This window comes from Mesorhizobium sp. M1050, from assembly GCF_040318715.1.
Lineage (GTDB): Bacteria > Pseudomonadota > Alphaproteobacteria > Rhizobiales > Rhizobiaceae > Mesorhizobium.
In genome coordinates, this window is sequence record NZ_JAMYMV010000005.1 from 1 (window position 1) to 188229 (window position 188229).

Sequence of the window (188229 nt, forward strand, 5' to 3'; positions counted from 1 at the left end):
GGCCGCGATCGCGGCGCTCGAATTGTTGTCGCTCAAGGGATTGACCGTCACCGCCGACGCCTTGCACTGCCATCGCCGCATGACCCAGACCATCCGCGACGGTGGCGGCCACTACGCGATCGCCATCAAGGCCAACCAGTCGAAGCTGGCCGCCGAAGCCAACACCGCACTCGACAAGGCAGCGGCGGGCAAAGCAACCAAGTTCCATCAGACCAAGGAGGATGCCCATGGCCGTCACGAGGTGCGGCGTGCCTTCGTCATTCCCTTTGTGCAGCCGCCGGGCAAGAATGCACTCGTCGACCTTTGCGCCGTCGGCCGTGTCGAAAGCTGGCGCACCGTCGATGGCAAGACCACGCACAAGGTCCGCTGCTATGCGCTGTCGCGCAAAATGCCGGCACACGAACTGCTCGCCACAGTACGCCGCCACTGGAGCATCGAGAATGACCTGCACTGGCAACTCGACGTTTTGCTCGGCGAAGATCAAATCAGAGGCCGCAAGAACAATACCGCCGCCAATCACGCCATACTTCGCCGCCTCACTCTCAATGTTCTCAGAGCCGATCTTGAAAACATCCCGCTCAGCCACAAACGACTCAAGGCACGATGGGCCGATCAAAACCTGCTTAGCCTCTTTACTCATATGCGATAGCCCTGCCCCTCGAGGGGGAGATGTCCGGCAGGACAGAGGGGGGCGCTGTCCCGCCAGCGTTCCGGAAGGAACGGGGCGAAGGGGTCGTTGACGTCGCGCATCACGCCAGCGCCTCCTCGACAATGCGGCCAAGCTCGGGCGCGATGTAGGAGAGATCCTCCTCGTCCTTGATCAGCACGCCGATGGCGCGGCGGAAGGCTTCCGGCCATGGGCTGCCGCCTTTTTCCAGGATGGTGGCGGCGTTGGCCCATTCGACCGCTTCGGCGATGCCTGGCGGCTTGGCGAGCGGGCGGGCGCGGATGGTCTGCACGGCTGCGGCCACCGCGCGCGCCGTTGCCTCGGCCACATCGCCGGCGCGCAGCATGATGATGGCGGCCTCGCGCTCGGCGTCGGGATAGCCGATCCAGTGATAGACGCAGCGCCGGCGCAGCGCCTCGGCGAGTTCACGGGTGCGGTTCGAGGTCAGGATGACGATCGGCTGCGCGGTGGCGCGGATGGTGCCGCGCTCGGGAATGCTGATCTGGAAATCGGAGAGGAATTCCAAAAGCAGTGCTTCAAATTCGTGGTCGGAACGGTCGATCTCATCGACCAGCAGTATGCGCTGCTCCGGCGCCTTCAGCACCTGCAGCAGCGGCCGCGCGATCAGGAAACGGTCGTCATAGATGTCGATCTCATGCTCGCCGGCATGGCGGATGGCGAGCAGCTGGCGCTGGTAGTTCCACTCGTAGAGCGCATGCGCGGCGTCGATGCCTTCGTAGCATTGCAGCCGCACCAGATCGCGGCCGAGCAGCGCGGCGATCGCCTTGGCCGCTTCCGTTTTGCCGACGCCGGGTGCGCCTTCGAGCAGCAGCGGCTTGCCCAGCCGGATCGCCAGGAAGATGGCGGTCGAAAGGCTGTCATTCGCCAGATAGCGCGAGGCGGCCAGATGCTGCGCCACCACCTCCGGCGAGGTCGCGACAGTCTCGGCGCTTGTTCCGGTCATTTCGGCCCTCAGTTCGCCGCTTGCGCCTTCAGCGCGCGCAAGATGCGCTCCGGCGTGATCGGCAACGTGTCGATGCGCACACCGACGGCATCGAAGACGGCATTGGCGACGGCCGGGATCTGCGGGTTGGCGCACATTTCGCCCGGCCCCTTGGCACCGTATGGCCCGTCTGCCGAGGGTCGCTCCAGCACGATGATCTCGGTCTCGGCAAGATCGCCGGGGCCGGGCATCAGATACTGGTTGAAGTCGGTGCCGCCATGGTCGCGGTTGGGATAGTAGGGCTCGGTGGTTTCGTAGAGCGCGTGGCTGATGCCCATCCAGGAGCCGCCGACTAATTGCTGCTCGACCATTTTCGGGTTCAGCGCGCGGCCGATCTCGAAGACGTTCTTCACTGTCAGCACGGTGACTTCGCCGGTCTCGTCATCGACCTCGACCTCGGCCACGGTGCAGGCATGCGCGTAGCAGGTCGACGGCTTCATCGCGCCAGTCTCCTTCTCCGGATAGGAGCGCGGGATCAGGAACATGCCGCGGCCGGAAATCGAGCGGCCGCGCTTGAAATGCGCCGACAGCGCGACATCGAAGATCGAGATCGATTTCTGCGGCGCGCCCTTGACCAGGATGTTGCCCTGGCCGTCGGTCTCGAGATCGGCGGCATTGACCTCCAGCTCCTCGGCCGCCACTTCCAGCATCACCTGGCGGGCTTCCCTGGCTGCCTGGATGACGGCGTTGCCGGCGCGGTGGGTGCCGCGCGAGGCGAATGTGCCCATGCAGTGCGGGCCGGTGTCGGTGTCGGCGGTGTCGACGACGACACGGTCGGTCGGCACGCCAATCGTCTCGGCGCAGATCTGCGCCATGATCTGCTTCATGCCCTGGCCGAGATCGACGGAGGACAGCGTCACCATGAAATTGCCGGTCGGTGTCGAATGCACCAGCGCCTGCGTCGGGTCGCCGCCGAGGTTCATACCGGTCGGATAATTGATCGCGGCGACGCCGCGTCCGCGCCTGATCGCCATCTCAAGCTCCCTTCACGTAGGAGGACATGGCCATGAATTTCTCCGCCACCGGCCAGTTGGCGGCGCGCGAGGCTTCCTGCATGCATTCGATCAGCGCCGCGCCCTCGGTCGGCTGGCGGTGCGCCTTCATGTCGCCGTCGCGATAGGCGTTGATGAAGCAGAATTCGAGCGGATCCATGCCGATCAGCCGCGCCAGCTTGTCCATCTGCACCTCTAGCGCGAAGTCGCCGATGGTGACGCCGAAGCCGCGCATGGCGGAAGAGGGCGTGCGGTTGGTGTAGACGCAGTAGGTGTCGATCCAGACATTGGGGATGGTGTAGGGACCGGGATAGTGCCCCGCACCCTTCTGCGCGCCATAGGGCGAGTGGCGCGAATATGCGCCGGCGTCAGTGTAGCCGGTGACCTTGCGGGCGACGATGCGGCCGTCCTTCATGACGCCGTCCTTGATGACGACCTTTTCAGCGGCGCGAGGTGACGATATCTGCATCTCCTCTTCGCGGCTGTAAATAAAACAGACTGGTCGTCCTGTTAGCTTGGCGCCGAGGATGGCGATCGGCTCGACGATGACGTCGACCTTGCCGCCAAAGCCGCCGCCAACGGTGCCGCCGACGAAATGCAATTTGCTGCCCGGCATCTGCAGGATGATCGATGTGTTGTCGAGGGTGAAGAACATCGCCTGCGTGTTGGTGTAGCAGGTGAAGCGGTCATTGCCCTCGGGTACCACCACGCAGCCCGTCGTTTCGGTGGGCGCGTGTTCGATCGGCGAGGACTGATAGCTCTGCTCCAGCACGTGATCGGCGCCGGCGAAGCCCGCCTCGACGTCGCCGAAGCGCACCTTGCGGCACTCGCCGCTGTCATAGAGGTAGTAATTCTGGCCGTGGTACTCATTGACCAGCGGCGCGCCGGGCTTCAGCGCCTCCTCCATGTCGAAGACGGCCGGCAGAACCTCATAGTCGACGTTGACCTTGGCGACAGCCTCTTGCGCTGCGCGCTCGGTCTCTGCCAGCACGGCGACCACGGCCTCGCCCTTCCAGCGCACCTTGCCGTCGGCCAGAACGGTTTCATCCTCCGGCCCGATCTGGATCAGGATGAGAATGGTATAGACATTGTGCGGCACATCCTTGGCGGTCAGCACTCTGACGACGCCCGGATGCCTCTCGGCTTCCGACGCGTCGATCGAGCGGATGCGGGCATGGTGATGGGGGCTGCGCACCATCTTCAGATGCAGCATGCCCGGGAAATTGCGGTCGGCGAAAAAGGCGGTCTTGCCGGTGACATGGCCGGGCGAATCCGAGCGCGGCCTTGGCTGGCCGATCTCATGCAGATCGTCCTTGCGGACATCGGCGAAGTAGTTCTTGCGCAGTTCCATTCTTTTGTTCCCTCAGAGCATGATGCCGAAAGGTGTGAAGCGGTTTTCGGACGACATCATGCTCTATCTCTTTGATTTAGAGGCGGATTCAGATTTCAGGTCGAATCGACCTGAAATCATCCGGCTCTAGGCCGCGTTCTGAGAGTTGGACCGCGCGGCGGTCAGCACCGCCTGGATGATCGGCTCGTAGCCGGTGCAGCGGCAGATGTTGCCCGACAGCGCCTCGACCACCTCGTCGCGGCTGGGGTTCGGGGTGTGGTCGAGCAGCACCTTGGCGGCCATGATCATGCCAGGCGTGCAGAAGCCGCATTGCGTGGCGAAGGCCTCCAGAAAGGCGCGCTGCAGCGGGTGCAGCACGCCAGCTTCCGAAAGCCCCGCCGTGGTGGTGATGGCGGCGCCATCGCAGGTCTCGGCCAGCGTCAGGCAGGAGAGCCTGAGTTCGCCGTCGATGATGACCGAGCAGGCGCCGCAGGTGCCTTGATGGCAACCGCCTTTCGGCGAGGTGTCGCCGATCTTGTCGCGCAAGGCGTGCAGCAGCGTCGTGCCGCTGTCGATGAATTCGGCCTTCTCCGAGCCGTTGAGCGTGAACTGAACCGGGACCTTCGCCATGTTTTTCCTCCCAGCGCGCCTGCCCCGCAGGGCAAGCGCGCGCCCCCGACAGGTTATTAGCTGAGCAGCAGCCGGCCGAGATGGACCGGCAGCACTTCGTTGCGGTACCAGGCGCTGGCAATCGGATCGGTTGCCGGCAAAGTGCCGTCGTTGACTGCTGCCAAGGCCGGCGCGATGCCGTCCTTGGTCAGGCTTCGGCCGATCAGGGCTTTTTCGGCCGCTTTGGCGCGCATTGGCCGGTCGGCCATGCAGCCCAGTGCAATCCGCGCCGAAGACACGGTGCCATCCGGCGCCAGTTCCAGAACGCTGGCGATGCTGAGCACCGAGACGCCCTTGGGCTTGACCCGCGACACTTTCAGGAAACGGAAACTGTCGGCTTTCGGAAGCGCGAAGCTCACGGAAGTGACGATGGCGCTGCCGCCCCGACTGGCCAGGAAGGTCTCGATTGGCGTTTCGCCGTCATCGGTGCCGACAATGGCGTCGAGCGCCAAAAGGGCAACGGCGAAATCGCCATAGGGAGCCGGCGCGAACAGATTGCCGCCGACGGTCGCCATGTTGCGGACCGCAGGGCCACCAACGGCGCGGGCGGCCTTGGCAAGGGCGGCGAGGTCCGCATGGCGGGCGATCGCCGCCATGGTCACCGAAGCGCCGATGCGGACCTTGCCGCCGGCAACCGCGATGGTGGACAGAGACGGCTCGGTCGACCTGACAAAGCCGGAGACCGAAACATCGCCCTCGTTAGCCGCGCGGATCACGAGTGTGCCGCCACCGAGATAGCGCGTGCCAGCGGCTTTCAGTGCTGCGTTGGCGTCCTTCACCGTTGCAAAGGTCTGCAGTGCTAGCGCCATGGTTTGGCTCCTGTCAGCTCTGGCCGGCGAAGTGGCTCTTCAGGGCATTGAAGCCGCCCTGGAAGACATTGGCGCCCATGCCCTCGGCCAGCTTGTCGGCTTCTTCGGGTGCTGCGTCGAAGCTGGCGGTCCATTCGGCATAGGTACGGTCGCCATCGGTCACCCGCCGCAATTGCAGCGTCGCCTTGTGGTTGGTGAGCGGCTGCGGCGTCTCGAGGATAGAATAGCTGACGAGGAAATCCCGGTCGGAGAAGTCGAGCAGCTTTTCGCGCAGGCGCGCGCCGCTGATGAGCTGAAAATTGCGCACGCTGCCTATCGTCGAAGCGTCCTTGCCGTCCTCGATATGGCTTTCGACCATGCGCGGATGCCAGCTTGGCAATCCGTTGAAATCGCGTATGCGCGCCCAGACTTTTTCGACCGGCGCGTCGATGACGCTGGAGATGGTGACTTTCGCCATATCTAATGTTCCCTTGCAAATGCGATCCGGTGCAAGGGTAGGGCGGCAGGTCTAGCGACGCTTATCAATGCGTCTTGAGTGCGTATCAAGGAGTCTGAAAAAGGGTGGCGGGGCCGCTGGTTCAGGCGATGGCTCGCGCGGCCTCACGATAGACCGTCGGCGGCACGCCGACATGGTCGCGGAAGAAGCGCGAGAAATTGCCCTGCGTGGTGAAGCCGAGATTGCACGCGACCGAGATCAGCGGCTCCTGCGACCATTGCAGCTGCCGCACCGCTTCCTCCATGCGCAGCGTGTTCCAGTAGACGTTGGGCGTCAGATTGGTCTGTTCCTTGAACAGAGCGAAGAAATGCGGCCGCGACAGTCCGACACTGCGCGCCACCTCGTCGAAGCAAATGCGCTCGCAGACATTGGCTTTCATCAACTGGATCGCCTTGCGGACCCGGAAGTCCTGCATGGTGTTGATGCGGACACGCACCTCCTGCGGCGCCGAGGCGTCGGCGGCATCGAGCACCGAGTCGATGAAACGCTCGATCTCGTAGTTGGCGATGTCGTCGATGCTCTCATTATCGCTGAGATGGTCGAGCAGATTGGCGGCGGCCTGATGCAGCCAAGGTTCGAGCGTGATCGCGGCTTGTGAAAACAGTGGCGCGGACGAGGGCAGGTCGCGGCGGCGCCGCGCCCAATCCGGATCGATGTAGAAGGCGAGAAACAGACCGGGCGTCCTGTTTTGCGACAGAACATGGCTGTGCGGCTGGAAGGAGTTGATGCCGGCGGCGGTGCAGGGGCCAAGCCGTACGGTCTCTCGGCCGATGGTCATCTCCCCGGCCGTGCCTTCCAGCCAGATGATCAGATGCGCCTCGACATGGGCATGGGTGACGAAGTCGCTTGCGACATTGAGGACAGAAACATGTCCGAACCGGCCCCAGTAGAGCCTGATCGCTTCCGTCATGGGTATATCCTCCCGCAGACGACTGGCCTCCCTTCGCCTGCGCCGGGATAGTGCTGCTGAGTTCGGGGCCGCGTCAAGGCGGGAGTCCGCGGCGATCGTGGAGGACGGCTGATGCGGGCGGATTTTCAGACTGAGCGATAGGTTTCCCCTTCTCCCTTGTGGGACCCACAAGGGGAGAAGGGAAGAACGCCCTCTTAAACCGAAGCCGTCAGCGCAAGCCGCCCATCGAGGCTGAACAGGGCGTTTGTCACAGACTGTTTTGTCGTATGACCATGATCTCTGGGCAACCGGTTCCGTTTGTCCGAGAAAACCGGTTTCCACTTTTCGGGGTCATTGTCTTAATCGCTGCGGCGGAAATTGCGGATGCGGTCGAACAGCACCGCCAGCAGGATGGCGCCTCCGATGAACACGCCTTGCCAGAAGGCATTGATGCCGAGGAGGCCAAGACTGTTGCGGATCACTTCGATCAGGGCCGCGCCGACGATGGCGCCGAAGGCGGTGCCGACGCCACCAGCCAGATTGGCGCCGCCGATGACAGTGGCGGCGATCACCTGCAACTCCATGCCGGTGCCGAGATTGGTGGTGACGGCGCCCAGCCAGCCGGTCTGGATGATGCCGGCAATGCCTGCCGACAGCGCCGAGATCATGTAGACGGCAACCTTGATCTTGCGCACCGGCACGCCGGTCAGTGTCGCCGCATGCTCATTGCCGCCAATGGCGAAGATGTGGCGGCCGAACTTGGTCCAGCGCAGGATGAAGCCGGTGATCAGCGCCAGAAGGATCATGTAGAGAACCGGATTGGCGATGCCGAACACCCAGGCGCCGCCGCCCAATGCCAGCAGTTTGGCGTGGTCTGGCCCGAACTGGAAGACGACGGTGTTGTTGGAGGCGACCATCGCCAGGCTGCGGGCGATCGACAGCACACCGAGCGTTACCACGAATGGTGGAAAGCCAAGATAGGCGATCAGGATGCCGTTGAAGGCGCCGATGGCGAGCGCGGTTGCGATAGAGGCCAGAATGCCGACCTCGATCGAGTAGCCGGCATGCATAGTGACGGCCAAAATCATCGACGACAGGCAAAGCACCGAGCCGACCGACAGGTCGATGCCGCCGGTGATGATGACGAAGGTCATGCCGAGCGCGATGATGGCGACGAAGGTGATGTTGCGGGTGATGTTGTAGAGGTTTTTCGACGTGGCGAAGGCGTCGGTGGCAAACGATAGGAACACGCACGCAAGGATGACGGAGATCACCACCCAGAAAGTCTGGCTGGCAAACAACCTTGCCGGCAAGGATTGCTGCTTGTGCTCGATCGGCTGGTCAATTGTCAGTGCCATCATCGACCTTCATTTGCTGTCATAGTGAAAAGCTTGAAATCAAACCTGTTCGATGGCGCCGGTGATCAGCCCGGTGACTTCCTCGGGCGAACTCGACGCAATCGTCTTGTCGGCGACCTTGCGGCCGCGTCGCATGACGATGACGCGGTCGGCGACGGTGAAGACATCGGGCATGCGGTGACTGATCAGCACCACGGCGATGCCCTGGTCGCGCAAATGGCGGATCAGGTTCAGCACCTCGGCGACCTGGCGGACCGAGATTGCGGCCGTCGGTTCGTCCATCAGCACGATCTTGGCCTGCGACAGCATGGTGCGGGCAATCGCCACCGCCTGGCGCTGGCCACCCGACATCTGCTTGACGAGGTCGCGCGGACGGGTCTCGGACTTCAATTCGGCGAAGAGCTGGCCTGCGCGCTTGTACATCGTCGCATAATCGAGGATGCGGAGCGGCCCTAGGCCGCGGCGCAATTCGCGGCCGAGATAGACATTCGCCGCCGCGGTCAGATTGTTGCAGAGCGCCAGATCCTGGTGGACGATCTCGATGCCGTGCTGGCGGGCTTCCGCCGGCTTGTGCAGGATCAACTCCTTGCCGTCCATTCGCATGGTGCCATGGCTCGGGCGGAAATTGCCGGCGATCATCTTGACCAGCGTCGACTTGCCGGCGCCGTTGTCGCCCATCAGGCCGACCACCTGTCCGGGCTCGATCGACAACGACACGTCGTTGACCGCCTGGATGGCGCCGAAATGCCTTGAGATGTTGGTGAGTTCGAGAACCGCCACCAGCCTTAACCTCCCCGTGCCTTGCCTGCTTTTCCGGTGGACCGGGCGCAGCTTTCGCCACGCTTTTCCAGCTCCTCCCGGAAACAGCGCTGACGTGCATCTACGCGAATGCCTGCGTAGGCGTCAATTGTCAGACGAATAAGAATTGGCGATAGTCATGGAAATGCGGCCGGAGGCTCTTGCGGGACGGGGTTGAATCTTTCGAAAAATCAGTTTTGTAGGACAAATGGCATTGACGTTGGCCGCGAGCCGAGATTAGCTGAGCATCGGAGGACTAAATTTAATATACCGATCCCATGCCGGCCTGCCGCGCGGGATCATCGGAGGATTGTCGGTCGTTGCCAGTCAGTTTTCGATCTGGCCGACCGAGATGAAAATACTTATCGGCCTGGCGTATGACATGAGCGCTCGCACAACGACCCTCTGTCAGCACGCATCCGGTCGATCTGTGTGGCGGGCACGCCGTGCCCGTCTGTTTCCAAGGGAGGACTGACATGAGGAAAACACTTTTGCTCGCCGCCGTCGCCGCCATGGCGCTTGGCGCCGGGCCGGCTTTGGCCAAGAAACAGCTCGTCATTGTCGTGAAAGGTCTCGACAATCCGTTCTTCGAAGCCATTCACCAGGGCTGCGAGAAATGGAACAAGGAAAACGCCAGCTCGGAATATGAGTGCTTCTACACCGGTCCGGCGTCGACTTCCGATGAAGCCGGCGAGGCGCAGATCGTCCAGGACATGCTGAGCAAGGCCGACACGGTGGCGATGGCAATTTCGCCGTCCAACGCGCCACTGATCGCGCAGACGATCAAGACCGCCAACCCGACGATCCCGATCATGACCGTCGATGCGGATCTCAGCAAGGAAGATGCAGCACTTCGCAAGACCTATCTCGGCACCGACAACTATCTGATGGGCAAGAAGATCGGCGAGTACATCAAGAAGGGCAAGCCGAATGGTGGTACGATCTGCACCATTGAAGGCAACCCGGCTGCCGACAACATCCTGCGTCGTGCCCAGGGCATGCGTGATGCGCTTTCGGGCAAGGACGGCCTCGCCGCACTTGCCGGTGACGGTGGCTGGACCGAAGTTGCAGGCTGCCCGGTGTTCACCAATGACGACGGCGCCAAGGGCGTACAGGCGATGACCGACATCCTCGCCGCCAACCCCAAGCTCGACGCCTTCGGCATCATGGGCGGCTGGCCGCTGTTCGGCGCGCCGCAGCCCTATCGCGATCTGTTCGGACCGCTCAAGGACCGGATAGCCAGCAACGACTTCGTCATCGGTGCCGCCGACACGATCGGCGACGAGGTGGCGATCGCCCGTGACGGCCTCGTGACCGCGCTGGTCGGTCAGCGGCCGTTCGAAATGGGCTACAAGGCGCCGTCGGTGATGATCGACCTCATCGAAGGCAAGGCCGTCGCCGATCCGGTGTTCACCGGCCTCGACGAATGCACCAAGGATACTGTCGACACCTGCATCCAGAAGTAGGTTTTCGATTCGGGGCGCTTGGCAACGGGCGCCCCGTCACTTCCTGAATTGGACGCAATGGTTGGGGCGACAGGCGCCGGCTTTGGCGCGTCCATAGTTTGGATTTTTCGGCAAGATCGGCGCACCGTGCAGGTTCGGGCCAGTCCGGACGTCAGACAGCCGACGCATTGGAACGTGGATGCCGGACGAGAAGTCAAAAGAGCGAGCCGATCGGACCAAGGCACAAGCCAGACGCCGTACGGCCGTCATGCGAACGGGTGGTGCGGCGCACTTCGCAGGGGCGAGCGTGCATGTCTCGCTGGCCGGCGAGATTGGCTTGCGGATCGTGCGCGGTGACTATCCGCCCGGCACTATCCTGCCCAATGAGGCCAAATGGGCCGAGATCTTCAATGTCAGCCGTTCGGCGGTGCGCGAAGCCATCAAGATGCTGATGGCGAAAAGCCTGTTGGCATCGCGCCCCAAGATCGGCAGCTGGGTCGAGCCGAAGGAGCGCTGGAACCTGCTCGACCGTGACGTGCTGGCCTGGTACGCGACCGCGCCTGACCGCGAGGCTTTTCTGCGCACCGTACAGGAGTTCCGCCACATCATCGAGCCCGAGGCGTCGGCCTTTGCCGCCGTGCGGCGCAGCGAACAGCAGATGGAGGAGATCAGCCAGGCCTGCCGCGACATGAACGAGGCCCTGAGCCTGCAGGATCGTATCCGCGCCGACACGCGCTTTCATCTCGCTATCCTGCGCGCCTCCGGCAACGACCTTTTGGTGCCGCTCGGCGTTCTGATCGAGTCGGCGCTCGACCATCTCTTCGCGTTCACAACGCAGCAGGTCGGTGATCAGCGGCAGGCACAGAAACTGCATGAGGCGATCGAGAAGAACATCCGCCTGCGACGTCCGGTAGCCGCGCGCAGTGCCGTGCACAAGCTGCTTGAAAACACCGACGATGGGATCGGGCGGTCAAGGCGCTGACTGGCGCCTTTGGACGGCTCAGATCGTCTGCTTCTTGCCGTCCTTGGTCGGCATCAGGTCGACGCCGTTGATCTTGCCGATATGCGTCGCCAGCATCGGCACGAATTGCTCGGCAGGGCCGGTGGCATGGGCGCCGGCGAAGGAGTTCTTGGTGGCGTTGCCGAGCGGATTGGCGATGCCGGCCGCCCCCGCCATCGATTCCAGATAGGTCAGGTCCTTGAAGGCGTTGGCGATCGAGAATTTGTGGGCGTCGCGGTCGCCCTCCAGCGTCCAGCGCATGAAGGTCTGGTAAAAGCCGCAATCCATGCGGCCATTGCGAATGACGCTGTCGAAGCGCGGCGGCGAGATGCCGACCTTCTCGGCCAGCGCCAATGCCTCGGAATAGATCGCGGCGTAGCCGAGCGAGATGAAATTATTGAGCAGTTTCATGCGGTGGCCGTCGCCGGTGTCGCCGATATGGACGATGCGCCCGGCCCAGGTTTCGATCACCGGTTTCACCCTGGCAAAGAGGGCGTCTGGCGCGCCGACCATGGCGTCGAGCGTGCCTTCCCAGGCTTCCTTCGGCGTGCGGCTCAGCGGCGCGTCGACAAAATCGATGCCGAGCGCCTTAAGTTCCGCTGCCAGTGCCACCGTCGAGACAGGATCTGAGGTCGAGCAATCGATCACGACCGAGCCTTTCTTCAAACCCTCCTTGAGGCCGCCGGGGCCGCGAATGATGGCTTCGACCTCGCGTGAGCCGGTGACGCAGATGAAGACGATTGTCGATGCCGCCGCCACATCGCGCGGGGTCGATGCTTCCTTCGCACCTCGACCGAGCAGGTCTTCCGCCGGCTTGCGGTTCTTGCGGCCGAGAAATGTCAGGGCGTAGCCCTTGTCGACGATGTTCTTGGCGATCCCGTGTCCCATCAGGCCAAGGCCGATGAAGCCGATCTTTTCGCTCGCGGCGGTCGTATTCATGTCTTCAAGTCCTGTTGCAATGATTGATGATCGGCGCTGCCGTTTTGCAGGCGAGGGCGGTTGCGGATCGCGATATTGTCTGACAATACACATAAATCCCAGAGGATGTGGAGAGCAAAATGGCGAAGCGGATCATGTTCACAGGCGGCAGCGGCAAGGCCGGACGCCATGTCGTGCAGTATCTGGTGGAGCAGGGCTGTCAGGTGCTCAACATCGACACCAAGCCGCTCGACAACCCCAAGGTGCGCACGCTGATCACCGACATCACCGACAGCGGGCAGGTGTTCAACGCGCTGTCGAGCTACATGGGCCTGCATGAATTCGACCCATCGCTGCGCCCGCAGCCGGTCGATGCCGTGGTCCATTTCGCCGCCATTCCGCGCATCATGATCACCACCGACAATGAGGTGTTCCGTATCAATGCGCTCGGCACCTACAATGTCATCGAGGCGGCGGTAAAGCTCGGCATCCCCAAGGTGGTGATCGCCTCCAGCGAGACGACCTATGGCCTGGTTTTCGCCAACGAGCCGCGCGATCCCAAATATTTCCCGCTCGACGAGGAATACGACGTCGATCCGATGGACAGCTATGCGTTGTCCAAGGTCGTCAACGAGAAGACGGCACGCGCGTTCGCACAGCGCAACGGCACCGATATCTACGCCTTGCGCATTGGCAACGTCATCGAGCCGCATGAATATTCGCTGTTTCCGAAATGGTTCGCCGATCCCGGTTTCCGCAAGCGCATCGCCTGGAGCTATGTCGATGCGCGCGACCTCGGCCAGATAACGCTGCGCGCCATCGAGAAGGACGGCCTCGGCTACCAGGTGTTCAACGCCGCCAACGATGACACCTCGTCCGATCTGCCGACCGCCGAACTGTTGAAGCGTTTCTACCCCGGCGTGCCGGTCAAAACCGAACTCGGCGAATATGAAACGCTGCTGTCCAACCGCAAGGCGCGCGAGATGCTGGGTTTCCGCCCGAAGCATAGCTGGCGCAAATACGTCACGACGCCCTGATTCACGAGAGCAGCTGGGCTGATCTGTGCACAGCGCCCGGCTTTGCGGCCCAAGCCGCTTGCCGCGCTTGACAGCACCCCTCAATCCGGACTTTCTGGAACCCATGCGGGACGCGAAGCCGAACAAGGAAAAATCGCCAGCGAAAGCGGCTTCCATCGAGCGTTCCGCCGGCGTTCGCCGACCCGACGCGGCGCGCATTCCAGGCTCGAGCGTTCATGCCTCGCTGGCCAGCGAGATCGGCCTCAGGATCGTGCGTGGCGACTATCCGCCCGGCACGATCCTGCCGAATGAAGCGAAATGGTCGGAGACCTTCAGCGTCAGCCGCTCGGCGGTGCGTGAAGCGATCAAGATGCTGATGGCCAAGGGCCTGCTGGCCTCACGCCCCAAGATCGGCAGCTGGGTCGAGCCGAAGGAACGCTGGAACCTGCTCGATCGCGATGTGCTGGCCTGGTACGCGACGTCGCCGGATCGCGAGGTGTTCCTGAAGACCGTGCAGGAGTTCCGCCATATCATCGAGCCGGAGGCGACCGCCTTTGCCGCGATGCGGCGGACCGACGAACAGATGGCCGAGATCAGCCAGGCATGCCGGGAGATGGGCGAGGCGGCCAGCCTGCAGGATCGCACCCGCGCCGACACCCGTTTTCACCTCGCCATCCTGCGTGCCTCGGGCAACGACCTTCTGGTGCCGCTCGGCGTGCTGATCGAATCCGCCTTCGATCATCTCTTTGCCTATACGACGCGGGAGATCGACGATCTCAATCATGCGCAGAAGCTGCATGAGGCAATCGAGAAGAACATTCGGCTGCAGCGCCCGGATGCGGCGCGCAACGCGGTGCGCAAATTGTTGGCGAACACCGACGGCGTCATCCGCGCCCGATAGGGCCTATCGGCCGCCGCTAATCGTCTTTCTCACGCCCAAAGGCGGTGCGCAGCTCGTCCTTGGCGTCCTCAAGTACTTGTCTGCGCTCGGCGGGCAGGTTCTTGCCGGCGCGGTTGATGTAGAAGTTCAGCATCGACATGGCTGACTGGAACGGTCCGGCCTTGCGCCGGTGGCTGTGTTCGGCGGATCGCTTGAGCGAGGCGGCGATCTTCTTGGCGTCGTCGGATTCGAAGACGTGGTCCTCGAGATCCAACGCGTCGCTGTGCTCGGTCACGTCGGCCGACCATTTTTTCTTCGCGGTCACGGCAGGACTCCTTGTGCGGGGGGCTGGCCGGGAAACTCCGCACATTGGCATCGGTTCCCACTTCCCCTGGCTCTGGAGCCACGGATTTGCCCGCTGTGGCGCTGCTGCGGCTTGAGAATGGGCCGATACTGGGCGCAAAACGGCGGCCGAACTGAGAGCGCCGACAGGAAATGCATTGACCCGAACCGACAGCAATCAGCCGAGCCCCGGCATCGACAGCTCCTATGCCTGGATGCGGCTCGCCATCTCGATGCTGCTGGCGACGATCGGTGCCGTCGGCATGTGGGCGGTTGTCGTGGTGCTGCCCGCCGTGCAGGCCGAGTTCGGCGTTGACCGCGCCGCGGCGTCCATGCCCTACACCGCGACCATGGTCGGCTTTGCCGCCGGCAACGTTCTGATCGGCCACGCCATCGATCGTATGGGCTACTGGGTCCCGGCGCTGCTCTCTTCGATTGCGCTCTCCGCCGGCCTGCTGCTTGCGGCGCTGTCGAGCTCGATCCTGCAGTTCACCCTTGCCCAAGGGCTGCTGATCGGCGTCGGTACGTCGGTGATCTTCGGGCCGCTGATCGCTGATATCTCGCATTGGTTCAACCGCCGGCGCGGTGTCGCGGTGACTGCGGCGGCCGCCGGCAATTACCTTGCCGGGGCGTTCTGGCCGACCATCATGCCGACACTCATGAAGGCGGAGGGCTGGCGTTTCACCTATGCGGCCATCGGCATCTTCTGCCTGGTGACCATGGTGCCGCTGGTGCTGATGCTGCGGCGCGGGGCCCCGGCGGCAGCCGCCGCCGGTTCGCCAGGAAGCCGGTCAGTGCAGCCGATCTCGCTGTCGCCGGCGGCGTTGCAGGTGCTGCTGGTCGTCGCCGGCCTCGGCTGCTGCGTGGCGATGTCGATGCCGCAGGTCCATATCGTCGCCTATTGCATGGATCTCGGCTACGGCGTGACACACGGCGCCGACATGCTGTCGATCATGATGGCGGGGGGCGTCGTCAGCCGGTTGGCATCGGGCTTTATTGCCGATCGCATCGGCGGCATGAAAACGCTCATGATCGGTTCGGTGCTGCAGGGTCTGTCGCTGCTGTTCTACATTCCGTTCGACGGGCTTGCCTCGCTCTATGTGGTGTCGCTGGTATTCGGCCTGTCGCAAGGCGGCATCGTGCCTTGCTATGCCATCATCGTGCGCGACTACATGCCCGCCAAAGAGGCCGGGCAGCGCATCGGCATCGTCATGATGGCGACGATCTTCGGCATGGCGATCGGTGGCTGGATGTCGGGCTGGATCTACGACCTCACCGGCTCCTATGCCGCGGCGTTCCTCAACGGCATCGCCTGGAATTTGCTGAACATACTGGCGATCGGACTGTTGTTCTGGAAAGCACGGCGCAGCGCCGCCGCGATGGCTTGAAGGCTGGCAGGATTGTTGCCGTTGCTTGACAAGGACAACAGGCTGCGCGACGCCAGAAGGCGAGTGGGTGCGGCAAAGCGGGCCGGCGGGATGGTGACAGCAAAAACGACTGTATCGCGACCGCGCCCTGTCAGGTGCATTCCCGAGCGAGCGCGTCCGTGATCAAGCCGCGCTCGCGCCGTGGTGGCGGCCGCCCGACCATATCGGATGTCGCGCGCAAGGCCGGGGTCGGCGCCATCACCGTGTCGCGCGCCCTGCGCGAGCCGGAGCGTGTCTCGGAAGAGCTGCGCCGCCAGATCCAGGCCGCCGTCGACGAACTCGGCTATGTGCCGGACCCGAATGCGCGGGCGCTGGCCTCGGCGCGCGCCGAGGTGTTCGGCGTCCTGGTGCCGTCGCTTACCAACAACGTCTTTGCCGAGGTGGTGCGCGGCATCTATGACAGCCTGTCGGCCAGCCCTTTCCGCATTCAACTCGGCAACACCCATTATTCCGGCCTCGAGGAAGAGCGGCTGCTGCAGCTGTTCGGTTCGCAGCGGCCGGCAGCGCTGATCGTCGCCGGCATCGACCAGACACCGGCCTCGCGAAAGCTGCTGGAGAGCGCCGGCTGCCCGGTGGTGCAGGTCATGGAAACCGGGCCAGATCCAGTCGACATGATGGTCGGCTTCTCGCATCTGGAAGGCGGCAGGACGGCCACCGAACATCTGATCGAGGCCGGTTACCGCCGCATCGGCTTCATCGGAGCGCGCATGGATCCGCGCTCGCGGCGGCGTCTTGCCGGCTACCGCGCGGCGATGGAGGCGGCCGGGCTATTCGACCCGCGCCTCGTCACCACCACGCCGGTTCCGTCCAGCGTATCGCTCGGCCGCGAGATGTTCCGCGACGCACTGGCCAAGGTGCCGACACTCGACGCTGTCTTCTGCAACAATGACGACATCGCGCTCGGCGTGTTGTTCGAGTGTCATCGCACCTCGATCTTGGTGCCGAAGACGATCGGTATCGTCGGTTTCAACGACCTCGACATGATGCAGGTGGCGTTTCCGTCGATCACCAGCATCCGCACCCATCGCTACGAGATCGGCCGGCGTGCGGTCGCCATGGCGCTGGCGACGATCGCCGGCAACAGGCCAGAGCAACGGATCGTCGATCTCGGTTTCGAGCTCAAGCGCCGCGAAAGCACCGCCCGTTGAAACACACAAAGGCGACTGTGCGAATGCCGGTTTACAGGAAAATTTGGTAGCGCTACCATTTTCCGCTGAGCAGATGGGCGCGCAGCGGGTTGCGGCTGTTTATTATACATAAGCGACAACTAATTCTTGTTTATTATGGATAATATGATAGTTTCCGCCCGGCTGGCGGTGACAAGGGGAGGAACTGGGTCGGCCGTCACCGGCGACTAAAACGCGTATGCCAAGGCAAGGAGGTGCCGGCCCGATCGCGTCAATAATTTCGCATAGCGAAAACCACAATCGGAACTGCAACTGGGAGGAATATCGATGATCAAGTCACTTGTTGGTGGCATCGTTGCCGCCACTGCATTCGTCATGCTGAGCTCGTCGGCGATTGCCGCGGGCCCTGAAATCGTCAAGGGCCCGGCAGCGGAGCCGGATTGCTTCGCGCCCTGGGCCGCGGATACGCAGTTTTTCAAGTTTCCCAAAAAGGACGGCCCATACCGGATCGCGCTCGCCAACGGCTACATCGCCAACACCTGGCGCATCCAGATGATCCAGACCGCCAAGGCTTACGCAGCGCAAAAGGACGTCGCCGCCAAGTTGAAGGAATTCAAGGTGGTGTCGACCGGCGAGGATGTGCCGGCGCAGATTTCGGCGATCAACAACTTCATCGATTCCGGCTATGACGCCATTGTCGTCAACGCGCAGAACCCGACCGCTTTCGCGCCGGTCATCAAGCGCGCCAAGGAGGCCGGTGTCGTGCTGGTTGCTTTCGACAACATTCTCGACACCAAGGACGCCATCAACGTCAATGTCGATCAGAAGGGCCTCGGCGAACTTTGGGGCAAATGGCTGGTCGACCATATACCCGATGGCGGCAAGATACTTGAGGTGCGCGGTGTTGCTGGCACGTCGGTCGATACCGACCGCCACAATGGCATCCATGAGGTCTTCGATGCTTCGGGCAAGAAATGGGACGTCACCGAAGTCGCCGGCAAGTGGGATGATCCGACAGCGCAGAAGGTCACGGCTGACGCGATCGCCACCAATGGTCCGTTCGTCGGCATTACCGGCCAGGGGGGTGACACCGGCATCGTACAGGCGATGATCGACGCCAAGCATCCGTTTGTACCGTTCGGCGGCGAAACAGAGAACGGCTTCCGCAAATTCTGCTCCGCCCATGCAGCTGACGGGCTGAAATGCTCGTCGGCCGGCACTGGCCCGGCGCAGGTGGCGGTCGCCATCAAGACGGCGATTGCCGCGCTTGAAGGCAATGTCGTGCCACAATCGGTCAAACTGCCGTTGGCGATCGTCGAGGATCCGAACTTCAAGGCCGGGCAGGATTTCTTCCCCGACCAGTCCGACAATTTCTTCGTCGGCAACTCCTTCCCGACCTGCGGCATCAATTTCACGGCGCAGGAAATCATGGGTCAGACCAAGGCTGACCAATAGGCTGCACCGCGGGCGCCGTTAAACCCCCGGCGCCGACCACTCGATAGTCTGGTCGTCAAAGTGCCTGGGGAGGGCCGATGGACGGTGCGGTTCCGCTCTTCCGGATGGAAGGAATATCCAAGCGCTATGGTGGCGTGCGGGCGCTGGAAAAGGCCGAACTTTCGGTCACGTCCGGCAGCATCCACGCCATCCTTGGCGAAAACGGCGCCGGCAAATCGACGCTGATCAAGATCATGGCGGGCGTCGTCGCGGCCGATGAAGGCCGAATGACACTGGATGGCCGCGAGGTGACTTTCGCGTCGCCGGCTGCTGCCAACCAGGCTGGCATCGTCTGTATCTTCCAGGAGCTGTCGCTGGTTCCAGAACTCAGCGTCGCCGACAACATCGTCATCTCCGATCCGCCCAAACGCTTCGGCATGATCGACCGCAAGGCGCAGCGCCGCATCGCGGAAGAGGCGCTGGCGCGCGCGGGTGCGGCCGACATTCATCCGTCGGCACTGGTCAAGGACCTGCCCTTGTCGCGGCGGCAGATGGTCGAAATCGCCAAGGCACTCGCCAGAAAGCCGCGCATCCTGATCCTCGACGAGGCGACGTCGGCGCTGACGGCGGCGGACGTCTCGAACATCTTCGCGGTGCTGAAGCGGCTGCGCTCGGAAGGGCTGGCCCTGCTCTACATATCGCATCGCATGAACGAGATCGCCGAATTGGCCGGCCAGTGCACGGTGTTCCGCAATGGTCGTAACGTCGCAAGCTATCCGGCCGGTTCGAAGAGCGACAATGAAGTGGTCGAACTGATGATCGGCCGCGAATACAGCCACATCTTTCCGCCGAAACCCGCGGCCGTGCCTGCGACCGCCGCCCCCAGGTTAGAGGCCCGCAAGCTCTCGTGGACTGACCGGCTGGACAATATTTCATTGACTGTCAGGGCCGGCGAGGTGGTTGGCCTCGGCGGCCTTGACGGTCAGGGCCAGCGCGAATTGCTGCTCGCCTTCTTCGGTGTGCTGCGCGGCCTCAGCGGTCAAATCCTGATCGACGGCAAACCGGTCACGATCGCCAGCCCCGCGGCTGCGCGCGAGGACGGCATCGGCATGGCGCTCATTCCCGAGGACCGCAAGACCGAAGGCCTGATGCTGCCGATGACCGTGCGCGAGAACCTGTCCTTCGCAGCCCTCGACCGGCTCTCGAAAGCCGGCATCATCGACCGCGCCGCCGAGCAGCGGCTGATCGACGACATGGTCGGCCTTTTGGCGATCAAGACGGCGGGCCTCGACATTCCGGTCGCGGCACTTTCGGGCGGCAACCAACAGAAGGTTGTCATCGCCAAATGGCTGATGCGCCAGCCGCGCATCATCCTACTCAACGATCCGACACGCGGCATCGACGTCGGCACCAAGCAGGAGCTCTACCAACTGATGCGCAAGCTTGCCGATGCGGGTGCGGCGATCCTGTTCTATTCGACCGACTATGACGAGTTGATCGGGTGCTGCGACCGTGTGCTGGTGCTCTATGATGGAGCGGTCAAGCGCGAGCTGGTCGGCGCCGAGATCAGCGAGCGGGCGCTGATATCAAGTGCGCTCAACATCCATGGCGAGGACAGCCCCGTGAGCCTGGGGGCGGACGTATGAAGGATTGGCGCTACTGGCTTGCCGAGCAACGCGGAACGCTGCTGGCATTTGGCATCTTCATCGTCATGTTCGTCATCTACACCTCGAACCATCCGGCCGGTTTCACCGCCAATGTCGTGCAGACGGCGGCGAACAAGGGCGTGCTGCTTGCCTTCGTCGCCATGGCGCAGACGCTGGTGGTGATCACCGCCGGCATCGACTTGTCCATCGGCATGATTTTCCTGCTCACCAACTGCCTCGCCTCCTGGCTGGTGGTGGGTACGCCGATGCAGACGACGCTTGGCGTCATCGCCGTGCTGGCGGTGGGCCTTTTATGCGGCGCCATCAACGGCGCCATCGTCATCTATGGGCGGCTGCAGCCGATCGTTGCCACGATTGCCACAGGGGCCGTCTATTACGGCATCGGCCTGTTGCTGCGGCCATTTCCGGGCGGTTCGGTCAATGAGGATCTGGCCGACGCGCTGACCGGCCGCGTGTTCGGCGTGGTGCCGGCAAGCCTCGCCGCGCTGTTGGCAATCGTGCTGGTGATCTGGGTGCCGTTCAGCCGCTCGGTGCTAGGCCGCGCCGCTTATGCGGCAGGGTCGTCGGAGACGGCGGCCTACATGTCCGGCGTGCCAATCCGGCGCGGCAAATTCGCTGCCTACACGCTGGCCGGGCTGCTGGCTGCGATCGGCGGCCTGTTCCTGACCTTCTTCACCTATACGGGCGAGGCGGCCTATGCCAGCGGCAACGCCTACACGCTGTTTTCGATCGCCGCCGTGGTGCTCGGCGGCGTCTCGCTGTTCGGCGGCAAGGGCAGCGCCATAGGCGCGATCTTCGGCGCGCTCGCCTTCCGCACCATCGGCGACCTGCTGTTCGTGTTCGATTTCGATCCGCTCTGGCAGCCGCTGTTCCAGGGCGTTATCCTGCTGGTCGCCGTCAGCCTCGGCGCCTTCGCCTTGTTTCGGGTCCGCAACCGGCTGGAGTGGTTCCTGTGAGCGAAACGACGCTTGGCGGCATTGCCGGCCGCATGCCCAGGTTCATCCGCCGCGCCGATCCGGCGGTGCTGACGGCCTTTGCCTGCATCGTGCTTCTGCTGTTCCTCGGCAGCCTCTATTCCAGAAGCTTCCTGTCGCCTGAATATCTCTTGCAGCAGCTCAAGGTCGCCTCGTTCCTCGGTGTCATCGCCACCGGCATGATGTTGGTCGTCCTGCTTGGCCAGATCGACCTGTCGGTGCCGTGGGCGGTGGCGGCGGGCGCGATGATGGCCTGTGCGGCGGCGGCCTATGGTCCGGTCGGCGTGGCGCTGGCCATTCCGTCCGGCATCGTCTGCGGCATGCTGATCGGCGTCGTCAACGGCATCGGCGTCGCCTATCTGCGCATCCCCTCGATGATCATCACGCTGGCCACCAACGCCGTCGCGCAGGGTCTGATGGTCGTCTACACCGGCGGCTTCTCGCCACAGGATTCGGCGACGGGCGCAATGCGCTACCTGGCGACCGGCTTTGCCATTCCGGGCGTCCCCAACGCCGTCATCATCTGGGCGCTGATCGGCGCTGCAATGGTGTTCGTGCTGACCCGCACCAGCTTCGGCCGCACCGTCTACGGCATCGGCAACCGCGAGCGCGCCGCCTATCTCTCCGGCATCGACACACGGCGCGTGGTGATGATCGCTTTCGCGGTATCGGGCGGGCTCTCCGCATTCGGCGGCGTGCTGCTCGCCGGCTATGCCTCCAAGGCGGCGCAGTCGATGGGCGATGCCTATCTGCTGCCGTCGATCGCAGCTGTCGTGCTTGGCGGCACCTCGATCCTGGGCGGGCGCGGCTCGTATCTGGGCACCGTCGCCGGTGTCATCCTGATCACCCTGCTGCAATCCATCCTGTCGGTCATGCAGATGCCGGAGGCGGGGCGGCAGATCATCTATGGCGTCGTCATCGTCGCCATGCTGCTGCTCTACGGCCGCGCGCCGGCAAGCCGCTGACAGTGGGCGAAAGGCCAGCACAGGCGCCAATTGGCGCTCCCGGCTCATTGCCTCAAGCCATCGTGGTGATGGGCGTCGCCGGCAGCGGCAAGTCGGCCGTCGGTATTGCACTGGCGGCCGCGCTGGGCGTTACCTTTATCGAGGGTGACAGGCTGCACCCGCCGGAAAACGTCGCACGCATGGCGAGCGGCGAGCCACTCACCGATCAACTTCGTGAAGGCTGGCTTGACGCGATCGGCGAGCGCATCGCCGCGTCGGTAGGGCAGGGCGAAGGCGTGATTGCCGCCTGCTCGGCGCTGAAGCGCAGCTATCGCGCGCGCTTGAGCGGCTTCTGCCCTGCGATCGTCTTCCTCTATCTGGAGATCGACGCTGACACGGCCAGGTGGCGTGTCGTCAGCCGCAAGGGCCATTTCATGCTGGCAAGCCTCGTCGACAGCCAGTTCGCTATCCTAGAGCCGACAGCGGATGAGAGGGCCTTGACGCTCGATGCGACCCGCCCGGTCGGCGAACTCGTCGGTGCGGCCGCCCACCAGCTACGCCGGTCGATAGGAATTTTTTCTTGATCCCGTGACCTCAGCTATGGTACATATTCATTTATGGTGCTGATTTGCGCCAGTGACCCGTCGCACAGGCGGGTTTTTCGTTTGATGCTCCGTCAGCCTGCGCACGCCGGCAAAGGCTCCGAAGGAACCCGTTAACCCGAGTTCGTTGCCCTGAACCGGATCGTAAGGCGACCAGCGGCCTGCCACCGGCGATGGCGGAGCCGCCAGCAAACCCTCGAACAGTTTGCGCGCATCGGTGCCTTCACCAAGCACAGCGCGGGTGGCGGCGGCGTAATCAGGGGATTCCATGCGCATATGGCGCTACAAGCGAAACCTCGATACGCGGCGGCAGATTGGCAGTCGGTGGTCTAGATCTGTGACGTCAGTTCGACGGGGAAATCATCATTGTCGGCATCGCGCATGGCGGCGAGGCTGCGATTGTCCAGCACTTCGGCGATCGCCTGCCGCACCTCCAGCATCATCTGCCGGACCTGGCAGGTAGCCTCGTCGCAGTCGTCGCAGCGCTGATACTGCGTGCGGCTGGCGCAGGGGATCGGCGCCAGCGGCCCGTCAAGCACCCGCACGACATGGCCGATCTTGATTTCAGAGGCCGGCCTGGCGAGGCGATAGCCGCCTTCCTTGCCCTTGCGGCTCTGGACGAAACCGGCATTGCGCAACTCGCCCAGGATGGCATCGAGGAATTTCTTCGGAATATTGTTGGCCACCGCGATGTCGTTGACGAAGGCCAATTGGCCCAGTGGCAGGCCAGACAGATGCACGAGGGCCTTGAGGCCGTATTTGCCTTTTTTTGTCAGCATGCCCAGATCACCCCATTGAAGCCCCAACCACTCGCATCTGGCGACTGTTTGTGTGCAAATAATGACGTTTTTGCCGTGCGGCGATATTTCGCGAAAACAAGGCGCCGAATGGCATGTTAGGCGCAAACACGTTGATTCTTTGTAACGTTCTGCACGGATGACGCCGATATTTCGCTGAAAACCGGGTTTCCGGAGCACAAAACGAAGAAAGCCGGCAGGGTGCCGGCTTTCTTTGTTTTCTCCGGATGTTTGTGTCGTCAGCGGCTGCCATAGGTCTGGTCGAGCAGGCCGCCGGCGGCGAAATGCTCCTTCTGCACCTTGTCCCAGCCGCCAAAAACGCCTTCGACGGTCAGCAGCCGGACGTCGGGAAACTGGGCTTTGTATTTGGCCTCCACTGCCGCGTCGCGGACCCGGGTGCCGTTCTGGGCGAGAATGTCCTGGCCCTCAGGCGTGTACAGGAAGTCGAGATAGGTCTTTGCCAGATCGCGCGTGCCATGCTCGTCGGCGACCTTGTCGACGATGGCGACCGGGAATTCGGCCAGCAGACTGACCGAGGGCGTGACCTGCTCGAATTTGTCGTCGCCATACTCCTTGCGGATGCCGCGCGTCTCGGACTCGAAGGTGATCAGCACGTCACCTATCTCGCGCTGCACGAAGGTTGTGGTCGCGGCGCGGCCGCCATTGTCGAAGATCGGCACGTTGTTGAACAACTTGGTAATGAACTCCTTCACCTTGGCGTCGTCGCCCTTGAAGGCTTCCTTGGCATAGGCGGTAGCCGCCAGATAGGTGTAGCGCGCATTGCCTGATGTCTTCGGGTTGGGGAAGATCACCTGCACGTCGTCGCGCACGAGATCGTTCCAGTCCTTGATATGTTTGGGGTTGCCGGCGCGCACCAGGAAGGACGGCAGCGAATAGAAAGGCGAGGCGTTGTCGGGGAAATCCTTCTGCCAGTCGGCCGAGACCAGGCCCTTCTTGACGAGGAAGTCGATGTCGGTGACCTGGTTGAAGGTGACGACATCGGCAGCGAGGCCTTCGGCGATGGCACGCGCCTGCGCCGAGGTGCCGGCATGCGACTGGTCGACGGCGACGCCCGGATGGTGCGCGATGAAGGCCTTGTTGATCTGCACGAACAGTTCGCGGCCGACATCATAGGATGCGTTGAGCAATTTGTCGGCCGACCAAGCTTGGGAGGATGCCAGGAGCAGGCCGGCGACGGTGGCGACGCCGAGGAAAAATCGCTTCATGAAAACAAGCTCCGGATGCAATTGGTTTATGGTCGAACCATAGCTGTGGCGCGCGGTGCGCGACGAGGCACGCGAGACGGCTCTGTGGTTGTGCTGCGAGAAAAGCTATCGCCGAAACAGCCGGATGCCAGGATTTTCTTCCAAAGAGAGACACCCTTCAGTTCTGATCGTGGGCAAGAAGATCGCATCGCGATGCTGGGTCGAGAACTGGCTGGAATAGCGCTCGACCGAGTATCAGGCAGGCGGAAACAGCTTCCAGCGGCCGGGACGGAACGCCACCCGGCTTTTCTGCGCCGCGGGATGATCGACAGGCAATTCGATTTCGACCCGCTGGCGCTCGCCACCGATCTCGAGTTCGACGCGGCGCGTGCCGGCGACGCGGCGGCTGGCGGCAACCGTGCCGGCGATGCAGCCGCTGCAGCCGTCCAGCAATTCGACATGGTGCGGACGGAAGTAAAGCGTCGCTTCGCCCGAGGGCTCGTTCGGCGCGGCAAGCCCGATCGGACGGTCGGCGAGCCAGATCTCGCCATTTTCGACCTTGACCGGAAGCGAGCTCGATTCGCCGATGAAGCCGTAGACGAAGGGTGAGTTGGGCGCGTCATAGATGTCGTCGGCAGTGCCGACCTGCTCGATGCGGCCCTGGCTCATCACCACGACGCGGTCGGCAAGCTCCAGCGCCTCTTCCTGGTCGTGAGTGACGAAGACGGTGGTGTGGCCGGTGGCGTCGTGGATCTCACGCAGCCAGCGGCGCAATTCCCGGCGCACCTGCGCGTCAAGCGCACCGAACGGCTCGTCGAGCAGCAGTACCTTAGGTTCGATGGCCATGGCGCGCGCCAGTGCCACGCGCTGGCGCTGGCCGCCTGAGAGCTGCGCCGGATAGCGCTTTTCGAGCCCGGAAAGCTGGACGAGGTCGAGCAGCTCTGAGGCGCGGCGGCGGATTTCCTGCGCCGGCGGGCGCGACGACCCGTGCCGGACCTTCAGGCCGAAGCCGATATTGTCAGCCACCGTCATGTGCCGGAACAGCGCATAGTGCTGGAAGACGAAGCCGACATTGCGCTCCTGGATCGACTTGTGCGAGGCGTCCTCGTCGCCGAAGAAGATATTGCCTCGCGTCGGCCGCTCCAGCCCCGCGATCAGCCTGAGCAGCGTCGTCTTGCCGGAACCGGACGGCCCCAGCAACGCGATCAACTCGCCCGACTTGATGTCGAGCGACACGTCATGAAGCGCCGGAAACCGCTCAAACTCCTTGCGTACGTTGGCAACGCGAACTTCCATGCAAATCCCTCTGTCAGTGCCCGCGCGTCGCGGCGATCTCGGCGCCGTAGCGCATCTCGAGAAGTGTTTTCAAGACCAGCGTGACGAGCGCCAGGCCCGCAAGCAATGAAGCGACGGCAAAGGCGCCGACAGCGTTGTACTCGTTATAGAGGATTTCGACATGCAGCGGCATGGTGTTGGTCAGGCCGCGTATGTGGCCCGACACGACCGACACCGCGCCGAACTCGCCCATGGCACGCGCATTGCACAGGAGTACGCCGTAGAGCAGCCCCCATTTGACGTTGGGCAAGGTCACGTACCAGAAGGTCTGCCAGCCATTGGCGCCAAGCGAGAGTGCTGCCTCCTCGTCGCCATTGCCCTGTTCCTGCATTAGCGGGATCAGTTCGCGGGCGACGAAGGGGAAGGTGACGAAGACGGTGGCCAGCACGATCCCGGGCACGGCAAACAGGATGACGATGCCATGTGCTTTCAGCCAGCTGCCGAGCAACCCCTGGGCACCGAACAGAAGCACATAGACGAGCCCCGAAATAACCGGCGAGACCGAGAAGGGCAGGTCGATCAGGGTGGTCAGGAAGGCCTTGCCCTTGAACTCGAACTTGGCGATCGCCCAAGCGGCGGAGATGCCGAAGACGATGTTGAGCGGCACCGAAATCGCCGCCACCAGCAGGGTCAGCCGGATCGCCGAGCGCGTGTCGGGATTGCCAAGCGCTTCGGTGTAGGCATCGATGCCCTTGGCGAAGGCTTCGTTGAAGACGATGATCAGCGGCAAGACCAGGAAAATGCCGAGGAAGGCGAAGGCGACAGCCATCAGCGCCACACGCGCTGGGCGACTTTCCGTGACCGCCGCCGACCGGCTTCCGTGGTGCGGTTCGTAGGATTTGATCTCGGGATCAGGCATAGCGCTTGCGGCTCCATGTCTGCACGAGATTGACGACCAAAAGCATGATGAACGACAAAGCGAGCATGATCGCCGCGATCGCAGTTGCCGCGGGGTAATTGTATTCCTCGAGGCGGATGACGATCAAAAGCGGCGCGATTTCGGATTTGTAGGGTAAATTGCCGGCGATGAAGATAACCGAGCCATATTCACCGACGCCGCGCGCGAAGGCGAGCGCGAACCCGGTGACGATGGCCGGCGCCAGGCCTGGAAACAGGACGCGGGTGATGATCTGCAGGCGATTGGCGCCGAGCGTGGCGGCGGCTTCCTCCACCTCCCTGTCGATCTCCTCCATGATCGGCTGCACGGTGCGCACGACGAAGGGCAAGCCGATGAAGACCAGCGCGATGACGATGCCGAGCGGGGTATAGGCGACCTTGATGCCGAGCGGCATCAGCAATTTGCCGATCCAGCCGTTCGGCGCGTAGAGAGTGGTCAGCGCGATGCCGGCAACAGCCGTAGGTAAGGCGAAGGGCAGATCGACCATGGCATCGACGATTCGGCGGCCGGGGAAGCGGTAGCGCACCAGCACCCAGGCGACCAGCGTGCCGAACACGACATTGACGGCCGCCGCGAGGAAGGCGGTGCCGAAGCTGATCCTCAGCGCATTGATGGTGCGGCGATCTGTGGCGATCGCCCAAAATTCAGGCCAGCCAAGCGCGGCCGAGCGCCAGAGCAGCCCGGAAAGCGGGATGAGGATGATGAGGGTGAGGTAGGCAAGCGAGAAGCCGAGCGTCAATCCGAAACCCGGAATGACGCTCGGCTGCTTGAATCGCCACCCCGCCTGCGCGGGTGCTGTGGTCATATCGTCCTGAATATCGACTTACTGAGGCTTGTAGATCTGGTCGAATATACCACCATCGCCGAAATGATAAGGCTGTGCTTTTTTCCAGCCACCGAAAAGCGGGTCGTCGATCGAGATCAGCTTGATCGGAGGCAGCTTGGCGAGGTCCTCCGCCGGCACCAGATCGGGCTTTGCCGGGCGATAGTGGTTCTTGGCGATGATCGTCTGGGCTTCCTTGGAATAGAGCCAGCTCAGATAGGCTTCGGCAACCTTGCGCGTGCCTTTGGCGTCGACATCGGCGTCGACCACCGCCACAGGTGGCTCGGCCAGGATCGAGGTCGGCGGGTAGACGATGTCGAAATTGTCGGCGCCGAACTCGTCGAGCGCCAGATAGGCCTCGTTTTCCCAGGCGATCAGCACGTCGCCGAGGCCTTTTTGCGCGAAGGTTACGGTCGAACCGCGCGCGCCGGTGTCGAGCACCGGGGCATTGGCGTAGAGCTTGCCGACGAACTCCTTGGTCTTGGCCTCGTCGCCGCCATCATTGGCACTGGCGTAGGCCCACGCGGCGAGATAGTTCCAGCGAGCGCCGCCGGAGGTCTTGGGGTTGGGCGTGATCACCTGGATGCCGTCCTTGACGAGGTCGCTCCAATCGTGAATGCCCTTGGGATTGCCCTTGCGCACGAGGAAGATGATGGTCGAGGTGTAAGGCGCTGAATTGTTTTCGAATTTTGTGCGCCAGTCGGGATTGATCTTCTTCGACTTCGAGACGATTGCGTTGATGTCGCCTTCGAGCGCCAGTGTCACCACATCGGCATCGAGGCCGTCGATCACGGCGCGGGCCTGGGCACCGGATCCGCCATGCGACTGCTGGACGGTGACCGTCTCGCCGGTCTCGGCCTTCCAATGCGCGACGAAGGCTTCGTTATAGGCCTTGTAGAGCTCGCGTGTCGGATCATAGGACACGTTGAGAATGGTGGTGTCGGCAAACGCGAAGCCGAGCGTGCCGAACTGGATGGATGTGGCGACCAGTGCGCCGAGCAGTTTCCTGAAATGAGGTTTGGTCATTTCTGCCTCCGTTGAACCCACGGCAAATCTACCGAACTGGTAGAAATTAGATGCATTGAATGTTGCCTTTTTTGCCCCTCTAGAGAAAATATTCGACGATCCTTTGCAGCATGGAGAAATATTTTCCTCCTGCGTCTCCGGGAAGAATCCATGCCGCACACCCAGCCTATTTAGAAATGAGCAGCGTCGAGGCAAGGCTGTCGACAAGAAAGGATCGCGCGAGGCACCCCCCTCTGGCCGGCAGGCCAGAGGGGGGTGCCTCGGAACAGGCATAGGTGAATGTCCTACTATCTGCCGAGCCCGGAAAGCCAATTGAATGAATCGCTTGGCTCGGTCTATTCGACGAACACCTTGACGCTGGCCGCGCGTCCCGCGGCGTCGATCACGGTCAGCGTCGAATAGCCGGCGCCGTCGGGTTGCCAGGTCGCGGTGCGACGACGGTCGATGCCGGCGAGCGGCTTGCCGTTGGCCAGCCAACGGAACGGCGCGCGGCCGCCTTGCAATTTCAGAACCAGTGGCGAGGCATCGGCCGAGTTGGTGTCGAGATCGATGCGGGCGCCGTCGGGCGGGAAGATGATGGTCGGCGCGGGTTCGGTCACTGTCGCCTGCACGAGGCCGTCCGACCCGGCGCCGAAGCGGGCGAGCGTCACCGGTAGGTCCTCGCGCCTGGGGCTGATCACGCCGGGCGGCCTGCCCGGCAATGGGACGGTGGCCAGGCCCGAGCGGACAAAACCCTCGAAGAGGATGGGAGCGGCCGAGACATAGCCGGACAGGCCCGGCACCGCGCCGGCGTCGGGGCGGCCGACCCAGACACCCAGCACATAGCGGCCGTCGAAGCCGACCGACCACGCGTCGCGATAGCCGTAGGAGGTGCCGGTCTTGTAGGCGATGCCGCGCTGCAAGGCGCCCTCGGGCGGCTTGACGCCCGACAGAATGTCGATGATCTGCCAGTTGGCCTGACCGTCGAGGATGGTAGCGCTGGTGCGCTCGGCATTGGCGGGCTCGGTGCCGTCATGCAGCGTGTGCGTCTTGCCGCCATTGGCGAGCCCTGTGTAGAGCTGGACGAGGTCGCGTAATGTTATCCCGACCCCGCCAAGGCCGATGGCCAGGCCCGGCGCCTCGTTGACCGGCAGCACGGGGCGGACGCCGGCCTGGTGGAAGCGCGCCATCAGACGCGTTGGTCCAACCGCGTCGAGCACGCGGATCGCCGGCACGTTGAGCGACAGTTGCAGCGCCTGGCGGATGCTGACGTCGCCCTGATAGCCCATGTCGAAATTCTTCGGCCGGTAGCCGGAGAAATCGACAGGACTGTCGTCGATCAGCGTTTCGTGCGCCACCAGCCCCTGTTCGAAGGCAAGGCCGTAGATGAACGGCTTCAGCGTCGAGCCGGGCGAGCGGACGATCTTGGTCATATCGATCCAGCCGGCGCGGCTGGCGTCGAAGAAATTGGCCGAGCCGACTTCGCCGAGAATATCACCGGTGCGGGAGTCGGCCAGCACCATGGCGACCGACAGGCGAGGCCCAAGCTTGGCGGCCGCGTCCCTCGCCACCTGTTCAAGCCCTTCCTGGACGCTCTTGCGGATCGTCAGCTGCAAAGGCTGACCGGGAACCGCCTTGGGCAGCATCGCATAGGCGGCGTGTGCGGCGAGCGCCGGCAGCGTGCGGCGCAGCCCCGCCACATCGTCGAGGGCGGCACGTGCCGCCTCGCGCTCGGCGAGCAAGCCGGAGGAGACCATGCGGGTCAGCACCCGGTCTCGAGCGGCGTGGGCGATTTTCAGGTTGCGGTCGGGCCGCCGCTTTTCCGGCAGCTGCGGCAGGGCAACGAGCAGGGCGGATTCCGACACGGTAAGCCGCTTCGGCTCCTTGCCGAAATAGGCGAGGGACGCGGCACGCACGCCTTCCAGATTGCCGCCATAAGGGGCCAGCGTCAGGTAGCGCTCGAGGATCTCGCGCTTGGACAGTCGCCGCTCGATTTGGATGGCGCGCAGCATCTGCTTGATCTTGGAGCCGAGGCTGCGGCTTTCGCGCGGCTCGATCAGCCGGGCAAGCTGCATCGACAGGGTCGAGCCGCCGGAGACGATGTGGCCGCTGGTGGCGAACTGGCCGGCAGCACGGGCCAGCGCCAGCACGTCGACACCCTCATGATCCCAGAAACGCTTGTCCTCGTAGGTGACCAACATGTCGATGAATTGCTTGTCGACCTGATCGAGCCGGGTTTCGAGCCGCCAGTAGCCGTCCGGCGTGGCGAAGGCGCGCAACAGCTGGCCGTCGCGGTCCTGGACTTCCGTCGAGACCGTGAGTTCGGCAGGCAGCGGTGGCGGGAAGGCGCGGTCGAGTTCCCAGAGGGAGGCGGTGGAGAGCGCCAACAGGCAGGCGCCGCCTGCGGCTCCAATAGCGAGTTTGCGAAGTATCTTCATGGCTGGAAAGATGCCCCCTCATCCGGCCGCTTCGCGGCCACCTTCTCCCCGATGGGGAGAAGAGACTGGCGCCGGCGCTGGTCGTCTCCTCTCCCCTCGGGGAGAGGTCGACCGAGCGAAGCGGAGGGCGGGTGAGGGGGCACTTTGCTTATCGCGTCCATCACCACTAGCGCCTTACGGCGCCTTGATCTCCATCATGCCGGTAGCGGTGCGAGCCGAATATTGCGGCCTGTACATGTCCTCCACCGTTGCCGCCGGGTGCGCATAGGTGCCAGGCGTCACGGCACGTACGACATAGGCGAGGGTCAGATTGTGGTCGTGGTCGCCGTCGGCCGGGTTGAACGCGGCGACGAAACGGTCGTCGCGGAATTCGAGATGGGCCGCATCGGTCTGCGCCAGCCATGAGAAGTTGGTCAACTGGGCGCTGGACACCAGGCCTGGATTGTCGATCTCGAAGCCGGCCGGCAACAGGTCCGTTACCAGCAGGCGCGACGGCCAGCTGTTCTGCTCGTTGACCTTGAGCACGACGACATAGCGTTCGTTCTGGGTCGCCTCGGTGACATTGGCTTCAGTGCCATCGAGCTTGTAGTAGGTGCGATCGATGGTGAAGCCGTCGCCGCTTGCCGGCAAGGGCTGGATCGGCGACGCCACCGTCGTGACGACGGCTTGCAGCGGAGTCTTGCCGGTGTTGGCGATGGTCAGCGGGCTGTCGGCCAGGTCGCTGCCGTCGATCTGGTTGGAATAGCCGCCGGCGTGCGCGGCACCATTGACTGTCAACGTGATTGCATCATTGCCTTCCTTCAGCGCGCGAGCCGCCAGCAGCATCCAGGATTCGTCCTGGGTGCTGGTCCAGCGGGCTTCGGCGCGTTCCCTGGTCACCAGCTTGATCAGCTCAGGCACGATCGTCGGCACCGGCTTCGATTCCGCCGCCAGCGCCAGCATCGCCGCACCGTCACGCAGCCGCGAGCCGTAGTCGGAGCGGTAGTAGTCGTAGTCGGTGGTCGACTTGGCGAGTTGCAGGGCGGTCTTGAACGTCGCTTCGGCGCGCGGCGTATCGCCGTAGAGCGCCAGGCTCGCCGCCAGCTGGGCGACGGCCATCGGGCTGGAGAAAGCTTCGAGCTGGGTGTCCGCATAGTAGCGCAGATCGCCGATCGAAGCCTTCTTGTTGCGAGCCAAAACGTAGAGGGCGTAGGCGATCTCGCTGCCACGGTCCTGTACGCTCTGGTCGTAGCCGAGCGAGTTCTGCAAATTGCTCAGCGCCTGGTTCATGGCCAGGCTCGGGACGTCGTATTTTTGCTCGCGCGCCCTGGTCAGGAAGTCGGTGACATAGGCATCGAGCCACGGATCGCCGGAGCCAGGACCCCACAGGCCGAAGCTGCCGCCCGAGGCCTGGTAGCTCAGAACCTTGTAGATCGCGTCCTGGATGCGGCCATGGATGTCGGGGTCGCTGGCCATGCCGATGCCGGACGCCAACTCATTGACGTAGAGAAGCGGCATGGCACGGCTGGTGGTCTGCTCGGCGCAACCATAGGGGTAACGGTCGAGCGTCATCAACAGCGACGGCACGTCGAAGGCGGCGGCCTGGGTAACGCCGACGCTGACGGAAGCGCCGTCGAGCAGGCTTGCCGCCAGCAGTTCCTTGTCGACGCGCAGCGCGCCGCCATTGCCCTTGAGGTCGACCACCAGGCGGGTGGTGACGGGCAATTGCGCCGGACGCACCGGCACGTAGAGCGTCTGCTCGACCTGGGTGCCGTCGGCATGGGCGAGCTTGATTGTGAGCGAGGCATTGCCGGCCGTCTGTGCGATCAGCGGCACGGTCAGCGTCTGCCGCTTGCCCTGGGCGAGCGTCAGCTTCTGGGGCAGGGGCTTGTCGCCCGTCGACAGATCGCCCGTCGTTTCGATCGACAGCGCATAGTCGCCGGTAGGGCCATCGGTGTCGGCGACATCGAGGCGCATGACGGCGGCGTCACCAGGCGCCAGGAAGCGCGGCAGGCCGGCGGTGATCACGACGGGATCGCGCACGATGACGTCGGACTTGGCATGGCCGACTGCGTCCTTGGTCCAAGCGACGGCCATGACGCGCACGGTGCCGTTGAACTGCGGAATGTCGAAGTCGATCCGCGCCTTGCCGTCGGCATCAAGCTCGACGGGACCGGAGAAGAAGGCGACCAGCTTTTCTGTTGGAGGGCTGCCCTGCGCCTGCATGTTGGCGCCGTCGCCGCCGGTCCTGAGCTTGCCGGTATTCCCCAGCGAACCATCGATCAGGCGTCCGTAGATGTCGCGGATTTCCATGCCCAGCATGCGCTGGCCGAAGAACCAGTTCTCCGGATCCGGCGCCTTGTAGTTGGTCAGGTTGAGGATGCCGACATCGACGGCCGCGACCATGACATAGGCATTGGCGCCCGGCTGCACGCCGGCGACCGAAACAGGGATCGACAGCTGCTGGCGCGGCATGGTCTTGCCGGGCGGCGCCAGGGTGATGGCGAGCTTCTTCGAGCCCGGGTCGACCTTCAGCCATTTCACGCCGATGGCGCGCGCCGGCATGCGCGTTTCCTGCGCCTCGCCCGGTCGAAACAGGGTCGCGGTGACATAGGCGCCGGCGCCCCAGTCGTCGCCGACCGGAATATCGACGGTGCTGCCTCCCGCCGGCACTGACGCCGTAACGCTCTTCAACAGCTTGTCGGAACCGATGTTGATGAGAAGTTCCCCGGCAAAATGCGGCGAGACTTTCAGCTTGGCCACTTCGCCCGCGGCATAGCTGTCCTTGTCGAGAGCGATCTCGAGGCCGTCAGGCGTTTCGGTGGTGGTAGATGAGACGTACCAGCCGGCATCGAATTCGTAGCTGGTCGCCGGTCCTTCGGGATCGGCGGTTTCAACCTCGAGCCGGTACTGGCCCCAATCGACCGGCACGGAGACCGTTGCGTCGCCATCGGCACTGAGGTCGACCTGGCCGTTGGCGATCGACTTGGTGAAGGAGACCGGTTCGTAGTTCCAGGAATTGTTGGAGCGGTACCACTGGTAATTGCGTTCGACCTTGACCAGCGTCCATTGCGCGCCTTTCAACGCCTCGCGCTTGCCGTCGGGATCGACGGCGATCAGGCTGAACTTGGCTGTGCCGCCTTGCGGCACTTCATTGTCGGCGAAGTCAGGGCGGATGCCGATCATATGGCCTTGCGGACGGATGCCGATGTCGAGCGAACGCTCGATGGCGCGGCCGCCGGTTTCGCGCATCCTGACCGTCACCTTGGCGTCGACCAGCTTGGTGGTCGAGGGCAGTTGATCGACGGAGACCGGGAAGGTCACCTTGCCGTCATCGCCAACCACCGGCAGATCGGCGAGGGGGGTAACAGTGGGTTCTGCGGACTGCTCGTCTGCGAGGCCGAAGGAGAAGCCCTGGAAACGGTCCCAATCGCGCGAGGTCGACAGCGTCAGTTCGCCTTCCAGCGCCAGGCCTGCTGCCGGCGCGCCGTAGAGGAAGCGGCCGTCAATATTGATGTTGGCGATTTCGCCCTGCGCGATCTCCTGCTTGTCGGCCTTCATGTCGAATTCGATGCGATCCGGCACGAAATCCTCGACCAGGAACATCTGGCTGGCCACCGCCGCCTGCTTGGGATCGGTGTAGATCGACACCGACCAAGTGCCGCGCATGGCGTTGGGTTCGAGCGGCAGGTCGACGGCATGGCCGCCGGCCGAGGCGCCGTCGCTGACGATGCGGCGGTCCTCGACGCCGTCGGGGCGCGAGAAGATGAAGGTCAGCGGCAGGTTTTCGACCGCCTTGGCGGCGCCGTCGCGGGCAAGGGCCGCAACATGAACATCCTCGCCGGCGCGGTAGATGCCACGTTCTGTCCAGGCATAGACGTCGAGCGCGCCGGGCGCCGCGCGCCCTGTGACGCCGCGATCGGACAGGTCGAAGCCGGCCCGGCCCATGTCGAGGAAGACGAAATCATCGTTGCCCTGTTTGGCCATCAGCACGGCCGGCATCATGCCGCCGTCGCCGCGCGTCAATCCGGGATTGAAGACGGCGTGGCCATCGGCATCCGATGTCGCCGTGCCGAGAACCTCATTGTTCCTGGCAACCAGGGTCAGTTCGGCGCCTGCTATCGGCTTGGCGCTGCCCAGCGAACGGGCAAAGACATTCAGGCCGTCCTGGCCGGTATAGGTCGACAGGCCGATGTCGGAGACGACGAACCATTGCGTAGCCATCGAATTGTAGTCGTCGGCGTTGTCGTTGACCGCTTGGGCGGTCAGCACATAGACGCCGGGCTTGCGCTGCGGCAGTGCTTGGTCGACCGGGAAGGAGGTGGTGACTTCCTTGTTGAGATCGTTGGCGATGTCGAGTTGGCCTTGCCAGACCGGCGCGCCCATCTGCTCGGAAATGTTGGAGATGTCGTAGCCGTCAAGCTGGTGCAGGAACTGGTAGCCCGACAGAAGCTGGGCCAGCGAGCGATCGCCGATGCGGTAGAGCTTCATCTCGGCGGCGTTCATGTTGACGGTGACGACCGGGATGCCGCGGCGTGCGCCGGCCGGCAGCACGAAGCTGTCGCCGGTGAAGCGGGCGGACGGTGCGCGGTCCTGCACATAGATCGACAGCACCACGGGGGCTGCGGTCACTTCGCCTATCGCCGCCGGCAGGCCGGCGCGGAAAGTAACGTCGTAATGCTGGCCGTGCTCCAGCCCTTCGACGCAGATCTGCTTGTCCTTGGCCTCGACCCCTTTGGGCGGCGCATTGTCGACGGTGACGAACTGCGCGTAATCGACGCCGGTCTTGACCAGATCCTCGGAGAATTGCGCGCAGATGCGCGGCGCGCTGGTATCGGCATCGAGGGTGTGGTCGATGACGCGGAAACCCTTGCGCGCCTTGAGATCGGCATAGTCGGCCTGGACCGCCGGCGAAGGGTTCAGGGCAAGGCTGGCTTCGTAGGCTTGCAGCGCCGGCCGGTAGAGATCGCGCTTGTCGAGGCCGTTGCCGAGCAGCGCCAGCGCTTCTGCTCGCGTCTTGGTGGTGCGGAGCAGCTTGTAGGCGATGAATGCGGCCGACGTCCCGTCTGCCGGCAAAGTGGAGGCATCGGAAGTGTTGGCGGCGGGTTGCACGGCCAGCGTTTCACGCGCCAGGTCGAGCCAGAGCTGGCCGTCATCGGGCATGACAGACACGGCGCCTTCGTATCTCAGCATGGCGGAGCGGTGGTCGCCGGTAAGCACCGATTGCTCGGCGGCAGTCGTCAGCGCGGTCAGCCCTTCGGTCGGCTTGATATAGGCCGGACCCAACAACTTGTTGCGGTATTGCTGGGCCTGGTCGGCCATCCAGTTGGGGAAGAAGGCGAGTTCGGGCGGCGCGCCGATATCGGGATCGCCATCAATGTTGACGACCTTGCCTGCGACCGCGCCGTTGAACGGTTTCAGCTGGTTGTAATCGGATTTGAGGAAGCACCATTTGGCTTTGTTGTTGTAGGTGAAGGCGCGGCAGGCCGGATCGCCCAGACATGTCGTCTTGCACTGGTCGAGCGTGACGTTCTGGTCGGATCTGAGATCAAAGCCGAAATAGTCGGAATTGTCCGTCGTCGCTATTCGTCGGGATTCAGCCGCTTGCGCGATACCACTCCAGGCAAAAAACAAAAGAATCAGGACCGACAGACCACGAGCCGCTCGCATTGCCATAGCACCCCTCCAGACACAGCTGACGTTCCAGGCATGATCAAGCTTCAGTCAGGCTTGTCAACGCAAGGACGCGGCAGGGTTCCGCCTGCCAACGGTTTCCTTTCCGGCCGATGGCCGGTAGTACCTCCATAGGACAGGGGATCACGCTTTCTTGCGGCAACGCAAAAGGTGTGAATTCCAAGCCCGTCCTATTTCAGACAATTGGATTGTGGCCCCTTTACGAGCGCTTCAGAACTTCATTCCAATTTTAGTTTTATAACCTAGGTTGTCTTAATGCCGGCGCATGAAGAGCAGATGTCAGGAGGTCGCGCGCCAGGGCGTGTGCTTCTGCGCGCCCTGCTTATAGCCGTGATATGCTCGGCGGCGCTGGTTCCCGAATCAAGGCCGGCGGCTGCGTTCGAGCTTTTCGGCATCAAGTTGTGGGGGTCGTCCAGCGACGAGGATGCCGACATCGTCAACCCGCTGCGCTATGCCGTTACCATCAATGCCCCCGACGCCGACAAGGATCTCGTCAAGAAGCTCGAAAACGCCTCGACGCTGAAAAGTGACGAGCAGCGTCCGGTTTCCGGTTCGCTCGGGCTGATGGCCAAGGCGCGCAGCGATCGCGAACAGCTTGTCGCCGCGCTCTATGCCGATGCCCGCTACGAAGGCGTGGTCACCGTCACCGTCGACGGCAAGCCGCTCGATGATTTGCCGCCCGACGCCGAGTTCAAGGGGCCGCAGCCGGTCCCGGTGGTCATCGACATCGCCAGCGGGCCGAAATTCACCTTGGGCAATATCCGGCTGCAAGGCGACGCGGCGGGGCTGATGAGCGCCGACTATGGCCTGATATCAGGCGGCGACGCCGGGTCCGGCGCCGTGCTCAAGGCCGAGGCACTGATCGTGCGGACGCTGAAAGAGCAAGGCAGGCCGCTGGCCAAGGTGACGAACCGGCAAATCGTCGCGGACCATGCCACTTCGACGCTGGACGTGACGCTGACGGTCGCCGCCGGGCCGGTCGCCGGCTACGGAGCGACCACGGTGGAAGGCACCGAGAAGGTCGACCGCGACTTCACCGAATACATGACGGGCCTCAAGCGCGGCCGGCAATATTCGCCGCAAGAGATCGACGATGCGCGCGACCGGCTGCTGGCGCTCGAAGTCTTCAACAGCGTGACGTTCAAGGAAGCCGACACGCTCGACGCCGACGGCAACATTCCGATCGGCGTCCAGGTCAGCGAGCGCAAGCCGCGCTATTTCGGCGTCGGCGGCAGCTTCTCCAACACCGAGGGGCTGGGCCTGGAAGGCTATTGGGGCCACCGCAACCTGTTCGGCCGGGCCGAGAAGCTGCGCATCGATGGTAAGATCAGCGGCATCGGCAGCAACGATCTTGGCGAACTCAACTACAATGCCGGTATCATGTTCGAGAAGCCGGGCGTGATCGGGCCGGCATCGAAGTTCATCGCCAGCGTCAAGACCGTGCTCGAACATCCTGATGCCTATGACCATTTCTCGGTCAAGGGCAGCACCGGCCTGTCCTACGAACTGACCAAGAACCAGACGGTTTCAGCTGAGTTGGCGCTCGACTATTCCCGCATCCACGACGCTTTCGGCAAGCACAAATACCTGATCGCCAGCATTCCGTTGCAATATGTCTATGACAACAGGGACAACCGGCTGAACCCGACCAGCGGCTTCCGGGTGCTGGCTTATGCCGAGCCGAGCTACGACATTTTGAGCGGCGCGGCTTTCCTCAAGCTGAAGGGCGAGGGATCGGCCTATCAGTCGCTGGATTCGGCTTCGAAGTTCGTGCTGGCCGAACGTGTCGCCACCGGTTCGATCGTCGGCACCAGCCTCGAACACGTGCCGGCCGACCGGCGCTTCTACTCCGGCGGCGGTGGTTCGGTGCGCGGCTATGCCTATCAGGGCATCGGCCCGAAGGATTTCACCGGCCAGCCGATCGGCGGCCTGTCGTTCTTCGAGACTTCGGTCGAAATGCGCATCGCCATCACCGACACGATCGGCATCGTGCCGTTCGTCGATGCCGGCACCGTGTCGACCAAACCGTTGCCCGATTTCTCCGACGTCAAGGTCGGCGCCGGCGTCGGCCTGCGCTATGTGACGCCGTTCGGTCCGCTGCGCATCGACGCGGCCGTGCCGCTCAACCGCGATCCGAGCGACCCGCATTTCGGCATCTATGCCGGCATCGGACAGGCGTTTTGACGATGAAGACGGTCTGGCGCATCCTCCGCATTGTCCTTTACACGCTGCTGATCGTGGTTGCGGGGGCGATCGGCGCACTGGTCGTGCTGACCGAGACCGAGCGCGGCCGCGACAATCTCGCCGGCATCATCTCGCGCCTGGCTTCGAGCGACGACCGCAAGATCACTGTCAGCGGCATCGACGGCATCTGGTCCGGGGCTCTCAGCGTCGACCATGTGGTGCTGGAGGACCGCGAGGGCGCCTGGCTGGTGGCGCGCAAGGTGGCTGTCGATTGGTCGCCGCTGGCGCTGCTGTCGAAAAATTTCAGCGCCGACCGCATCGCCGCCGAACGCATAGAACTCGCCCGGTTGCCTATGGCCAGCACGCAGCCAGCGCCGAGCGGCGGCACGACGACGCTGCCGGTTTCGCTCGACATCAAGCAGATCGACCTGCCCGAGATCGCGCTCGGCCAGGATCTGGCCGGCAGCGGCATCGCCGAACTCGCCGCCAAGGGAATGCTCAAGGCCGACGCCGCGCCGCTGGCGGTCGAGACGACGCTCAACGTCGCCCGCCGTGACGGAAAGCAAGGCAATGTCGATGCCAAAATCCACTTTGCGCCGGCAGACAACAGGCTCGACCTCGATCTCAAGGCCTCGGAGCCGGCAGGCGGCATCATCGCCAATCTGCTCAAATTGCCCGACGCGCCGCCGGTCGACATAATCGTCTCCGGCACGGGACCGCTCGCCAACTGGAACGGCATCGGCACGTTCTCAGTCGACGGCAGGATCGTCACTCAGCTGACAGGCCGACACCAGTCGACCGACAAGGGCAGCCATGTCGAAGCCGAGGGCGACGGGGACTTCGCTAGCTTCCTGCCGGAGAATTTGAAGCCACTGTTTGCTGGCAAGACCAGCTTCGATGTCGCGGGCACCGCCACATCAGCCGGCGGCGTCAGTGTCGACCGTGCCAATATCGACAGCGATGCGGTGCATGGCACCGCCACCGGCATCATCGACCCTGCCGGCGCAAGCGATCTCTCGGTCGAACTCGCCGCCAAGGGCCCGCCGGTCGTCATCAGCGTCGGCAGCAAGGCGCAGCCGATAACGCTGGCGATCAACAACGCCACCGCCCGCGCGTTCGGGGACGGCAAGGCGCCGATCATCGACATCGGCGCCTCCTTCGTTTCGATCATTGCCGGTGGTACGCGACTGGACGATCTGGCGGCGCAGATCCATTCCGACGGTTTCGACATCCAGAACCGCGCCGGCCCGGTCGCCGTCAAGCTGGAGGCAGGTGGTCTCAAAACCGACGTGGCGACGCTGGCGCCCTTGGTCACCGGCAAGGTCGGTGTCGACCTGGCCGGATCGGTCAGCAAGGATGCCATTGCCATTGACCAGGGCACATTGCGCTCCGACGCGCTCAATGCCTCGCTGACGGCGACGGTGGCGCTTGCCGACCTGTCGATGCAACTCAAGATGAACGCCGATGCGGTCGCGACCGCCTTTCCGCCTCAGATCGCCTCTGTGCTCGGCGCCCGGGTGAAATTCTCGGCCAGCGCGACTCGCGATCCGCAGGGCTCCTTCGCTGCCAACGCGATCGAAGTCACGTCCGGTTCGCTCAGCGCCACCGGCACCGCCAGATTGCAAGGCACCGATATCCAGGCCGACATCAAGGGCAAACTGGGCAATGTTTCCGTGCTGTCGCCAACAGTCGGCGTGCCGGTTGCCGGCGGTATCGATTTCGCGCTGACAGCAAGCGGCGCCATGACGGCGCCGGACTTCACGGTCTCCGCCGACAGCGACAGCCTGACGGCCTCGGGCCGCACGGTGAAGAGCATCAAGCTGACGGCGAGCGGCAAGGCCGACATTGAGAACCCTGCCGCCAACGTCTCGCTGACCGGTTCCGTCAACGACCAGCCGCTCGACGTCAAGGCGGCACTGGTGACCAGCGAAGGCAAGCGGTCGATCAATGGCTTCCTGGTCTCGCTTGGTGACAACAAGATCTCGGGCGACCTCGCGCTGGACGACAAATTCATGCCGCTCGGCACGCTGACGCTCGCGGCACCCGCCATCGACCAACTGGCCGCACTTGCCGGCCAGGCGGTGACGGGTGACGTCGATGGCACCATCCGCTTTGCCAAGGAGGGTGACGCGCCTTCCGTCGCGATCGACGCGAAGAGCACGTCAATCGCACGCGGCGAGGTGACGGCCAAGACCATCACCGTCAATGCGCTGATCGCCAATTATCTCAAGGCGCCGGCGATCGCCGGTTCGATCAAGGCCGACAGCGTCACCTCCGGAACCACCGAAATCGGCGGCATCGCCGTCGATCTGAAGCGCGACGGCGACTGGACCAATTTTACCGGCGGCGCCACCATATCGGGCATTCCGGCAACCGCTGCCGGCCGGGCGAAGATCGCCGACGGCACGACAAGCGTCGAGATCGCCTCGGGCGAAGCCACGGTTCGCGGCATCAAGGCGGCAATCTCTCAAGCCTCTACGCTAAGCATTGCGAACGGCACGACGACCATCGAGAAATTGGCGCTCGATGTCGGCGGCGGTTCGGTGACGCTGTCGGGCACCGCCGGCCAGACGCTCGACCTCGCGGCGCAATTTTCGGCGCTGCCGGCAGCACTGGCCAATGATTTTTCGCCCGGTCTCGATGCGGCGGGGACGCTCGGTGGCACGGCGCAGGTGAGCGGATCGCCGGCAGCTCCCGACGTCCGTTTCAATGCGCAGCTGGCTGGCGTCGAAACCAGCCAGACTCGCCAGGCCGGGCTCGGGCCGCTCGCTGTCGATGCCGCCGGCAGCTACACGACGGCCGGCGGTGTTTGGCTCGACCATGCGACGCTGACCGGCGACAAGATTTCCGGCCAGGCGACCGGCACCCTCAATCCGAACGGCGCCAGCGATTTTGCTATCGACCTCAATTCGACCGGTCCGAGCCTGCCGCTGACGCTGGGCAGCGCTGAAAGCCCGATCAAGCTCGAGCTGCAGGCGCTTTCGGTGAAGGCAGCGGGGCAGGGCGCGCAGCCCCGGCTCGACATTTCGGCGAGGGTGCCTTCGGTTGCTACGAAGCTGGCAAAGGTCGAAGGCATCGCGGTCGCCCTGCATTCCGATGCCTTTGACTTGAAGACCCGCACAGGGCCGATCTCCGGAACGGTGTCCGCGGAAAAGATCGGTCTCGACAATGCGACCATTGCGCCGCTCGTCGCCGGCAAGGTCTCGGCCAAGGTTGCCGGCAGGCTGGCTGCGGATGCAGTCACCATCGACAGCGGCTCGGTGACGAGCGATGCGCTGAACAGTGGCTTCACCGGCCGGCTATCGCTGGCCGACGGCGCCATCGACCTCGATTTGAAAGCCGATGCCGCCTCGACGGCGTTGCCGGCGGCGGTGCGCGGCATGCTTGCCGAACGCGCGGAACTGAGCGCTGCGCTGAAGCGCGATGCGTCGGGCAATGTCAATGTCGATGGATTGCAGCTGGCCTCGGGCGCGCTGACTGCGCAAGGGCATGCCAGCCTTGCCGAGAACAAACTCGCCGCCGACATCAAGGGTGCGCTGAGCGATGTTTCGCTGCTGTCGAAAGACGCCAAGGGCGCCATCGCCTTCGCGTTGAATGCTCAGGGGCCGGCCGTCGCGCCGGATCTGTCGCTGACGGTCGACAGCGACAGGCTGCTGGTGGCGTCGCGCGAGATAACCGGCCTGAAGCTGACCGCCACGGCGAAGGCCGATGCCGCCAACCCGGCGGCGAATGTGCAACTGACCGGCAATGTCGCCGGCCAGGCGCTGCAAGGCAGTGCGGTTCTGGCGACGGCTGACGGCAAGAGCGCAATCAATGGCCTGCTGCTGTCGCTCGGCAAGAACAGGATTTCCGGCGATCTGGCGCTGGATGACAAGTTCGTGCCGGTCGGCACGATTGCGCTCGACCTGCCCGATATCGGCCCGCTGGCGGCACTGGCGCTGGAGAAGGTAGAAGGCGACGTGCGCGGAACGATTGCTTTCTCGAAGAATGGCGGCGCACCGCAGGTCGCGATCAAGGCGGCGACCGCGTCGATCAGGCGGGGCGACCTTCAGGCGAAAGCTGTCTCTATCGATGCGCTGGTCGCCAACTATCTGGCCGTACCCGTCATCTCCGGAAAAATCCGCGCCGACACCGTCACGTCAGGGGGCACCGTGATCAGCGGCATCGATGTCGACTTGAAACGCGACGGTGACTGGACCGGCTTTTCCGGCGGCGCGACCGCCAAGGGCATTCCGGCGCGGGCCGCTGGCCGCGTGAAAGTGGCCAACGGCACGACGACCATCGAGCTTGCGTCCGGCCAGGCAACGGTCCAGGGCATCAAGACCGCCATCGCCCAGGCCTCGACCGTCAGCATTGCCAATGGCACGACGACGCTGGACCGGCTGGTGCTCAACCTTGGCGGCGGCACAGCGACGGTGACCGGCAAGATCGGCACGGCGCTCGACATCAACGCGACGCTGGCGCGGGTGCCGATGTCGCTTGCGAACAGTTTCTCGGCGGGCCTCGACGCCGCCGGCTCGATTTCGGGCACGGTGAAGGTGACGGGTGCGCCGGCGAGCCCTGCGGTCGCCTTCAACATCGACGCGGCGGGTGTGCAGACATCGCAGACCCGAGGCGCTGGTGTCGGGGCGGTGAGTGTTTCCTCGTCCGGCACCTTTGCCGCCAACAAGCTGGCCTTCAACGCCAATGTGAGTGATGGCGCCGGCCTTGGCCTCAAGGGCGGCGGCACCGTGACGACCGCTGGCACGCCGGCGTTGGTGCTCGATTTCAATGGCGCCGTGCCGTTCGGCCTGCTCAGCCAGAAGCTCGCCGCGCAAGGCTTGTCGCTGTCTGGAACCGCCAATGTGAATTTGCAGGTGCGCGGGGCGGCTTCAGCGCCTGTCATTGGCGGTAGCGTCAGCACCTCCGGCGCGCGTCTTGTGGATGCGCGCTCGGGCCTCGCCGTCAACGATCTCGCCGCCGATATCTCGATTGCCGGCGGCATCGCCAGGATCAACCGGCTGACCGGGACGCTGTCGACGCGCGGCAGTCTGTCGGCCAGCGGCACGGTCGGCATCAACCCGGCGCAGGGTTTCCCGGCCGACCTGTCGATCAAGCTGGTCGACGGCCGCTATACGGACGGACGGGTCGTGACCGCCAATCTCGGCGGCGACCTGACGATCAAGGGACCGCTGACGTCAGCCCCGGTGATTGCCGGCACCATCAATCTCGCCAAGACGGTGATCACAGTTCCGGACAAATTGCCGGGCTCGCTGGCGGCGCTCGACGTCAAGCACAAAAACGCGCCTGGTGCTGTACGGGCGCAGGACAAGGCGCTGCGGCCGCCGACGACCAGCGGCAAGGGCGGCGGCACTGGCCTCACCCTCGATGTCACGGTCAATGCGCCGAACCAGATCTTCATCCAGGGCAGGGGCGTCGATGCCGAATTCGGCGGCTCGCTCAGGCTGACCGGCCCGGCCTCGTCGCCGCAAGCGATCGGCACCTTCACCTTGCAGCGCGGCCGGCTGTCGATCCTCGGCAAGCGGCTGACCTTCACCGAAGGCACGGTTGGCTTCTCCGGCTCGCTGGTACCCTATCTCAACCTGGCGGCGACAACGACGACGAGCAGCGCCACCGTCACCATTCTGGTGTCGGGCGAGGCGACAAATCCGAAATTCATCTTCTCCTCGGTGCCGGCGCTGCCCGAGGACGAGGTGCTGGCGCAATTGATCTTCGGCCGCTCGATGTCAAACCTGTCGCCGCTGCAGATCGCCCAGCTCGCCGAAGCGGCAGGGCAACTGGCCGGGGTTGGCGGCTCGACGTCGCTGCTGGAAAACCTGCGTAGCGCCATCGGCGTCGACGATCTGGACGTCACGACGGACGAGCAGGGCGGCACGGCGGTTTCGGCCGGCAAATACCTCAACGACCGCACCTATGTGACGATCCAGAAGGGTGACAAGCCAGGCTCGGGCAAGGCGACAGTCGATCTCAATGTCGGGCGCGGGGTCAAGCTGCGCGGCGAGGCCAACGACGCCGGTGAAGCCAAGGGCGGCATCTTTTACGAGAGGGAATACTGATACTTCGTCGGAGCTTTTGGCCTTAGGTCGGTTCAAGGCCGGCGCTGTCCGGGCCCGCGTAAATGTCTCAGTTTAATCGACTATCGAGATTCCAGAGGAATCCGTCACGCAGTAGCAATTTTGCGCCAAGACTGTCGTTATCACGCGAACCGCTTCTTTGCCAAAGTTGCACATTCCCTAACATGTTCCCAATCCATGCCGTCTTTGACATCATGGCCCGGATGCGGAATGTTAAAAGGCGGAAAGCCAACAATGGGAGTTAAGTCATGACGATTTATAAAAGTAATGGCGATCGCGTTCCGGATCACATCCTGGCCATGGCCGAAGATGCCAAGGCAGGCAAGGTGGATCGCCGCGAATTCCTGGCCATGGCCAGCGTCTTCGGTGCATCGACGGCAATGGCTTACGGCTTGCTCGGCCTCGCCGACCCGACTCCGGCGAAGGCCGAGGAGGTAAAAGGCAAGAAGGGCGGCACGCTCAAGATCGCCCAGTGGATCAAGGATCCCAAGGACCCGCGCAAGGCCGACTGGTCGGAAATCGCCAATGCCGAGCGCCAGGCGCTCGAGCCGCTGGTCAAGTACACATCCGAATACACGTTCCGCCCCTATCTGCTGGAGAGCTGGGACGTCAACGACGACGCCACGCAGTACACGCTGCATGTGCGCAAGGGCGTCACCTGGTCGAATGGCGACCCCTTCACTGCCGCCGACGTCGTCTTCAATCTGAAGCGTTGGGCCGACAAGAAAGCCGAAGGCAATTCGATGCCCGGCCGTCTCGGCTCGCTGGTCAAGGATGACAAGCTCGACGAGAGCGCCGTCACCATGCCTGACGACCACACGGTCGTACTCAAGCTCGGCAAGCCTGACATCGCGCTCATTCCCAACATGTGCGACTATCCCGGCCTGATCGTCCACAAGAGCTTCGACGAGAAGGGCGGCGACTTCAAGGCCTGCCCGATCGGCACCGGTCCGTTCGAACTCGTCTCCTACGATGTCGGCCAGAAAGTGGTCTACAAGCGCCGCACCGACGACAAGTGGTGGGACGGTGAAGTGTTCCTCGATGGCCTGGAATTCATCGACTACGGCACCGATCCGGCCGCCATGGTCAGCGCTTTCGAAGCTGGCGAGGTGCACACCAATTTCGAGACCTCGGCCGACTATGTGTCGATTCTCGACGGCATGGACCTGGTCAAGTCGGAAATCGTTACGGCATCGACCATCGTCTGCCGCTCCAACGTCAACAACAAGCCCTATGGCGAACAGAAGGTGCGCAACGCGCTGCAGCTTGCGGTCGACAACAATGTCGTCCTGCAGCTCGGCTACGGCAATGCCGGCTCGGTGGCCGAAAACCACCATGTGTGCTCGATCCATCCGGAATATTACGAGCTGCCCAAGGTGGCCCGCGATCCGGCCAAGGCAAAGGCGCTGATGGCGGAAGCCGGCCAGGCGGACTTCGAACACGAGCTGATCACCGTCGACGAGGACTGGCACAAGAACACCGGCGATGCGATCGCCGCCCAGTTGCGCGAAGCTGGCATCAAGGTGAAGCGCACCGTTCTGCCGGGCTCGACGTTCTGGAACGACTGGACGAAGTATCCGCTGTCGATGACCAACTGGAACATGCGCCCGCTCGGCGTCCAGGTCCTGGCCATCGCCTATCGCACCGGCGAGGCCTGGAATGAGACGGCGTGGTCGAATCCCGACTGGGATGCCAAGCTCAATGCGGCGCTCGCCGTTGCCGACGCCGCCAAGCGCAAGGAAATGATGAAGGATATCGAGCAGATCCTGCAGGATTCAGGCATCATCATCCAGCCGTACTGGCGCAAGCTGTACAGCCACTCGGTCAAGGCGGTGCAGAACTACAAGATGCACCCGACCTTCGAGCGCGACTACGGCAAGGTCTGGCTCGAACAGGCTTGATTGCGCCGACAAGGGGAAGGGGCGTCGCCCCTTTCCCTCGCTCTTTGCATCGTCTGCCCCTGTGGGGCCGCGCTTCTCAAAAAAGTTGCGGGACTCCAGGGCAAGGTCATGCAACAAAAACAAGGTTGATCGCATCCGAAGGCCTGTTTGACAGCCAGCCCCGCCGGTCACGGCAGGGTTGGCTTTCATAGCCGGCTCAAACCCCAACCCATCGGCAGGGGCAGCCATGCTTTCTTTCGTTATCAGGCGTCTTGGCACCATGGCATTGACGATGCTGTGCCTGACCATGGTTGTCTTCTTCCTGATCAACCTCGAACCCAATCTGAAGAAGCTGGCGATCAGCCAGACCGAAATGCATACGTCGGCCGAGCAGCTTGAGAATTGGCTGGTCAATCATGGCTACCGGCAGAACTTCTTCGTCCGTTATGGCCAGTGGCTCGGCGTCGTGCCCAAGCAACCGGTGACCGACCCTGCGACCGGAAAGCCGGCGCAGCGGTTCTCCTTCTGCAACGATCCGGTCGTGCCGACCTTCGCCGGCGTCCTCGAAGGCGATTTCGGCTGCTCGACCAAGTTCAAGGCATCGGTCGCCTCGAAATTGTTTCCGGCGCTCGGCGCCACCGGTATCCTGATGTTCTGGGTGCTGGCGGTGATGGTGCCGATCTCGCTGCTGATCGGCATTCTGGCCGGCATGCGTGAGGGCTCGCGAACCGACCGCGTGCTTTCGGTCGCCTCGATCGCTTCGACGGCGACGCCTGAATATGTATCGGGCGTCATCTTTACCGTCATCTTCGCCTCGTGGCTTGGCTTGCTGAATGGCTCGGCCGCGTCGGCGAGCCAGGGCATCACCTTCTACAATTTCACGTTGCCGGTGATGACGCTGGCGATCTACGGCATCGGCTACATCGCCCGCATGACGCGCGCTTCGATGGTCGAGGTGATGACGCAGCAATATATCCGCACCGCCCGATTGAAGGGTCTCTCCTTCGGCAGCGTGGTGATCAAACACGCGTTGCGCAACGCGCTGATCGCGCCCTTCACAGTCATCATGCTGCAGTTTCCCTGGCTGCTCACAGGCGTCGTCATCGTCGAGGTGATGTTCCGCTACCAGGGCTTCGGCTATACGCTGGTCGAGGCAGCCGGCAACAACGATATCGACCTGTTGCTCGGCTGCTCGCTGGTTTCGGTGTTCATCGTCTTGATCACGCAGCTCATTTCCGATGTCGGCTACGCGTTTCTCAATCCGCGTATCAGAGTTCAGTAGGGAGCGAAGCGGATGCCGGTACAATATATCAGTGGCTTCACCGTCGTTCTCGAAGTGCTGTCGCGCTTCTGGCCGGTCTGGATCGCGCTCGTCATCGTCATGGGCGCGAGCTACGCCTACAAGAAGAAGCTGGCGCTCTACGGCCAGTTGTTCGATAGCGGCGTCGGCGTCGTCGGCGTCGGCATCTGCCTGTTCTGGCTGTTCACGGCGATCTTCGCCGCAACGATCTCACCGTTCGATCCGCTGGCCCAGGTCCCCATCATGAAGGATGTGTTGCCGGGCGCCATCGAACCGCAATCGGGGCTTTCCTATCTGTTCGGCGGCGACAAGCTGGCGCGCGACGTGTTCTCGCGCATGGTCTTTGGCAGCCAGATCGTGCTGATCATCGCGCCTGCCGCAACCGGCTTCGCGCTGATGGTCGGCATCACGCTCGGCCTGCCGGCCGGCTATTACGGCGGCAAGATCGACACGGTGCTGTCGTTCCTGGCCAATTTGGTGCTCGCCTTCCCGGTCATCCTGCTGTTCTACCTGCTGGTGACGCCGGGCATCATGGATACGCCGATCCCCTATGCCATGGCCGGCGTGTTCTTCCTGTTCCCGATCATCTTCTTCAGCGTGCTGTTCTGGACGCGCTACAAGAACCGGCCCGACCGGCTCTACATCCTGCTCGGCATCACCTTGATCGTCGGCGGCTGGATCTATCTCGGCCTTGTGTTCGACAAGGACCCGCTGCGGATCGTGCACATCGATCCCAACCAGCTCAACATCTTCGTGGCGGTGGTGTTCGCCTCCAGCCCCGGCGTGTTCCGCATCGTGCGCGGCCTGGTGATGGACATCAAGACACGCGACTATGTGGCAGCGGCGCAGACACGCGGTGAATCGCCCTGGTACATCATGCTCTGGGAGATCCTGCCCAATGCGCGCGGGCCGCTGATCGTTGATGCCTGCCTACGTATCGGCTACACCACCATCCTGCTCGGCACGCTCGGCTATTTCGGCCTTGGCCTGGCGCCGGAAAGCCCGGACTGGGGCACCGCGATCAAGGACGCCAGCCGGCTGCTGCGTTCCTTCGTCCACCCGGCGCTGCCGCCGACGATCGCGCTGATGTCGTTCGTGCTGGGCTTGAACCTGCTCGCCGACTCGCTGCGCGAACAATCGATGAAAGACTGATCTGCGGGTCTCGACCCGATGCGCCTGAAAGAAGCAAGAACCAGGCCCGAAAGAACCAGGATTGGAGCGACCCATGAATGAGGCAGTTCGAAATCCCGCCAAGCCGGCCAATGGGCCGATCATCGAGATCGAGAACCTGTCGATCTCCTTCTTCACCCGCAAGGGCGAGATACCGGCGGTCATGGATTTTTCCTGCACCGTCATGCCGGGCGAAGCGATGGGCATCGTCGGTGAATCCGGCTGCGGCAAGTCGACCGTGTCGCTCGGCATCATGCGCGACCTCTCCAACATCGGGAAGATCGTCGGCGGCAAGATCAAGTTCCAGGGCAAGGACATGGGCGAGCTCTCCGACGAGGAGCTGCGCACCATCCGCGGCAACAAGATCGCTATGATCTACCAGGAGCCGATGGCGAGCCTCAACCCGGCGATGAAGGTCGGGCAGCAGTTGATGGAAGTGCCGCTGATCCACGACAAGGTGTCGAAGGAAGAGGCGTATAAACGCGCGCTTGAAATGGTGCGCTCGGTCAAGCTGCCCGATCCCGAGCGCATGATGCGCTCCTATCCGCACCAGCTCTCCGGCGGCCAGCAGCAGCGCATCGTCATTGCCATGGCGCTGCTGTCGAAGCCGGCGCTGCTGTTGCTCGACGAGCCGACGACAGCGCTCGACGTGACTGTGGAAGCGGGCATCGTCGACCTGGTCAAGGGGCTTGGCGAGAAGTTCGGCACGTCGATGATCTTCGTCTCGCATAATCTTGGCCTGATATTGGAAACCTGCGACCGCATCACGGTGATGTATTCGGGCGAAGCGGTTGAGACCGGCAAGATCAAGGACGTGTTCGACCGGATGCGCCATCCCTACACGCAAGGGCTGTTCCGCTCGATTCCGCTGCCCGGCGCCGACAAGAACTCACGGCCGTTGATTTCCATCCCAGGGCAATTGCCGCTGCCGCATGAGCGGCCCAAGGGCTGCAATTTCGGCCCGCGCTGCCACCATTTCGTCGAGGGCGTCTGCAACGCCGCCGAAATCCCGATGATCGAGGTCGCGGGTCACGAAGGCCATTTTTCGCGCTGCGTGCGCTTCAACGAGATCGACTGGGACGCGCTGCCGCCCGGCGCCAAGAAGGTCAAGGAGCGCGTCGTGCCCGGCGCGCCGGTGCTCAAGATCGAGGATCTGAGAAAATACTACAAGGTCGGCGGCAGCGAGGTGTTCGGCTCGAGCGAGGGCCGCGTCGTCAAGGCCAACGAGACGATCTCATTCATGGCGCGCGAATCCGAGACGGTTGCCATCGTCGGCGAATCCGGCTGCGGAAAGTCGACGCTGGCCAAGGTGCTGCTCGGGCTGGAGACGGCAAGTGCCGGTACGGTGACGCTGGGCAACAAGGAAATCCAGTCGACCGGCATCGAGAGCCGTAGCGTCGAGACTGTATCGTCGATCCAGATGGTGTTCCAGAACCCGTTCGACACGCTCAATCCCAGCCATTCTGTCGGCTCGCAGATCATCCGGACCCTAGAGAAATTCAATGTCGGCAAGACGGTTGCCGACCGGCGCAAGCGCATGCTGGAACTGCTCGACCTGGTGAAGCTGCCGCGGGCCTTCGAGACCCGCAAGCCGCGCCAGCTATCCGGCGGCCAGAAGCAGCGCATCGGCGTGGCGCGGGCCTTTGCCGGCGACGCCAAGGTGGTAGTGGCCGACGAGCCGGTCTCGGCACTGGACGTGTCCGTGCAGGCAGCGGTGACCGAGCTTTTGATGGACATCCAGCGTAAGAACAAGACGACGATGCTGTTCATCAGCCACGATCTGTCCGTCGTTCGCTACATCGCCGACCGCGTCGTCGTGATGTATCTCGGCTATATCGTCGAGCAGGGGACGACCGACCAGATCTTCGCGCCGCCCTATCACCCCTATACCGAGGCACTGCTGTCAGCGATCCCGATCGCCGACACCAGCGTGGTCAAGCGCCACATCGTGCTGGAAGGCGATATCCCGTCGGCTATGAACCCGCCGTCGGGCTGTCCATTCCAGACGCGCTGCGGCTACAAGAAACTGGTGCCGGACAATCTGTGCGAGACCAAGGTGCCGCCGGTCAAGCATCTCGGCGACGGCCATATGAGCCTGTGCTGGCTCTCCGATGACGTGCTGGCCAAGATGGAGCCGGTGATCAAGTTCGACAAGGAACATGCCGCGCATGAGGGCGTGCCCGAGGACTCGCCGCATGGCGATGGCCCGGGCTTTGCCGGCCCGCCGCCGAAGCGTCCGCGCGGCAAGAAGCCGAAGCCGAGCTGATCAAGGCTGCCGCTGTCGCGGCAGTCCTTCTAGTTGCCGCACTGGCTCAACTGCTGCGCATAATCGCGGGCCATCTTGTCGGTCGCCCGCGCGTAGCCCTGTACGCCGGCATCGCCCCGGTTACCTCGCCCATAGGCGGTCCAGCCGAGATAGTAGGCAAGGTAGAGATTATAGGTGTCGTTGCGGGCGATGCCGTAGGTGTCTGCCGTCTTGGAGTGATACCAGCCAACGAAATCGACCGCATCGGCGAATTTCGTGCGCCGCGCCGCCCAGTTGCCGGTCTCGCCTTGATATTGCGACCAGGTGCCGTCCAGCGCCTGTGAGAAGCCGGTGGCCGATGAGACATGCTTCCACGGAATGAAGCCGAGAAGCTTGGTGCGTGGCGGGCGGGCGTTGCTCTTGAAGCCGGATTCCTTGCGCACCGTCGCCATCAGCACGGGAACCGGCACGCCATATTTCTGCTGCGTCCGCTCGGCGGCCGACTGCCAGTTGTCGAACCAGCCGTCATTCTGATCGAATACGGCGCAGACATTGTTGATGTGATTAGGCGCGGTGGCGCAGGCCGAAAGCGCCAGCAGCACGCAAACCGCAGCAATTTTACTAAAACTCGAACTACGCATCGGCAGAGCAATAGGCCGAAATCATAAAGGGAATCTTGCAGCCTTCGTTAATGCTTCGGCGGCGCAATCCCTTGAAAAAATCCAGTACCAGTAAATCGACGTATTTCGTCGCTGTTTCTAAACAGATGCTGCAGAAATGCCGCCTTGGCTAAAATCACGCCCGCAAATGGCGTATTTCTGACAGCTTGCCTGGTTCGCCGGAGCTTTGATGCCAAGCATGAACGAACCGAGACGCAAACGCGGCGCCGAGCGCACCAGCAACAGAGGGCCATCGGCCATTCCGCAACTGCCGCTCAGGCGGGTGACAAACCCCTATCCGCCAATGGCCATGCTGTCGCCCGATCAGATAGAGGCGATCCACCAGGCGTCGATGCACGTATTGGAGAATTTCGGCATCGAGGTGATGAGCCCGCGCGCGCTGTCGCTGTTCGAGAAGGCAGGCGCCAAGGTCGATCATGCCTCAGCGAATGTCCGCATCGATAGGGGTTTGGTCGCCGAGGCGTTGAAGACCACACAGTCCAGCTATGTGTTGACGCCGCGCAATCCGGCCAATGCCGTTCATCTCGGCGGCAACACCATCAATTTCACCCTCGTTGCCGGACCGCCCAATGTGCACGACATGGAGCGCGGCCGCCGCGCCGGCAATCTCCGCGACTATTCGGACCTGACCCGGCTGGCGCAGCATTTCAACTGCATCCACATGCTCGGCAACCAGGTCTGCGCGCCGGTCGAGCTGCCGGCCAATTCCCGCCATCTCGACACCTATTTCACCAATCTGACGCTGACCGACAAGAGTTTCCACGTCTCGGCAATCGGACGGGGCAGGGCACTCGACGGCATCGAGATGATGGCAATCGCCCGAGGCTTGAGCCTCGACCAGATGCGCGACGACCCCGGCGTCACCACCATCATCTCGGTCAACTCGCCGCGCCGCTTCGACGAGATGATGGCCGAGGGGCTGATGACCATGGCCGAGTTCGGTCAGTCGGTGGCGGTGACGCCGTTCACGCTGATGGGAGCGATGAGCCCGGTGACGCTGGCCGGCGCGCTGGCGCAGCAGAATGCGGAGGCGCTGTTCGGCGTCGTGCTGACGCAGCTGGTGCGTCCCGGTGCGCCGGTCATGTATGGCGCCTTCACCTCCAATGTCGACATGAAGTCGGGCGCACCGGCTTTCGGCACGCCGGAGAACACCAAGGCCAACATCGCGTCGGGGCAACTGGCGCGGCGCTACGGGCTGCCATATCGCACGACGCCGGGTTCGGCCTCCAACGCCGCCGACGCGCAAGGCGCATATGAGACGCTGATGGCGCTATGGGGCGCGGTGCTCGGCCACGGCAATCTCGTCTATCATGCCGCAGGCTGGCAGGAGGGCGGGCTGACGGCGTCGTTCGAGAAGCTCATCATCGATGTCGAGATGATCCAGCATATGATGGAATTCCTGCGTCCGATCGAGGTCAACGAGGCCGAACTTGCCGTCGAGGCGCTGGGCGCGGTGCCGACCGGCGGCCACTTCTTCGGCGAGCCGCACACGCTGGAGCGCTACGCCACTGCCTTCTACCAGCCCATGCTGTCCAACTGGCAGAATTATGAAGCCTGGCAAGAGGCCGGCGGGCTCGACGCCACGGCACGCGCAACGCGGCTGTGGAAGAAGGCGCTGGAAGACTATGTCGAGCCGGTGATGGATGTCGCCGTGCGCGAGGCGCTGGAGGCTTACATGGCCAAGCGCAAGGAAATGATCGGGCAGGGCGAGCCGTGATGCTTCCCTCCTCGAATCCATTCACCTATCCAACTTACTGATCAGAGAAAAATCCATGAAGTCGCATGCAAAGGTCGTGGTCATTGGCGGTGGCGTCGTCGGGTGCTCCGTGCTGTTCCATCTCGCTCGCCACGGCTGGACCGACGTGGTGCTGCTGGAGCGAGACGAGCTTACGTCCGGCTCGACCTGGCATGCTGCCGGCGGCATGCACACCATCAATGGCGACCCCAATGTCGCCAAGCTGCAGAAATACACCATCAACCTCTACAAGGAGATCGAGGAGCTTTCCGGCCAGGCGACTGGCGTGCATCTGACCGGTGGCGTGCTCCTGGCGGCGACCGAGGCACGCCTCGACTGGCTGCGCGGCGTCGTCGCCAAGGGCCGCTATCTCGGCATCGAGCTTGAGGAAATTTCGCCCAACGAGGCGGCCGAGCTGATGCCGCTGCTCGATCCCAAGCAGTTCGTCGGCGCTGTCAGGAACAAGGAGGATGGCCATCTCGATCCCTCCGGTGTCACCCATGCCTATGCCAAGGCGGCGCGGAAACTCGGCGCCGAGGTCGAACGCTTCACCAAGGTCGAGGACATCGTGCGACGCGCCGACGGGCTCTGGCGCGTCATCACCAACAAGGGCGAGGTGGTGGCCGAGCACGTCGTCAACGCCGGCGGCCTGTGGGCGCGCGAGGTTGGCCGCATGGTCGGGCTCGAACTGCCGGTGCTGGCGATGGAGCATATGTACCTGATCACCGAGGACATGCCAGAGGTCGCCGCCTGGAACGCCAAGACCGGCACCGAAATCATCCATGCAGTCGATTTCGATGGCGAGCTCTACCTGCGCCAGGAGCGTGGCGGCATGCTGATGGGCACCTATGAGAAGGCCAACAAGCCATGGTCCGAGTTCCAGACGCCGTGGAATTTCGGCCATGAATTGCTGGCGCCGGACATCGACCGCATCGCGCCATCGCTGGAGGTCGGGTTCCGGCATTTCCCGGCGTTCCAGAATACCGGCATCAAGCAGATCATCAACGGGCCCTTCACCTTCGCCCCGGATGGCAACCCGCTGGTCGGGCCGGTGCGCGGGCTGCCAGGGTTCTGGGTCGCCTGCGGTGTCATGGCTGGCTTTTCACAAGGCGGCGGCGTCGGGCTGGCACTGTCAAACTGGATGATCGAAGGCGATCCCGGCGCCGACATCTGGGCGATGGATGTCGCGCGCTATGGCGACTGGGCGACGATGGCCTACACCAACGCCAAGGTGCGCGAGAACTATTCCAGGCGGTTCTCGATCCGCTTCCCCAATGAGGAACTGCCCGCCGGGCGGCCGCTGAAGACGACACCGGTCTATGAATTGTTGTCGGCCAGGGGTGCGCAATGGGGCGTTGCCTATGGGCTGGAGGTGCCGCTCTGGTACGCGCCGGAGGGCGTCAAGGACGAGTTCTCGTGGCGCCGCTCGAGCGATTTCACGCAGGTGGCCAAGGAGGTCGCGACCGTTCGCGACGGTGTCGGCCTGTCCGAGATTTCGAGCTTCGCCAAATATGAGGTGACGGGCGAGGGCGCGGCCGCCTGGCTCGACCGGATGCTTGCCTGCAAACTGCCGAAGCCCGGCCGCATGACACTGGCGCCGATGCTGAAACAGGACGGCAGACTGATCGGCGATTTCACGCTGGCCAATCTGGGGGAGGACGGCTGGTTCCTCGCCGGGTCCGGTATCGCCGAGCAATACCACATGCGCTGGTTCGAGAAGCACCTGCCTGACGACGGCTCGGTTCGCATCGAGGCGCTTGGCCAGAAGCTCACCGGACTGTCGATCGCCGGGCCGAAAGCGCGGGATGTGCTGGCAAAGGCAACGCGCTCCGATGTGTCCAATGCGGCGTTTCCGTTCATGGCCATCGGCAGGATGGATATCGGCATGGCGCCATGCCTGGTCGGCCGCGTCAGCTACACCGGAGACCTGGGCTACGAAATCTGGGTTGCGCCGGAATACCAGCGCGCCGCATTCCAGACCTTGACGGCGGCCGGCGAGGAATTCGGCATCGGCCTGTTCGGCTCGCGCGCGCTCAACGCGCTGCGGCTGGAGAAGAACTACGGCTCATGGGGACGCGAGTACCGGCCGATTTATGGGCCGCTCGAGGCCGGGCTCGACCGTTTCGTGGCCTATGGCAAGGACGCCGACTTCATCGGCAAGGCCGCGGCACTTGCCGAGCGCAAGCAGGGCGGCAAATTGCGTCTGCGCGCCTTCATCGTCGATGCAGACGACGCCGATGTCATCGGCGACGAGCCAATCTGGTTCGGCGGCGCCGTGCGCGGCTGGGTCACGTCGGGGGGCTACGCGCATCACTCGAAAAAATCCGTCGCCGTCGGCTATGTGCCAAAAGAGATCGCCGATGAGAGCGACGGGTTCGAGATCGAGTTGTTGGGCAAGCGCCATGCCGCGCGCATGCAGCCGGCTCCGCTGTTCGACGCCAATTTCGAGCGGATGCGCGCCTGAAGCCAGGCGGGCGTCGCAAGGCGTCAGGCGTTGCGGCGATTGTCCAGCGCGAAGGCGCCGGCGCCGGCAAACACCAGATAAAGGAAAATGAAGCAGAACGAGATCGCCGAATCTCCTCCGTTGTTGACGGGGAAAAAGTCGCGCGGAACGTGCGCCATGAAATAGGCGATCGCCATTTCGCCAGCCAGAAGGAATGCGACCGGCCGGGTCAACAGCCCCAGCGCCAGCAGGATGCCGCCGGCGAATTCGAGGATGCCGGCTGTGAGTGTCAGCCCGGTCAGGGCGTCGGCATGCTCGCCGACCGGGAAATTGAACAGTTTCTGCGAGCCATGCTCGATGAACTGCAGGGCCGTGACGATGCGCAATACGCCGAGTGCCTGCGGCTGATATCTGGCAAGGCCATCGAAAAGCGCCATCTTAAACTCCCTTTACCTCCCGGACCGGGCATAAATTATTGCCTGGCAATGGACCATTCACATCCCATGGCCTGCCATCAACAGTCGGTGATTGGAAATGTTCCCCAGCGATTTTATATTATTCACGCTAGGGTTGCATTATTTCCGTTATGGTTGTATTGGTGTGGAACTCCAACCCGTGGGTCCCCTTGCCATGAAAAAAGTCGTCATCAGCCTATTCGCATTCCTTGCAGGCACCAGCTTCGCCGTGGCCGAGGAGGCAGGCTGCGAGGCCTTCAAATGGCCGGTGACCCGGGAACAGGTCTTGTTTGCCGCAGCGCCGGCGACCCCGTCGGGAACGACGCTGGCGGTCGGTGCGGCCGCGGACCTGGCACTGGTGCCGGTCGAGAGAGCCGGCTTCGCGATACCGCCCGAACGGGCTCCGGTGGCAGGCACGTTCGGCGCTGTTACCAGCGTGGAGGTGCCACCCGAGGGAGCTATACAGATAAGTCTCTCGGGTGAGGCCTGGATCGATGTCATTCAGGATGGTCACGCCATCAAGTCGGCGGGCTATAGCGGCGTGAAAACCTGCCCCGGCATCCGCAAGAGCGTACGCTTCAAGCTTGCGTCCGGCCCGGCCACCGTCCAGTTCAGCGGCGCGAAAGGGGCTGACCTGAAGGTCGCGGTCCTGGCGCCGGAATAGGTCGGCGCCAGGCTAAGGAATACCGCCTTCATCGGTGGTGCGATGAAAGGCCGGCGCTTTGTTCCCACGCTGTTTATCGCCGTCAGCGTACCGGCGCCATCAATGCGAAATGCGCGCCTTGCGGGTCCTGACACTGGACGACCCAACTGCCGCCGGGGACCTCCATCGGCCCCATCAGGATCTTGCCGCCATTGTCGGTCACGCGTTTGGCGGCCGCGTCGATGGCCGGAACATTGAAATAGAATTGCCAGACCGGGACTGGAATCTGCTCCGGCTTGTTCATGATGCCGCCGCCGGATTCGGGGCCCGCCGTGAAGGTCTGGTAGGTGCCCATCGGGCCCATGTCGAAATCACCGGCATCGATCCAGCCGAACTGGTCCGAATAGAAATCGAACGCGGCCTTCCAGTCTCTCGTGTAAAGCTCGTGCCAGCCGATATGGCCGGGCGTGCTGGCCGGCACGACAGGCTGGTCGGGGCCGTTCGGCTGCAGGAACATGAATGTCGCGCCCTGCGGATCGGCGACGACGGCAAATCGTCCGACGCCCGGAATGTCTTCGGGCTGGCGGTGAACGGTACCGCCGGCTTTTTTCAGCGATGCCGTTGCGGCATCGACATCTTTTGTATGGATGTAGCCCAGCCAGGCGGGCGGCATGCCCATCTTGGCGGCATCCTCGGGCATGGTCATCAGGCCGGCGACGCCACGCTCGCCGACATTCATGACGATGTAGCGTGGCATGCCGGGCGCCTTGTCGAAAGGCTGTGCCGTCCAGCCGACCACTTTGGGGTAGAACGCCTCGGCGGCGTCGAGATCTGATGTCATCAATTCGTACCAGAAGAAGGGCATCGGGGCTTTTGGCATTTTTCGGTCTCCTCACCTTTCATGCATCGATCGTCGTCCGATCCATCCTAGGACGATCTTCACGACGGAAATCCGACAGCCCCCGAACAACAATGTCTCTGCATGCCAAGCGTTCCCCGATTGCGCGCGCGGCGTTTTTCGATTTCTCTGCGGTCACGAGGGGTTATCGTTCATGCGCTTGATGTCGCTCACACCGAGCTTGTCGCACTGTGCCATCGGCAAGAGGCCGATCCCGGCCCGGACCCGAGTTGGACGGAGTTGAATGACGAGGATTTCCGGGCCCTTGCCTTGCGGCTGTCCGATGAAGCCGACAGGGGGCCGCTATGGGTGTTCGCCTACGGGTCGCTGATCTGAAAGCCGGAATTCGAGTCGATCGAGCAACAGCTCGCCACGGCCTTTGGCTGGCACCGCTCCTTCTGCCTCGACATGGTGCGCTGGCGCGGCAGCGCCGAGCAGCCGGGTTTGATGATGGCGCTCGAACGGGGCGGCCGATGCAATGGGGGTGATCTATCGCTTGCCGGACGGCGACAAGCCGGTCCAGATCGAACGGCTGCTGCGGCGCGAGATCAGCGACCACGAAAGTGTCGGCACGGTCAGGTGGTTGCCGGTGCATACGGCGCAAGGTGCGCTGCGCGCGCTTGGCTTCTGGGTCAGCTTGAAGGGCAGGGAAACGTCGTTGATGCAGCCGCTGGACCGGGTGGCGAAGGTGCTGGCCAGAGCCTGCGGGCATATCGGGTCCGGCGCCGAATATCTCCACAACACGGTCAGCCATCTCGAGGCATTCGGCATCCACGATCGCAATCTGGCGGTTGCAGGAACTGGTCGCGGACGAGGTCAGGGTTATTCATGACCGCAGACCTGATCCCAGCCATTCGCTCGCTCCGCGGAGGCAACCGCAATCGCCTTAACATGAGTAAAAAATTCATATTATTGCGAGGCCTTTTCAACATCTTGTGCCAAAAATTGACCAATTGATAAAAAAACAAAATGTGCTAGCCTTCCCCAAAACGAAAACCATGGGGAACTGAGAATGCCAGAAGGCCAGTTCAAGGAAGGCATTGCAGGCGGCAGGCTCTCGGCCGACCAGTACGCGGACAATTTTTCCGACCTGCACCCGCCGCTCGATCACCATGAGGCGCTGGTCGAATCCGACCGTTGCTATTTCTGCTATGATGCGCCGTGCATGAATGCATGCCCGACTTCGATCGACATTCCGCTGTTCATCCGCCAGATATCGACCGGCAATCCTATTGGTTCGGCCAAGACGATCTTCGATCAGAACATTCTGGGCGGCATGTGCGCCCGCGTCTGTCCGACCGAGACTCTGTGCGAAGAAGTTTGCGTACGCGAAGTGGCGGAAGGCAAGCCGGTGCAGATCGGCCGCCTGCAGCGCTACGCCACCGATGTCGCCATGAGCGAGAACAAGCAGTTTTATCCTCGCGCCGAGCCGACCGGCAAGTCGGTCGCGGTGGTCGGCGCCGGGCCGGCAGGCCTTGCCGCCGCGCACCGGCTTGCCCGCTATGGTCATGACGTGACCATACTGGAGGCGCGCCCGAAGGCCGGCGGCCTCAACGAATACGGCATCGCCGCCTACAAGAGCGTCGACGATTTCGCCCAGGCTGAAGTCGACTACGTGACCGCGATCGGCGGCATCGATATCCAGAACGGCAAGGCGCTTGGCCGCGACTATCAACTGTCGGACCTGATCCGCAATTACGATGCGGTGTTTCTCGGCATGGGGCTTGGCGGCGTCAATGCGCTGCGCGCCGATGGCGAGGACGCCGACGGCGTCGTCAATGCGGTCGAATTCATTGCCGAACTGCGCCAGGCGAGTGACCTTTCCGGCCTGCTGGTTGGCCGGCGCGTCGTCGTCATTGGCGGCGGCATGACGGCGATTGACGCCGCCGTGCAGTCGAAGCTGCTCGGCGCCGAGGAGGTGACTATCTGCTACCGGCGCGGCCAGGAGCACATGAACGCGTCCGAGTTCGAACAGGATCTTGCCGCCGCCAATGGCGTCACCATTCGCCATTGGCTGCAGCCGAAGCGGGTCATAGCCGAGGGCGGCAAGGTCAGCGCCATCGAACTCGAATACACGGCGTTGAACGGCGACGCTCTTGCCGGCACAGGCGAGACGCTGACGCTCATTGCGGACCAGGTGTTCAAGGCCATCGGCCAAAGCTTTGTGCCGGCAGCACTCAACGGCAGCGGCGCGTCTATCGAGCTCGAAGCAGGCCGCATCAAGGTCGATGCCGAAGGGCGCACTTCACTTGCCAAGGTCTGGGCCGGCGGCGACTGCATCTTCGGCGGCGACGACCTCACCGTCTCGGCGGTCGCGCAGGGCCGCGACGCGGCGGAGAGTATCAATCGGGCACTGACCTCGAACGGGAGGGCATGAGCATGGCAGATATCAGAAACAATTTCGTCGGCATCAAATCGCCCAATCCGTTCTGGCTCGCTTCGGCGCCGCCGACCGACAAGGCCTACAACGTCATCCGCGCCTTCAAGGCCGGGTGGGGCGGTGTGGTGTGGAAGACACTGGGCGAAGAAGGCCCGCCGGTGGTCAACGTCAACGGCCCGCGCTATGGCGCGATCTGGGGCGCCGACCGCCGACTGCTTGGCCTCAACAATATCGAGCTGATCACCGATCGCGACCTGCAGGTCAACCTGCGCGAGATCAAGCAGGTCAAGAAGGACTGGCCCGATCGCGCCATCGTCGTCTCGCTGATGGTGCCTTGCGTCGAGGAGGCCTGGAAGGCGATCCTGCCGGTGGTCGAGGAGACCGAAGCCGACGGCATCGAGCTCAATTTCGGCTGCCCGCACGGCATGTCGGAGCGCGGCATGGGTGCCGCCGTCGGCCAGGTGCCGGAATATATCGAAATGGTGGTGCGCTGGTGCAAGCAGAACACCCGCATGCCCGTCATCACCAAGCTGACCCCCAACATCACCGATGTGCGCAAGCCAGCGCGCGCGGCACACGCGGGCGGCACCGACGCAGTGTCGCTGATCAACACCATCAACTCGATCACCGGCGTCGATCTCGACAGCTTTGCGCCGCAGCCGACCATCGACGGCAAGGGCTCGCATGGCGGCTATTGCGGCCCGGCGGTGAAGCCGATCGCCATGAACATGGTGGCCGAGATCGCGCGCGATCCCGAAACCCACGGCCTGCCGATCTCCGGCATCGGCGGCATCACCACCTGGCGCGACGCGGCCGAATTCATGGCGCTCGGGGCCGGCAATGTGCAGGTGTGCACGGCGGCGATGACCTACGGCTTCAAGATCGTGCAGGAGATGATCGCCGGCCTGGAAAACTGGATGGACGAGAAGGGCCATGCCTCGCTCGACGACATCGTCGGCCGCGCCACGCCCAATGTCACCGACTGGCAGTATCTCAACCTCAACTACGTCGCCAAGGCGCGTATCGACCAGGACGCCTGCATCAAATGCGGCCGCTGCCACATCGCCTGCGAGGACACCTCGCATCAGGCGATCACCAGCATGGTCGACGGCGTCAGGCACTTCGAGGTGATCGAGGCCGAATGCGTCGGCTGCAACCTCTGCGTCAATGTCTGCCCGGTCGAGAACTGCATCACCATGGAGCCATTGGCCGTCGGCGTGATGGACCAGCGCACCGGCAAGCCGGTGTCGCCGATTTACGCCAACTGGACGACGCACCCCAACAACCCGATGGCCAAGGTGGCGGCGGAGTAGCGAGCCGTTCGACAAAAACGACGCCTTCGGACGCCGTTTTTTCATTTCCCTATTGCAGATAAAAAGTATCCATGATAAAAAATATCCATGATTAGGAGATCCATCTGATGAAGTTGGGCGAGGGCGTTGAGGCAGCCATCCACTGCGCCGCCATGCTGGCCGGTGTCGAAGGCAACAGCACCATGGCGGCCTCCGCCATGGCGGAGGCTTTCGGCCTGTCGCCGAGCTATCTCCTGAAACATCTCAACATGCTTACCGCCGCGCGCATCCTGGAATCGGTCTCGGGACCGGCCGGCGGCTATCGGCTGGCGCGGTCGGCCGAACGGATTTCGCTGCTCGATATCGTGCTGGCCGTCGAAGGGCGTGAGCCGGCCTTTCGCTGCGGCGAGATCCGCCGCAACGGTCCGGTCAGGCTCGACGCATCTGCCTATGTGAAACCCTGCGGCATCAACGCCGCGATGCTGAAGGCCGAGAAGGCCTATCGCGTTGCACTCGCCGAAGCAAAGCTGTCCGACATCGTTTCGGAATACGTGACCGATGCCGATCCGCGTTCGGTCGCCGCCGGCTGCGCCTTTGTCGCGCGCCATCAGCGACCGCAGAAATCCAGTTCAACCAAGCAAGCGTAAAGGACATCAGATGAAGCAGAGGCTGCAATTTTTCGCCAAGGCGCCGGACATCATGAAGGCGGTGTCGGCGCTCAATAAGGCGGTGGACGAATGCGGGATCGAGGAAAGCCTGCTGCACCTGATCAAATTGCGGGCCTCGCAGATCAATGGCTGCTCGTTCTGCGTCGAGATGCACAGCCGCGAGGCGAGGCGCGACGGTGAGACCGAGCAGCGGCTCTACCTCGTCTCGGCGTGGAAGGAATCGCCGCTGTTTTCGGAGCGTGAACGCGCCGCCTTGGCCTGGACCGAGGCGGTGACCCTGATCGCCAACAACGGCGTGCCGGACGAACTCTATGCCAGGACACTTGAGCATTTCTCGGAGGAAGAATTGGTCAAGCTGTCCGTCGCACTCGGCATGATCAATACCTGGAACCGGCTCTGCGTCCCGTTTCAGGCACTTCATCCGATGCCGTCGGCCAAGGCCGCCTGATTGTCCGGTCAGTTTTGGAGCGCCGTCGAGAGGCGGCGCTCCAATTGTTTTTCAAAGGGAGAGTTCGATGCCTGCCGATTTGCCTTCGGGCTTGCTGTTTCTTGGCCGCCTGCTGCTCGGCGGCGCCTTCGTTTTCGCCGGCCTGCGCAACATTCAGAACGCGGCTCTCCTGACCCAGCTGATGGCCGCGCGCGGCGTTCCGCAGGCGCGGTTGGCGCTGTGGCTTGGCATCGTGCTTCAGGTCGCTGCCGGCGTGCTGGTGATCGCCGGGCTATGCACGGCAATCGCTGCAGCGGTACTGCTGCTATTCCTCATCGTCGCCACGCCGATGTTCCACAATTTCTGGGACCATCAGGGCCCGGATCGGGCTTCGCGCATCAATGGCTTCGTCGGCAATGTCGCATTAGGCGGCGGTTTCCTGACGCTGATCGCGCAGTCTGTTTGACAGTCCGGCCGCGGCCCTAAGGTCATTTTCATTCCCTCGATGCGCGTTTTCAGGACAAGGGCGGACGCAAGGCGCAGACGGCATCGATCATTAAATCGGAACCAATCGAGCCGTTGACGCATTTGGCACCTGTATGCCGAGCATCCAGGACTCAATATGAAAATTGCCCATGTCGCGCCGCTTTATGAGTCGGTGCCGCCAAGGCTCTATGGTGGCACCGAACGCATCGTGTCGTATCTCACCGAAGCGCTCGTCGAGTTGGGGCATGAGGTGACGCTGTTTGCCAGTGGCGACAGCCGGACTTCCGCAAAGCTGGTGGCCGGCCGGGAATGCGCGCTTCGCCTCGATCCGCGTCCCTTCAAATCCGAGATCGCGGCGCATCTTTCGATGCTTGCCGAGGTGCGGAAACGGGCGCGGGAGTTCGACGTCATCCACTTCCATCTCAGCCACTTCCTGCACTTTTCCTTCTTCGAGGACATGGCGGAGCGGACGGTGACGACGCCGCATGGCAGGCTAGATTATGTCGATCTGGCGCCGGCCTATGAGCGTTTCCCGCGCTTTCCGATGATTTCCATTTCGCACAGCCAGAAGGCGGGTCTCGCCAAGGCCAACTGGTTGGCGACGATTCACCACGGACTGCCGACCGATATCTACGAGCCGAGTTTCGAGACGACGGCGGAGGAACCCTATCTTTGCTTCCTCGGCCGGTTTTCACGCGACAAGCGCCCGGACCGCGCCATCGAGATCGCCTTGCGCTCGGGATTGAAACTGAAGCTTGCGGCAAAGATCGGCAACGACGATCGCTCTTATTTCCACGAGACGGTCGAGCCTTTGATCGACGGCGATCGTGTCGTCTATGTCGGCGAGATCGAAGAGGACCAGAAAGTGGAATTCCTCGGCAAGGCGGCTGGCCTGCTGTTTCCGATCGACTGGCCGGAGCCGTTCGGTCTTGCCGCCATCGAGGCCATGGCCTGTGGCACGCCGGTGATCGCCTGGAATTGTGGTGCGCTGCCAGAGATCATCGATCAGGGCGTAACCGGTTTTATTGCCGGGTCGATGGACGACGCCGTCGCCGCGGTGCCGGATTTGCTGCGGCTTGACAGGCGAAAGGTGAGGGCTGTTTTCGAAAAGCGGTTTTCCGCCAGAAGAATGGCTGGGGACTACCTCGCCGCATATGCGCGCCTGATCGGCGTCCCGGTCGAGGCGAAGGCATCGTGAGCAACGTTCGAGCGATGGCAACGAAACAATAGGATTTGTGACGAATGGCCCAACTCGATGAGCGCCAGCTCGATCCTGCCGTAGCGCTTGCATCGCTCGACGCGACCGCTCCTCGTGAGCCGCACCGGCTGTTTGCGCTCAAGCAGGCCGACTGCTTTGCGGTTGCCGATGCCTATGGCGACATACGCGGCGCCGGCGACGGTTTCTTCCGCGACGATACACGGGTGCTCTCCGAATTCCGGCTGACCATCGGCGGCAGGCAGACGTCGCTGCTTGGCGCCTCCCTCAGCCAGGACAATGTCCTGTTCACCGCCAACCTGACCAATCTGCCGATCCAGAGCGTCAGCGGCCGCGACATTCCGCAGGGCGCGATTCATATCGAACGCGTCAGGCTGCTATGGCAGGACAGGCTGTTCGAGCGCATCACCCTTTCCAACTACAGCCGGGAGACCTCGACAATCGGCGTTTCCCTGCACTTTGCCGCCGATTTCCGTGACATGTTCGAAGTGCGCGGCTCGACACGGCCGAGGCGCGGAATGGCCCATGTGGCCGAGATGAATGCGACATCCGTCCTGCTGCGCTACGAGGGGTTGGATGAACTGGTGCGCGTATCGACGATATCGTTCTCGCAGGCGCCGGACAAATTGACCTCCGAACGCGCCGATTTCCTGGTTGCCGTCACCAAGCGCAGCAGCAAGGTGTTCTATGTCGAGGTCGGTCCCGAGATGGCGGATGCGCCCGACCGCGACCGTTTCCGGGCGGCCGCCGCCCGGGCCCGCTTTGGCATGCGGGCCAAGCGCCGCCACGGCGCGACGGTGCACAGTTCGGGCCGCGTCTTCAACGACTGGGTGGAGCGCGCCCGCGCCGATGTCGCGCTGCTCACCACCGAACTGGCGACGGGACCCTATCCCTATGCCGGCATCCCCTGGTTCTCGACGGCGTTCGGCCGTGACGGCGTCATCTCGGCGCTGCAGATGCTGTGGCTCAATCCAGGCCTGGCGCGGGGGGTGCTGGCCTTCCTTGCCCAGCACCAGGCGACGGAGACGTTGCCATTCAGCGATTCGCAGCCCGGCAAGATCATGCACGAGACGCGCAAGGGCGAGATGGCGGCGCTGCGGGAGCTTCCGTTCGGCCGCTACTATGGCGGCGTCGATACGACGCCGCTCTACATCCACCTCGCCTGTGCCTATGCCGATCGTACCGGCGACATGGCGTTCATCGACATCCTGTGGCCGTCGCTGTGCGCCGCGGCCGAATGGACGGAGGAGGCGGGCCGCGAGACCGGATTCGTCACCTACCAGCGGGCCGCCGAGTCCGGCCTCGCCAACCAGGGATGGAAGGACAGCTTCGATTCCATCTTTCACGCCGATGGCCGCATCCCCAAGGGTCCGATCGCGCTGGTCGAGGTTCAAGGCTATGTCTTTGCCGCCTTCCGGGGGCTGGCCGCACTTGCCCGTCGCCGCGGCGAGGACGAGAGGGCCGATCACTGGGATGACCGCGCGGAGGCCATGCGGGCAGCAGTGGAACGCGATTTCTGGGTCGACGATCTAGGCTTTTATGCGTTGGCGATCGATGGAGCAGGGGAGCCCTGCAAGGTGCGGACCTCGAATGCGGGCCACCTCCTCTTTGTCGGACTGCCTGAGCCGGAGCGGGCGCGGATGGTCGCCGATCAGCTTCTTTCCGCCTCCTTCCATTCGGGCTGGGGCCTGAGGACGCTTGCCGACGATGCGGTGTTCTTCAACCCGATGTCGTATCACAATGGCTCGATCTGGCCGCATGACACCGCTATGTGCGGTACCGGCCTGGCGCGCTACGGCGAGCGTGAAAGCGTGGTTCGCCTGTTGAGCGGCACGTTCGAATCCGCGGTCCATTTCAACATGCGGTTGCCGGAACTGTTCTGCGGTTTTACCCGAGCGCCGGGCGAAGCACCGATCGCCTATCCCGTAGCCTGCCTGCCGCAAGCGTGGTCGGCGGGTTCCGCCTTCATGCTGATGCAGGCCTGCCTTGGCCTGGAAATCGACGGCTGGGATGGTGAAATCCGCGTTACCCGTCCCAGGCTGCCGATAGGCATAGACACGCTGACGCTTCGCCACCTGGGCGTCGGAGAAAGGGTGGTCGATCTTACCTTCCAGCGCGTCGGCGATCGGGTAGTCGCTTTCCTCGCGGACCGCCATGAAGGGCTGGTGCCGCTCGTCGTCAGAACATGAACCAAATTGGGCGGAACCGATCCCGGCTTTCTGCGTTGCAAAAAACACAGGCCCGAACGGCGGCCCTATCCCTACGGATAGTCTTAAATCGGGAACACGAACAAAACGGCGGCCGAACGGCCGGAGGTGAGTTGATATTCCAATGACAAATTACGGTGCGGACCTGCTCTGGGTTCTGATCTTCGCGAGCCTCGGTTTTTCCGCTTTCGCCGTGTTCGTCTCCATATCGCGTCAGCGCCGCAGTCGCCCTCCGACGGTTGCACATATCGCCGGCGAAGACGTAGCCGCGGAAGCGGCGCGCAAGGTGATACGCGAGTTCGAAAAGAATGGCCAATCGGCCGATGCGGCGCTGGTGACATGGTCGCCTGAAACATTGCGCAAGATTCTGGCCGACGACCTGCCGGGCGCGCAGGTTATCGTGGTGTCCAACCGCGAACCGTATATCCACAACAGCAAGAACGATGACGTCGAATTGCTGGTGCCGGCCAGCGGACTGGTGTCTGCGCTCGAGCCGATTACCCGCGCCTGTGGCGGCACCTGGATCGCCTATGGTGGCGGAACGGCGGACCGTCTCATGGTCGACGACAACGACCGCGTGCAGGTGCCGCCCGGCAATCCGTCCTATACGCTGCGCCGGGTCTGGCTGACGGAGGAAGAATATCAGAGCTATTATCTCGGCTTCGCCAATGAGGGCCTCTGGCCGCTTTGCCACATCGCCTTCACCCGGCCGATCTTTCGCGCCTCGGATTGGGAAGCCTATCAAGCCGTCAACCGGAAGTTCGCCGACACGGTGGTGGCCGAGGCGCGTAACGAGCGGCCGATCGTGCTGGTTCAGGACTACCATTTCGCGCTGCTGCCGCGCATGATCCGCGAGCGCCTGCCCGAGGCGATCGTCATCACATTCTGGCACATCCCATGGCCGAATTCGGAGGTTTACAGCATTTGCCCATGGCGCGAACGCATCCTCGAAGGGCTGCTCGGCAGTTCGATCATCGGCTTCCATACCCAGTTCCATGCCAACAACTTCACCGAAAGCGTCGATCGCTTCCTGGAAAGCCGTATCGAGCGGGCGGATGCGGCCATCTCCTATGGTGGGCAGACGACGCTGGTGCACGCCTATCCGATCTCGATAGAATGGCCGGCGGACCTGCTGGCAAAACTGCCTGATACCGATGACTGCCGCGCCCGCCTGCGGAATAGGTTCGGACTTACGGCGGATGTGAAGCTGGCCGTCGGGGTCGAACGTCTCGACTACACCAAGGGCATTCTGGATCGGTTTCATGCGCTGGACGAATTGTTCAAGCGATACCCTGAGTGGATCGGAAAACTGGTCTTCCTGCAGATCGCGGCCCCCAGCCGTGGCACGCTCCCGGCTTACAAGCTGCTCCACGACGAATGCCATCGCTATGCCGAAGAGCTCAACCAGCGTTACGGCAGCGAGGGCTACAGGCCGGTGATCATGGTAGCCGAACATCATTCGCAGGAACAGGTCTATGAGATCTATCGGGCCGCCGACATATGCATGGTCACCAGCCTGCATGACGGCATGAACCTGGTCGCAAAGGAATTCGTCACGGCGCGCGACGACGAACAGGGCGTCTTGATGCTCAGCACATTCGCCGGTGCGTCGCGCGAATTGCTGGAGGCGCTGATCGTCAACCCTTACGACGCGGCCATGATGAGCGAAGCGCTGCTGCAGGCGCTGAACATGACGCCAGACGAACAGCGCGAGCGCATGCGGCCCATGCGGCAGATGGTTCGCGACAACAATGTCTATCGCTGGGCCGGCAGCATGCTCCTGGACGCGGCACGCTTGCGCAAGCGCGGTGACCTCGATCGGGTAACCGGTGCTGGCGACCGGCCGCCGGGCATCGACAATGTCGTGTCCATGTTCGAGCGGAAACGGGTGGCATTGTCATGAGCGAAATCCTGCAAAAGGTTGCAAGCAAAACCCTGCAAAGGCCGCAGGCCTTGCTGACCGGCGATTGGGCGTTGTTCCTCGACATCGACGGCACCCTGCTGGAGCATGCCGAACATCCGGACGCCGTCTCGGTCAGCGCCGAGCTTCGCGCTTTGCTGCAAGGCCTGGATCACAAGTTGAACGGGGCATTGGCCTTCATCACGGGCCGCTCCGTTGCGGCCGTGGACCAGTTGTTCCAGCCTTTGAAGCTGCGCGCAGCCGGTCTTTATGGCCTGGAACACAGGCTCCTGCCGGGCGACGACGTCGAAATCGCGGATGAGCCGGCGGATATTGCGGCCCTTGCCGACGAGATCGAGGCCGAACTCGGTCGTGGGGCGTATATCGAGCGCAAAGGCCGGGTGCTGGCCATCCACACGCGCGCCGCCCCGCACCTGCTCCCTCGCGCGACGCAGCTTGTCGAGCAAGCCTTGGCCGTGCTGCCCAAGGGCTACCGGGTGGTTGCCGGCAATGCCGGCGTGGAGTTGCTGCCGCTCGAGGCGGCCAAGGGCGCCGCGATCCGGCGTTTCATGGACATCGCGCCATTCACCGGCCGGCGCCCGGTCTTCCTGGGCGACGACACGTCGGACGAAAACGGCTTCGAAACCGTCAACGATGCCGGCGGCATATCGATAAGGGTCAAACCACCAGAATATACCACCGCGCAGTACGGCCTTGCCGGCGTTGCCGAGACGCTCGCCTGGCTGAGAGGTCAACTTTAGGTCTAGCGGCGCAACCGCGATCGCGCGTGCGGAAAAGGAAGGAACGGTTTCGATGGGACGCCTTGCACAATTGATTCGAGAAATCACGCCGAATTGGCTTCATTCCCGCTCCCATGGGACCGCCGGCGTCTCACCGTCCGATGCCGACTCCAGATGGCAAGAAGCGATCGACAACAAGATGTATGGGGCCGACACGCCTGATTATTCCCACATTCCGGAGCACCCCGTTAAGCCGCATACCGCAGGCCGCCATCGCACGTCAGCACCTGGCCGGTCATGAAGCCGTTGGATACGAGAAAGGCTATTGCCTCCGCGACGTCCTCGGCGCGGCCAACGCGGCCGACTGGGGTCTTGCCGGCATAATCGGCAAAGAGCGCCTGCCTCTGCTCCTCGGGCAGAAAATCCCACCACGGCGTGTCGATGACGCCGGGCGCAACGACATTGACGCGCAAGGGCTTCAGCTCCACCGCCAGGATCGGCACCACGGTCAACAGCATGCCGTTGATGGCGGCGATGCCGGCGACGCCCGGCATGGCGAGCTGAGCCGAGACGGCCGAGATGAAGGTGACCGATCCGCTCTTGCTGAGTGTCGGCAAGGCCGCCTGCAGGCAGGACAGTTGCGGGCGGACTTTCTCGTCGACGCCGCTGCCGATGTCGGTCAGGTCGAGCGTCGGGAAGGGGCCAAGGCCCTTGCCGCCGCTGGCGGCCAGTACCAGATGGTCGAAAGGGCCAAGGCGCTCGAAGAACCCGCTGATCTCGTCCGGCTTCGCGGCATCGAAAGCAGCCTTGTCGGCAGCGCCGCCAAGGCTTTTCCACGCGCTCTTCAGCTTCTCCTCGTTGCGACCGGTGATGGTCACCTTCATGCCAGGGCCAAGCAGTTTGCGCGCCGTCGCCAGGCCGATACCGGACGAGCCGCCGATGATGACGGCATGTTGGGTTGCCTTGGTCATGAATGCTGTTCCTTCGATGTGGGGGAGGCGACGCCGACAAGATCGAGGCTCAAGGCGCGCAACTGTTGTCTTGCCTTGGCATCATAGGCTTGGGCATCGGCTCGGGATTCGCGCAGGCCGTCGAAATAGAGGCCACTTTTTCCGTCGAGCGCTGGCGACGTGGCGAGATTGAGGATAGCGTCAGCCCCGGTCTCGACCGAGTTCCAAGGCGTGATACCCGCCTGCCGAACCATTGTGGTGTTCATGTAACTCGCCGGATGCAGTGCGTTGACGATGACGCCGGTGCCCTTCAGCTGCTCCGATAGGTCGATGGTGAACAGGATCTGCGCCAGCTTGCTCTGGCAATAGGCGCGCACGCCGTCGTAGCTGCGGGTCAGCATGACATCGCCGAAGTCGATCGCCTGCTGCCCCGCCGAGGCGACATTGACGATGCGCGCCGGAGCACTGGCCTTCAGCAACGGCAGAAGCTCCGACGTCAGCAGAAAACCAGCGAGATAATTGACGGCGAAGCGCAGTTCGTAGCCATCGGCGCTGACCTGGCGCTTGGCGCCTTGCCCCGCGGTGCCGACACCGGCATTGTTGATGAGGATGTCGAGCCGGTCCGTTCCGGCGCGCACGGCCTCAGCGAGACGGCGGACCTCGGCCAATGACGACAGGTCGGCGACCAGAAGCTCGGCCTTGCCGCCGGTGGCTTCAATTTCAGTGATAACAGCCTTGCCGCGCGTTGCATCGCGGCCATGTACCAGCACGCGGGCGCCCGCGGCGCCGAGCCGTTGCGCGACGACGCGGCCGACGCCGTCGGTTGAGCCGGTGATGAGGATTGTCTTGTCTTTCAGGTCCATGTTCAGAGCCTCCGTTCCGTTGCTCTGAGTGGAAGATGGGGCAGTTGGCACGAGCCAAACAGTTCAAACTTTATCCTGGTATCAATACTGCTATATTACGCGCATGGAATCCCAACCCCGCCCGACCCCTACTCACTCGGCTGAAGACAGCCGCCGGCGCGAGCTTGGCGCCTTCCTGCGCTCGCGCCGCGAAAGGCTGACCCCGTCAGCCACAGGCATTACCGCCGGTCTCAGGCGGCGCACGCCGGGCTTGCGCCGAGAGGAAGTGGCGATGATCGCCGGCGTCGGCACCACCTGGTACACATGGCTGGAGCAAGGGCGTGAGGTCAGGCCGTCGGTCGAGGTGCTGACCGCGCTCGCCGAAGCGTTGCGCCTCGACGCCGCCGAAAAACAGCATTTGTTCATCCTTGCCGACCGCCAGCAGCCGGAGCGCCGTGCCGTAGCGCCGGAAAAGGTCGACGGTCCGTTGCTGCATATGCTGCAAAGCCTGGTGCTGCAGCCGGCCTATGTTGTCGGGCGGCGCTGGGACGTGCTGGCCTGGAACCCGGCGGCGGTCGCGGTGTTCGGCGATTATGGCCTGCTGGAAGGTGACGCCCGCAACATCGTCCACATGGTGTTCACCAACCCGCACCACCGGCGCCTGCTGGTCGACTGGGAGCAATTGGCGCGCACCGTGCTTGCCTCGTTTCGGGCCGCAAGCGCCAGATATGTCGGCGACCCGGATTTCGAGCGGCTGATCGAGTTGATGACGCGCTCTAGCCCCGAGTTTCGCAGCTGGTGGCCGCAGCGCGACGTCGCGCACCGACTGTCGGGAGTGAAGCACGTCCGGCACCCGAGCGCGGGCGCCATGACCTTCGAGCATATGAGCTTGTCGATCGGCGACGGCTCCGACATGAAGCTGATCGTCTACACGCCGCTTGCCGAGCAAAACTCCGTCGCCAAGCTGCAGACATTACTGGACGCGCTGCCGGCCGAACGTCGCAGCGCCTGAGGTGTCAGCCCTTTGGCTTGAGCCCGTCGAGGAACAGCTGCTCCAAGAACCTCGCCGCGTCCTCGAAGCGGCCGTCGCCGCCGCGGTTCGGCCCGAGCACGGCGCGGACCTGGACGTCGAAGTCAGCATAGTGCTGCGTCGTTGCCCAGATCGAAAAGATCAGGTGCCAGGGGTCGGTGCGGGCGATCTTGCCGGCGCGCATCCAGCCCTTGATGACGACGGCCTTCTCGTCGACCAGCGTTTTCAACTCGCCGGCCAGCAGCGGCATGATGCGCGGCGCGCCTTGCAGGATCTCGTTGGCGAACAGCCGGCTCTCGCGCGGGAAATCGCGCGCCATCTCCAGCTTGCGCCTGATATAGCTGCGCAATTCGGTCAGCGGATCGCCAATGTCGTCCAACTCGCGCAGCGGCGCCAGCCATGTGTCGAGAAGGCGCTGCATCAGCGTCTCGTGGATGTCTTCCTTGCGGCGAAAATAGTAGAGCAGGTTCGGCTTCGACATGCCGGCGGCTTCGGCGATCTGGTCGATGGTCGAACCACGGAAACCGTTGGTGGAGAACACCTCGAGCGCCGCCTCCAGGATGAGTTCCCGCTTTTCCTGCTGGATGCGGGTCCGGCGAGGGGCGTCCGTCCCGGTGGTCACCCTTGCAAGCCCTCGTGTTGAGGGTCATCTGGACCAATTCTCTGGACCAGTTTTTCCCTAGCCTGTGGAACGCACTTCAGGTGCTGCATTTCCGCTAGTAATCCCTTGACCGCCGGCAGGGCGGTGCTAACGTTTGTCCAATCGGTCAAAATTTGCGTAGCATGAAAACGCGGCAAAGACCAAGCGTTGGGCGCACCGAAACAGGTTACAAGGGGAAGTCTTGGTCATGTCCAACCGGCTGAAAGTCACGCCGAACGATCTCAGCGCATTTTGGATGCCGTTCACGGCAAACCGGCAGTTCAAGCAGGCGCCGCGCATGATGGTGTCCGCCAAGGACATGCATTACACGACCAGCGACGGCCGCAAGGTGCTCGACGGCACCGCCGGCCTGTGGTGCGTCAACGCCGGCCACTGCCGGCCGAAGATCACCGAGGCGATCCAGCATCAGGCCGCCGAACTCGACTATGCGCCCGCCTTCCAGATGGGCCACCCGATCGTCTTCGAACTGGCCAACCGCTTGGTCGACCTCGCGCCCAAGGGCATGGATCATGTCTTCTTCACCAATTCCGGTTCGGAATCGGTCGAAACCGCGCTCAAGATGGCGATCGCCTATCACCGCGCCAGGGGCGAGGGCTCGCGCACGCGCCTGATCGGCCGCGAGCGCGGCTATCACGGCGTCAATTTCGGCGGCATCTCGGTCGGCGGCATCGTCACCAACCGCAAGATGTTCGGCACGCTGCTCGGCGGCGTCGACCATATGCCGCACACGCATCTGCCGGAAAAGAACGCCTTTACCAAGGGCGTGCCGGAGCATGGCGCGGAACTCGCCAACGAACTGGAGCGCATCGTCGCCCTGCATGACGCCTCGACCATCGCCGCCGTCATCGTCGAGCCGGTCGCCGGTTCCACCGGCGTCATCCTGCCGCCGAAGGGCTATCTGCAGAAGCTGCGCGAGATCTGCACCAAGCACGGCATCCTGTTGATCTTCGACGAGGTCATCACCGGTTTCGGCCGTCTCGGCACACCGTTCGCCGCCGATTACTTCGGCGTCACGCCCGACATCATGACCACCGCCAAGGGCGTCTCCAACGGCGTTATCCCGATGGGAGCGGTGTTCGTGAAGAAGGAAATCCACGACGCCTTCATGACCGGTCCCGAGCACATGATCGAGTTCTTCCACGGCTACACCTATTCGGGCAATCCGATCGCCTGCGCAGCCGCTCTGGGCACGCTCGACACCTACAAGGAAGAGGGCCTGCTCACCCGCGGCGAGGAGTTGGCGCCGTACTGGGAAGACGCACTGCATTCGCTGAAGGGCGAGCCGAACGTCATCGACATCAGGAACATCGGCCTGATCGGAGCGATCGAGCTGGCGCCGATCGCCGGCCAGCCGACCAAACGGGCCTTCTCCGCCTTCGTCAAGGCGTTCGAGCGCGGCGCATTGATCCGCACCACCGGCGACATCATCGCGCTTTCGCCGCCGCTGATCATCACCAAGGGCCAGATCAACGAGTTGATCGACCATGTCCGGGAAGTGCTGAGGGCGATCGATTGAAGAACTGGACGCGGATATCCCTCCCCCTCGAGGGGAGGGTGGCCGCGAAGCGGTCGGGTGGGGTCGGTGCGGCAGTGCGCCGACCTGATCTTTTGCTGCGAGGTCGCTCCTGATGCCCCGTACCCGCGTGAGTTTCGAAATGCGCCAGAAGGCGCGCGCGCTTCGAGTTCACGCGACCAAGGGCGAATCCCTGCTGTGGTATGAACTGCGGGAGCTGAAGTCGGTGGGCATCAAGTTCCGCCGCCAGTGCCCGATCGGGCCTTATATCGTCGACTTCGCGTGCCTCGCCGTAAAGCTGGTCGTAGAGGTCGATGGTGATCTGCACGAACACGAGAGGGGTAAACGGCACGATGCCGTCCGCGATGCCTATCTCCGCTCGCTCGGGTTCGACGTCTTTCGCGTTGACGAGCCCGATGTCATAAATAGCGCTTGGCATGTCGCACAGGTGGTCAAGGAGAAGGTCGAGCGCATGTTCGGCGACCCCACCCGACCGCTTCGCGGCCACCCTCCCCTCGAGGGGGAGGGGGACGCCAGCGCCCTGCAATCGATGAGGTTTTAAAGCATGGCCGCACCCGGCGAGAATCTGCGAATCAATTCAGACCGTTTGTGGGATTCCATCATGGAGATGGCGAAGATCGGCCCCGGCATTGCCGGCGGCAACAATCGCCAGACCGTGACCGACGAGGACGGCGAGGGCCGGCATCTGTTCAAGCGCTGGTGCGATGCGGCCGGGCTCGAAATGGGCGTCGACGAGATGGGCACGATGTTTGCCCGCCGAGAAGGCACCGATCCCAGCCTGCCGCCAGTCTATGTCGGCAGCCATCTCGATACGCAGCCGACCGGCGGCAAATATGACGGCGTGCTCGGCGTGCTGGGCGGACTTGAAGTGGTGCGCTCGCTCAATGATCTCGGCATCAAGACCAAACATCCGATCGTCGTCACCAACTGGACGAACGAGGAGGGCGCGCGCTTCGCGCCGGCGATGATGGCGTCCGGCGTGTTCGCCGGCGTGCTCGACCAGGCCGATGTCTACGGGCACACCGACCAGCAGGGGAAAAAATTCGGCGAGGAGCTCGAACGCATCGGCTGGAAGGGCACCGAGAAGGTCGGTGACCGCAAGATCCACGCTTTCTTCGAACTGCATATCGAGCAAGGACCGATCCTCGAGGACGAAGACATCGACATCGGTGTCGTCACCCACGGCCAGGGCCTGAAGTGGCTGCAGGTAACGCTGACCGGCAAGGAGGCGCATACCGGTTCGACGCCGATGCCCAAGCGCCGCAATGCCGGGCTCGGCATGGCACGCGTGATCGAGCTGGTGCACGAGATCGCCATGGACTACCAGCCCGATGCCGTCGGCGCGGTCGGCCACATGGAGGTCTATCCCAACTCGCGCAACATCATCGCCGGCCGCACCGTCTTCACCATCGATATCCGCTCGCCCGAGAAGGAAGTGCTGGACGCCATGGACGGCCGCATCCGCGAAGGCATCGACACGATCTGCGAGGCGCTCGACATCCGCTACGAGATCGAACAGGTCGGCGCTTTCGATCCGGTCACCTTTGACGCCGGTTGCGTCAAGGCGATCCGCGATGCCGCCGAACGCCTGGGCTATTCCCATCGCAACATCGTCTCCGGCGCCGGCCATGACGCCTGCTGGATCAACCGCGTTGCGCCGACCGCCATGGTGATGTGCCCCTGCGTCGATGGTCTCAGCCACAATGAGGCCGAGGAGATCACCAAGGAATGGGCCAGCGCCGGCGCCGACGTTTTGTTCCATGCAGTGGTGGAGACGGCTGTCATCGTGGAGTGACCTTAGAAACTACTTTCCAAACGCCGCTCGCAAAGAAGCGCGAAGAGAACAAGGGAACACGAAAATGACCAAAGTCATCAAGAACGGCACCATCGTCACCGCCGACCGCACGTGGAAGGCCGATGTGCTGTTCAGCCACGGCAAGATCGTCGCCATCGGCGCGGGACTGCATGGCGACCACGAGTTCGACGCCACCGGCTGCTACGTCATGCCGGGCGGCATCGACCCGCACACCCATCTCGAAATGCCGTTCATGGGCACCTATTCGGCCGACGATTTCGAATCCGGCACGCGGGCAGCCCTTGCCGGTGGCACGACGATGGTGGTCGATTTCTGCCTGCCGGCGCCGAAGCAGTCGCTGCTCGAAGCGTTGCAGATGTGGGACAACAAGACCTCGAAGGCATCCTGCGACTACTCCTTCCATATGGCGATCACCTGGTGGGGTAAGCAGGTGTTCGACGAGATGGCTGATGTCGTCGACAGGGGCATCACCTCGTTCAAGCACTTCATGGCCTACAAGGGCGCGCTGATGGTCGACGACGACGAGATGTATGCGTCGTTCCAGCGCTGCGCCGACCTCGGCGCGCTGCCGCTGGTGCATGCCGAGAACGGCGACGTGGTCGCCGCCCTGTCGCAGAAGCTGCTTGCCGCCGGCAACAATGGTCCCGAGGGTCATGCTTATTCGCGGCCGCCGGAAGTCGAGGGCGAGGCGACCAACCGCGCCATCATGATCGCCGATATGGCGGGCGTGCCGCTCTATGTCGTGCATGTCTCCTGCGAGCAGAGCCACGAAGCGATCCGCCGGGCGCGGCAGAAGGGCATGCGGGTGTTCGGCGAGCCGCTGATCCAGCATCTGACACTCGACGAGAGTGAATATTTCGACAAGGACTGGGACCATGCGGCGCGCCGCGTGATGAGTCCGCCCTTCCGCAATAAGCTCCACCAAGACTCGCTCTGGGCCGGCCTGCAGGCGGGCTCGCTGCAGGTGGTGGCGACCGACCACTGTGCCTTCACCACCAAGCAGAAGCGCAACGGCGTCGGTGATTTCACCAAGATCCCGAACGGCACCGGCGGGTTGGAAGACCGGATGCCGGTTCTATGGACCACCGGCGTCAACACCGGCCGGCTGACGATGAACGAGTTCGTCGCGGTGACCTCGACCAACATCGCCAAGATTCTCAACATGTATCCGAAAAAGGGTGCCATCGTCGAAGGCGCCGATGCCGACATCGTCGTCTGGGATCCCGGCGCCAAGAAGAAGATCACGTCGAAAAAGCAGCAGTCGGTGATCGACTACAACGTCTTCGAAGGGTTCGAGGTGACTGGCCTGCCGCGCTTCGTCTTCTCGCGCGGCGAATTGTCGATCCAGGAGGCCGAGGTCAAGGCCAAGCCCGGCCATGGCGAGTTCGTCGCTCGCGAGCCGAATGCGGCGGTCAACCGGGCGCTGTCGACGTGGAAAGAGATTTCCGCGCCGCGCAAGGTGGAACGCACCGGTATCCCGGCGACCGGGGTTTGAGCTTGGCGCGTTCGGCCGCGCTCTTTTCGTTGGTCCTGGCGGCAATTGTCTCCGGCCCGGCAGCCGGCGGCGTGCTGGCCGGCTCCTGGGGCAATGATGTCGGGTGTGCCGGCCTCAAGGTCGGCTATCAGGACAGTGACGCTTATATCGTCCTGACCGCCGAAGGCATCGAAACCTATGGCAGCGGCTGCCGGTTCGCGCAGCAACTGGCGCCGATGCTGGGCACGCAATCGCTCAGTTCGACCTGCTCCGCCGAGGGTGAAGCGGGGACAGCGATCGAAACAGTCGAGGTCACCAACAAGGGGAAGGTTGGTTTCTTCGTCACCATCCCCGGCCTTGAGGTAATGGGGCCGCTGCAATCATGTTCGTGACGTCGGGCATTTGGGGGATGAGCATGCGCGGTATTTCTCTGTCTGTTGCAATGGGTCTCGTGCTGGCTGCTGGGCAGGCCTCGGCGGCGGGCATCGATCTGTCCAAGCCCTATGGCAACAAGTCCGGTTGCATCAACAAGAACGGCCAGAAAGTCTATGCGGAAGACATGCTGCTGCTGAACGATACGGAATTCATCACCGCGACCAACGCCTGCACCTTTACCGACAAGAAGACGCAGGCTGACGGTTCGCTGGTGGTAAAGTCAATGTGCGAGGCAGACGGCGGGGATGGTCAGTCGCCGATACAGTTCACCATCAAGCGCAGTCCCAAGAACGCCAAGAAGCTGGTGATCGCGGATGAGGATGGCACTGTGTACGGGGAAGTTTCCCGGTGCCGATGACGCGCAAGTTCCTATCGATGCCGTCGGATTCAGGCGACCAGCGCATCCAGTTCCGGCAACAGGACGACGCTTTCCTGTTCGTTGGGATCGGTGCGGGCAATGACGGCCGAAGACGGGGCGCCGCTCAGATTGGCCGGCAAATGCGGCACGCCGGCGGGAATGTAGAAAAGGTCGCCAGCCTTGACGACGATATGATGCTCAAGCCGGTCGCCATACCAGGTATGGACTTCGCCGGAGAGGACATAGATCGCCGTTTCATGGCTCTCATGCATGTGCGCCTTGGCGCGGGCGCCGGGTGGCATGGTGAGGACGTGCATGCAGATGCCGGAGGCGCCGACGGTTTCGGCGGCGATGCCGGCGAAATAGGTCAATCCCTGCTTGCCTTCATAAGTGCTTTCAGGGCGGATAAGGTGACAAGTGGGTTTGGGCGACATCGGGAAACTCCGGGCGTCGATTGAGTGTGGGACAAGACCAATGGGACAGGGCGAGTGGAAAACAACATCGCAATAAAAGCAATCGGATTCCAGCCGGCGCTGCGGGGACGGGACCAGGCGGGCGGCAGCCGATGACAGGGATTTCGCCAGCCGTCGTCGCGGCAAGCAAACTTGGGCTGACCTTCCAGACCAGTGACGGGCCGGTGCAGGCGCTGTCCAATGTCGATCTCACCATCGGCAAGGGGGAGTTCGTCTCCTTCATCGGGCCCTCGGGCTGCGGCAAGACCACGCTGCTGCGCGTCATCGCCGATCTGGAGAAGCCGACCTCGGGGACGATTTCGGTCAACGGCATGACAGCAGAACAGGCACGCGAGAAACGCGCCTATGGCTATGTCTTCCAGGCGGCAGCGCTGTTTGCCTGGCGCACCATCGAGCGCAATGTCGGGCTGCCACTGGAGATCATGGGCCTGTCCAAGGCGGAGCAGGCGGAACGGATCAAGCGCACGCTCGATCTCGTCAACCTCTCGGGATTCGAGAAGAAATATCCCTGGCAGCTCTCGGGCGGCATGCAGCAGCGCGCCTCGATCGCCCGCGCGCTGGCCTTCGATGCCGACCTGCTGCTTATGGACGAGCCGTTCGGAGCTCTGGACGAGATCGTGCGCGACCACCTCAATGAGCAATTGCTGGAATTGTGGGGGCGGACCAACAAGACGATCTGCTTCGTCACCCACTCCATTCCCGAAGCCGTCTATCTATCGACGCGCATCGTCGTCATGTCGCCGCGTCCCGGCCGCGTCAGCGATGTCATCGAGTCGACGCTGCCGAAACAGCGGCCGCTCGACATTCGCGAGACGCCGGAGTTTCTGGCGATCGCCGCGCGGGTGCGCGACGGGTTGCGGGCAGGGCATAGTTATGATGATTGAGGGGGCGAACGATGGGCTTCCTCCTCTCCCCAACGGGGAGAGGGTGGCCGGAGCGAAGCGGAGGTCGGGTGAGGGGGCGGCGCCGACAGATCCGACCAAAAGAAAGGTCGGGGCAACCGAGCGCGCCCGAAAGCTGCGGTTTGACGAGACCGAAGCCGAGTACAGGCTTTGGGGAGAACTGAGGGGCCGTCACCTCAACGGCTACAAATTTGTGAGGCAGGTGCCGCTTGGGCCATTCATCGCTGATTTTGTTTGCCGTGAGATGGGCCTGATTGTCGAACTCGACGGCAGCCAACACGCGGATTCACCAACCGATCCGGCCAGAACAGCTTGGCTGAATGGCCATGGTTATTCGGTTCTCCGGTTCTGGAACCATGAGGTTTTGGCCGAACGTCGAGCGGTCCTGGATACGATCTTGGCTTGCCTGGACGGAAAGATTTCTACCCCCTCACCCGACCTCCGCTTCGCTCCGGCCACCCTCTCCCCGTCGGGGAGAGGAGGGCGCGTACCTGGCGAGGTTCGCTAGATGGACACTTTCCGCGACAAGCTGATTCCCGTGACCTCGATCCTCGCTGGCGTCGTCGTCCTCTGGTATGTTTTCGCCGTCATCCTCAACACGCCGTTCCAGCGCGATCTCGACCGCCGCGCCGGTGAATCACCTGCCTTGAGCGAGTTCATCGCCAACACGCTGGCGCAGCCGAAGCCGACACTGCCGGCGCCGCATCAGGTGGCGGTGAATTTCTTCGAAAACACGTTCCTGCGGCCCGTTACCTCCAGTCGCAGCCTCGTCTACAATGCCTGGGTGACGCTGTCGTCCACGCTGCTCGGCTTTGCTTTCGGCACGGCGCTCGGCATCATCATTGCTGTCGGTATCGTGCATGTGGCAACGCTCGACCGCAGCCTGATGCCGTGGATCATCGCCTCGCAGACCATTCCCATTCTGGCGGTGGCGCCGATGATCATCGTCGTGCTGGCGGCAATCGGCATCACCGGGCTGGTGCCGAAGGCGATGATCTCGACCTATCTGTCGTTCTTCCCGGTGACGGTGGGCATGGTGAAAGGGCTGCGCTCGCCTGAGATCATGCATCTTGACCTTATGCACACCTACAATGCCAGCCGTGCGCAGACCTTCTGGAAATTGCGCGTGCCAGCCTCCGTGCCGTTCCTGTTTACCTCGATGAAGGTGGCGGTGGCGGCCAGCCTCGTTGGCGCCATCGTCGGCGAACTGCCGACCGGCGCTGTCGCCGGCATCGGCGCCAAGCTGTTGGCCGGCGCCTATTATAGCCAGTCCATCGACATCTGGTCGGCACTGGTCGCCGGTTCGGTGGTGGCCGCACTCCTGGTCATGGTGGTTGGCATTGCCGGGCGCATCGTCGACCGTGCCATGGGCGGGAGGCCGGCATGAACTGGCTGAAACCTTCCTGGCAAGCTGGGCTGGCCATCGTGCTGTGCCTGATCGCGGTGGCGCTCGGCGCGATGTCGAAGCCGGAAGCGGCGGCGCTTACGGACCCAACGGTCAGCATCAACTATCCCTATCTCGGAACCAAAAGCCTGATGTTCGGCTTGGCCATGCTGGCAGCGCTGGTCTCGATGATCAGGATTCCGCCCCTTGCTGAAGCGATGGTGCTCTTTGTCGGCGCTCACCTGATCGCCTGGCTGCTGATATCGGGCATTACCGGTTTTGAGGGCACCGCACTGGCGCCGTATTTCCTGCTGCTCGCGGCCGCATGGCTGCTTGGCTGGCGCTGCGTGGCGGTGCTGTCGTCATTACGTCCTTTCGCCAGTTGGGCTCGGACGGGGTTGCGCCTGATCATCCCAGCCATCTTCGGCGCCTGGATCCTGATCATCTGGGAAGCGGTGACGCGAGGCGCGGGCATCCCCTTCATCCTGTTGCCGCCGCCCAGCGCCATCGGCGTGCGCATCGCCGGTTCGCTGCCTGTACTCGGCGCCGACGTCCGTCAAACCATCTTCAAGGCGGTTGTCTTCGGCTATGTCGTGGGCAGTGGCGCCGGCTTCATCGCCGCGGTGCTCGCCGACCGTGTGCCGTTCCTACGGCGCGGGCTGCTGCCGATCGGCAACATGGTCTCGGCGCTGCCGATCATTGGCGTCGCACCGATCATGGTCATGTGGTTCGGCTTCGACTGGCAGTCCAAGGCGGCGGTGGTCATCATCATGACCTTCTTCCCGATGCTGGTGAACACGGTCGCCGGTCTCGCCGCCTCGGGTCATATGGAGCGCGACCTGATGCGCACCTATGCTTCGGGCTACTGGCAGACATTGCTGAAGCTCAGGCTGCCGGCAGCCGCGCCCTTCATCTTCAACGCGCTGAAGATCAACTCGACGCTGGCGCTGATCGGCGCCATCGTCGCCGAGTTCTTCGGTACGCCTGTCGTCGGCATGGGCTTCCGCATCTCGACCGAGGTCGGGCGGATGAACATCGACATGGTCTGGGCCGAAATCGCAGTTGCAGCACTTGCGGGTTCGGTCTTTTATGGCGTGGTCGCTCTTGTCGAAAGAGCCGTCACGTTTTGGCATCCCTCTGTCCGTGGTGGATAGGGGCGGTGGGTTTAAGGGTGCTAACTTCAGAGGGTAAAAACATGAAAAGACTTGTTATTCCAGTTCTGGCCGGCGCGATGTCGCTAGCCGCTTTCCAGGCAATGGCCGCCGACAAGGTGACCTTGCAGCTGAAATGGGTCACGCAGGCCCAGTTTGCCGGCTACTATGTTGCCAAGGCCAAGGGTTTCTACGAGGCCGAAGGCCTCGACGTCGACATCAAGCCGGGCGGTCCCGATATTGCCCCCGAGCAGGTGATCGCCGGTGGCGGCGCCGACGTCATCGTCGACTGGATGGGCGGTGCGCTGGCCGCCCGCGAGAAGGGTGTGCCGCTGGTCAACATCGCCCAGCCGTTCAAGAAGGCCGGCATGGAGCTGGTCTGCCCGAAGGACGGCCCGATCAAGACCGAAGCCGACTTCAAGGGCCACACGCTCGGCGTCTGGTTCTTCGGCAACGAATATCCGTTCTACGCCTGGATGAACAAGCTTGGCCTCAAGACCGATGGTGGTCCGGACGGCGTCACCGTCCTGAAGCAGAGCTTCGACGTGCAGCCGCTGATCCAGAAGCAGGCGGATTGCATCTCGGTCATGACCTACAACGAGTACTGGCAGCTGATCGACGCCGGCTACAAGCCCGAACAGCTGACCGTGTTCAACTATTCGGCGATGGGCAACGACCTGCTCGAGGACGGGCTTTATGCGTCGGAAGACAAGCTCAAGGATCCGGCCTTCGAGGACAAGATGGTGCGTTTCGTGCGCGCTTCGATGAAGGGCTGGAAATACGCCATCGACCACAATGACGAAGCCGCGAGCATCGTCATGGACGGCGGCGGCCAGGACGAAAACCACCAGAAGCGGATGATGAGCGAAGTCGCGAAGCTGATCGACAATGCCGACGGCAAGCTCGATCCGGCAACCTACGAGCGCACCGCCAAGGCGCTGCTCGACCAGAAGATCATCACCAAGGAGCCGACCGGCGCCTACACCACCGCCATCACCGACAAGGCGGTCAAGTAAGCCTAGCTGGCAACATCTCGATCTCGAACGGCGCCTCTGGCAGAAGTGTCAGAGGCGCCGTTCCTTTATGGTGTTCATGACGAAGCTGGTCTCGATCGAGGCGACGCATTTCAATCGCGCGATCTTTTCCTTGATGAAGCGCTCGTACTGCTCGAGGCTTCCGGTCACCACCTTCAGCACATAGTCGCGCGAACCGGTGACGAGGTGGCATTCCAGGACCTCTTCCCAGCCGCGGATCGCATCCTCGAACATCACGATCTCGTCCTCGTTCTGGCGGCTGAGCCGGATGGTAGCGATGGCGACCATGCTCCAGCCGAAGGCTGAGGGGTCGACCAGCGTGGTGTAGCCCCTGATGACGCCGGTTTCCTCCAGCCGCCGCACCCGCCGAAGGCAAGGCGATGGCGACAAGCCGATCCGTTCGGCAAGCTCGTTGTTGGTGATGCGGGCATCAGCCTGCAGCTCACGCAGGATCCTGCGGTCGAAATCATCGGCTACTTTCTGCTGCACTTTCTGTCTCTCCAGGCGATTTGTTGCGGGAATGCAGCCATGCGAGCCGAAGAATAGCAAGGACTGGCGGATCAGGATCGCATAAATTGCTGCGACACTCCTCGAATAAGGCAGAAAAGACATGACCGCGCCACGCCCATCGAAAACCCATATCGGCAACCACAAGCTCCATCCGGAGACGCTGATGCTGAGCTATGGTTTCGATCCGCAGCTTTCGGAGGGCGCGGTCAAACCACCGGTATTCCTGACCTCGACTTTCGTCTTCAAGTCAGCGGAAGAGGGACGCGACTTCTTCGACTACACGTCGGGCCGCAAGGAGCCGCCGAGCGGTACCGCGTCCGGCCTGGTCTATTCGCGCTTCAACCATCCCAACAGCGAGATCGTCGAGGACCGGCTGGCGATCTATGAAGCGACGGATGCCTGCATCCTGTTTTCGTCAGGCATGTCGGCGATCGCCACCACACTGCTAGCCTATGCCCGTCCGGGCGACGTCATCCTGCATTCGCAGCCACTCTATGGCGGCACCGAGACGCTTCTGACGCGCACGCTTTCAGGTCTCGGCATCGGCGCTGTCGGCTTCGCCGAAGGCGTCGACGAGACGGCAGTGCGCGCGGCTACCGACGCGGCCATCGCGAAAGGCCGCGTATCGGTCATCCTGATCGAGACGCCGTCAAATCCGACCAACAGCCTGGTCGACATCGCTCTGATGCGGACGATCGCCGACGAGATTGGCACGGCTCAAGGGTCGACGCCGATCGTCGTCTGCGACAACACATTGCTCGGCCCGGTTTTCCAGCGGCCGATCGAACATGGCGCCGATGTCTCGGTATATTCGCTGACCAAATATGTCGGCGGCCATTCCGACCTCATCGCGGGCGCCGCCATGGGCAGCAAGGCGGTCACCAAGCCCATCAAGGCGCTTCGCGGCGCGATCGGCACGCAGCTCGACCCGCATTCCTGCTGGATGCTCGGCCGGTCGCTGGAGACGCTGTCGATCCGAATGGAGCGGGCCAACGACAATGCGCGCCTGGTCGCCGAATTCCTGCGCGATCATGCGAAGGTCGAGAAGGTACATTATTTGCCGTTCCTGGGCGAGGATACGCCAGCGGGCCGCGTCTACAGGGCGCAATGCAGTGGCGCCGGCTCGACCTTCTCCTTCGACATCAGGGGCGGGGAGACGGCGGCCTTCGCCTTCCTCAACGGGTTGCAGATCTTCAAGCTGGCGGTAAGCCTCGGCGGAACGGAATCCTTGGCCAGTCACCCCGCGGCCATGACCCATTCGGGAATTCCCTACGAGGTGCGCCAGCGCATCGGCGTGCTTGAGACCACGGTCAGGCTGTCGATCGGTGTCGAGCACCCGGACGATCTGATCGCCGACCTGACGCAGGCGCTGGCGGCGGTCTGACGGGTCATTCCCTGGAATCCGGGAAGGGCAAGGATCGGATTCCTTCATCAGCCATCACAAATGCGTGTGGTGGGATACATTTCGCTGCTCAGCCGTTGCATTACCGCATGCGCGCGCCGGGAGGCGCGACGGATGCGACATCCCAATCGGAGGTGCTTCATGCGCAACCTATCCTTCTTCCCGGCGCTTTCGGCGCTGGCCATTTCGACCGCGTTCCTGTTCGCATCGCCGGCTCTGGCCGCCACGGAAAAGTTCAAGGCGACGCTCGACGGCGGCCAGCAAAACCCGCCCGTCACCACGAAGGGCAAGGGCACGGCCACTTTCACGTTCGACACGGCCAAGAAGAAGCTCAGCTGGAACGTCAAATATTCCGGCCTCAGCGGACCAGCGACGGGCGCGCACATTCACGGCCCGGCGGCGATGGGTGCAAACGCCGATCCGGTCATCCCATTCAAGAAGCTCAAGAGCCCGATCAGGGGATCTGAAACGCTGACGGATGCCCAGGTGGCTGACCTGGAGGCAGGCAAATATTACGTCAACATCCATACATCAGCCAACAAGGACGGTGAAATCCGCGGCCAGATCGAAAAGGCGAAGTAGGTTGTTTCGAAAGAAGGGGCGGGCGACCGCCCCTTCTTTCTGAATCACGCCTTGTCGCGGATCTGGCTCATCGTCCGGGTCGGCGTGATCGCCTCCGGGTCGAGCCTGATTTCGACGATCGCCGGCTTGCCGCTGGCGAGGGCACGCTCGAAGGCCGGGGCGAACTCCGCGGTCTTCTCCACCGTTTCTCCATGGCCGCCATAGGCGCGGGCGAGGGCCGCGAAGTCAGGGTTCTTCAAATCAGTGGCGATGACGCGGCCGGGGTATTCGCGCTCCTGATGCATGCGGATGGTGCCGTAGATGCCGTTGTTGACGACGACGACGACGATCGGCAGGTCGTACTGCACGGCGGTGGCGAACTCCTGCCCGTTCATCAGGAAGCAGCCGTCGCCCGCGAAGGCGACCACGGTTCGATCCGGAAACAGCTCTTTGGCGGCGACCGCAGCAGGCGTGCCATAGCCCATCGAGCCTGAGGTCGGTGCTGCTTGTGTGGCGAAGCGCCGGGAGCGATGGAAGCGATGCACCCAGGTGGCGTAATTGCCGGCGCCATTGGTGAGTATGGCGTCATCGGGCAGCATCTTTTCCAGGTAGTTCATGATCGGCCCCATCTGGACCGAGCCGGGGCCGCTCTCCGGCGGCGTCGACCAGTCGAGATAGGCGGCATGCAACTTTGACGTTTCGGCTGCCCAACTCGGAGCCGAGACCGGCTTGCGCTTGGCGAAGGCCTCGACAAAGGCGGATGGCGAGGCGTTGATCGCCAGTGCCGGCCGGTAGACGCGGCCAAGTTCGCCAGCGTCGGCATGGACATGGACCAACGCCTGGTCCGGATAGGGGCTTTTCAAGAGAGTGTAGTCGGACGACGGCATTTCACCCATGCGGCCGCCGATCAGCAGCACGAGATCGGCCTGCTTGATCGCTGTCGCGAGCTTCGGATTGATGCCTATGCCGACATCGCCGGCATAGTTCGGATGCAGATGGTCGAACAGCATCTGGCGGCGGAACGAACAACCGACCGGCAGCGACCACGCCTCGGCGATCGTGCGCATTTGTGCAACCGCCTCGGCATCCCAGCGCGTGCCGCCGAGGATGACGAACGGCCGCTTGGCGTTGGCCAGCAATTTCTCCAACGCGTCGAGTTCGGCTTCGCCGGCTCGCGTTTCGACCGGTGTGTGGGCCAGCGCGATGGGCGCTTCGACGACGCTGGTCAGCATGTCTTCCGGCAGCGAGATGACGACCGGGCCGGGGCGGCCCGATGTCGCCACCGCGAAGGCGCGGGTGACGAATTCCGGGATGCGCGACGCGTCGTCGATCTCGACCACCCATTTGGCGATGTCACCGAAGAACCTGACGTAATCCACCTCCTGGAACGCCTCGCGCTCCTTGGCGTGGCTGGCGACCTGGCCGATGAACAGGATGACGGGTATGGAATCCTGCATGGCGATGTGGATGCCGGCTGAGGCGTTGGTGGCGCCGGGGCCGCGGGTGACGAAGCAGATGCCTGGCTTGCCAGTCAGGCGGCCGTGACAATCGGCCATCATCGCAGCACCGCCTTCCTGGCGGCAGACGATGGTGCGGATCGCTGAATCGTGCAGCGCGTCGAGCACCGCCAGATAGGATTCACCGGGTACGCAATAGATGCGGTCTGTGCCGTTGGCTTCGAGCGCGTCGACGATCAATTGTCCGCCGGTCTTCATTGTCCAGACTTCTCCAGTTCGGCAAGGATTTCTTGCGTGTGCTCGCCCAGGCGCGGCGAGGGGCGTCCATAGACGAGCGGCGTACCAGACATGATCATCGGCGCACGCACCGACGGCAGAAGGTTGCCGTGGCCGTCGTCGAGATCGAGCCGCATGCCTCGCGCGATGGTCTGCGGATCGGCGAACATCTGGCCGATCGTGTTGATCGGGCTGGCCGGCACGCTCGCCGCTTCCAGCCTTGCCAGCAGCGGATCGCGATCAAAAACCTTCAGCGCCTCGATGATGCGTTCGCGCAGCTTGACCCGGTTGGCGACCCGGGCCGGATTGGTCGCAAAGTCGGGATCGACAGGCAAATCGTCCAACCCGACGGCAGCGCAGAATTTCGCGAACTGGCCGTCATTGCCGACCGCCAGGATGATGTGGCCATCCCTGACCGGCACCACTTCGTAAGGGGCGATGTTCATATGCGCATTGCCCATCTGCACCGGCGACTTGCCGGAAACGAGATAGTTGAGGTTCTGGTTGCCGAGCGCCGAGATCTGGGTGTCGAAGAGTGCCATGTCGATCTGCTGGCCTTCGCCGGTCTGTTCGGCATGGCGTAGTGCAGCCTGGATGGCGATGACCGAATAGAGGCCGGTGAAGATGTCGGAGATGGCGACGCCGGCCTTTTGCGGCTCGCGGCCGACCTCGCCGGTGATCGACATCATGCCGGCCATGGCCTGGATGATGAAGTCATAGCCGGCGCGTGGCGCGTATGGGCCATCCTGGCCGAAGCCGGTGATCGAGCAATAGACGAGGCGGGGGTTGATCTCGCGCAGACTGTCATAGTCGAGGCCGTATTTCTTCAGGCCGCCGAGCTTGAAATTCTCGATCAGCACATCCGACGTCGCGACCAGCCGGCGCACGGTCTCGGCGCCCGCCGGCGTCGAGAAGTCGATGGCGATGGAGCGCTTGCCACGATTACAGGAATGGTAATAGGCAGCCGACAGGTTCTCGCCATCCTTTCCCATGACGAAGGGCGGACCCCATTTGCGGGTATCGTCGCCACCATCGGGGCTCTCGACCTTGATCACATCGGCGCCGAGATCGGCAAGCAATTGCCCGGCCCATGGCCCGGCAAGGATACGGGCGAGTTCGACGACGCGGACGCCTTTCAGCGGGGGTTCGGCCATAAATCACCGTGGTTGCTGCAATCACCTTGATTGCTGCGAATGCAGAGCCTCTATCAAGCCCTGCAATGGCTGTCACGGCTCTTGCGATAGGCCAATCCCTTCAGCCCTTCAGCACGCCGTCGGCCCAGGTCGCAAAATCATCCATGATGATGTCGCGATTCACTTCGTTCAGGCTTTCGTGGCGGGTGTCGGCGTAAACCTTTGAAACGAGATTCGAAAAGCCCATCGCACGCATGCGACCGGCAAGATGCATGATCCCCTTGCCGTAATCCGAGGCGGGATCTTTTCCGCCGCCAACGATGTTGACGGGGAGGTCGCGCCGGATGCCGGCAAAGCCGGCATCCTTGCCGCCGTTCAACGCCATCTCGACGATATCACGCCACATCGACACCGAGGCATCCCAGCCGCACAGCGGATCGGCGATGTATTTTGCCACCTCGGCCTCGTCGCGTGACAGCCAGTCGAACAGCGTGCGGTGGTTAGGCACCGCCTTGCCCCAGGCCTGAAAGGTGAGTTTCGGCAGCAGCCGCGACGGAACGTCCGAGCCCAGCCGGAACCGCTCCCAGGCAAGAATACCGGGCGCCAGCTGGCCGATTAGGCCTTGAGAAAAATTGCCGTTCCAGATCGCGGCGGCATGAACGCGCGGCGAATGGCGCAGCAGGTAGTTCAGCGCCATGGACGCACCCATCGAATGACCAAACAGGATGACCAACCGGTTCGGGCATTCGCTGGCGATGACATCGTGAATGGCATCGATGTCGGCGATCACCTTGGCCGGGCCGTCCTTGCCGGCGAACCTGCCGAGCGGCGCGTCGGGGGCCTTGGTCGCACCATGGCCGCGATGATCGTGGACATAGACGTGGAAGCCGCGCTGGGCGAGGAAATCGGCGAAGCGAGCATAGCGCGCGGCGTGCTCGGCCAGTCCATGGTTGATCTGGACGACGGCACGCGGCCGGCCTTCGGCATGTCTGACGAAAAGATTGAGATTGGCACCGGTCGGCGAGGCAACCACGCGCTGCTGGCTGAATGACATGCCGCTTGGTCTCCAGGCTCCGGCACCATCGCGGCGCCGGCTTTGTTTGCGCCGGTGCCGGTTTTGCGTCAATCCGCTGTGCCTGCTTTTCCGCGACGATGTTTCTTGCGTTTGGCCAGCAAAATATCGCAATTCTGACATGGAGACAGCTTCAGTCTGTCGTCCACTTCTTCAGCCGGGGTTTTTTCATGCGCATTGGTGTCGTTTTCGGATTGGCCGTATTGGCGGCGTCGCTGGCTGGTGCGGCGCGTGCCGACGTCAAGTTGAGCGGCAGCTTCGTCGCCGACGCAGCCTGTCCGGCAACGCAAGCGATCAAGAACGGCAAGAACACCGGCAATGTCTCGACCGATGCCGGGCAGAGCTACCAGCTGCTTGCCGGCAACAAGGAGGCGCCGACGCATTACCTTATCCAGGTACCGGGCGCCGATCCGGAGCGACGGTGGGTGAAGGTTAGCTGCGGCCATGTCTCCGGCAGCGTGGCGACCGTGCCGGCAGCACCAGCCGGTAAAGGCAACCTGGCAATGTCCGGAAAACCCGAATACGTCTTCGCACTGAGCTGGCAGCCGGCTTTTTGCGAGACCAAGTCGAACAAGGCCGAATGCAAGGCGCAAAACCCGAACGAATTCGATGCCACCAACTTCACCTTGCACGGATTGTGGCCGCAGCCGAACGGCAATTTCTATTGCCAGGCGGCAGCTGGCGACAAGGCCAACGACATTCCGGCCCACTGGAAGGATCTGCCGCCCGTCAATCTGGACGCGGTCACACGCGCGGAACTCGACAGGGTGATGCCGGGCACGGCTTCGCAGCTCGATCGGCATGAGTGGATCAAGCACGGCACCTGCTACGGCAAGAGCCAGCAGGAATACTTCTCCGACGCGCTCAAGCTGATGCGTGAGGTGAACAACTCGCCGGTGCGCGGTCTCTTTGCCAAGAACATCGGCGGCAAGCTGACGGCGGACCAGATTCGCGGCGCCTTCGACGCCGCCTTCGGTGCCGGGGCCGGGGACCGTGTACGCGTGTCCTGCGTCATCGATCCGTCGAGCGGCCGGCGGCTGATCGGGGAGTTGACACTCGGCCTCGCTGGCCCGATCGGCCCCGACAGCTCGCTCAAGGGTCTGCTGCTGGCGTCGGTACCGACCAACAAGGCCGGCTGCCCGACCGGCACCGTCGACGCGATCGGGTTCCAGTAAGTGCGGGGTGCGGCTCCGGGCGGGTCCCGGCAGCGCGCGCTTCTCCACGTGACCGGCCAGACATGGCAAAAGCGATTGCCGTTCGCCGCCGCATCGCCTACATAGCGGCCAACCTCCACTCAATTCGACAAATCCAGTCGGTTTTCTGGATCAGTCAGTTTATCAGGGAAAGCGCGCGTGGCACGCCAGTTCATCTATCACATGGCCGGGCTCAACAAGGCCTACGGCACCAAGAAGGTGCTCGAGAACATCCATCTGTCCTTCTATCCCGACGCCAAGATCGGCATTCTCGGCCCCAACGGGTCGGGCAAGTCGACGATCCTCAAGATCATGGCCGGGCTCGACAAGGAGTGGAACGGCGAAGCCTGGCTGGCTGAAGGCGCCACTGTCGGCTATCTGGCACAGGAGCCGGCCCTCGATCCGAACAAGACCGTGTTCGAAAACATCATGGAAGGCGTCGCCGCCAAGACCGCCATCATCGAGCGCTACAACGAATTGATGATGAACTATTCCGACGAGACAGCCGACGAGTCGGCCAAGCTCCAGGACGAGATGGACCGGCTCAACCTGTGGGACCTCGAACAGCAGGTCGAAATGGCGATGGAAGCGCTGGGCTGCCCGCCCAAGGATTCAGAAGTCACCAAGCTTTCGGGCGGCGAACGCCGCCGCGTAGCGCTTTGCCAGCTCTTGCTGCGCCAGCCCGACCTTCTGCTGCTCGACGAACCGACCAACCATCTCGACGCCGAAACCACGGCGTGGCTGGAAAAGCATCTGCGTGCCTATCCGGGCGCCGTGATGATCATCACCCACGATCGCTACTTCCTCGACAATGTCACCGGCTGGATCCTCGAACTCGATCGCGGCCGCGGCATTCCCTATGAGGGCAACTACACCAAGTACCTCGAAGCCAAGGCCAAGCGGCTCAAGCAGGAAGGCCGCGAGGACGACGCCCGCCAGCGCGCCATCGGCCGCGAGCGCGAATGGATTCAGTCGAGCCCGAAGGCGCGCCAGACCAAATCCAAGGCGCGTATCCAGGCTTTCCAGGATCTTTTGGATGCAGCCGACAAGCGGCGTCCGAGCGATACGCAGATCGTCATTCCGCATGGCGAGCGGCTCGGCAATGTGGTGATCGAGGCGGAAGGCCTGTCGAAGGGCTTTGGCGACACGCTTTTGATCGACGGGCTGGAATTCAAGCTGCCGCCCGGCGGCATCGTCGGCGTCATCGGACCCAACGGCGCCGGCAAGACGACGCTGTTTCGCATGATCACTGGACAGGAAAAGCCGGATGCCGGCACGATCCGCGTTGGCGAAACGGTGAAGCTCGGCTATGTCGACCAGAGCCGCGATGCGCTCGATCCGTCGAAGACGGTGTGGGAAGAGATTTCCGGCGGCGCCGAAGTGGTCAAACTGGGCAAGTTCGAGGCCAACACGCGTGCTTATTGCGCCTCGTTCAACTTTCGTGGCGGCGACCAGCAGCAGAAGGTCGGCAATCTCTCGGGCGGCCAGCGCAACCGCGTGCACTTGGCCAAGATGCTGAAGACCGGCGGCAACGTGCTGCTGCTTGACGAACCGACCAACGATCTCGATACGGAAACGCTGGCCGCGCTGGAAGACGCACTGGAAAACTTCGGCGGCTGCGCGGTCATCATCTCGCACGATCGCATGTTCCTCGACCGCCTGGCGACGCACATCCTCGCCTTCGAAGGCGACAGCCACGTCGAATGGTTCGAGGGCAATTTCGAAGATTACGAGCAGGACAAGATCCGCCGCCTCGGGCCGGATGCCGTCAACCCGCACCGCATGACGTACAAGAGGCTGACGCGGTAAGGGGCAGAGCCGTTGCGGGTGATCGGCGTTTGACCTAAATTGACCTGACGGAGCTGGACATGATCACAGTCAAACTGCCGCAAAAAACCGAGAAGCTCCTAGCCGACATGGCCAAGGCCAGTGGTCGCACGGCCGATCAGGTCGCAGTTGATGCGATCCTCGAGGCTATCGAGGATTGGCAGGACGCCAGGATTGCCGAGGAGCGCATCAGGAATGATGACGGCGTTCGTGTCCCGCTGGAGGAGATGATCCGCAAGCTTGAACTTCGTGAAGTCGAGGAGCGCGGCAAGAAGCCCGCCGCTGGATGAGTTGGCGTGTCGAGTTCACGCTGCGAGCCAAAAAAGATATTGAGCGGCTTTCGACAAAAGACCAGCGCCGAATCCTGGAATTCCTCTCTGGAAGAGTTTCGGCGCATCCCGATCCGAAAGTTCTGGCCAAGCGTCTGACCGCGACCAAAGAAGAAGCTTGGCGATTTCGCGTCGGCGACTATCGCATCATCGTCCAGTTCTGGGATAGCCGTCTTGTCGTCCTGGTCGTGGAAATAGGCAACCGTCGCGAGGTCTATCGATGAATAACGGCGGCGTTTTACAAAAGCCCGATTGGTCAGCCGCTCAGTACCTGAAATTCGAGGATGAGCGCACGCGGCCCGCGCGGGACTTGGTGGCGCAGGTGCCGGTGGATTTTCCGCGCCGGGTCGTCGACGTCGGCTGCGGGCCGGGCAATTCGACCGAGCTGCTTGTCGCGCGCTGGCCGAATGCGCAGGTAAGCGGTTTCGACACTTCGCCCGACATGATCGAGAAGGCGAAGGCGCGTCTCCCCGAGGTCACTTTTGATCTCGCCGATGCCTCAAAATGGCAGCCGGCGGAGCCGGTCGACGTGATCTTCGCCAATGCGGTGTTCCAATGGCTGCCCGAGCATCCCGCGGTCTTCCAGCGGCTGATGGGCTTCCTGGCGCCGGGTGGCGCCTTGACCGTCCAGATGCCCGACAATATGGGCGAGGACTCGCACCGCCTGATGCGAGAAACCGCCGCCGAAATGCCGTTTGCCGCCAAGATGAAGGGCGCGGCGCGCGCCCCCCTGCCGCCGGTGTCGTTCTACTATGACCTTCTTTCGCCGCTCAGCGATCGGCTGGACATCTGGCACACGATCTACAACCACCCGCTTGCCGACGCCGAGGCGATCGTCGAATGGGTGAAGTCGACGGGTTTGAAGCCCTTTGTCGACCCGCTCGATGCGAATGAGAGGGCGCTGTTCCTAGACAGCTACACGGCCAAGATCGCCAAGGCCTATCCGAAGACGGCGAGCGGCAAGGTGCTTTTGCGCTTTCCGCGCATCTTCATCGTCGCCAAACGGGCCTGATTATCCATCTTGCACGACGCCTGTTGTCGCCGCTTGACCCCGTTTCGCCGCCATGCGCAATTCATTCCGATGGGATGACAATGCCCGCGTGGCAGGGGTGGATAATGACACTGAAAAAGATGCTTTTCGGCGGTGGCGTGTGCGCGGCGGCACTTCTGGCGTTCTCGATCTCGGCGGAGGCCAAGCGGGCGCGCTGCTTCACCAGCGATGACGGTTATTTCGCCTGCAGCTATCGCTCGATTGACGGCGCCGGCAGTTTCCGCATCTCGGCGCCGGGCTATCCGACCTATGTCCTGGAGATCGACGAGCCGGGCTTTGCCTATGGTTATGTCAATCTCGGCCACCGCAATGTGCCGCTGCCGGGGCAGTTCGTGCGCAGCCGCGACGATGGTGCCTGCTGGAACAACCCGCAGACCAACACCAAGATGTGCGCTTGGTGAGGATTGGCTTAAGTCGGCCTAAACCTTTGGTTTAAGTCGGTGTAAACCGCCGCGGTGAGAAAACTGTTGCGCCGGCGCATTCCGGCGTCCACATGAAGCCTGGAACGCCGGACGGACTGGATATATGCATCGCGTCATCATCAGCGGCATCGGCGTTGAAATCCCTGAAGCCACAATCACCAATGAAGAACTGGTCGCCAGCTTCAATGCCTGGGTCGACATGGAGAATGCGCGCCGCCTGGGCACCGGCGAGCCGCCGCTGCCGAAATCCGACAGTGACTTCATCGTCCACGCTTCGGGCGTGCGCACCCGTCACGTCATCGAGCGCGAGGGCATTCTCGATCCGACCCGCATGGCGCCGCGCATTCCGGCACGGCCCGACGATGCGTTGTCGCTTGAAGCCGAGTTCGGTATCGCCTCGGCCAAGAAGGCTCTCGACCATGCTGGCCTAGACCCGTCCGATATCGACCTTGTGATCTGCTCGGCCTCGCACCACCAGCGGCCCTATCCGGCGATCGCCGTCGAAATGCAGGAGGCGCTGGGCACCAAGGGCGCCGGATTCGACATGGGGCTTGGCTGTTCGTCCGCCGCGGCGGCCCTTCACATGGCAGTGAATTTGGTGCGCTCGGGCGCGCACAAGCGCATTCTGGTGACGACGCCGGAAATCATCACCGGCCATCTCAATTTCCGCGACCGGCAGACGCATTTCATCTTCGGCGATGCCTCGGTGTCGATGGTGGTGGAGGGACTTGCTCAGGGCGACAAACGGCCTGGGCGTTTCGAGGTGCTGGACACACGCATCTGGACGCAGATGTCGAACAACATCCGCACCAATCTCGGCTACCACACCCGAACCGCCCAGGACGACCCCTACATGATCAACCTGGAAGGCAATCTGATCAAGCAGGTCGGTAACAGGGTGTTCAAGGAAGTCACCGTTGCCGGGCAGAAGTTCATCGTGGAATTCCTCGCCGAGCACGGCCTGACGCCACAGGCGGTGAGGCGCTTCTGGCTGCATCAGGCCAATGCGCGGATGAATGCCATGATCCTGAAACTGTCATTCGGCCACGAGGTCGATCACGATCGCGCGCCGATGGTGCTTGAACGGCTTGGCAACACGGCGGGCGCCGGCGCCATCGTTGCACTTTCGGAGAACCACGCCGACATGAAACCCGGCGATTTCGGCCTGATCTGTGCCTTTGGCGCGGGCTATTCGATAGGCGGCGCGCTTCTCAGGATGCTGTAGAGAGCTATTCGTGCCAGACCGGTGCGAACGGCACCAGCATCGGTACCCGCCTGATGTAGTCGTCATAGGCGCTGCCCAGCTCGCTGCGCAGGAAGCGTTCCTCGAGCTTTGCCTTCATGACGATGCCGATGGTCAGCAGGAGGGCGCCGGCAACACCCCAGACAGTGCCTTTCGCCGCCATGGTGGCAAGGATTGCCAAAAGCAGTCCTGTGTAGATCGGATGGCGGACGAGGCCGTACGGGCCAGTGTCGACGACACGGTGCCCGGCCTTGGCGGTGACGGTGCCCGACCACAAGCGACCGAGATGCAGGCGCGCCCACCAGCAGAGGGCGAAGCCTACGGCAATCAGTGCGACGCAAATCCAGGCTTCGGCAAGGTTGGGAGACCACAGGCGAAGCCGGCCGACATAGTTATGCGCCGGAATGAAGAGCAGGATGGTGCCGGTCATCAGAGCCGCGCGGTAAGGCGCCTCGGCCCGGAAGCCGGCACGCTTCGAGGCTTTGTCGGCCCAGAAGGCGGCAGCGGCCCACGACACCACCCAGATCAGCCAAAGAAGCGTGATTGCCGTCCCGGGACGCATGAGACCCTCCGCGATGGTTCGGAGGCATCATGTAGCCGGCACAGCGCGGCGGCAATGCGGCGCTGTGTGAGAGTGGTTCGATTCAGGTAAGAAGATCGTGACCCGCAGCGGACCTCATTCATTGGGACAGTTAAACATCCACTGCACGCCGAAGGCGTCGACCAGCATGCCGAACCTGGTTCCCCAAACTTGCCTCGCCAGAGGGACGGTGATCCGGCCAGCCTCACCCATGCGGTTGAAAAGCCCGCGCATCGCGGTCAGGTCGTCGAATTCCAGCATCAAGGCGGAGCCTTTCATTGGCTCCGCATCGTCATTGTCCGAAGCGTGGAACAGGACGCCTGGGCCTTCGAACCGCGCGTGCAGCACCTTTCCACGCATGGCTTCGGTTCGCAGCGGCATATCGTTGTCGCCCCAGCGCAGCAGGATCGTCCCCCGGCCAAGGCCGCACTGCTCGTAGAAGGTCAGTGCCGGTTCGCAATTGGTGGTGAAGAACAGGGAAGGGGAGAGCCGCATGGGTTTGCTTTTTGCCGGATCAGTGCGCGGCGGCGGTGGCGGCAGTGATAAGCGCCTCGCCCGTATATTGCCTGTCACCGATCCCCCAGCCGCCGTCGGGTGCGTTGACGATGTTGATCCAGGTGTCTTCGGGCCGGTGGTTTGGCTCGCAAAGCTCGGCGACGATCCCGGCGGCTGCGGTGATGAAGCTATTTCGAGCTTCGATCGAACCGAGGCCGATGTTGGGCAGCTTCAGCTCGACCATCACGACCGGCCGATTGACGCCGCCGGCGTAGATGCGATGAAGCGGCAGGACATGGACCGTGCCGCCGACGATCGCGGTGAAGAACGGATTGCCGGTGGCGCCCGAGGCTTCGATGAGGGCGGTGCTGAGACGCGGCAGGATCTCGCGTTCTCCCGCAGGGGTCAGTACGCCTTCCGGCGCGGTCACGGTGATTGGCATTTGGCTCTCTCCTGTTCGCTGGTTTGCATAGCTTCCGGCGGATATTCGTCCGGCTTGCGATGTTTCGTATCAATTGTTACGTTACAAGAAGAAGGTGAGTCAACAGGTTTCGTATCGATCGATATGGAAGATTTGGAAAAGCCCCGTGGCGGACGGCCGCGCGCATTCGACCCCGACCGGGCGCTGGATGCCGCGATGCATCTGTTCTGGGAGCATGGCTATGAGGCGACGTCGCTGGCCATGCTACGCGAGGCGATGGGGCTGACGCCGCCGCAGATCTACAACGCCTTCACCGACAAGGAGACCTTGTTCCGCAAGGCACTGACGCGCTACCACGAAACCGAGATTGGGTTTGCGCTGGAAGCGCTGAGCGCGCCGGTATCGACGCGGGAAGCGATCCGGCGGTTGCTGCTCGGCGCGGCGGAGGCGTATTCCAGGCCCGGCAAGCCTGCTGGCTGTCTGTTCGTCAGCGGCGCGTTGGCAGCCTCGCCGCAGGCGCAAGTCATCGCCGATGAACTCAAGATCTATCGCAAGGCAAGTGAAGCGGCGATTGCAGCCCGGCTGGCCAAGGGCTGGGCAGTGGGCGACCTCCCGGAAAACCTCTCGGTCGAGGGCTTCGCCAAATACCTTGCCGGCGTGATGAACGGCATGTCGATCCAGGCTCGGGACGGCGCTTCGGTCGAAGAGTTGCGCGGTTTGGCCCAAACCGCTCTTGCGGCCTTGCCAGCCGAAGGGCAAAAGCAAGCGGCATCATCCAAGGAATGAATGAAGCCATGCTAGATCTCTTCCCCGAAGCCGAAAAGCCGGTTGAAATCGTCCCCGCGCGAAAGCTTGTCGCCAAGGCGGCAGCACTTTACGTTGCGCCATCGGATCGTTTCCAGACGCGCCCGGCGGACGAATTGCGGCTGGGTTTCGACGGTATAGCGGGCGATTTCCATGCCGGGTCGACGCGGCGTTCGGGCGGGCGCGAGCCTTGGTATTCGCGCGGCACCGAAATGCGCAACGAACGGCAGATATCGATCGTGGCATTGGATGAACTCGCCATCGTCGCGGAACGGATGAGCCTGGCCGAGATCAAGCCGGAGTGGATCGGCGCCAACCTGGTGATCGAAGGGGTGGCGAACCTCTCAATGCTGCCGGCCGGCACGCTGCTGTTCTTCAAGGGCGGCGTGACCATCAAAGTCGACGCGCAGAACGGCCCTTGCCGAATCGCCGGCCGTTCGATCGCCGAACATGCAGGGATGGCCGATATCGAGGCTGGTGCGCTGTTGTTCCCGAAGGCGGCAAAGCGGCTGCGTGGCGTCGTCGCCTGGGTCGAGAAGCCGGGAACGGTCCGGGCCGGCGAAGAAATCTCGGTGCGTGTGCCGGAACAGTGGATCTATCAAGGCTGAGAGCAGGCTACGCCGCCCATGGAGCGGCGCAGCAAAAGCGCTGGGCTTCAGCCCTTGCGGTTCTTCTTCTCGCCTTGCGCCATGATGGAAACGTGGTCCCACTTTTCCCAGGTGGCGATGCGGTTAGCGTATTCCTGTTTGATCATCGGCAGGCCGCCGTCGCCGAAGAATACCCTGAGCGGCGGCTCGGCGGCGTCGACAATGGCCAGCATGGCCGGTCCGGTGGCCTCGGGATCGCCGGCGACCGAATTGGCGCGGCGCTCTGCCATCTTGGCGCGGGCGGGCGCATAGGCCTCGATCGGTTGGGAGACCTTTGCCGACGGGCCGGCCCAATCGGTGGAGAAACCGCCGGGTTCGACCAGCGTGACATGGATACCGAATTCCGCGACCTCGATGCTCAGCGACTGGCTGAGCGCCTCCAGCGCCCATTTCGAGGCGTGGTAGAGGCCGAGCGAGGCAAAGGCGTTGACGCCGCCGATCGACGAGATCTGGATGATGTGGCCGGACCGCTGCGCCCGCATGATCGGCAGCGCTGCCTGCGTGACCCAGAGCGCGCCGAAGACATTGGTTTCGATCTGGTCTCGGGCTTCCTGCTCGCTGACTTCTTCGATGGCGCCGAAATGGCCATAGCCTGCATTGTTAATGACGACGTCGAGCCGGCCAAAGCGCCTGTGCGCCTCGGCGACAGCGGCATCGACGGCTTTCTTGTCGGTGACGTCGAGTTTTATCGCGGCAATGTTGTCGCCGTACTTCTCGACGAGATCGGCGAGCGTGCCGGCATCGCGGGCGGTCGCGGCAACGCGGTCGCCACGCGCTAGCGCTGCCTCGGCCCAAACGCGGCCAAAGCCCTTCGACGATCCGGTGATGAACCAAACCTTGTTTGTCATAGTGTGGAGTCCTTGCCCCTGCGGGCGTGATTTCGGTGGAAACGGAGGCTACTCCGCTTTGAGGCATATACGGTCTATCGCCTGATTTTCCAGAGGCCGAGGCGAATCTTTTTACAGGACGCCGGTCGATCAGGGATAGTTCACAGGGCTCGACCATGCCGGGTCGTCGTGCTTCTCCCAGTAAAGTCCCATCAGCCGGCTGGTGATCGCGCCGACCTTGCCGTCAGCGATCCGGACGCCGTCGATCTCCGTCACCGGCATGATGCCGCCGGCGGTGGAGGTGATGAAAACCTCGTCGGCGTCACGTAATGCGGCGACGCTGACATCGGTGGCGGCGGCCGCAAGACCTTGTTCGATGCAGAGATCGAAGACGGTGCGTCTTGTGATGCCGGGCAGTACGCCAATGGAAGGCGTCGACAGTTTGCCATCCTTGACGCAGAAGACGTTGAAGCCCGGGCCTTCGGCGACATTGCCGTCGAAGTCGAGAATCAGCGCCGTCTCGGCGCCGCGGTCATAGGCATCGTAGAGGCCGCGCACCAGATCGAGCCAATGGTAGTTCTTGATCGTCGGGTCGAGCGAAGCCGGCGGAATGCGCACCTTGTCGCTGATGGCGACGCGCAGGCCGCGCTGCAACTGCTCGGCATTGGCAACCGAACCGAATGGCACGGCGAACGCCATGAACCGATTGATCGCCTGGCGCGGGTCGCGGCTGAAGGTCGGCGAGGCGCCGCGCGTGCACAGCATTTCGACATAGGCGGCGCGATGGCCGGACAGCGCCACGCAATTGTGCAGGATCTCTATAACGCCTTCGCGGTCGAAGGGGATCGTCATGCGCAGCTTGTCCAGCCCGCCGAAGAAGCGGTCCAGATGCAGGTCGATCCGGAAGAAGCGACCGCTCCAGACATGCACGGTGTCGTAGGTGGCATCGGAATGCAGAAAGCCCCAGTCCAGCACCGAGATCTTGGCTTGCGACATCGGCAGGTATTGGCCGTCAAGGAAAGCGACGCCCTCGGGGTAGGAATGTGGGTCGAGATGGCGGTCGCCAACTACGGGCAGTTGTTTCTTGTCCATCGTCTGCCTCATCGGGACCTCCTGTCGCGCAAGTCGAGGCAGGCTAGCGGTGCTGGGCAGAAGGCATAGAGCCACCCGCTCGGCGCTGTTCGGCCTCCATGATGGTCTGAACGATACATTGGATTGGAATTGCACTACCATTCCGGTTCTGAACGGAGGGGAAGATGGGCAAGCTTGAGGCCGGCGTAGCCGCCATGATGATGTTCGCCGCCGCGGGCGAAGCCAGCGCCCAGTGCGCGCGCGAAGGCGAGGAATTGTGCCAGGGCGGCCAGACCTATCGCTGCGAGAAAACCGGCAGCGAATTGACGCCGATCTTCCAGAACCTGCCTTGCGCGGTGAATGTGCCGTCGCTGAGCGGCACCTGGGTCGGCAACGGCCACCAGAGCCCGGCCGGCGATGCCGGGGCCGACTGGTCGATCTCCATGACGATCGAGGATGGCGGCGCGTCGATCGACTACCCGTCGCTCGGCTGCGGCGGATCCTTGTCCCAGACGTCGAGGGACGATACGTCGGCGGAATATCACGAGAGCATCACCTACGGTCAGGACAAGTGCATCGACGGCGGCGACGTCACCGTCAGGTTTTTCAAGGGAAACCTATCCTGGACCTGGGTCGGCCAAGCCGACGGTCAGCCTTACAATGCGGTAGCCGTGCTCGCGCGGAAATGATTGCGTTCAATCCTCCTCGTCATCGGCATCGAGCAGACGTGTCGCGCGCCAGCGGGTGAGCACGTTGTTGATCTGCTCGATGACGAAGAAACGCGCCGAGTCGCGATCGTAACCTTCGGCCAGCAGTTTCTCATAGTCGGTGTGTATGTGGCGGATATGGGCAATCGTCGCCAGCCATACGGCGATGCCCGGCGGCAAGGTTTTCATGTGGACCGCACCGGCGTCGGTGCGGATCTTCTCCATATCGGCATAGGGCGCCAGCGGCAGCAGCGCCGTCAGCGCCTTGGCGATGGCGCGGCGACGGCCGGTCGGCGCCGTCATCGCGGGATCCGATCGGGCTCGTCGCGCCCTTCGATGGTCGCCTCTGATATGGCGTCGGTCGAGGCGAAATAAGGTTTCAGGTCGATGACCGGCGTACCGTCGAGCACGTCGATGGCGTCGAGATCGATACGGCCGGTGTCTTGGTCGAGCCCCACCAGCCTGGCCACATGCAGCCCGATGGGGTTTGGGCGGGCCGGGGAGCGCAGCGAAAATACGCCTTTCGCTTCAGCTGCATGGCGCGGTTTCTGCACGATCAGGTCTCTTGGCGCGTGATGCAGCCAGGACAGGATGATGACGTGGCTGGCCCGTTCCAGCCCTTGCAGGCCCTCGCGATAGGGCGCGTCGATGGTCAGCACCGCAGGCTGTCCGGTTTCGCGCGCGGCACGCATGTTCTTCGGGCAGGTTTTCCTCGTCGCCCATGGCGAAGCGATGCGGCCGATGAACACGATACCGCCATCCGGCGGCATCGATGCCGGATCGCTTTCCAGCCTACGCTCGCCTTCGCGTTCCTCGAACATCTCACGCGATCCGGTCATTCTGCTCATCTTTTTGTTGGTGCATGTCGTTATCTCAAAACGGCGACATACTTTTAGGCGACATGCATCGAGAATCACGCATGCGGCATTTTCTTGTCCGGCAGCGACATAGCGCTTGCAAGGTTTTGAAAATCGACATAAACATATGTTTATATCTTTTCAAAGAGAATACGCTGATGCATGTCTCGCTCGACACCATGGTGGATACGTTGAAAGCGGCGGCCGAATCCAGCCGCTTGCGCATACTGGCACTGTTGTCGCGCGGCGACCTCACCGTTTCCGATCTTACCGAAATTCTCGGCCAGTCGCAGCCGCGCGTTTCGCGGCACCTGAAGCTCTTGCTGGAGGCCGGGCTGATCGGCCGCTATCAGGAAGGGTCATGGGCCTTCTTCCGCCTGTCGGACACGGATTCCGCACGTGACTTCGTCATGGGGCTGGTTTCGGGCATTCGGGGTGCCGATCCGCAGGTTGAACGCGACCTCGAACGGCTGGCCTCGGTCAAGCGCAAGCGGCAGGACCGGGCGGTCCAGTATTTTTCCATGAACGCGGCGAGTTGGGACCATATCCGTTCGCTGCACGTGCCGGATCGCGCCGTCGAAGCCGCCATGCTGAAGCTGGTCGGCAAGCGGCCGTTCCAGTCCATGCTCGATCTCGGCACCGGCACCGGGCGGCTGCTCGAAATCTTCTCGCCACTCTACCGGCGCGGCGTCGGCATCGACATGTCGCGCGAAATGCTGACCGTGGCACGGGCCAATCTCGACAAGGCCGGCGTTTCAAACGCGCAGGTGCGGCAGGGTGATATCTTCGCGCCGCCGGTCGAGCGCGATGCGTTCGATCTCGTCACCATTCACCAGGTGCTGCATTATCTCGACGATCCGGCCCGCGCCATCCATGAGGCGGCGCGGCTTTTGCGCCCGGCCGGGCGCCTGGTCATCGTCGATTTCGCGCCGCATACGCTGGAATTCCTGCGCGACGAGCATGCGCATGTGCGGCTCGGCTTTTCCGACCGGCAGATCATCGATTGGTTTGCGGAAGCCGGGCTCGATCTCGAAGATGCCCAGGAATTCGAGCCGCGCGGCGGTAACGAGGCCAGGCTCACCGTGAAGCTCTGGCTTGGCCGCGACCGGCGGCTGCTGATCGCCGATCCTTCCAACGACAGCAAGCAGATAAGGGAAACCGCCTGATGAACCAGTTCCGCTTTTCCCGCCGCCCCGACATCGGCGACAAGGTCAGGGTTTCCTTCGAATTCTTTCCGCCGAAGACCGACGACATGGAGGCCAGGCTTTGGGACACAGTCACAAGGCTGGAGCCGCTGAAGCCGAAATTCGTCTCGGTGACCTACGGCGCCGGCGGCTCGACACGTGAGCGCACCGCCCGCACCGTAAAGCGCATCCTGACGGAAACCGATATTCCTGCCGCGGCGCATCTGACCTGCGTCGGTGCAACGCGCGACGAGGTCGACGCGGTCATCCAGGACTACAAGTCGATCGGCATCAACCGGTTCGTGGCGCTGCGCGGTGACCCGGCCTCCGGCGTCGGCGAACCCTATCGCCCGCATCCCGGTGGCTACGAGAATGGCGCGGAGCTGGTCGCCGGGCTGAAGTCGATCGCGGATTTCGACATCTCCGTCGCGGCTTACCCGGAGAAGCATCCGCAAAGCCCCGATTTCGCCACCGACATCGAGATGCTGAAACGCAAGGTCGACAATGGCGCGACGCGGGCGATCACCCAGTTCTTCTTCGACAATGATCTCTACGAGCGCTATGTCGAGCGCGTCCGCCGCGCCGGCATCTACATCCCCATTGTGCCGGGCATCCAGCCGGTTCACAGTTTCAAGCAGGTCGCGAACTTTTCCGCGAGGGCGGGCGCGCATGTGCCCGGCTGGCTGGCGGAACGGTTCGAGGGCCTCGACCGGGACCCGCAGACGCATGCGCTGGTGGCATCGGCGGTGGCGGCCGAACAGGTCATGGATCTGGTCGAGCGCGGCGTCGGCGATTTCCACTTCTATACGATGAACCGGGCCGATCTGGTCTTTGCCATCTGCCATATGATCGGCATCCGCTCGCATGAGGCGGCGGCCGCCGGATCAGCCGCTGCATGAGCCAGGCTCAACAACAAAAGGCCGGGAAAAACCCGGCCTTTTGAATTGGTTGGACTATTTGGGTGCTGGTCTTCCCCGCTTTGGCGGTCAGGGAAGGAAACCCATAATGAGGGCTCCGATAAAGGCGAACGCAGCACAGATCATCAATGCGTTGATAGGCCTCGTAAGTCCCATGACATAGCCTCCTCTTAAAGAGCTATGTCCAGGAGTCTAGTTTCATTTGTGCCACAGGCAAGCGGAAAATATGCTGCATTGCGACGTGATTGTGAAATTCGCGACCCGTCTTTTGCCGTTAGGCGTTGAAACTCCTAGGCAAAAACCGGCCTCAGACCTGTGAATAAATTATGGCGGTGATGTGTCTCTGTCGTGTCATGGCAGCGCTACCCCCGCGAAAGTCGAATCGGCTTTCACGCTACGGCGCGTCCAGTTGGACGCACGGCTAACGTCTTGCGAACAGTCGTCCGTCGATGGTGACGAGGCCAAGGGCGATCAGCACCACGCCGACGACTTCGAACAATTCGAGCCGCTCGCCGAGGAACAGGAAGCCGAGCAGCATGGCGCTGGCCGGCACGATGAGCGTGACCAGCGACGCGTTGGTGGCGCCGGCGGAGGCAACAAGGTTGAAATAGAGGATGTAGGCGAAGGCGGTGGACAAGAGCGCCAGCGCCAGCACCGCGGCCCAGACCGGCGGTGAGGCCGAGAACAGGCCTGCTGGACCATAGGTGAAGAGAACGATCGGAATCATGATGATGGTCGAGGCGGTCAATTGCCCGGTGGCGATGACCGGCGAGGGCACGCCCTTGAAGCGGCGGGCGACCATCAGGGCAATGCCGTAGGACAGCGAAGCGCCGATCAGCGCGAATTTGGCCCAGACCGGGCCGCCGAGCCCGGCAAGCAGCCCGGGGCCGATCATCACAGCCGTGCCGGCGATGCCGAGCGCAATGCCGGCGAGCTTGTTCCAGGAAAGCTTTTCGTCTGATGTCAGCGCATTGGCGAGGATCAAAGTCCAGAACGGCGTCGTCGCGTTGAGCACCGAGGCAACGCCGGCGCCAAGCTCCGTCTGGCCGGCGAAGATCAGCGAGAAGGGGACGACGTTGTTGGTGAGTGCCAGCAGGAAGAACAGGCCGGCATGCGGAAGCGCGAGTCGGAAGGAGGGGCCACGCAGGCCGAGACAGGTATGCAGCGCGACCGCCGCGATGGCGACACGAAACAGCACCAGCACCAGTGGATGGAGTTCCGCCACCGCGATGCGGGCAAAGAAGAACGAGCCGCCCCAGATTGCACCGAGCAGCAGGAGCTGGCCCCAATCCTTGAGCACCATCGGCCCGCGTGATGCAGTCGCCCCGGCTATCGCCATGTGATCGTTCTCCCCCCAGACGGCCTGAATGCAAGTCGGTCAGGCGAAACGCATATCAGGTCCGGCCACAAGGGCCACCCGAAACCTGATTGATGGCAAGCCTTCACGCGCCAAGACCTAGCGCCGCCGCGTCAGCGCCGCGAGACACAGAATTGTTTTCATTAGCCGCTAGCTTGGATTAATTGTGCGCAGGCTAGGTCAAGGATTCGTCGATGCAGCGATTCGAAAATGCCCGCGAGGCGGCACTGGCGCTTCGTCCGGACGATCCGGTCTATTGCTTCCGCCCGCAGGTGCTCATGGCCGATGCCAAACAGTTCATGGGCATGTTCCCCGGCAAGACCGCTTATGCGGTCAAGACCAATGGCGAGCAGATCGTGCTGAAGACCCTGGTCGAGGCCGGCGTGAAGGCTTTCGATGTGGCTTCGCCGGGCGAGTTCGCCGCCGTGCGCGCGGTCTCTGCCGATGCCGAGATGCTCTACATGCACCCGGTCAAGGCGCAGTCGGACATCAAGCTGGCACTGGAGAAGTACGGCATTCGCGTCATTTCGCTCGACCATGAGGACGAGATCACCAAGCTGACCCGCGTGGTGCGGGCGCTCGACGTCGATCCGAGCTCGATCAGTGTCTTCGTGCGGGTGCAGACCAAGGGGCATGCCGCCTACGAACTATCGAAGAAGTTCGGCGCCGGGCCGGCCTATGCCATCGAACTCGCCGAGCGGCTGAACCGTACCGGCTACAAGGTCGGCCTGTGTTTCCATGTCGGCAGTCAGATCGAGGATCCCGACACCTATGAGCGGGCGCTTGCGTCGGCCGACTGGGTGCGTAACCGGCTGACTTTCGATATTGCCGGGCTCGATGTCGGCGGCGGTTTTCCCGCCGAATACGGCCATGATCCCAACCGCAAGCAGATCGAGATGCCGTCGCTCGGCCAGATCATGTCGCGACTGTCCGGCGACCTTAAGGAATACCAGTTCGACCAGATGCCGCTGGTGGCCGAGCCCGGCCGCGTGATCGTGGCGCGCTGCCTGTCGCTGATCGTACGGGTGCTGCTGCGCAAGGGCAAACGGCTCTACATCAATGACGGCATCTGGGCATCGCTGTCGGATTCATGGACGGGCAAGATCACCCTGCCGGCGCGTTTCATTCCCGATCCGGCGATCCGCTCGCGCAATGGCGAGGAAAAGTGCATCGTGCCTTTCAAGGTCTGCGGCGCAACCTGCGATTCCGTCGACATCCTGTCGCGGCCGTTCTGGCTGCCGGAGACCGTCGACACCGGCGACTGGATCGAGATCGGCCATATCGGCGCCTATTCGCTGTCGCTAAGGACCCGCTTCAACGGCTTTTATCCCGACACCTTCGTCGAGGTCACGACGCCCTTCGACGAGGGCGACGTGCCACAAGGGTTTGCGAGCTTGGAGACGATGGCGGGATAGGGAATAGGGAATAGCCAGTAGCGAATAGGGAAGATTTGCTGAGACAGCAGCAAGGAAGGACTACCTTCTATTCGCTATTCGCTATTCGCTATTCGCTATTAGCTATTCGCTAAAGCTTTGCCAATAGCTCCGGCGTCGGCCAGCCATCCACCGGCAAACCTAGCCGCATCTGCTCCTTGCGGATCGCCTCGCGGGTGTTGGTCCCGAGGATGCCGTCGACTGTGCCGACGTCGTAGCCCCTGGCTTCGAGCTTTGTCTGCAAAGCCTTCATTTGCTCGCTCTCGAGACCGGTCTCGGGATCGCGTGGGTCGAACTGTTTTGCTCCCGCCAACCGGGCGGCGAGATTGGCCGCGGTCAGAGCGTAGGTGAAGGACTGGTTCCACTCGAGATAGACGTCGAAATTGTCATAGGCGAGGAAGGCGGGGCCTTTGCGGCCCATAGGCAGCGCCAAGCCGGCCCTGAGGCCGTTGTCGATCAGCGGCGTGCCGTCGGGGTTGGTGATGCCCCATTGTGCCCATTGCGATAGGGGCAGCTTGTTGGTGCGACCGGTCTGGTCCCACGGCATGTCTTCGGGCACGCGGACTTCCTGGATCCAGGGCTCGTCGCGTTTCCAGCCACGCGACAGTACCTTGTTGGCGGTGGTCATGATCACGTCCGGCACACTGCCGCGCAGGTCGACCTTGCCATCGCCGTCGCCATCGACCCCGCGCGCCAGATAATCGGACGGCAGGATCTGCGTCTGGCCGATCTCGCCGGCCCAGGCACCCTTGACGTCGGCCGGCACCACGCCGCGATCGATCAATTGCAGAAGCGGCATCAGTTGTGGCCGGAACAGTTGCGGTCGGCGGCAATCATGGGAAAGCGTCACCAAGGCGCTCAACGTGTGGAAATCGCCCTGTACGGCGCCGAAATCGGTCTCCAGTGCCCAGAACGCGGCGATGATCGGCGCCTGGACGCCGAACTGCCGATCGGCGCGGGCGAAGACATCGGCGTATTTCGTCAGATTCGCCGCACCTTGCTTCAGCCGGTAGGCCGAGATCATGCGGTCGGAGAATTCGATGAAGGTCTGGGTGAAGACGCCCTGGGCGCGGTCACGTGCGAGGACCTTCTCATCGATGGCTGCGGCCTCCAGCGCGTCGAGACCGACTGGGCCAACGCCAGCCGCCTTGGCTTCCGCTGCCACGCCCTGCTTCCAGGCTTCGAAGTCGCCGCCGCATTCCTGCGCCATCGCCGGCAAGGCCGAGGCGCACAGGAACAGCGCCGCGAGGGCTTGAGAACGCAGTCGCATCAGTTTCCTCTCGAAACGAACGGGGGCATTTGTCGCGCTTCGCCGGGAAGCCCAACGCCCTGAATTGCCTGCGGTTGCACTCTTTACCGCTGCCTGTGTCGAAAAGCAGGCGGCAGCCCCGGTGTCAACGGTTCTTCTGCCGCAGCCCTTATTCCCGAGGCTTCGCCGCCATTGTGACGATGTCAGCGGGTGTTCTGCCGCAGCCACTTGTTCCAGGCGGCTTCGCTGCCGTTGAAGACGTTGATGTCGGACTTGCCGGTCATGCCCGGAACGATGCCGGTTCCAGTGTACTGCCAGAAGGTGAAAGGGTGGCTGCCATACTTTTCGCGCGGATGGCCGGCGACGGAGCGCAGCCAGTAGGGATACCCGCCGAAGCTCGCCAGTTCGTTATCGTCGAAGAAGTCGACCGAGGTGTAGATGATCGGCTTCTTGCCGTAGTGCCGTTCGACGATTTCGAGGAAGGTGGTCATCTCCGCGCGCACCGTGGCCGCGTCGGGACGCAGCTTGCAGGTCGGCGATTGCGGGTTCCATTCCATGTCGAGGACAGGTGGCATTGCCGAGCGATCGACAGGGACGTTGCGGATGAACCAGCGCGCCTGCACGGCAGCCGGGGTGCAGAAATAGTAAAAATGATACGCCGCGCGCGGAATCCCGTTGGCCTTCGTGCGCGCCCAATGCTCGTTGAAATAGTCGTCGAAACGGTCGCCGCCCTCGGTCGCCTTGATGAAGGCGAAGGAGATGCCGCTGGCCCTGGCCGCTGGCCAGTCGACCGAGGTCTGGTATTTGGAGACATCGGTGCCGTGGACAGCGTAGCTCCACGGCGCGCCGCTTTCCCATTCATGCGGCTTGGAATCGGCAAAGCGCGGCGCGCGCACGGCGACCGCCTGACTGTTCGACGCGGACGGCGACAGCGGCGAGAGGTCGTCAACGGTCGAACAGGCGCCAAGCAGTGTCAGCACGAAAAGGACCGCAAGACGGCGCATCGCAACTCCCGAGCCGGATTCAGCCGGTCGCTGATGGGTTTTGTTGCGGGTGGCCCCCTCGACTGGCCTCTCCGAGCGATCGCCCCACAGCATCGCCCCCAACCTATCCTTTGATCGCCGATCATGGTTGATAATCCGTTGACGGCGCTCGACAAGCCCCATGATTTGCGAAAGCAATGGCGGCAAATCGATGACGGAAGGGTCCGGCGAGGCCTGGGAGGAAAGAAAAGAAATGCGGATCGTCGTCAAGATCGTCAAATGGCTGCTTGGCCTGATCGTGCTGGCGATCGCCGCGCTTTTTGCCTGGCTTTATATCGCGCCGCCGGAATTGATCCGCGTCGGCTCGGGCTACTCGGCCAAGATCGTCTGTTCGAACGTCTTTATCGCCGGACGCAACGCGAATGAGGTGCTTGCCGTCGACGTGCAGGCGCCGGGGCACCCGCTGCTGCGGTTGATGCGGGTCTCGGTGGATAAGAACAGGGGGACGGTCTCCGCGGGCTTGCTTGGCTTCCTCGGCAAGAGCGTCGCCGTCGCCCGTGACGGGCTGGGCTGCGCTTCGGTCCCCGACGGCGATGTCGGCAAGGTGCGGCGGACGGCAATCCATGCGGGCCCCTCGGAGATCGGCCAAGATGCGCTGTGGCCGGAAGGTGAGCGGATCGAGGCATCACAGGACCCGCTGATTGCCAAGTTGCTGGACGATGCGGCACTGACCGGTCCTGGATTGCGCGCGGTGGTAGTGGTCAAGAACGGTCGTGTCGTCGCCGAGCGCTATGGTGCCGGTTTTTCGGCAAAGACGCCGTTGCTCGGCTGGTCGATGACCAAGACGGTGAACGCCGCCATCGTCGGCACGCTGGTCAAGGACGGCAAGATGACCTTTGCCGACAAGGGACTGTTCGGGCCGTGGAAGGCGGACGGCCGCAGTGCCATCAGCCTTGCCGACATGATGGCGATGTCGAGCGGGCTGGAGTTCAACGAGGATTATGGCGACGTCGCCGACGTCACACGCATGCTTTATCTGGAGCCTGACATGGCAGGCTTTGCCGAATCAAAGCCGCTGGCGGCCGAGGTCGGCAAGATGTTTTCCTATTCGAGCGGCACTGCGGTGATGCTGTCGCGCCTCTGGCAGGACGCGATCGGCGACAAGGCCAAGGCGCTGACGTGGCCGCGCACGGCGCTGTTCGAGCCGCTCGGCATGCACAGCGCGGTGCTGGAGACGGACGAGCAGGGCACCTTCGTCGGCTCGTCCTATCTCTACGCAACCGCGCATGACTGGGCGCGCTTCGGTCAGTTCCTGCTGCAAAGCGGGGTGTGGAACGGCAACCAAATCCTGCCGGCCGGCTTCGTCGACTGGATGCGGGAGCCGGCAGCCGCATCGAAAGTCTACGGCAAGGGCCAACTGTGGATAGAGGCTCCGGGCGATGAGGAAAACTCGGGCGCGGGCGTCGCCGCAGGCCTGCCAAAGGACACCTACTGGATGGAAGGCCATGACGGGCAGACGGTCGCCATCATCCCCTCTGAGCAGTTGGTGGTGGTGCGGCTGGGCCTGACTCCGGCCAAACTCGGCTACCGGCCGCAGACGATGGTGGGCGCGCTGGTGAAGGCGTTGCATTAGACTAGCGCGCCCGCAATTCTTGCTATGCAGCAGTCGCCAAAGGCTTGGCACGATCAACCCGCGCTCGCTCGTCGGGCGAGTTCATGACCTGCCAAAGGTCACTGCGGCGCTGGACGTTTAGCCAGAAATCCGGGCTGTTGCCGAACACCCGAGCCAGAATAAGCGCGGTCGCCGCCGTCACGTTGCGGCGGTCGTTGCACAATTCGTTCACATGCTTGCGCTGGACCCCCATCGCCTCGGCCAAAGCTGCCTGCGTAAGGCCGAGCGGTTGCATGAATTCTTCCGTGAGAATTTCGCCAACCGTTGCTGGCTTGCGTGCGGTCATCAACATGTTCTCACCTCACAACTGCCCCGCCTAACAGGGGAATTGGAGCACCATGCCTGCCCAATGGCAACATTCAGATGGCGCTCTTGATGACCGCCAGCCAGGTATAACCGCGATAAAGCGTGCGGAAACGGAAGCTTGCGCCGGTTCGCCGAGATTCCGATTCCAGAACCTCGCGCAGCGATTCACGCGGCGCGACATGGAATTTTTTGAGCCAGCCGCGCAGCAACGTGCGGAACCAGCGCGGCAGGCCTTCCTGCTGGCCGAAATCGACGACGTGCAGCGAACCGTTCGGTGACAGCGCGGCAAGCGCTGCCGATACCGTTTTTTCCCAGCCAGGGATCATCGACAGTGAGTAGGACACGAAGACGCGATCGAAGCGTTCGACACCGAAGAGCGCATCGGCATCGAAATCTGTGGCGTCTCCCCTTGCCAGCATGACCCGGCCGGACAGGCCTTCGCGCGTCATCGCGGCGCCGGCCGTCTCCAGCATTTCGGCTGAGATGTCGAGGCCGAAGAAGCGCGCTTCGGGGTATCTGCGAGCGGCGAGGATGATGTTGCGGCCGGTGCCGCAGCCGAGCTCAAGCACGTTGCCGCCGACCGGTACGTCCAGCCCCGCGATCAGCCAGTCGCGGCCGAGCAGGTAATATTTGCGGGTCAAGTCGTAGATGTGGCGCTGCCAGCGGTAGACGCCGTCCATCAATTCGGCATGGCTGGCCTTGAATTCCGGGCTGGCCGGCAGTTCGGTCGCGCTCACGCCGCACGCTTCACATAGAGGTGGAAGCCGCCATAGATGGCGGAGCGGTCGCGAGTCGAGAATTCGCGCGAAGCTTCATCCTGATAGACCCACTGGTCGAGCAGCGAACTAGAGACCCGGCCTGGCAACAGGCTGGGCTCGGCGGCGGTGCGGAAGATGATGCGGGCGCCGGCCGATGCGGTGCGGGTGATTTCCGCCCACAGCGCGTTGAGCTGTTCATCGGTCATCCAGTCCTGTGCATCGAGCAGGACGAAGCGGTCGACCGCGCCGGCATCCTTGCCGGCGAGGAATTCGATCAGATTGATATGGTGAATGGCGACGCGGTCGACATTGCCCCGGATGGTCTCGTAGTTCTGCCTTTCCAAATAGGCGGGCAGGGCGGCCTCGCCGGGGTTCGGATAGCGCCGCGCGAAGGCCTGCCAGGCGAAGTAGTTGTTCTCCAGCGGAAAATCGCAAGCGAGCTTTTCCAGCCGGGCCTTCAGCACGCTGGCCATGGTACCGTCGCCCGAGGTGATAAGCGAATCGTACTGCGCCGGCGGAATGCCGAGGCCGAACAGCGAGGCCTTGCGTGACGTCGCCCATTTCAAAAGCTTCTTGTCGAAGACCGGCGCCAGTTCCTCATGGAAGAAACGGCGCTGCTCGCCGATGTTGCGGGCCTGCATGATGCCGGCTGGGTCGACGCCGAAGAACTTTGCCGTGTGATGGCCCATGGCGATGAACAGGCCGAGCAGGCCGGTCTGGTAGAAATTGCGGTCGAAAACGGCGATGCGCCTGATGCCGCGCCAGTTGCGGCGCTCCCAGTAGTGACGGCTGACGGTATCGAGATGCGGCGCGATGAAACGGTCGTAGGCTTCCGAATTGTGGCTGGTGTCGGCGGCGCCGAAGAAGCGGAACAGGTCGCCTTGCGAAGGCAAATGGCGCACTGCCTCCAGCTTCATGCGGTTCAACGCGACATGGGCGGCATTGAGGTCTACGGCATCGATCCGTGCCGGCGAACGGGTGAGGTAGGCCAGGATATTGCAACCGCCCGACGCGATGGTGACGACGCGGTGACCCCGGCCAAGCTGCATCGCCTCCATGTCGACGTCGGGGTCTTCCCAGATCTGCGGATAGACGAGGCCGGAAAACAGGAAGGCGAACAGCCGCTCCGAAATGCCCGCCTTCGACAGTGGGCGGTTCTGGTAGACGGCCTTTCCCACTTCCTTGCCGCGGCGAAAAACCAGATCTGCGGAGACGTCCGTCATGGCAAGATGATTCCCCATTTGCTTTGCCGCAAGCGGGTAACCCAGGGTGATGACAGGCCGGTGACAGCCTGTTGATGCCTGCTTACGGCTTGCCGAATCCGCCCGGCGTCGGCGTCGTCAGAATGACGGCTTCGCCCGGCTGAAGCACGGTCTGGTCGCAGGCCTTGAGGACTTCAATGGTTCCGTCCCTGCGGCGGATCTTGGTCGAGCCGACCTCGCCATCGCCGCCGCCGTCCAGGCCTTGCGGCGGGCGGTTGCGGTGCGAGGACAGGATCGCGCATTCCATCTTTTCGAGGAAGCGGATGGTCCGTTTGGTGCCGTCGCCGGCGCTCCATTTGCCCTTGCCGCCGGAACCCTCCCGAATGTGAAAATCCTCGAGCAGCACGGGAAAGCGCAGTTCCAGCACTTCCGGATCGGTGAGGCGCGAATTGGTCATGTGGGTGTGGACGCCGGAGGTGCCGGCAAAGCCGCGGCCGGAGTTCATCTGGCCGGCCGGCGAGCCGGAACAGATCGTCTCGTAATATTGGTACGTCTTGTTGCCGAAGGTCAGGTTGTTCATCGTGCCTTGCGCGTTGGCCATGGCGCCCATTGCGCCGAACAGCGCGTTGGTGACGTGCTGCGAGGTCTCGACATTGCCGGCGACGACAGCGGCGGGGTAGGTGGGTTTGAGCATGCAGCCGTCGGGAATGATGATGTTGATTGGCCGCAGGCATCCGGCATTCATCGGGATCATGTCCTCGACCATGACCCGGAACGCGTAGAGCACGGCGGCGCGGGCGACCGGCTCGGGCGCGTTGAAATTGTTCTTCATGACCAGTGATGTGCCGGTGAAATCGACCGTCGCCTCGCGCTTTTGCCGGTCGACCGTGATCTTGACCTTGATGATCTGGCCGGTGTCGGTCGGGTATTCGTACTGCGAACTGTCGGGGAGCCGCTCCAGCACGCGGCGCACGCTCTCGGCGGCATTGTCCTGGACGTGGCCCATATAGGCCTCGACGACATCAAGGCCGAAATGCGTGACCATCTTGCGCAGTTCGGCGACGCCCTTCTCGTTGGCGGCGATCTGCGCCTTGAGGTCGGCGATGTTCTGGTGCGGATTGCGGGCCGGGTAGCGGTGGTCGGTGAGCAGCGTTTCCAGCTCCTTCTCGCGGAAGTGGCCACGATCGATGATGCGGAAATTGTCGAACAGCACGCCTTCCTCGTCGACGGTGGTTGCAAGCGGCGTCATCGAACCGGGTGCCGTGCCGCCAATATCCGCATGGTGGCCGCGCGAGGCGACCCAGAAGAGGATTTCGTGTTGGGCGTCGTCGAACACCGGCGTCACCACCGTGATGTCGGGCAGGTGCGTGCCGCCATTGTAGGGGGCGTTGAGCGCAAAGACGTCGCCGGGGTGGATATCGCCGGAATTCAGCCGGATGATGGTTTCGACTGAACGGTCCATCGAGCCCAGATGCACCGGCATGTGCGGCGCATTGGCAACCAGCGCGCCGGTGCGGTCGAAGACGGCACAGGAGAAATCCAGCCTCTCCTTGATGTTGACCGAATAGGCGGTGTTCTGCAGCGTCACGCCCATCTGTTCGGCGATCGACATGAACAGATTGTTGAAGACCTCCAGCATGACCGGGTCGGCCTCGGTGCCGAGAGCGGCCTGCCGGCGCTTTTTCTCGACGCGGCGCAGGAGCACATGGTTCCTGGCGGTGATTTCGGCCTGCCAGCCCGGCTCGATCACGATCGTCTGGTTCGGCTCGATGATCAAGGCAGGACCCGCAACCGTGTTTCCCGGCCTCAGCGCCTCGCGGCGGAAGATGCCTGAAGCACGCCACTCTCCCTCGGTGAAGATTTCGCGGGTTTGCGAAGCGCTTACGACGAGGTCTTCGGTTTGCGATTCAGTTTCGTCGCGGCCGTTGCCGCCGGTGTCGATGCCTTCGACGCCGACGGTCTCGACGATCATCGGCTTGTCGTCATAGACGAAACCGAACTGTGCTTTGTGGGCGATTTCGAAATCGCGCTTGGCCTGGAAAATCGAGTCTTCCTCGAAATTTACCGGCAATGTCGTGTCGGTGCCGTCGTAACGGACGTGCAGCACCGGCTTCGCGGCAACCGCGTCCTCGGCGATGCCTTGTGCCGCGAGTTCGGCGATGACGGCTTTTTTCAAGGTGGTAATAAGGTTGCCGATCTCCGTTCTGGACTCTTCGGCAAGCGGCTTCAGCAGCGCCTGCTGGCGCGAGGCAAAAACCGAAGACAGGCCAATGCCGTAGGCCGACAGCAGGCCGGAGAAGGGATGGATCAATACCGCCTCCATGCCGAGCGCGTCAGCGACCAGGCAAACGTGCTGGCCGCCGGCGCCACCGAAGCAGTTCAAGAGATATTCGGTGACGTCGTAGCCGCGCTGAACGGAGATCTTCTTGATGGCGTTCGCCATGTTCTCAACAGCGATGGTGACGAAGCCTTCGGCGACAGCCTCGCGCGTGCGGCCGTCGCCAATTTCGGCTGCCAGCATGGCGAATTTTGCCCGCACCGTCTCGACATCGAGCGGCTGGTCCTGGCCGGGGCCGAAAATGGCGGGAAAGAAATCGGGCTGCAGCTTGCCCAGCATGACATTGGCGTCGGTGACGGCGAGCGGCCCGCCGCGCCGGTAGGCGGCCGGGCCGGGATTGGCGCCAGCCGCGTCCGGTCCGGCACGGACGCGGCCGGCCTCGTAATGCAGGATCGAGCCGCCACCGGCGGCGACGGTGTGGATGCGCATCATCGGCGCGCGGAGGCGCACGCCGGCGACCTCGGTGTCGAAGGCACGCTCATACTCGCCGTCATAATGCGCGACATCGGTGGAGGTGCCGCCCATGTCGAAGCCGATGACTTTGCCGAAACCGGCGAGCCTGGCCGTCTCGACCATGCCGACGACGCCGCCGGCCGGACCGGAGAGCAGCGCGTCCTTGCCCTGGAACATGTCGGCAGCGGTCAGCCCGCCGGACGACATCATGAACATGAGGCGAGGGCTTTCCCTCCCCCTCGAGGGGAGGGTGGCGGCGAAGCCGTCGGGTGGGGTCGGGTCGACCGGGTTCGACGCATCGGCGGTGCCTTCTGATAGGACCCCCTCTGGCCGCTTTGCCGACTGCCCTTCGCTATGGCTTCGGGCGTTCGTTGCTGAAAAAGCCAAATCGTTGGCTTTTTCTCGACTTTCGGTCGACCGCCCCTCACCCCCCTCGAGGGGGGAGAAAACGCCGAGCTCTCCCGCCACCCTTTGTACATATCTCGACAGGATCGGCGACAGATAGGCGTCGACCACAGTGGTGTCGCCACGGCCGACCAGCTTGATCAGCGGTGAGACCTCATGGCTGACCGAAACCTGGCTGAAACCAAGTTTCCGGCAGACCTTTGCCACCGCCTTCTCGTGGTCGGGATACTTCCACGCATGCATGAAGACGATAGCCACGGCATCGATGCCATCGGCCCTGGCCTGTTCGATCGCCGGCCGGCAGGCGGCGATGTCGAGCAATTGTTCGACACGGCCATCAGCGCGTACGCGCTCGTTGATCTCGATGACGCGCTCGTAGAGCTGTTCGGGAAGGATGATCTCCTTGGCGAAGATGTCCGGGCGCGCCTGATAGGCGATCTTCAGCGCATCGCGAAAACCCTTGGTAATGAGCAAAAGAACGCGGTCGCCCTTGCGCTCCAGCAGCGCATTGGTGGCGACCGTGGTGCCCATCTTGACGTCGCCGATCAGGCCGGGCGGGATGGCATCGCCGGAGGATAGACCGAGAAGGCCGCGAATGCCCTGGATGGCGGCATCGGCATAGGCCTCGGGATTTTCGGAGAGAAGCTTGCGGGGATGCAGCCCGCCCTCCGGATCCTTGCCGATGACGTCGGTGAATGTGCCGCCGCGGTCGATCCAGAAATCCCATTTTTCGGTCATGACAGCCCTGGCACTTTTCTGTTCGATCTGTGGTTCAGCACATTCTGTTAGTTCGCCATCGTTCGACCGGCAATCGCAAATGGACCAGACGATGTTACATGCGGAAACGCAACGTTACGAAACTCATGGCTATCTGATGCATTTCCTTTCGACCGTTCACGGCAACGTGAGCGTATATCGAAGGAGAGATAATATGAAAAAGCTCATTCTTGCGTCCGTTTCCGCTTTGGCCTTGCTTGGCGTTGCCGCCTGCAGTGACAACGGCACGGATAACACCACCACCCAGAGCACCCCACCGCCGGCCGAACAGCCGATGAAGCCGGCTACGCCGCCGGCCGCGACGCCTCCGGCTACCGACAACTCGACTACGAAGAGCATCACACCCGAGAAGCCTGCCGAGCCGGCTCCGGCAAAACCAGCTCCTGCGCCCGCGCAGTAGTCGGGAACGCGGTACTTTCGCGTGAAGGCTGAGAAAGGCCGTCTGGTATCGGCCTTTCTCGTTAGTCCGACCGCCGCGGCCACATCCCGCGCCAAAGTCGGGCCGATTGTCGTGCGGAGCCTGCGGCACTGTCCCGGCTTGATAGCAAGGGGCGGTGGCACTAAGAAGCAGGCTATGTCCATTTGGGATCGCCTTGGCGAGTTCATCACCCGCGTTTCATCTTCAACCTCGTCGGGTGTTGCCGACGTCGTCGAGGCCGTGCGTACGGTTTTTTCGGGCGATGCGGATCTGCGCCGGCGTGTCGCCTTCTCGGTGGCGATGATCGCATTGTCGGCCAAGATGGCCAAGGCCGATGGCATCGTCACCCAGGACGAGGTGCGCGCCTTCCAGCAGATTTTCGACGTGCCGCCAAAGGAGACGCGTAATGTGGCGCGGCTGTTCGATCTCGCCCAACGCGACGTGGCCGGTTTCGAAATCTATGCCGAGCGGATGGCGCAGATGTGCGGTTCGGGGCATTCCAACTGCGCGATGTTGGAAGACATACTCGAGGGCTTGTTTTACATCGCCAAGGCCGACGGGCTGGTGCATGAGCGCGAGGGCCTCTTCCTGCACCGCATCGCCGAGATTTTCCGCATTGATGAGACACATTACGAAAGCATCATGGCGCGGCACGTCAATCTGGGCGCCGGGGATCCCTATGTCGTGCTCGGCATCGAGCGCGGTAAGCCGTTCGAAGAGGTCAGGAAGCGCTATCGAAAGCTGGTTTCCGACAATCATCCGGACCGGCTGATCGCGCGCGGCCTGCCGCAGGAATTCATCAAGATCGCGACGACCAGGGTGGCGGCGATCAATGCCGCCTATGAGATGATCGAGCGGGGTCTGCGCCACGCATGAGCGGTTTCCTGCCCGACGAGCCACGTGCCGAGGTCAGGGTATCGCCGAATTTCGGTCCGCGGCGCGAGACACTCAAGCCTGACATGATCGTGTTGCACTACACCGGCATGGCGACTGGCATTGGCGCCGAGGCGTGGCTGTGCGATCCGGCCAGCGAGGTGTCGTCGCATTATCTCGTCCATGAGAATGGCCACATCGTGCAAATGGTCAGGGAAAGCGACCGCGCCTGGCACGCCGGCAAGAGTTCGTGGTTCGGACGCGCCGACATCAATTCCTGTTCCGTCGGCATCGAGATCGTCAATCCGGGACATACGCTGGGCTATCCCGGTTTTCCCAAGCGGCAGATCGATGCGGTGATCGGGCTGTGCAGGGGGATCGCCGGGCGGCATTCGATTGCCGCCGAGCGGGTGCTCGCACATTCCGATGTGGCGCCGGGACGCAAAATCGATCCGGGCGAGAAGTTCCCCTGGAAGACGCTGTTCGAGGCCGGTGTCGGCCATCTCGTGGCGGCCGCACCGATCCGGCGAGGAGCCGTGCTCAGGCTCGGCGATGCCGGCGGTGACGTCGAGGCGTTGCAGTCGATGCTGGCGCTCTACGGATATGGCGTCGAAATAACGAGCATTTTCGACCGACAGACGGAGTTCGTCGTCGAGGCGTTTCAGAGGCATTTCCGGCCGCGCAGAGTGGATGGCATTGCCGATGGCTCGACACTGCGGACACTGCAAAAGCTGCTTGCCTCCGTGAGACGCTGACCTCAGGGAAGCCTCTTCCAAGCAACCCCTTCCAATCTTTAAATTACAAGCTGTCACTCAAAGTGACTTGCCTGGCCTTGTTTGACACCAAATCGAGCGTCAAACGGCTGGCGTGCAAGTTGTCGGACCCCCAGCCCCCCGGATGTTTCGATATTGATTAAGCGTTGCTGCGTGAACATCTTCACGCAGTCCAGACAGAACAGGATCACATGCAGAAATTGACCGTTTTAACGGCAGCTCTTGCTGCCGGCGTAATGACTTTTGCCTTCGGCACGGCGCAAGCCGCGCCACTCAGCCCGCGGGCCGATCAAGGGCTTTCCGCCGTACCCGCAAAAAGCGGCAAGGCCACGCTGGCCACAAGCGACAAGGCAAGCCACGACGCCGAGGCGACGAAGCGAGTTTCCGCCAAAGTGGAAAAGGCAAGCTGGTCCAAGCCCAAGAAGTCTACCGCCAAAAGGCAGACGAAGCGCGGTCGCAAGACCGTCGACATGACGACAACGGCGTCGGTTGGTCTGAGGAAGGCGGCGGCATCGACGGCCGCGGTGGCCAGCAGCGGCCAGTATTCCGCAATCGTTGCCCGCTATGCGGCGATCGAAGGCGTGCCGGTGTCGCTCGCCACGGCCGTCATCAAGATTGAGAGCAACTACCGGCCTGACATCGTCGGCAGCGCCGGCGAGATCGGCCTGATGCAGATCAAGCCGGCAACAGCGCGGATGATGGGATATAGCGGTTCCGCCAAGGGCCTGTTCGATCCCGACACCAACATCAAATACGGCATGAAATATCTTGCCATGGCGCGGAGCCTCGGCGGCGGCACGACCTGTGGTACGATTCTGAAATACAATGCCGGGCACGCCGCAACGCGAATGAACCCGGTGTCGGCCGCCTATTGCGGCAAGGTCAAAGTGCAGATGGCTGCGCTTGGATCGCCTGCATAAGTCTGCTTTTTCGTTTGCGTTTTCGGGCGTGAACCCCTTTATACGCCTTGCCAGCTGGCCGGGCGGCCGCACCCGCAAACGCCGAAAGGCCGCGGGTGAGGAAAGTCCGGGCTCCATGGAAACACGGTGCCGGTTAATGGCCGGCGGGGGCGACCCCAGGGAAAGTGCCACAGAAAGCAAACCGCCACGGTTCGGCTTTGCCGGATCCGGGGCAAGGGTGAAAGGGTGGGGTAAGAGCCCACCGCGCGACTGGCAACAGGAGCGGCACGGTAAACCCCACCGGGAGCAAGACCGAATAGGGGCGGTGCGAGGGGAAACCCTCGAGGGCTGTTTCCGGCCCACCGTCCGGGTAGGTTGCGTGAGGCGCATGGCAACATGCGCCCAAGATGAATGGCCGCCACGTTCTCGCGCCGCAAGGGGCGAGGGCCATACAAAACCCGGCTTACAGGCCAGCTGGCAATTTTTCTCGCGCGAGATCGAAGAGAACTCTTCAGCAGGTTGCGCCCTCGGGCGCGCCTGGTGATTCAAGGTTTGTTCAACGATCCACCACGCAAGCCTGGACCGGCGATTGCTTGAACTTGGGTGCGATTAAATCGTACCGTGAATCGGCAATATTTTCGGGAGCCGTCATGGGACAGGTCGATAAACGCAGCATAACGCTGTCGCCGGAATTGGCGCAGGCGGTGGATGACGTGGTCGCCGCCGGCGAATATGCATCGGCGAGCGAGGTGATCCGTGATGCGCTCAGGCAATGGAAAGACCGGCGCGACCTGCATGGCTATACGGTCGAGGAATTGCGCAAACTTGTGCAGGAAGGGATCGATAGCGGGCCCGCTCTTGAGGGGCCGCCGATTATCGAACGAGCGCGCGCCAGATATCTCAAAATGGCAGAGGCAAAAAGCTCTTAGCCGATTTTGTCAGCCGCCGATCTTGTCCAGCGACGTCTCGATCGCCTTCCAGAGTTCTTCGACCGGCTCGCAGCCCACGGAGAGGCGTACGAAGCCGGCGGGAACCGCATCGCCTCGCTTCAAGCGCCGCTCGGCAGAGGTGTGGACGCCGCCGAAGGATGTTGCGGCCTGAATCAGGTCGCAATTGTTGATGAAATCCTCTGCCTTGTCCTCCGATGCGAGCTCGAAAGAGATGAGAAAGCCGAAGCGCTCCATCTGGGCGCGAGCAAGGTTATGCGACGGATCGCTTTCCAGCCCGGGGAACCGCAGGCCGCTGATCGCGCGGTGGTCCTTCAGCCGCCGCGCGATCACATCCGCCGAGGAACACATGCGATCGAAGCGCACGTCCAGTGTCTCCAAGCCGCGATGCACCAGCCAAGCTTCGAACGGACCGGGAATGCTGCCGGAAACCTCGCGCCAGCCGGTCACGGCGGCGATGATTTCGGCATTGCGGCTGGCGACATGGCCGAACAGCACATCGGAATGGCCATTGGGCGCCTTGGTGTCGGCGGCAATGACGACGTCGGCGCCATGGTCGAGTGGGCGCTGGCCGAAGGGTGTCATCGTCGTGTTGTCGACCACCAGCAGTGCGCCGGATTTGTGAACAGCATCGGCGACGGCCGCGATATCGCAGATATCCAGCCCCGGATTGGCGGGGGTTTCGACGAAGGCGAGGCGGTACCCTTCGAAGCCGCCATCGAGGAAGGTCGAGGTCGGCCTGACATCGTAGGTGACGCCAAGGGGCTTCAGGAAGCGTTCGGCCAAAGCCCGCGTCGTGTGATAGCCGTCCGAAGGCAGCAGGATACGATCGCCGGCCTTGAGCACGGCAAAAAATGCTGCCGAGATCGCCGCCATTCCCGAAGGAAAGGCGACGCAGGGCGCGTCCTCCAGATGGGCCAGCATATGTTCGACCGCATCCCAGGTCGGGTTGCTGAAGCGGCCGTACTGGTTGAAACCGGTGGCGTCGCCGGGCGCGTGAAAAATGGCGGCCATGGTCAGGGGCAGAGGGATGGAATCGCCCATGGCAAGCCCGCTGCTACGCAGATGGGATAGTGCTGCAGCGCGACTGTTCGCTGTTTCAGACATCGATTCTCAAATCCTTTGGTGACCGACCGGATGCGGCGAAACGCTATGCGGGGTAGCGCCTCGCGGCAAGGCGCGTCTGGTTAGGCCAGCGCCTCTAAACCCTTCGTTAGGCTTAATGATCCATAAAGACGAGATGTGACGTCAAGGCTGCTCTCGTTGGTCGCGGCGTGCGTGTTTGTGAAGCCCTTCCCGTTGACGCCCATAGTGCCCCATGATATCCCATACAAACATCAAAGCCTTCGTTCCGCGTCAGGGTAAAGCGTACGCCAATCGGGCAGCCGCGGCGGCTGCGCGTTTGCCGGTTTTTGCCCGTGCCAACGAGATTGATGCGGGGCAGCGAACGTGCCGCGGCGGCGCGTGCGACACGACGAAGAGGGGTGCGGCGGCGCAAGCGGCCGTGGCATTTAATGGACCGGTTTCTCTCGAACACGGTGAGCAGGATCGATGCGAAGGGACGGGTATCCGTTCCGGCGCATTTCCGCGCCGTCGTGCAGAAGCGCGGCTATTCGGAACTCTATGCGCTGCGCTGCCTGGATCTGCCGGCAATGGATGTCGGCGGGCTCGACCTGCTCGACCGCTACGAGCAGCGCATCGCACTCGAGGATCCCTTCCTGCGGACGGCGGACGATATGTCATTCTTCTGCCATGGCGACGGAACATTCTTGAAACTCGACCAGGACGGTCGCATCACGATGAGCGATTTTATTCGCGAACACACCGGCATTTTGGCGGAAGTGGCCTTTGTCGGACGCGGCAATTTCTTTCAGGTCTGGGAGCCGGGACGGCTTGCTGCCTATGGGGCGCAGGCGCGGGCTCGGCTTTTGCAGCTTCGGCAGGGGACGAAGGCTGGGGAGCGATCGGAATGACGGTGGGCCACGGCGATGACCTTCCTCACGCCGCAGATGGGCACGCCGTTGGCGGATCGGCCCGCCACATTCCGGTCCTCCTTGGCGAAGTGCTGGAAGCACTGTCGCCAGCGGAGGGCGACATCATCATCGACGGCACGTTCGGCGCCGGCGGTTACACCAGGGCCATTCTGGCGACGGGCGCCTCCGTGGTGGCGATCGACCGCGATCCGGATGCCATCGCCGCCGGGCGCGATCTCGAGGCGCTGTCGGGCGGCCGCCTGCGGCTGGTGCAGGCGCCGTTCTCGACGCTGGACGAACATGTCGAGAGTGCCGACGGCGTCGTACTCGACATCGGTGTGTCCTCGATGCAGCTCGACCAGGCCGAGCGCGGGTTTTCGTTCCGTGCCGACGGGCCGCTCGACATGCGCATGGCGCAAGCTGGTTTGAGCGCCGCCGACGTCGTCAACAGTTTCAAGCCCGGCGACCTCGCCCGCATCTTCGGCTTCCTCGGCGAGGAGCGTCACGCCGGACGCATCGCCCGCATGATCGAGGCTCGCCGCGAGAAGCGTCCATTCGAGCGCACGCTGGAATTGGCCGACGCAATCGAGACGCATATCGGCCGTGCGCCGAAGGACAAAATCCATCCGGCGACGCGCGTTTTCCAGGCGCTGCGCATTTTCGTCAATGACGAGCTTGGCGAACTGGCCAAGGCCTTGTTTGCGGCCGAACGTGCGCTGAAGCCGGGCGGACGGCTCGCCGTGGTGACGTTCCATTCGCTCGAAGACCGCATCGTCAAGCGTTTCATCGCCGACCGTGCCGACGTCGCGACCGGCTCGCGTCACCTGCCCGAGGCTCATGCGCGCACCGCGACCTTCCGCAAGGCGGGCGGCGGCGTGACCGCCGGCGATGCCGAGGTGGCGGCCAATCCGCGCGCCCGTTCGGCCAGGCTGCGCGCGGCAATCCGCACCGAGGCGCCGGCGCGCAGCAGCGACTTTTCGATTTTCGGCCTTCCAAAGCTTCCCGGTATCGACCGGCCGGGGGAGAGGTAAGCACGTGTTTCGTACCAGCGACATCGTCCTGATCGCCGTCATGGTTGGGGCGGCTGCCCTTACCTACAAGGCCAAGCGCGAGGCCGAGGAACAATTGGCTTCGGTGCAGAAGATCCATGCGCAGATCCGCTATGAGGAGGACACGATCGACCTGCTCAAGGCTGACTGGAGCCTGCTCACCCAGCCATCGCGGCTGCAGAAGCTGGCCGAACTCTACAAGTCACAGCTCGAACTCGAGCCGGTTAGCGCTCGCCAGATCGTCGGCATCGGCGACCTGCCGGCCAAATCCCTGGACATCCAGGACATCCTGTCCGGACGCCAGGGCGGCATGGCCGACAATTCCGATCAAGCGCCTCCTGGCAGCAAGGATCCCGTGGTGACCGGAGGCATCGCCCAATGATCGGCAAACTGCTGAAGCGTCGCGTCAGGACGGGTGAAGGCGGTTCGATCGTCGTCGAGGGCGCCCGCAAGGCGACCGGCGGCAAGGGCAGGACGCGCATCGTCATGACGATGGCGGTGTTCTTCGGGATCTTCTCGACGATTTCCGGGCGCCTGGTCTATCTCGGCTTCCAGACCCCGGATATGTCGGGCGGTCCGCAAAGCCGGGTGACGGCATCGCGGCCCGACATTGTCGACCGCAACGGCGAAGTTCTGGCGACGGACATCAAGACGGCGTCGCTGTTTGCCGAGCCGCGCCGCATCGTAGACGCCGACGAGGCGATCGAGAAGCTGTCGACGGTGCTTCCGGACATCGACTATGAGCAGACCTACCATAAGCTGAAGAGCGGTGCTGGTTTCGTTTGGCTGCAGCGTCAGCTGACCCCCAAGCAGCAGTCCGACATCATGCAGCTCGGCATTCCCGGCTTCGGTTTCCGCACCGAGAAGCGCCGCTTCTATCCGAGCGGCGAGACCTCGTCCTACATTGTCGGGCTTACCAACATCGACAACCAGGGCATCTCCGGGATGGAGAAATATGTCGATGAGCAGGGTTTGAGCGACCTGCAGGCATCGGGCCTCGCGGTGGCCAAGGATCTCAAGCCGGTGAGGCTTTCGATCGATCTGCGCGTCCAGCATGTGGTGCGCGACGAGATCGCCGCCGGCCTGGAGCGCTATCGCGCCATGGGCGCTGGCGCCGTTGTGCTCAACGTCAAGACCGGCGAAGTGGTGGCCATGGCCTCGGTTCCGGATTTTGATCCTAACAATCCTTATAATGCGCAAGACAAGGACCGGCTGAACCGGATGTCGGCAGGCCTCTACGAGATGGGCTCGACCTTCAAGAGCTTCACCTCTGCCATGGCGCTCGATTCGGGCAAGGCGACGATGGCGAGCCGCTTCGATGCTTCGCATCCAATCCGGGTCGGCCATCAGGCCATTCACGACTTCCACGGCAAGAACCGTGTGCTGTCGTTGCCGGAGGTGTTTCTCTATTCGTCCAACATCGGGTCGGCCAGGGAGGCCGAAATGGTCGGCATCGCGGGGCACCGCGAATTCCTGCATCGCCTTGGAATTTTGGATAAGATACAGACCGAACTGCCGGAAGTCGCCCGCCCGACTGAACCGAAGGTCTGGAAACAGGTCAATTCGTTCACCATCGCCTTCGGTCACGGCGTGTCGACGACGCCGCTGCAAGCGGCTGTCGGCTGCGCCGCGCTGATGAATGGTGGCTTCCTGATGAACCCCACCTTCCTGATCCGTACACAGGAAGAAGCGATGGCCATGGCCAAGAAAGTGGTCAGCGAAAAGACGGTCGACGGCATGCGCTACCTGTATACGCTCAACGCGGAGAAGGGCTCGGCCAGAAACGCCAGAGTGCCCGGCTATCGCGTTGGCGGTAAGACCGGAACAGCCGAGAAGGTCATCAATGGCCGCTACTCGAAGGAATTGAATTTCAATACATTCGTCGCCGCCTTTCCGATGGACGATCCACAATACCTGGTGTTTACGATTGCCGACGCTCCGCACCCTGAAAAGCCGGGCATGACAGACGTCGCGGCATCGAACGCGGGCGTTATGGCGGGCAACATTATCCGGCGTGCGGCTGCCATGCTTGGCGTGAAGCCAGATTTCAGCCATGAAAATGGTGCAACGCTGGTTTCCTATCAGTGATTCTTAGGGCGCGCCGGTAACTGCGCGCTATTTTGTTGCGGTGAACGGGGTTCGATGAAACTAAGAGACCTAGCCGGTATCCTGCCAGTCGAAGGAACAACTTCCGCCGATCTGGAGGTCATCGGGATTTCGTCGGATTCCCGCCAGGTAAGATCGGGCGTTGTCTTTTTTGCGCTCGCCGGAACCAAGGCCGATGGTGCCGCCTATGCCGCCGACGCCGCCGCGCGTGGTGCGGCCGCGATTGTGGCTGCCAAGGGCAGCGCCATTGCTGGGCTGTCGGTTCCGGTACTGGCTGTCGACGATCCGCGCCTGGCGCTGGCGCTGAGTGCGGCCCGCTATTTCGGCAAGCAGCCTCAGACCATGGTCGCGGTGACCGGTACCAGCGGCAAGACATCGGTCGCCGCTTTCACCAGGCAGATCTGGGAGCAGGCGGGCTATGCCGCCGCTTCGATCGGCACCACCGGCGTGGTAGCTCCGGGCCGCAACGATTATGGCTCGCTGACGACGCCCGATCCGGTCGCCTTGCACCAGTTGCTGCGGGAATTGGCCGATGCCGGCGTCAACCACGCCTCCATGGAAGCCTCCAGCCATGGGCTCGACCAGCGCCGCCTCGACGGTGTGAAGCTGGCGGCCGGCGGGTTCACCAATCTCGGCCGCGACCATATGGACTACCATCCGACCATCGAGGACTATCACCGCGCCAAATTGCGGCTGTTCGACACGCTGCTGCCGAAGGGCGCTCCGGCCGTGATCTTCGCCGACGATCCATGGTCTTCGCCGACGATCGAAGCGGCGCGGGCTGCCGGGCTCGAGGTGCTGACGGTTGGCCGTCATGGCGATTTCCTCAGGTTGAAGCGGGTCGAGCACGAGCGTCACCGCCAACGCGCCGAGGTCGAGGCCGACGGCGTGCTCTACGAAATCGACCTGCCGCTGGCCGGCGACTTCCAGATATCGAACGCGCTGGTTTCGGCCGGACTGGCCATTTCCACGGCAACGCCAGTTGCCAAGGCCTTGATGGCGTTGGAGAAACTGAAGGGCGCGCCGGGCCGGCTCGACCTCGTCGGCACCACCGCGAATGGCGCGCCGGTCTATGTCGATTATGCCCACAAGCCGGACGCGCTGGAAAACGTGCTGGTCTCGGTGCGCCCATTCACCACCGGTCGCGTCGTCGTCGTGTTCGGCTGCGGCGGCGACCGTGACCGCGGAAAAAGGCCGATCATGGGGGAGATCGCGACGCGGCTTGCCGATGTCGTGATCGTCACCGACGACAATCCGCGTTCTGAAGTACCGGAAACAATCCGCGCTGCGATCCTCGCCGCCGCTCCTGGTGCCATAGAGATAGGCGACCGGCGCCAGGCGATCCGCGAGGCGGTCGCCATGCTGCATGCCGGCGACACGCTGATCGTAGCCGGCAAGGGCCACGAGGAAGGCCAGACGATCGGCTCCGAGACCTTGCATTTCTCCGATCATGAGGAAGTTCGCGCAGCACTCGTTGAGCGTGCCGCATGAGCTTGTTGTGGACCTCCGAGGCGCTGGTCGCCGCCATGGACGGGCGGCCGCTCGGGCCGATGCCGGACGGCATATCGGGTATTTCGATCGACAGCCGCAGCTTGCAGCCGGGCGACGCATTCTTCGCCATCAAGGGCGAGGCGATGGATGGGCATGACTTCGCCACATCAGCCATCAAAGCCGGCGCCGGAGTGCTGGTGGTGGCTGAAGGCAAGCTGCCGTCGCTCGGCAGGCTGACGGCGCCGATCATCGTCGTCGATGATGTGCTGGTCGCGCTGGAAAAGCTCGGAGTAGCCTCCCGCGCGCGCTCCCAAGCCAAAATCATCGCGGTGACCGGTTCGGCTGGCAAGACCACCACCAAGGAAGCGCTGCGTCATGTGCTGCAAGCCGTCGGCAAGACACACGCCTCGGCGCAGTCGTTCAACAATCACTGGGGCGTGCCGCTGACATTGGCGCGCATGCCCGCCGATTGCGACTATGCCGTTTTCGAAATCGGCATGAACCATCCTGACGAGATACGGCCGCTGGTGAAAATGGTGAGGCCGCACGTCGCCATCGTGACCATGATCGCGGCCGCCCACCTTGGCTTCTTCCGCAACCTGGACGAGATCGCCAAGGCCAAGGCCGAGATTTTCGAAGGGCTGGAGCCTAAGGGTGCCGCTGTCCTCAACCGCGACGATGCGCGCTTCAAGATTCTCGACAAGATGGCGCGTGTCGCCGGTGTCGAGCACGTCTACGGTTTCGGCGAGAATGCGCGTTCGGCCTTCAAGCTGGTCCAATGCGAACTGCACGCAGACCATTCCGACATCACCGCCAGGATCAGCGGCCGCGAAGTGTCGGCTCGGATCGGTGCGCCCGGCCGCCATATGGTGCAGAACGTGTTGGCGGTGCTGGGGGCGGCGCATCTGGTCGGCGCCGATCTCGACAAAGTGGCCCTGGCACTGGCCGATCTTTCGGCCGAGCGCGGGCGCGGCAAGCGCCATGTGCTGCGCCACCCCGGTGGCTCGCTTTCGAGCCACCCCGGTGGCCCGACTTCGAGCCACCCCGGCGGGCCGATCACGCTGATCGACGAGAGCTACAACGCCAATCCGGCGTCGATGGCTGCCGCGATGGCATTGCTCAACGCGACGCCGGTGACGGGCGAGGGCCGCCGCATCGCGGTGCTCGGCGACATGCTCGAACTCGGCGACCATTCGGCCAAGCTGCATGCCGCTCTCGCCGACCTTATCGTTGGCACCGGGACGCAGACCGTCTTCCTTGGTGGCCCGGAAATGCGGGCGCTGGCCGAGATACTGCCCGGTGAAGTCAAGACGGAATACCGTGCCGGTGTCGAGGAACTGAAGCCGGTGCTGCTGGCCGCGCTGAGGCCAGGCGACGTGGTGATGATCAAATCGTCGAAAGGCATCGGCTTTACAAAACTGGTCGATGCGGTGCTGGGCAAATTCCCGCCTGAATCGACAACCAGAAAACAGACCCAGGTCGGGGGACGATAACGCATGTTCACATTACTCGTCGATTTTGCGGACAAGATCTCGGCCTTCAATGTCTTCCGCTACATCACCTTCCGCACCGGCGGGGCGTTGATCACGTCGGCGCTGATCGTCTTCATCTTCGGACCGACAATCATCAATTCGCTGCGCCTGCGGCAAGGCAAGGGCCAGCCGATCCGGGCTGACGGGCCGCAGACGCATTTCAAGAAGGCTGGTACGCCGACCATGGGCGGCCTGATGATCCTGTCCGGCATCATAGGCTCGTCGCTGCTGTGGGCGAACCTGTCGAGCATCTACGTCTGGGTGGTGCTGCTGGTGACTGTGGGCTTCGGCTCGATCGGCTTCTACGACGACTATCTCAAGGTGACCAAGCAGTCGCATCTCGGGTTTTCCGGCAAGGCGCGGCTGGCGCTCGAATTCGTCATCGCCGGTATTGCCGCATGGGTGATCATGCATAACGGCCAGGCGCCGTTCTCCTCGTCGCTGACATTTCCCTTCGCCAAGGAATTCATCGTCAATCTCGGCTGGTTCTTCATTCCGTTCTCCTGCTTCGTCATCGTCGGCGCCGGCAATGCGGTGAATCTGACCGATGGCCTGGACGGACTGGCGATCGTGCCTATCATGATCGCGGCGGCCTCCTTCGGCGTCATCGCCTATCTCTCCGGCAACGCCGTCTTCGCCGAATATCTGCAGATCCATTTCGTGCCCGGCACCGGCGAACTGGCGGTCGTGCTTGGCGCGGTCATCGGTGCCGGCCTCGGCTTTCTCTGGTTCAACGCGCCGCCGGCGGCGATCTTCATGGGCGACACCGGTTCGCTGGCCATGGGTGGCCTGATCGGCACCGTGGCCGTCGCCACCAAACACGAGATCGTGCTTGTCATCGTCGGCGGATTGTTCGTCGTGGAAATCCTGTCGGTCATCATCCAGGTCGGCTACTTCAAGATGACTGGCAAGCGGGTGTTCCTGATGGCGCCGATCCACCATCATTTCGAAAAGCTGGGCTGGACCGAGAGCCAGGTGGTGATCCGCTTCTGGATCATCGCCGTCATCCTGGCGCTGGTCGGCCTGTCAACCCTGAAGCTGAGATAGGAGTCCGCTTGATCCCCGCCGCATCCTTTTCAGGCAAGCGCGTTTCGCTGTTCGGGCTCGGTGGTTCGGGGATTGCGACGGCGCGCGCGCTTATCGAGGGCGGCGCGGATGTGCTGGCCTGGGACGACAATCCCGAAAGCGTCGCCAAGGCCGCCGCCACCGGGATTGCAACAGCCGATCTGCGCGGCGCCGACTGGGCGAAGTTCTCGGCCTTCGTGCTCTCGCCGGGCGTTCCGCTGACGCATCCCAAGCCGCATTGGACGGTGGAGCTGGCGCGCGGTTCGGGTGTCGAGATCATCGGCGACATCGAGCTTTTCTGCCGCGAACGGATGCTCAAGGCGCCGATATCGCCCTTCATCGCCATCACCGGCACCAACGGCAAGTCGACGACGACCGCGCTGACGGCGCATATCCTGAAAGCGGCGGGACGAGACACCCAGATGGGCGGCAACATCGGCCGCGCGGTGATGACGCTCGATCCGCCTGAGCCCGATCGGCACTATGTGGTCGAATGCTCGTCCTACCAGATCGATCTCGCGCCTTCGATCAACCCGACGGCCGGAATCCTGCTCAATCTGACGCCCGACCATCTCGACCGTCACGGCACCATGCAGCACTACGCCTCAATCAAGGAACGGCTGGTAGCCGGCAGCGAGACGGCAATCGTCGGCATCGACGATTCCTGGTGCGCGCAGATCGCCGAGCGGCTGGAGCGGGCGGGGCGTCATGTCATCCGGATTTCCAAGCGGCTGCCGCTGACCGACGGCTATTTCGCCGACGGCAGCTACCTGATGGAGGCTGTGCACGGCCGCTACAGCCGCGTCGCTTTCCTCGAAGGCATCGGCTCGCTGCGAGGCCAGCACAACGCGCAGAACGCGCTGGCTGCGGTCGCCGCTTGCCTCAAGGTCGGACTGGAGCTCGGCGAGATACAGTCGGGGCTGGAGAGCTTTCCCGGCCTCGCCCACCGCATGGAGCAGGTCGGCCGCAAGGACCATGTGCTGTTCATCAACGATTCCAAGGCGACCAACGCCGATGCGGCGGCACCGGCGCTGTCCAGCTTTGCGCGCATTTACTGGATCGCCGGCGGCCTGCCCAAGGAAGGCGGCATCGAGCCGTTGCGCGGTTTCTTTCCGCGGATTGCCAAGGCTTATCTGATCGGCGAGGCCGCCCCTGCCTTTTCGGCGACGCTGGGTGAGGCCGTGCCTTACGAAATATCCGGCACGCTGGCAGCGGCGGTCGAGCACGCCGCGCATGATGCGGCACAGGACGACAGCGGCGAGGCGGTGGTGCTGTTGTCGCCGGCTTGCGCCAGTTTCGATCAGTTCAAGAATTTCGAGGTCCGCGGCGAAGCCTTCAGGCAAGCTGCGCATGCTATCGAGGGCGTGAAACCCATCGGAGGGACACGATAATGCAAAGCCGTCTCGACAAAAGTCCGGTTGCGACCTGGTGGTGGACGATCGATCGCTGGTTCCTGGCAGCGTTCCTGTCGCTGATGGGGCTCGGCATCGTGCTGTCCTTTGCCGCCAGCCCGGCGGTGGCCGAACGCATCGGTCTCGACAGTTTCCACTTCGCCACCAGGCAGATCATCTTCACCGTGCCGGCGCTCGGCGTAATGCTGGCAGTGTCGTTCCTCGATTCCCGGCAAATCCGGCGCATGGCGCTGATCATGCTTTGCCTGATGCTGGTGCTGATGGTGGCGGTGCTCTATGTCGGCGTCGAGGTGAAGGGGGCGCGCCGCTGGGTGTCGCTTGCCGGGCTGTCGATCCAGCCCTCTGAATTTTTGAAACCCGCCTTCGTCATCATGTGCGCGTGGCTGTTTGCCGAGCACAAGCGCCAGCCCGACATTCCGGGCAATCTGTTCGCCATGCTGTTGCTGGTGCTGGTCGTGTCGCTGCTGGTGGCGCAACCAGACCTGGGCCAGACCATGCTGACGACCGGCACCTGGGGCATCATGTTCTTCATGGCGGGGCTGCCCTGGCTGTGGATCGTCGCGCTGGGTGCCGCCGGCGTCGGCGGCGTCTTTGCCGCCTATACGGTGTTTCCGCACGTTGCCTTGCGCATCGACAAGTTCCTTACCGGCGAAGGCGACACATTCCAGGTCGACATGGGCCGCGAGGCGCTGATCAATGGCGGCTGGTTCGGCGTCGGGCCGGGCGAGGGCACCGTCAAGCGGGTTATCCCGGACAGCCATGCCGACTTCGTCTTCTCGGTCGCCGGCGAAGAATTCGGATTGATCATGTGCTTCTTCATCATGTCGATCTTCGCCTTCATCGTTTTGCGCGGCCTCAACACGGCGCTGAAGGAGCATGACGATTTCACCCGCTATGCGGTCGGCGGCCTCGTCACCGTGTTCGGCCTCCAGGCCGTCATCAATATGTGCGTCAACCTGCAGCTTGTGCCGGCCAAGGGCATGACGCTGCCGTTCATCTCCTATGGCGGCTCCTCGCAGATCGCGATCGCCATCTCGATGGGCATGGTGCTGGCTTTGACACGCAAGAGACCGGAAAAGCGCAAGCAGATGGGCTTTGCGCTGCCGCAGCGCGCGCTGCCGGCGGAGTGATATGGCCAGAGGCGTCATCCTTCTCGCGGCGGGCGGAACCGGTGGGCATCTTTTCCCGGCCGAGGCGCTGGCGCATGAGCTGAACGAGCGCGGCTGGTCGGTGCATCTGGCGACCGACGACCGTGCCGAGCGGTTCGCCGGTCATTTTCCGGCGGCAGCCATTCATCCGATCCAGTCGGCGACGATGGGTTCGAAAAATCCTTTTGCCGTGCTTGGGGCTTTCTGGAAAATCTGGCGCGGCGTGCGCCAGGCTTCCGCCATCATCGCCAGGATCAAGCCGGATGCCGTCGTCGGCTTCGGCGGCTACCCGACCCTGCCGCCGCTCTACGCGGCGACGCGTCGCAAGGTGCCGACGCTGATCCATGAGCAGAACGCGGTGATGGGCCGCGCCAACCGGGCGTTGGCCGGGCGTGTCGATGCGATCGCCGGCGGCTTCCTGCCGCAGGACACCAGTGCTGCCGGCGCCAAGACGGTGACGACGGGCAATCCGGTCAGGCCTGCCGTGCTGGAAGCGGCCAACACGGCTTATGCGGTGTCGGTCGGGGAACAGCCGTTCCGCCTGCTGGTGTTCGGCGGCAGCCAGGGCGCCCAGTTCTTTTCAGACGCCGTTCCGGGGGCAATCGCGCTGCTTTCCGATGCCCAGCGCAAGCGGCTGGTGATTACCCAACAAGCTCGTGCGGATGACGTGGCGCGGGTCAAGGCTGCCTATGCCGCCCTTGGCGTTGCCATCGAGGTTTCGCCGTTCTTCACCGACATGGCGGTACGTATGGCTGCCGCGCATCTGGTGATCTCGCGTTCCGGCGCTTCGACAGTCTCGGAGATCGCCGTTATCGGCCGGCCGGCACTGCTGGTGCCTTACCCGCACGCGCTCGACCACGACCAAGCGGCGAACGCGGCGGCCCTTGCCGCCGCCGGCGGTGGCGAAGTGCACCCGCAATCCTCGCTTTCGCCCGAACGCATCGCAGCCCTCGTCGGCGGGCTGATGGACGCCCCCGAGCGGCTGGCGGCGATGGCCGCGGGCGCGAAATCGGCGGGCAGGCCCGACGCGGCACGGTTGCTCGCCGATCTCACAGAGGCTATTGCGTCGAAAAAAACCGTTTCGGATTTCAGGAAGGGGACGCAAGCATGAAGATGCCGCAGACCATAGGCCTTGTGCATTTCATCGGCATTGGCGGCATCGGCATGAGCGGCATTGCCGAAGTGCTGCACAATCTCGGCTACAAGGTGCAAGGCTCCGACCAGGCCGAGAGCGCCAATGTCCAGCGGCTGCGCGACAAGGGCATCGAATGCTTTGTCGGCCACAAGCCCGAAAACCTCGGCGATGCCGAGGTGGTGGTCGTCTCGACGGCAATCAAGAAATCCAATCCGGAACTCAAGGCCGCGCGCGAAAAGCTGCTGCCGATCGTGCGCCGGGCCGAGATGCTGGCCGAGCTGATGCGCTTCCGCCAGGCGGTGGCCATCGGCGGCACGCATGGCAAGACGACGACGACCTCGATGGTGGCGACCTTGCTCGATGCCGGCGGGCTCGATCCGACCGTCATCAATGGCGGCATCATCAATGCCTATGGCACCAACGCCCGCATGGGCGATGGCGAGTGGATGGTGGTGGAGGCCGACGAGAGCGACGGCACCTTCCTGAAGCTACCGGCCGAGATCGCGGTCGTCACCAACATCGATCCCGAGCATCTCGATCACTATGGCAGCTTCGACAAGGTGCGCGAGGCGTTCCGCCAGTTCGTCGAGAACGTGCCGTTCTACGGTTTTGGCGTAATGTGCACCGATCATCCCGAGGTGCAGGCGCTGGTCAGCCGTATCGAGGACCGCCGCATCGTCACCTATGGCGAGAATGCGCAGGCCGATGTGCGCTTCACCAACCATCGCATGGCGGGTGCCATTTCGGAATTCGACGTGGTGATCCGTGACCGCAAGACCGGCGACCAGACGACGATAGCAGGCCTGCGCCTGCCGATGCCCGGCCGTCACAACGTCTCCAACGCGACCGCCGCGATCGCGGTCGCGCATCAGCTCGGCCTGTCGGCCGAGGCGATCAAGAGGGGCTTGTCGTCCTTCGCCGGCGTCAAGCGCCGCTTTACCCATACCGGCTCGTGGAACGGCGTGGACGTGTTCGACGATTACGGCCACCATCCGGTCGAGATCTCTGCGGTGCTGAAGGCGGCGCGCAGCGCCACCAAGGGGCGCGTCATCGCCATCGCCCAGCCGCATCGCTTCACCCGTCTGCATGATCTGTTCAACGAGTTTTCCGCCTGCTTCAACGACGCCGACACGGTGATGGTGGCGCCGGTCTATGCGGCCGGCGAGGAGCCGATCGAAGGCGTCAGCTCGGACGCGCTGGTGTCGCGCATCCGCGCCGGCGGCCATCGCGATGCGCGCTACATCGAGGGTCCGACGGCGATTGCGCCCATCATCCGCGATCTGGCCAAATCAGGCGACTTCGTCGTCTTCCTTGGCGCCGGCAACATCACCCAATGGGCCTATGCGTTGCCCAAGGAGCTTGGCGGGACGGTCTCATGATGCACGGCCAGGCCCTGATCGACAGACTTGGCGACCGGCTTGCCGGCCTGCGCGGGCGCGTCACGCCGAATGCCGAGATGGACAAGATCACCTGGTTCCGTGCGGGTGGTCTGGCGGAAGTGCTGTTCCAGCCGGCGGACGAAGAGGACCTTGCCACGTTCCTCAAAGCCGTTCCGGAGGAAATACCGCTGACCATCGTCGGCGTCGGATCCAACCTTCTGGTCCGTGACGGCGGCATTCCGGGCTTTGTCATCAGGCTTTCGGCCAAGGGGTTTGGCGAAGCGGAAGTCATTTCGCCAATCAGGATCAAGGCCGGCGCGGCCACGCCCGACAAGCGCGTCGCCGCGGTGGCGCTCGAGGCCGGCATTGGCGGTTTTCATTTCTACCATGGCATTCCGGGCGCCGTCGGCGGCGCACTGCGGATGAATGCCGGTGCCAATGGCGTCGAGACGCGCGAGCGCGTCGTCGAGGTGCGCGCGCTCGACCGCAAGGGCAATGTGCAGACGCTCAGCAATGCCGACATGGGCTACGCCTATCGTCATTCGGCGGCACCTGCCGGACTGATCTTCACCTCGGCCGTGTTGGAAGGCTTTGCCGAGGACAAGGCCGTGATCAAGGCAGCGATGGATGCCGTGCAGAACCACCGCGAGACCGTGCAGCCGATCCGCGAGAAGACCGGCGGCTCGACCTTCAAGAATCCGGAAGGCACGTCGGCCTGGAAGGAGATCGACAAGGCCGGCTGCCGCGGCCTGATGATCGGTGGTGCGCAGATGTCGCCGATGCATTGCAACTTCATGATCAACACGGGAACCGCGACCGGCTACGACCTTGAATATCTCGGGGAGACGGTGCGCACGCGGGTGCTGGAGAATTCCGGTGTCCGGCTGCAATGGGAAATCAAGCGCATCGGCAATTTCCGGCCGGGACATGCCGTTCAGGAGTTTCTCGGACAGCTGCTTTAAGGTGCGCTGATATTCAGGTGATGCCGGCCTGCAAACGACGGCTTTCTACGCTTCCTGTGCTCACGGACCCGAATGTCCGCTCCGCTCCGGTTCTCGAAAGCCATCATTTTCGACTCGGCCTGACCTGAATCTCAACACATCTTACGCACGTCGAACTTAATTTGACACATGAAGTTAGACGGTGCCAAAACGGCCCGCAACCGTTGCCCCGAAGAACTCAACGACACGCTTTTCGCATTATTTTCTCAGAAAGTGAATCTCTCGGAATCGTAAGTACTTGCCAGTGAATCAACTCTCTGATTCTCTGTTCGAAAGCGTTTCCTGATTTGAGTCGTTCGACGCGTCACCCGCGTTTTCCGTCTGGGGGGCAACCTGCCGGGAGACTCGGACTCAATGTTGCGGAAAATCTTGGTTTTGGTCCGCCGTGAGAGGGGATACCGGGGAATGAAAAGCAAGCATGTGGCTGTCCTGCTGGGTGGTTTTTCGTCCGAGCGGCCCGTGTCTTTGTCTTCGGGAAAGGCTTGTGCCGATGCGCTCGAGCAGGAAGGTTACCCGGTCACCCGTGTCGATGTCGGGCGCGATGTCGGCTCCGTGCTTGCCGAGCTCAAGCCCGATGTCGTCTTCAACGCGCTGCATGGTCCCTTCGGCGAGGACGGTACCGTCCAGGGCATCCTTGAGTATCTCGGCATTCCCTACACTCATTCCGGCGTGCTCGCCTCGGCTCTGGCCATGAACAAGGAGCAGGCCAAGCGGGTTGCCAAATCGGTCGGTATCCCGGTCGCTGAATCGAAGGTCGCCAGCCGCTTCGCCATTCAGAACAAGCACCCGATGAAGCCGCCCTATGTGGTCAAGCCGGTCAATGAAGGCTCGAGCTTCGGCGTCGTCATCGTGCATGAAGGTCAGTCGCATCCGCCGCAGGTGATCGGCTCTTCCGAATGGAAATATGGCGATACCGTCATGGTCGAGCGCTACATCCACGGCCGCGAGCTGACCTGTGCGGTGATGGGTGATGTGGCGCTGGGGGTCTGCGAGATCATCCCGACCGGCCATTCCTTCTACGACTATGATTCAAAATATGTCGCTGGGGGATCAAAGCACGAATGCCCCGCAAAAGTTTCACCGAATATTTACCAAAAAATACAAACACTGGCGCTTAAGGCTCACCAAGCGATCGGCTGTCGGGGCGTTTCCCGATCGGATTTCCGTTATGACGATCGGCATTCCGAAAACGGCGAGATTGTCTGGCTCGAGGTCAACACCCAGCCGGGTATGACGCCGACGTCCTTGGTGCCTGAAATCGCCGCCCAGGCCGGGCACTCGTTTGGCGATTTGTTAAGTTGGATGGTGGAGGACGCTTCGTGTCTGCGTTGAAATGGGGACAGGGTAAGGAGAGGAGCGCGGCCGAGCCGGCGCTGTTCGGCCTGCCGTTGTCATCAGGCCATTTCGTGCTGCCGCGCGTGCTTCGCCGCCCTGTGCGTATTCTGGCCCGTCTCGGTGTTGGGGAATTCCAGGCGCCGCGCTTTTCCGCGGCGATGATGTCGGCTGTGCTGATCGCCTCAGGCAGTGCCTACGGCGCCTATCTCGGCGGCCACGTCGACGGCATCGTCCAGAGCATCACCGCCCGCACCGGCTTTGCCGTCGATCAGGTCAAGGTGGTCGGCAATCGCCAGACCTCGGAGATCGATATCCTCGACAGACTCGAACTCGACGGCTGGACGTCGTTGATCGGCTTCGATGCGGCGGCGGCGCGCGAGCGGATTTCCGGCCTGCCGTGGATCAAGGTCGCGGCGGTGCGCAAGGTCTATCCGCACACGCTGGAAGTGCGTGTCGAGGAGCGCGCCGCCTTCGCGCTTTGGCAGCAGGGTGACGAGCTGTCCGTCATCGAGAGGAATGGCGCCGTGATCGCGCCGTTCTCGGGCGGCAAGCAGGTGCTGCTGCCGCTGCTGATCGGCACCGGCGCGCCGGCGAGCGCGCCCGACTTTCTGGCCAAGATCGAAAAATATCCCGACCTCGCGAACCGGATCAAAGGCTATGTCCGCGTCGGTGAGCGGCGTTGGGACCTGAAACTGGATAATGGCATCACCGTCAAGCTTCCCGAGGACGGCGAGGATCAGGCGCTCGCCGAACTCGTCAAGATGGACCATGACAAGGGCCTGTTGTCGCGCGATATCGCCGCCGTCGACATGCGTCTGACCGACCGGCTGGTCGTGCAGTTGACGCCAGAGGCGGCGACGCAGCGCGAAGCCGCACTCAACGAAAAGCCCAAGAGCCTTAAGCGCAAGCCGGAGACGAAGATATGAGCTGGCTTGGCGGTCATGGCGATGCCTCGTCGCGCCGGTCCGGCACCCTGACGGTGCTGGATGTCGGTTCAAGCAAGGTCTGCTGCATGGTGGCCAAGCTGAAGCCGAGCGATGACGGCAAGCTGCTGCGTGGCCGCTCGCACCGGATCCAGGTGATCGGCATCGGCCATCAGAAATCGCAAGGCGTGAAGTCCGGCGTCGTCGTCGATCTCGATCGTGCCGAGCATGCCATCCGCCTTTCCGTCGATGCGGCCGAGCGCATGGCTGGCCTGACGGTCGATTCGCTGATCGTCAACATGACCGCCGGCCGGCTGAAGAGCGAAGCCTTCTCCGCCACCATCAACCTTGGCGGCCACGAGGCCGACGAGGCCGATATCAAGCGCGTTCTGGGCGCCGGCGCCAAGCAGGCGCTGAAGGCCGAACGCGAGGTGATCCATTCGCTACCCGTCGGCTTCTCGCTGGATGCAGAACGCGGCGTGCGCGATCCGCGCGGCATGGTCGGCGACGCACTCGGTGTCGACATGCATGTGCTGACCGGCGATGCCGCTCCGATGCGCAACCTGGAGCTTTCCATCAACCGTTCGCATCTATCGGTCGAGCGCATGGTGGCGACACCCTATGCCAGCGGCTTGGCGGCCCTGGTCGACGACGAACTGGAAATGGGCGCTGCCTGCATCGACATGGGTGGCGGCACGACGACGATCTCGGTGTTTTCGGAAGGCAAGTTCGTCCATGGCGATGCCATCGCCATCGGCGGCAACCATGTCACGCTTGACATGGCCAAGGGGCTTTCGACCTCGCTCGATGCCGCCGAACGGCTGAAGGTGATGCATGGTTCGGCGCTGCCCGGCAGCGCCGACGACCGCGACCTAGTCTCGATTCAGCCGATCGGCGACGATGGCGATGTGCCTTTGCAGATCCCGCGCTCGGTGATGACGCGCATCGTGCGCGCCCGCATCGACGAGACGCTGGAACTGCTGCGCGATCGGCTGAACAAGTCCGGCTACGGCAATGCGGTGGGCAAGCGTGTCGTTCTGACCGGCGGCGCCAGCCAGCTTGCCGGCCTGCCGGAGGCAGCGCGCCGCATCCTGGGGCGTAATGTGCGCATCGGCCGTCCGCTCGGCGTGGCCGGCCTGCCCGAAGCGGCGAAGGGGCCGGCGTTCTCGGCCGCGGTGGGGCTTCTGATCTACCCGCAGATGGCGAGCTTCGAGAGCCATCCGGCAAAAGGAATTTCCGGTCTCAGAATGACTGGAACGGGCGGAAAACTGCATCGCATGAGTCAGTGGTTGAGAGACAGTTTCTAATTGACGGGGACAGCCCCATAGGCGGCCGCGGCGGCGAAGCGGCGTGAAAGGCAAAGGACGGAGACAATGACCATCAATCTGCAAAAGCCGGACATCACCGAGCTTAAGCCGCGCATCACCGTGTTCGGTGTCGGCGGCGGTGGCGGCAATGCCGTCAACAACATGATCACCGCCGGGTTGCGCGGTGTCGAGTTCGTGGTGGCCAACACCGACGCGCAGGCGCTGACCATGTCGAAGGCAGGCCGCCTGATCCAACTCGGCGCGCACGTCACCGAGGGCCTCGGCGCCGGCTCGCAGCCGGAAGTCGGCCGTGCGGCGGCGGAAGAGTGCATCGACGAGATCCTCGATCACTTGACCAACACCCATATGTGCTTCGTCACCGCCGGCATGGGCGGCGGCACCGGCACAGGTGCTGCTCCGGTCGTTGCCCGCGCAGCGCGCGAAAAGGGTATCCTCACCGTCGGCGTCGTCACCAAGCCGTTCCATTTCGAAGGCCAGCGCCGCATGAAGACAGCGGACTTCGGCATCGAGGAACTGCAGAAGTGCGTCGATACGCTGATCGTCATCCCCAACCAGAACCTGTTCCGGCTGGCCAATGACAAGACCACCTTCGCCGACGCCTTCGCCATGGCCGACCAGGTGCTCTATTCCGGTGTTGCCTGCATCACCGACCTGATGGTCAAGGAAGGCCTGATCAATCTCGACTTCGCCGACGTGCGCTCCGTCATGCGCGAGATGGGCAAGGCGATGATGGGCACCGGCGAAGCTTCGGGCGAGGGCCGTGCGATGGCCGCCGCCGAAGCGGCGATTGCCAACCCGCTTCTCGACGAGACCTCGATGAAGGGCGCAAAGGGCCTGCTGATCTCGATCACCGGAGGCCGCGACCTGACGCTGTTCGAAGTCGATGAGGCCGCAACCCGTATCCGCGAGGAAGTCGACCAGGACGCCAACATCATCCTGGGCGCCACCTTCGACGAGGAACTCGAGGGCGTCATCCGCGTCTCGGTGGTTGCTACCGGCATCGACAAGTCGGCGGCTGAAATCGCCGCGGCGCCGATCTCGATCCGCACGGCGCCTCCGAAGCCGGCCAGCCGCCCGGCCGTTGCCGCACCGGAAAGCCGCCCGGCTCCGGTCCAGCAGACCGCGTACGAACCGCGTGCCATCGACCCGGTCGCCGAAGCCATCCAGTTGGCCGAGGCAAATGCCGCGGCCATGGCACAGGCGCGTCCGGCTCCGGTCGCTCACGCCGAAGATTTCCGCCCGCAGAGCAAGATCTTCCAGGCGCCGCCAGCACAGCCGATGCCGCAGCCGGTGGTCCAGCAGATGCAGCCGGCTCCGCAGCCGCGCGAGATGCTGCGCGAAGCCCCGCAGCCGGTTGCCATGGCGCCGCAGCGCATGCCGCGCGTCGAGGACTTTCCGCCCGTCGTCAAGGCCGAGGTGGATGCCAAGAGCCGCCCGGCCGACCACGAGAACAACAGCGGACCGATGGGCCTGCTGAAGCGCCTGACCAACGGACTGACCCGCCGCGAAGAAGAGCCTGCACGGCTGCAGCCGGCGCAGCCACGCGAACCCAAGCTGCGCCAGGCCGCACCCGAAGTGCGCCGTCTTGCCAGCCAGGACGCGCAGCTCTACGCACCGCGCCGCGGCCAGCTCGACGACCAGGGCCGCCTGACACCGCAGGTGAGGGCGACTCAGGAAGACGATCAACTGGAGATTCCGGCGTTCCTGCGCCGCCAGGCCAACTGATTGGTAAACGGACTGTAATAGTTGTTAACAGGCAAGCGAGGAATCGCTTGCCTGTTAACGTTTTAAATGGTGTGATTTCAATAACTTACACAGTCGCGTCTATCCCGGTTCGCGGTTACACAGAGTAAGAAACCGTGATTTGGAGTCTCCCTGCACGAACACTATCTTCGCTGCCTACCATCGTCGGTTTGCCGGGATTTCGGGGGAAGTTGCCCTGCTTGCCGATTCACACAAGAGCCGCGCCCTCGGGCTGGAGAAGCGGACCTAGGCATTACGGGCTTATGGGGATTGTTTTGCACGACTATCAGACGACATTGAAGACGCGCGCGTCGCTTACCGGCACCGGCGTCCACAGCGGCAAGGAAGTTTCCATCAGCTTCATGCCGGCGGATGCCGACACCGGCATCGTTTTCCAGCTTTTCAGCGGTGCGGAGCAGGGCCGCGAGTTCCGGGCCTTGGTCTCGGAAGTCGGCGCCACCGACCTGTGCACCATGCTTGGTGATCCCGCCGGCGAGCACATCGCCACGGTCGAGCACATCATGGCTGCGTTGCTCGGGCTCGGTATCGACAATGTCGCCATCGAGATCGATGGTTCCGAGGTTCCGATCTTCGATGGCAGCGCCATGGCGTTCGTCGAAGCCATCGACCAGGCGGGCATCGAGACGCTGTCGGTCAAACGGCGCTATATCAGGGTCATCAAGCCGGTCCGCATCGAGAATGGCGCCTCGTGGGCAGAATTCAGGCCCTATGACGGCACCCGTTTCGAGATCGAGATCGACTTCGAAAGCCCGGCAATCGGCCGTCAGCTGTTCGCCTCCGACCTCAATGCCGATATTTTCCGCCGCGACATTGCGCGCGCCCGCACCTTCGGTTTCATGAAGGACGTCGAGCGGTTGTGGGCCGCCGGCTACGCGCTCGGCTCCTCACTGGAGAATTCGCTGGTGATCGGTGACGACAACCGCGTCATCAACATGGGCGGCCTGCGCTATCCCAATGAATTCGTGCGCCACAAGACGCTGGACGCCATGGGCGACCTGGCTTTGGCCGGCGCCCGCTTCATCGGCTGCTTCCGCTCCTATCGCGGTGGCCACAGGATGAATGCCGCGGCACTGCGCCGCCTGCTGTCGGATCGCACCGCGTTCGAAATCGTCGAGACGACACGCCGGGAGCGTGGCCGCAGCGCCGAGATGAACGCTGTCAACGCGCCGCTCTACGCGCCCTGGATGATCTGATTTTCTTATTTTTTCGTGTTCCATGACAGCCGGCCAGTGTTGCAGGAATGCACCACCCGTCGGTGAAATTGCACTGATGTTCAAGCTGTGTCCGGCCGCCACAAAAATGCGCGATTGGCCGGAGATAGCGTTGCCGGGCAAGGCGGTAATGGTTTATGGCTGCTGCCGTCGATTAGTGCATGGCGCTCAAAAGTGGGGACCAGTTTTGAGACAATGGCGTGCAGCAGACATTAAAATAACGCCGAAAGGGCGGAATCCAATCATGTTCTTCAAGCGAGTCGGTCAATTGAAAGCGCCGCAGAGGGCTGTTTTCCTGGCGCTTTCGGTGGTTGTTCCATCGCTCTTCCTGTCGGCCTGCATGTCGTCGGAGAAAGATATCGACCTGTCGACCTATGTCGACCAGACCGAACCGGCCGATGTTCTCTACAATCAGGGCCTTGCCAACCTCAACGCCGGACGCCTTCAAGAGGCGAGCCGCAAGTTCGACGCTGTCGACCGCCAGCATCCCTATTCGGAGTGGGCCCGCAAATCGATGGTGATGGGCGCTTTCGCCGACTATCGCCAGGGCAATTACGACGAGGCGATCGGCTCGGCCAAGCGCTATCTCACGCTCTATCCGTCGACCGACGACGCGGCTTACGCGCAGTACATCATCGGCTTGAGCTACTACCGCCAGATCAAGGACGTGACGCAAGACCAGAAGGAAGCGCGTCAGACCGTGCAGACGATGCAGGATCTGGTGACGCGCTGGCCGACATCGGAATATGTCGACGACGCCAAGGAAAAGATCCGCTTCGCCAACGATCAGCTGGCCGGCAAGGAGATGCAGATCGGCCGCTACTATCTCGAACGCCGTGAATACATCGCCGCCGTCAAGCGCTTCCGCACCGTGGTGGAGAATTATTCCAACACGCGCCATGTCGAGGAGGCACTCGCCCGCCTGACCGAAAGCTATTATGCGATGGGCCTGACCTCCGAGGCGCAGACCGCCGCTGCCGTGCTCGGTACCAACTACCCCGACAGCTCGTGGTACAAGGACTCCTACAAGCTCTTGCAGAGCAATGGGCTTGCACCGCGCGAAAATGCCGGCTCGTGGATATCCAAGGCCGGGAAGATGATCACCGGCGCCTGACCCTAAGCAGACTTCGCGGATTTCGCCTACGCGCCGTCCGCTTGGTTTTCCTGGTTTGTCGCGGGTTGTTGTCGCAAAACCGCAAGGCACTTTTGAGTAACCTGCTTGGAGCCATTCGGACCGAAGCGTGCATGGCGCTTTTTCGGATTGATCCGGTGCTCAAACAAAAAGATAGTGCGGCGCTGCGACTGCAAATGGTCGCGTGCCGTTCTAGATTCGGGTTCTGATGCTTTCCAGACTGTCGATCCGCGATATCGTCCTGATCGAGAAGCTGGATATCGACTTCCAGCCGGGTCTTTCCGTGCTGACCGGCGAAACCGGTGCCGGCAAATCCATCCTGCTCGATGCCTTGTCGCTGGCGCTCGGCGCGCGCGGCGACGCATCGCTTGTGCGCCATGGCGCTGCGCAAGGACAGGTCATCGCCGTCTTCGACGTGCCGCGCAACCATCCGGCCCGCATGCTGCTTGCCGACAACGCCATCGAGGATGACGGCGACATCATCCTGCGCCGTTTGCAGACAGCGGATGGCCGCACCCGCGTCTTCGTCAACGATCAGCCCTCAAGCGTCACCTTGATGCGCGATGTCGGCCGCGCGCTGGTCGAGATCCATGGCCAGCACGATGAACGCGCGCTGGTCGATCCCGGTGCGCACCGCGAGGTGCTCGACGCTTTCGGCGGCCATTTCGGCGCTGTTCGCTCGACGGGCGAGGCATGGCGGCACTGGCGCGCCTGCGAGCAGGAGCTGTCGCGACACCGTGCCAAGGTGGCGGCGGCCGCGCGCGAGGCCGACTATTTGCGCGCAGCGGTCGCGGAACTGACGAAGCTCGATCCGCAGCCGGGCGAGGAGACCGATCTCGCAGAATTGCGCGCGTCGATGATGCGGGCCGAAAAGATCGCATCGGAAATCCATGATGCGCAGGATGTGCTGTCCGGCCCGTCCTCGCCCTTGCCGCAATTGGCGAGCCTGCTGAGACGGCTGCAGCGCAAGGTGACTGAGGCGCCGGGCTTGCTCGATGACGTGGTCAAGTCGCTCGACGAGGCGATGCTGTCGCTCGACGCGGCGCAATCGGGCGTCGAGGCAGCGCTGCGCGCCACCGAATATGATCCGCAACGGCTGGAGAAGGCGGAGGAGCGGCTGTTCTCGCTGCGCGCCGCCTCGCGCAAGCACAGCGTCGCCGTCGATGACCTGGCGCAGCTGCGCGACACGATGGTTGCCGACCTTGCCGATCTCGATGCCGGCGAGGAACGCCTGCACGGGCTGGAAAAGCAGGCCGCAGCGGCGCGCGAGACCTATGACATCGCCGCCGCACAGCTATCCTCGCTTCGTCATGCCGCGGCTATCGGTCTGACCAAGGCGGTCATGGCGGAATTGCCGGCGATGAAGCTCGAACGCGCCGCTTTTATCGTGGAGATGAAAAGCGAGGCCGAGAGCCGCATGGAAGAGGGCATTGACCAGATCGAGTTCTGGGTGCGCACCAACCCAGGCACGCGGCCCGGGCCGATGATGAAGGTCGCGTCCGGCGGCGAGCTTTCGCGTTTCCTTTTGGCGCTGAAGGTAGCGCTGGCCGATCGTGGCTCGGCGCCGACGCTGGTCTTCGATGAAATCGACACCGGCGTGGGCGGCGCCGTCGCGGACGCCATCGGCCAGCGGCTGGCGCGGTTGTCGAAGCGCGTCCAGGTGCTCTCGGTGACGCATGCGCCACAGGTGGCGGCGCGCGCGGCGACTCATTTCCTGATCTCCAAATCCGGTACCACCGACCGTGTCGCCACCGGCATTGCCGAGATGGACCGGCCGGCGCGGCAGGAAGAGATCGCGCGCATGCTGGCCGGCGCCACCATCACCGACGAGGCCCGCGCCGCCGCCGAGCGGCTGCTGCGTGAGAACACTGTCGCTTCCTGACGACGCTGCTTCTCGATCGGGATTGCTTCCAGCTGGTCAAATCCGGCGGCCCAACAGAGTCAGCATATGGCTCCATCCCGCTGTTTAGGCGTGGTTTTGTCAGAATTTCAGCTCCCGTCCATCCGAATCCTGATCTATTGTCCCGAGCCAACAGCAGCCAGGTGCAAAACCATGTCCGAGAAGCCAGTTGATGCCCTGACCGAAATCGAGGCCGAAGCCGAGCTGAAGCGCCTGGCGGAACAGATCGCCGAGCACGACCGGCGTTACCACACCGAAGACGCGCCTGTTATCTCGGACGCTGAGTATGACGCGCTGGCGCGGCGCAATCTCGCCATCGAGGAGCGCTTTCCGGCGCTGGTGCGCGAAGATTCGCCCTCGCGCAGAGTTGGTGCGGCACCGGCGGAAGGCTTTACCAAGGTGCGCCATGCGGTGCCGATGCTCAGCCTCGCCAAGGCCTATACAGACCAGGATGTCATCGATTTCATCGAGCGTGGCCGGCGGTTCTTCGACCGCGACAAGGATCTCGACATCGCCTTCACGGCCGAGCCGAAGATCGACGGGCTGTCGGCTTCGCTGCGCTACGAAAAGGGCGCATTCGTGCAGGGTGCGACGCGCGGCGACGGTGCCGTCGGCGAGGATATCACCGCCAATTTGAGGACGATTGCCGACATCCCGGCGAAACTGAAAGGCTCGGGCTGGCCCGAAATCATCGAGATCCGTGGCGAGGTCTACATGACCTATGCGGAATTCGAAGCGTTGAAGCAACGCTCGGCGGCAGTCGGCGGCCAAGATTACGTCAATCCGCGCAACACGGCGGCCGGGTCGCTGCGCCAGAAGGATCCGTCCGTCACCGCCAGCCGCAACCTCAAGTTCTTCGCCTATGCCTGGGGCTACACGACAGCGGATCCTGCTCCGACCCAGTATGATTCGGTACAGAAGTTCGCGGAGTGGGGATTCAAGATCAGTCCTCTGATGGTACGGGCGAAATCGGCCGATGACCTGATCGAGCATTATCATCGGATCGAGGAGCAGCGCTCGGCGCTGGGCTACGACATCGACGGCGTCGTCTACAAGGTCGACCAGTTGGAGCTGCAGCGCAGATGGGGCTTCGTCACCGGCGAGCCGCGCTGGGCCGTCGCGCACAAATTTCCGGCCGAACAGGCGATGACGACGGTGCTCAAGATCGATATCCAGGTCGGCCGCACGGGCACGCTGGCGCCGGTTGCGCGGCTGGCGCCGGTCACGGTCGGCGGCGTCGTGGTCGAGAACGTCACGCTGCATAATGAGGACTACATCAAGGGCCTGGACAGCACCGGCCAGCCGATCCGCGACGGCATCGACGTGCGCATCGGCGACACGGTGGTGATCCAGCGGGCCGGCGATGTCATTCCGCAGATCGTCAGCGTCGTCATCGACAAGCGGCCGCCCGATGCCGTGCCATACGAGTTCCCGCACACCTGTCCGATCTGCGGTTCGCCGGCGACGCGCGAGATCAACGAGAAGACCGGCAAGGAAGACTCCCGCCGGCGCTGCACCGGCGAACTGATTTGTCCGGCGCAGGCGGTGGAAGGATTGCGCCACTTCGTGTCACGTGGCGCCCTGGATATCGAAGGCCTGGGAGCGGAGAACATAGACACTTTCTTCAATGCGGGATTGATCAAGACTGCCGCCGATATCTTCACGCTGAGGGATCGCCGTCCGGCGGTCACCAGAGCACTCGCTGAACGGCGCGAGGAGCAGGCGAGGCAGCGCGAGGCCGCATCGGGCAAGACGCGCAAGAATGTGCGCAGCGTCGAGGACCGCAATTACGAAGGGCTCGACAAGCTGTTCGCGGCGATCGACTCGCGCCGCGAGCCGGAGCTCGACCGCTTCATCTTCGCGCTCGGCATCCGCCATATCGGGGAAACCACGGCCGCAGTGCTTGCCCGGACGTTCTCGACCATCGAGGAGCTGATCCGCGTCGGCAAGGCGACGGCGGCCGCTGCCGATCCGCACAGTGTTTTTCCATCGGTCAACGGCATCGGCGACACGGTTATCAATGCGCTGCGCGATTTCTTCGGCAATCAACGCAATGACGTCGTGCTCGACGCGCTGCTCAAGCAGGTCAGGCCGAAGCCCTATATCGTCAACGTCTCGGCCGACAGCGAGGTCGCCGGCAAGACGATCGTATTCACAGGCTCACTGGAGAAGATGACACGCTCCGAAGCCAAGGCGATGGCGGAGCGTCTCGGCGCCAAGGTCGCAGGCTCGGTTTCGGCGAAGACCGATCTTGTCGTGGCCGGCCCCGGTGCCGGCTCCAAGCTGAAGCTCGCCAGCGAACACGGCATCGAGGTGATCGACGAGGACGCCTGGCTGGCGCGGATCGGCAAGGCATGACTGGATCGTTCACCGGCTTCGGCCCCAAAGCCATTCCGTTCCTTAAGGCGCTGGATTTCCACCAGAGCCGCGAGTGGTTCCTGGAGAATCGCGATATTTTCGAAAAGGATTTGCGCGATCCCTTCGGCGATCTTGTCGAGACGCTGACGGAGCGCTTCGCGAAGGCCGACATCGGCCTGCGCGGCGACCGCAAGAAATCACTGTTCCGGATCAATCGCGACGTGCGCTTCGCCAAGGACAAGCGGCCCTACAACCGGCATCTGTCGGCCATCCTGTCGCCCGACGGCACGAAGATGGAGCAGGGGGTGTTCTACGTCCATATCGGGCTGGAGCGCTGCTTTGCCGGCGTCGCCTGGTGGCAGCCGGAGCCGGCGCTGCTGCTGGCGATGCGAAAAGCCATCGCGACAAAGCCGGACAGGTTTCGTGCCCTGGTGGCGGCGTTGAAGAACAACCGTCTTGAACTCGAGACGGAAGGCTGCATGAAGCGCACGCCACGCGGCTTCGAGCATGTCAGCGATGCTGATCTGGTCGCCGCCATCCGCAACCGGCATTTTGTCGTCCAGCACCTCATCGATCAGGCGGGAATCCATACGGCTGATCTGGTAGACGAGCTCGTCGATTTCACCTTGCGTGCCAAGCCGCTGCTCGACTGGGGCCGAGCGATCGAGGGCAAGGTTTCGGAGCATTGAGCCACCCCGTAGCCGTTTCGGGCTTCAAGTCGAAGCGAGGGCCGATGCACGGCCTGGTTGCTTTGTGAGGGCAGTTATGCTATGTATTTGGTTATGGTGCTGATTTGCGCCAACGACCCGCCACAGAGGCGGGTTTTGCGTTTCAGGCCCCGGCGCCGTCCAGCACAGCCGTTGCAGCACAGGCACGTGCGCCTGCACGGGGCCAACTGAATCAGGGAATCACACGGCGCGCGTATCGCGGCCTTGCTAGATCAGGACATATCAGTTTCGCTGATTTGTTGGCTCAAGCGAATTCGTCTGACTTTTCAACCGCGCACCCCTAAATACCGGCGCGACGTTAGGAATGTGACATGTCGGCTGAGACCTTGACTACGAATTCCGTGAACAGCGATTTCTGGCAAGGTGTTCGGCTCTCGATGCCTGTCGTGGTGGCGTCGGCGCCGTTCGCGGTGTTGTTCGGCGCGCTCGCCGTCGACAATGGCTTCTCGGTCCTCGAAGCCTTCCTGATGAGCGCGCTGATCTTCGGTGGCGCCAGCCAGATGGTCGGCATCCAGCTGTTTGGCCAGCATGTGGCGCCGTGGTTGATCGTGCTGTCGATCTTTGCCGTCAATTTCCGCCATGTGCTCTATTCCGCCGGCATCGGCCGGCGCATCGCGCACTGGCCCGTCATCAGCCAAGCGCTCGGCTATTTCATCCTTACCGATCCGCAGTTCGCGGTGGCCGAGGCGAGGGCGCAATCCGGCCAGACGGTCGGCTTTGCCTGGTATCTGGGACTTGGACTGCCGGTCTACCTGTTCTGGATCGTCGAAAGTGCGCTTGGCGCGGTGTTCGGCAAGCTTATCCCCGACACGCATGCGCTGGGCATCGACTTCCTGCTGCCGATCTATTTTCTTGGTCTGGTGCTGGGCTTCCGCAAGCGGCCGCTGTGGCTGCCGGTGGTCATCGCCAGTGGCGCCGCCTCGATCATCGCCTACAAGACGGTGGGCTCGCCCTGGCATGTCTCGATCGGCGCGATTGCCGGTGTGCTGCTGGCGGTCATCCTGCCTCCCCACCACAGCGGCGTGAAGGCACGGCCATGAGCACGACATTCTGGATTATCATCGCCGGCGCGATCGCCACCTATCTCACGCGCATTGGTGGGCATCTGGTCATCTCCCGCTTCGACACCATCCATCCGCGCGTCGAGGCAGGCCTCAATGCCGTGCCGGCGGCGGTGCTGACGACGCTGGTGGCGCCGGAGCTGTTGAATGCCGGACCGGCGGAATGGGCAGCGTTGGTCGTCACATCAGTGGTTTCGCTGCGTGGCGGACTGATGTCGATGTTCCTGGCGGGGGCTGCGGTGCTGATCGTCGCTCGGCAGATCGTCGGGTGATCGACTTTTACCTTCGCGATAAGCCACGCATGCGCTTCGTCTAAGCGCCGACGAGCAGGCGAACGCAAACCCTCGTCAGGGGCGCTTCCTGAACATCGCAGCGACCCGGACCACGCCCAGCCAGATCGACTCCGACCTCTCCTGATGGGCGCGGCGTACGGCGCCAGCATAGATGATCTCACGCTGTTTGGGCGTCAGCGCGTTAAGTTCGATGGGCCGACGGCCGAAGGGTTCAGATACCATTTCGATCTCCGTGGCTGGCTGTCTTGATCGGTGCCAACACCGGCAATTTACGTGATGCGATTCATCACATACAATGAATAATCAAGATGTCTTTATTCTCTAGGAGAGATGGATGGACCTGTCGGATCTCCGCATTTTCCGCATGGTGGTGCGCGAGGGCGGAATCACCAGGGCGGCGGAAAAGCTGTTTCGTGTGCAGTCGAACGTGACCACACGCGTCCGGCAGCTCGAAGAAGATCTGGGTGTGCGGTTGTTTATCCGCGAGGGCAAGCGATTGCACGTGTCGCCTGCCGGCCGACGGTTGATCGAATATGCGGACCGGTTGTTGGCGCTTGCGGAGGAGGCCCGAACAGCAGTGCTTGATCCGCGCCCACGCGGCACTCTGCGGCTTGGCGCCATGGAAAGTACCGCCGCGGCTCGACTTCCTGGTCTCCTCGCCGAGTACCACGCATGCTATCCCGAAGTAGAGATCCAACTGCGCACCGGCAACCCGCAGGTTCTCGCGGCCGCAATGCTTGCCGGCGAACTCGACGCCGCGCTCGCAGCCGAGCCAATCGCCGACAATCCGTTCGAAAAACAACCTGCATTTCGAGAGGAATTGGTCATTGTCTCGGCGGCATCGCGCGTTTCAGTCGAGAACCGCCTTGATATGCCCAAAACCATGATTGCCTTTGAACATGGCTGCCCGCATCGCAAGAGACTGGAAGAATGGTATACGCGCCGAGGGTTTATGGCCGAGCAAATCATTGAACTCGGTTCATACCATGCCATGCTTGGTTGCGTGGTTGCTGGTATGGGCATAGCGCTGATGCCGAAAAGTGTGCTTTCGGGTTTTCCTGAATGCGGCAGGCTGCGGCTGCATGAACTACCTTCGGAAGAAGACAATGCACTCACAGTATTGTTCTGGCGCAAGGGGGCCAGTTCTCCCAATGTTCAGGCTTTGCGGGAGATGCTTGCAAAACAAGGCCCCCCAATCTCAGCCAAAACAGCCACTGCGACTACTGCTTGAGATCGTGCGGCAGCGGCGCCGTCGCTTTCTCCAACCAGGCCAGCGTCTCGCCGTCGAGCATCGGTCCGATCTCGGCCAGCACGCGCGCATGATAGGTGTCGAGCCAATGCAGTTCGTCGCGCGTCAGCAAATCCGATCGCACCAGCCTGGTATCGATCGGCGCCAGCGTCAGCGTCTCGAAGCCGTGCATGGCGATGTCGCCGCCCTCGATCGCTTCGGCCGGCGTGACCAGAATGAGGTTCTCGATGCGAATGCCGTAGGCACCTTCCTTGTAGTAGCCCGGCTCGTTGGACAGCATCATGCCTTCCAACAGTTTTTCGGTGCCGGTGCGGGCAATGCGCTGCGGCCCTTCATGCACGGCCAGATACGAGCCGACGCCATGGCCGGTGCCGTGGGCGAAGTCGCAGCCGTGCTTCCACAGCGCCATGCGGGCGACGGCATCGATTTCCGAGCCGCGCGTGCCGGCGGGGAAGCGCAGTGTGGAAATGCCGATCATGCCTTTCAGCACCAGCGTGAAACGCTCGCGCATCTCCTCAGTCGGCTGGCCGATCGGCACGGTGCGCGTGATGTCGGTGGTGCCGTCCTGATACTGCGCACCGGAATCGAGCAGGAACAGTTCGCCGGCCTTAAGCTTTCGGTTGGTGGCGCGCGATACGCGGTAGTGCATGATGGCGCCGTTCGGGCCGGCGCCGGAAATGGTGTCGAAGGCGACGTCGCGCAGCGGCATCTGGGTTTCTTCACCTGTCTGCCGGCGCGTCTCCTCCAGCCTGGTGACGACGGATATCTCGTCGAGCGAGCCGGGCTTCTGCCGCTCCAGCCAGCACAAAAGCTTCGCCACGGCGGCGCCATCACGGCGATGCGCGGCGCGCGAGCCGTTGATCTCGGCCTGGTTCTTGGTGGCCCGCGGGATGCGGGCGGGGTCGGGTGCCGCAACCACCGTGCCGCCATTGGCCTCGACCAGCATGCGCAGCCTGTCGGCTGCCAGCACGGGGTCGAGCGCGATTTTCGCGCTACTCTTTGCGAGGGCCACGATCGCCGCTTCGAATTCGCTGGGCTCATGCGGTTCGGCGAGCTGGGTGAGGTAGGCCGCGACCTGACGCGAGAATTTGCGCCGGTCCATGAAAAGCTGGTGCGACCCGTCGGCGGCGAGGATTGCGAAACCAAGAGCCAGCGGCGTGTGCGGCACGTCGCCGCCTCGAATGTTGAAGGCCCAGGCGATGGAGGAGGGGTCGGTCAGCACGGCGTGGGTGGCGCCCTCCTTGGCGATCGCGGCCGCCAGACGCGCCAGCTTGTCCTTGGCGAGCTCACCGGCAAAGCCGATCGGGTGAAGTTCGACGGGTGCCACCGGCGCGTCGGGCTGGTCCTTCCAGACGATGTCGATCGGGTTCCTGTCGAGCGGCACCAGCACGGCGCCTGACTTGTCGGCCGAGGCCTGCAGCGCCTTGACGTCGCTGATCGTGTGCAGCCATGGGTCGAAGCCAAGCCGCGCGCCCTTGCCGAGGTTTTCCTTGAGCCAGACGGCGGGCGGGTTATCGACCAGGCTTTCGATTGCAAAAATGTCGAGATCGACCTCGCCCCGCACCTGCAGCGTGTAACGCCCGTCGACGAAGACGAAGGCGCGGTCGCGCAGGACGATGGCGACGCCGGCCGAGCCACTGAAGCCGGTCAGCCATTTCAACCGCGCCGAACGATCGGCGACATATTCACCCTGGTGCTCGTCGGCGCGCGGCACGATGAAGCCATCCAGCCCGTTGGCTTCAAGCCATTGGCGCAGCAGCCCCACGCGCGGTTTGCCGACGGCCGGGTCGCCCGCGGAATCGAAGGTCTGGAACATGGTGGCCTCCTGCAGTCAGCACAACCGTAGCGTAAGGTCGCGGAAACCGGAATCGATTTCCGGCAGCGGCAAATTGCTACGGCATCGCTTGGCTGACAACCGGCGGACCTTGGTCCAAGCTCGTTGTCGGCTTCAATGTTTGAGGTGGATCGTCACCCAGCCTTCGCGATGCAGGGTCCTGACATGCCGGAAGTTCTGGCCGACATAGGCCGAGACGACGGCGTCGCGCTGCCGCTCGAGGATGCCCGACAGCACGATCGAGCCACCGAGGGCGATGTGATCGGCCATTTGCGGGGCCAGCCGCATCAGCGGCCGTGCCAGTATGTTGGCGACGATGAGATCGAAAGGCGCGCGTTTGCCGAAGATCGGGTGGTGAAAGCCTGGAGCGGTCACCGTTTCCACCAGCGCCTTGACGTGGTTGAGCCGCGCATTGGCGGCCGCCACTCTCACCGCCACAGGATCGATGTCGGTGGCCAACACGGGAATACGCGCCAGCTTGGCGACGGCAATTGCCAGCACAGCACTACCGGTGCCGAGGTCGAGCGCGTTGCGCGGGTGCTCGCGCCGGACCACTTTTTCCAGCATTTCCAGGCAGCCGGCCGTGGTGCCGTGGTGACCGGTGCCGAAGGCGAGGCCGGCCTCTATCTCGATTGCGAACTCGCCGCTATGGCGTTTTTTGCGATCATGCGAGCCGTGGACGAAGAAACGGCCAGCGCGCACCGGCTTCAGCCCTTCCAGCGAGCGTGCCACCCAGTCGATGTCAGGCAGGCTCTCGCGCTCGATCGGCTTCGACAGGGAAAGGCCAGCAAGGATGTCCTTCAAGCGGGCCTCGACCGCATCGACGTCGCCATCGGCGTAGAGCGACACTTCGTGGATGTCATTGTCCTCGTCGACCTCAAGCAGGGCGATTGGCAGGCCTTCATCCTCGAAGGCCGCTTCGAGCGCATCGAAAATGCGGATCGACTCGATCTTTCCGATGGAGAAGTAGAGGCGCGTCTGGGTCATGAAATGATGATCAGCTTTTCGCCGCCAGCAGCTTCAGCTTGGTCATGGCCGTTTCCGAACTTTCGCCATAGGCGATGGTGCCGGCAAAGTCACCCTTGGCGTTGAGCAGCAGCACCGAAGCCGTGTGGTCCATCGTGTAGTCGCCGTCGCCCGTGTCGACCTTCTTCCAGTAGATGCCGAACGACTTGGCCATGGCATGGACCTTGTCTGGATCGCCTGTGATGCCTGTGATCCGATCGGAGAAATTGCTGACATAGGCGTTCACCACCTCTGGCGTGTCGCGCTCCGGATCGATCGAGACGAAATAGGCGTGCAGGTTCTTGCCGTTGTCGCCGAGCGTCTTCAGCCAACCGGCCAACTCGAACAGCGTGGTCGGGCAGACCTCGGGGCAATGGGTGAAGCCGAAGAAGACGACGCTGGGCTGACCCCTGAAGGCAGCCTCGGTGATCGGCGCGCCTTTCTGGTCGACCAAGGTAAAGGCGGCGCCGAAAGGCTCGCCGCCATAGTGGCCACGGTACCAGTCGAAGGTCAGCCAGCCGATGCCGGCCGCCATCAGGACGAGAATGCCGATCAGGATAGAACGCATCATCAGTAAGGTCCGTCTTGCAATTTCTTCGGCGTGCCGGCCAAGACCAGGCGAGCCCTTGGTTCGGCGAACAGTCTTAGCGGTTTGACCGGGTACACGCAAAGGTGCCGCGTTGACGCAACCGGCCATGGCGGATGCGGCGTTTTCATCCGGTGCCGCCGCTTGCAATGCCGTGCTCTTCGCCCCACCTGAGACCGGCAAACTCGAACCCCGGAGGCTATCTTGCAAGGATCGATTGGGCGAAAACTGCTCGGCGGCGCCCTAGCCGCGTGCCTTGTCCTCGGCGCCGGTGCGGCCCTTGCCGATGAAGTCGGCAAGGTCGGGGTCGATTGGCTCGGCAACGACATCGTCGTCGAGGCGATCAAGGATCCGAAGGTGGAGGGCGTGACCTGCCACGTCTCCTATTTCGATCGCGGCATCATCGATCGCCTGCACAAGGGCAACTGGTTCGAGGATCCGTCCGATTCTTCGATCTCCTGCCGCCAGACCGGTCCGATCATCATCGGCGACATCGACATGAGCGAACGCGGCGAGGAAGTGTTCAAGCAAGGCATCAGCCTGATCTGGAAGAAGCAGGTGGTGAACCGCATCTACGACAAGGCCAACGAGACGCTGATCTATCTCTCGCATTCGCGCCAGGTTCAGAACGGCTCGGCCAAAATGTCGGTCACCACCGTGCCGCTCTATGGCCAGAACGTGGTGTGGAGCAAAGGCAAGCCTCAATAGGGGCTTCAGCTCTTTCGCGGAACCGGTAGACGGACGATTGGTCCCGCTTGCGGGACCAATCGCTCTGACGTAAAGCCGCCGGCATGGATCGTTCCGAAAATCTCGTCCCGAAGGATTCCGAGCCGCGCATCCATCCGACCGCGGAACTGAAGGCGTGCAAGCTCGGCCGCTATGCCTCGATCGGCGAGCGGGTGGTGCTGCGCGAGGTGAGCGTCGGCGACTTCTCCTATTTCGAACGCCATTCGGAAGCGATCTACACGACGATCGGAAAATTCTGCTCGATCGCCGCCAACAGCCGCATCAATGCTCTGGAGCATCCCATCGAGCGGCTGACACAGCACAAGGTCAGCTACCGGCCGAACGAGTATTTTCGCTGGCTGGGCGTCGATGCTGCATTCCGCGCACGGCGGCAGGCGAAAGCAGTCACCATCGGCCACGATGTCTGGATCGGCCATGGTGCGGTGATCATGCCCGGCGTCACCATCGGCAATGGCGCCGTCATTGGCGCCAACGCGGTGGTGACACAGGACGTGGCGTCCTATGCAATCGTTGCAGGCGTGCCGGCGAAGGCGCTCAGATCTCGCTTTCCGGCCGTCATCGCGGCCCGGATCGAAGCTCTCGCCTGGTGGGATTGGCCGGTCGAAAAGCTCGCCAGAGCGGTTCCCGACATGCAGGCAATGCCGATCGAGGCATTCCTTGACCGCTGGGAAAACGAGGGGGCCTGACCTTCCGCAGATGCGGCTCAGTTGGCGGCCAATCGACGCCCAAGGCTTACCGGATCGGCGTCTCGCCACGAAACAGCGGCTGGTGCGCCCGCATCAAGGCGGCAATCCGGTCGGCGACCTTTCGTACCGGCGGGGAGTGACGTTCCTCGTGATGGGTGACGATCCATTGGTCGGTTTCGAGCTCGGGGATAGGCTGAGCGACGCGAACCAGGCGCGGGTCGCCGTCACCGACGAAGCACGGAAAGACCGAAAGGCCGGCGCCGGCGGCCACCAGTTCGCGCACCGAATGGGTGTTGTTGCCGCGCACGGCGATGCGGTCGCCGTGATGGACCTGTAGCCAGCGCGCCGAGGCAATGTTCGCCCCATCGCCGGTGACGCCGACGAACAAGCCGGCGGCGATGCCATTGATCAGGTGGCGTCCGGAATAAATGGCATGGGCGACCTTGCCGCTCTGACGGCCGGCCAGCCACTGCTCGGTCGGGCGGTCGCTGCGGATACCGATGTCGGCGGCACGGCGACCGATGTCGACCCGGTCGGTGGTGGTGACGAGTTCCACTCTTATGCCGTCGTCGACCGTCCAGATCTCGCCGATATGGGCGGAAACGAAGGCCGAAGTCCACGGCCCGGCCGACACACGGACAATGCGGTCGGGCAGGCTTCCTTCGCGCCAGCGGGTCAGCGACTGCATTGCTGCCTCGACGTCTTCGGCGCGCCGCAGCAGTTCTTCACCGACCGGGGTCAGCCGGTAGCCGGTCTGCTGACGCACGAACAGCGGTTCGCCGACCTGCCTTTCGAGCGCGGTGACGCGTCGTCCAAGGGTGGCTGCGCTGAGGCGCGTGGTTCCTGTCGCTGCGCTCAAGCCACCCAGCCGCGCAACGACGAGAAACAATCTTAGATCGTCCCAGCCAATGTCCATTTTGCAGAAATGAAAAACTTCTTGCGACCGTGGCTGTAGCGCGAAGCCGGCATCACGCGCAAGTATGCAGGCATTGGAAGCATTGGACAATCCTGCTTGGCGGGATAGCGACAAGCGCTTCGGCTGGCCGACGAGCCAGCGCAATCCTTTCGATCGCGCATACGCTTCGCGCAGATGCTTTGCGCTTTCGACCAATCCGAGCGCGCGGCCATTTTGCGCGCCAAAGGAGACGATCATGTTGTATGAACTTCGATCCCATTTCGCCCGCTGGCTTGCCTATCGCCGGACGCTTGCGAGTTTGAGGCAGGCGCCGGACAGCACATTGGCGGATGCCGGCATTTCTCGCGAAGAGATCCGCGAGCGTGCCCGCCAAGCCAGCTTGCGATTTTGAGACAATGGAGGCGGGCATGCAGATGATGGAGCTTTGGGAAGGTCGCTCGGTACCGCGCATCGGGATTCGTCCAGCGCTTCAGGGGAACCGTTCTGCGCGCCCTCCGGAGTGAAACCCCTTCCGCCATGCGGGGGTGGCGCGGCGGAAGGGGCCGCTGTGAAGCGGGAGGAACAGGCACTCTTGCCTGCACCGTTACTGTGCCAGTAAACCAATAAAGTGTGGCTTTGCCGCAATTCTCCATATGCGTGCATTAAATTGTATTGTTTGCGCGGGGAACCTCGAGCGGTCGCCGATTGTTTCTCATCGCGGCAAGGGATTTCGATAGATGGAAAAGCATTTCACCAAGATCGCCAACTGGGTCGCCCATGTAACCGGCCTGCCGCTGACATTTGCCGTCTGCTGCCTGATCGTCGTCGTCTGGGCGATGACCGGTCCGTTCTTCGGCTTTTCGGATACTTGGCAATTGGTGATCAATACTGGCACAACCATCATCACCTTCCTGATGGTGTTTCTCATCCAGAACACCCAGAACCGCGACGGCGCAGCGATCCAGGCCAAACTCGACGAACTGATCCGGGTCGGCAAGGGCCACAACCACTTCATCGGTATCGAACACCTGACCGAATCCGAAGTCGAGGAAATCCGCGAGAAATGCGAGCGTGCGGCGAAGCGGCATGACGAGAATATCGCCGCCATGGCGGCCAAGAAGGCCGTGGAGCAGAAGCGCGGGTCGAAAAAGCACGCGGCCTGAAGATCAGCCTTTCATGAACGCCGCGAACGACTCCTTGTAGTCCGGGTGCCAGCGCGAGAGGGCAGGGCGGTTTTCGATGATGTCGCCGATCGCCCACGCCATGCGCTTCTCATCCAACGGCCGCGCCGCCTCATTGTCCGGGCACAAGATGTAAAAGTCGCCCCTGGTCAGCGATTCCAGCATGAAATCAATGACCTGTTCGCCGGTCCAGGCACCGGCCGGTTTTTCCGTCGCGCCTTCGGTCAGGCCGGTATAGGTGAAGCCGGGGATCAGCAGATGGGCTGCGACATGGGCGCCGGGTTCGTTGCGTAGTGCATGCGCCAGGCCTTCGGTGTAGGTCTTCACCGCGGCCTTGGAGACATTGTAGGCGAGGTTGCCGGGCGGCGTGGTGATGCCTTGCTTGGAGCCGGCGTTGACGATCAGGCCCGGCTTGGCCGAGGCCAGCATACGCGGCGCGAAGGCCCCGACGCCATGCACGACGCCCCAGAAATTGATGTCCAGCAGTCGTTTCCAGGCATCGCGATTTTCCCAGGGCTTTCCGGGATTGTCGCCGACGCCGGCATTGTTCATCAGCAGCGACACATCGCCGAAGCCGCCGAACGCCCGTTCGGCGAGGCGGTCCACCTCATCCGCCTTCGAAACGTCGGCGGCGACGGCAAGCACGGCATCATCTCCGGCAATCGCGGCGACGGCGCGCGAGGCGTCGTCAAGGCGCGCGCCTCCAATGTCGGCCAGCACGATCTTCATGCCCATCGATGCAAGCCGCTTGGCGGCCGCAAGACCGATGCCGCTGGCGGCGCCCGTGATGACGGCGGCGTTGCCTCGGCCAAGCGCGGGCAGGACTGTCTGGATCTCGGCGTCGGTGATCATGGGTGATGGTTCCTTGCTGCGATGGCGCCGAACTTAGCGCCCGAACGGGCTTGCGCAAGCCTCTGCTCGCCCTGTTTGGGTTGACCAGTCCGGTCGAGGCTGCGCATGTTGTCCCGGCAAAAGGAGCTTTTGCCCGGGGCAAACGGAGATTTCCTGATTGACGGACTGGGTCGCAATTCTCAGGGAACAGACCACCATCGGTGACCAGATGGGGCGCGAGGTGCCGCAGATGCTGGCCAACCCCGACATCAGCGAAGCGCAGGTGAAGACGCTGTTCTCGGCGCTGGAAAAACAGGCCGAATTCGTCGAGAAGCTGCGCATGGCGCTGGAAAAGTTCGGCCATGATTTCTCGATCATCAAGGCCGCGGAACGGCTGGAGGAGCGCTATGCCGACCTTGCCGCAGCAGTGGCGGAAAAGCTGAAGGCAATGCGCAAGTAGGAACTATTTTTCGAGCACCCGTGCGAAACGCCTATCCGGCACGAGCCATATCGTTGCGACCAGCACATACAGCGCGACGCCGATCCACTGGCTGACGAAGGTCAGCACGACGGCTGCGACGTAGATTGCCAGCGAGATCTTTCCCTTGCGGTCACGGCCCAATGCCTTGGCAAAAGCGGTGTCGTTGCCGTGCAGGCGATGCAGCGCGGCGGCCAAGATCGAATAGGCGATGGCGCACAGCACCAAGTCGATGCCGTAGACGGCGACCGGCACCGGCGCAAAGTGGTTCTCGCCCATGAAGGCCGTCGTCACCGGCATCAGCGACAGCCAGAACAGCAGGTTGAGGTTCGCCCACAGCACGCGGCCGTCGACCCGCTGCACGGTGTGGAACATGTTGTGCAGATTGTTCCAGTAGATGCCGACATTGATGAAGGACAGCACGTAGCTGAAGAAGACCGGCCACAATGGCAACAAGGCTTCGACATCCTCGCCATGCGGCACTTTCAGCTCAAGTACCATGATGGTGATGATGATGGCCACGACGCCATCGGTGAACGCCTCGACCCTGCCTTTGCCCATAAATCCTCCCTTCTGCCGGCACAGGTTACGGTACGAAATCCAAACACGCCATCTCTCGAGTTGAGTGTTCAACAACGAGCTTGTGGCTCGGGCAACGCCCACCGTGCTGTCAGGAGGCCGGCCTGCCGGTCGGAACGTCGCGGATGAACGTGCGTTAAGGTCGCGATCCCCGAAACCGGTAATGAGGTTGGCCATGGCCATTCGCGATTTGGCCCGTACGCACAATGAAACTCGCGGCGATGCTCTTGCAATCCCCACCGTCGCCGCAATGATTGCCGTGCTGTTTGCCGGCAGCACAGTGCTGACGCCGCTCTACATCATCTACAAACAGCAATTCGGCTTTTCACAAATCACGCTGACGCTGATCTACGCGGTGTATGTCGTCGGCAACCTGGCAGCACTGCTGATGCTGGGCGGCATCTCGGATGTTGTCGGGCGCCGGCCCGCGAGCCTGGCGGCCATGCTTGTCGCCATCATCAGTGCGCTTGTCTTCCTGTTTGCCGGAAACGTCGTCTCGCTCGACGTCGCCCGCATTCTGAGCGGGCTCGGCATCGGCGTCGGCGCGGGGACCGGAACCGCATGGATTGCCGAGGTTCTTCCCGGCGCGGACAAGTCGCGCGCCAGCGTCATCGCCACCAGCACCAATTTCCTCGGCCTCGGTCTTGGCGCCTTGATTTCAGGACTTCTGGCTGAGTACGAGCCCTGGCCGTTGCGGCTGGTCTTCATCGTCTATCTGGCGGCACTCGCGGTGGTGACGATCCTGGTCTGGCGCACCCGTGAAACGGTGGCGAGGCCGGGTGGCCTCAAGCACGTTTCCATCCGGCCGCAGCTCTCCGTGCCGGAGGATATCCGCGCGCGCTTCGTCGCACCGGCGGTCACCGGCTTTGGCGCGATGGCGCTCGTCGGCTTCTATGCGGCGGTGGCGCCGAGCATACTGGCGCAGCAGCTGCATGAGACCAACCACGCCGTCGCCGGCGCGCTGTTCTTCGAACTGGCGATCGTCACCGCGATCAGCATCGTGGTTCTGATGCACATGAAGAGCAACAAAGCGATGCTGGTTGCGCTGGCATTGATGATCCCAAGCGTCTTGTTGGTGGTGGCGGCACAAATGCTGGCTTCGCTGGCGTTGATGATCGCGGCGACAGCCTGTTGCGGCGTGGTGGCGGCGCTCGGCTACCGTGGTGGCCTGCAGGTGGTAAACGAGATCGCGCCGCAGGATCGCCGCGCGGCGGTGGTGTCCAGCTTCTTCATCTGCTGCTTCGTCGGCAACGCCTTGCCAGTCATCGGCATCGGCATCGTTTCGACCTATGCCAATTCTATCGCCGCTAGCCTGGCCTTCGCTGGCATGATTATCATTTTTGCGGTGGTGGCGCTGGCCTTCGGGCTGAAACACAGGCGTTGAGACGAGGCGCTCGGACTCAGCCGTTCGGCATTTCGGGTGCCATGTTGGCGCGCTGGCGCGGCACGCCGAGCCCGGTATCCGGTGGCTCGCCGGCAGCCGGCCTGTTCTCGATCATGTGCAAGGTGCGCCAGCCGCCGAAGCGGTAGTAGGCGGCCGCCAGAACCAGCGAGGTGATCGAGCCGGCCGGAAAACTCCACCACAGAGCCTCCTCGCCGAACACGCCGCGCATGAAATAGGCAAAGCCGGTGCGCACGACCAGCACCGAGATCACCAGGATGATCAGCGGCGGCATCACGGCGCCCGTGGCGCGCACCGTGGCAAACAGCACGATGGTGATACCGAACAGGATGAACGACCACGACGCGATGGTGTTGACGTGGCTAGCGATATCGATCGCAGCACTATCGCTGCTCAGGAACAGGCTCAGCACCGGGCGGTCGAAAACGGAAAGCACGGCAACCAGTGCGCCCGTCAGGGCCAGGTTGAAGCCGACGCCGGAGGCGGCGATGCGACCGATCCGGTCCCAGCGCCCGGCGCCGACATTCTGCGCCGCCATCGAGGAGACCGCGGCGCCGATGGCGAGCGCCGGCATCTGGATGTAGGTCCATAGCTGCGCGGCGATGCCGTAGGCAGCGGCGACTTGCGAACCGTAGGAATTGACCATGCCCATCACCGTCAGCGCTGCTGCCGAGATGACGATCATCTGCAACCCCATCGGCACGCCCTTGAAGACGACGATGCGCAGCAACGAGGGGTCGGGCCGCAGCAAAGCGAGATCGGTGCCGGCCAGCCGCAGCGGATGCTTGCGCCCATAGAGCACGATGAGGATGGCGATCACGCTCACCGTCTGGCCGATCAGCGTGGACGTGGCGGAACCAGCGATTCCGAGTTCGGGAAACGGCCCTATGCCGCGGATGAGCAGCGGGTTGAGGATGATGTCGAGGACGACGGCCAGCGCCATGAAGAAGAAGGGCGTGCGTGAATCGCCGGCACCGCGCAGCACGGTCATGACGAAGGACAGAAGGTTCATCATCGGCACGGCGACGAAGATGATGCGCAGGTAAGAGCGGGCCGGCGGCAAGGCATCGGCCGGCGTGCCCAGCGCGCCCAGGATGGCGTCGACCCAGATCCAGCCGCAGACCGCGAACACCACAGAGACGAGGAAGAAGAAGGTGACGCTGGTGCCGACGATGCGGCGCGCCTCCGGAAGGTCGCGGGCGCCGACCGACTGGGCCACCAGGATGGTGGCCGCCATGCCGATGCCGAACACCGTGCCGAGGATCAGGAACAGGACGAGGTTGGCATTGGAGGTGGCGGTCAGCGCCGATTCGCCGAGGAAACGGCCGACCCAGACGGCGTTGATCGACCCGTTCAGCGACTGCAGCACGTTGGAGCCGAGCACCGGCAGCGCGAACAGCAGAAGCGTGCGTGGAATCGGCCCGCTGGTCAGGTCGCCGGTGCTGCGGCGCGAGGGCATTTTTTCGTCCATGGCTGGCAGCTCGGCGAAGGTTTATCTCAAGAGCGGTTTACCGTTTCACGGAAACGGCGAACCGCTCTCTCTTTGTTTCGACGCAATTCCGGACGGAAAACCGCTACGCACTTTTCCCGGAATTGCTCAAGTCCGGTCCACGATGATCGTCGATTCCACGGGACAGGTCATGCCGTGATCTAATCATGTTCTCAAAACTTCCGGAATGGGATATTGATCCTTGATGCGTGGGGCCGCATTCCTACTAGATCTTGGATAGCCGGGGGGTTCATGTCCGATATTCCGCTGTTTTCCGAGCGCCTGAGCCGGCGCGCGTTTCTCGGTGCATCCGCCTTGGGCGCCGCCTCGGTGGCTCTTTCGGCGTGCACCACGACGGATGTTGCGCCGCCGCCGGTGGCCGCACCGCCAAGCGATCCGGGCTTCGGCGATACCGCAAGCATGTATGCGGCGCGCACCGACGAGGGCTATCAACTGCCTGCAATCCCGGTGGCCAAGCTCGATCCGAAATTCGTGCGCCAGATCGTGTCCGACCCGACCGGAGAGAAACCCGGCACGATCGTCGTCGATACGTCCGAGCACTTCCTCTATCTGGTGGGCGATGGCGGCAAGGCTATCCGTTATGGCGTCAGCCTCGGCAAGGCCGGTTTCGGATGGACCGGCAGTGCCGTGGTTCAGGCGCGGAAAAAGTGGCCGGTCTGGACACCGCCGCCGGAAATGATCCAGCGCCGCCCGGAATTGGCGAAATACAAGGACGGCATGCCGCCAGGCCCGCAGAGCCCGCTCGGCGCCCGCGCGCTGTATCTGTTCCGGGACGGCAAGGACACGATGTACCGGCTGCACGGCACGCCGGAGTGGGATTCCATCGGCAAGAACGCATCGTCGGGCTGTGTGCGTTTCATGAACCAGGACATCATCGACCTTTACGGCCGCGTCAACGGCGTCGCGCCGGTCTTCGTGCGCCCCAATCTGTCGGCTGCCGGCAAGATCATGGCCGTTTCGAGCAGGACCGCCGAGCCGATCGATGCGGGCGTGCCAAGGGACGCGGAGATGTTGAAGTAAGCCGTCACGATCCCTCAGGCGGACGCGCTCGGCGCGCCCGCCCTTGTGTTGTCGTTACTTCTTGGCCAGGCCCGGCAGCGTCACCTGATAGACCAGGAACATGGTGTCGACATCGGCGCCGTCCTCGGCCTTGTAGGGCGCACCGACCTGAAAGCCGTCCTGGGCGAGGAAGTCGTTATCGTTGGCGATGAACAGGAAATAGTCGTCGGGCAGCTTTGGATCGAGCACGCTGACTACCGACATCGCCTCCCACTTCTCCGACAGGTTGTTCTTGTCGTTCGGCGCGCCATTGTGCAGGCCGAAGCGGCCGAGTTCGGCACTGTCGTTGATATCGATGAACGGCATCAGCTTTGCCGGCGTCACCGACGGGTCGAGCACGCCCTTGGGCGCCAGCGGCTTGTCGGCGGCATCGAAGGCGCGGCCGGCAATATCGGTCGCCGCCGAGACGTCGACGACGAAGATCTGGCGCACCATTGAGGTGTCGCCTTTCACGCCCTGGCCGTTGCCGCTGTCGCGCGCCAGCATCAGGAAGGCCTGATCCGACAACGCCACGATCTCGCTTTGCGCGGCGATCTTGGTCTTGCCCTTGGCATCCTTGAACACCGGCAGCGGCACGACGTACTCATGCGCCAGCTTGAGATGGGCGAGGTCGGAAGCGTCATAGACCAGCGCCCTGGTGTTCTGGCGGGTCGAGGCGGAATCGCCGCCGTCTTGCCTGGCCGCCGACTGCAGCACGGCGATCAGGAACTTGCCGTCGGGCGTCATCGCCATGCCTTCGAGGCCCTGGTTGTTCTGGCGGCCGGTATCGGGATCCTTCGGATCGGGCTCGGCCGCACCCGGGCCGGGATTGTCGGAGGCGAAGTTCGGCGCGCCGTGGCGCATCGGCACGAGGGCGGCGGGCGGCTGGGTCGCCGACAGCAGATGTCCGTCGGCGGAGAACCGGTAGATGTTGGGGCCGTATTCGTCCGAGATGAACATGGTGCCGTCGGGCAGGCGCGCGATCGCCTCGTTGTCGAGCGCCAGCTTGCCGTTGGCTTCGGGCAGGATCGGCATGTCGCCGCTTGCCGCGCGCACGCCGTTGAGCGGATCGAGCCCGGTGGCATCGGCGCCCTTGTCGTCGGTGAGAAGCATGGTGTCGGCAAGCGTTGCCTTGACGCCCGTCTGCTCCTGGCCGGCAGCGGGTGCGGCGCCTGGTGCTGCCGGGGTAAACTCGATCCCGATGGTGTTGAGGCGCGGCCGGTAGTCGGTGGTGCCGACGACATTGTAACCGCGGTCCGGCAGCAGCCAGAGCGAGCCCTTATAGCCGCCCGCATCACGCGTCCAGCTGGCGGTGTCGATCGACATGCCGGAGCCCGAGCCGAAGGTCTCGCCGAACTTGTCGCGCTGGGCGGCCGGGATGCGGCCGACGCCGACCAGTCCCTTGTTGACGAGGCCGCCGATCGTCGCGGTGCTGTCGGCGAGCGCCGGCGTCAAGGCGGTGAACAAGGCCAGCGCGACGCCGAGCGACGCGGTTCGGTGCAGGTGTTTCATGGATGAACCTCTTTGAGACAGATGAGCCGAAGCGGCCGCAGGACGAAAAGCTGCAAGAGGTGCAACATCGATGATGCCGCGCGCTCCCGAAACGCGGTCTACGGCGCGAACATGATGCTTGCGTGACAGCGCAAGACGCTTCGCCAGGCTCTGGTCGACTGCCGACATCTCGAATGCGCAGTCCTCGCACGAGACATTCATGGAATTGGCCGAGGCGGGCATGAAGCCGGTCGATCGAACGCGTCGATCGGAGCGCACAGCATCAATCGCTGTCGCGCGCCACCAGCTCCAGCGGCCAGACCTCGCGCATGATTCGCGGACCATCCGGGCCGGCGAAGCCGGGCAGCGACGCCAGCAGCATTTCGGCGAGCCGCTGTCCCATCGGCTCCAGCGCCGGGCGGAAAGCGGTCAACGCCGGCGAGAAGTAGCGGCAGAGCGGCGTGTCGACGATGACTGTCACCGCCATGTCGTGACCCGGCCTGATGCCCATCTCGGCCAGCGCCTTGCAGCCGCCAAGCGCCATCGCGTCATTGTTGAAGATGATGGCGGTCGGCGGGTCCTTGGAGCGCATCACCTGCGGCGTCACTTCGTAGCCGGCAGCCTCGTTGATGAAGCCGGACGCAATCAACTCCGGGTCGACCTCGATGCCATGCCGCCGCAAAGCCTTGCGGTAGCCGGTCAGGAACAGATAGCCGAAATTGAGGTCGAGCGACGGGCGAATGGCGGCGATGCGGCGATGGCCGCGCGCTACCAGGCGGTCGACCGCATCGGCTCCGGCCTTTTCGAAATCGAGGTCGAGGGAAGGGTAGGACTTGGCTCCGGAGCGGCTGCGCCCGAGCGTGGCGAATGGGAAACCGACCTGGGTGAGATAGTCGATGCGCTCGTCCTCGCGCCGCGTCCAGGCCAGCACCACCGCATCGGCCCGGCGCGTCTCGACGACACGGCGCAGGCGCTCTTGCTGGTAGTCGCCCGGAGCGCCCATCACCACGATCAGGTCGAGCCCGCTTTCGGCGAGCCTTGCCTGCAGCCCGATCAGGAGCGGAATGAAGAACGGCTCGCCATATTGCTGGTCGCCCGGATGCGGCTGCATCATGAAGGCGATCGAATGGGTGGCGCCTTGCCGCAAGCTGCGGCCGGATTGGTTCGGCGAGTAGTTGAGTGTCCTGGCCGCTTCGAGCACGCGTTGGCGCGTGTCGGCATTGACGTCGGCACGGCCGTTAAGGGCGCGCGACACCGTGCCGATCGAAATGTTCAGGTGACGGGCAAGATCGTGAATGCTGGATGCCAAATGACTGTTCTCCCCTTTATGTGGCTAGCACCGGCAGCCGCCCAGGCCAAGACGACAAGACGATTTTCGCGAGCGGCCAATTGACATTCTACGCCTTCGGGTGTGTTCTCGTAAACGTTTACGGAAAAACGTTTACGGCCATTGCCGTGAATGCCGTGACGATCGGTCTGGAGGGACCGAGAGGGAGGAGCACTGGATGGTCAATGTCGTCCTGGTCGGCTGCGGAGCGATGAGCAAGGCTTGGCTCGATGCCGCGCAGCAGATCGACCGCCTCGCCATTGTCGGCCTTGTCGACCTCGACGCCGACAGGGCGCGAGCGAGGGCGCACGAATACGATCTCACCGGTGCCGTCATTGGAACCGATCTCGACGCCGTGCTCGACCAGACCCGGCCTGACGCGGTATTCGACGTGGTGGTTCCCGCCGCCCGGCGACAAGTCGCGCTTTCCGCCTTTGCCCATCATTGCCATCTCTTGACGGAAAAGCCGCTCGCCGACACTCCTGAGAATGCGCGGGCCATCGTCAAGGCCGCTCGCCAGGCCGGGCGCGTTCATGCCGTCGTCCAGAACCGCCGCTATGTCGCCAATGTCAGGCGCATCCGGAGGTTCCTGGACTCCGGCGCCATTGGGGCCGCCACCAGCATTCATGCCGACTTCTTCGTCGCGCCGCATTTCGGCGGCTTTCGCGAAGAGATGGCCCATGTCCTGCTGCTCGACATGGCGATCCACACCTTCGACGCCGCCCGTTACATGGTCGCCGGCGAGCCGGCCGGCGTCTATTGCCAGGAATGGGAGCCGGCCAATTCCTGGTACCGGCAGGGATCGTCGGCCAGCGCCGTCTTCGATCTCGGCGGCGGCAGACTGTTCACCTATGCCGGCTCATGGTGCGGCGCCGGTTTCCGCACGAGCTGGGAGGGCAGCTGGCGCATCGTTGCCGAGCGCGGCAGCCTCATTTGGGATGGCCATGACGTGCTGCAGGCAGAGCTCGTGGCGCCGGGCCGCGACGGCCTTTTCGACAAAACCCAGCCAATCGACGTGCCGCCGCTCGATCCCGCCGACCGCGTCGGCGGCCATCTCGGCATCATCCAGGATTTCATCCGTGCCATCGAGACCGGCACCGAGCCGGAGACGCGCGGCGCCGATAACATCAAGAGCCTGGCCATGGTTTTTGGCGCCATCGAGAGCGCCGAAACCGGCCGCCGGGTGACGATCGCAGAGGACGCACAATGACGCTAAACCCGCTTCTCGACATCAGGATAGGCACCATGGTGCGGGCCAACCTCGACGATCCGGCGGCCTACATCAAGGCGATCCTGCCGCTCGGTTTCGAGAGCATCCAGCCCTTCTTCTGGCAGACGCTGGGCGGCAAGGACTTGCCGCGTCTTGCCGGCCAGATCCGAGAGGCGATCGGCGATGCCGATGTCACCGTGTCCTCGCTCGGCGTGTTCGGCAATCCGCTCGAGAGCGGCGATGTCGACCGTGGCGTGCTTCAGGCCTGGGAAACGGTGATCGACAACGCGCATCTGTTCGGCACCTCGATGGTCAGCGGCTTTACCGGCCGCCTGCGCGGCAAGCCGCTGACCGACAGCCTGCCGCGCTTCAAAGAGGTCTGGGGACCGCTGGCCAGGCGCGCCGCCGACAAGGGCGTGCGCATCGCTTTCGAGAATTGCGCGATGGATGGCAACTGGGCTCAAGGAGACTGGAACATTGCCCACAATCCCGACGCCTGGGAGCTGATGTTCAACGAATTGCCGAACGACAATCTGGGCCTCGAATGGGAGCCCTGCCACCAGCTTGTCTATCTGATCGATCCGATGCCGCAGATCCGCAAATGGGCGCCGCGCATCTTCCACGTCCACGGCAAGGACGCGACGGTACGCTGGGATGTCATCCGCGAGCACGGCGTGTTCGGTCGGCTGCCTTTCGTGCAGATGCGCACGCCGGGCTTCGGCGACAGCGACTGGACGCGGGTAATCAGCGAATTGCGGCTGGCCGGCTACAAGGGCGCCATCGACATCGAAGGCTGGCACGATCCGGTCTATCGCGGCGATCTGGAAATCACCGGGCAGGTGCGAGCGCTGGAATATCTGAAGCAATGCCGGGGAGGCGCCAGCTACCTGCCAAACCCGGTGTGAGAGCAGACCGGCGGGGGGAGCCAGCCGGAAAGCCTGCGGCATACTGCCGGAACGAATGTTGAAACCCTCGGATTGCGAGGACAAAAGGGAGGAACTTGCATGAGCATCGCGAAGAGAACGACACTTCTGCGCTCGACCGTCGTGGCGGCGGCCACGGCGCTTTGCGCCACAATTTCTACCTGGCCCGCACAGGCGCTCGACGCCCAATGGTGCAAGGATGTCCACATCCGTTTCTTTGTTGGCGGCGCCGAGGGCGACGCTTTCGGCACCATCGTCTACAATGGCGCCAAGCAGGCGGCGGCCGATCTCGGACCGAAGGTCGACTACATCTTCTCCCAGTGGGACGTTGAAAAGATGGTGCAGCAATTGCGAGAGGCGGTCGCGGTGAAGCCCAACGGCATCGCCATGATGGGCCATCCTGGCGACGGCGCGATCATGCCGCTGGCCGAGCAGGCGCACAAGGACGGCATCAAGATGATGTACCAGAACGTGCCGGTGCCGAAGGTGGTGGAAGCGTTCGGCGGCGGCTATGTCGGCGCCCAGCAGGAGCAACAGGGCCGCGCGCTCGGCGCCGAGGCGTTCAAGCTCGGCAAGCTCAAGGCCGGCGACAAGGCGATCATGATCGGCCCGTTCGAGAACGAGGCCCGCGGCGCGCGCGAGCGCGGCACGGTGGCGGCGCTCAAGGAGGCCGGCGTCGAAGTCATCCAGCTGTCGTCGCCGCCAAGCGGCGAATGGGCTTCCGATCCCAATCTGGCGATTCCGGTGATCACCGCGGCACTGCTCAACAATCCCGACGTCAAGGCGGTCGGTTATCCCGGCGGGCAGATGCTCGGCAATGTTCCGACCTACATGCAGGCGGCGGGACGCAAGGCGGGTGAGATCTTCAACTTCGGCTTCGACACCAGCCCTCAGATCGTCGAGGGTTTCAAGGGCGGCTGGGTGCAGCTGACCGCCGACCAGCAGCCGTTCCTGCAAGGCTATCTGCCGATCCTCAGCCTCTGCCAGCAGGTGGTGCTCGGCCTGGCGCCAATGAATGTCGACACCGGCGCCGGTTTCGTCACGCCCGACAATTATGAGATCGTCGCCGAGCTTGCCAAGCAGGCGCTGCGCTGACCTCCCAAGCCGTAGGCCGGGTTCAAGCCCGGCCGGCGGGACCGCTGGCCAAGGCCGGCAAGAGACAATCAAGCGAGGATCGCCATGGCCGAACGAATCATCGAACTGCGCGACATCAGCAAATCCTACGGTCAGGTCTACGCGCTGGGCGGGGTCAATCTCAGCGTCGACCGCGGCGAGGTGGTCGGCCTGATCGGCGACAATGGCGCCGGCAAGTCGACGCTGATCAAGATACTGTCGGGCGTGGTCAAACCGACCAGCGGCGAAATCCTGGTGCGCGGCAAGCCGGTGACCGGATGGAGTGCGGCACGCTCGCGCGATGCCGGCATCGAGACGGTGTTCCAGGACCGGGCGCTCGCCGTCCAGCAGACGATCGTGCGCAACATCTTCATGGGCCGCGAACTCACCGGACTCATGGGCTTTTTGAAGGTCAACAAGGAGGTCGAGGAAGCGAGCCGGCTGATGCGCGAGATCGGCTTCACCTCGAAAGTGTTCACGCCGCACTCGATCGTCGGCCAGCTGTCGGGAGGCGAACGCCAGGGCGTGGCGATCGCGCGCGCCATCTACAAGCAGGCGGAACTGATCATCCTTGACGAGCCGACGACGGCGCTGTCGCTGACAGAGACTGCCAAGGTCTTCCATTTCGTGCGCCAGGTGCGGGCGAGCGGCCGCTCGATCCTGTTCATCGGCCACAACATCCACCATGTCTTCGACATTGCCGACCGCTTCGTGGTGATGGACCGCGGCAAGGTGGCGCTGACCGCCGATCGGAGCGAGGTCAAATCGGCCGAAGACCTCATCAACTTCATGGAAGACGTGGCACACCCGGGCGGATTGGCCGGACTGCACGATGCCGGCGACACGGAGCAGAGAGCACGATGAGCAAGACCATGGAACCTGATCTGCACGAACCGGCGGCCGGCATTTCTCGCCCCAGTCCCCAGAAGGAGTGGAAGCACCCATCCGATCACTGGATGCGGGGGTTCATCCTCGACAACCGCGCTTCGCTTGGCACGCTCGGCGTGTTCATCATCATGATGGCGGTGTTCATGGTCGCCAACCCGACTGTCTTCACCACCTGGTATCTCTACCGTTCGGTGCTGACGACGCTGCCGGTGGCGCTGTTCGTGGTCGTGCCGCTGGTCTTCGTCGTCACTTGCGGCGAGATCGACCTGTCGTTTCCGGCGACGATGGGTTTTGCTTCCTGGGTCTTCGCGCTGGTCGTGCAGGCCGGCTATGATCCGTTCGTCGGTATCATCGCGGCACTGATTACCGGCTTGCTGCTTGGTTTCCTCGTCGGTTCGCTGGTGGTCTATGGCGGGCTGTCGTCGCTGATCGCCACGCTTGGCATGAATTTCCTGCTGCGCGGCCTGATCCAGATCATCAACGAAGGCAAGTCGATGGCGCTGACCAGCCTTGCCGACAGCTGGGCCTACACGATCTTCTCCGGCGAGCTCATGGGCATTCCGGTGCAGATATTCTGGGCCATCGCCTTTGTCGTGCTGTCGGCGATGCTCTACAACCGCCATCGCTTCGGCGCGCAGGTGAGAGTAGTCGGCGACAACCCCGACAGCGCCCAGCAGATGGGCATCGACGTCAAGCGCGTGCGGGTGAAAGTGTTCGTCTTCGTCGGCATCGGAGCGGCGATCGCGGGGACCTTTTCAGTGATGATCAACTTCACCTGGTGGCCGACAGCCGGCGACGGCTATCTGCTGCCGGTGCTGGCATCGGTGTTCGTCGGCGGCACGCCAACCTGGGGCGGCATCGGCACCGTGGTCGGCGGCGCCATCGGCGCGGTCACCGTGTCGTTCATCCAGACCGGCGTCGTCGCGGCGGGGTTGAGCGGCTTTTATGTCCAGTTCTTCAACGGCCTGATCATCATCCTGTCGCTGCTCGGCCATAAGTGGAACCAGGCGCGGTATCGGTGAGGGGCGAAGATTTGGCGGACAGCAAGCCTGACGATTGGCGCAGACGCGCATCATTTCGTCATCCTCGGGTCTCCGCGACGTCGCTTCGCTCCTGCTCCGCCCGTGGATGACGAAGATGGGGGCTTCCGCCAGAGAATGGTAGGACGATGGGGCAAGCGGACGCTCACACCGCCGCGACGAACCCGTCCAGCACGCGTTTCTGGCCGGCCTTGTCGAAGTCGATGGTCAGCTTGTTGCCTTCGATAGCGGAAATGTTGCCGTTGCCGAATTTCTGGTGGAAGACGCGGTCGCCGACACTGAAGGCGGACGGCTTGTCGGCGACGGATTTGGCTACCAGCTCGCCGTCGATGGTGCGGCCCTTGACCGAGGTGCGGCCAGCGCCGTAGCCGGAGTCCGTTTCGCCATAGCCGATGCGTTCGACCTGATGGCCGGAGCGCGAGCCCCAGTTGCGATCGGTCGCCTCGGTGCGGTTGGCCTGCGCGCGCTGCCAGCCCGGCGTCGCATAGGTGTTGGAGAAGGCGCCGGATTTTTCGGTGTCGGCGCCGACATTGTCGAAGCGCGAGGCGCCATAGGGGTTTTGTCTTCCCGCGCCTTGGCCGCCGCGGCCGGAGGCAAAAGAACCGCCGCCATAGGAGTTGCCATAGCCGCCATAGGAGTTGCCGCTTTCGGCGACCTCGACATGGGCTTCCGGCAGTTCGTCGAGAAAGCGCGATGGGATCGTCGATTGCCACAGGCCGTGAATGCGGCGGTTGGAGACGAACCACAGATGCAGGTTCTTCTTGGCGCGGGTCAGGCCGACATAGGCAAGGCGGCGCTCTTCCTCCAGCCCCGAGCGGCCGCCTTCATCGAGCGCGCGCTGGTGCGGGAACAGGCCTTCCTCCCAGCCGGGCAGGAACACGGTCTCGAATTCGAGGCCCTTGGCCGAATGCAGCGTCATGATGTTGACGGCGTCAAGCTCGGCATTCTGCTCGGCGTCCATGACCAACGCGACATGCTCGAGGAAGGAGCGCAGCGATTCGTACTCCTCCATCGAGCGGATCAGTTCCTTCAGGTTCTCCAGCCGGCCGGGCGCTTCGACCGAGCGGTCGTTCTTCCACATGTCGGTGTAGCCGCTCTCTTCGAGAATGGTTTCGGCGAGTTCGGTGTGCGGCGTGGTTTCCAGCGCCTTCTGCCAACGCTCGAAATTGGCGGCCACTTCGCGCAATGCCGCGCGCGCCTTCGGCTTCAACTCGTCGCTTTCGGCGAGTTTTGCCGCGGCTTCCAGCATCGGGATGCGGAGCGCGCGGGCGGTGTCGTGGATCTGCCGGATAGTGGCTTCGCCCAGGCCGCGCTTCGGCACATTGACGATGCGTTCGAAGGCGAGGTCGTCGGCGCCTTGCGCCACCACGCGGAAGAAGGCCAGCGCATCGCGGATTTCCATGCGCTCGTAGAAGCGCGGGCCGCCGATGACGCGGTAGTTGAGGCCGAGCGTGACGAAGCGGTCCTCGAACTCGCGCATCTGGAATGAGGCGCGGACCAGGATCGCCATGTCGTTGAGATTGTGCTTTTGGCGCTGGTAGGCCTCGATGGTCTCGCCGACGGCGCGGGCTTCCTCCTCGGAATCCCAGGCGGCGTGGACATGCACCTTGCCGTCCTCCGGCTCGTCGCGGTCGGTGAACAGCGTCTTGCCGAAGCGGCCCTCATTGTGGGCGATGAGATGGGAGGCCGCGCCCAGTATGTGCGCGGTCGAGCGGTAGTTTCGCTCCAGCCGGATGATGGTGGCGCCGGGAAAATCCTTGTCGAAGCGCAGGATGTTGTCGATCTCGGCGCCGCGCCAGCCATAGATGGATTGGTCGTCGTCGCCGACGCAGCAGATGTTGACGGTGGCGCTGCGCTGATATCCCTCCCCCTTGAGGGGAGGGTGGCCGGGCGAAGCCCGGTCGGGTGGGGTCCTCGCGGCAGTGCTCGACGTTCTGGAGGTGCCTTCTGCGGCGCCCCCCCCCCCCCCCCCCGGCGGCGCCCCCCCCCCCCCCGGGGGGGGGGGGGGCGCCGCGGCAGTGCTCGACGTTCTGGAGGGGCCTGCGGCGGCGACCCCCGCCGCCCGCTTCGCGGGCACCTCCCCCTCGAGGGGGGAGGACTGCGGCCGCTGCGCCAAAAGCCGCAGCCACATGTACTGGGCGGTGTTGGTGTCCTGATACTCGTCGACGAGGATGTATTTGAAGCGCTTGTGATATTCCTTCAGCACATCCGGATTGGCGCGGAAGATGCGAATCGGGTGGCACAGAAGGTCGCCGAAGTCGCAGGCGTTCAGCGTCTGCAGCCGCGCCTGATAGGCCTTGTAGAGTTCACGGCCCTTGCCGTTGGCGAAGGCGCGGGCGTCGCCCTCAGCGATGTCGGCGGGGCCTTGCCCCTTGTTCTTCCAGCCGTCGATCATCTGGGCGAACTGCTTGGCCGGCCAGCGCTTGTCATCGAGGCCCTCGGCCTGGATCAATTGCTTGATCAGCCGCACGACATCGTCGGTGTCGAGGATGGTGAAGTCGGATCTCAATCCGGCGAGTTCCGCATGGCGGCGCAGCAGCTTGACGCCAATCGAGTGGAAGGTGCCGAGCCAGGGCATGCCCTCGACATTGCCTTCGCCGATCAGGACGCCGATGCGGATCTTCATCTCGCGCGCGGCCTTGTTGGTGAAGGTCACCGCCAGGATCTGCGAGGGGAAGGCCTTGCCGGTGGCAAGGATGTGAGCGATGCGGGTGGTCAAGACGCGGGTCTTGCCGGTGCCGGCCCCGGCCAGCACCAGAACCGGACCTTCGGTGGTTTCCACAGCCAGCCGCTGTTCCGGGTTGAGCCCCTTCAGGTAGTCGGGCGCATTGTTGTGGCCGCTGCGGGCAGCCATGGCGCGCGCGGCAATGCCCGACGGGGCCGAAGGCCGCGCATTGGGTTCGTCGAAAAAAGGCATGTCTTCGGAAAAGCCGGACATTGCCCCGAATGTAGTGATTCGGGAGCGAAAGACCAGAAGTGTCTACGTTTTGTTCCGGTAAAGTGCCTGATATCGCGGTTCAGGCCTTGCGGTAACCGAGAGCGACGAAAAATCGATGTCCGAACGAGCGCGCCTTGTCGGTTATCGCGGCGCCGAGACTGCTGGAAAACCTTGATGCAGGCAAGATGGATTTCTACCTCGGCGTGTGCTCCGCGCTTGACAGGCGCGGCGGGCAGGAGAAAGTGGGCCCAGGGCAGGAAGGTAACGCCGGTTGCCCAGGGCCGCGTGTGAGAGCGCGCAACAGTCGAAGGAGTATCATCTTGGCTGTCACCATCACCTCCCTCATTCTCCTGCTCATCGGCCTGGCGCTCGGCGGCGGCGGCATCTGGTTGGCGTCGATGGGCGGCAGCTGGTATTACATCATAGTCGGCCTCGCCTTCCTGATCACAGCCTGGCTGCTTTACCGGCGCAGGTCCACCGCGCTGTGGCTTTACGCGGCGATCGTGCTCTGTACGCTTGCCTGGGCCGTCTGGGAGACCGGGTTCGATTGGTGGGAACTTGGGCCCCGCGGCGGCATCATCGTGCTGGTGGCGCTTTGGCTGCTGACGCCGCGGGCGAGACGGGGCCTTGCCGGTCCCGATGCACGCGCGCCGCTCATTCTTGCCGTGCTGGCATCGCTTGCCGTCGCCGGCTACTCGATGACGGCAGATCCGAAAGACATTGCCGGCGAACTCGGCACCGACAAGGTGATCGCGAACGCCAACCTCGGCAATGATGTGCCGGCCGGCGAGTGGCACTATTACGGACGCACGCAGTTCGGCCAGCGTTATTCGCCGCTCGACCAGATCACGCCGGACAATGTCGCCAAGCTGCAGCCCGCGTGGACCTACCGCACAGGCGACGTCAAGGGACCGGACGACATCGGCGAGACCACCTATCAAGTGACGCCGCTGAAGATCGGCGACACGCTCTACATCTGCACGCCACACAATTTCGCCATCGCCATCGATGCCGCGAGCGGCAAGGAGAAATGGCGCTACGATCCCAAGATCAAGCTCGACAAGGACCGCCAGCACCAAACCTGCCGCGGCGTGTCCTATTATGCCGATGCGGCCATCGCCGCCGGCCAGCCGTGTGCTGCCCGCGTCTACCTGCCGACCTCGGACGCCCGGCTGATCGCGCTCGATGCCGCCAACGGGCAGATCTGCCCCGCCTTCGCCGAGGGCGGCACGCTGAACCTTTTGACCAACATGCCCTATCCGAAGTCGGGCTATTATTACTCGACCTCGGCGCCGCTGATATCAGGCGGCAAGATCATCGTCGGCGGCGCGGTCAACGACAATTATTCGACGCAGGAGCCGTCGGGCGTCATCCGTGCCTACGACGCTGCCACCGGCAAGCTGCTGTGGAACTGGGATTCCGGCAATCCGGACCAGACGACGCCACTGGCGGCCGGCCAGACCTACACCGCCAACTCGCCCAACATGTGGTCGACGCCGAGCGCTGACGAGAAGCTCGGCCTGCTCTATGTGCCGCTTGGCAACCAGACGCCGGACCAGCTCGGCGCCGGGCGCAGTGACAATGTCGAGAAGTTCTCGTCGTCGATCACCGCGCTCGACGTCAACACCGGGCAGTTGCGCTGGGTGCGGCAGACCGTGCACCACGATCTCTGGGACATGGACGTGCCGGCCCAGCCGAGCCTGATCGACATCACAAAGGCAGACGGCACGGTGGTGCCGGCGCTGGTCGGGCCGACCAAGCAGGGCGACCTCTACGTGCTCGACCGGCGCACAGGCGAGCCGGTGATCGCGGTCAAGGAAGTGCCGGCACCCGGCGGCGCCATCGAGGGCGACCATACGTCGCCGACGCAGCCGGTGTCGGATCTTACCTTCAATCCGAAGCCGCTCACCGGCGCCGACATGTGGGGCCTCACCATGTTCGACCAGTTGGCCTGCCGGATCGAATTCCAGGGCCTGCGCTATGAGGGCCGCTACACACCGCCTTCCGTCCAGGGCTCGCTGATCTATCCCGGCAATTTCGGTACTTTCAACTGGGGTGGCGTCGCTGTCGACCCGGTCCGGCAGGTGATGTTCGGCATGCCGACCTACCTGGCCTTCAAGTCGCAGCTCATTCCGCGCGACCAGGTGCCGCCGCCGGACGAGGGTCGCGGCAGCGAGCAGGGATTGAACCGCAACGAGGGCGCGCCCTATGCGGTGATGATGGGGCCGTTCCTGTCGCCGCTCGGCATCCCTTGCCAGGCGCCGCCCTGGGGCTATGTCGCCGGCGTCGATCTCAGGACCGGCACCATCGCCTACAAGCACCGCAACGGCACCGTCTACGACATGACGCCGCTGCCGCTGCCGCTGAAGGTCGGCGTGCCTGGCATCGGCGGGCCGATGATCACCGCCGGCGGCGTCGCTTTCCTGGGCGCCGCGGTCGACGACTATCTGCGCGCCTATGACCTGACATCGGGCAAGCAGCTGTGGCAGGCACGGCTGCCTGCCGGCGGGCAATCGACGCCGATGACTTATACGGTGGCCGACGGCCGCCAGTTCGTGGTCATAGTCGCCGGCGGCCACGGCTCGGTCGGCACCAAGCCGGGGGACTATGTGATGGCCTACGCGCTGCCGAAGTGAGGGTGGCGCAACCCATGAGCTAGCCGAGCCCCAGATGGCTTTTCAGGCTGGGTACCGATCCGAGTATGCGGTTGGTGAGGTCAGGGCCGGCGGCGGCTTCGGCTTGCTGGACCAGCGTTTCGCCGGCCTTCTGGATCTGAGCCAAATCGAGCCCGGACGCCTTGAGCGCCGCGAGGCCGTTGACCAGCGCGCCAGCCTTTTCGCCGAGAACCCCGCCAAGCGCGCCTTGCAACGACGACAGGAACCCGCCACTACCGCCAGCCGGAGCGGCGGCCATGACATCATACTGGTGGGCGAGGTCGTCGGCGCCGGGGATCTTGGCGAAAAACGCCGAGGCGCTGGTGCCTTCCGCCTCATGTTCGAGCACCGAGAAGATGGTGCCGACGACTTTCTCCGTCGTCGCCTGGTCGAGGCCCGCTTTCTGCGAGACGGTGTTGACGATATCCTGGACGTTCATGGTCTCACCTCAACCTTGGGTTTTCGCGTTTGTAGAGCGGTTCCGGTCACGGCGGACGCAGACCAAAGATCGTCTGCCCGCATCCACAGCCGCCGAGAGTAGTGCCGGAGCCGTAGCGGCGGCAAGGACGATCGTGCTGGCGAGGATCAGGTGAGGCATGGTCATTGCTCGCTCCTTTCGGGTCGGGACGCGTGAAGGCATGCCGGTCAAGGTGCCATCGATAGCGGACAGCTTCTTTCACTATTGTGGCAGCGCCAGCAGGATTATCGCCGATGGCCAAGAAGTGATGACATGGACGCCCGCGGCGCCAGCCTTGCCGGCCTCACCTGCGCGGCCGCGAGTATGCGCTCGACTGGATCATGCCGGCTCGGTCCCTATGTAGCTCAGGTATCGAAGCTCGAAGCCGAGGAGTGCACCATGACGAAATCAGCTGCCCCGACACCCGCCATCACCCAGGCGATGATCGATGCCTATGACGAGTACACGCATCTGACACTCGACCGCCGCCGCTTCATGGAGCAACTGACCCGGCTTGCCGGATCAGGCGCGGCGGCTGCGGCGATCGCGCCGCTTCTGGCGGCGAATTCCGCCCAGGCGGCAATCGTTGCCGACAACGATCCGCGGGTGAAGGGTGAGGACATCAGCTATCCCGGCAGCAGCGGCGAGATGAAGGGCTACCTGGTCAAGCCGGCGGATCAGGCGGGCAAGCTCGGCACGGTCATCGTCGTGCATGAGAACAGGGGACTCAACCCGCATATCCGCGACGTAGCGCGACGCGTAGCGCTGGAAGGGTTCGTGGCGCTGGCGCCGGATTTTCTGTCGCCGCTCGGCGGCACTCCGGCCGATGAGGACAAGGCGCGCGACATGTTCACCAAGCTCGATTCGGCGCAGACCATTGCCGATGGTGTAGCGACTGTCGCTTTCCTCAAGGGCGACAAGGACGGCAACGGCAAGGTCGGTGCCGTCGGCTTCTGCTGGGGTGGCGGCACGGTCAACATGCTTGCCGTCAACGCGCCAGATCTCAATGCCGCCGTCGCATATTATGGCATGCAGCCGAACGCCGCCGATGTGTCGAAGATTAAGGCGACCTTGCTGCTGCACTATGGCGGACTGGACGAGCGCATCAATGCCGGCATCGATGCCTTCAAGAAGGCGCTCGACGCCGCGCATGTCGAATACACGGTCTATGTCTATGAAGGCGCCAACCATGCCTTCAACAACGACACCTCGGCCGCCCGCTACGACAAGAAAGCGGCCGATCTCGCCTGGGGACGCACGATCGCCTTCCTGAAGGAGAAGCTGGCGTAGCTCTCAGCGAGCCGGTTTGTGGAAGGCGACGCCGGCGACCACCAGCGCAATGCCGAGGCAATCGGTGAGGCTTGGAATCTGGCGCAGCACGATGACGCCGATCAGCGTCGCGGCGACCGGCAGCAGCGACAGCATCAGCGCGAAGCTGGCGCGCGGCAGCCGCGACATGGCGAGTTGGTCGCAGATGTAAGGAATGACGGAGGAGCAGATGCCGACGCCGATGGCGGCGAGCAGCAGCGGCCGTGAGAAAAAGGCCGGCAGTGCATCTCTGAAGCCGATCGGCAGCACGATGATGAAAGCGATCGCCATGGCGGCACCAAGACTGGCGATGCCGCCGCCCGCGCCTGAAGCGGCGATGCGGTGCCCGAGCACGATGTAGCCGACAAACAGAGTACCGTTGAGGAAGGCCCAGAACAGTCCAAGGGGATCACTCGACCACTTGACGTCGATGAGGAGCAAGGTGCCGGCGACGGCAATGGCAAGGGCGGCGAGATTGCGCGTGGTCCTGAGCCCGATCACCGCGACACCGATGGTGCCGACGAATTCGATCGCCGCCACCAGCGAGATCGGCAAGCGATCGAGCGCCAGGTAGAACGAACAGTTCATCACCGCCAGGCAGGCGCCGAAGGCCAGCAACAGCAGCCGGCTCGAGCGATCGGCGCGGACGAGCGTTCGCCATGGACGGGTCATTGGTGCGAAGATCAGCGCGGCGGCAGCGATGCGCAGCCAGGCCATGCCGAGCACGCCGACATGCGGGAAAAGCAGCACGGCAAATGCCGGCCCGAGATAATGGAAGACGGCGCTGACGCCGAACCAGACATGCGGCGGCAGTGTTGTCGCTAGCCTGCGGAAGGGAAGGCCGGCAACGGCGGGGTCTGCCGCAGGAGCTTGCGTCTGATCATCCATCGGATCAGTATCGCAGGCGGTTTTGCCTGTTCATATGGGTGATGATTGGCTTTTCCGGCCGGTATCCTCACGGAAGCAAGGATTTTTCCATGAAACGCCTTCGGATTGAAAGCGCCAACCTCGATGCCGCGGATATGAAAATCCTGCGCTTGCTGGAAAAGGACGCGCGCATCAGCACGGCGGAGCTTGCGCGCTCGGTCGGCCTGTCGGCGCCGAGCGTGGCCGAGCGCATCAAGCGGTTGCAGGAGAGCGGGGTCATCGAGGCCTATTCAGTCAGGATCAATCCCGCGGCACTCGGCCTGCCGGTGTCGGCGTGGCTGCGCATCCGTCCGGTACCGGGGCAACTGGCTGTCGTGGCCGAGATCATCCGCGATCTGCCTGAGATCGCACAATGCGACCGGGTGACCGGCGAAGATTGTTTCATCGCGCTGGCGCATGTCGGCTCGGTGGCCGAACTTGAGCGTGTGATCGACCGCATCATCCCTTACGCGATGACCAATACGGCGATCATCCAGTCGTCGCCGGTGGTGGCGCGCTCACCACTGGCAGCGGTGAAGCGTACGGTTTGAGCGAGCAGGAACGTTTATGCGTGGCCGCGCTTCAGGCGGGCGCGCTTCAGGATGGTGCGCCAGCGGATCATGTCGAACGGGATCGGCTCGTTGTTGTTGGCGATGTGGAAGATCTCGTTGTCGACATTCTTGAGCGAGCGCCAGAAATCATAGTCGGTGATGCGCGGATCGGCAGCCAGCTTGTCCACTTCGACCTTGATGTCGGTTTTCATGCACTTTCCTCGAACCGGCTTCGCCGCGCCGCCCGCATCGCAACCCAATGCGATCGTTTTCAACCGCTCCGCTGAGTCGTTCAACGGCTCAATTGGCTTGTTCCCGTTAAAACCTCGGTAAGGTTAACGCGGGCGCCGAGTGGCTTCAAGCGGGCTTGCGGCGAATCCCGATTGAACGGCCGGCGCGCTCCGGCATCGGCAGTGCCGAATGGGCGGCGCGCATGGCCTCGACCTTGGCAAGCACATCGGCTGGGAAGGGTGCGACCTTCGGCCCCGACATGTCGACATGCAGGGACAGCGTCTCGGAGGTGGCGGCGAGCCAGCCGTCGACGTGGCGGATTTCCTGGTAGGCCCGCAGCCGCTTGTCGTCATGGTCGAGGAGTTGGAAGGAGACCGTGACCTTGTGCTCGAGATGCAGCTCCTGCACGTAGCAAACATGGACTTCGGCTGTGTAGATGGTGAGCCGCCGCTGGCTCACGTAATCCAGTCCCATGCCGATCGCCTCGAAGGCGTTGTCCGAACACCGGTCGAACAGCACGTTGTAATAGGCCATGTTAAGATGGCCGTTGTAGTCGATCCAGTCCTTCTCGATGTCCATGGGTTTGGAGACGAAGGGGGCAGGGATAGGCATCGAAACTTCCTTGTTTGGTGCTGGACAGAGCGTGGCCGGTGAGTGTCTTCATTCTGACGCAATTCCTCAGGGAAAGCGCTACGCGGTTTCTCGGGAAAACCGCTTCGCACTTTTCCTGGAATTGCTTTAGGCATCCATAGACGCATAACAAGCATGGGCGCTGGTCCATCCGCGGAGGAATTCATGGCTCTGAGCGACCTCAACCCAGTCGAACGCAACGAGGAAGGCATCGCTGCCGTGCTCGGCATCCTCAAGCAGCGGCTCGGCGAACGCTTCCAGACCGGCGAGGCCATCCGCTCGCAGCACGCGCACACCACCACCTATATTCCGACGCAGGCGCCGGACGGCGTCGCTTTCCCGGAGACGACGGCCGAGGTGCAGGAGATCGTCCGCGCCTGCGCCGCGCACCGTGTGCCGGTCATTGCCTTCGGTGTCGGATCGTCGCTGGAAGGCCACACCAACGCACCGGGCGGCGGCATATCGGTCGACACCTCACGCATGAACCGCATTCTTGCGGTCAATCCGCAGGATCTCGACTGCACGGTCGAGCCCGGCGTCACCCGCGAGGATCTGAGCCGGCATCTGCGCGACACTGGCCTGTTCTTTCCAATCGATCCGGGCGCCAATGCCTCACTTGGCGGCATGGCGGCGACACGCGCATCCGGCACCAATGCGGTGCGCTACGGCACGATGCGCGAGAATGTGCTTTCGCTGACGGCCGTCATGGCCGACGGCGAGACGGTGACGACCGGCAAGCGCGCGAAAAAAAGCTCGGCCGGCTATGATTTGACGCGGCTGCTGGTCGGCTCGGAAGGCACGCTCGGCATCATCACCTCGCTGACCTTGAAGTTGCAAGGCATCCCGCAAGCGATCTCCGGCGGCGTCTGCCCGTTTCCGAGCGTCGAGGCGGCCTGCAACGCGGTCATCGCGACGATCCAGATGGGCATACCGGTGGCGCGGATCGAACTGGTCAATGCTTTGCAGATGCGGGCGATGAAGAATTATTCCAAGCTCGACTATCCCGAGAGCCCATGCCTGTTCGTCGAGTTCCACGGCAGCGATGCCGGCGTGGCGGAGCAGGCCGAGACCTTCGGCATGATCGCGGAGGAAAATGGCGGCGGGCCGTTCCTGTGGACCAGCGTTGCCGAGGAGCGCACGAAACTGTGGAAGGCCAGGCACGACGCCTATTGGTCGTCGCTGACGCTGCGGCCAGGCGCCAAGGGCCTGTCTACCGATGTCTGCGTGCCGATTTCGCGCTTTGCCGAATGTGTCATGGAAACCGAAGCCGACATCGCCGAAATGGGCCTGATCGCGCCGATCGTCGGCCATGCCGGCGACGGTAATTTTCACGTGTTGGTGCTGATGGACGTGAACGATCCCAAGGAGATCGCGCAGTCCGAAAAATTCGTCGCGCGGCTCAATATGCGAGCAATCGCCATGGATGGCACCTGCACTGGCGAGCACGGCATCGGCCAGGGCAAGATCGGCTTCCTGCGCCACGAGCTCGGCCACGGCGTCGACATCATGCGCACCATCAAGCAGGCGCTGGATCCGCAAAACATCATGAATCCGGGCAAGATATTGCCGGGGATAGACTGAAGGGGATCCGATCCAGCGACGAACCGAGTGATTGCCTACTTCTCCTGCGCGCCCTGAACAAGGGTTTGCAGCATGGGGCGGGTTGGCGCGAAGAACGTCGTGCCGGTGTGCGGCGTGGAGAAATCAAGCAGCCGGTCGTAGGCGCTCGGCGGCTCACCGACATACATGCGCTGCAGCATCTTCTCGGTCACCCAGAGGTACCTGCTATAGCCGATAAAGTAGGTGCCGAACTCCTGCTGTCCTGGCCGGCCGAAGGGCATGTTGTCGCGCAATATGTCGTATTCGTTACCGTCGGCATCTTCGATGGTGGCGAGCGACTTGTGCGACTTGCGCGGGGCGTCGTCATCGTCGATTTCGATGTTGTCGATCTTGGTGCGGCCGATGATCTCTTCCTGGAGCGGTGTCGGGGTTCGCGCCCACGCCTGGAGATCGTGCAGGTATTTCTGAACGACGACATAGCTGCCTCCGGCGAAGTCGGCGTCTTCATCGCCGACGAGTGCCGAGGCCGGCAGATCAAGGCCGGTCGGGTTGGCCGTGCCGTCGACAAAGCCGAGCAGGTCGCGCGCATCGAAATAGCGAAAGCCCGAGACTTCGTCGACGACGTTCACGCCGTCACCGAGATTGTCGAGCAGAATACGCTCGAACTCAAAGCACATGTCGGGGCGTTCGGAGCGGATATGGAAAAGAAGGTCGCCGGCGGTCGAAGGGGCCGAATGAACAGCTCCCTTGATCGGCGCAAACGGCTTCAGTTCCAGCGGTCGCCGGCCTGGAGAGAGGCGATCCCAGAGATCGCTGCCGATGCCGGCGATGCACGACAGCCGGCCGGAAAGGTCGCGGAACCCGACAGTCTTCACCAGGTCGTCAAGTTCGCCGAGCACGGAGGCGACCTTCTCGAGCGCGCTCCGATGGTCGGCGACGGTGACGACAAGAAACACCGCCGAAAGCGACAGCGGGGCGTCGATACTCTGCGCATCGATCGGCACGCGATCCCAGTTCTTCCCAGACATCCGGATTCTCCAGTTTGACCGGATTTGTTTCAGATGATCCGACATCACGCAACACCGGAAGAATTGCCTCTTTATCGACACGCGGATGCGGGTAGAGTGCGGCAGAATTCAATCAACCCATTCGGAGCTGATGCTCGCACGCCTGTTCGTGATCTTTGGTGGCCTGTTCGTGCTGGTGCTGTGTGCGGCGCTGGTGGTGCCGTATTTTGTCGACTGGACCGGCTACCGCGCCGATTTCGAACGCGAGGCGAGCGCCATTCTCGGCCGCAAGGTGACCGTGCGGGGCGACGCCACGGCCAGGCTGTTGCCGTTCCCGTCGGTGACCTTCGCAAATGTCGCCGTCGCCGGCGGCCCCGAAGGCCAGCCGGCCATGACCGTCGAGACGTTTTCGATGGATGCGGAACTCGCACCCTTCCTGCGCGGTGAAGTGCTGATCTTCGACATGCGGCTGGTGCGGCCGAAAGCGACCATCGATATCGCCAATGATGGCACGGTCGACTGGGCGATGCGGCCGTCCTCGCCGTTCGATCTCAACCAGATCTCGATCGAAAAGCTGACGGTGACGGAAGGCCAGGTCGAGCTGCGCCATGCGGCCGGCGGGCGCAGCCATCTCATGTCCGAGATCAACTCGACCATTTCGGCCAAGTCGCTGGCCGGGCCGTGGCGCATGGACGGCACGCTTCGGCTGGACGGGTTGCGCACCGCGGTCGCGGCATCCACCGGCAAGGCAGAAGGCACCGGACAGATGCGGCTTCGGCTGAGGGCCGATCCCGATGCCTATCCGCTGGTCATCGAGACCGACGGCAATGCCGGCATCGTCAATGGGGCGGCCGTCTATTCGGGCCAGTTCAAGATTTCAAATCAGGACAAGAATGGCGCCGACAAGAACAGCGCAGAGCTGCGCGGCACCGATGGCGAGACGGTGAAGGTCTCTGGCGGCAAGCCCGATCCGGGCTTTCGCCTGAACGGCAAGTTTTCGCTCGACCATCAGAAGCTGGGCGTCGACGAATTTCGCTTCGAGACCGGGCCGCTCGACAATCCCTACACCGCCGACGGCAAGGCCTCGGTCGATCTCGGGCTAAAGCCGAGCTTTGCCATCGAAGCCAGTGGCGCTCAGGTGCAGCTCGACGAGGCGGTGGGTGCGCAAGCTGGTGCCGGCCTGACATTGGATCAGCGCATTGCAGGGCTGGAGCAGGCTTTGCTCGATCTGCCGAAGCCGACCATTCCCGGTACCGTGGAGGTCAAGCTGCCAGCGGTGGTGGCCGGCGACACCACGGTGCGCGACGTTCATCTTTCCGCCGAGCCGGTCGATGGCGGCTGGTCGGTGAAATCGCTTGCAGCGACCTTGCCCGGTCGCACCAGGCTGGAAGCCGATGGCAAGGTCTTGCTCAATGTGGAGGGCCATTTCGGCTTCAACGGCTCGTTGCTGCTGGCCGTGGCTCAGCCTTCGGGTTTTGCAGCGTGGCTGTCGAAGGACGTCGACGAGGCGGTCCGCCGTTTGCCCGCCGCCGGCTTCAAAGCCAAGGTCGACCTCTCGGAAAAGCGGCAGGCCTTCAGTGACCTCGAACTGATCCTGGGCAAGGCGAAGTTTTCCGGCCGCATCGATGCTAGCCAACCTGACGATGCCAAGCCGTCGGTGCTGATGCGGCTCGAAGGCGGCGAGCTCGATGTCGACGGCCTGGCGGCCTTTGCCTCGATCTTCGTCAGCGACAAGGGCGCCAATCGATTTGCCGACCGCGACCTCGATTTCCAGATCAAGGCAGGGCCGGTCAGCGCCGGCGGGCTGACCGCCGACACGGTCGATACCGCGCTGAGGTTGCGCGACGGGCTGCTCGAAATCGACCGGCTGTCGGTGGGCGGGCTGGCCGGCGCCTCGATCAGCGCCACCGGCAGGATCAAGGATTTCCCGGCACGTCCGACCGGCAAGCTCGACGCCTCGGTGGTTGCCGTCGACCTTAAGCCACTGATCGACGTCGCCGCCCAGCATTATCCCGACAGCGCCGTGCTCAAGGGACTGGCAAGCCGTGCCGCCGCCTATCCCGAGCTGTTCCAGGATGCGCGCGTCGACCTGGTGGCGAGTGCCGCCGACAATGGCGATGGCACCTCGGGCCTGGCGGTGAGCGGGCAAGGGAAGGCCGGCGGGTCGGCTTTTTCCGCGTCGCTGTCGGGAAGGGGGGCGGGGGACAAGCTTCTCGAAGCGCCGGTGGCGTTGACCTTCAACGCCAAAAATCCTGACGCCACTGCGCTGCTGGCGCTCTACGGCCTGCCGGCGCTGCCGCTTGGCATGCTGGGCGAGGCAAGCACGGACATCCAAGCCAAGGGCACGCTTGGCGGCGGCCTGGCGACAAGTTTCAGCCTTGCCGGCGACGACTTCAAGGCCGGTTTCGAGGGGACGATCGCCGATACGCCGCAAGGCCTCGCCGCCAAGGGCAAGCTTAGCCTCGACGCCGCCGACATCGAACCATGGCTGATGACATCAGGCATCGGCCTGCCAGGCATGGGGGCTGGCATGTCGACGTCGCTCTCGGCGCAGGGTGACTATGGCAACGGGCTGCTGGTGCTGGACGAACTCAGCGGCGCCGTCAACGAAGCGGCGGTGTCCGGCGACGTCAATGTCGACGTCAAGGACGGCGTGCCGCATCTGGCCGGCGCGCTGGTGCTCGACGAACTTGATCTCGATCCGATGGCGGTGGCGCTGTTTGGCGATTCCGCCTTTCTCGCCGACAAGGAAGGGGCCGATAAGGGTGGGGGGGGGGCGGGCCCCGCCCCCCC

General features: G+C 63.2%; 166 protein-coding genes, 1 other RNA gene and 1 pseudogene. 106 read left to right on the forward strand and 62 right to left on the reverse strand.

Annotated elements, in window-relative coordinates; translation table 11 throughout:
• Nucleotides 1-649 (forward strand): ISAs1 family transposase (locus tag NKH57_RS04275; RefSeq protein ID WP_352942018.1); only part of this gene is annotated, 649 nt, incomplete at its 5' end.
• 100 nt (nt 650-749) lie between these two features.
• Here the strand turns inward: NKH57_RS04275 and NKH57_RS04280 are convergent.
• The 9 genes from NKH57_RS04280 to NKH57_RS04320 all read right to left on the reverse strand — a co-directional run bounded on the left by NKH57_RS04280 (nt 750) and on the right by NKH57_RS04320 (nt 8993).
• Nucleotides 750-1631, reverse strand: coding sequence for an AAA family ATPase (locus NKH57_RS04280; protein WP_352942020.1), 882 nt, complete (start codon nt 1629-1631; stop codon nt 750-752).
• An 8-nt stretch (nt 1632-1639) separates the two neighbouring features.
• Nucleotides 1640-2644, reverse strand: coding sequence for a xanthine dehydrogenase family protein molybdopterin-binding subunit (locus NKH57_RS04285; RefSeq protein WP_352942023.1), 1005 nt, complete (start codon nt 2642-2644; stop codon nt 1640-1642).
• A gap of 1 nt (nt 2645) precedes the next feature.
• Nucleotides 2646-4013 carry a xanthine dehydrogenase family protein molybdopterin-binding subunit gene (locus NKH57_RS04290; protein WP_352942025.1) on the reverse strand — a complete coding sequence of 456 codons (1368 nt, stop codon included), beginning with the start codon at nt 4011-4013 and terminating at the stop codon, nt 2646-2648.
• Nucleotides 4014-4139: 126 nt separating this feature from the next.
• On the reverse strand, nt 4140-4622 hold the full coding sequence (locus tag NKH57_RS04295; RefSeq protein ID WP_352942027.1) for a (2Fe-2S)-binding protein: 483 nt from the start codon (nt 4620-4622) through the stop codon (nt 4140-4142).
• Between the two features lie 56 nt (nt 4623-4678).
• Nucleotides 4679-5470, reverse strand: a complete 792-nt coding sequence (locus NKH57_RS04300; RefSeq protein ID WP_352942030.1) for an FAD binding domain-containing protein — start codon at nt 5468-5470, stop codon at nt 4679-4681.
• A gap of 13 nt (nt 5471-5483) precedes the next feature.
• The gene (locus NKH57_RS04305) at nt 5484-5927 is read right to left on the reverse strand and encodes an SRPBCC family protein (protein WP_023756904.1); all 444 of its coding nucleotides are present in this window, start codon (nt 5925-5927) and stop codon (nt 5484-5486) included.
• 121 nt (nt 5928-6048) lie between these two features.
• Complete coding sequence (locus tag NKH57_RS04310; RefSeq protein WP_352729053.1) at nt 6049-6876, reverse strand: helix-turn-helix domain-containing protein; 828 nt, start codon at nt 6874-6876, stop codon at nt 6049-6051.
• 338 nt (nt 6877-7214) lie between these two features.
• Entirely contained in the window at nt 7215-8213 is a 999-nt protein-coding gene (locus tag NKH57_RS04315; RefSeq protein WP_023756906.1) for an ABC transporter permease, read from the reverse strand.
• A 39-nt stretch (nt 8214-8252) separates the two neighbouring features.
• A complete protein-coding gene (locus tag NKH57_RS04320; protein ID WP_352486338.1) occupies nt 8253-8993 on the reverse strand; it encodes an ATP-binding cassette domain-containing protein in 741 nt (246 codons plus the stop codon).
• A gap of 494 nt (nt 8994-9487) precedes the next feature.
• Between NKH57_RS04320 and NKH57_RS04325 the strand changes: the two genes are divergently transcribed.
• Nucleotides 9488-10477, forward strand: coding sequence for a sugar-binding protein (locus tag NKH57_RS04325; protein WP_352942034.1), 990 nt, complete (start codon nt 9488-9490; stop codon nt 10475-10477).
• A gap of 178 nt (nt 10478-10655) precedes the next feature.
• Nucleotides 10656-11438 carry a FadR/GntR family transcriptional regulator gene (locus NKH57_RS04330; RefSeq protein ID WP_352942036.1) on the forward strand — a complete coding sequence of 261 codons (783 nt, stop codon included), beginning with the start codon at nt 10656-10658 and terminating at the stop codon, nt 11436-11438.
• 18 nt (nt 11439-11456) lie between these two features.
• Here the strand turns inward: NKH57_RS04330 and NKH57_RS04335 are convergent, their stop codons facing one another.
• Nucleotides 11457-12395, reverse strand: coding sequence for an NAD(P)-dependent oxidoreductase (locus tag NKH57_RS04335; protein ID WP_352942038.1), 939 nt, complete (start codon nt 12393-12395; stop codon nt 11457-11459).
• Between the two features lie 119 nt (nt 12396-12514).
• Between NKH57_RS04335 and NKH57_RS04340 the strand changes: the two genes are divergently transcribed.
• Nucleotides 12515-13411, forward strand: a complete 897-nt coding sequence (locus NKH57_RS04340; protein WP_352942040.1) for an NAD-dependent epimerase/dehydratase family protein — start codon at nt 12515-12517, stop codon at nt 13409-13411.
• 103 nt (nt 13412-13514) lie between these two features.
• Nucleotides 13515-14291, forward strand: a complete 777-nt coding sequence (locus NKH57_RS04345) for a FadR/GntR family transcriptional regulator (protein WP_352942043.1) — start codon at nt 13515-13517, stop codon at nt 14289-14291.
• Between the two features lie 16 nt (nt 14292-14307).
• Here NKH57_RS04345 and NKH57_RS04350 read toward each other — a convergent pair whose 3' ends face one another.
• Complete coding sequence (locus tag NKH57_RS04350; protein ID WP_352942045.1) at nt 14308-14646, reverse strand: DUF3175 domain-containing protein; 339 nt, start codon at nt 14644-14646, stop codon at nt 14308-14310.
• A 124-nt stretch (nt 14647-14770) separates the two neighbouring features.
• Between NKH57_RS04350 and NKH57_RS04355 the strand changes: the two genes are divergently transcribed.
• The 7 genes from NKH57_RS04355 (at nt 14771) to NKH57_RS04385 (ending at nt 22769) form a co-directional block, all read left to right on the forward strand.
• Nucleotides 14771-16000, forward strand: coding sequence for an MFS transporter (locus NKH57_RS04355; RefSeq protein WP_352942048.1), 1230 nt, complete (start codon nt 14771-14773; stop codon nt 15998-16000).
• A gap of 158 nt (nt 16001-16158) precedes the next feature.
• Entirely contained in the window at nt 16159-17187 is a 1029-nt protein-coding gene (gene gntR, locus NKH57_RS04360) for an HTH-type transcriptional regulator GntR (RefSeq protein WP_352942050.1), read from the forward strand.
• 306 nt (nt 17188-17493) lie between these two features.
• Entirely contained in the window at nt 17494-18621 is a 1128-nt protein-coding gene (locus tag NKH57_RS04365) for a sugar ABC transporter substrate-binding protein (protein ID WP_352831676.1), read from the forward strand.
• Between the two features lie 77 nt (nt 18622-18698).
• The gene (locus tag NKH57_RS04370; RefSeq protein ID WP_352942052.1) at nt 18699-20246 is read left to right on the forward strand and encodes a sugar ABC transporter ATP-binding protein; all 1548 of its coding nucleotides are present in this window, start codon (nt 18699-18701) and stop codon (nt 20244-20246) included.
• Nucleotides 20243-21223, forward strand: a complete 981-nt coding sequence (locus NKH57_RS04375) for an ABC transporter permease (protein WP_352942054.1) — start codon at nt 20243-20245, stop codon at nt 21221-21223. Before NKH57_RS04370 ends, NKH57_RS04375 begins: the two co-directional genes overlap by 4 nt.
• Complete coding sequence (locus NKH57_RS04380; protein WP_352942056.1) at nt 21220-22206, forward strand: ABC transporter permease; 987 nt, start codon at nt 21220-21222, stop codon at nt 22204-22206. The genes NKH57_RS04375 and NKH57_RS04380 overlap by 4 nt, the downstream gene beginning before the upstream one ends.
• 2 nt (nt 22207-22208) lie before the next feature.
• Nucleotides 22209-22769 carry a gluconokinase gene (locus tag NKH57_RS04385; protein WP_352942059.1) on the forward strand — a complete coding sequence of 187 codons (561 nt, stop codon included), beginning with the start codon at nt 22209-22211 and terminating at the stop codon, nt 22767-22769.
• A 27-nt stretch (nt 22770-22796) separates the two neighbouring features.
• Here NKH57_RS04385 and NKH57_RS04390 read toward each other — a convergent pair whose 3' ends face one another.
• The 9 genes from NKH57_RS04390 to NKH57_RS04430 all read right to left on the reverse strand — a co-directional run bounded on the left by NKH57_RS04390 (nt 22797) and on the right by NKH57_RS04430 (nt 36943).
• On the reverse strand, nt 22797-23057 hold the full coding sequence (locus NKH57_RS04390) for a hypothetical protein (RefSeq protein WP_352942061.1): 261 nt from the start codon (nt 23055-23057) through the stop codon (nt 22797-22799).
• 59 nt (nt 23058-23116) lie between these two features.
• Nucleotides 23117-23566, reverse strand: coding sequence for an RrF2 family transcriptional regulator (locus NKH57_RS04395; RefSeq protein WP_023756920.1), 450 nt, complete (start codon nt 23564-23566; stop codon nt 23117-23119).
• A 257-nt stretch (nt 23567-23823) separates the two neighbouring features.
• Complete coding sequence (locus NKH57_RS04400) at nt 23824-24810, reverse strand: sulfate ABC transporter substrate-binding protein (protein WP_352942064.1); 987 nt, start codon at nt 24808-24810, stop codon at nt 23824-23826.
• A gap of 234 nt (nt 24811-25044) precedes the next feature.
• The gene (locus NKH57_RS04405; RefSeq protein ID WP_352729442.1) at nt 25045-26085 is read right to left on the reverse strand and encodes a sulfate/molybdate ABC transporter ATP-binding protein; all 1041 of its coding nucleotides are present in this window, start codon (nt 26083-26085) and stop codon (nt 25045-25047) included.
• Between the two features lie 13 nt (nt 26086-26098).
• Nucleotides 26099-26983: a sulfate ABC transporter permease subunit CysW gene (gene cysW / locus NKH57_RS04410; RefSeq protein WP_023756923.1), complete on the reverse strand. Its 885-nt coding sequence runs from the start codon at nt 26981-26983 to the stop codon at nt 26099-26101.
• Entirely contained in the window at nt 26976-27827 is an 852-nt protein-coding gene (cysT, locus tag NKH57_RS04415) for a sulfate ABC transporter permease subunit CysT (protein WP_023756924.1), read from the reverse strand. The genes cysW and cysT overlap by 8 nt, the downstream gene beginning before the upstream one ends.
• Before the next feature lie 18 nt (nt 27828-27845).
• Nucleotides 27846-28871: a sulfate ABC transporter substrate-binding protein gene (locus NKH57_RS04420; protein ID WP_023756925.1), complete on the reverse strand. Its 1026-nt coding sequence runs from the start codon at nt 28869-28871 to the stop codon at nt 27846-27848.
• Between the two features lie 335 nt (nt 28872-29206).
• Entirely contained in the window at nt 29207-31288 is a 2082-nt protein-coding gene (gene pbpC, locus NKH57_RS04425) for a penicillin-binding protein 1C (protein ID WP_352942068.1), read from the reverse strand.
• Between the two features lie 174 nt (nt 31289-31462).
• A complete protein-coding gene (locus NKH57_RS04430; protein ID WP_352942071.1) occupies nt 31463-36943 on the reverse strand; it encodes an alpha-2-macroglobulin family protein in 5481 nt (1826 codons plus the stop codon).
• A gap of 273 nt (nt 36944-37216) precedes the next feature.
• Between NKH57_RS04430 and NKH57_RS04435 the strand changes: the two genes are divergently transcribed.
• The 6 genes from NKH57_RS04435 to NKH57_RS04460 all read left to right on the forward strand — a co-directional run bounded on the left by NKH57_RS04435 (nt 37217) and on the right by NKH57_RS04460 (nt 51835).
• Nucleotides 37217-39145, forward strand: coding sequence for an autotransporter assembly complex protein TamA (locus NKH57_RS04435; RefSeq protein ID WP_352942073.1), 1929 nt, complete (start codon nt 37217-37219; stop codon nt 39143-39145).
• A 2-nt stretch (nt 39146-39147) separates the two neighbouring features.
• Nucleotides 39148-45201, forward strand: a complete 6054-nt coding sequence (locus NKH57_RS04440) for a translocation/assembly module TamB domain-containing protein (RefSeq protein ID WP_352942075.1) — start codon at nt 39148-39150, stop codon at nt 45199-45201.
• A gap of 266 nt (nt 45202-45467) precedes the next feature.
• Entirely contained in the window at nt 45468-47120 is a 1653-nt protein-coding gene (locus NKH57_RS04445; protein ID WP_023756930.1) for an ABC transporter substrate-binding protein, read from the forward strand.
• Between the two features lie 226 nt (nt 47121-47346).
• Nucleotides 47347-48381, forward strand: coding sequence for an ABC transporter permease (locus NKH57_RS04450; RefSeq protein WP_023756931.1), 1035 nt, complete (start codon nt 47347-47349; stop codon nt 48379-48381).
• A 12-nt stretch (nt 48382-48393) separates the two neighbouring features.
• Nucleotides 48394-49551 (forward strand): ABC transporter permease, encoded by a 1158-nt coding sequence (locus NKH57_RS04455; protein WP_023756932.1) that lies wholly within the window; start codon nt 48394-48396, stop codon nt 49549-49551.
• Nucleotides 49552-49624: 73 nt separating this feature from the next.
• Entirely contained in the window at nt 49625-51835 is a 2211-nt protein-coding gene (locus tag NKH57_RS04460; RefSeq protein WP_031259506.1) for a dipeptide ABC transporter ATP-binding protein, read from the forward strand.
• Nucleotides 51836-51864: 29 nt separating this feature from the next.
• Here the strand turns inward: NKH57_RS04460 and NKH57_RS04465 are convergent, their stop codons facing one another.
• Nucleotides 51865-52455 (reverse strand): transglycosylase SLT domain-containing protein, encoded by a 591-nt coding sequence (locus tag NKH57_RS04465; RefSeq protein ID WP_352486324.1) that lies wholly within the window; start codon nt 52453-52455, stop codon nt 51865-51867.
• Between the two features lie 217 nt (nt 52456-52672).
• On the opposite strand from NKH57_RS04465, the gene NKH57_RS04470 reads away from it, so the two are divergent.
• Entirely contained in the window at nt 52673-54211 is a 1539-nt protein-coding gene (locus NKH57_RS04470) for a trimethylamine methyltransferase family protein (protein ID WP_352942079.1), read from the forward strand.
• A 55-nt stretch (nt 54212-54266) separates the two neighbouring features.
• The gene (locus tag NKH57_RS04475; RefSeq protein ID WP_352942081.1) at nt 54267-56693 is read left to right on the forward strand and encodes a GcvT family protein; all 2427 of its coding nucleotides are present in this window, start codon (nt 54267-54269) and stop codon (nt 56691-56693) included.
• A gap of 23 nt (nt 56694-56716) precedes the next feature.
• Here the strand turns inward: NKH57_RS04475 and NKH57_RS04480 are convergent, their stop codons facing one another.
• Nucleotides 56717-57109, reverse strand: coding sequence for a DoxX family protein (locus NKH57_RS04480; RefSeq protein WP_352942084.1), 393 nt, complete (start codon nt 57107-57109; stop codon nt 56717-56719).
• 193 nt (nt 57110-57302) lie between these two features.
• Here NKH57_RS04480 and NKH57_RS04485 point away from each other — a divergent pair, with 193 nt between their 5' ends.
• Nucleotides 57303-57791, forward strand: coding sequence for a hypothetical protein (locus tag NKH57_RS04485; RefSeq protein WP_023756936.1), 489 nt, complete (start codon nt 57303-57305; stop codon nt 57789-57791).
• An 82-nt stretch (nt 57792-57873) separates the two neighbouring features.
• Here NKH57_RS04485 and NKH57_RS04490 read toward each other — a convergent pair whose 3' ends face one another.
• Nucleotides 57874-58650 carry a VOC family protein gene (locus tag NKH57_RS04490; RefSeq protein ID WP_352942086.1) on the reverse strand — a complete coding sequence of 259 codons (777 nt, stop codon included), beginning with the start codon at nt 58648-58650 and terminating at the stop codon, nt 57874-57876.
• A 172-nt stretch (nt 58651-58822) separates the two neighbouring features.
• Here NKH57_RS04490 and NKH57_RS04495 point away from each other — a divergent pair.
• The 10 genes and pseudogenes from NKH57_RS04495 to otsB all read left to right on the forward strand — a co-directional run bounded on the left by NKH57_RS04495 (nt 58823) and on the right by otsB (nt 70005).
• Nucleotides 58823-59558, forward strand: a pseudogene (locus NKH57_RS04495) (gamma-glutamylcyclotransferase).
• Nucleotides 59559-59680: 122 nt separating this feature from the next.
• The gene (locus NKH57_RS04500; protein WP_352942089.1) at nt 59681-61045 is read left to right on the forward strand and encodes an NAD(P)-dependent oxidoreductase; all 1365 of its coding nucleotides are present in this window, start codon (nt 59681-59683) and stop codon (nt 61043-61045) included.
• Between the two features lie 2 nt (nt 61046-61047).
• Nucleotides 61048-62361, forward strand: coding sequence for an NAD-dependent dihydropyrimidine dehydrogenase subunit PreA (gene preA / locus NKH57_RS04505; protein ID WP_292189826.1), 1314 nt, complete (start codon nt 61048-61050; stop codon nt 62359-62361).
• Between the two features lie 107 nt (nt 62362-62468).
• A complete protein-coding gene (locus NKH57_RS04510; protein WP_352942091.1) occupies nt 62469-62987 on the forward strand; it encodes an RrF2 family transcriptional regulator in 519 nt (172 codons plus the stop codon).
• A 10-nt stretch (nt 62988-62997) separates the two neighbouring features.
• On the forward strand, nt 62998-63456 hold the full coding sequence (locus NKH57_RS04515) for a carboxymuconolactone decarboxylase family protein (protein ID WP_352942094.1): 459 nt from the start codon (nt 62998-63000) through the stop codon (nt 63454-63456).
• Nucleotides 63457-63523: 67 nt separating this feature from the next.
• Nucleotides 63524-63901 carry a DoxX family protein gene (locus NKH57_RS04520; protein ID WP_352942096.1) on the forward strand — a complete coding sequence of 126 codons (378 nt, stop codon included), beginning with the start codon at nt 63524-63526 and terminating at the stop codon, nt 63899-63901.
• Nucleotides 63902-64057: 156 nt separating this feature from the next.
• Nucleotides 64058-65119, forward strand: a complete 1062-nt coding sequence (locus NKH57_RS04525) for a glycosyltransferase family 4 protein (RefSeq protein WP_352942099.1) — start codon at nt 64058-64060, stop codon at nt 65117-65119.
• A 44-nt stretch (nt 65120-65163) separates the two neighbouring features.
• A complete protein-coding gene (locus NKH57_RS04530) occupies nt 65164-67326 on the forward strand; it encodes an amylo-alpha-1,6-glucosidase (protein WP_352729480.1) in 2163 nt (720 codons plus the stop codon).
• Nucleotides 67327-67468: 142 nt separating this feature from the next.
• The gene (locus tag NKH57_RS04535; RefSeq protein WP_352829738.1) at nt 67469-69247 is read left to right on the forward strand and encodes an alpha,alpha-trehalose-phosphate synthase (UDP-forming); all 1779 of its coding nucleotides are present in this window, start codon (nt 67469-67471) and stop codon (nt 69245-69247) included.
• On the forward strand, nt 69244-70005 hold the full coding sequence (gene otsB / locus NKH57_RS04540) for a trehalose-phosphatase (protein ID WP_352942102.1): 762 nt from the start codon (nt 69244-69246) through the stop codon (nt 70003-70005). The genes NKH57_RS04535 and otsB overlap by 4 nt, the downstream gene beginning before the upstream one ends.
• A gap of 227 nt (nt 70006-70232) precedes the next feature.
• Here otsB and NKH57_RS04545 read toward each other — a convergent pair whose 3' ends face one another.
• Nucleotides 70233-70955, reverse strand: a complete 723-nt coding sequence (locus tag NKH57_RS04545) for an SDR family oxidoreductase (RefSeq protein WP_352942104.1) — start codon at nt 70953-70955, stop codon at nt 70233-70235.
• Nucleotides 70952-71797 carry an SDR family NAD(P)-dependent oxidoreductase gene (locus tag NKH57_RS04550; RefSeq protein WP_352942107.1) on the reverse strand — a complete coding sequence of 282 codons (846 nt, stop codon included), beginning with the start codon at nt 71795-71797 and terminating at the stop codon, nt 70952-70954. The genes NKH57_RS04545 and NKH57_RS04550 overlap by 4 nt, the downstream gene beginning before the upstream one ends.
• 103 nt (nt 71798-71900) lie before the next feature.
• Between NKH57_RS04550 and NKH57_RS04555 the strand changes: the two genes are divergently transcribed.
• Nucleotides 71901-72788, forward strand: coding sequence for a helix-turn-helix transcriptional regulator (locus tag NKH57_RS04555; RefSeq protein ID WP_352829730.1), 888 nt, complete (start codon nt 71901-71903; stop codon nt 72786-72788).
• Between the two features lie 4 nt (nt 72789-72792).
• Here NKH57_RS04555 and NKH57_RS04560 read toward each other — a convergent pair whose 3' ends face one another.
• Nucleotides 72793-73428, reverse strand: coding sequence for a TetR family transcriptional regulator C-terminal domain-containing protein (locus tag NKH57_RS04560; protein ID WP_023756950.1), 636 nt, complete (start codon nt 73426-73428; stop codon nt 72793-72795).
• A gap of 226 nt (nt 73429-73654) precedes the next feature.
• Between NKH57_RS04560 and aptA the strand changes: the two genes are divergently transcribed.
• From aptA to NKH57_RS04590, 6 genes are all read left to right on the forward strand, one after another.
• Nucleotides 73655-74983 (forward strand): omega-aminotransferase AptA, encoded by a 1329-nt coding sequence (gene aptA / locus NKH57_RS04565; protein WP_023756951.1) that lies wholly within the window; start codon nt 73655-73657, stop codon nt 74981-74983.
• A 139-nt stretch (nt 74984-75122) separates the two neighbouring features.
• A complete protein-coding gene (locus tag NKH57_RS04570; protein ID WP_352942110.1) occupies nt 75123-75542 on the forward strand; it encodes an endonuclease domain-containing protein in 420 nt (139 codons plus the stop codon).
• 3 nt (nt 75543-75545) lie between these two features.
• The gene (locus tag NKH57_RS04575; protein ID WP_023756953.1) at nt 75546-76796 is read left to right on the forward strand and encodes a Zn-dependent hydrolase; all 1251 of its coding nucleotides are present in this window, start codon (nt 75546-75548) and stop codon (nt 76794-76796) included.
• Between the two features lie 64 nt (nt 76797-76860).
• Nucleotides 76861-78312, forward strand: coding sequence for a dihydropyrimidinase (gene hydA / locus NKH57_RS04580; RefSeq protein ID WP_023756954.1), 1452 nt, complete (start codon nt 76861-76863; stop codon nt 78310-78312).
• Nucleotides 78313-78314: 2 nt separating this feature from the next.
• The gene (locus NKH57_RS04585) at nt 78315-78683 is read left to right on the forward strand and encodes a hypothetical protein (RefSeq protein WP_352942113.1); all 369 of its coding nucleotides are present in this window, start codon (nt 78315-78317) and stop codon (nt 78681-78683) included.
• Nucleotides 78674-79084 (forward strand): hypothetical protein, encoded by a 411-nt coding sequence (locus NKH57_RS04590; protein WP_352942116.1) that lies wholly within the window; start codon nt 78674-78676, stop codon nt 79082-79084. The genes NKH57_RS04585 and NKH57_RS04590 overlap by 10 nt, the downstream gene beginning before the upstream one ends.
• A gap of 29 nt (nt 79085-79113) precedes the next feature.
• Here the strand turns inward: NKH57_RS04590 and NKH57_RS04595 are convergent, their stop codons facing one another.
• Nucleotides 79114-79518, reverse strand: a complete 405-nt coding sequence (locus NKH57_RS04595) for a cupin domain-containing protein (RefSeq protein ID WP_023756957.1) — start codon at nt 79516-79518, stop codon at nt 79114-79116.
• 131 nt (nt 79519-79649) lie between these two features.
• On the opposite strand from NKH57_RS04595, the gene NKH57_RS04600 reads away from it, so the two are divergent.
• From NKH57_RS04600 to NKH57_RS04620, 5 genes are read left to right on the forward strand one after another with little or no spacing between them, the layout of a single operon-like run.
• On the forward strand, nt 79650-80441 hold the full coding sequence (locus NKH57_RS04600) for an ABC transporter ATP-binding protein (RefSeq protein WP_352942119.1): 792 nt from the start codon (nt 79650-79652) through the stop codon (nt 80439-80441).
• Complete coding sequence (locus tag NKH57_RS04605) at nt 80434-80967, forward strand: endonuclease domain-containing protein (protein WP_502907263.1); 534 nt, start codon at nt 80434-80436, stop codon at nt 80965-80967. The genes NKH57_RS04600 and NKH57_RS04605 overlap by 8 nt, the downstream gene beginning before the upstream one ends.
• Nucleotides 80968-81846 carry an ABC transporter permease gene (locus NKH57_RS04610; protein ID WP_352604255.1) on the forward strand — a complete coding sequence of 293 codons (879 nt, stop codon included), beginning with the start codon at nt 80968-80970 and terminating at the stop codon, nt 81844-81846.
• A complete protein-coding gene (locus NKH57_RS04615; protein WP_352604253.1) occupies nt 81843-82997 on the forward strand; it encodes an ABC transporter permease in 1155 nt (384 codons plus the stop codon). The genes NKH57_RS04610 and NKH57_RS04615 overlap by 4 nt, the downstream gene beginning before the upstream one ends.
• A 41-nt stretch (nt 82998-83038) precedes the next feature.
• Nucleotides 83039-84010: an ABC transporter substrate-binding protein gene (locus NKH57_RS04620; RefSeq protein WP_031259518.1), complete on the forward strand. Its 972-nt coding sequence runs from the start codon at nt 83039-83041 to the stop codon at nt 84008-84010.
• 48 nt (nt 84011-84058) lie between these two features.
• On the opposite strand, the gene NKH57_RS04625 is transcribed toward NKH57_RS04620, so the two are convergent.
• Nucleotides 84059-84517: an Lrp/AsnC family transcriptional regulator gene (locus tag NKH57_RS04625; protein ID WP_352729503.1), complete on the reverse strand. Its 459-nt coding sequence runs from the start codon at nt 84515-84517 to the stop codon at nt 84059-84061.
• A 121-nt stretch (nt 84518-84638) separates the two neighbouring features.
• On the opposite strand from NKH57_RS04625, the gene NKH57_RS04630 reads away from it, so the two are divergent.
• Together NKH57_RS04630 and NKH57_RS04635 are read left to right on the forward strand one after the other, a co-directional pair.
• Nucleotides 84639-85922, forward strand: coding sequence for a cystathionine gamma-synthase family protein (locus tag NKH57_RS04630; RefSeq protein WP_352942125.1), 1284 nt, complete (start codon nt 84639-84641; stop codon nt 85920-85922).
• A 159-nt stretch (nt 85923-86081) separates the two neighbouring features.
• Nucleotides 86082-86522 (forward strand): CHRD domain-containing protein, encoded by a 441-nt coding sequence (locus NKH57_RS04635; protein WP_352729507.1) that lies wholly within the window; start codon nt 86082-86084, stop codon nt 86520-86522.
• Between the two features lie 44 nt (nt 86523-86566).
• On the opposite strand, the gene NKH57_RS04640 is transcribed toward NKH57_RS04635, so the two are convergent.
• The 3 genes from NKH57_RS04640 to NKH57_RS04650 form a co-directional block, all read right to left on the reverse strand.
• Nucleotides 86567-88216: a thiamine pyrophosphate-binding protein gene (locus NKH57_RS04640; protein WP_352729509.1), complete on the reverse strand. Its 1650-nt coding sequence runs from the start codon at nt 88214-88216 to the stop codon at nt 86567-86569.
• Nucleotides 88213-89388, reverse strand: coding sequence for a CaiB/BaiF CoA transferase family protein (locus NKH57_RS04645; protein ID WP_352729511.1), 1176 nt, complete (start codon nt 89386-89388; stop codon nt 88213-88215). Before NKH57_RS04645 ends, NKH57_RS04640 begins: the two co-directional genes overlap by 4 nt.
• Before the next feature lie 100 nt (nt 89389-89488).
• A complete protein-coding gene (locus tag NKH57_RS04650; protein WP_352942129.1) occupies nt 89489-90421 on the reverse strand; it encodes an alpha/beta fold hydrolase in 933 nt (310 codons plus the stop codon).
• Nucleotides 90422-90609: 188 nt separating this feature from the next.
• On the opposite strand from NKH57_RS04650, the gene NKH57_RS04655 reads away from it, so the two are divergent.
• From NKH57_RS04655 to NKH57_RS04685, 7 genes are all read left to right on the forward strand, one after another.
• A complete protein-coding gene (locus NKH57_RS04655) occupies nt 90610-91614 on the forward strand; it encodes a ribonuclease T2 family protein (RefSeq protein ID WP_352729515.1) in 1005 nt (334 codons plus the stop codon).
• Nucleotides 91615-91791: 177 nt separating this feature from the next.
• The gene (gene ettA, locus NKH57_RS04660; protein WP_023756970.1) at nt 91792-93441 is read left to right on the forward strand and encodes an energy-dependent translational throttle protein EttA; all 1650 of its coding nucleotides are present in this window, start codon (nt 91792-91794) and stop codon (nt 93439-93441) included.
• 59 nt (nt 93442-93500) lie between these two features.
• Nucleotides 93501-93749: a DUF6290 family protein gene (locus tag NKH57_RS04665; protein WP_352604237.1), complete on the forward strand. Its 249-nt coding sequence runs from the start codon at nt 93501-93503 to the stop codon at nt 93747-93749.
• On the forward strand, nt 93746-94012 hold the full coding sequence (locus tag NKH57_RS04670; protein WP_023756972.1) for a type II toxin-antitoxin system RelE family toxin: 267 nt from the start codon (nt 93746-93748) through the stop codon (nt 94010-94012). Before NKH57_RS04665 ends, NKH57_RS04670 begins: the two co-directional genes overlap by 4 nt.
• Nucleotides 94009-94800 carry a trans-aconitate 2-methyltransferase gene (tam, locus tag NKH57_RS04675; protein ID WP_352729518.1) on the forward strand — a complete coding sequence of 264 codons (792 nt, stop codon included), beginning with the start codon at nt 94009-94011 and terminating at the stop codon, nt 94798-94800. Before NKH57_RS04670 ends, tam begins: the two co-directional genes overlap by 4 nt.
• A gap of 104 nt (nt 94801-94904) precedes the next feature.
• The gene (locus NKH57_RS04680; RefSeq protein ID WP_352729520.1) at nt 94905-95240 is read left to right on the forward strand and encodes a hypothetical protein; all 336 of its coding nucleotides are present in this window, start codon (nt 94905-94907) and stop codon (nt 95238-95240) included.
• Nucleotides 95241-95364: 124 nt separating this feature from the next.
• Entirely contained in the window at nt 95365-96486 is a 1122-nt protein-coding gene (locus NKH57_RS04685) for a beta-ketoacyl-ACP synthase III (protein WP_023756975.1), read from the forward strand.
• 4 nt (nt 96487-96490) lie between these two features.
• Here the strand turns inward: NKH57_RS04685 and NKH57_RS04690 are convergent, their stop codons facing one another.
• The 3 genes from NKH57_RS04690 to NKH57_RS04700 all read right to left on the reverse strand — a co-directional run bounded on the left by NKH57_RS04690 (nt 96491) and on the right by NKH57_RS04700 (nt 98021).
• Nucleotides 96491-97066: a methyltransferase family protein gene (locus NKH57_RS04690; protein WP_352942134.1), complete on the reverse strand. Its 576-nt coding sequence runs from the start codon at nt 97064-97066 to the stop codon at nt 96491-96493.
• 114 nt (nt 97067-97180) lie between these two features.
• Nucleotides 97181-97579: a VOC family protein gene (locus tag NKH57_RS04695; protein WP_352942281.1), complete on the reverse strand. Its 399-nt coding sequence runs from the start codon at nt 97577-97579 to the stop codon at nt 97181-97183.
• A gap of 19 nt (nt 97580-97598) precedes the next feature.
• Nucleotides 97599-98021: a tautomerase family protein gene (locus tag NKH57_RS04700; protein ID WP_352604229.1), complete on the reverse strand. Its 423-nt coding sequence runs from the start codon at nt 98019-98021 to the stop codon at nt 97599-97601.
• A 123-nt stretch (nt 98022-98144) separates the two neighbouring features.
• On the opposite strand from NKH57_RS04700, the gene NKH57_RS04705 reads away from it, so the two are divergent.
• Together NKH57_RS04705 and NKH57_RS04710 are read left to right on the forward strand one after the other, a co-directional pair.
• Nucleotides 98145-98786, forward strand: coding sequence for a TetR/AcrR family transcriptional regulator (locus tag NKH57_RS04705; protein ID WP_352942137.1), 642 nt, complete (start codon nt 98145-98147; stop codon nt 98784-98786).
• Nucleotides 98787-98794: 8 nt separating this feature from the next.
• Entirely contained in the window at nt 98795-99412 is a 618-nt protein-coding gene (locus NKH57_RS04710; RefSeq protein ID WP_352942140.1) for an MOSC domain-containing protein, read from the forward strand.
• Between the two features lie 47 nt (nt 99413-99459).
• On the opposite strand, the gene NKH57_RS04715 is transcribed toward NKH57_RS04710, so the two are convergent.
• Complete coding sequence (locus NKH57_RS04715; RefSeq protein WP_352942143.1) at nt 99460-100299, reverse strand: SDR family oxidoreductase; 840 nt, start codon at nt 100297-100299, stop codon at nt 99460-99462.
• Between the two features lie 129 nt (nt 100300-100428).
• Nucleotides 100429-101382: a D-amino acid aminotransferase gene (locus tag NKH57_RS04720; protein WP_352942144.1), complete on the reverse strand. Its 954-nt coding sequence runs from the start codon at nt 101380-101382 to the stop codon at nt 100429-100431.
• Between the two features lie 152 nt (nt 101383-101534).
• Here NKH57_RS04720 and NKH57_RS04725 point away from each other — a divergent pair, with 152 nt between their 5' ends.
• Nucleotides 101535-102038 carry a hypothetical protein gene (locus tag NKH57_RS04725; protein WP_352604219.1) on the forward strand — a complete coding sequence of 168 codons (504 nt, stop codon included), beginning with the start codon at nt 101535-101537 and terminating at the stop codon, nt 102036-102038.
• 6 nt (nt 102039-102044) lie between these two features.
• Here the strand turns inward: NKH57_RS04725 and NKH57_RS04730 are convergent, their stop codons facing one another.
• Complete coding sequence (locus NKH57_RS04730) at nt 102045-102359, reverse strand: DUF2293 domain-containing protein (protein ID WP_352942148.1); 315 nt, start codon at nt 102357-102359, stop codon at nt 102045-102047.
• Nucleotides 102356-102895, reverse strand: coding sequence for a tRNA (N6-threonylcarbamoyladenosine(37)-N6)-methyltransferase TrmO (tsaA, locus tag NKH57_RS04735; RefSeq protein ID WP_352942150.1), 540 nt, complete (start codon nt 102893-102895; stop codon nt 102356-102358). Before tsaA ends, NKH57_RS04730 begins: the two co-directional genes overlap by 4 nt.
• A gap of 176 nt (nt 102896-103071) precedes the next feature.
• Here tsaA and NKH57_RS04740 point away from each other — a divergent pair, with 176 nt between their 5' ends.
• Both NKH57_RS04740 and metF read left to right on the forward strand, forming a co-directional pair.
• The gene (locus tag NKH57_RS04740; RefSeq protein ID WP_352942153.1) at nt 103072-104079 is read left to right on the forward strand and encodes an ArsR/SmtB family transcription factor; all 1008 of its coding nucleotides are present in this window, start codon (nt 103072-103074) and stop codon (nt 104077-104079) included.
• Nucleotides 104079-104996 (forward strand): methylenetetrahydrofolate reductase [NAD(P)H], encoded by a 918-nt coding sequence (gene metF, locus NKH57_RS04745; protein WP_352729538.1) that lies wholly within the window; start codon nt 104079-104081, stop codon nt 104994-104996. Before NKH57_RS04740 ends, metF begins: the two co-directional genes overlap by 1 nt.
• Nucleotides 104997-105435: 439 nt before the next feature.
• Here metF and NKH57_RS04750 read toward each other — a convergent pair whose 3' ends face one another.
• Nucleotides 105436-106353: a DMT family transporter gene (locus NKH57_RS04750; RefSeq protein ID WP_352942156.1), complete on the reverse strand. Its 918-nt coding sequence runs from the start codon at nt 106351-106353 to the stop codon at nt 105436-105438.
• Between the two features lie 212 nt (nt 106354-106565).
• Between NKH57_RS04750 and NKH57_RS04755 the strand changes: the two genes are divergently transcribed.
• Nucleotides 106566-107786, forward strand: a complete 1221-nt coding sequence (locus NKH57_RS04755) for an alanine racemase (protein WP_352942158.1) — start codon at nt 106566-106568, stop codon at nt 107784-107786.
• A gap of 109 nt (nt 107787-107895) precedes the next feature.
• On the opposite strand, the gene NKH57_RS04760 is transcribed toward NKH57_RS04755, so the two are convergent.
• Both NKH57_RS04760 and NKH57_RS04765 read right to left on the reverse strand, forming a co-directional pair.
• Nucleotides 107896-109074, reverse strand: coding sequence for a lytic murein transglycosylase (locus NKH57_RS04760; protein ID WP_352942161.1), 1179 nt, complete (start codon nt 109072-109074; stop codon nt 107896-107898).
• A 182-nt stretch (nt 109075-109256) separates the two neighbouring features.
• The gene (locus NKH57_RS04765) at nt 109257-110057 is read right to left on the reverse strand and encodes a glycoside hydrolase family 25 protein (RefSeq protein WP_352604209.1); all 801 of its coding nucleotides are present in this window, start codon (nt 110055-110057) and stop codon (nt 109257-109259) included.
• 232 nt (nt 110058-110289) lie between these two features.
• Between NKH57_RS04765 and NKH57_RS04770 the strand changes: the two genes are divergently transcribed.
• Nucleotides 110290-111669 carry a serine hydrolase domain-containing protein gene (locus NKH57_RS04770; RefSeq protein ID WP_352942164.1) on the forward strand — a complete coding sequence of 460 codons (1380 nt, stop codon included), beginning with the start codon at nt 110290-110292 and terminating at the stop codon, nt 111667-111669.
• 22 nt (nt 111670-111691) lie between these two features.
• On the opposite strand, the gene NKH57_RS04775 is transcribed toward NKH57_RS04770, so the two are convergent.
• From NKH57_RS04775 to NKH57_RS04790, 4 genes are all read right to left on the reverse strand, one after another.
• Complete coding sequence (locus tag NKH57_RS04775; RefSeq protein WP_023813159.1) at nt 111692-112000, reverse strand: HigA family addiction module antitoxin; 309 nt, start codon at nt 111998-112000, stop codon at nt 111692-111694.
• Between the two features lie 67 nt (nt 112001-112067).
• Complete coding sequence (locus tag NKH57_RS04780; protein WP_352729548.1) at nt 112068-112751, reverse strand: class I SAM-dependent methyltransferase; 684 nt, start codon at nt 112749-112751, stop codon at nt 112068-112070.
• Nucleotides 112748-113995 carry a BtaA family protein gene (locus NKH57_RS04785; RefSeq protein WP_352942168.1) on the reverse strand — a complete coding sequence of 416 codons (1248 nt, stop codon included), beginning with the start codon at nt 113993-113995 and terminating at the stop codon, nt 112748-112750. Before NKH57_RS04785 ends, NKH57_RS04780 begins: the two co-directional genes overlap by 4 nt.
• Nucleotides 113996-114077: 82 nt before the next feature.
• A complete protein-coding gene (locus NKH57_RS04790; RefSeq protein WP_352942171.1) occupies nt 114078-117908 on the reverse strand; it encodes a hydantoinase B/oxoprolinase family protein in 3831 nt (1276 codons plus the stop codon).
• Nucleotides 117909-118101: 193 nt separating this feature from the next.
• Between NKH57_RS04790 and NKH57_RS04795 the strand changes: the two genes are divergently transcribed.
• The 6 genes from NKH57_RS04795 (at nt 118102) to NKH57_RS04820 (ending at nt 121839) form a co-directional block, all read left to right on the forward strand.
• On the forward strand, nt 118102-118347 hold the full coding sequence (locus NKH57_RS04795) for a hypothetical protein (RefSeq protein ID WP_084025055.1): 246 nt from the start codon (nt 118102-118104) through the stop codon (nt 118345-118347).
• A gap of 174 nt (nt 118348-118521) precedes the next feature.
• A complete protein-coding gene (locus tag NKH57_RS04800; protein WP_352729554.1) occupies nt 118522-119241 on the forward strand; it encodes a TerB family tellurite resistance protein in 720 nt (239 codons plus the stop codon).
• Nucleotides 119238-119993, forward strand: coding sequence for an N-acetylmuramoyl-L-alanine amidase (locus NKH57_RS04805; RefSeq protein ID WP_352942174.1), 756 nt, complete (start codon nt 119238-119240; stop codon nt 119991-119993). The genes NKH57_RS04800 and NKH57_RS04805 overlap by 4 nt, the downstream gene beginning before the upstream one ends.
• A gap of 209 nt (nt 119994-120202) precedes the next feature.
• A complete protein-coding gene (locus NKH57_RS04810) occupies nt 120203-120931 on the forward strand; it encodes a lytic transglycosylase domain-containing protein (RefSeq protein WP_352942177.1) in 729 nt (242 codons plus the stop codon).
• A gap of 50 nt (nt 120932-120981) precedes the next feature.
• Nucleotides 120982-121392: RNase P RNA component class A (rnpB, locus tag NKH57_RS04815), an RNA gene on the forward strand.
• A 168-nt stretch (nt 121393-121560) separates the two neighbouring features.
• Entirely contained in the window at nt 121561-121839 is a 279-nt protein-coding gene (locus NKH57_RS04820; protein WP_352729581.1) for a type II toxin-antitoxin system ParD family antitoxin, read from the forward strand.
• Between the two features lie 9 nt (nt 121840-121848).
• On the opposite strand, the gene NKH57_RS04825 is transcribed toward NKH57_RS04820, so the two are convergent.
• Entirely contained in the window at nt 121849-122964 is a 1116-nt protein-coding gene (locus NKH57_RS04825; protein WP_352942180.1) for a cystathionine gamma-lyase, read from the reverse strand.
• A gap of 407 nt (nt 122965-123371) precedes the next feature.
• Here NKH57_RS04825 and mraZ point away from each other — a divergent pair, with 407 nt between their 5' ends.
• The 23 genes from mraZ to NKH57_RS04940 all read left to right on the forward strand — a co-directional run bounded on the left by mraZ (nt 123372) and on the right by NKH57_RS04940 (nt 151160).
• Nucleotides 123372-123830 carry a division/cell wall cluster transcriptional repressor MraZ gene (gene mraZ / locus NKH57_RS04830; RefSeq protein ID WP_352942182.1) on the forward strand — a complete coding sequence of 153 codons (459 nt, stop codon included), beginning with the start codon at nt 123372-123374 and terminating at the stop codon, nt 123828-123830.
• Nucleotides 123827-124861, forward strand: coding sequence for a 16S rRNA (cytosine(1402)-N(4))-methyltransferase RsmH (gene rsmH / locus NKH57_RS04835; protein WP_352942185.1), 1035 nt, complete (start codon nt 123827-123829; stop codon nt 124859-124861). The genes mraZ and rsmH overlap by 4 nt, the downstream gene beginning before the upstream one ends.
• A 4-nt stretch (nt 124862-124865) precedes the next feature.
• On the forward strand, nt 124866-125261 hold the full coding sequence (gene ftsL / locus NKH57_RS04840; protein WP_352604183.1) for a cell division protein FtsL: 396 nt from the start codon (nt 124866-124868) through the stop codon (nt 125259-125261).
• On the forward strand, nt 125258-126967 hold the full coding sequence (locus NKH57_RS04845) for a peptidoglycan D,D-transpeptidase FtsI family protein (RefSeq protein WP_352942189.1): 1710 nt from the start codon (nt 125258-125260) through the stop codon (nt 126965-126967). The genes ftsL and NKH57_RS04845 overlap by 4 nt, the downstream gene beginning before the upstream one ends.
• A 54-nt stretch (nt 126968-127021) precedes the next feature.
• Nucleotides 127022-128476, forward strand: a complete 1455-nt coding sequence (locus NKH57_RS04850; RefSeq protein ID WP_352729566.1) for a UDP-N-acetylmuramoyl-L-alanyl-D-glutamate--2,6-diaminopimelate ligase — start codon at nt 127022-127024, stop codon at nt 128474-128476.
• On the forward strand, nt 128473-129969 hold the full coding sequence (locus NKH57_RS04855; protein ID WP_352942191.1) for a UDP-N-acetylmuramoylalanyl-D-glutamyl-2,6-diaminopimelate--D-alanyl-D-alanine ligase: 1497 nt from the start codon (nt 128473-128475) through the stop codon (nt 129967-129969). Before NKH57_RS04850 ends, NKH57_RS04855 begins: the two co-directional genes overlap by 4 nt.
• A 3-nt stretch (nt 129970-129972) precedes the next feature.
• Nucleotides 129973-131055 (forward strand): phospho-N-acetylmuramoyl-pentapeptide-transferase, encoded by a 1083-nt coding sequence (gene mraY, locus NKH57_RS04860; RefSeq protein WP_023757007.1) that lies wholly within the window; start codon nt 129973-129975, stop codon nt 131053-131055.
• Nucleotides 131056-131063: 8 nt separating this feature from the next.
• Complete coding sequence (gene murD, locus NKH57_RS04865; protein ID WP_352942194.1) at nt 131064-132464, forward strand: UDP-N-acetylmuramoyl-L-alanine--D-glutamate ligase; 1401 nt, start codon at nt 131064-131066, stop codon at nt 132462-132464.
• Nucleotides 132464-133615 (forward strand): putative lipid II flippase FtsW, encoded by a 1152-nt coding sequence (gene ftsW / locus NKH57_RS04870; RefSeq protein WP_023757009.1) that lies wholly within the window; start codon nt 132464-132466, stop codon nt 133613-133615. Before murD ends, ftsW begins: the two co-directional genes overlap by 1 nt.
• 1 nt (nt 133616) lies before the next feature.
• Nucleotides 133617-134744 carry an undecaprenyldiphospho-muramoylpentapeptide beta-N-acetylglucosaminyltransferase gene (gene murG / locus NKH57_RS04875; RefSeq protein ID WP_352942196.1) on the forward strand — a complete coding sequence of 376 codons (1128 nt, stop codon included), beginning with the start codon at nt 133617-133619 and terminating at the stop codon, nt 134742-134744.
• Entirely contained in the window at nt 134741-136147 is a 1407-nt protein-coding gene (murC, locus tag NKH57_RS04880; RefSeq protein WP_352942199.1) for a UDP-N-acetylmuramate--L-alanine ligase, read from the forward strand. The genes murG and murC overlap by 4 nt, the downstream gene beginning before the upstream one ends.
• Nucleotides 136144-137109, forward strand: coding sequence for a UDP-N-acetylmuramate dehydrogenase (gene murB / locus NKH57_RS04885; RefSeq protein ID WP_352942201.1), 966 nt, complete (start codon nt 136144-136146; stop codon nt 137107-137109). Before murC ends, murB begins: the two co-directional genes overlap by 4 nt.
• A gap of 444 nt (nt 137110-137553) precedes the next feature.
• Nucleotides 137554-138480, forward strand: a complete 927-nt coding sequence (locus NKH57_RS04890) for a D-alanine--D-alanine ligase (RefSeq protein ID WP_023757013.1) — start codon at nt 137554-137556, stop codon at nt 138478-138480.
• On the forward strand, nt 138468-139409 hold the full coding sequence (locus NKH57_RS04895) for a cell division protein FtsQ/DivIB (protein ID WP_352942204.1): 942 nt from the start codon (nt 138468-138470) through the stop codon (nt 139407-139409). The genes NKH57_RS04890 and NKH57_RS04895 overlap by 13 nt, the downstream gene beginning before the upstream one ends.
• Entirely contained in the window at nt 139406-140713 is a 1308-nt protein-coding gene (gene ftsA, locus NKH57_RS04900; protein WP_023757015.1) for a cell division protein FtsA, read from the forward strand. The genes NKH57_RS04895 and ftsA overlap by 4 nt, the downstream gene beginning before the upstream one ends.
• Nucleotides 140714-140779: 66 nt before the next feature.
• Entirely contained in the window at nt 140780-142459 is a 1680-nt protein-coding gene (gene ftsZ / locus NKH57_RS04905) for a cell division protein FtsZ (RefSeq protein WP_023757016.1), read from the forward strand.
• Between the two features lie 281 nt (nt 142460-142740).
• Nucleotides 142741-143691, forward strand: a complete 951-nt coding sequence (lpxC, locus tag NKH57_RS04910; RefSeq protein ID WP_352727615.1) for a UDP-3-O-acyl-N-acetylglucosamine deacetylase — start codon at nt 142741-142743, stop codon at nt 143689-143691.
• 262 nt (nt 143692-143953) lie between these two features.
• Nucleotides 143954-144823 (forward strand): outer membrane protein assembly factor BamD, encoded by an 870-nt coding sequence (locus NKH57_RS04915; RefSeq protein WP_013530965.1) that lies wholly within the window; start codon nt 143954-143956, stop codon nt 144821-144823.
• Between the two features lie 226 nt (nt 144824-145049).
• Nucleotides 145050-146723 carry a DNA repair protein RecN gene (recN, locus tag NKH57_RS04920; RefSeq protein WP_352942208.1) on the forward strand — a complete coding sequence of 558 codons (1674 nt, stop codon included), beginning with the start codon at nt 145050-145052 and terminating at the stop codon, nt 146721-146723.
• Between the two features lie 171 nt (nt 146724-146894).
• The gene (gene ligA / locus NKH57_RS04925) at nt 146895-149099 is read left to right on the forward strand and encodes an NAD-dependent DNA ligase LigA (RefSeq protein ID WP_352942211.1); all 2205 of its coding nucleotides are present in this window, start codon (nt 146895-146897) and stop codon (nt 149097-149099) included.
• The gene (locus NKH57_RS04930) at nt 149096-149788 is read left to right on the forward strand and encodes a DUF2461 domain-containing protein (RefSeq protein ID WP_352942213.1); all 693 of its coding nucleotides are present in this window, start codon (nt 149096-149098) and stop codon (nt 149786-149788) included. The genes ligA and NKH57_RS04930 overlap by 4 nt, the downstream gene beginning before the upstream one ends.
• Nucleotides 149789-150138: 350 nt before the next feature.
• Nucleotides 150139-150867: an AzlC family ABC transporter permease gene (locus NKH57_RS04935; RefSeq protein ID WP_352486308.1), complete on the forward strand. Its 729-nt coding sequence runs from the start codon at nt 150139-150141 to the stop codon at nt 150865-150867.
• Nucleotides 150864-151160: an AzlD family protein gene (locus tag NKH57_RS04940; protein WP_352727619.1), complete on the forward strand. Its 297-nt coding sequence runs from the start codon at nt 150864-150866 to the stop codon at nt 151158-151160. Before NKH57_RS04935 ends, NKH57_RS04940 begins: the two co-directional genes overlap by 4 nt.
• 75 nt (nt 151161-151235) lie before the next feature.
• Here the strand turns inward: NKH57_RS04940 and NKH57_RS04945 are convergent, their stop codons facing one another.
• Entirely contained in the window at nt 151236-151403 is a 168-nt protein-coding gene (locus NKH57_RS04945) for a hypothetical protein (protein ID WP_352727620.1), read from the reverse strand.
• Nucleotides 151404-151515: 112 nt separating this feature from the next.
• Here NKH57_RS04945 and NKH57_RS04950 point away from each other — a divergent pair, with 112 nt between their 5' ends.
• Complete coding sequence (locus NKH57_RS04950; protein WP_352942217.1) at nt 151516-152412, forward strand: LysR family transcriptional regulator; 897 nt, start codon at nt 151516-151518, stop codon at nt 152410-152412.
• Here NKH57_RS04950 and NKH57_RS04955 read toward each other — a convergent pair.
• The 3 genes from NKH57_RS04955 to NKH57_RS04965 all read right to left on the reverse strand — a co-directional run bounded on the left by NKH57_RS04955 (nt 152402) and on the right by NKH57_RS04965 (nt 155840).
• Nucleotides 152402-154246: an aminopeptidase P family protein gene (locus tag NKH57_RS04955; RefSeq protein WP_352942219.1), complete on the reverse strand. Its 1845-nt coding sequence runs from the start codon at nt 154244-154246 to the stop codon at nt 152402-152404. The genes NKH57_RS04950 and NKH57_RS04955 overlap by 11 nt on opposite strands.
• A gap of 132 nt (nt 154247-154378) precedes the next feature.
• A complete protein-coding gene (locus tag NKH57_RS04960; protein ID WP_023757024.1) occupies nt 154379-155251 on the reverse strand; it encodes a 50S ribosomal protein L11 methyltransferase in 873 nt (290 codons plus the stop codon).
• A 10-nt stretch (nt 155252-155261) separates the two neighbouring features.
• On the reverse strand, nt 155262-155840 hold the full coding sequence (locus NKH57_RS04965; protein ID WP_352604155.1) for an SCO family protein: 579 nt from the start codon (nt 155838-155840) through the stop codon (nt 155262-155264).
• Nucleotides 155841-156059: 219 nt separating this feature from the next.
• On the opposite strand from NKH57_RS04965, the gene NKH57_RS04970 reads away from it, so the two are divergent.
• Nucleotides 156060-156563, forward strand: a complete 504-nt coding sequence (locus tag NKH57_RS04970; protein ID WP_032906885.1) for a CreA family protein — start codon at nt 156060-156062, stop codon at nt 156561-156563.
• Between the two features lie 83 nt (nt 156564-156646).
• Complete coding sequence (locus NKH57_RS04975) at nt 156647-157288, forward strand: DapH/DapD/GlmU-related protein (protein ID WP_352942223.1); 642 nt, start codon at nt 156647-156649, stop codon at nt 157286-157288.
• A gap of 46 nt (nt 157289-157334) precedes the next feature.
• Here the strand turns inward: NKH57_RS04975 and NKH57_RS04980 are convergent, their stop codons facing one another.
• Entirely contained in the window at nt 157335-158441 is a 1107-nt protein-coding gene (locus NKH57_RS04980) for a LysR family transcriptional regulator (protein WP_352942225.1), read from the reverse strand.
• On the opposite strand from NKH57_RS04980, the gene NKH57_RS04985 reads away from it, so the two are divergent.
• Nucleotides 158440-158595 (forward strand): YjiS-like domain-containing protein, encoded by a 156-nt coding sequence (locus NKH57_RS04985; protein ID WP_352942228.1) that lies wholly within the window; start codon nt 158440-158442, stop codon nt 158593-158595. The two genes, NKH57_RS04980 and NKH57_RS04985, sit on opposite strands and share 2 nt — an antisense overlap.
• 325 nt (nt 158596-158920) lie before the next feature.
• Entirely contained in the window at nt 158921-159346 is a 426-nt protein-coding gene (locus tag NKH57_RS04990; RefSeq protein ID WP_352942231.1) for a low affinity iron permease family protein, read from the forward strand.
• Between the two features lie 3 nt (nt 159347-159349).
• On the opposite strand, the gene NKH57_RS04995 is transcribed toward NKH57_RS04990, so the two are convergent.
• Nucleotides 159350-160216, reverse strand: a complete 867-nt coding sequence (locus NKH57_RS04995) for an SDR family NAD(P)-dependent oxidoreductase (protein WP_352942233.1) — start codon at nt 160214-160216, stop codon at nt 159350-159352.
• Between the two features lie 157 nt (nt 160217-160373).
• Here NKH57_RS04995 and NKH57_RS05000 point away from each other — a divergent pair, with 157 nt between their 5' ends.
• The gene (locus NKH57_RS05000) at nt 160374-160655 is read left to right on the forward strand and encodes a hypothetical protein (RefSeq protein ID WP_352604141.1); all 282 of its coding nucleotides are present in this window, start codon (nt 160374-160376) and stop codon (nt 160653-160655) included.
• 3 nt (nt 160656-160658) lie between these two features.
• Here the strand turns inward: NKH57_RS05000 and NKH57_RS05005 are convergent, their stop codons facing one another.
• A complete protein-coding gene (locus NKH57_RS05005; RefSeq protein ID WP_352604140.1) occupies nt 160659-161234 on the reverse strand; it encodes a TMEM175 family protein in 576 nt (191 codons plus the stop codon).
• A 193-nt stretch (nt 161235-161427) separates the two neighbouring features.
• Between NKH57_RS05005 and NKH57_RS05010 the strand changes: the two genes are divergently transcribed.
• Nucleotides 161428-162636 (forward strand): MFS transporter, encoded by a 1209-nt coding sequence (locus tag NKH57_RS05010; protein WP_352942236.1) that lies wholly within the window; start codon nt 161428-161430, stop codon nt 162634-162636.
• Between the two features lie 16 nt (nt 162637-162652).
• Here the strand turns inward: NKH57_RS05010 and NKH57_RS05015 are convergent, their stop codons facing one another.
• On the reverse strand, nt 162653-164125 hold the full coding sequence (locus tag NKH57_RS05015) for an MATE family efflux transporter (RefSeq protein ID WP_352942238.1): 1473 nt from the start codon (nt 164123-164125) through the stop codon (nt 162653-162655).
• 270 nt (nt 164126-164395) lie between these two features.
• On the opposite strand from NKH57_RS05015, the gene NKH57_RS05020 reads away from it, so the two are divergent.
• Complete coding sequence (locus tag NKH57_RS05020; protein WP_352828741.1) at nt 164396-165184, forward strand: L,D-transpeptidase; 789 nt, start codon at nt 164396-164398, stop codon at nt 165182-165184.
• 54 nt (nt 165185-165238) lie between these two features.
• On the opposite strand, the gene NKH57_RS05025 is transcribed toward NKH57_RS05020, so the two are convergent.
• Both NKH57_RS05025 and NKH57_RS05030 read right to left on the reverse strand, forming a co-directional pair.
• Nucleotides 165239-166714, reverse strand: a complete 1476-nt coding sequence (locus NKH57_RS05025; protein ID WP_352942241.1) for an esterase-like activity of phytase family protein — start codon at nt 166712-166714, stop codon at nt 165239-165241.
• A 262-nt stretch (nt 166715-166976) separates the two neighbouring features.
• A complete protein-coding gene (locus NKH57_RS05030; RefSeq protein ID WP_352942243.1) occupies nt 166977-168002 on the reverse strand; it encodes a LacI family DNA-binding transcriptional regulator in 1026 nt (341 codons plus the stop codon).
• 196 nt (nt 168003-168198) lie between these two features.
• Here NKH57_RS05030 and NKH57_RS05035 point away from each other — a divergent pair, with 196 nt between their 5' ends.
• The 5 genes from NKH57_RS05035 to NKH57_RS05055 all read left to right on the forward strand — a co-directional run bounded on the left by NKH57_RS05035 (nt 168199) and on the right by NKH57_RS05055 (nt 173176).
• Complete coding sequence (locus NKH57_RS05035) at nt 168199-169230, forward strand: Gfo/Idh/MocA family protein (protein WP_352942246.1); 1032 nt, start codon at nt 168199-168201, stop codon at nt 169228-169230.
• On the forward strand, nt 169227-170135 hold the full coding sequence (locus tag NKH57_RS05040; RefSeq protein ID WP_352604127.1) for a sugar phosphate isomerase/epimerase family protein: 909 nt from the start codon (nt 169227-169229) through the stop codon (nt 170133-170135). Before NKH57_RS05035 ends, NKH57_RS05040 begins: the two co-directional genes overlap by 4 nt.
• A gap of 99 nt (nt 170136-170234) precedes the next feature.
• A complete protein-coding gene (locus tag NKH57_RS05045) occupies nt 170235-171248 on the forward strand; it encodes a substrate-binding domain-containing protein (protein ID WP_352942249.1) in 1014 nt (337 codons plus the stop codon).
• Between the two features lie 84 nt (nt 171249-171332).
• Nucleotides 171333-172130, forward strand: coding sequence for an ATP-binding cassette domain-containing protein (locus NKH57_RS05050; protein ID WP_352942251.1), 798 nt, complete (start codon nt 171333-171335; stop codon nt 172128-172130).
• Nucleotides 172127-173176, forward strand: a complete 1050-nt coding sequence (locus NKH57_RS05055) for an ABC transporter permease (RefSeq protein WP_352942253.1) — start codon at nt 172127-172129, stop codon at nt 173174-173176. The genes NKH57_RS05050 and NKH57_RS05055 overlap by 4 nt, the downstream gene beginning before the upstream one ends.
• Nucleotides 173177-173339: 163 nt before the next feature.
• On the opposite strand, the gene NKH57_RS05060 is transcribed toward NKH57_RS05055, so the two are convergent.
• Entirely contained in the window at nt 173340-176132 is a 2793-nt protein-coding gene (locus NKH57_RS05060) for an ATP-dependent helicase (RefSeq protein WP_352942256.1), read from the reverse strand.
• Between the two features lie 320 nt (nt 176133-176452).
• Between NKH57_RS05060 and NKH57_RS05065 the strand changes: the two genes are divergently transcribed.
• Nucleotides 176453-178768, forward strand: coding sequence for a glucose/quinate/shikimate family membrane-bound PQQ-dependent dehydrogenase (locus NKH57_RS05065; RefSeq protein WP_352942259.1), 2316 nt, complete (start codon nt 176453-176455; stop codon nt 178766-178768).
• 19 nt (nt 178769-178787) lie between these two features.
• Here the strand turns inward: NKH57_RS05065 and NKH57_RS05070 are convergent, their stop codons facing one another.
• Nucleotides 178788-179225 carry a hypothetical protein gene (locus NKH57_RS05070; protein ID WP_352942262.1) on the reverse strand — a complete coding sequence of 146 codons (438 nt, stop codon included), beginning with the start codon at nt 179223-179225 and terminating at the stop codon, nt 178788-178790.
• A gap of 417 nt (nt 179226-179642) precedes the next feature.
• On the opposite strand from NKH57_RS05070, the gene NKH57_RS05075 reads away from it, so the two are divergent.
• Nucleotides 179643-180533, forward strand: coding sequence for a dienelactone hydrolase family protein (locus NKH57_RS05075; protein ID WP_352942265.1), 891 nt, complete (start codon nt 179643-179645; stop codon nt 180531-180533).
• Between the two features lie 3 nt (nt 180534-180536).
• On the opposite strand, the gene NKH57_RS05080 is transcribed toward NKH57_RS05075, so the two are convergent.
• Complete coding sequence (locus tag NKH57_RS05080; protein WP_352942268.1) at nt 180537-181439, reverse strand: EamA family transporter; 903 nt, start codon at nt 181437-181439, stop codon at nt 180537-180539.
• 89 nt (nt 181440-181528) lie between these two features.
• On the opposite strand from NKH57_RS05080, the gene NKH57_RS05085 reads away from it, so the two are divergent.
• On the forward strand, nt 181529-182008 hold the full coding sequence (locus NKH57_RS05085; RefSeq protein ID WP_352828707.1) for an Lrp/AsnC family transcriptional regulator: 480 nt from the start codon (nt 181529-181531) through the stop codon (nt 182006-182008).
• A 14-nt stretch (nt 182009-182022) separates the two neighbouring features.
• On the opposite strand, the gene NKH57_RS05090 is transcribed toward NKH57_RS05085, so the two are convergent.
• Both NKH57_RS05090 and NKH57_RS05095 read right to left on the reverse strand, forming a co-directional pair.
• Nucleotides 182023-182220: a hypothetical protein gene (locus NKH57_RS05090; RefSeq protein WP_023757051.1), complete on the reverse strand. Its 198-nt coding sequence runs from the start codon at nt 182218-182220 to the stop codon at nt 182023-182025.
• A gap of 145 nt (nt 182221-182365) precedes the next feature.
• A complete protein-coding gene (locus NKH57_RS05095) occupies nt 182366-182851 on the reverse strand; it encodes a thioesterase family protein (RefSeq protein WP_023757052.1) in 486 nt (161 codons plus the stop codon).
• 183 nt (nt 182852-183034) lie between these two features.
• Here NKH57_RS05095 and NKH57_RS05100 point away from each other — a divergent pair, with 183 nt between their 5' ends.
• Nucleotides 183035-184450, forward strand: a complete 1416-nt coding sequence (locus NKH57_RS05100; protein ID WP_352942272.1) for an FAD-binding oxidoreductase — start codon at nt 183035-183037, stop codon at nt 184448-184450.
• A 35-nt stretch (nt 184451-184485) separates the two neighbouring features.
• On the opposite strand, the gene NKH57_RS05105 is transcribed toward NKH57_RS05100, so the two are convergent.
• Nucleotides 184486-185457, reverse strand: coding sequence for a Dyp-type peroxidase (locus NKH57_RS05105; protein ID WP_352942275.1), 972 nt, complete (start codon nt 185455-185457; stop codon nt 184486-184488).
• A 130-nt stretch (nt 185458-185587) separates the two neighbouring features.
• On the opposite strand from NKH57_RS05105, the gene NKH57_RS05110 reads away from it, so the two are divergent.
• Nucleotides 185588-188229, forward strand: a 2642-nt coding sequence (locus NKH57_RS05110) for an AsmA family protein (protein ID WP_352942278.1), incomplete at its 3' end; no start/stop codon positions are given.

What these genes read in the sequence shown, in the direction of transcription:
- NKH57_RS04280 (WP_352942020.1), bottom strand. Translation starts at nt 1,631, where the DNA reads ATGACCGGAACAAGCGCCGAGACTGTCGCGACCTCGCCGGAGGTGGTG.
- NKH57_RS04285 (WP_352942023.1), bottom strand. Translation starts at nt 2,644, where the DNA reads ATGGCGATCAGGCGCGGACGCGGCGTCGCCGCGATCAATTATCCGACC.
- NKH57_RS04290 (WP_352942025.1), bottom strand. Translation starts at nt 4,013, where the DNA reads ATGGAACTGCGCAAGAACTACTTCGCCGATGTCCGCAAGGACGATCTG.
- NKH57_RS04295 (WP_352942027.1), bottom strand. Translation starts at nt 4,622, where the DNA reads ATGGCGAAGGTCCCGGTTCAGTTCACGCTCAACGGCTCGGAGAAGGCC.
- NKH57_RS04300 (WP_352942030.1), bottom strand. Translation starts at nt 5,470, where the DNA reads ATGGCGCTAGCACTGCAGACCTTTGCAACGGTGAAGGACGCCAACGCA.
- NKH57_RS04305 (WP_023756904.1), bottom strand. Translation starts at nt 5,927, where the DNA reads ATGGCGAAAGTCACCATCTCCAGCGTCATCGACGCGCCGGTCGAAAAA.
- NKH57_RS04310 (WP_352729053.1), bottom strand. Translation starts at nt 6,876, where the DNA reads ATGACGGAAGCGATCAGGCTCTACTGGGGCCGGTTCGGACATGTTTCT.
- NKH57_RS04315 (WP_023756906.1), bottom strand. Translation starts at nt 8,213, where the DNA reads ATGGCACTGACAATTGACCAGCCGATCGAGCACAAGCAGCAATCCTTG.
- NKH57_RS04325 (WP_352942034.1), top strand. Translation starts at nt 9,488, where the DNA reads ATGAGGAAAACACTTTTGCTCGCCGCCGTCGCCGCCATGGCGCTTGGC.
- NKH57_RS04330 (WP_352942036.1), top strand. Translation starts at nt 10,656, where the DNA reads ATGCCGGACGAGAAGTCAAAAGAGCGAGCCGATCGGACCAAGGCACAA.
- NKH57_RS04335 (WP_352942038.1), bottom strand. Translation starts at nt 12,395, where the DNA reads ATGAATACGACCGCCGCGAGCGAAAAGATCGGCTTCATCGGCCTTGGC.
- NKH57_RS04340 (WP_352942040.1), top strand. Translation starts at nt 12,515, where the DNA reads ATGGCGAAGCGGATCATGTTCACAGGCGGCAGCGGCAAGGCCGGACGC.
- NKH57_RS04345 (WP_352942043.1), top strand. Translation starts at nt 13,515, where the DNA reads ATGCGGGACGCGAAGCCGAACAAGGAAAAATCGCCAGCGAAAGCGGCT.
- NKH57_RS04350 (WP_352942045.1), bottom strand. Translation starts at nt 14,646, where the DNA reads ATGCCAATGTGCGGAGTTTCCCGGCCAGCCCCCCGCACAAGGAGTCCT.
- NKH57_RS04365 (WP_352831676.1), top strand. Translation starts at nt 17,494, where the DNA reads ATGATCAAGTCACTTGTTGGTGGCATCGTTGCCGCCACTGCATTCGTC.
- NKH57_RS04370 (WP_352942052.1), top strand. Translation starts at nt 18,699, where the DNA reads ATGGACGGTGCGGTTCCGCTCTTCCGGATGGAAGGAATATCCAAGCGC.
- NKH57_RS04375 (WP_352942054.1), top strand. Translation starts at nt 20,243, where the DNA reads ATGAAGGATTGGCGCTACTGGCTTGCCGAGCAACGCGGAACGCTGCTG.
- NKH57_RS04390 (WP_352942061.1), bottom strand. Translation starts at nt 23,057, where the DNA reads ATGGAATCCCCTGATTACGCCGCCGCCACCCGCGCTGTGCTTGGTGAA.
- NKH57_RS04395 (WP_023756920.1), bottom strand. Translation starts at nt 23,566, where the DNA reads ATGCTGACAAAAAAAGGCAAATACGGCCTCAAGGCCCTCGTGCATCTG.
- NKH57_RS04400 (WP_352942064.1), bottom strand. Translation starts at nt 24,810, where the DNA reads ATGAAGCGATTTTTCCTCGGCGTCGCCACCGTCGCCGGCCTGCTCCTG.
- NKH57_RS04405 (WP_352729442.1), bottom strand. Translation starts at nt 26,085, where the DNA reads ATGGAAGTTCGCGTTGCCAACGTACGCAAGGAGTTTGAGCGGTTTCCG.
- cysW (WP_023756923.1), bottom strand. Translation starts at nt 26,983, where the DNA reads ATGCCTGATCCCGAGATCAAATCCTACGAACCGCACCACGGAAGCCGG.
- cysT (WP_023756924.1), bottom strand. Translation starts at nt 27,827, where the DNA reads ATGACCACAGCACCCGCGCAGGCGGGGTGGCGATTCAAGCAGCCGAGC.
- NKH57_RS04420 (WP_023756925.1), bottom strand. Translation starts at nt 28,871, where the DNA reads ATGACCAAACCTCATTTCAGGAAACTGCTCGGCGCACTGGTCGCCACA.
- pbpC (WP_352942068.1), bottom strand. Translation starts at nt 31,288, where the DNA reads ATGAAGATACTTCGCAAACTCGCTATTGGAGCCGCAGGCGGCGCCTGC.
- NKH57_RS04430 (WP_352942071.1), bottom strand. Translation starts at nt 36,943, where the DNA reads ATGGCAATGCGAGCGGCTCGTGGTCTGTCGGTCCTGATTCTTTTGTTT.
- NKH57_RS04435 (WP_352942073.1), top strand. Translation starts at nt 37,217, where the DNA reads ATGCCGGCGCATGAAGAGCAGATGTCAGGAGGTCGCGCGCCAGGGCGT.
- NKH57_RS04440 (WP_352942075.1), top strand. Translation starts at nt 39,148, where the DNA reads ATGAAGACGGTCTGGCGCATCCTCCGCATTGTCCTTTACACGCTGCTG.
- NKH57_RS04445 (WP_023756930.1), top strand. Translation starts at nt 45,468, where the DNA reads ATGACGATTTATAAAAGTAATGGCGATCGCGTTCCGGATCACATCCTG.
- NKH57_RS04450 (WP_023756931.1), top strand. Translation starts at nt 47,347, where the DNA reads ATGCTTTCTTTCGTTATCAGGCGTCTTGGCACCATGGCATTGACGATG.
- NKH57_RS04455 (WP_023756932.1), top strand. Translation starts at nt 48,394, where the DNA reads ATGCCGGTACAATATATCAGTGGCTTCACCGTCGTTCTCGAAGTGCTG.
- NKH57_RS04460 (WP_031259506.1), top strand. Translation starts at nt 49,625, where the DNA reads ATGAATGAGGCAGTTCGAAATCCCGCCAAGCCGGCCAATGGGCCGATC.
- NKH57_RS04465 (WP_352486324.1), bottom strand. Translation starts at nt 52,455, where the DNA reads ATGCGTAGTTCGAGTTTTAGTAAAATTGCTGCGGTTTGCGTGCTGCTG.
- NKH57_RS04470 (WP_352942079.1), top strand. Translation starts at nt 52,673, where the DNA reads ATGAACGAACCGAGACGCAAACGCGGCGCCGAGCGCACCAGCAACAGA.
- NKH57_RS04475 (WP_352942081.1), top strand. Translation starts at nt 54,267, where the DNA reads ATGAAGTCGCATGCAAAGGTCGTGGTCATTGGCGGTGGCGTCGTCGGG.
- NKH57_RS04480 (WP_352942084.1), bottom strand. Translation starts at nt 57,109, where the DNA reads ATGGCGCTTTTCGATGGCCTTGCCAGATATCAGCCGCAGGCACTCGGC.
- NKH57_RS04485 (WP_023756936.1), top strand. Translation starts at nt 57,303, where the DNA reads ATGAAAAAAGTCGTCATCAGCCTATTCGCATTCCTTGCAGGCACCAGC.
- NKH57_RS04490 (WP_352942086.1), bottom strand. Translation starts at nt 58,650, where the DNA reads ATGCCAAAAGCCCCGATGCCCTTCTTCTGGTACGAATTGATGACATCA.
- NKH57_RS04500 (WP_352942089.1), top strand. Translation starts at nt 59,681, where the DNA reads ATGCCAGAAGGCCAGTTCAAGGAAGGCATTGCAGGCGGCAGGCTCTCG.
- preA (WP_292189826.1), top strand. Translation starts at nt 61,048, where the DNA reads ATGGCAGATATCAGAAACAATTTCGTCGGCATCAAATCGCCCAATCCG.
- NKH57_RS04510 (WP_352942091.1), top strand. Translation starts at nt 62,469, where the DNA reads ATGAAGTTGGGCGAGGGCGTTGAGGCAGCCATCCACTGCGCCGCCATG.
- NKH57_RS04515 (WP_352942094.1), top strand. Translation starts at nt 62,998, where the DNA reads ATGAAGCAGAGGCTGCAATTTTTCGCCAAGGCGCCGGACATCATGAAG.
- NKH57_RS04520 (WP_352942096.1), top strand. Translation starts at nt 63,524, where the DNA reads ATGCCTGCCGATTTGCCTTCGGGCTTGCTGTTTCTTGGCCGCCTGCTG.
- NKH57_RS04525 (WP_352942099.1), top strand. Translation starts at nt 64,058, where the DNA reads ATGAAAATTGCCCATGTCGCGCCGCTTTATGAGTCGGTGCCGCCAAGG.
- NKH57_RS04530 (WP_352729480.1), top strand. Translation starts at nt 65,164, where the DNA reads ATGGCCCAACTCGATGAGCGCCAGCTCGATCCTGCCGTAGCGCTTGCA.
- NKH57_RS04535 (WP_352829738.1), top strand. Translation starts at nt 67,469, where the DNA reads ATGACAAATTACGGTGCGGACCTGCTCTGGGTTCTGATCTTCGCGAGC.
- otsB (WP_352942102.1), top strand. Translation starts at nt 69,244, where the DNA reads ATGAGCGAAATCCTGCAAAAGGTTGCAAGCAAAACCCTGCAAAGGCCG.
- NKH57_RS04545 (WP_352942104.1), bottom strand. Translation starts at nt 70,955, where the DNA reads ATGACCAAGGCAACCCAACATGCCGTCATCATCGGCGGCTCGTCCGGT.
- NKH57_RS04550 (WP_352942107.1), bottom strand. Translation starts at nt 71,797, where the DNA reads ATGGACCTGAAAGACAAGACAATCCTCATCACCGGCTCAACCGACGGC.
- NKH57_RS04555 (WP_352829730.1), top strand. Translation starts at nt 71,901, where the DNA reads ATGGAATCCCAACCCCGCCCGACCCCTACTCACTCGGCTGAAGACAGC.
- aptA (WP_023756951.1), top strand. Translation starts at nt 73,655, where the DNA reads ATGTCCAACCGGCTGAAAGTCACGCCGAACGATCTCAGCGCATTTTGG.
- NKH57_RS04570 (WP_352942110.1), top strand. Translation starts at nt 75,123, where the DNA reads ATGCGCCAGAAGGCGCGCGCGCTTCGAGTTCACGCGACCAAGGGCGAA.
- NKH57_RS04575 (WP_023756953.1), top strand. Translation starts at nt 75,546, where the DNA reads ATGGCCGCACCCGGCGAGAATCTGCGAATCAATTCAGACCGTTTGTGG.
- hydA (WP_023756954.1), top strand. Translation starts at nt 76,861, where the DNA reads ATGACCAAAGTCATCAAGAACGGCACCATCGTCACCGCCGACCGCACG.
- NKH57_RS04590 (WP_352942116.1), top strand. Translation starts at nt 78,674, where the DNA reads ATGTTCGTGACGTCGGGCATTTGGGGGATGAGCATGCGCGGTATTTCT.
- NKH57_RS04595 (WP_023756957.1), bottom strand. Translation starts at nt 79,518, where the DNA reads ATGTCGCCCAAACCCACTTGTCACCTTATCCGCCCTGAAAGCACTTAT.
- NKH57_RS04600 (WP_352942119.1), top strand. Translation starts at nt 79,650, where the DNA reads ATGACAGGGATTTCGCCAGCCGTCGTCGCGGCAAGCAAACTTGGGCTG.
- NKH57_RS04605 (WP_502907263.1), top strand. Translation starts at nt 80,434, where the DNA reads ATGATTGAGGGGGCGAACGATGGGCTTCCTCCTCTCCCCAACGGGGAG.
- NKH57_RS04610 (WP_352604255.1), top strand. Translation starts at nt 80,968, where the DNA reads ATGGACACTTTCCGCGACAAGCTGATTCCCGTGACCTCGATCCTCGCT.
- NKH57_RS04615 (WP_352604253.1), top strand. Translation starts at nt 81,843, where the DNA reads ATGAACTGGCTGAAACCTTCCTGGCAAGCTGGGCTGGCCATCGTGCTG.
- NKH57_RS04620 (WP_031259518.1), top strand. Translation starts at nt 83,039, where the DNA reads ATGAAAAGACTTGTTATTCCAGTTCTGGCCGGCGCGATGTCGCTAGCC.
- NKH57_RS04630 (WP_352942125.1), top strand. Translation starts at nt 84,639, where the DNA reads ATGACCGCGCCACGCCCATCGAAAACCCATATCGGCAACCACAAGCTC.
- NKH57_RS04635 (WP_352729507.1), top strand. Translation starts at nt 86,082, where the DNA reads ATGCGCAACCTATCCTTCTTCCCGGCGCTTTCGGCGCTGGCCATTTCG.
- NKH57_RS04640 (WP_352729509.1), bottom strand. Translation starts at nt 88,216, where the DNA reads ATGAAGACCGGCGGACAATTGATCGTCGACGCGCTCGAAGCCAACGGC.
- NKH57_RS04645 (WP_352729511.1), bottom strand. Translation starts at nt 89,388, where the DNA reads ATGGCCGAACCCCCGCTGAAAGGCGTCCGCGTCGTCGAACTCGCCCGT.
- NKH57_RS04650 (WP_352942129.1), bottom strand. Translation starts at nt 90,421, where the DNA reads ATGTCATTCAGCCAGCAGCGCGTGGTTGCCTCGCCGACCGGTGCCAAT.
- NKH57_RS04655 (WP_352729515.1), top strand. Translation starts at nt 90,610, where the DNA reads ATGCGCATTGGTGTCGTTTTCGGATTGGCCGTATTGGCGGCGTCGCTG.
- NKH57_RS04665 (WP_352604237.1), top strand. Translation starts at nt 93,501, where the DNA reads ATGATCACAGTCAAACTGCCGCAAAAAACCGAGAAGCTCCTAGCCGAC.
- NKH57_RS04670 (WP_023756972.1), top strand. Translation starts at nt 93,746, where the DNA reads ATGAGTTGGCGTGTCGAGTTCACGCTGCGAGCCAAAAAAGATATTGAG.
- tam (WP_352729518.1), top strand. Translation starts at nt 94,009, where the DNA reads ATGAATAACGGCGGCGTTTTACAAAAGCCCGATTGGTCAGCCGCTCAG.
- NKH57_RS04680 (WP_352729520.1), top strand. Translation starts at nt 94,905, where the DNA reads ATGACACTGAAAAAGATGCTTTTCGGCGGTGGCGTGTGCGCGGCGGCA.
- NKH57_RS04685 (WP_023756975.1), top strand. Translation starts at nt 95,365, where the DNA reads ATGCATCGCGTCATCATCAGCGGCATCGGCGTTGAAATCCCTGAAGCC.
- NKH57_RS04690 (WP_352942134.1), bottom strand. Translation starts at nt 97,066, where the DNA reads ATGCGTCCCGGGACGGCAATCACGCTTCTTTGGCTGATCTGGGTGGTG.
- NKH57_RS04695 (WP_352942281.1), bottom strand. Translation starts at nt 97,579, where the DNA reads ATGCGGCTCTCCCCTTCCCTGTTCTTCACCACCAATTGCGAACCGGCA.
- NKH57_RS04700 (WP_352604229.1), bottom strand. Translation starts at nt 98,021, where the DNA reads ATGCCAATCACCGTGACCGCGCCGGAAGGCGTACTGACCCCTGCGGGA.
- NKH57_RS04705 (WP_352942137.1), top strand. Translation starts at nt 98,145, where the DNA reads ATGGAAGATTTGGAAAAGCCCCGTGGCGGACGGCCGCGCGCATTCGAC.
- NKH57_RS04710 (WP_352942140.1), top strand. Translation starts at nt 98,795, where the DNA reads ATGCTAGATCTCTTCCCCGAAGCCGAAAAGCCGGTTGAAATCGTCCCC.
- NKH57_RS04715 (WP_352942143.1), bottom strand. Translation starts at nt 100,299, where the DNA reads ATGACAAACAAGGTTTGGTTCATCACCGGATCGTCGAAGGGCTTTGGC.
- NKH57_RS04720 (WP_352942144.1), bottom strand. Translation starts at nt 101,382, where the DNA reads ATGAGGCAGACGATGGACAAGAAACAACTGCCCGTAGTTGGCGACCGC.
- NKH57_RS04725 (WP_352604219.1), top strand. Translation starts at nt 101,535, where the DNA reads ATGGGCAAGCTTGAGGCCGGCGTAGCCGCCATGATGATGTTCGCCGCC.
- NKH57_RS04730 (WP_352942148.1), bottom strand. Translation starts at nt 102,359, where the DNA reads ATGACGGCGCCGACCGGCCGTCGCCGCGCCATCGCCAAGGCGCTGACG.
- tsaA (WP_352942150.1), bottom strand. Translation starts at nt 102,895, where the DNA reads ATGACCGGATCGCGTGAGATGTTCGAGGAACGCGAAGGCGAGCGTAGG.
- NKH57_RS04740 (WP_352942153.1), top strand. Translation starts at nt 103,072, where the DNA reads ATGCATGTCTCGCTCGACACCATGGTGGATACGTTGAAAGCGGCGGCC.
- metF (WP_352729538.1), top strand. Translation starts at nt 104,079, where the DNA reads ATGAACCAGTTCCGCTTTTCCCGCCGCCCCGACATCGGCGACAAGGTC.
- NKH57_RS04750 (WP_352942156.1), bottom strand. Translation starts at nt 106,353, where the DNA reads ATGGCGATAGCCGGGGCGACTGCATCACGCGGGCCGATGGTGCTCAAG.
- NKH57_RS04755 (WP_352942158.1), top strand. Translation starts at nt 106,566, where the DNA reads ATGCAGCGATTCGAAAATGCCCGCGAGGCGGCACTGGCGCTTCGTCCG.
- NKH57_RS04760 (WP_352942161.1), bottom strand. Translation starts at nt 109,074, where the DNA reads ATGCGACTGCGTTCTCAAGCCCTCGCGGCGCTGTTCCTGTGCGCCTCG.
- NKH57_RS04765 (WP_352604209.1), bottom strand. Translation starts at nt 110,057, where the DNA reads ATGCGCCGTCTTGCGGTCCTTTTCGTGCTGACACTGCTTGGCGCCTGT.
- NKH57_RS04770 (WP_352942164.1), top strand. Translation starts at nt 110,290, where the DNA reads ATGCGGATCGTCGTCAAGATCGTCAAATGGCTGCTTGGCCTGATCGTG.
- NKH57_RS04775 (WP_023813159.1), bottom strand. Translation starts at nt 112,000, where the DNA reads ATGTTGATGACCGCACGCAAGCCAGCAACGGTTGGCGAAATTCTCACG.
- NKH57_RS04785 (WP_352942168.1), bottom strand. Translation starts at nt 113,995, where the DNA reads ATGACGGACGTCTCCGCAGATCTGGTTTTTCGCCGCGGCAAGGAAGTG.
- NKH57_RS04790 (WP_352942171.1), bottom strand. Translation starts at nt 117,908, where the DNA reads ATGACCGAAAAATGGGATTTCTGGATCGACCGCGGCGGCACATTCACC.
- NKH57_RS04795 (WP_084025055.1), top strand. Translation starts at nt 118,102, where the DNA reads ATGAAAAAGCTCATTCTTGCGTCCGTTTCCGCTTTGGCCTTGCTTGGC.
- NKH57_RS04800 (WP_352729554.1), top strand. Translation starts at nt 118,522, where the DNA reads ATGTCCATTTGGGATCGCCTTGGCGAGTTCATCACCCGCGTTTCATCT.
- NKH57_RS04805 (WP_352942174.1), top strand. Translation starts at nt 119,238, where the DNA reads ATGAGCGGTTTCCTGCCCGACGAGCCACGTGCCGAGGTCAGGGTATCG.
- NKH57_RS04810 (WP_352942177.1), top strand. Translation starts at nt 120,203, where the DNA reads ATGCAGAAATTGACCGTTTTAACGGCAGCTCTTGCTGCCGGCGTAATG.
- NKH57_RS04820 (WP_352729581.1), top strand. Translation starts at nt 121,561, where the DNA reads ATGGGACAGGTCGATAAACGCAGCATAACGCTGTCGCCGGAATTGGCG.
- NKH57_RS04825 (WP_352942180.1), bottom strand. Translation starts at nt 122,964, where the DNA reads ATGTCTGAAACAGCGAACAGTCGCGCTGCAGCACTATCCCATCTGCGT.
- mraZ (WP_352942182.1), top strand. Translation starts at nt 123,372, where the DNA reads ATGGACCGGTTTCTCTCGAACACGGTGAGCAGGATCGATGCGAAGGGA.
- rsmH (WP_352942185.1), top strand. Translation starts at nt 123,827, where the DNA reads ATGACGGTGGGCCACGGCGATGACCTTCCTCACGCCGCAGATGGGCAC.
- NKH57_RS04845 (WP_352942189.1), top strand. Translation starts at nt 125,258, where the DNA reads ATGATCGGCAAACTGCTGAAGCGTCGCGTCAGGACGGGTGAAGGCGGT.
- NKH57_RS04850 (WP_352729566.1), top strand. Translation starts at nt 127,022, where the DNA reads ATGAAACTAAGAGACCTAGCCGGTATCCTGCCAGTCGAAGGAACAACT.
- NKH57_RS04855 (WP_352942191.1), top strand. Translation starts at nt 128,473, where the DNA reads ATGAGCTTGTTGTGGACCTCCGAGGCGCTGGTCGCCGCCATGGACGGG.
- mraY (WP_023757007.1), top strand. Translation starts at nt 129,973, where the DNA reads ATGTTCACATTACTCGTCGATTTTGCGGACAAGATCTCGGCCTTCAAT.
- ftsW (WP_023757009.1), top strand. Translation starts at nt 132,464, where the DNA reads ATGCAAAGCCGTCTCGACAAAAGTCCGGTTGCGACCTGGTGGTGGACG.
- murG (WP_352942196.1), top strand. Translation starts at nt 133,617, where the DNA reads ATGGCCAGAGGCGTCATCCTTCTCGCGGCGGGCGGAACCGGTGGGCAT.
- murC (WP_352942199.1), top strand. Translation starts at nt 134,741, where the DNA reads ATGAAGATGCCGCAGACCATAGGCCTTGTGCATTTCATCGGCATTGGC.
- murB (WP_352942201.1), top strand. Translation starts at nt 136,144, where the DNA reads ATGATGCACGGCCAGGCCCTGATCGACAGACTTGGCGACCGGCTTGCC.
- NKH57_RS04890 (WP_023757013.1), top strand. Translation starts at nt 137,554, where the DNA reads ATGAAAAGCAAGCATGTGGCTGTCCTGCTGGGTGGTTTTTCGTCCGAG.
- ftsA (WP_023757015.1), top strand. Translation starts at nt 139,406, where the DNA reads ATGAGCTGGCTTGGCGGTCATGGCGATGCCTCGTCGCGCCGGTCCGGC.
- ftsZ (WP_023757016.1), top strand. Translation starts at nt 140,780, where the DNA reads ATGACCATCAATCTGCAAAAGCCGGACATCACCGAGCTTAAGCCGCGC.
- lpxC (WP_352727615.1), top strand. Translation starts at nt 142,741, where the DNA reads ATGGGGATTGTTTTGCACGACTATCAGACGACATTGAAGACGCGCGCG.
- NKH57_RS04915 (WP_013530965.1), top strand. Translation starts at nt 143,954, where the DNA reads ATGTTCTTCAAGCGAGTCGGTCAATTGAAAGCGCCGCAGAGGGCTGTT.
- recN (WP_352942208.1), top strand. Translation starts at nt 145,050, where the DNA reads ATGCTTTCCAGACTGTCGATCCGCGATATCGTCCTGATCGAGAAGCTG.
- ligA (WP_352942211.1), top strand. Translation starts at nt 146,895, where the DNA reads ATGTCCGAGAAGCCAGTTGATGCCCTGACCGAAATCGAGGCCGAAGCC.
- NKH57_RS04930 (WP_352942213.1), top strand. Translation starts at nt 149,096, where the DNA reads ATGACTGGATCGTTCACCGGCTTCGGCCCCAAAGCCATTCCGTTCCTT.
- NKH57_RS04935 (WP_352486308.1), top strand. Translation starts at nt 150,139, where the DNA reads ATGTCGGCTGAGACCTTGACTACGAATTCCGTGAACAGCGATTTCTGG.
- NKH57_RS04940 (WP_352727619.1), top strand. Translation starts at nt 150,864, where the DNA reads ATGAGCACGACATTCTGGATTATCATCGCCGGCGCGATCGCCACCTAT.
- NKH57_RS04945 (WP_352727620.1), bottom strand. Translation starts at nt 151,403, where the DNA reads ATGGTATCTGAACCCTTCGGCCGTCGGCCCATCGAACTTAACGCGCTG.
- NKH57_RS04950 (WP_352942217.1), top strand. Translation starts at nt 151,516, where the DNA reads ATGGACCTGTCGGATCTCCGCATTTTCCGCATGGTGGTGCGCGAGGGC.
- NKH57_RS04955 (WP_352942219.1), bottom strand. Translation starts at nt 154,246, where the DNA reads ATGTTCCAGACCTTCGATTCCGCGGGCGACCCGGCCGTCGGCAAACCG.
- NKH57_RS04960 (WP_023757024.1), bottom strand. Translation starts at nt 155,251, where the DNA reads ATGACCCAGACGCGCCTCTACTTCTCCATCGGAAAGATCGAGTCGATC.
- NKH57_RS04965 (WP_352604155.1), bottom strand. Translation starts at nt 155,840, where the DNA reads ATGATGCGTTCTATCCTGATCGGCATTCTCGTCCTGATGGCGGCCGGC.
- NKH57_RS04975 (WP_352942223.1), top strand. Translation starts at nt 156,647, where the DNA reads ATGGATCGTTCCGAAAATCTCGTCCCGAAGGATTCCGAGCCGCGCATC.
- NKH57_RS04985 (WP_352942228.1), top strand. Translation starts at nt 158,440, where the DNA reads ATGTTGTATGAACTTCGATCCCATTTCGCCCGCTGGCTTGCCTATCGC.
- NKH57_RS04980 (WP_352942225.1), bottom strand. Translation starts at nt 158,441, where the DNA reads ATGATCGTCTCCTTTGGCGCGCAAAATGGCCGCGCGCTCGGATTGGTC.
- NKH57_RS04990 (WP_352942231.1), top strand. Translation starts at nt 158,921, where the DNA reads ATGGAAAAGCATTTCACCAAGATCGCCAACTGGGTCGCCCATGTAACC.
- NKH57_RS04995 (WP_352942233.1), bottom strand. Translation starts at nt 160,216, where the DNA reads ATGATCACCGACGCCGAGATCCAGACAGTCCTGCCCGCGCTTGGCCGA.
- NKH57_RS05005 (WP_352604140.1), bottom strand. Translation starts at nt 161,234, where the DNA reads ATGGGCAAAGGCAGGGTCGAGGCGTTCACCGATGGCGTCGTGGCCATC.
- NKH57_RS05010 (WP_352942236.1), top strand. Translation starts at nt 161,428, where the DNA reads ATGGCCATTCGCGATTTGGCCCGTACGCACAATGAAACTCGCGGCGAT.
- NKH57_RS05015 (WP_352942238.1), bottom strand. Translation starts at nt 164,125, where the DNA reads ATGGACGAAAAAATGCCCTCGCGCCGCAGCACCGGCGACCTGACCAGC.
- NKH57_RS05020 (WP_352828741.1), top strand. Translation starts at nt 164,396, where the DNA reads ATGTCCGATATTCCGCTGTTTTCCGAGCGCCTGAGCCGGCGCGCGTTT.
- NKH57_RS05025 (WP_352942241.1), bottom strand. Translation starts at nt 166,714, where the DNA reads ATGAAACACCTGCACCGAACCGCGTCGCTCGGCGTCGCGCTGGCCTTG.
- NKH57_RS05035 (WP_352942246.1), top strand. Translation starts at nt 168,199, where the DNA reads ATGGTCAATGTCGTCCTGGTCGGCTGCGGAGCGATGAGCAAGGCTTGG.
- NKH57_RS05040 (WP_352604127.1), top strand. Translation starts at nt 169,227, where the DNA reads ATGACGCTAAACCCGCTTCTCGACATCAGGATAGGCACCATGGTGCGG.
- NKH57_RS05045 (WP_352942249.1), top strand. Translation starts at nt 170,235, where the DNA reads ATGAGCATCGCGAAGAGAACGACACTTCTGCGCTCGACCGTCGTGGCG.
- NKH57_RS05050 (WP_352942251.1), top strand. Translation starts at nt 171,333, where the DNA reads ATGGCCGAACGAATCATCGAACTGCGCGACATCAGCAAATCCTACGGT.
- NKH57_RS05055 (WP_352942253.1), top strand. Translation starts at nt 172,127, where the DNA reads ATGAGCAAGACCATGGAACCTGATCTGCACGAACCGGCGGCCGGCATT.
- NKH57_RS05060 (WP_352942256.1), bottom strand. Translation starts at nt 176,132, where the DNA reads ATGTCCGGCTTTTCCGAAGACATGCCTTTTTTCGACGAACCCAATGCG.
- NKH57_RS05070 (WP_352942262.1), bottom strand. Translation starts at nt 179,225, where the DNA reads ATGAACGTCCAGGATATCGTCAACACCGTCTCGCAGAAAGCGGGCCTC.
- NKH57_RS05075 (WP_352942265.1), top strand. Translation starts at nt 179,643, where the DNA reads ATGACGAAATCAGCTGCCCCGACACCCGCCATCACCCAGGCGATGATC.
- NKH57_RS05080 (WP_352942268.1), bottom strand. Translation starts at nt 181,439, where the DNA reads ATGGATGATCAGACGCAAGCTCCTGCGGCAGACCCCGCCGTTGCCGGC.
- NKH57_RS05085 (WP_352828707.1), top strand. Translation starts at nt 181,529, where the DNA reads ATGAAACGCCTTCGGATTGAAAGCGCCAACCTCGATGCCGCGGATATG.
- NKH57_RS05090 (WP_023757051.1), bottom strand. Translation starts at nt 182,220, where the DNA reads ATGAAAACCGACATCAAGGTCGAAGTGGACAAGCTGGCTGCCGATCCG.
- NKH57_RS05095 (WP_023757052.1), bottom strand. Translation starts at nt 182,851, where the DNA reads ATGCCTATCCCTGCCCCCTTCGTCTCCAAACCCATGGACATCGAGAAG.
- NKH57_RS05100 (WP_352942272.1), top strand. Translation starts at nt 183,035, where the DNA reads ATGGCTCTGAGCGACCTCAACCCAGTCGAACGCAACGAGGAAGGCATC.
- NKH57_RS05105 (WP_352942275.1), bottom strand. Translation starts at nt 185,457, where the DNA reads ATGTCTGGGAAGAACTGGGATCGCGTGCCGATCGATGCGCAGAGTATC.